We start from the raw sequence: 227,699 nt of genomic DNA on the forward strand, positions 1-227,699 counted from the left end.
CAAAAACCGCAAACTCTATTATCCGTTTGCTTTATCTGTCATTTTGGCAGTCACTATCAGCTATCTCTTTTACTCTCTAGCCTTTAATCCTAAAATTGTGGATTTGCGTGGTGCATCTTCTATACAATTTACCCTACAACTAGGGCTTGTCGTTGTGACACTCGCATCTGCCATTATCGTGCTTTATGCCAATAGTTTTGTCATGAAAAATCGCTCAAAAGAACTGGGTGTATATGGCATGTTGGGCTTAGAAAAGCGCCATTTGATTGGTATGACCTTTAAGGAACTCTTGATATTTGGGCTAGTAACAGTCACTGCCGGGATTGGAATTGGTGCCCTCTTTGATAATCTGATTTTCGCTTTACTACTTAAACTTGCAAAGATGAAGGTAGAGTTAGTTGCAACTTTCCAATGGTCCGTAGTGCTTTCAATCCTTCTTGTATTTGGTCTTATCTTTTTAGTCATCGTTTTCCTGAACGCTGTACGTATTATCCGTATGGATGCTCTCCAGCTTTCTAGAGAAAAAGCGAAGGGTGAGAAGAAGGGGCGTTTCCTAGTTCTTCAGACACTTGTAGGGCTAATTGCACTAGGTGGTGGCTACTACTTAGCACTAAGCGTAACAGATGCTTTCAAAGCTGTCGCTACTTTCTTTATTGCGGTTATGTTAGTTATTGTAGGGACCTATCTCTTATTCAATGCTGGTATTACAGTTTTCTTACAGTTGCTCAAGAAAAACAAGAGATATTACTACCAACCCAACAACCTCATATCTGTTTCTAACCTTATCTTTCGTATGAAGAAAAATGCTGTCGGTTTAGCAACCATTGCCATCCTTTCAACCATGGTTTTGGTTACTATGTCTGCAGCTACTAGTATCTACAACGGATCTGAGAATATGAAAAAACTCATGTATCCTCACGATTTTGATGTTAAGGGACAACATGTAGAAGTTGAGGATTTAGACAAGCTTTTGACTCAATACGCTAGCGAAAAGAACCTAACCATCAGCAATAAGGACGTCCTCAGTTATGCAAGTTTCGGTCTTTCTAGTCAAGAGGGGACCAAATTAACCATCTTTGAAAAAGGGCAAAACAATGTCATGCCTAAGACAGTCTTCCTGGTTTTTGATCAAAAAGATTATGAAAAAATGACTGGACAAAAGCTGAACCTTACTGGTAACGAAGTAGGAATTTGGGCTCGAAATGACCAACTTAAAAATCAGAAAGCATTTAGTCTGAACAATCAGAACTATACAATCAAGGAAGCAATCCAGCAGGATTTTATTGCCAATCATGTTTCTAATCCCTATGTACTATTGGTATCGGATTATAACTATCTTGTAGTAGCTGATATTCAAAGTTTTTTGGAACAGTACCAGGATTCAGCTGTATACACACAGCTCTACGGTGGTATGGATGTAACAGCTAGTCTAGAGGAACAGTTAAAGCTATCTGATGATTTTGAGGAGTTTGTAAATAATTTTAGTCATAATCTCAAAAATGAAGACGGCATGGTTTATGGTGGAGGCACTGCAAGTGACGCAATTGCCCAAATGAATGCTCTCTTTGGAGGAGTTCTCTTTATTGGTATTTTCCTCTCTATCATCTTTATGATTGGAACTGTACTCGTTATCTACTATAAACAAATCTCAGAAGGTTATGAGGATCGTGAACGCTTTGTCATCCTACAAAAAGTGGGCTTGGATCAAAAACAAATCAAACAAACCATTAACAAGCAGGTCTTGACTGTTTTCTTCCTCCCTGTAATCTTTGCTTTTCTACACTTGGCTTTTGCCTATCATATGTTAAGTTTGATTCTTAAGGTCATTGGGGTAGTAGATACAGCTATGATGTTAAGTGTAACACTTTCTATTTGTGGTATCTTTGCCCTCATCTACGTACTTATCTTTATGATTACTTCAAGAAGTTATCGTAGAATTATTCAAATGTAAAAACAGAAACATCAAAAAAGAGAGTGGGACAGAAATCGTTAATTCATTAGAATTCGATTTCGTTGTCCCACCTCCGCACAGTTGAGTAGGACTGTAAAAACTGATGAAATAAGCGTAGTAGAGCCCGCTCAACCACTGCGTCTTGCTCGACAATCCAAAGACAATTGAGAGGCTAGGACTTTTGTCCCAGCCTCTTTTTTAGAGCTGGGATTTTGTACAAGGTTTTATCTCTTATTTCTCAACACGTTATTTTTTGGCGATATCAGCTAGGATTGCTGCTACAAACTCATCATGTTTAAACATTAAAACGGTATCTACTTTCAGAGGAGATATCGTTTTTCTTCTTCAACGGATAAGGATACAAAAATTTCTTCCTTTCTCTATCTTTTAAATGAATTGATTTCTTCAGAGAAAGACTGTAAAATTTTTGATATAATATCAAGGATGGATTGATGGATAAAAAGATAATGTTCAAAAGAATTACAGGTAAGAATAAAAATATGTCAGTTTAGATAGAAGTCTCCCTACCATCATCCATGCAGAAACAAGATTATATGAAATAAAAGGAGTAACCAATGACCGGAAACTATTCAACACGTGAATTCCGCGAGAAACTATATGATGACCTTCATGTTCGATTAAGAGATACACTGATTTTGATGTGTTCGATTTTTATTGCCTCTATAGGTCTAAATATGAATTCAACAGCTGTCATTATTGGAGCCATGCTGATTTCCCCTCTTATGACACCGATTGTTGGACTGGGATTCGGTTTAGCTATTTTTGATACGCGTTTAATCAAGCAATCTCTAGAGGTTTTATTTACTCAAGTATTGGTCAGTTTGCTTGTCTCGACTCTGTATTTCTGGATTTCTCCCTTATCTTATGCAAGTAGCGAGTTGATTGCACGAACCTCTCCAACCATTTGGGATGTTCTCATTGCTATTGCTGGTGGGATAGCAGGTTTCATTGGTTCAAGGAAAAAAGAAGCAAACAATATCGTACCAGGAGTAGCCATCGCAACAGCTCTGATGCCACCTATCTGCACTGCAGGATATGGTTTAGCTAATGGAAATGTACGATTTTTATTTGGGGCTCTTTATCTTTTCTTAATCAACTGTGTCTTTATCATGCTAATCAACATTGTTGGAACAAGAATTTTTATGAGAAAATCTCCCTTAAGTTCATTTAATGAGCTAAACATTAAAATGAAAATTGGGTTGATATCCTTGATTGTATTATTGGTCCTTCCAGCCAGCTATTCAGCAGTCACTCTGACGATGGATCAAGCGCGAAAAGAAGGGATCAAACAGTTTGTAGAAAATGAGTTCGCCAATCATACGGTCATTAATCAAGTCTACAAGTCAAGTAATAATGAATTGGTCTTGACGGTTGTTGGAGATCCGATTTCAGAAGAAGAATTAGAAACCATTCGCCAAAAGCAGGACTCTTACGGTATTCAATCTGTTCAATTGAAAGTCAAGCAATTCCATAATTCAGCAAAATTAGATAGTGAGACGATTAAGGAATTTTACGAAAACATTGACAAGTATATCGATCAAAAACTCTCTGAAAAAGATTCACAAGATGACATCGTAAAAGAAATTGAGGCAGACAAGGACTAAGGATAGTCAACTTATCTAACTCATGAAAGCAAATCTTGGGAGGATATCCTATATCCAAAAGTTAATGGATAGAAAGGATTGTTGATGAGAATATCATTTGTGGTGGTTTGACCAATCACTACTAGCTCAGCTTAATCAAAATATAAAAAAGCAACAACTATTTCAGTTGTTGCTTTTTCTTACTGAAAAATGTTTCTCAGACTGTGATCGTTTTATTTCTCAACACGAGATTTGTTGGCGATATCAGCTAGGATAGCTGCTACAAACTCATCTACTGGCACAGTGTTTGTTTCTTTTTGTCCATAGCGACGAACGTTGACAGTTCCATCCTCCATTTCCTTGTCACCAACGATCAATTGGTAAGGAATCTTGCTAGTTTGTGAAGCACGGATCTTGAACTGCATTTTTTCATTACGTTCATCCACATCAGCACGGACACCACGGTCACGGAGCTTCTTAGCTACTTCCCAAGCGTAGTCAACGTGTTTCTCGTTAGATACTGGGATGAGGGTTACTTGATGTGGTGCAAGCCATGTTGGGAAGGCACCCTTGTAGTTCTCAATCAAGATCGCTGTGAAGCGTTCCATGGTTGAGATAACCCCACGGTGGATCATAACTGGGCGATGTTCTTCACCATCAGCTCCGATGTATTTAAGGTCGAAGCGTTCTGGGAGCAAGAAGTCAAGCTGGATCGTAGAAAGGGTTTCTTCTTTTCCAAGGGCAGTCTTAACCTGGATATCCAATTTTGGTCCGTAGAAGGCAGCTTCACCTTCAGCTTCAAAGTAGTCAACGCCCATTTCATCAAGGGCAGCACGAAGCATGGTTTGGGCATTTTCCCACATTTCATCGTTATCAAAGTACTTGTGAGTATCTTGAGGGTCACGAAGAGAGAGGCGGAAACGGTATTCATTCAAGCTGAAATCGTCATAAACATCGATAATCAACTGAAGGGCACGTTGGAATTCTTCTTGGATTTGTTCAGGAGTTACAAAGAGGTGACCGTCGTTGAGAGACATTTCACGCACACGTTGAAGGCCAGTGAGGGCACCAGATTTTTCGTAACGGTGCATCATTCCGATTTCAGCGATACGGATTGGCAACTCACGGTAAGAATGAACATGGTGCTTGAAGACTTGGATGTGGTGTGGACAGTTCATTGGACGAAGGACAAATTCTTCCCCATCTCCCATATCCATAGTTGGGAACATGTCCTCTTGGTAGTGATCCCAGTGACCAGAAGTCTTGTAAAGTTCAACAGAAGCAAGTGGTGGAGTGTAAACGTGTTGGTAGCCAGAAGCCAACTCTTTATCGACGATGTAGCGTTCTAACTCACGACGGATAGTTGCCCCATTTGGCAGCCAGAATGGAAGACCTTGACCCACTTCTTGAGAAATCATAAAGAGATCCAATTCTTTACCAAGTTTACGGTGGTCACGTTCTTTGGCTTCTTCACGCATTTGAAGGTAGTTCTTCAAGTCTTTCTTGTCAAACCAGGCAGTACCGTAGATCCGTTGCATCATAGCATTGTCGCTATTTCCACGCCAGTAAGCACCAGCTACATGGAGAAGGTGGAAGATTTGGATGCGGCCTGTTGATGGGACGTGTGGTCCACGACAGAGGTCTACATATTCACCTTGACGGTAGATGGTCAAGCCACCCTCGTCTTCAGAGTGCTCTTCAATTAATTCAAGCTTGTAAGGGTCGTTCTTGAAGATTTCACGCGCCTCGTCTTTGGTCACTTCCTCGCGAATAGATGGGAAGTTTTCTTTAACGATTTTTTGCATTTCTTCTTCGATACGAGGAAGATCTTCGTTAGAGATTTGACCATCTTGGTTGTCTGTATCATAGTAGAAACCATCTTCGATAGCTGGACCAACACCCAAGTGAATGTCTGGGAAAAGGCGACGAGCTGCTTGTGCAAACAAGTGTGCAGCTGAGTGACGCAAGATGTCAAGAGCGTCTTCGTGATCAGGTGTCACGATTTCGATGCTTCCATCTTCAGTGATCGCACGAGTAGTGTCGATGAGTTTGCCGTTGAATTTACCAGCAAGAGCTTTTTTAGCTAGGGAATTACTGATAGATTGGGCAATTTCAAAAGTAGTAACGCCTGATTCGAATTCACGAACAGCGCCATCTGGGAATGTAATTTTGATCATGGTTTTCTCCTTAAAAATTTATCGTATTTTAAAATAGAGGTTTGAAGAAATAGAGATGGGTTAGTTATAAAGAACAATTATATTTGTTTATCTAACTGAATGATACTTTAACAATTTCATTCTATAAATAAAACAAACTGTAGAAATAAGTAAATAACTTACCAAGGAAAGGATTAAAGACAAATATTGCTCATCAGTCATTTCACCACTCATGTATATCCTTATCGGATAGCTTCTTAGTGCATTGAACAGATAAATCCCAGCAGTAAGACTTAGAAGATATCCTGCTATAACGAGTCTCTTTTTCTTAAAAAACATTAAGATGCCGAGAAAAGGAGCAAGAAATGGCATAAGAGGAACAAATGCAAAAAATGAAAAGACAACAATGTACTCCAGGCCCCATAGACTAAGAGTTTTCATTAGCCACACATAGACTATAAGGAAGGTAGAGGAAATTACCCAGGGCAATGCTTTCTTCATAACAACCTCCATATTCAATTTTTGTTTATATTCTATCCTAAGCTAGTTATAATAGTTCTCCAAATAAAAAGCGACATCCTCAAAAGGACGTCGCAACGTGGTTCCACCTTCATTTATGTTCCTCAAAAAAGAGGGACACCTCTGATTGGCTCTAACGTGGCCACCGTTTTATGTTTGCATAAAAGTTAGTAGAGTAGTATCAGTATAGTCTTTCTATGCGTTCTCAGCAACCACGCACTCTCTGGTAGAAAGGTTCTAAGTGACTTGTCTCTATGCATTATTATAGCATGATTGCGAGATTTTTCAAGGATTTTGTGAAAGTTTTTTGTTTTTCAGTTTTTGAACTAGATACTTGATAGTGGCACCAATAACTGTACCTAGTAGAATAAGAATTTCATAGGCTAGGAAATAAACAATGATAAATTCTCTGAAAGGAATGATAGTAAATCCATAGAGTAAGCAACTGCCTAAAAGCCAATGAAGTGAAAAACCAAATCGGTAGCTATAAAGAAGAGAGACTATAAAAACTACAACAGGCGAAATGATGAATATATTTAAAAGATAGAGCTCCGTTAGTTTTGGATTCTGTAATAGTAGTATAAATAATCCATAAAGTGGACAATAAAAGAAAAATACGACCAAATAGTAGGGGAGATATTTGAACAATTTACGCATGGTCAATCACCTCTCTTTTCAAGCTGTCTACTTAGATATCCTTCCTATAACTATTATAGCACATTTAAGGTATGGATAGTAAATCAGTTGACAAAGAACTTAGTTATTGGTAGAATAGGAAATGTCGTAAAGACAAATAACTTCTTCTTGGTTGCAGGCATGCCAACCTGTCACTCGGATGAAGCCAAATAAAAAGGAGAAACATCATGGCAATCTCAAAAGAGAAAAAAAATGAAATCATTGCACAATATGCACGTCACGAAGGTGATACAGGTTCAGTAGAGGTTCAAGTTGCTGTCCTTACTTGGGAAATCAACCACCTTAACGAACACATCAAACAACACAAAAAAGACCACGCTACTTACCGTGGATTGATGAAGAAAATCGGTCGCCGTCGTAACTTGCTTGCATACTTGCGTAAAAACGACGTTAACCGTTACCGTGAGTTGATCAACTCTCTAGGACTTCGTCGCTAATTCAAGATACAAAGGACGTCAAAAGCACACAGCAAAAATAGGAAAATTGACGAAGAAACTTCAGTTTCTAGGAGATTTTATCTTTTTTGCCAAGTGCTTAGGCCGTGTTCAATTGAGCACATCTTGAAATAAGGCTACTCTAGTTGAGTAGCTTTTTATTTTTGTCACCTTACCTCGATATACTCAAGTATAATCTTCGGCTTGCCGTCTAGTCTATAAACGTTTTATCCAGCAAGAATCATGATGCTAAGAGCGATAAAAATCCGTATGAAAATAGGGAAAGGACACAGTGTTCGATGAACACAAGGAGTTTCATCTTTTTCACTAGGATTTTAGCCCGAGCTCAAATCAGCTCTCTGACTTCAGAGGGCTTTTTTGTGTGCATTTTTCTAGTCTTGTCCCTGATTTAGAAATGTGGTATACTAATTATGAAAATTGTCTAAATTTTTAATTTTTGTTAAAGGAGGGTTTCATGCTTTCCAAATTTTCTGGAAGCCATCAAAACCTGAGATATTGTTTTTTGCTAGCTATCCTGTTAGGAGCTTTGGGGATTTCTCTGTTTCTGGCAGTTTCTATGGGGTCTGTTCAAATTAGCTTGAGTGATACTTATCGGATAATTTTGAGTCAGTTAGGGGCTCCTTTTGAGATAGGAGACATTTCAAAGTCTACGCTTGCTATTGTTTGGAATATGAGATTGCCACGGGTTTTTCTTGCTTTGATTGTTGGTGCAGGCCTTTCCATGTGTGGTAGTGTCATGCAGTCAACGGTCAACAATCCAATAGCGGAGCCCTATGTATTAGGAATTTCAGCCGGGGCAACCTTTGGAGCAACTTTGAGTATTATTCTTGGATTTAAAGTTATGATTGGTCTAGGTTCTTTCCTAGGAGCGATTTTAGCAACAGTTACAGTTCTTCTCATTGCGTCCATGCAGGGTATGATGACAACTTCTAGCTTAATCTTATCGGGTACGGTAGTGAATGCCCTATTTTTGGCTTTTTCAAACTTTATTATCTCTATTGGGGCCAATGCTGATAGCGTTATGACCATCAAGTTTTGGACCATGGGTTCTTTAGCGGGGACCTCATGGGGTCACTTAACCTTACCAACTATAATCGTGGGAATCGCTTTTTTATTTTTCTCTTCCCAATACCGTGTTTTCAATGCCATGATGATGGGTGATGAGGCGGCTTTGACTTTGGGAATTCCCTTGCGTTTTTATTGGTATCTCTATGTGACGATTGTAGCTGTGATGACAGCTATCTTGGTATCGACCTGTGGGATTATCGGTTTTGTCGGTTTGATTACACCGCATTTGGCGAGAAGTTTGGTAGGTACAAACTACAAAAGGCTTTTTCCGATTGCAACCTTACTAGGCGCCCTCTTTGTCGTCTGGGCAGATGTCTTTGCTCGCGTTTTGATTCAAAATACTGAACTACCAATTGGTATCTTCACAGCCTTAGTAGGTGCACCTTTCTTTATCTACATGGTTGCAAGTAGACGAAGGGAGGTGAGAGTCTGATATGGACTTAATGTGTCAGGATATTCACTTTGGAATCGGAGAAAAAAAGATTCTCAAAGGAGTCTCACTTAAACTTGAGGGAAACCAATTTCATACTATTTTGGGACCAAATGGAAGTGGAAAGACCAGCTTGCTGAAACTCTTCTATCGACAGGAAAAGCCGAATCAGGGCTTGATTTCTTTAGATGGGAAGCCTCTAGAACAAATGAGCGTCAAAGAAACGGCAAAGCAGATGGCAGTCATCACGCAGTTTAATCAACTTCAGTTTGATTGTACGGTTGAGGAGATTGTCATGTTGGGCAGAACTCCTCATCTCTCTTTCTTGCAAAAGGAAAAAGACAGAGACTTTGCTTTGGTTGAGGATGCTCTAGTCAAGGTAGATCTGCTCGAAAAGAGAAATCGACTCTACTCTTCTTTGTCAGGAGGAGAGAAGCAGCGGGTTCTGTTAGCACGCGCCTTGGCCCAAGAGCCGACCCTCTTGCTCTTAGATGAACCGACCAATCATTTGGATATCAAGTATCAGCTAGACTTATTGAGCATTGTCAAAAATCTTCAGATCAATGTGCTAGCTGTCTTGCATGATATTCAGCTAGCTTGTCGCTATTCAGATTATCTCTACCTAATGAAAGAAGGGGAGATTGTTTACCAAGGTACTCCAAAAGAGACCATCACACCCGAGTCATTGCAGGCTGTCTATGGCGTTCAAAGTAAGGTAATTTGGACAGAGGATCAGCAAGCTATGATTCACTATTTATAAAAATTAAAAAGGAAAATAAAAACATGAAAAAAACACTCAGTATTTTGCTTGTAACAGTAGCTACCTTATCTTTGGCAGCTTGTGGTAACGCATCTAAAGAAACAGCAACGACACCGGCTACAACAGAAGCTAGTCAAAAAGCTAATACAGAAACCAGCTATCCTGTAACAATCAAGACTTATGATGCTAAAGGAAATGAAGTTGAACAAGTCTTCGAAAAGGCTCCTGAAAAAGTCATCACCAACAACCTCTCAACAACTGAAATTCTACTTGAACTCGGTTTGAAGGATAAAATTGTCGGTATGCTCAATCCTGATAATGCGTTAACTGGTAAATACAAGGATGCTATTGAAGCCATCCCTCACATTGGTGATAAAAAATCTGTCTCACAAGAAACAGTTCTTTCTTATGAACCAGATGCCTTGATGGGACGCAACATGATGTTTTCTGAAAAGTCAATGGGAACCATTAGTGCTTGGAATGAAAACAAAATCCCTGTTTATACGCAAAAAGCTTCACTTTCCACTATCCAACAAGATTTAGGAAATATCGTAGAAGATGTGAAGAATCTTGGTACCATTTTCAATGTCCAAGACAAGGCGAATCAATACGCAGAACAATTACAAGCTAAAATCGATGCGGTTAAAAAAGCTAACCCAGAAACACAGGGTGAAAAGAAAAAAGCTCTGATTATGGTGGCCTACAATGACGAAACCTTTGGTGCCTACAAGTCAGCTCTTCAGGAAAGCTTGCTCAACCAACTTGGTTATACCAATGTCGCAACAGGAACTTCTGGTTTGACCTTGGAAAATCTAGTATCAATGGATCCAGAGTTGATTATCTATGTAACCAGCGATCGTAATCAAAAGTTAGATGAAAAAGCAGTGGATTTGATGAAGGCAAATGCTGTTTTGGAAAATGTACCTGCAATCAAGAATCAAAAAATCATGACTATCTCTTACGATGAGTTGATGGATTACGGTCCTGCAGTGATTGATTCCCTTGAAAAAATCAATGACTTTATCAAGAAATAAGGAGTTTAGCTGGGAAGGGATTCAAGTTAGGATCAGTCTTCCTTCAAACTATGATCCTCAACAAGCCTATCCACTTGTGCTTTTAAATGATGGGCAATTGGACTATTTGTCAGACCTATCCCAATCAGTGATTTTGGTGGGTTTGATTCCAGAAAATCGTCTGGATGACTTTACACCCTGGCAGTCTGATGCATTGAAAGAAGGGGCACCAGATTTTGGTGGGAAGGTAGACCAATACCATCAGAAGCTATTTCAAAGAATTTTAAAAATGCTAAAGAAAGACTACTTGATTGATGAAAGTAGAATTGCTTATGGTGGCTATTCACTGGGTGGTCTTGCTGCTGTCTATAGTCTCTATAGTAGTTATCTTCCTGCGACCTGTATCTTTTCTATCTGTGGCTCTTTCTGGTATCCAGACTTTATAGACTTTTGTAGGGAACATGACTTGATACAGAGCCAAAGCCTGATTTATCTGCAAAATGGTCAGACAGAAGGTGCCAATCATTCCAATCGTCTGTCTAAGGCTCCTATTTATGCCAGAGATCTACATGATCTGATTTCAGAGAAAGTCCCTTCGACTTATTGCACATTTGATGCTTATGGGCATCATGAAGCTCTTAAGGAACGTTATCACTATTTTTGTGATTGGCTGAGAGACGAATGGAAGCTTAAGTAACCCTATAACACTCCTTGTTCATCGTAACTAGGAGTATTTCTTATGTATGCTTGGTTGTTAAAATGTTCATGGTATTATTCTTGACGGAAATCCATCCCCTGTAATAGACTAAATTATGGTATAATGAGTAGATAGATAGAATCGAGGAAATTATGTCATTTACACAATTTAAATTTAAAAAATATATAGAAAAAGCCTTGGAGGAGTTGAAATTTACGACTCCTACCGAGGTTCAGGAAAAGTTGATTCCTATTGTCCTGGCAGGTCGTGACTTGGTTGGTGAATCAAAAACAGGTTCAGGTAAGACTCATACTTTCTTGCTTCCAATTTTCCAACAGTTGGATGAAGAGAGTGACAGTGTGCAGGCAGTTATCACAGCTCCAAGTCGTGAATTAGCGACTCAGATTTACCAAGCTGCTCGTCAGATCGCATCACATTCAGATGTTGAGATTCGTGTTGTGAACTATGTTGGTGGCACAGATAAGGCTCGCCAAATTGACAAACTCGCAAGCAACCAGCCCCATATCGTTATCGGAACACCAGGTCGTATTTATGATTTGGTCAAGTCTGGTGACCTTGCTATTCACAAGGCTAAGACCTTTGTAGTCGATGAAGCCGACATGACCTTGGATATGGGATTCTTGGAAACAGTTGATAAGATTGCAGGAAGTCTTCCTAAGGACTTGCAGTTTATGGTCTTTTCAGCGACTATCCCACAAAAACTGCAACCATTTTTGAAGAAGTACTTGTCAAATCCTGTCATGGAAAAGATCAAGACCAAGACAGTTATCTCTGACACCATTGACAACTGGTTGATTTCGACCAAGGGTAGAGACAAGAACGCTCAGATTTATGAGTTGACTCAAGTCATGCAGCCGTATCTTGCCATGATTTTTGTCAATACAAAAACTCGTGCGGATGAATTGCACAGCTACCTAACAGCTCAAGGATTAAAGGTGGCTAAGATCCATGGAGACATTGCTCCTCGTGAACGCAAACGGATCATGAATCAGGTGAAGAACCTTGATTTTGAGTATATCGTAGCAACTGACCTAGCTGCGCGTGGGATTGACATCGAAGGTGTTAGCCACGTTATCAACGATGCTATTCCACAAGACTTGTCCTTCTTTGTTCACCGTGTTGGACGAACTGGACGTAATGGTCTACCAGGTACAGCCATCACCCTCTATCAACCAAGTGATGACTCTGATATTCGTGAGTTGGAGAAATTAGGAATTAAGTTTGTACCTAAGGTTGTTAAAGATGGAGAGTTCCAAGACACTTATGACCGTGACCGCCGTGCCAATCGTGAGAAAAAACAAGAAAAACTGGATATCGAAATGATTGGCTTGGTCAAAAAGAAAAAGAAAAAAGTCAAACCAGGCTATAAGAAGAAAATTCAGTGGGCGGTCGATGAAAAACGCCGTAAAACCAAACGCGCAGAAAGTCGTGCCCGTGGACGTGCAGAACGTAAGGCTAAACGTCAAACATTTTAAACATCAGACAGTAAAACCAAGTGGTTTTACTGTTTTTTATAGTTCAACATTGGGATTGTCAGATTTCATAAGTAGAAGATATTGGGAATCTTAAAATCTAATCATAACATTCTTTTATTTTTCTGAAGTTTATAATATACTTAAATTAAAAGTAGATTGTAGGAGAAGATAAATGAAAGATTTTAAAAATTTTATTGCTGGGATTGGTGAAATAAATGTTATTGCTTATTTGATATATGTGTGTACCGGTCTCGCTCCTCTCTTTCATATATTGATTATTGGTTCAGAAGTGACTACTGGAAAAATAGTTTTAACCATCTTAGGTATACTTTACGTTATCCTTTTAACGATTGCTAGAATTTATCGAAAGTTTTTCTGGTAAGAATCATCATGAAATATTAAAATCCCGTCAGAAATTTGAACTGCACCCCAAAAGTTAGACAGAAAAAATCTAACTTTTGGGGTGTTTTATTATGAAATTGAATTATGAAGATAAAGTTCAGATTTATGAACTAAGAAAGCAAGGACAAAGCTTCAAACAGCTTTCGAAAAGATTTGGAGTGGATGTTTCTGGTCTAAAGTACATGATGAAATTAATTGACCGTTATGGCATAGATATCGTCAAGAAAGGGATGAATCGTCATTATTCTCCAGAACTAAAACAACAAACGAATTAAAGTCAAACTAAAAGGACTTAGCCCTGTGCAATACAGAACTAAATCCTTTCAATAATTATTTGTCCAACTTTTGGGGGTCAGTACAGCTTTCCTTTTTGGTATAAAATATGTGCTTTCTATGACTAGGCAATTTTCTTAATCGAAAAATTACGAAATAGAAAGAGAGATTTCAAATCCATGCATCCATTCGGATTTTACTACGATGTCGATTTTTAAAGCATCTGCTAATTGTTTGACAAGATAGAGACCCATGCCTGTTGATTTTTTCCTTGTCTCTCCTGAATCACCTGTAAATCCTTTTTCAAAGATATGAGGGAGGTCGCAAGCTTTAACTCCACACCCATTATCCCTAATAATCAGGGTTTTGCGCCCCTTGTCACTTGACATAGAAATCTTGAGTTCTGGTTTGTCAGAGCTATATTTAAGGGCGTTGGCTAGTATTTGAGACAGGATAAATCCAAAACTGCGTTGATCGGTGTAGCAGGTTCCTTGTATGTTTTCTAACTTAATCGTAAAATTCTTTTCTTTGAGCAAGGGATCAAAGTTCTCCAAAAGATCTTGGATACACTCTTCTAGGTCAAGGTCTTCAAATAGAAAATCATTTTTCTCACTTTTCACCCTGTAGTAGAATAAGATCTGTGATACATTTCCTTGGATTTGATTTTTCACATAGTCCAATTTAAAAGCAGTATCCTCAGGTAGTTGGTCACTTTGATTGTCTAAAAGGAGGGAAAGAAGCGATAAAGGAAGTTTAATCTCATGCGCCCATTTTTCAACATAGTCCTCGTACTCGGCTAGTAATGAGTTGAGTTTTCCTATTTGAGCCTGCTTTTGATAAAGTGTATCTGCTATTTTTTCAATGCTTTCTTTCTCTGAGGCACTTGATAAATTCAATAATTCAAGCTCAGTATCGATCTTAGGATTGGCTATGAAGGCTTTATAAGCAGCGGCTTTTTTTCTTTCTTTTCTTATAAGTAAGAAAGATAGGATGAAAAAAAGCAGGACGGTGGCTAAAATATAGAGAAGGATGAGAGCTTGAAACATTCTCACATCTGAAAGCCAAAGCAGGACAGCTGTAAATAGATCAAATGCTAAGAGAACAAATAACCAAGGCAGATAACTAGCTAGATATTTTAGATTATGTTTCATCTGGACTTACCTCTTCTAGCTTGTAACCAATACCTCTAACGGACTTGACTTTAAGGGCAATGCCAACCTGTTTCATCATCTTTTTCAGCCTTGCAATGTTTACTTGTAGGGCATTTTCATCGATGAACTCAGTTGTATTCCACAGTTTCATGCTTAGTTCTTCTTTTGTGACGACAGAACCAGTTGCCACTAATAAGGTTTCTAACAATTTCCCTTGGTTTTTAGGGAGTAAAATCGAATGTCCGTTGATATAAAGAGTATAGGTATTTCTATCCAGCAGGAAATTATCTTTTTCAAGCAAATTTTGTCTACCTTCATAGCGTTTCAAGATGTTTTCTATACGAGCCAAGAATCTTTCTTTCTTGAAAGGTTTTGTTAAGTACTCGTCAGCCCCTAATTTTAGGGCGTAAATCTCATCTTTTAGTTGTTCACGGGAGGTGAGAACCAATATGGGCACAGAGCGTTTGGACTTGAGATTCTTACAAATGTGGAAACCTGTTTCTCCTGGCAAATTCAAATCTAGTATGATTAAATCCGTATCGTATTGCAATACTTGCTGGCTTGTATCTTTGAAGTCAGTCAACTTATCAACTTGATAACCCGCATTCTCTAACAAAATGACAATTTCATCTCGAATCAAGGTTTCATCTTCAATAACCAGAATATGCTTCATACCGGCTCCTCCTTTTCCTATTTTATTCTACTTTATTCACCTCTTTTGGGTTCCATCAATGACAACAAGTACTTGTTGCTATTTTTCTTTACAATTCTTATATAGATGACTTCAAATCCAGCTAACAGCAGTATTATCACCATGGCTGTGATAAATTTCTGCCCCATGGCCATTCTTGCACTGGCTGGTAATATTCCTGTGAGGAGGGAGCTCACTCCGAAGCTACTACTGATAAGTGCAAGGGCTATTGGTAGACCAAAATACCAGTTGATTTGCTTTTCTGACGATTTACAAAGAGTTTCGTAGTTGGCTCCAAGATGGATCAAGGTTTGGTATCGTCTGTAGGATTGTCTTTGTCCCATCAAAAACTGAACGCCAATGATTGTATTTGCCACAACAAGGAAGATGATAGCCAGATAGATGGTGATATAGCTGGCAGAGATAATGTAAAATAATTGTCTTCCCATATTTTGTATATAGCTTTCATAGCCAAGAGAGGTTTGATTTAGCTTTTCATTGGTATCTGAGATAGCCCTCATCAGGCCTTTTTCCTTGACTAGCTCAGGAGCTAAGATACCGCTGACATAGTTCGAGTATCGACCGTCTGTATAGTTCATAAAGACTTCATCTGGGACTATGAGGGCAACAGAGAGGGTGATTTCACGATCCGTTACAATCGGTAAAGACTGAACCTCTCCAATCAATTTTACATCATTTCCCATGACTTTGATTTGAGGCTTTGTCTTTAGGACAGAGTTGACGAGACTTTCATCTGGCAGAAAATCTTTCCCCATATACAAATATGCTTCCTTACTAGTTAATTCTAGAGGAGGGAGATTGGCAACCTTTCTAAGTTCATTGTATTCGGAAACTGGTATGAGGTGGGAAGTAGTAGACTGTTTAAATCTTTGGAGCAAAATTTCCTTGTTCTTGCTGTCTTTTTGCTTTTTCAACTCCTTGATAATCTCTTCGAAGGACACGGACTCGTGTTCTTTAGGTTTGCCTACTTTAATTTGCAGAATCTTTGAAAACTGTGATTCTAGTCCAGCAGCTTCAAGCTCTTTTTTTACTGTACTTACATCAAGATTTTCATCTGTATCCTGCTTGCTATCTCTAAATGTATAATCCAATACGTGGGTTTGATTGCTTGAATTGCCACTTGCAATGGCAACACCTGCTCCAAAGAGGCACAAGGCAGAGAAGATTAAGAGGGAGCAGATGGCCAGTATAGTTGAGCGCTGGATAACTAATTCCTGAATCTGTCTAAAATTATAGGCATGAAGTTTTCGATTGTTTCCAAGCTTGACCAAAAAGTCTATAAATAAACGCATACCAAAGAAGAGGAGGATAGTTCCTAGAGTCCCCAAGAAAACAGTGATGCCCATGGTTATGACACTCTCCCAAGCTCGTCCACTCATCCCCAAGTAATAGGCTGTTCCTAGAAGCAAAATTCCGAGGACAGAAGCAAGAAGGTATACCCCCTTGGGGAGTAGTTTCTTCATTCCAGAGGGTGAATAGGCAAGCAGGTTTCCGATTTCCATATTGGCCGTCTTTGCACTTAAAAGGACAAAAACAGCTAATTTTACGGCTAGGAAGCCGATGACTGTATAGAGTAGAGCTGTGGTAGATAGAGAAAATTGATGTTCAATAATCCCTAGTCCCACAATTTTAGCGGTTATTAGGCTGATTAGTTCTGAAATCAAGATAGAAATTGGAAGGCCTATTCCAAGGGCAAGGACACTGTTTCTCAAATCCTCGAGTAGGAGCAACAAGAACAGTTTGCTTCTTCGCATCCCTAGCGTTAGATAGACACCAAATTCATGTTTTCTCCTTTCCATCTGCATACTGCTTGCGAAGTAGACTAGAAAAAAGAGAATAAAGAGGGTTGCTACATAAAGAATGGGAATCATGCTAAAGAGTTTATTTACAGCGTCACTCTCTATTTGTTTGAGAAAGATCATCACATCTTGATGGGACAAAGAAAGGATGATGTAAAAGGAGATAATAGAAAGAACCATGGAACTGAAATACAAGCCATTATTCTTTCGATCCCTCTTGCTATTTCTTGAGACTAATTTAGAAAACATTGCCATCACCTCCAGCTAGGGCTGCCATGACCTTTAGTATTCTGTGGTAAAAATCTTCTTGACTTTCTCTTGGATAATCGCGTCGAATTTCATGGAATAGTTTTCCGTCTTGGATAAACAAGATGCGGTTGCAAAAGCTGGCAGCGACTGAATCGTGGGTCACCATGAGAATGGTGGTTTCTTCCACTTGATTCATTTCGGATAATTTTTGCATCAAAATGGTCGCATTTTTTGAATCCAAAGCTCCTGTGGGCTCATCTGCAAATACAATCTTAGGGTCTAAAATCAAGGCACGCGCAGCAGCTACCCTTTGTCGTTGACCACCTGATAATTGAGATGGGAACTTATCCAGAAGTTCAGAAATATCTAGATATTGGGAAAGCAATTTTAACCGAACCTTGCTTTCGTTGGCATCGACCTTGTGCAAAGACAAGGGGAGTAAAATATTTTCTTTGGCTGTCAGATTGTCCAAAAGCTCAAAATTCTGGAAGAGATAGCCAATTTCCTTGCCTCTATAATCTGCTAATTGACTACCTTTTAACTGACCTAAATCTTTTTCTTGCATTTGAATGGAGCCGTCAGTTGGTTTGATGATAGTAGCGAGACAGTTAAGAAGGGTTGTTTTCCCAGAACCACTGCTCCCCATAATCCCTAAGAACTCACCTTTGACAACTTGAAAAGATATACCGTTCAAGGCTTTGGTGATATTCGGCTCTTTTCCATAATACTTTTTTAATGATTCTACTCGTAAAATTGTTTCCATGTGAAACACCTCCATCTTTTGTTACTTTCATTATAATATGAATCAGAGTAGAATAACACTTACGGATGATGTAAGAAATCTTTATCATTAGGTTATTGGAGCTATACTTACTATATTATAGCATGGTTTCAAGGATTTAAAAAGAGGAGTTGAGAGTCGAGAAATTATCCTAATATTGAAATTATAAAAAATAATACCACTGTAGTCCATGCTCCAGCAGTATTATTTATTATTTTATAGGAAACTTTATTCCCACTCAACGGTTGCAGGTGGTTTACTTGTAATATCATAGACGATGCGGTTGACATGGTCAACTTCGTTTACGATACGAACAGAGATTTTTTGGAGAACTTCCCAAGGAATCTTAGCGAAGTCAGCTGTCATACCATCGATAGAAGTGATAGCACGGATAGCAATGGTGTAGTCGTAAGTACGTCCATCTCCCATAACACCTACTGAACGAACGCCAGTGTTAACAGTGAAATATTGCCAGATATCGCGGTCAAGGCCAGCTTTAGCGATTTCTTCACGAAGGATGGCGTCTGATTCGCGAACTGTTTCAAGCTTTTCTTCTGTGATTTCTCCCATGACACGGATAGCAAGTCCTGGTCCTGGGAATGGTTGGCGCCACACGATGTGGTCTGGCATGCCAAGTTCAGTACCTAGTGCACGAACTTCATCCTTGTAAAGAGTGTTGAGTGGCTCGATCAGTTCAAACTGCATATCTTCAGGAAGTCCACCCACGTTGTGGTGAGACTTGATGGTTTGAGCAGTATCCGTACCAGATTCAATCACGTCAGTATAGAGTGTCCCTTGAGCAAGGAATTTCACATCTGTTAGTTTGCTTGCTTCGTCATCAAAGACATAAACAAACTCGTTACCGATAATCTTCCGTTTTTGTTCAGGATCAGATACACCAGCCAATTTATCAAGGAAACGTTTGGCAGCATCTGCCTTGACAATGTTCAAACCAAACTTACCACCAAGCATATCCATAACTTGATCAGCTTCCCCTTTACGGAGAAGACCGTGGTCCACAAAGATACAGATCAATTGATCCCCGATGGCTTTTTGGAGAAGAACCCCAACAACAGAAGAGTCAACACCACCAGAAAGTCCGAGAAGAACACGTTTATCTCCAACTTTTTCACGGATTTGTTTGATTTGCATCTCGATGAAGTTATCCATTGTCCAGTCGCCTTTGGCACCACAGATATTCAAAGCAAAGTTACGCAAAATATCATAACCGTGAACTGAGTGGCGAACTTCTGGGTGGAATTGGATACCGTAAATTTTCTTATCAGGGTTTTCAATAGATGCATAAGGACAGTCTGCAGAAGTTCCAGTACGAACAAAGTCAGCAGGAATTTCTGTAACAGCATCACCGTGGCTCATCAAGACAAGTTGCTCATCTGGAGTACCCGCAAAAAGGGCTGATTCTGTGTGAGTCAATGTTGATTGACCGTATTCACGATTACCAGCATCGCCGGCAGGAACAACTTTTCCTCCAAGCTTGTGAGTCAATAGCTGCATACCATAACAGATTCCCAAAATCGGAATACCGAGTTCAAAAATCTCTGGATCAATATCAAACGATCCTTCTTCGTAAACAGAGTTTGGACCACCTGAAAGTACAATCCCGATAGGATTGATAGCACGGACTTCGTCAGCCGAAATCTTGTGACTTTTTAGTTCTGAAAAGACACCAATCTCACGAATACGACGTGAGATGAGTTGGTTGTACTGGCTACCATAGTCTAGTACGATGATCTTTTCGACATCTTGCAAATCAGTTGAAATGTTGCTCATCTTTTCCCTTTCTTCAAAGAAATATCTTCTTGAATATTCTATCATAAAAGGGTTAGAATTACCAACCAAACAAGTGCGGTTTGACTTTTCCCTATGAGTTACGGTACAATGGAAAAAATAAAGAAAAGAAGTGATCAAGCATGTTACCAGCTTATATGAAAATCCACGACCAAATCAAGAAAGATATTGATGAGGGAAGTTGGGAAATTGGGGAAAGACTTCCAAGTGAGCGAGATTTAGCAGAAGAATTTGCCGTTAGCCGCATGACCTTACGTCAAGCAATCTCTCTTTTGGTTGAAGAAGGGGTTTTGGAACGACGTGTAGGTAGTGGGACCTTTGTTTCAAGTACACGTGTTCAGGAAAGAATGCGTGGAACAACTAGTTTTACGGAGATTGTTAAAGCTCAAGGGAAAACTCCGTCTAGTCACTTGATTTCTTATCGTCGAACCATTCCAAATGAGCAAGAAGTGGTTAAACTAGGTTTACTGCCAACTGATAATATCATTCGTATGGAGCGTGTTCGTTATGCGGATAAGGTTCCTGTTGTCTATGAAGTGGCGTCGATTCCTGAGAAATTTATCAAAAATTTCAAAAAAGAGGAAGTAACCAGGCACTTCTTTCAAACCTTGCAAGAGCATGGTTATCGAATTGGTAAATCTCACCAGACCATATACGCACGTTTAGCCAAAGAAAAGATAGCTCATTACTTAGAAGTTGAAAAAGGGCATGCTATTTTAGGTTTGACTCAGGTTTCTTACTTTGATGACGGAACGGCTTTTGAGTATGTAAAGAGTCAATACGTCGGAGAACGGTTTGAGTTTTATCTAGAAAATAATTAGTTTATAACATCACTCTTAGAGTAGAAACTCATCTACTTTAAGAGTTTTTATTTGGTTATGATTAGAAAACATTTTCCTAGTAAGAAAAATAGTAATCATACGAGTATTTTTCAAAGATTCGTGTTATAATAGTTAGGTTATATGGTCCCGATAAGGTGGTGGGATTGATTGTAAATACTCTTCCTACCAGTTCTTTGTAACTCTATAACGAATATTTTTTAAGGGGGGACATTTTTATGTCAGAACGTAAATTATTCACGTCTGAATCTGTATCTGAGGGGCATCCAGATAAGATTGCAGACCAAATTTCAGATGCTATCTTGGATGCTATTCTAGAGCAAGATCCAGAGGCGCACGTTGCTGCTGAAACAGCTGTTTATACTGGTTCAGTACATGTTTTCGGTGAAATTTCAACCAATGCTTATGTCGATATTAACCGAGTGGTTCGTGATACGATTGCAGAAATCGGTTATACCAATACAGAGTACGGTTTTTCTGCGGAGACGGTAGGAGTTCACCCATCCTTGGTAGAACAATCACCAGATATCGCTCAAGGGGTTAATGAAGCCTTAGAGGTTCGTGGGAATGCGGATCAAGATCCACTTGATTTGATTGGAGCTGGAGACCAAGGTCTCATGTTTGGTTTTGCAGTTGATGAAACTGAAGAACTCATGCCATTGCCAATCTCACTCAGCCACAAGTTGGTTCGTCGCTTGGCAGAGCTACGTAAGTGTGGTGAAATTAGCTACCTTCGTCCAGACGCTAAATCTCAAGTTACTGTTGAATATGATGAAAATGATCAACCAGTGCGTGTGGACACTGTCGTTATTTCAACTCAACATGATCCAGAAGTCAGCAATGAACAGATCCATGAGGATGTGATTAACAAGGTCATCAAAGAAGTGATTCCAGCTTCATATCTTGACGATGAAACTAAATTTTTCATCAATCCAACAGGTCGTTTCGTTATCGGAGGTCCTCAAGGAGACTCAGGTTTGACGGGCCGTAAGATCATCGTGGATACCTATGGTGGTTATTCACGTCACGGTGGTGGTGCCTTCTCTGGTAAGGATGCGACTAAGGTTGACCGTTCAGCTTCTTATGCAGCTCGCTACATTGCTAAAAACATTGTTGCTGCAGGTCTTGCTAAGAAAGCAGAAGTGCAATTGGCTTACGCGATTGGGGTAGCTCAACCTGTATCTGTCCGTATCGATACTTTCGGTACAGGAACAGTAGCTGAAAGTAAACTTGAAAAAGCAGCGCGTCAAATCTTTGACCTTCGTCCTGCAGGAATTATCCAAATGCTTGACCTCAAACGTCCAATCTACCGTCAAACAGCGGCTTATGGACATATGGGACGTACAGATATTGATCTTCCATGGGAACGCTTGGATAAAGTAGAAGCTTTGAAAGAAGCCGTTAAGTAAACTAAAAAAAAGATTGGTCCTTAGACCAATCTTTTTTATGTTTAAAATTAGTTATCCAGTATTTTTACAAAAGCCCAGTTTCCAATAGATTTTGTTCCGTATTCTAACATCATCGAATCTAGTAATTCATACTTGTTTTTTTCATAGAAGCAAACATTTTTTTCAGTACTAGTAATCAAGCCCAAGCGTTTGCAGCCTTTGGATTTAAGATAAGGTTCAACACCTTCTTGTAGAAAAGCACTCCCGATTCCTTGGTTTTGACTAGAAGCGTTGACTCCCAACATCATCAAATACCAGTCAAAATTTCCTGATCTTTTCAAATGCTGTTCGGAACGTTCCACCAAATCAAGATATTTCAAGAGATTGCGCAGAGTAATAAAACGGAAAAGCTTGACCATACCATTCAGCAAATAAGATAGAATGGAAAAATCCTTTTGTTGCAGGAGGGCAACGGCCATGATTTCCCCGTCTTGTTCAGCTATCAGACAGGTCTCTCCTTTGATATAGAGTCTGGTCAGAAGGCTATCCAATAATTCTAAGAATGCTTGGTAATATTCTGGTTTTTTTAAATCATCTTTAATAAGAGTCATGAAAGGGTAGTCCATAAAGGCACCAGCCAACACTTTTCCAATTTTTTGATATTCATCTAGCCTGGCTTCTCTGTATACTATTTCTTTCATATCAAACTCCTTCATTAAAATCTCTCTATCTATTATAACGAAATTTCTCACATTTTTCGATTAAAGTGTGAAATTTTCACAAAAAAGCTTTATTCACAATAATTTATTTAAAGATATAAACAAGAAAAGGTATTAAAAAACCCCGCAGTTTTAACTGTAGGGTAGATTAATTCTATTTTGTAGGGATTGAAATCTCAATCAATTTATCAGAATAGAGGGTTTTAATATTTGCCTTATCAATAGCCTGTTGATTAATTTTACGATTGAGGAAAAATTCTTTGATTATTTCCATTTCTTTTTCACGGATTGCCCGATGTTTATTGGAAATGAGGATTTCGTAATGAAGTGGAGCCTGAGTAAAAATAACATCTGTATTTCCCGCAGAATAAACCTCTACAAGCGTTGCGTCGGTACTTTCTAGCTGACTTTTAACAAGTTGCGAGTGTGAATTTGTAGTATTGATAAGCTTCATAGGGTTTCCTCCTGTATTTCTATGTCTATTATAGCACTTTTTGGGAAATTTGGTAAAGATAGTTTAAATTTGATGTTGTTTTTTCCAAGCTTCAATCGCCCATTTGTGACTTCCGCGTTTTAAGTTAGTAATAGCTTCATCGATTGGGAACCAAGCTAGATGATTGAAGTCCTCGAGAGGTCTTTGGATTTCTTGGTAAGAAGTAGCTTCGTAGAGATAGGCTGGATTGTAGTAATAGGTGTCACGATGTCTAGAGTAGAAGTATTCATCAGCTTGCCCGTAGTAGGTGCCGATTTCAGCTGTAAATCCTAATTCTTCAATCAATTCTCGTTTGAGAGCTTCAAGGTGATTTTCACCTTCTTCAATTTCGCCCCCTGGTAAGAACCATGCACCATTTGGAGCTTGTACGAGGATAATCTTTTCATGGTTTGCATCAGGTATGACTGCATAAACGCCATATCTATTTTTGTAGGTTACTCCCTCTTTTTTTTCTCCAAATGTTGGATTTGCCATAAAGTTCTCCTTCGTGAGTGCGCTTTCTTTCTATAATAGTAAAGAATGTTCTCACTGTCAAGCAAGAACATTCTTTTGTATGTGAGGAACTAGTCGTTTGACTCGACTGTTTCCGTTTTATTTTTGGACTTAATCACGATTTTACCTTTACTTGTCATGACTGCCTTGAGGTCTTTTTCACTTGGATTTTCAAGGTAGTAGTCTGTAATGGCATCTTCGATATAGTCTTGAATCGTACGACGGAGTGGACGAGCTCCCATTTTTGGATCGTAACCAAGGTCTACAAGTTTTTCTTTCACCTTATCTGTTACATCTAAATGGATGTTGTTGCTTGAGAGACGTTTATTCACATCATCCAACATAAGGTCAACGATTTGTAGGAGATTTTCCTTGCTGAGAGCTTTGAATTCGATAATCCCATCAAAGCGGTTCATGAATTCTGGACTAAAGAAGTTACCTAATTCTCCAAGGACAGAGTTGGTACGACCTTCTCTAGCAGCACCAAAACCAACACTAGCTTCAGCCTTGCCTGTACCTGCATTTGAGGTCATGATAATGATGGCATCCTTAAAGCTAACAGTTCGACCTTGACCATCTGTTAAACGGCCATCATCCAATACTTGAAGGAACATATGCATAACATCTGGATGGGCTTTTTCAACCTCGTCCAAGAGGATAAGTGAGTAGGGGTTACGACGAACCTTTTCAGTCAATTGTCCAGCTTCATCATAGCCTACGTATCCTGGAGGGGCACCGACGAGTTTGGCAACGCTATGTTTTTCCATGTATTCGCTCATATCAAAGCGAATCATGCTATCAGCAGCACCAAAAAGCTCAATGGCCAGTTGTTTAGAAAGTTCTGTCTTACCGACACCAGTAGGACCAACAAAGAGGAAGCTACCGATTGGACGGTTTGGAGTTCCAAGCCCAACACGGTTACGGCGGATAGCCTTAGCAATCTTATCAACTGCATCATCTTGACCGATGACATGAGCCTTGAGGTCGTCTGCTAGGTTGATGAGTTGAGACTGCTCTTTTTCTTTCAAATCACCAACTGGAATATTAGTCTTTTGCTCAATAATGTGTTCAATCGTCTTTTCGCTGATGATTGGAGTATCCTGATCCGTTACCTTGGTCTTTTGCATTTCTTTATATTTAGCAATCTGGTCACGGAAGTAGGCTGCTTTCTCAAAATCTTCATCTCGAGTTGCTTGGGCCTTGAGATTTTCTGCCTCGATTAAGCGTTGGTCGATGACCTTAGGATCCACAAAATTCAAAGTTAAGTTCATTTTAGAACCAGCCTCATCTAGGAGGTCAATAGCCTTGTCCGGCAAGAAACGATCTTGGATGTAGCGGTTAGAAAGAGTAGCAGCAGCTTCGATAGCAGCATCTGTATAATGAACGTGGTGGTAATCTTCGTATTTCTTTTGGATACCTTTGAGAATAATAATAGTCTCTTCCACAGTTGGTTCATCAACTTTGACAGGTTGCATACGACGTTCAAGGGCAGCATCTTTTTCGATGATGCGATATTCATTGAGGGTAGTAGCACCAACTAGTTGGAGTTCGCCACGAGCAAGAGCTGGTTTTAGGATATTTCCTGCATCCATATTGCCGTCTCCGGCAGAACCAGCACCGACAATCTCGTGAATTTCATCGATAAAGAGGATGACATCTTTGCGCTCACGAATTTCTTCCATGAGTTTCTGCATGCGCTCTTCAAACTGTCCACGAATTCCTGTACCTTGGACAAGGCTAACAACGTCTAAACGGATGACTTCTTTCCCTTGAAGTTTGTGGGGAACATCACCATCTACAATTTTTTGAGCGAGGCCTTCGACAACGGCTGTCTTACCAACACCAGGCTCTCCGATAAGGACGGGATTGTTTTTGGTTCTACGGTTGAGAATTTCAATGACACGGATGATTTCTTCGTCGCGACCGATAACAGGGTCGACATTTCCACGGCGGGCAATCTCGGTTATGTTGATACCGTACTCATCCAAGAGTCCTTTTTCTTGACTAGGAGGAGGTGTTTGAGCTGGCCCGCGATTTTGGGAACCAAAACCACCATTGCCACCATTTCCACCACCTGACTGGGTTGGAGGAACATTATTATTTGAAGAAGGTCTAAAGTTATTCAGATCGTTAAAGAAGTCTCCAAATGGATCAAAATCACGATTGTTTAAATCTGTAATGCCTTTGAATAAGCTATTGTTAGGATCTGTTTTGATAATTTTGTAGCAATTTTGGCAAAGATCGATTTGCTTTTGTTGCCCATTAAGATTGGTGTAAAGATGGATCGTAGAATCATTGATTTTACAATTTTGACAGAGCATATCACTACCTCGTTTCTTTCTTGGCTTTGACTAAAACAGAAAGGTCAAAAATAGTCAAAGTTCTTTAGTCTCATTATATCATGATTGAAGGGGAAAGCAAGTAAAAAGATTGAGTCTTAGAACTCATGATAAAAGAGTTTTGTAGATGAAATATAGGGATAAAAAGAAAAATCCTATTTGTCATGCAAAAAGGATTTTCATTGGTCAAAGCAGGAGACTTCTCCGGCATTTATTCAACAATTAGTATAAAAGTTCGTAGATTTCCATCGCAATGAGGTCGATGCTATCAAATGTATATGTTTCACGAGCTTCAACGTCACGAAGTGTAAAGAGTGGTCCGTTTTCTTCGTCGTGGTTAAAAGCAACCTCTGCGACAACAACTCCTTCGCGCTCAAAGTTACGTTTCAAGTTACCACCATCTTTAGTCATTGCTTCTAAGCGATTGATGATTCTAACCAAATGTGATTCCATTTTGATTCTCCTCCATTTCTTATCTTTACTATTTTACCATAAACAGACTCGACTTGACTAGAAAAAAACTAAGATTTCTCGCTATTTCTATCGTCTTTGAAAATTTATTGAAAATATTAGGAGAAAATGTTGAATTTTTATGCAATATATGTTATCCTTATACAAGTTTTAAGTTTAAATATTAAAAACAGAAAGTAGAGTATCCATGAATTTTTCTTTTTTACCGAAATATCTACCATATTTTAACTATGGAGCCGTTGTAACAATTATCATATCTATCTTGGTAGTCTTCTTGGGGACCATTCTAGGAGTGCTGCTGGCCTTTGCACAACGTTCAAAGATTAAACCACTTGCCTGGTTTGCTAATCTATATATCTGGGTCTTCCGTGGGACTCCAATGATGGTGCAGATTATGATTGCATTTGCCTTGATGCATATTAGTGCTCCGACTATTCAAATTGGGATCTTAGATGTTGATCTGACTCGCTTGATTCCGGGGATTTTGATTATCTCTATGAATAGTGGTGCCTATGTATCAGAAACAGTTCGTGCTGGGATTAATGCAGTGCCAAAGGGACAATTAGAAGCAGCTTATTCACTAGGTATTCGTCCTAAGAATGCCATGCGTTATGTCATTTTGCCCCAGGCTATCAAAAATATCTTACCTTCTCTAGGAAATGAGTTTATCACTATTATCAAGGATAGCTCGCTCTTGTCAGCTATCGGGGTTATGGAGTTGTGGAATGGAGCTACTACAGTATCAACAACTACTTACCTACCTTTAACACCGCTCTTATTTGCAGCCTTTTACTACTTGATTATGACCTCTATCTTGACACTGGCCTTGAAAGCTTTTGAAAATCGTATGGGACAAGGAGATAAGAAATAATGACTGAAACACATATAAAAATTGAAAACCTTCATAAAAACTTTGGGAAAAATGAAGTTTTAAAAGGAATTGATCTTGAAATCAAAAAAGGACAAGTAGTGGTGATTATCGGACCTTCTGGTAGCGGTAAGTCAACCCTCCTTCGTTCGATGAATCTCCTCGAAGAAGCTACTAAAGGAAAAGTTATATTTGAAGGTGTTGACATTACCGATAAGAAAAATGACCTCTTTGCCATGCGCGAAAAGATGGGAATGGTTTTCCAACAATTCAATCTCTTCCCAAATATGACGGTAATGGGAAATATTACACTCTCTCCTATTAAGACTAAAGGGGAAAGTAAGGCAGTTGCTGAAAAGAGAGCCCATGAGCTTTTGGCAAAGGTTGAGTTACCAGATAAGGCAGATGCTTATCCACAAAGTCTGTCTGGTGGGCAACAACAACGTATCGCTATCGCCCGTGGTCTTGCTATGGAACCAGATGTCCTACTCTTTGATGAACCAACTTCTGCTCTAGACCCAGAAATGGTAGGAGAAGTACTAGCAGTTATGCAAGAACTTGCTCAGTCAGGAATGACCATGGTTATCGTAACGCATGAAATGGGCTTTGCTCGTGAGGTGGCGGATCGTGTCATCTTTATGGCTGACGGTGTCGTTGTCGAAGACGGAACTCCAGAGCAAGTTTTTGAACAAACCCAAGAACAAAGAACCAAGGATTTCTTGAGTAAGGTTTTGTAAGAGTCGTAAAATTATATCCATTTCGACTTTTTTTAGGTGGATAGTTCGACAAGTTAGAGCAAAACTTCATTACTTAGTTTAGATTAAAGTTATAAATAAAAAGTAGGCATCAGCAAATGCTGATGCCTACTTTTTGTAGTTAAAATAAGAAGGTAATGCTTGTAAGTATACCTAATACTGCGAAAATAATTTTCCAAACTTGTTGGTTCTTTTTGAAAAGCTTATCAGAGTATAATGCTAGTATAAGAAATATAAAAAATAGTATATATTTATTAAATATTGGCATGGATTTCCTCCTTTTATTGTAAGACTTCCATTACTTACATTATACATTATTTTAAATGCAGAATCAAAAATTAATATCTTTATTCTGTGAAGTTCCTTTATCCTCCAGTAAGAGAATGACTAGTTCTCCAACTGAGCCTTTTCTTATAGTTTCAGACTATAGGGTATCTTAGGTAAGAAGTGTTAGAATGCCGAACGATTTTTTGTTATAATAGAGAATATTTTTTAGAAAAGAGATAATACATGACACAGATGATTGATGGAAAGGCTTTAGCAGCCAAGCTACAAGGACAGTTGGCTGAAAAAACAGCCAAATTAAAGGAAGAGACAGGTTTGGTTCCAGGATTGGTCGTTATTTTAGTCGGAGAAAATCCAGCAAGCCAAGTTTACGTACGCAACAAGGAGCGTTCTGCTATCGCTGCAGGCTTCCAAAGTGAAGTCGTGCGAGTTCCTGGGACCATTACTCAAGAGGAATTGTTAGAATTAATCGCTAAATACAATCAAGATCCAGCTTGGCATGGGATTTTGGTCCAGCTTCCATTACCAAAACACATCGATGAAGAAGCTGTTTTACTAGCAATTGACCCTGAAAAGGATGTGGATGGTTTCCATCCTCTCAACATGGGACGTCTCTGGTCTGGTCACCCAGTTATGATTCCTTCAACACCTGCAGGGATTATGGAAATGTTTCATGAATATGGGATTGACTTAGAAGGTAAAAATGCGGTTGTCATTGGTCGTTCAAATATTGTTGGGAAACCCATGGCCCAGTTGCTATTGGCTAAGAATGCAACTGTAACCTTGACCCACTCTCGCACCCACAATCTAGCCCAAGTAGCTTCTAAAGCCGATATTTTGGTCGTAGCTATCGGTCGCGCCAAGTTTGTGACTGCCGACTTTGTCAAACCAGGTGCAGTTGTCATTGATGTAGGGATGAACCGAGATGAAAATGACAAGCTCTGTGGAGATGTTGATTACGATGCTGTTGCACCAATTGCTAGTCATATCACCCCTGTACCTGGTGGAGTTGGTCCAATGACCATTACTATGCTGATGGAGCAGACTTATCAGGCTGCACTTCGGACATTGGATAGAAAATAAGAGAAACATTCGCTCAATAGAGTGTATTTTCTATAGCTATATTTAAAATGGCAGAAATGAGTATTAAATTTTAGATATAAGATTACAAAAGGAGGTTTGCGCCTCCTTTTTATTGTATAATAAAGTGAGGTGATTAGATGATTTTAAAAATTTATAATGGAGAATATAGTTTGCAATGGAATGGAATATATCACTTAGCACTAATTAATTATCCAAATATCCAAGAGTGGGAATTAGAAAAGATTGCTAAATTTATAGCTTACGAAAAACTTCATAAACGCCAAACAAGTATCGAGTGTATTAATTCTTGTTTAAAAAAAGAGATTTTAGCTTACCTCTGTCAGCATCCTTTTCTGCAACCATTTACCCCTACAGATAAAAGAGTAGCCTCGACTTATGATCTACATAAGAGGTTAGTGACTTCAAATTATTGTAGTCATACTTGTACAGTTGAGGTGGCTCAGGCTATTTTTCAGACTGGAAAACTCATGTCGGCGGTAAAAGTATTTGGTAAAAGTGGGGCTGAGCTAGTTACAGATAGTCGTAATGCAGCTTCTGATCCAGCAGATTATTTTGACTATATCATGTTCGGATGGTCTAATACGACTTCGGGTTACCGACTCGCTATGGAGCGTTTGTTAGGACGGGCACCGTCTGAGGAGGAATTACAAGAAAAGTTCATTCCTGGCGTTAGTTTTCATTTTCTGTATGAAAAATTAATTCAAGCACCAGGTTATATATTTGATGGCTATCATATTGCGAAGGTAAGAGATAGTTTAGATTTGGATACCTTTCTTCATTTATGTGTTATTCCTTCAAAAGATAAGGCTTGTTTTGAAGGTTTGATTCCTTGTCAATTGCAAGATAGAGTGATTTACCTAGACTATGAGGGAGAAGGGTTACAGGATTGGAATACTAAGGTTACTCAAGTACTACATGGTAAGGATAAGTTGAAGGAGTAGTGTATGAAAGAGATTGATCAAGCTCTACTGAAAAAAGTGATCATCGAGCGTCCTCGTTCTAGTCATAAGGGAGACTATGGTCGTCTTCTCTTGATAGGGGGAACGTATCCTTATGGGGGAGCGATTATTATGGCTGCTTTAGGGGCTGTTAGAAGTGGTGCAGGCTTGGTGACAGTAGCAACGGATAAAGAGAATATTCCAGCTCTGCATAGCCATCTGCCGGAGGCTATGGCTTTTGACCTTGGTGATAAGCAATTGATCGAGCAACAATTGCAGAAAGCAAGTGTTGTCTTGGTCGGACCTGGACTAGTGGATGATGAGCGTGGAGAAGAGCTTCTCCAAACAGTCTTTAATCATTCAAATCAAGATCAGACTCTCATACTGGATGGTGGCGCCCTATCCATTTTTGCTAAGACGGGAATGAAATTTCCTAAGGCTCAGCTTGTTTTAACGCCACACCAAAGGGAATGGCAAGTCTTGTCAGGTTTAGATTTGGATTCTCAGGGAACTGAGGAAACAGGAGAGACTTTGAAGAGATTTCCTTCAGGAACGATTCTAGTTCAAAAAGGTCCTGCGACTAGAATCTGGCTAGCTGGTCAAACTGATTGTTATCAGCTAAGTGTTGGTGGTCCATATCAGGCGACTGGGGGCATGGGAGATACCCTAGCTGGGATGATTGCTGGTTTTGCTGGTCAATTCCCACAAGTTAGTCTCTATGAAAGAGTGACGGTAGCGACCTATCTACATTCAGCCATTGCCCAAGAACTAGCTGAGGACAACTTTGTAGTTCTGCCAACCACGATTAGTCAACATATTCCTGCATTCATGAAAAAAATACAAAAAGACACCTGATTTTTCCAGGTGTCTTTTGATGATTAGAAGAGGCCTTTGACCTTATCTACAAGACCGTCAAGTCCTTCTGAGCCTGAAACCAAAGCTTGAGCTTGGCTTAGGTACTCACCGAGTTGATCCTTGTTTTCTTCAACAAAAGTTTTTGCTGCAGAAAAATCTTTGTTCTCAATGAGTTCTTTTACTTGATTAAACAAATCTAATGGGTTCATGAGTTCCCTCCTTTACTACAATTCTATTCAATCATTTTTTTTTAAATCTTGCAAGAAACTTGACTCTTCAAATAAAGTTCAGGGGTGTCAAATGGTGCAAATTTTGATATAATTTTTAGTGATGAATTTTAGAAATAATCGGTACGTGGTTGTAGATTTAGAAGCAACAAGTACTGGAAGTAAGGCAAAAATCATCCAAGTGGGAATTGTAGTCATTGAAGATGGTGAGATTGTTGAGCAGTATGCGACTGATGTCAACCCTCATGAACACTTGGATTCTCATATCAAAGAATTAACGGGTTTGACTGATAAACGTTTGGCAAAGGCTCCGGAGTTTTCTCAGGTGGCTGAAAAGATTTTTGAACTGGTCAAAGACGGTATTTTTGTTGCGCACAATGTTCAATTCGATGCTAATTTATTGGCAGAATTCCTCTTTTTTGAGGGTTATGAATTGCGCACGCCTCGTATCGATACAGTGGAGTTGGCTCAAGTATTTTACCCTCAGCTTGAGAAGTATAATCTCGGCATTCTTTGCCAAGAGTTGGGGATTCCTCTAGAGCAAGCCCATTCAGCCCTATCTGATGCCCAAGCAACAGCAGAACTCTTTCTTTGTATGAGACAAAAAATGTTTGGACTGCCAAAAGGGTTGTTGGAGCGCTTATTGAGTTTATCAGACAGCTTACTCTATGAATCTTACCTAGTCATCGAGGAAGTTTATCAGAAACAGTCTCTCCTCGTTGAGCATGATTTGGTAGAAGTGCAAGGCTTATTCTTAAGAAAAGAGAAGCCAGTCCTTTCTCCACGCAAACTCTCAAAAGATTTCCAAACTAATATTGCCTTGCTAGGTTTGGAGGAGAGAAGTCAACAAGAAGAATTTGCCCAAAAGGTTCAAGAGTTTTTACAAGGGGAAGCCATTTCCTTTATTCAGGCTCAAACAGGAATCGGGAAAACCTATGGTTACCTGCTACCGGCCTTGTCACTTGAGAATGAAGGGGGAATCCTACTCAGTGTTCCGACTAAAATCCTTCAAAATCAGGTGATGCAAGAGGAGGCAAAAAAACTAGAAGAGATTTTCCAAATCTCTATTCATAGTCTTAAAGGTCCTCAGAATTACTTGAAGCTAGATGCCTTTCATGCAGCGCTAGAGGAAGAAGAGTCCAATCGTTTGTATACTCGTTTCAAGATGCAACTTCTAGTTTGGTTGACAGAGACAGATACAGGAGATTTAGACGAGATTGGTCAGCTATATCGCTACCAGCAATTTTTACCGAACTTGGTACACGATGGTAATCTTCACAAAAACTCTCTCTTTTGGCTAGAGGATTTTTGGAAACGAGGTCAGGACAAGGCTCGTTCTTGCAAGTTGCTTGTGACCAATCATGCTTACTTAGTTACCCGACTTGAAGATGATCCGAGTCTTTTAGAAGGGCGTCTCTTGATTTTAGATGAAGCCCAGAAAGTCTTGTTGACATTGGAAAATCTTTCTCGTAAAACTTATTTGTTAACGGATTTGCTAGATCAACTAGACCAAGCTTTATCGAGAGAAGAAGGTATGCTTCAAAGACGCTTGCTAGAAAGTATTCGTTTTGAAGTTTCTTACCTACTCGATCAGTTTCTATCTGGTAAACGGAAGATGTGCCCAGCTAGTAGCATTGACAAGCTCCACCAAGATTTTTCTGAGTTGAATTTACCAGAATTTAAAGACTATCAGAGATTTTTTACATCTGAGGGAGAATTTTGGTTATCGAGTTCAGATGTGTCTAGTAAGAAGGTTGAAATCACTTCTAGTCGCAATCATCGTTTGCTCTTTTCTCAGATTTTCCCAGAATCCTGTCAACTTTTAGGAATCTCTGCAACTCTTGAAATTAGTAGTAGGGTTTCTTTACCAGAATTGTTAGGTTTTCCTCAAGCTGCCTTTTACTGCATGGACAAACAGTTTCAGGAAAATCAGGAAATTTTATTAGTGAAGGATTTTCCGTTGGTGACAGAAATTTCATCTGAGGAATATGCACAAGCAATTGTAGAAGTTCTAGAAGAATTATTCCAGCTTGAAGAACCCATTCTAGTCTTATTTACTGCAAAAGATTTATTGTTGCAAGTTTCAGATGCTTTGAGGGTTCCCCATCTGGCCCAGTACAAGCACGGAGAACCAGCCCAATTGAAAAAACGCTTTGAAAGAGGCGAGCGTGAGCTCTTGCTTGGGGCGGGAAGTTTTTGGGAAGGTGTCGATTTTTCAAGACATCCGCGGGTTATTGAAGTGGTGACTCGTCTACCTTTCCAAAATCCAGAAGATCCCTTTACTAAAAAGATGAATCAAGAACTTCGTTTGGAAGGAAAAAATCCTTTTTACGATTATCAGCTTCCTATGGCCATTATTCGTCTTAAGCAAGCGATTGGACGAACCATGCGCCGAGTTGGTCAACGCTCCGCAGTTTTGATTTTAGATAGCCGTATGTCAAGTAAACGATATGGCAAACAAATCAGCAAGGCTCTGTCTCGTACCAGTCGAGTAAGGAATATTAGCCGAGAGCAAGTATTCTCAAAAGTTCAAGAATTTTTAAATAAACAATGAAATGAATACCTGAAAGAATGAAGGAGGCCTTTTATGAAACGTTCTCTCGACTCTAGGGTCGATTATAGTTTAATATTACCAGTATTTTGTTTGTTGGTGATTGGAGTTGTAGCTATTTATATAGCAGTTAGTCATGACTACCCAAACAATGTTTGGTCCATACTTGGACAACAACTGGCTTGGATATCGCTAGGGATTGTTTTTAGCTTCATAGTCATGTTTTTTAACACAAAATTTCTCTGGCAGTCCACGCCTTATTTATATGGACTCGGTCTAGCCTTGATGGTCTTGCCTTTAGTCTTCTACAAGCCGAGTTTAGTAGCTGCAACTGGTGCGAAAAACTGGGTGTCAATCGGTGGTTATACACTTTTTCAACCCTCCGAATTCATGAAGATATCCTATATTTTGATGCTGGCATACGTTATCGTAACCTTTACCAAGAAACATAAAGACAAAGAACGAACGATTGGTTTAGATTTTTTATTAATTTTGTGGATGATTGTTTTCACGATGCCAGTTATGGTTTTGCTAGCCTTGCAAAGTGACCTTGGTACAGCTATGGTTTTTGTCGCAATCTTTGCAGGACTTGTCTTATTGTCTGGTGTTTCTTGGAAGATTATTATTCCAATTTTTGTAGCAGTTGTATCGGCGATTGCAGGATTCCTAGCAATCTTTATCACAAAAGACGGGCGTGCCTTTATGCATCAGATTGGGATGCCAACTTATCAGATAAATCGTATCCTAGCTTGGCTCAATCCCTTTGATTATGCCCAAACGACTACCTATCAACAGGCGCAGGGTCAAATTGCGATTGGTAGCGGTGGAATTTTTGGTCAAGGCTTTAATGTGTCTAATCTCCTTATTCCAGTCCGCGAGAGTGATATGATTTTCACAGTAATTGCGGAAGATTTTGGATTTATTGGTTCAGTTGTAGTGGTTGCACTCTATCTACTGCTCATCTATCGCATGTTAAAGATTACCCTAAAATCCAATAATCAATTTTATACCTACATCTCAACTGGATTTATCATGATGCTCTTGTTCCATATCTTTGAAAATATTGGTGCGGTTACTGGTCTTCTTCCTCTGACAGGGATTCCTTTGCCCTTTATTTCCCAAGGGGGATCAGCTATTATCAGTAATCTAATTGGTGTCGGTTTGCTGTTATCGATGAGCTACCAAACCCATTTGGCTGATGAAAAGAGTGGTCGAACAAGATTCAAACGTAAAAAAGTTGTATTGAAAAAAGTGAAATAAGGAGGTCGCTATGCCTAAAGTTGCAGTTATCCTAGCAAATGGTTTTGAAGAAATTGAAGCCTTGACGGTCGTAGACGTCATGCGCCGCGCAAATATCACCTGCCATATGGTAGGATTTGAAGATAAAGTGACAGGTTCACATGCCATTCAAGTTCAGGCTGATCGAGTGTTTGATGGTGATTTATCAGAGTATGACATGATTGTCCTTCCAGGAGGTATGCCTGGCGCTGCCCACTTGCGGGACAATGAACAATTAATCACTGAACTTCAAAAATTTGAGAAAATCGGTAAAAAGGTGGCAGCCATCTGTGCTGCTCCAATTGCTTTGAATCGAGCTGGTCTCCTAGAAGGAAGAAACTTCACCTGCTATGATAGAGTCCAAGAACAAATTGCTGGCGGTCACTACCACAAAGAAACAGTCGTAGTGGATGGAAATATCATTACGAGCCGTGGACCAGCAACAGCTTTAGTCTTTGCTTACTACTTGGTTGAAACACTGGGCGGAGATGCTGAGTCTCTAAGAAATGGCATGCTCTACACAGACCTATTTGAAAAATAATGAACAAACGGAGGAGAATCTTTCTTGATGGAGAAGATTCTTCTCTTTTTTAATGGCAAAAACCAAGGTAAACATCGCTTTTTTTTATAAAAAATGGTATAATGAAGGGTATGAAATATCACGATTACATCTGGGATTTAGGTGGAACCCTGCTTGATAATTATGAAACTTCTACAGCAGCTTTTGTAGAAACATTAGCAGAGTTCGGGATTGAGCAGGAACACGATAGTGTTTACGAGGCTTTGAAGATATCGACTGCCTTTGCTATCGAAAAGTATGCTCCAGGTATTGAAAACTTTCTTGAGAAATATAAGGAAAATGAAGCCCGTGAGCTTGAACACCCAGTTTTATTTGATGGGATTCCGGCACTCTTGGAAGAAATATCAAACCAAGGTGGCCGTAATTTCTTGGTTTCTCATCGAAACGATCAGGTATTGGAGATTTTAGCAAAAACTGAGATAGCTCCTTACTTTACAGAAGTAGTGACGGCTAGTTCAGGTTTTAAACGCAAGCCTGATCCTGAATCGATGATTTATTTACGTGATAAGTATCATATAACGTCAGGTCTAGTCATTGGTGACCGTGCCATTGATGTAGAAGCAGGACATGCTGCAGGCTTAGATGCCTATCTCTTTGAGGATATTGTGTCCTTAAAACAAGCAATAGACATGTAAGAAAAAGGGGAAAAATGACAGAAGATATTAAAAACCAACAGGCACAAGATTATGATGCCAGTCAAATTCAAGTTTTGGAAGGTCTGGAAGCTGTTCGTATGCGTCCAGGGATGTACATCGGTTCAACTTCGAAAGAGGGTCTTCACCACCTAGTCTGGGAAATTGTAGATAATTCTATCGATGAGGCCTTGGCAGGATTTGCTAGTCATATCGAGGTCTTTATTGAACCTGATGATTCCATTACAGTTATCGACGATGGGCGTGGTATCCCTGTTGATATCCAAGAAAAAACAGGTCGTCCTGCAGTTGAAACAGTCTTCACAGTTCTTCACGCCGGAGGTAAATTCGGCGGTGGCGGATATAAGGTATCTGGTGGACTCCATGGTGTAGGTTCATCTGTTGTAAATGCTCTTTCTACTCAGTTGGATGTTCGTGTTCATAAAAATGGAAAGATTCATTACCAAGAATACCGTCGTGGTCATGTTGTTGCAGACCTTGAGGTGATCGGGGATACGGATAAAACAGGGACAATCGTTCACTTTACTCCAGACCCAGAAATTTTTACTGAGACAACGACATTTGATTTTGATAAATTAAATAAACGTATTCAAGAGCTAGCCTTTTTGAACCGCGGGCTTCAAATCTCTATCACTGACAAACGTGAAGGACTTGAACAAACTAAGCATTATCACTACGAAGGCGGGATTGCGAGCTACGTTGAGTACATCAACGAAAACAAGGATGTTATCTTTGATACACCAATCTACACAGATGGTGAAATGGATGATATTACAGTGGAAGTCGCGATGCAGTACACAACGGGTTACCACGAGAATGTCATGAGTTTCGCTAACAATATTCATACCCATGAAGGTGGAACACATGAGCAAGGTTTCCGCACAGCCTTGACTCGTGTCATTAACGACTATGCTCGCAAGAACAAACTCCTAAAAGATAACGAGGATAACCTTACAGGTGAGGATGTCCGTGAAGGATTGACTGCTGTTATCTCTGTGAAGCATCCAAACCCTCAGTTTGAAGGGCAAACTAAGACCAAACTTGGAAATAGTGAAGTTGTGAAGATTACCAATCGCCTCTTCAGCGATGCATTTTCTGACTTCCTTTTGGAAAATCCACAGATTGCTAAGCGAATCGTCGAAAAAGGGATTTTGGCTGCCAAAGCGCGTGTTGCTGCCAAGCGTGCGCGTGAAGTTACACGTAAGAAATCTGGTTTAGAAATTTCAAATCTTCCAGGAAAATTAGCGGACTGTTCATCAAACAATCCAGCTGAAACTGAACTTTTCATCGTCGAAGGAGACTCTGCAGGAGGTTCTGCAAAATCAGGACGCAATCGTGAGTTCCAAGCCATCTTACCAATTCGTGGTAAAATCCTTAACGTTGAAAAAGCGAGCATGGATAAGATTTTAGCTAATGAGGAGATTCGTAGTCTTTTCACAGCTATGGGAACAGGATTTGGCGCTGAGTTCGATGTTAGCAAAGCTCGCTATCAAAAACTGGTTATCATGACAGATGCTGATGTCGATGGAGCCCATATTCGCACTCTCTTGTTAACTCTGATTTATCGTTATATGAAACCCGTTCTAGAGGCTGGTTATGTTTATATCGCTCAACCACCAATTTACGGTGTCAAAGTTGGTAGTGAGATTAAAGAATATATTCAACCTGGCGCAGACCAAGAAATCCGCCTACAAGAAGCCCTGGCTCGCTACAGCGAAGGTCGTTCTAAACCAACCATTCAACGTTATAAAGGTCTTGGAGAGATGGATGACCACCAACTTTGGGAAACTACGATGAATCCTGAACATCGTCTCATGGCTCGTGTATCAGTAGATGACGCTGCAGAAGCAGATAAGGTTTTTGATATGCTCATGGGTGATCGAGTAGAACCACGTCGAGAATTTATCGAAGAAAATGCTGTTTACAGTACTCTTGACGTATAAAAATATTAGGAAATAGTTCCCAAGGTTTGAAAAATATGATATAATCATTACAATTGTGTCATGTATAAAAGGAGTTTGATATGTCAAATAATCAGTTGATTATTACTTTGATTGGAATTGCAGTCCTGCTTCTTATTTCTTTTACAGTAGCAATTTTGCTACGTAAACGAAATGAGAGTAGGCTTGCAGCTTTAGAAGAAAAAAAAGAAGAACTATATAACCTTCCTGTTAATGATGAGGTAGAGGTTGTAAAAAACATGCATCTGATCGGTCAAAGTCAGATTGCTTTTAGAGAATGGAACCAAAAATGGGTAGATTTGTCTCTTAACTCTTTTGCAGATATCGAGAATAACCTCTTTGAAGCTGAAGGATACAATAACTCATTCCGTTTCTTGAAAGCTAAGCACCAGATTGATCAAATTGAAAGTCAAATCCAACTTGTTGAAGAAGATATTGCAGCAATTCGTAATGCCTTGTCTGAGTTGGAAAAACAAGAGTCAAAAAATAGTGGACGTGTTCTGCATGCCCTAGATTTATTTGAGAAACTACAAAACACTGTAGCTGAAGATCCTGAAAAATATGGTCAAGCTCTTCCAGAAATTGAAAAACAATTGGAGAACATCCAATCTGAGTTTTCTCAATTTGTAACCTTGAATTCATCGGGAGATCCGGTTGAAGCAGCAGGCATTTTAGATAACGCTGAAAATCATATTTTAGCTTTGACACATATCGTTGAAAGAATTCCAGCGATTGTCACTAAGCTTACTACTGAATTGCCAGAACAACTTGAAGATTTAGAAGCAGGTTACCGCAAGCTTTTAGATGAAAACTACCATTTTGTAGAAACTGATATCGAATCTCGTCTTCAACTACTCTATGAAGCCTTGAAGAATAATCACGAAAATATCCGTACATTGGAGTTGGATAATGCAGAGTATGAAAACACTCAAATCCAGGAAGAAATCAATGCACTTTATGATATTTTCACACGTGAAATTAAAGCACATAAAGCTTTTGAGAAATTGGTAACTACCCTTCCTACCTATCTTAAACACTTGAAAGAAAATAATCAGGTACTGGTTAAAGATATCGAACGTCTTGGGAAAACCTATTTGATTTCAGAAAGCGATGTGAATCGAGTTCGTCGTCTTCAAGCTGATATCTCAGCCTTGAATGCTACTGTTGAAGAAATGAATAATGCAGAGTCAGAAGTTTCAGAAGCATATTCTGTCTTACAAGAACGTTTGGAAAATCTCCAATCTACATTAAAAGATATTGAAGATGACCAAATCGGTGTTAGTGAGCGTCTCGTTCAAATTGAAAAAGATGACATCAATGCTCGTCAAAAAGCAAATGTATATGTCAACCGTCTGCATACGATTAAACGCTACATGGAGAAGAGAAATCTTCCAGGAATTCCACAAAAATTCTTGAAGCTCTTCTTTGATGCAAGCCACAGTACAGAAGACTTGATGGCTGAGTTGGAACAAGCGCAAGTGAATATCGAATCTGTGAATCGTATCCTTGAGATTGCGACAAATGATATGAATATGTTAGAAGAAGAAACATACAGTATCGTTCAAAATGCAACATTGACAGAACAATTGCTTCAATATTCGAACCGTTACAGATCATTTGATGATCGTATTCAACAAGCTTTCCAAGAAGCTTTGAATATCTTTGAAACAACATTTGATTACCAAGCATCTTTCGAAAAAATCTCTCAAGCATTAGAAGTTGCTGAGCCTGGTGTTACCAATCGATTCGTTACTTCTTATGAAAAAACAAGAGAAAGTATTCGTTTCTAATTTATAAAAGAATCCTAGATTTTTCTAGGGTTCTTTTACTTTTCTTTACTTATTTTAAATCTTTCCCTGCCATGTTTTCATTGAAATTATAGTTCATATTTGATATGATAAGACTATGACAAAAAAGAGATTACCCCAGAATAAAGTAAAGAAGAAAAATAATAAAAAGCTTGGCACTCTTGTCTTGCTTTTGTTTCTAACAATGTTAGCACTCGGTAGTGTGATTACCTATAAAGTGTTGAACAAGCAAGCCTTTGAACAGAAGATTGAGAGTCTCAAGAAGGAAAAAGATGACGCCTACTCCCAAGGAAGTCAAAAAGAGCATTTCCGCAAAGAAAAATCTGAAATTATCACCTATTATCCACTAGTAGGAGACAGCCTTATTTCCTCTGTCAAAGATATCATCGTAAAAGACATCACTGACAAAGTAGAAGGTAAAGAACAGTTGATTTTTTATTACTCAGAAAAAGGGGATTCCACTTTAACTGGGGTTGAAAATCGTTTGATAAAAAAACAGGCCTATGACTTAGCAAATTCTAATGTCGTTGAATTAGAAAATACTACTTTAGACCAGCTGTATCTGAAAGAGGATGGCTCTATCTTTACCATGGATCAACTCTTTACAGACCCATCCACAGCTAAAGAAAAAATCCTTGAGGGTGTTAAGTCAGCTCTCCAAGATAAAAAAATAGAGCAATCAATTGTTGACCAAGTTTCAGCTGATTTCTCAGCTGCAGAATTGTCAAGCTGGAAGTTTGCTTACAAAGATAGTCAATTGGTTCTATATCCAGTCAAAGCAATGACTAATATAGAAGAAATAGCAATGCCTATTTCAGATTTCTTTGATTATATTCAAACATCCTATCTAACAGAGAAAGATGCTGAACTTTATAAGAAAGTTCAAGCGGAAAAACATAAAAAAGTGGTAGCTCTTACCTTTGATGATGGTCCCGATGGCAATACAACACCACAAGCCTTGGATATCTTAGCTAAGTACAAAATCAAAGCTACCTTCTTTGTCCAAGGGAAAAATATTGCAGGTAATGAAGCTATCCTTAAACGTATGCAGGCTGAGGGGCATGAAGTCGGAAATCATAGTTGGAACCATCCAGTTTTAACACAACTCTCATTAGAAGATGCCAAGAAACAAATTACGGATACTGAATCAGCAATTACTAGTGTTCTCGGAAAGAGCACAAAATTGATGCGTCCACCATATGGTGCTATTTCGGATGATATTCGTAATAGCCTTGATTTGAGCTTTATCATGTGGGATGTCGATAGTTTGGACTGGAAGAGTAAAAATGAAGCAGCGATTCTGACACAAGTCCAACGTCAAACGACAGATGGGTCTATCATCCTCATTCACGATATCCATCAAACATCTGTTAATTCATTGCCAAAAGTTATTGAATATTTGCAGGGACAAGGGTATAGCTTTGTTACAGTCTCTGAATTACTAGGGAATCGTGAAAAACCACATGAGATATACTATTCTCGAAACCAATAGTTGAAATTAAATTCAAATATTAGAAAAAAATTAAAAAAGATTATTTTTATCTTGACAAGTAGGGAAAAACTTGATATCATATACAAGATGAGAAAAGCAGAAGTGAGAACTTCTCGCCTTGCGACTAACGTTGTCTGGCCCCTACAGATCAAGTTTCAGAAATGAACTATAATCATGTAGAGCGGATTTGCGTTAGCAAGTCCGCTCTTGTTTTTCTCTAAAATAAAAAAAGAGGTGAAAACCATAGCAAAGCAAGACTTATTCATCAATGATGAAATTCGTGTACGTGAAGTTCGCTTAATCGGTCTTGAGGGCGAACAATTGGGTATCAAACCACTTGGTGAAGCGCAAGCACTTGCGGACGACGCTAATGTGGACTTGGTTCTCATTCAACCTCAAGCTAAACCTCCTGTTGCGAAAATTATGGATTACGGTAAGTTCAAATTTGAGTACCAGAAGAAACAAAAAGAACAACGCAAAAAACAAAGCGTTGTGACCGTGAAAGAAGTTCGATTGAGCCCAGTTATTGATAAGGGTGATTTCGATACGAAACTTCGCAGTGCTCGCAAGTTCCTTGAAAAAGGGAACAAAGTGAAGGTTTCCATTCGCTTTAAGGGTCGTATGATTACCCATAAAGAGATTGGAGCAAAAGTTTTAGCCGATTTCGCTGAAGCAACTCAAGATATTGCTATCATCGAACAACGTGCTAAAATGGATGGTCGTCAAATGTTCATGCAGTTGGCCCCAGCAACTGACAAGAAATAATCTGTCAGAAAGTTAAAAAAAGGAGAAAATATCATGCCAAAACAAAAAACACACCGCGCATCAGCTAAACGTTTCAAACGTACAGGTTCTGGTGGACTCAAACGTTTCCGTGCTTACACTTCTCACCGTTTCCACGGAAAAACTAAGAAACAACGTCGTCATCTTCGTAAAGCATCTATGGTGCATTCAGGAGATTTCAAACGTATCAAAGCAATGCTTACTCGCTTGAAATAATCGCGTATTTGTAAGTTAACAATTCTAGGAAATATTGGAGGAAATATAAATGGCACGTGTTAAAGGTGGCGTTGTATCACGCAAACGTCGTAAACGTATTTTAAAATTAGCAAAAGGTTACTATGGAGCTAAACACATCTTGTTCCGTACTGCAAAAGAACAAGTAATGAACTCTTACTACTATGCATACCGTGACCGTCGTCAAAAGAAACGTGACTTCCGCAAATTGTGGATCACACGTATCAATGCGGCAGCTCGTATGAACGGACTTTCATACTCACAATTGATGCATGGTTTGAAATTGGCTGAGATCGAAGTAAACCGTAAAATGCTTGCTGACTTGGCTGTTAACGATGCAGCAGCTTTCACAGCTCTTGCAGATGCAGCAAAAGCAAAACTTGGTAAATAATTATCCACAAGACTGGTGCAAATTTGTCCCAGTCTTTTTTAAACAAAGGAGAAAAAATGGCTTCAAAAATGTTACACACTTGCTTGCGAGTAGAAAATCTTGAAAAATCAATTGCTTTTTATCAAGATGCTTTTGGATTTATGGAATTGCGTCGTCTGGACTTCCCAGAACACGCTTTTACCATTGTTTATCTAGGTCTTGATGGTGACGATTATGAATTAGAGTTGACTTACAACTACGATCATGGACCTTATGTTGTAGGTGACGGTTTTGCTCACATCGCTCTAAGCACGCCTGACCTTGAGGCTCTTCATAAAGAACATAGCGACAAGGGTTACGAAGTGACAAATCCAAATGGACTTCCAGGAACACAACCAAACTATTACTTTGTCAAAGATCCAGATGGATACAAGGTAGAAGTGATTCGTGAAAAATAATAAAAACTCCTCATTTGTCAAATTGAGTTAGACAATTTCACCTGACTCAGAAAAACTTGATAGGGAGGACTGTAGGTCATTTATGTTAGTTTCTTTCAGACAAATGTGTGTGTTTGTCTGAGACTAATATAGATGGCTTTTTCTATCTAGCTTAATGTGACAAATTGAGATATAATAAAAATAATTAAACAAATTAGTGGGAGAAAAAAATGTCAGACCAAAATCCAAATGTAGAGCTAAACAAAGAAGAAGATAAACTAATTGTAGACGATAATTCAGTTAAAAATACGGAGAATGGTCCAAAAGCAGTCAAGAAACCTTCGGCTCTTCTATCTTTCTCATTTTATTTGGCACTTACCTATATTCTTCTATTTATAACTCTTGCTTTATTTACTGCTCCATGGGGAATTTTATTCTTGATTTTTCTAGGTCCTAATTTAATTGCATACGTTATAGCAACTGTCTTAACATGGATAGGAATCAAGAAAGTAAATAAAACTGTCTTATATGTGAGTGCAGGATTTTATTTGCTTTCCGGACTTTTAGCATTCGACCCGGATTGGCAGATGTTTAGGGTTTTTCCTTATCTCTCACTAGTCCTAGTTCTAATCGGGATATTTTTAACGAAGGATACAAGTAACTAAATTAACAAAGCTAGGCGCAACTCTTCTTCGAACGTATTTCATCTCATAAAACCATAGCCTTTAAGGCTGTGGTTTTTTAGTTTCATGATTAGAAAGAAATTGTGTTTCTATTTTTTAAAATGGTATAATAGAAAAAGAAAAAGGGAGGTGAGAAAGAATGATTGCCCAACTGGATACGAAAACTGTCTATAGTTTCATGGAGAGTATGGTTTCAATCAAGAGATATGTCAGCCTTGGGAAAGAATATGGCTATTCATCACTTGGCATCATGGATGAAGATAATCTCTATGGAGCCTATTATTTTATCAAAGAATGCCAAAAACAAGGAATTCAGCCTTTATTAGGCCTTGAGATGACAGTTCATCATAAAGATGAATGGATCAATATACGCTTTTTAGCCCTGTCAAACCGAGGTTATCAAAACCTGATGAAGCTGTCGTCTTTAAAGATGACAGGTAAAAAAGAATGGGCTGATTTCTCTTCCTACCTTGAAGATATTAGTGTTATTGTTCCTTATTATCCTGAAATTGATTCCTTGGACTTAGGGCATGACTACTATATAGGAGTGTATCCAGATACACCTCAATCGAATTTTTCTCACCCCATTCTCCCTCTTTATCGTGTTAACTCTTTCGAGTCTGAGGATTTAGAAGCTCTACAGATGCTTAAAGCGATTAAAGAGAACGTGACCTTGAGAGAGGTTGATGTTCAATCTCAACAGGGCTTGTTTTTGCCTGCTGAACGTCTTGAACAGTTTTTTCTAGAGAAGTTTCCAATCGCACTGGATAATCTTGCAAGATTGGTCAAGGATACTTCCTACGAGATTGATAGTAGTCTCAAGCTTCCACGTTTCAATCCAGAGAGACCTGCTGTTGAAGAACTTCGGGAAAGAGCTATCAAGGGCTTGGAAGAGAAAGGTTTACTAGATTCAGTTTATCAGGTACGTTTAGAAGAAGAACTATCTGTGATTCATGATATGGGATTCGATGACTATTTCTTGGTTGTCTGGGACCTCTTACGTTTTGGTCGTTCTCAAGGTTATTATATGGGGATGGGACGCGGATCCGCAGTTGGAAGTTTAGTGGCCTACGCTTTAGATATCACTGGAATTGATCCTGTAGCTAAAAATCTTATCTTTGAACGCTTCTTAAATCGTGAACGCTACACCATGCCAGATATCGATATTGATATTCCAGATATCTATCGCCCTGAGTTTATTCGTTATGTTCGTGACCGTTATGGTAGTATCCACGCTGCGCAGATTGTCACTTACTCGACCTTTGGAGCCAAGCAAGCCATCCGAGATATCTTCAAACGTTATGGTGTCCCTGAGTATGAGTTGACAGCTATTACAAAAAAAATAGGTTCTAAAGATACTCTAACGACAGCCTATGAAGGAAATCTTGGTTTTAGACAACTCATTCAAAGTAAGATTGAGTACCAAAAGGCCTTTTCTATTGCTAAAAAGATTGAAGGATATCCACGACAGACTTCTATCCATGCAGCTGGAGTCGTTATCAGTGATAAAAATCTAACAGATTATATCCCTCTCAAGTATGGCGAGGATATGCTGATTACCCAATATGATGCGCATGGAGTTGAAGGAAATGGCTTGCTAAAGATGGATTTCTTGGGCCTACGAAACTTAACCTTCGCTCAAAAAATGCAGGAGCTCTTATATGAAACTCAAGGTATTTCACTAAGAATTGAGGATATTGATCTTGAAGATAAGGCAACCTTAGCCCTCTTTGCTGCAGGTAAGACCAAGGGAATCTTTCAATTTGAACAACCTGGGGCCATTCGCTTATTGAAGCGCGTGAAACCAGAAAACTTTGAAGAAGTAGTGGCGACGACTTCCTTGAACCGACCAGGTGCGAGTGACTATATCGATAACTTTGTTGCCAGAAAACATGGTAAAGAAAAGGTTACGGTTCTGGACCCTGTGCTAGAAGATATCCTAGCTCCGACTTATGGTATTATGCTTTACCAAGAGCAGGTGATGCAAGTAGCTCAACGCTATGCTGGTTTTAGCCTCGGGAAAGCCGATATGTTACGTCGTGCTATGGGGAAAAAGAATGCGGCTGAGATGCATCGAATGGAGGAGAGTTTTATCCAAGGGGCTCTCGAAAAAGGGCATGGACAAAAACAGGCTCAAGAAGTCTTTGCTGTAATGGAGAAATTTGCTGGTTATGGTTTTAACCGTTCGCACGCTTATGCATATGCTGCCTTAGCTTTTCAGCTTGCCTACTTTAAAACACATTTTCCAACAATCTTCTATCAGGTCATGCTCAATTATGCTAGCGGAGATTATATTCTAGATGCGCTTGAAATGGGCTTTGAACTAGCTCCGCTTTCTATCAATACGGTTCCATATCAAGATAAACTAGCAGATAAGACAATTCATCTAGGACTTAAGAGTATTAAGGGAATGCCTCGTGATTTTGCCTACTGGATTATCGAGCATCGTCCATTTAGCAGTGTTGAAGATTTTATCACACGATTACCCAAAAATTATCAAAAGATTAGCCTCTTAACCCCTTTAGTGGAAGTAGGTCTTTTTGATGGATTTGATAAAAATCGTCAAAAAATCTTAACCAATCTACCAACTCTATTTATCTTTGTAGAAGAATTAGGTAGCCTCTTTGCGGATTCTAGCTATAGTTGGACAGATACAGAGGATTTTTCAAATATTGAAAAATTCCAAAAAGAGCAGGAATGGTTAGGAGTTGGCATCAGCCAACACCCATTGCTGGTTTTAGCGAAGAATCCTTTGTATCCTATTGTGAGTTTATCTGAGCTTTCCGAGGGACAGACAACAGCTACAGTGCTCGTTGAAATTCAGTATATCCGAGTGATTCGAACTAAAAAAGGTGAAAACATGGCCTTTTTGAAAGTTACCGATAGTAAAACAAGTCTGGAGGTCACTGTTTTTTCTGAACAGTACCGCCAATTTAAAAATCTCTTGCACGAAGGAAGTTTCTATTACCTAAATGGGAAAGTTCAAGCTAGGGACGGACGTCTTCAATTAGTTTTAAATAATTTAAAAGAGGCAGTGAGTGAGCGTTTTTGGATTCAAGTTCCCAATCATGACCACGATTCTGAAATTTATCATATTTTAGATCAGTACAAGGGACAAATTCCTGTTGTCATTCGTTATGAAAATGAACAAAAAAATATTCTTTTGCCTGGTTATTTAGTTGCAAAAGACGCTGCCTTACAAGAATCTTTAAAACAGATTGTCATGAAAACGATTTATCGTTAAAAATCAATGAAAATAAAAGAATTTTAACTTTAAATATGGTATAATCAGTTAGAATGTTAAAGAAAAAGGAGCAAAACCAAATGAAACGTATTGCTGTTTTGACTAGTGGTGGGGACGCCCCTGGTATGAATGCTGCCATTCGTGCAGTTGTTCGTCAAGCAATCTCAGAAGGAATGGAAGTTTTTGGTATCTATGATGGATACGCTGGTATGGTTGCTGGTGAAATTTATCCACTTGATGCTGCTTCAGTAGGAGACATCATTTCACGTGGTGGTACTTTCCTTCACTCTGCTCGTTACCCTGAGTTTGCAAAACTCGAAGGTCAACTTAAAGGGATTGAGCAATTGAAAAAACACGGTATCGAAGGTGTCGTAGTTATCGGTGGTGACGGTTCTTATCATGGAGCTATGCGCTTGACTGAGCATGGATTCCCTGCTATCGGACTTCCAGGAACAATTGATAACGATATCGTAGGTACAGACTTTACAATCGGATTTGACACTGCAGTAACAACTGCTATGGATGCGATCGATAAGATTCGTGATACATCGTCAAGTCACCGTCGTACTTTCGTCGTTGAAGTAATGGGACGTAACGCTGGTGATATCGCTCTTTGGGCAGGTATTGCAACTGGTGCTGACGAAATCATCATCCCTGAAGAAGGTTTCAAATTTGAAGATATCGTAGCAAGCATCAAAGCTGGATATGAACACGGTAAAAAACACAATATTATCGTTTTGGCAGAAGGTGTCATGTCAGCAGCTGAATTTGGTCAAAAACTAAAAGAAGCTGGCGATACAAGTGACCTTCGTGTTACAGAACTTGGTCACATCCAACGTGGTGGTTCACCAACTGCTCGTGACCGTGTATTGGCATCTCGTATGGGAGCACACGCTGTTAAACTCCTTAAACAAGGAATCGGTGGTGTCGCTGTCGGTATTCGTAACGAGAAAATGGTTGAGAATCCAATTCTTGGAACAGCAGAAGAAGGAGCTTTGTTTAGCCTAACAGCTGATGGTAAAATTGTCGTTAACAACCCTCATAAAGCTGATCTTGAACTTTCTGACTTGAACAAGAGCTTGTCATAATCAACTTTAACTAATCTGGTAAAATGACCATTAAAGGTCGAATTATATAAAGGAGTCACAAAAATCATGAACAAACGTGTAAAAATCGTTGCAACTTTGGGTCCTGCGGTAGAAATCCGTGGTGGTAAAAAATTCGGTGATGATGGATACTGGGGTGAAAAACTTGATGTTGAAGCTTCAGCTAAAAACATTGCTCAATTGATTGAAGCAGGAGCTAACACTTTCCGTTTCAACTTCTCACACGGTGACCACCAAGAACAAGGTGACCGTATGGCAACTGTTAAACTTGCAGAAAAACTTGCAGGTAAAAAAGTTGGTTTCCTTCTTGACACTAAAGGTCCAGAAATCCGTACTGAATTGTTCGAAGGTGAAGCTAAAGAGTACTCATACAAGACTGGTGAAAAGATCCGTGTTGCTACTAAACAAGGAATCAAATCAACTCGTGAAGTGATTGCTTTGAACGTTGCAGGTGCGCTTGACATCTATGATGACGTTGAAGTTGGTCGCCAAGTATTGGTTGACGATGGTAAATTGGGTCTTCGTGTTGTAGAAAAAGACGACGCAAGTCGTGAATTCGTTTGTGAAGTTGAAAATGACGGTGTGATCGCTAAACAAAAAGGTGTGAACATCCCTAACACGAAAATTCCTTTCCCTGCTCTTGCTGAACGTGATAACGCTGATATCCGCTTCGGTTTGGAACAAGGTATCAACTTCATCGCGATCTCATTCGTACGTACTGCTAAAGACGTCAACGAAGTTCGTGCAATCTGTGAAGAAACTGGTAACGGTCACGTTCAATTGTTCGCTAAGATCGAAAACCAACAAGGTATCGATAACTTGGACGAAATCATTGAAGCTGCTGACGGTATCATGATCGCTCGTGGTGACATGGGTATCGAAGTACCATTCGAAATGGTTCCAGTTTACCAAAAAATGATCATCACTAAAGTGAACGCTGCTGGTAAAGTTGTTATCACTGCAACAAACATGCTTGAAACAATGACTGAAAAACCACGTGCGACTCGTTCAGAAGTATCAGACGTATTTAACGCTGTTATCGACGGAACTGACGCTACTATGCTTTCAGGTGAGTCTGCAAACGGTAAATACCCACTTGAGTCAGTAACAACAATGGCTACAATTGACAAGAACGCTCAAACTCTTCTTAACGAATACGGACGTTTGAACTCAGATACATTTGAACGTAACTCTAAGACAGAAGTTATGGCTTCAGCGGTTAAAGATGCTACTAACTCAATGGACATCAAATTGGTTGTAACTCTTACTAAGACTGGTCACACAGCACGTTTGATTTCTAAATACCGTCCAAATGCTGATATCTTGGCATTGACATTTGACGAATTGACTGAACGTGGATTGATGTTGAACTGGGGTGTTATCCCAATGTTAACTGAAGCTCCATCATCAACTGATGACATGTTTGAAATTGCTGAACGTAAAGCAGTTGAAGCAGGTCTTGTACAATCTGGTGACGATATTGTTATCGTTGCAGGTGTGCCACTTGGTGAAGCAGTTCGTACAAACACAATGCGTATCCGCACTGTACGTTAATCTAACATTAAAAACCTATCATATCAGGCTTTATAGCTTGTATGATAGGTCTTTTTTTGTTTCATAAGGTCCAGACCCTATTCGTTTAAGAAAAGAAAAAACTCTCTGGTTTTCCAGAGAGTGTGAGAGGCATCTCCATGTGAGAAACTGGTTCACACAATTTCTCAAGGTCCGCTCCTGCGTTATGACCTCCTTTGCGCAATTGTAGCTCTTGCTACATATCGACTCATCGCAGACTTTATTGTACTATAGGGGGTAATAGTTTGTCAAGAAAAAAACAGTCCCTAAAAAAGGAACTGATGAATGATGCTAATTGCCGGGATCGAACCGGCGACCTCATCCTTACCATGGATGCGCTCTGCCTACTGAGCTAAATCAGCTTACTTTGAAAGTATACTATAGATTTAAGCTTTTGTCAATATGCTAATTAGTATGCTAACTCATTGGAAAAGCCCAAGTAATAAACTTGGGCTTATGAAAATTAGACTATTGTAATTGCTCTCTCTTTTTATCTGGGTTCCAAACAAAACTTGCAACAAAGGTAAAGAGGATTGTCAGAATTCCGATTATAATTGCTAGAATCAAGGCAGGGATACGGATGAGCCACCACAGTGGATTTGGCTTTTTATTGTTGTGCCACTGTTTTGTTTCCTCATCCAGGCGTTGAAATTCAGATTGGATACGGTCTGCAACCATCTCAATTCCCTCATCATTCATCTTTTTAATATCTGAGATATCAATCGGATTTCCGAAGTTCATATCAATACGTTCACGGCTGACAAGTCCTTTTAGAGTCATAGGGCCAGTATAAGTAACTGGCATGATGCGAACCTTAGCCATCTTCGCGATGAGGGCAACACCACCCTTAACATCGTTAGAATGACGACTACCACTTGGAAACATAATCAGTGAGCGATTGCTCTTTTTTAGAACATTAATTGGATATTTGATAGCAGAAGAACCTGGGTTATCACGGTCGATAGGGAAAGCACCACACATGCGAATCCACCAACCAAAGATGCGATTTGAAAAGAGTTCTTTTTTTGCCATAAAGACAAATTGCTTTGGTTTTGTTGCAAAAGCCATATATACTGGATCCCACCAGGTACGGTGTGGCGCAACAAGGATATAGTTTTCATCTAAACTTGGAATTTTTTCAGTATTGTGAAAGTGAGCATTTCCATTGATTGACCATAGAATCAACATAACCAGCCCACGCAGATAAGTATAAAACATGATGTCTCCTTCAGTTCTCTTTCTTTTATTATACCTTATCATACTAGGACAGGCAAATGTTTTTTGTTTAGGCGGAACAGCTTTTTATATGAAATTAGAAATATTCAAAAAAAAATGATATGATAGAATTTATGGATAAAAATAAAATTATGGGCTTAAGCCAATCAGAAGTTAAAGATCGTCAGAAACAGGGACAGGTCAATGATTTCCAAGCTTCAGCTAGTACGAGTACATGGCAGATTGTGAAGAGAAATGTCTTTACTTTATTCAATGCTTTAAACTTTGCTATTGCCTTAGCGCTCGCCTTTGTTCAAGCTTGGAGCAACCTAGTTTTCTTTGCGGTTATCTGTTTTAATGCATTTTCTGGGATTGTAACCGAGCTACGTGCCAAACATATGGTTGATAAGCTCAATCTCTTGAATAAAGAAAAGATTATCACTATTCGTGATGGACAAGAGATCGCTCTGGATCCTGAGGAGCTTGTTTTGGACGATGTGATTCGCTTGTCAGCAGGGGATCAGATTCCAAGTGATGCCATTGTATTAGAAGGTTTTGCAGAAGTCAATGAAGCTATGTTAACGGGTGAGAGCGACTTGGTGCAAAAAGAAGTAGAAGACTTAATGTTGTCGGGTAGCTTTCTTGCGAGTGGGTCTGTCCTTGCTCAGGTTCATCATGTAGGGGCAGATAATTATGCTGCTAAACTCATGCTTGAAGCTAAGACAGTGAAGCCAATTAACTCTCGTATCATGAAATCGCTAGACCGGTTAGCTGGCTTTACTGGGAAAATCATCATTCCTTTTGGTATTGCTCTCTTGCTTGAAGCCTTGGCCTTAAAAGGTCTGCCACTCAAGTCTTCTGTAGTCAATTCATCTACAGCTCTTTTAGGAATGTTGCCTAAGGGAATCGCCCTTTTGACCATCACTTCTCTCTTAACTGCTGTTATCAAGCTTGGGTTGAAAAAGGTTTTAGTGCAGGAGATGTACTCTGTTGAAACCTTGGCGCGCGTAGATATGCTCTGCTTGGATAAGACAGGGACAATCACCCAAGGGAAGATGCAGGTTGAGACGGTCCTTCCTCTTACTCCAGCTTATAACAAAGATACCATTGCTAAAATACTAACTAGTTATATGGCACACAGTGAGGATAAAAATCCAACTGCCCAAGCTATTCGAAAGCGTTTTGCGGGAGAGGTAGCTTATCAGATGATTTCTAGCCTTCCATTTTCAAGTGATCGAAAATGGGGAGCAATGGAGTTGGAAGGTCTAGGAACTGTTTTCCTAGGCGCACCGGAGATGTTGTTGAATGCTGAAGTTCCTGAAGCTAGAGAAGCTCTTGAACGAGGATCTCGTGTCTTGGTGTTAGCGCTCAGTCAAGAAAAACTTGACCATCACAAGCCACAAAAGCCATCTGATATTCAGGCTTTGGCTTTGCTTGAGATTCTAGATCCGATTCGAGAAGGTGCTGCTGAGACGCTAGACTATCTTCGTTCTCAGGAAGTAGGGCTGAAAATTATCTCTGGTGATAATCCAGTCACTGTTTCAAGTATTGCTCAAAAAGCAGGTTTTGCAGACTATCAGAGTTATGTAGATTGTTCGAAAATTAATGATGAAGAATTGATAGCCATGGCTGAGGAAACAGCCATTTTCGGACGTGTTTCACCTCATCAAAAGAAACTGATCATCCAAACTCTGAAAAAAGCAGGACATACTACAGCAATGACCGGAGATGGTGTCAATGATATTCTAGCTCTGCGTGAGGCAGACTGTTCCATTGTTATGGCTGAAGGAGACCCAGCAACTCGTCAGATTGCAAATCTGGTCCTCTTGAATTCAGATTTCAATGATGTTCCTGAGATTCTCTTCGAAGGTCGTCGTGTGGTCAATAATATTGCCCACATTGCTCCGATTTTCTTGATTAAGACAATCTATTCCTTCTTGCTAGCAGTTATCTGTATTGCCAGTGCTTTGTTGGGACGTACTGAATGGATTTTGATTTTTCCATTCATTCCGATTCAGATAACTATGATTGACCAATTTGTGGAAGGATTCCCACCGTTTGTATTAACTTTTGAACGAAATATCAAACCTGTGGAACAAAACTTCCTCAAAAAATCCATGCTTCGAGCTTTACCAAGTGCCTTGATGGTAGTTTTTAGTGTTCTCTTTGTTAAAATTTTTGGAACCAGTCAAGGCTGGACAGCCATTGAAATTTCGACACTTTTGTATTATCTATTGGCATCGATTGGTTTCATGTCTGTAGTTAGAGCTTGCTTGCCATTTAGCTTGTGGCGTGTGCTATTGATTATTTGGTCAGTTGTAGGTTTCCTTGGAACAGCCCTATTTCCAAGAATCCAAAAATTGCTTGAAATTTCAACACTTACAGGTCAAACATTGCCTATCTATGGCATTATGATGCTCGTCTTTATTGTGATTTTCATACTGACAAGTCGTTATCAAGTTAAAAGATAAAGAAAGACTGCAATCCATGATTGCGGTCTTTTTTAGGTGCAGGATTGCCAGATAAAATATGGTATAATAAAGGGAAATAGAGTTTTTGAAAGTGAGAGAAGATGATTTCAAAGAGATTAGAAACAGTAGCTTCTTTTGCCCCCCAAGGAGCTGTTTTGCTGGACGTCGGTAGCGACCATGCTTATTTACCTATTGAATTAGTTGAAAAAGGTCATATTGAAGCTGCCATCGCGGGTGAAGTTGTAGAGGGACCCTATCAATCTGCAGTTAGAAATGTTGAAAATCATGGCTTGGCTGAGAAAATTCAGGTTCGTTTAGCCAATGGTTTAGCAGCTTTCGAAGAGAATGACCAGGTCTCTGTTATCACTATTGCAGGAATGGGTGGTCGTTTGATTGCTACAATATTAGAAGAGGGTTTGGACAAACTAGCCAATGTTGAGCGATTGATTCTTCAACCTAATAATCGTGAAGATGAGTTACGTAGTTGGTTACAAGAGCATGGATTTCAGATTGTAGCTGAAAGTATTTTAGAGGAAGCTGGAAAATTTTACGAGATTCTAGTAGTGGAAGCTGGAGAAATGAAATTGTCAGCAAGTGACACCCGTTTTGGTCCTTTTCTATCTAAAGAACTTAGCCCCGTATTTGTCCAAAAGTGGCAAAGAGAAGCAAGTAAGCTCGAATTTGCCCTTAGTCAAATCCCAGAAAAAAATCATGAAGAACGTCAAGTTTTAGTAGATAAAATTCAAGCCATCAAGGAGGTGCTCCATGAAAGCAAGTGAAGTGATTAAGTGTTATGAAGCCTATTGTCCTCAAGAATTTTCTATGGAAGGCGATAGTCGTGGTTTGCAGATTGGTACCTTAGACAAGGACATCCAGAAAGTCATGGTTGCCCTTGATATACGTGAAGATACAGTGGCAGAAGCTATTGAAAAGGGAGTAGATCTGATGATCGTCAAGCACGCGCCCATTTTCCGTCCTATAAAGGACTTGGTAGCTAGTCGCCCTCAAAATCAGATTTATATTGATCTAATCAAGCATGATATTGCAGTCTACGTTAGCCATACTAATATTGATATTGTTGAAAATGGCCTTAATGACTGGTTCTGCCAACTATTGGATATTAAGGATACAACTTATCTACAGGAGACAGGTCCTGAACGTGGCATCGGGCGTATTGGCAATATTAAACCTCAAACGTTTGAAGAATTTGCTAGTCGTGTTAAGGAAGTATTTGGTCTAGATAGTCTTCGTATGGTGTACTATAAAGAGACTGATTTACAAAAAACAATCTCAAGAGTAGCTATTTGTGGTGGTAGTGGGCAGTCTTTCTACTCTGATGCTTTAGCAAAAGGAGCAGATGTTTATATCACTGGAGATATCTATTACCATACAGCTCAGGACATGCTATCAGATGGTTTATTGGCTCTGGATCCAGGCCACTATATTGAAGTTCTCTTTGTTGAAAAAATTGCAGCGTTCCTGAATGAATGGAAGGAAGAGAATGCTTGGTCGCTAGAAGTAATCGCAAGTCAGGCGTCCACCAATCCATTCCATCATATCTAGTTAGAAGGTAAAGACAATGAAAAAAGTTGCCATTGTAGGTGTAGGAATTGTAGGGGCCACAGCTGCCTACTATCTTTCTAAGGAAGCTGATATCGAAGTAACTGTTTTTGATTTTGGACACGGCCAAGCAACCAAGGCCGCGGCAGGAATTATTAGTCCCTGGTTTTCTAAACGACGCAATAAAGCTTGGTACAAGATGGCGCGTTTGGGAGCTGATTTCTATGTAGATTTATTAGCTGACCTAGAAAAATCGGGTCAAAAAGTTGATTTTTATCAGCGTTCTGGTGTCTTTCTTCTTAAAAACGATGACTCTAAGCTAGAGGAGCTCTATCAACTGGCTCTGCAACGTAGAGATGAATCTCCCTTGATTGGGGAATTAGCCATTTTGGATCAAGCGACTGCTAGTAACTTATTTCCCGGTCTAGAGGGATTTGAACGTTTACTCTATGCTTCTGGTGGAGCTCGAGTAGATGGGCAACTTTTAGTCAGTCGTTTACTTGAAGCCAGTCAGGTTAAGGTCGTAAAGAAAGAGGTCAGTCTAACCCCTCTATCATCGGGTTATCAGATAGACAATCAAATGTTTGACCAAGTCATCTTATCCACAGGAGCTTGGCTTGGCCACATCTTAGAGCCCTTAGGATATGAGGTAGACGTTCGTCCTCAAAAGGGGCAACTCCGAGATTACCAAGTGCCACAAGACATGGGAGCTTACCCTGTAGTTATGCCGGAAGGTGAGTGGGATTTGATACCATTTCCCGGTGGTAAGTTATCTCTAGGAGCTACCCATGAAAATGATATGGGATTTGACCTAGCCGTTGATGAGAATTTGCTCCAACAAATGGCTGAAGCAGCAAGTTCGTTTTATCCTAGCTTAAAAGATACAATGATAAGTGGTGAACGTGTGGGGATTCGTGCTTATACGAGTGATTTTTCGCCGTTTTTCGGACAGGTGCCAAACTTGTCAGGAGTATTTGTTGCGAGTGGATTAGGATCTTCAGGGTTAACGACTGGTCCTATTATCGGTTATCATCTAGCTCAAATGCTTCAAGGGAGAAAAGGAGTATTGGATCCAGCAGATTATCCGACTGAAAGATACATTAAAAAGAAACAATAGTAAACCTTTTACCTAGTTTTTACGATAGTCTTAGGAAAGTAAATGACTTTCCCTATCAAAAATGGTAAAATGAAAAAAATAATTCAAGAATTGAGGAAAAATGATGCAAGAAAAGATTTTGGTAACAGGTGGAGCAGGTTTTATCGGAACTCACACTGTCATCGAACTGGTCCAAGCTGGACATCAGGTTGTTGTGGTGGATAATTTGGTTAACAGTAGCCGTAAAAGTTTAGAAGTAGTGGAAAGAATTACAGGAGTAGAGATTCCTTTTTATGAAGCTGATATCCGCGATACAGATACACTTCGTGACATTTTCAAACAGGAAGAGCCAACAGGTGTGATTCATTTTGCAGGTTTGAAGGCAGTTGGTGAGTCAACTCGTATTCCTCTTGCCTACTATGACAACAACATTGCCGGTACAGTTAGCCTTTTGAAGGCAATGGAAGAAAATAACTGCAAAAATATTATTTTCAGTTCATCAGCAACAGTTTATGGAGATCCACATACTGTTCCAATACTAGAAGATTTCCCACTTTCAGCTACCAATCCTTATGGCCGTACCAAGCTTATGCTGGAAGAAATCTTGACAGATATCCATAAAGCAGATTCAGAGTGGAACGTTGTCTTACTTCGTTATTTCAACCCAATTGGGGCACATGAGAGTGGTGACCTAGGAGAAAATCCAAACGGCATTCCAAATAACCTTCTACCGTATGTAACACAAGTTGCAGTTGGTAAGTTAGAACAAGTTCAAGTCTTCGGAAATGACTACGATACTGAAGATGGAACAGGTGTTCGTGACTATATCCACGTCGTTGACCTAGCAAAAGGACACGTTGCCGCCCTTAAGAAGCTTCAAAAAGGCTCTGGACTCAATGTGTATAACCTTGGTACTGGAAAAGGTTACTCAGTGCTTGAAATTATCCAAAATATGGAAAAAGCTGTTGGACGCCCGATTCCTTACCGTATTGTTGAACGCCGCCCTGGTGATATTGCAGCCTGCTACTCAGACCCAGCAAAAGCTAAGGAAGAGCTAGGTTGGGAAGCTGGACTTGGTATTACAGAAATGTGTGAAGATGCATGGCGTTGGCAGAGCAAGCATCCAAATGGATTTGAAGACTAATCGTTTGATTAAACAAAAAAAGAGGAAGTAATTCCTCTTTTCTTATAACTTTATATGTGGTTGAAATAAAAAATTTGCTTAGTGATTATGTGATAGAAAACGTCTTAAAAGAACACTTTATTTATTATTAAAATATCAGAAAAAATAAAAGTGAAATTGTATAAAAATAGCTAGCAAAAGACTATAATTTTCTAGAAAAATATGCTAAACTAGAAGGAGTGGAAATTAGAGATCAATGTTCCACCAAATTTTAAGATTCATCTATAATCAGAGCACGAGTAGGGCAATTTTTAACGGCTTCTAAAACATCGTCGCTACAAGAAATTTCTCTTTCTGATTGCTTAGGATCATCGAAAAAACGGACAATACCATTATCATGGTAATCAAATAATTCTGAATAAGTTTGGCAGAGCCCACAAGCGATGCAACGTTCAGGTATAAGTCTAATCTTCATATTTATATTGTAATAAGAAACTAAAAAAAACTCAAGGAGTAAGGTATGGAAAAGGAACCGTGGCAAGAAGATATTTATGAAAACCAAGAAGAGGAATCAAGAACAGAACGCCGTCAACGAAACAAAAATGATTCAGGTGTCATTGCGAATCGTATTTTAACTGTTTTGGCTGTTCTTTTCTTTGTCATTGTTGTTGGTATGGTAGTTGTATTAGTCTACTTGTCATCAGGTGGAAGCAACCGTACTTCAGCTCTGAAAGATTTTTATGATTCTTCAGCTCCAAAAGTAGAAGAAGTTACAACAGTTGCTACAACTACTCAGTCAACAGAAGCAGAGACAACTCAACAAGAACATACAGAGGCGCATACTGATTCTGAAGGAACAATTACAGTCTTGCCAGGAGAGGGTGAAGCAGCCATTGCTGCTCGAGCTGGAATCTCCATTGCTCAACTTGAAGCTTTAAACCCTGGTCATATGTCTACTGGAACTTGGTTTGCAAATCCTGGTGATGTCCTTAAGATAAGATAGGAGTGACGATGAAAACAATTCAGATTGCTATTGATGGGCCAGCTTCCAGTGGTAAGAGTACGGTAGCTAAGATTATCGCTAAAGATTTTGGCTATACTTATCTGGATACGGGTGCTATGTATCGTGCTGCCACTTACATCGCTTTGAACAACCAAATAAGTCCAGAGGAGTCTTCACGACTTCTTGAATTACTGGAACAATATCCGATTAGCTTTGGTCGCGCTGAAACAGGAGAACAGCTTGTTTTTGTTGGAGATGTCGATGTAACGAATCCAATCCGAGAAAATGAAGTAACCAATGCTGTTTCTGCCTTTGCTGCTATTCCAGCTGTTCGTGAAAAGTTGGTAGCCCTTCAGCAAGAAATTGCCCGACAAGGTGGTATCGTTATGGATGGCCGCGATATTGGAACAGTAGTCTTGCCTCAGGCTGAATTGAAGATTTTTCTAGTAGCATCTGTAGATGAGCGTGCGGAACGTCGTTATAAGGAAAATCTTTCAAAGGGAATCGAAACAGATTTGGAAATTTTGAAAGAGGAGATTGCTGCGCGTGATTATAAAGATAGTCATCGTGAAACTTCACCTCTCAAGCAAGCTGAGGATGCAATCTATTTGGATACGACTGGCCTCTCTATTTTAGAAGTTGTTGAAAAAATTAAATCAGAAGCTCAAAAACATCTATAAGAACTATAAAAACGATGAACTGAATTTCGGTTTGTCGTTTTTTTATCATGATTTGTCAAATAGTCTGTTTTAAGGTATAATAGTTGCTGTTGAAGAAAATTTGACATTCAAATAATCATAAATTTTTTAAGGAGATAACATGAGTCAATTACCAAATTGCCCAAAATGTAATTCAGAATATGTATATGAAGATGGCGCACTTCTTGTTTGTCCAGAATGTGCTTACGAGTGGAATCCTGCTGAGCAAGTTGAAGTGGAAGAAGGCATTGTTGCTATCGATGCAAATGGAAACAAACTAGCTGATGGAGACACAGTAACCTTGATTAAGGACCTTAAGGTTAAAGGTGCTCCTAAAGACCTCAAACAAGGAACTCGTGTGAAAAACATCCGTATTGTTGAAGGTGACCACAACATTGACTGTAAGATTGATGGTTTTGGTGCTATGAAGCTTAAATCAGAATTTGTGAAGAAGATTTAATCATGATTAAAAATGAAAAAGTAATATTTTATAGTCGTATCTTTTTATTTATAGCAGCCTTTACCGGTGTATACTTGGAGATTACCAAGCGCGGTGGTTTAGGGATGTTGCTTTATTACACTGTGCTTTCTAACCTTTTGGTTGTACTTTTTACAGGTTATCTTTTGTTAAAGATGCGAAGTGGTGGTGATAGTTGGCAGAGTCCTGGTATTCTACGTCTCAAAGGTGGCGTCACTATGAGTATTATGATTACTTGTGTCATCTATCATTTCATGCTAGCTCCTTTGACGACAGATTTTTACCGTTTGGAAAATTTCCTTTGCCATTATATTGTCCCTCTCTGGTTTTTAGCAGATACAATTATTTTTGATAAGAGTCGTCAATATAAGTTAGTTGATCCCATGCTTTGGACTAGCCTTCCTTTGCTTTATATGATTTTTGCCCTCTTAAACGGTTTTGTTCTAAAGATGGATGTCCCTAATGCTAAGGATAGTCCCTTCCCTTATTTCTTTTTGAATGCTACCAAACATGGTTGGGGCTTTGTCTTTAAATGGGCAGCAACTATCTTTGTTGCCTACATGGTTTCAGGATATCTCTTTTATCTTGTGAAAAGTATTAAAAAATCTAAGAAATAAAAGTACCCAATGTGGGTGCTTTTTTTTGTGATAGAGATAATTGTACCCGGACAAATCGATTTATTTTATCTTGTTATGCAGTCTTTTATACCTTACAATAAAACTGTAGCTACCAATACAATTATTGAGGAAGAGAAAATGACTGAAAATCGTTATGAATTAAATAAGAATTTGGCACAGATGCTTAAGGGTGGCGTCATCATGGATGTTCAAAATCCTGAACAGGCAAGAATTGCTGAGGCTGCAGGTGCGGCAGCAGTTATGGCTTTGGAGCGAATCCCAGCTGATATTCGTGCAGCGGGTGGTGTCTCTCGCATGAGTGATCCAAAGATGATTAAGGAAATCCAAGAAGCAGTCAGCATTCCAGTTATGGCTAAGGTTCGAATTGGGCATTTTGTTGAAGCTCAGATTTTAGAAGCTATCGAGATTGACTATATTGATGAGAGCGAAGTTCTATCTCCAGCTGACGATCGTTTCCATGTGGACAAGAAAGAATTTCAAGTTCCTTTTGTTTGTGGTGCTAAAGACCTAGGAGAAGCCTTACGCCGTATCGCTGAAGGAGCTTCTATGATCCGTACAAAAGGGGAACCAGGAACAGGAGACATCGTTCAGGCTGTTCGTCATATGCGTATGATGAATCAAGAAATTCGCCGCATTCAAAACCTCCGTGAGGACGAGTTATATGTTGCTGCAAAAGAACTCCAAGTACCTGTAGAATTAGTTCAATATGTCCACGAAAATGGAAAATTACCAGTTGTCAACTTTGCAGCTGGAGGTGTTGCAACACCAGCGGACGCTGCTCTTATGATGCAGCTAGGTGCAGAAGGTGTCTTTGTTGGCTCAGGAATTTTCAAGTCAGGTGATCCTGTTAAACGTGCGGCAGCAATTGTTAAGGCAGTTACCAATTATCAGAATCCTCAAATTCTGGCTCAAATCTCTGAAGATTTGGGAGAAGCCATGGTTGGTATCAATGAGAATGAAATCCAAATTCTCATGGCGGAGCGAGGAAAATAGATGAAAATCGGAATCTTGGCCTTGCAAGGTGCCTTTGTAGAACACGAGAAAATGCTTGCTCAACTAGGAGTTGAAAGTATTGAACTACGAAACCTAGAAGATTTTCAGCAACATCGAAGTGAGCTATCAGGTTTGATTTTGCCAGGAGGTGAGTCAACGGCCATGGGGAAACTGTTGCGAGATCAGCAGATGCTAATTCCTCTAAGAGAGGCTATTCTCAATGGTTTACCAGTCTTTGGAACTTGTGCGGGTTTAATTTTGCTAGCAAAACAAATCACTTCTCAAGAGGAAAGCCATCTAGCGACCATGGACATAGTAGTAGAGCGCAATGCCTATGGACGTCAGCTAGGAAGCTTTTATACAGAAGCTGACTGCAAGGGTGTTGGTAAAATTCCAATGACCTTTATCCGTGGCCCAATTATCAGTAGTGTTGGTGACAGTGTTGATGTTCTAGCGATTGTGAACAATCAAATCGTTGCGGCTCAAGAAAAGAGTATGCTGGTAACCTCCTTTCATCCTGAATTGACAAATGATCTTCGTTTGCATCAGTACTTTATGAATATGTGTAAATAAAAAAAGAGGTTGGGATTTTCCAACTTCTTTTTTACATGTAATAAACAATAGCAATATATTGGAGAGCAGAGGCTGCTAGGATAAAGAGATGCCAAATCATATGGAAGTATGGTTTCTTTTTAGCGTAGAATCCAGCGCCAACTGTATAGCAAAGGCCACCTGATACCATAAGACTCCAAAACATTGGACTTGTCTGACTGATGATTGCTGGTAAGATAGCCAATACAAGCCATCCCATGATGAGGTAAAGGATGAGACTGAATTTTTCATTGACCTTCTTGGCAAAGATTTTATAAAGAATACCGAAAATAGTTGTCCCCCATTGGATAGCAATAATGAGATAACCAAACCAATTATTCATCAGGGTTAAAACCACCGGGGTATAAGAACCTGCAATCGCAACATAAATCATAGAATGGTCGATGATACGAAGCACGTACTTATGAGTTGAACCATAAGCCATAGAATGATAAATAGTTGATGATAAGAACATGAGAAAGAGGCTGATGACGAAGATGGAAACACCGATAGACGATAAGAAACCATGGGCCTCATAACTGTAAGTAGATGAAATGGGAAGTAGGATGAGCATGATAAATGCTCCTACAGCATGGGTGACACTGTTGGCAATTTCTTCTCCAAAACTAAGTCGTTTACTAAGTTTGAAACTAGTATTCATTTGTTTCCTCCTCTTCGGTTTCTGTATAGACTAGTGCAAGTGTTTGATGATAGAGTTTGACCGTTTGGCAGCTGGCCTGGATAATGGGATTAGCTGGATCAATATCTTCATTCATATAGTCCACAAAAGCATTATAAAGTTCTTCTGAATTAGTGTCTGTGTGAAGGGTATTAAGGGTTTGAGCAATTTCTTGGATAGAAAAAACAGACTTGAGAGTGGTAATAGCAATCAATCGTGCGATTTGTTTGCGTTGATATTTTTTCTTTTCAGGTTTACTGATATAACCGTGTTTGACATAGTTGTTCACCATGGATGCTGTCAAACCTTTCTCCTTGTCAGGAGAAGCTGGAGGACAGATTTGATTGACATAGAGCAGAACCTGGTCCAGATAGAGATTGATACTTGGAATTTCTTCCCATTTTGGATAGGAAAAAGTGGTATTCATTTTCAACTCCTTTTTATCTAGTTTTAATAACTAGATTATAAAATATTAGAAATAATAAGTCAAGTTTCAAGTGCTTGTAGAAAGAAATATTTTATGCTATGATGAAAGAAAATAGTATGAAAAGAGGATAAATGATGGAGATTCGCTTAGCCTTTCCAAACGAAGTTGATGCAATTATACAAGTGATTGAGGGAGCCAAGAAATGTTTGGCAGAAGCTGGTAGCACTCAGTGGCAAAACGGCTACCCAGATGCAGATACCATTATTGAAGATATCATCTCTGGTCAAGCTTATGTAGCCCTAGACGAAGGTGATCTCTTAGCCTATGCAGCAGTGACTAAGAGCCCCGAAAAAGCTTATGAAGCAATTTATGATGGTAACTGGGAGGGAAATGAAGCAGAATACTTAGTATTTCACCGTATTGCTGTTGCTAGAGATGTGCAAGGTCAAGGTGTTGCTCAGACCTTCTTGGAAGGCTTGATTGAAGGCTTTGATTACCTAGATTTTCGTTCAGATACACATGAAATAAACAAGGCTATGCAACATATTTTTGAGAAACTTGGCTTCAAACAGGTTGGTAAAGTTCCAGTAGACGGGGAACGCTTGGCCTATCAAAAATTAAAATCAAATGCCTAAGAAGTATGTAAAGATGCTATACAAGTCACCGATTGGCCCCCTATCTCTGCTAGCAGATGACCACTATTTGTTTGGGATATGGATTGAAGAAGAGAGCGATTTTGAGAAGGGATTATCTGAAAATGATGTAACTGTTGTTGACAGTCATCCCATTTTAAATCAAATTACTTCCTATTTAGAGACTTATTTTAAGGGGCAAGATCAAGACTTATCTGGATTACCTTTAGCTCCTGTCGGTAGTGACTTTGAAAAAAGAGTCTGGAACTACTTGCGAGGAATTCCTTTCGGTCAGACAGTTACTTATGGGCAAATAGCTAAGGATTTGCAGGTGGCTTCTGCTCAAGCAATCGGAGGAGCAGTAGGTCGCAATCCCTGGTCTATCCTTGTACCTTGTCACCGTGTGCTAGGTGCTGGAAGACGTCTGACAGGCTATGCTTGGGGACTCGAAAAGAAGGCTTGGCTCTTGAGGCATGAAGGTGCAAGTTATCAAGAAAATAAAAAAATAGAAAGAGAAAAAATGTTAGAATTTATCGAATATCCAAAATGTACAACTTGTAAAAAAGCTAAGAAAGAATTAGATCAACTCGGACTAGAATATAAAGACGTTCATATCGTTGAAGAGACTCCGAGTGAAAAGGTCATTTTAAACTGGCTCGAAACTTCGGGATTTGAATTGAAGCAATTTTTCAACACTAGTGGAATCAAATATCGTGAGCTTGGTTTGAAAGATAAGGTTGGAACGTTGTCTAACAAAGAAGCAGCCAAACTCTTGGCTAGTGATGGTATGCTGTTAAAACGTCCAATACTTGTTGAAAATGGTCTTGTAAAACAAATTGGCTATCGTAAAACATACAATAACTTGGATTTGAATTAGTTTTTTTCTATCTCCTTGATAGATAAAATATATAACCTCCCACTTTTAAAGTATGATAAACTAGAGGGTAGATGAAATCTGATATGCTCGTAGCAAATATTTTTAATTAGAGCATAAGTATGATAGAATGAATCATTATCTTGAGAGGATGTTTCTATGAATGTTACAACGATTTTAGCATCTGATTGGTATCAAAATTTGATGCAATATATTCCAGATGGCAAACTTTTTAGTTGGCGTTCTGTCTTTGATGGGATTCCAAGAATTGTACAGCAATTACCTACAACATTGATGTTAACGGTATTTGGTGCCTTTTTTGGTATCATGCTAGCCCTAGTCTTTGCTATCGTGAAAATCAACCGAGTTAGATTTATTTACCCATTACAAGCTTTTTTTGTTAGTTTCCTAAAAGGAACCCCAATTTTAGTTCAACTGATGTTGACTTATTACGGGATTCCATTAGCTTTGAAAGCCTTGAATCAACAATGGGGAACTTCTCTGAACATTAATGCTATTCCAGCAGCAACATTTGCGATTGTGGCTTTTGCTTTTAACGAGGCAGCCTATGCCAGCGAAACTCTTCGTGCGGCAATTCTTTCTGTAAATCCAGGTGAGATTGAAGCTGCTCGTAGTCTTGGTATGACACGTGCGCAAGTTTATCGTCGTGTGATTATTCCCAATGCAGCAGTAGTTGCAACACCAACCTTGATTAACTCCTTGATTGGCTTGACCAAGGGGACTTCCCTAGCTTTCAGTGCAGGTGTTGTAGAAGTCTTTGCCCAAGCTCAGATTTTGGGTGGTGCAGACTATCGTTACTTTGAACGTTTCATCTCAGTAGCTCTCGTCTACTGGGTGGTAAATATCGTTATTGAAAATCTTGGCCGTTTCATTGAAAGAAAAATGGCTATTACAGCACCAGATAATGTTGAGACAGATGTGAAAGGAGAGCTTCGCTAATGATTAAAATTTCAAATTTAAGCAAATCCTTTTCAGGTCAAACTGTTTTGGATCATCTGAATTTAGATATTCAAAAAGGAGAAGTTGTTGCCTTAATTGGTTCTTCAGGAGCTGGGAAATCAACTTTTCTTCGTAGCCTAAACTATCTAGAAACTCCTGATAGTGGAAGTATTCAGATTGATGATTTCAAAGTTGATTTTTCTCAAATTACGCAAGAAGAAATTCTAACTCTTCGTCGTAAATTATCGATGGTTTTCCAACAGTTTAATTTATTTGAGCGTAGAACAGCGCTAGACAATGTTAAAGAAGGCTTGGTGGTAGTTAAAAAATTATCGGACGAAGAAGCGACTGAAATTGCTAAGGAAGAACTAGCTAAGGTTGGGCTTTCTGATCGTGAACAGCATTATCCGCGTCACTTGTCTGGAGGACAAAAACAACGGGTCGCTATAGCTCGTGCTCTAGCCATGAAACCAGACGTCTTACTCTTGGATGAACCGACTTCAGCACTGGACCCAGAATTGGTTGGTGAGGTAGAAAGATCGATTGCTAATGCTGCAAAATCAGGTCAAACTATGGTTTTGGTTAGTCACGATATGTCATTTGTTGCTCAAGTAGCTGATAAGGTTTTATTCTTGGATAAAGGAAAGATTATTGAATCTGGAACACCGGATGAGATTATCAACCATCCTAAAGAAGAACGAACAAAAGAGTTCTTTGCTAGTTACAAACGGACCTATATCTGATATAATAGAAGATAAGAAAAACTCAGTTGGCTAAGCTAACTGGGTTTGCTCTTTAAAAATAATAGAAATGAGAGAGAGCATGCTAGTTCAGCTATTTGCTTTGTATTTAGAGAGTTTGGTTTTGACGATTTTACTAGTCTTGGTTGTCTTAGGGATTTGGATTGGTTTTAGAGCCCTGTCAGGTGTCGATAAAACTGCTAAGGAGCGTCAGGCTCACCTCTATGATATGATTATGATTGGAGTTCTAACAATTCCAGTATTGTCTTTTGCAACCATGAGCATCTTGTTGGTTCTCAAGGCTTAATAGTTGTCAAATAGGATTTTATCCGTTAGAATAAGAATAGTTACAACAAGAAAGAAGGAAATAGAATGTACGATACGATTATTATCGGTGCAGGTCCTGCTGGGATGACTGCAGCCTTGTATGCAGCTCGCAGCAATCTCAAAGTAGCTTTGATTGAAGGTGGTCTTCCTGGAGGTCAGATGAACAATACTTCTGACATTGAAAACTATCCAGGTTATGCTAACATTAGTGGACCTGAGTTAGCAGAAAAGATGTTTGAACCTCTTGAAAATCTAGGTGTCGAACATCTCTATGGCTTTGTAAAAGATATTGAGAACCATGATGATGTTAAGAAAGTAATCACAGACGATGAAAAATTTGAAACGCGCACAGTTATCGTAGCGACTGGTTCAAAACATCGCCTCTTAGGAGTTCCAGGAGAAGAAGAACTGAATAGTCGTGGAGTTTCCTACTGTGCGGTTTGTGATGGAGCCTTTTTCCGTGACCAAGATTTGTTGGTTGTAGGTGGAGGAGATTCGGCTGTTGAAGAAGCAATCTTCTTAACACAGTTCGCCAAATCTGTAACCATCGTTCACCGTCGTGATGAACTTCGTGCTCAAAGAGTATTGCAAGACCGCGCCTTTGCCAATGATAAAATCAACTTCATTTGGGATTCTGTTGTCAAAGAAATCAAGGGTGAAAACCGTGTGGAGTCAGTTGTCATTGAAAATGTTAAAACAAATCAAGTGACTGAACATGCCTTTGGAGGTGTCTTCATCTATGTTGGTTTAGATCCAGTTAGCGATTTTACAAAAGATTTACAAATCCAAGATGAGTCAGGTTGGATTGTGACAGATGACCACATGAAGACAAGTGTTGCAGGTGTCTTTGCAGTTGGAGATGTTCGTCAGAAAGACCTTCGCCAAGTTACAACAGCAGTTGGAGATGGTGCTATTGCAGGTCAAGAAGCCTATAAATATATTACTGAACACAGTTAAAAAAGTTTCCAATCATTTGATTGGAAACTTTTTTATAATCGATTGCGGAAGACTTCGTACATAAGAATAGCAGCAGCAACGCTTGCATTGAGACTCTGTACATGTCCATTCATTGGAATAGTGATCATCTCGTCCACTTGCTTTTTGATGTTACTTGAGATACCTTTTCCTTCATTTCCGATAATGAGGGCGACCTTTCCACTGGTGTTCCATTTATGGCAAGGAGTTCCATTCATATCAGTTCCAAAGGTCCAAAAGCCTTCTTCTTTTAGCTTGTCCAAGGTTTGGCTGAGATTGGTAACACGAGCGATAGGCACATGCTCGATGGCGCCCGTTGCTGTTTTTGCAACTACGGGTGTCACACCAACAGCTCGATGTTTGGGAATAATGACGCCTGAAACATTGGTTGCATCAGCTGTTCTTAGGATAGAACCTAAGTTATGAGGGTCAGTTAGTCCGTCTAGAATCAATACTAGTGGGTTTTCTTCTTGACGGGTTTTGGCAAGAATCTGCTCAAGTTCTGTGTAGGCAAATTCAGAAACACGTAGGACAAAACCTTGGTGAACAGCTCCTTCAGTCATTTCGGAAAGAGATTTTTTTGAAGTCCAAGAGATGGATACTTTCTTTTCAGTCGCCAGTTCCTTGACTTTTTCTACATTCTTACCTCGTAAATCATCCTGGAGATAGAGTTTGTTTCCAGTATTTGCTAACAGTGCTTCGGTAACGGCGTGAACGCCATAGACAATATCATTTGTTTTCATGGCTCTATTATAACATAAAACCCCGTTGTTGAACGGGATTTTCTTTATTCCAGAATGAGTAAACCTTCTTTGACTGCGAAAGGATCCTTTTCATTGATACGATCATAAAACATAACACCATTTAAGTGGTCGATTTCATGTTGTACAACGATGGAGTTGTAGCCTTTTAGCTTGATGCGATGTTTTTCACCATCCTTGTCAAAGTAGTCAACAGTCACTCGAGCGTGACGGATAACATAACCTGGGACAGCACGATCGACTGATAGGCAACCTTCTCCCTCTCCTAGAGCAGCGTCTTGGACTGAGTGTGAGACAATCTTAGGATTGTACATAACAGCTTGTAAGTCATAGGCTTCTTGAGGTGTTTCACCTTCCTCAGTGATATTAGGAACTAAAACAGCAATGATGCGTTTTGAGATATCTAATTGTGGTGCAGCAAGTCCGACTCCTCCACGTAGACCTAACTTTTCAGCCATAACTGGGTCTTGCGAATGTTTTAAAAATTGCATCATTTTCTCTCCGAGAATGATATCTTGATCACTCAATGGGAAAGTGACTTCCTCGGCAACTGCACGTAGGGTTGGATTGCCCTCGCGGATAATATCTTTCATATCGATTAAATGTGAAGCTTTTGTAATACGTTCTATAGCAGACATCTTCTCTCCTTCCTTCCATTACAATTCCATGATAACACAAAATAGTTGAGAAAGAAAGTCACAGAAGTTGCTAATAAAAGGAAATACCAATTTGTCTGTGATATAATAAAGTAAGGAGACTTGCATCAAAAAGCAAGGAGAAAAGATATGGAAAAACGTAGTAGTAGAAATCAAAAAGATCCTGTCTTAGGACTTGTCAGAAAATTTATTCGTTTTTTTAGAAACTATCGCCAATGGAGTAATAAAACCTTTATTGTGGTTTTGTTAATCGTAGTTGCTATTTCTATGGCATTGACCTTATTAGCTCAAGGAATAAAGGGAGTTCCATTGTGGAATAGGAATGCACCTGCAGTGAATCAGAATTCAGAATCTAAAGGTAAGAATTCCGTAACGGAAGAAGAAACAAGTGCTCGCATCATGGCAAATGGTGATTTGCTCTATCATGACATTATTTATATTTCAGCAAAAAAGGCAGACGGCACCTACGATTTTCATGAAAACTTTGAATACGTAAAACCTTGGCTGAAGCAAGCTGACTTAGTTCTTGGTGATTTTGAAGGAACCGTAAATAAAGACCACTATCTTGCAGGTTATCCTTTGTTTAATGCACCTGGTGAAGTTATGGATGCTATAAAAGATGCAGGCTATCAAGTGCTAGATTTGGCTCACAATCATATCTTGGATTCTCAGATTGAGGGAGTGGTTTCAACTGCAGATGCTATTGAAAAGGCAGGAATGACACCGGTCGGGGTCTATACCCATGAATCACGAGATAAGGCTCCTCTAGTTATTAAGGAAGTTAATGGTATTAAAGTTGCTATTTTAGCTTATTCCTATGGTTTTAACGGCATTGAACAAAGCATTTCACAAGAGGATTATAATCGTTATCTTTCAGACTTAGACGAAGATAAAATGAAGGCTGAAATTGAACGAGCAGAGAAGGAGGCGGATATTACAATTATCATGCCTCAGATGGGAGTTGAGTATCAAATTGAGCCGACTGAGGAGCAAAAGAAACTTTACCATAAAATGATTGATTGGGGTGCTGATATTATCTTTGGTGGTCATCCTCACGTTGTTGAACCAGCTGAAACGGTTGAAAAAGAAGGTGATAAAAAGCTTATCATTTACTCTATGGGGAATTTCATCTCAAATCAACGGATTGAAACCATGCAGGATGTTGAAAATGCCAAGTGGACGGAACGTGGAGTTCTCATGGATGTGACCATTAAGAAGAAATCTGGTAAAACGACTATCGAAACTGCCCAATCCCATCCAAGCTGGGTGAGTAGGACTCCAAAGGGAGGCTATTCTCCAGAAGGATACCCACTCTATCTTTACCAAACTTACGTCCTGGAAGACTTTATTGAGGGTGGGAAATACCGTAGTCAGTTAGACGAGGCTACCAAGGAACGGATTGATACAGCCTATAAAGAAATGAATGAGCATGTAGGGTTGAAGTGGTAGTGATTCGAATCTCAAGGAGACAAAATGGAAATTAAGATAGTAGCAACGGATATGGATGGTACTTTGTTAGATCCAAGAGGTCAACTAGACCTTCCTCGCTTAGAGAAAATTTTGGATAAGCTGGACCACCGTGGCGTTCGGTTTGTCATTGCGACTGGAAATGAAGTTCATCGTATGAGACAATTACTGGGACATCTAGCAGAAAGAGTCGTTCTGGTAGTTGCTAATGGTGCTCGGATATTCGAAAATAATGAATTACTTCAAGCACAAACTTGGGATGATGTCATGGTTGATAGGGCTTTGGACCATTTTAAAGGTAGAGAATGTCAGGATCAGTTTGTCGTAACTGCAATGAATGGTGGTTTTGTAAAGAAAGGTACTGTTTTTACAGAACTTGATAAATTTATGACTCCAGAGATGATTGAAAAGCTCTATCAACGAATGAACTTTGTTGATGAATTTGACCCTAATCTCTTCGGTGGTGTTCTCAAGATGAGTATGGTTGTTGGTGAAGAACGATCAGAATCGGTTTTGCAGGAAATTAATGACCTATTTGATGGGCATGTGCGAGCTGTTTCCAGCGGTTATGGCTGTATTGATATCTTACAGGACGGGATTCATAAAGCGTGGGGGCTAGTAGAATTGCTCAAACGTTGGAACTTAAAACCTGAACAAATCATGGCCTTCGGTGATAGTGAAAATGACATTGAAATGTTAGAGTTGGCAGGAATTTCATACGCTATGGAAAATGCAGAAGAGGCTGTTAAAGAAATTGCGACAAAATTAGCTCCAGCCAACAGTCAGGCAGGTGTTTACAAAGTTTTAGAGAACTGGCTAGAAAGAGGAGAATAACTTGGCAGTACAGCTATTAGAAAACTGGCTCTTAAAAGAGCAAGAGAAAATCCAAACCAAGTATCGTGAACTCAATCAGATTTCGGTAATTGAACCAGATATCATTTTTATTGGAGATTCTATTGTTGAGTATTATCCCTTGCAAGAATTACTAGGGACAACAAAGACTATTGTGAACCGAGGTATTCGAGGCTATCAAACTGGCCTTTTACTTGATAACCTTGATGCCCACCTATATGGTGATGCAGTGGATCAAATTGTGCTTTTGATTGGGACCAATGATATTGGGAAAGATGTTCCAATGAGTCAAGCATTAACAAATCTTGAAAGTGTAATTCAAAGTATTTCTCGTGACTATCCGCTGTCACAGATTAAGCTAGTTTCTATTCTGCCAGTTCATCAAGGGGAAGAATACAAACAGACAGTTTATATTCGTACAAATGAGAAAATCAAGGCCTGGAACCAAGCCTATCAAGAGCTAGCTTCTGCTTACATGCAGGTAGAATATGTATCTGTCTTTGAAGAGCTACTCGATCAGGAAGGGCAACTCAAATCAGACTATACAACAGATGGGCTTCACCTTAGCGTTTCTGGCTATCAGGCTCTAACGGAAGCTTTGAAAACTAGTCTTTCCTAGACATCTACTTGCATTTTTGCTTTTTTAACCTAGATAAGGTATAATATCTTTATAGTCTTTGGGGTCGTTACGGATTCGACAGGCATTATGAGGCATATTTTGCGACTCGTGTGGCGACGTAAACGCTCAGTTAAATATAACTGCAAAAAACAACACTTCTTACGCTCTAGCTGCCTAAAAACCAGCAGGCGTGACCCGATTCAGATTGCTCGTGTCTGATGACAGGTCTTAATTTTAGCGAGATACGATCAAACTTTGTCTAGCAGTTTGATAAGAGATTGATAGACTCGCAGTTCCTAGGCTTGAGTTATGTGTCGAGGAGCTGTTAAAACAATACATAACCTATGGTTGTAGACAAATATGTTAGCAGATGTTTGGACGTGGGTTCGACTCCCACCGGCTCCATTCTGTAAAGTTTCATCAAGTAAGATAAATGTATCGCAGGAGAATTACTCAAGAGGCTGAAGAGGACGGTTTGCTAAATCGTTAGGTCGGGTAACCGGTGCGGGGGTTCGAATCCCCCATTCTCCGTTAGAATTACACTATGTTTTTTCTAAACCATACCCTTGGAGTGAGATTCCAAGAGTAAATTTTATACATTGAGGTATACTATGAAAAAGATTAAGTTGCTCAGTATCTTAGCACTTTCAACATTAGCCTTGGGTGCATGCTCTTTAACATCTAAAAAATCAGAATCTGCTTCTGCAACTACTGAACAAACGACAGAAGAACATAAAAAAGAATCAGCAGAAGAAAAAGTAAAAAAAGATGCAGAAGTTCTTCTAGATGCATTGCTTACGACAGAATCTGCTCGTTTCAAGAAGGTTTACGGTGAAACCTACGAAAAATGGACTGACGCTGTAATTGCAGTTCAAACAAGTGAAAAAATCAAGGAAGATGGTCTTTCACCTGCAACGACTTATACAGTACAATGGCACCAAGATTTTCCTGAAGAAACACCAGAGGAAACAATTTCAGGTTTCTTGAGAATGAAACGTAAGTTATTCCAAGATATCGGTTCTTATACTATCAAAGATGTGAAGGTTGATGAATCAGGTGATTCAGCTACTGTTACATTTACCTCTAAGAAATTACACTCTAAAGGATTGACTTCATCAATTCGAGAAGTGCTTACTATCCTCATTGGGGGTATCGATAACTTAGGTAAGTACAACAAAGCCGGTTCAAATGTTGATGTCAAACGTTACCAAACATTGGTAACATATTGGATTTATGAGCACCTATTCAGAAAAGATTTTGCTACCTATAGTGATGTAGATCCTGAAGCAGCTCTTACACCTCTTACAACTGGTGAATTTGATACAGAAATCAAATTGACAAAAGATAAAGATGGAAATTGGGTAATTTCTCAAGATGACTACCGTACCTTAACAACTGAGATGATGGACACTACAGAGGGATACGACAAGATTGACCGTAAGAACTCTACAAAGGCTAAAAATAAATCAACAGATAAGTCTAAAGACGAAGACAAATCTAAAGATGCCGACAAATCTAAAGACACCGATAAATCTAAAGACAAAGATAAATCAAAAGAAAAAAGTAACGTCTAAAACTTAAGATTTTAATGATAACAAGTAGTTCATGTGAGCTACTTGTTTTTGATTATGGCAGAGATTAAACAAAACTAAGGAAACTTGTTTTGAGGCGTGATCTGATCTTTTTCTAAAATAGCCTGTCCAAGTCCTGAATTTTCTTAAGTTTTTATCATATTTTGTGTTATAATTAAGGGGCGTTAAGAAAAAATTATGAAAAAACTAAATGTTTTTCATATAGTTTTCATTGTTTTAATAGTTTAAAGTCAATCTTATTTTTCTGTAATAGAAAATATTGAAAAAGTAGGTTTAGAAAGAGGTAAAGAGCAATGTCATCTCATAAAAAGGTTTCACTTTCTGAGATTAATCAGTCTATCGAGACTCCAAATAATAATCATTTCTGGCAAAATTTAAAGGCTTTTTTAGGTCCCGGTGCTCTTGTAGCAGTTGGTTATATGGATCCAGGAAACTGGATTACCAGCGTAGTCGGTGGTGCTTCCTATAAGTATAGTCTCTTGTTTGTCATCTTTATTTCATCTCTTATTGCCATGCAGCTTCAGCAGATGGCAGGAAAGCTTGGGATTGTAACCCAGATGGACTTGGCTCAAGCAACGGCTCATCATTCACCCAAATGGCTTCGTTATAGTTTATGGGTGATTTTAGAATTAGCCTTGATGGCGACAGACTTGGCAGAAGTTCTCGGTTCTGCCATTGCTCTCAACCTTCTCTTTAAGATTCCGATTATGATAGCCATCCTCTTGACGGTTCTAGATGTCTTTCTCTTATTGCTTCTGATGAAATTTGGCTTTAAGAAGATTGAAGCTATCGTTACAACACTGATTTTATCCATTCTAGCAATTTTTACCTATCTTGTAGCTTTGTCACATCCAAGCTTCCAAGGAATCGTTGAGGGTTATCTACCGAATGCAACCTTATTTGAAAGTCCTTTGCCAGGACATGAAAGTCAATTAACCTTGGCACTAGGAATCGTGGGAGCAACTGTTATGCCCCATAATCTTTATTTGCATTCATCCTTGTCACAGACACGAAAAATCAATCACAAGGACAAAAATGATGTTCGAAAAGCCGTGCGCTTTATGACTTGGGATTCAAATCTCCAGTTATCATTGGCCTTTGTGGTTAACTCCCTTCTTTTGATCTTAGGGGCGGCCCTCTTCTTCGGACATGCATCTGAAATTTCCGCTTTTTCTCAAATGTATAATGCCTTGCAGGATTCAACCATTGCAGGAGCCATCGCTAGCTCGAGCTTATCAACATTGTTTGCCTTGGCCCTATTAGCCAGTGGTCAGAATTCGACTATCACAGGTACCTTGACAGGACAAATCGTTATGGAAGGTTTCTTACATTTGCGATTGCCTCAGTGGTTCATTCGTTTGACGACTCGTCTCTTTGCCTTGCTGCCTGTTATGATAGTAGCGGTTCTGTTCGGTCATCAAGAAAAAACCTTGGATCAGTTATTGGTCTATTCACAGGTCTTTCTTTCAATCGCTCTTCCATTTTCAATCTTTCCTCTGATTTATCTAACCTCAAAAAAATCACTGATGGGAGAATTTACCAATGCCAAATGGAATACTATCCTTGGTTATATCGTTTCCATTATCTTGACCATCCTCAATGTGAAATTGTTATTTGATATTTTCTAAGAAAATCACCCGAGTTATAAAACAAACATATAAAAAAAGATACCCAAGATTTCTTGGGTATCTTTTTTAGAAAATAAACGGAAGACATGGGATTCGAACCCACGCACGCTTTAACACGCCTACCGCGTTTCCAACACGGCCTCTTAAGCCTCTTGAGTAATCTTCCAATAGTTACTAACCTAGTCTACCACAAAGCCTACTTTCTTGCAAATTTATTTAAAAACTGAAGAAGTTTTGATAGAAAATGAAAGAAAATGATAAAAAATGCTTGACTTTGATTTTTTTTGTGATAGAATGATTAATGTAATCGTTAACAGGAGGTGAGTAGGTGCTAAAAACCGAGAGGAAAAAGTTAATTTTAGAAGAACTAAGAAAACACAAAGTCGTTTCTCTAGAGAAATTAGTAGGCTTGCTAGATACTTCAGAATCCACAGTTAGACGTGATTTAGATGAATTGGAGTCTGAAAATAAACTTCGTCGGGTACACGGGGGAGCAGAGTTGCCTCACTCCTTGCAAGAAGAAGAAACTATTCAAGAGAAATCTGTCAAAAACCTTCAAGAGAAAAAGTTGATTGCGCAAAAAGCAGCTTCCCTCATCAAAGAAAAAGATGTTATCTTTGTGGATGCAGGAAGTACGACAGCCTTTCTCATTATGGAATTGGAGCAAAAAGACATTACTGTAGTAACCAACTCCATTCACCATGCGGTACAATTAGTGGATAAGCAAATCCCGACAGTCATTATTGGTGGTGGCGTAAAGATGACAACGGATGCCAGTATCGGAGGGGTGGCTCTTAACCAAATTAACCAATTACACTTTGATCGTGCCTTTATCGGAATGAACGGGGTAGACGAGGGTTATTATACAACTCCGGATATGGAGGAAGGAGCGGTTAAGCGAGCTATCTTAGAAAATGCCAAACAAACCTATGTCTTGGCAGATTCATCCAAGATTGGTCAGTCTTGTTTTGCTAAGGTAGCTCCTATAAAACGTGCTATTGTCATTACAAGCAAGGGTCACGAGCTCTTGTCAGCTATCAAAGAGAAAACGGAGGTAATAGAAGTATGATTTATACAGTCACACTCAATCCATCTATAGACTACATTGTCCGTTTGGACAAAGTGGAAGTTGGTAGTGTCAATCGTATGGATAGTGATGATAAGTTTGCTGGTGGTAAAGGTATCAATGTTAGCCGTGTCTTGAAGCGTTTGGATATTCCAAATACAGCCACAGGTTTCATCGGAGGCTTTACTGGAAAATTTATCACAGATACTTTAGCTGAAGAACAAATTGAAACGCAATTTGTCCAAGTGGCAGAAGATACGCGTATCAATGTCAAAATCAAAGCAGACCAAGAAACCGAAATCAATGGGACAGGTCCTAATGTTGAGCCCGATCAACTTGAAGAGTTAAAAGCCATTCTTTCAAGTCTGACAGCAGAAGATACAGTAGTATTTGCTGGATCAAGTGCTAAAAACTTAGGCAATGTCATTTATAAGGATTTGATTGCCTTGACTCGTCAGACAGGCGCGCAAGTAGTCTGTGACTTTGAAGGTCAGACCTTAATCGATAGTTTGGATTATCAACCACTTTTGGTCAAACCAAATAATCATGAACTTGGAGCAATCTTTGGAGTCAAGCTCGAAAGCTTAGATGAGATAGAGAAATATGCTCGTGAGTTGCTGGCTAAAGGTGCTCAAAACGTGATTATCTCTATGGCTGGTGATGGTGCCCTTCTGGTAACATCAGATGGAGCATACTTTGCTAAACCAATCAAGGGAACAGTGAAAAACTCAGTTGGTGCTGGTGACTCGATGGTTGCTGGATTTACGGGTGAGTTTGTCAAATCAAAAGACGCAGTAGAAGCCTTCAAATGGGGAGTGGCATGTGGAACAGCAACCACCTTCTCAGATGATTTAGCAACTGCAGCATTTATTAAAGAAATTTATGAAAAAGTTGAGGTAGAAAAAAGATGAGAATTCAAGATTTATTGAGAAAAGATGTCATGTTGCTTGATTTGCAAGCAACTGAAAAAACAGCAGCTATCGAAGAAATGATTCATAGCTTGGTTGAACACGGATACGTGACAGATTTTGAAACCTTTAAAGAAGGAATTTTAGCGCGTGAAGCTTTGACTTCTACAGGCTTGGGCGACGGTATCGCTATGCCACACAGCAAAAATGCTGCTGTTAAGGAAGCGACTGTTCTCTTTGCTAAGTCAAACAAGGGTGTTGACTACGAAAGTCTAGATGGACAACCAACTGACCTTTTCTTCATGATTGCTGCTCCAGAAGGTGCCAATGATACTCACTTGGCTGCCTTGGCAGAATTGTCACAATATTTGATGAAAGACGGATTTGCTGATAAACTTCGTCAAGTAACATCAGCTGATCAAGTAATTGAACTCTTTGACCAAGCTTCAGAAAAAGCTCAAGAACCAGTTCAAGCTCCTGTAAATGAATCTGGTGACTTTATCGTAGCAGTTACAGCTTGTACAACAGGAATTGCCCACACGTACATGGCCCAAGAAGCGCTTCAAAAAGTGGCTGCGGAAATGGGTGTTGGTATCAAGGTTGAAACCAATGGTGCAAGTGGTGTTGGCAACAAATTGACAGCAGAAGATATCCGCAACGCCAAAGCTGTTATCATCGCTGCAGATAAAGCAGTTGAGATGGATCGTTTCGATGGTAAACCATTGGTGAATCGTCCAGTAGCAGACGGTATCCGTAAGACAGAAGAATTGATCAACTTGGCTCTTTCAGGTAATGCTGAAGTCTACCGTGCTGCTAATGGAGCACAAGCTTCAACAGCATCTAACGAAAAACAAAGTCTAGGTGGTGCCTTCTACAAACACTTGATGAGTGGTGTATCACAAATGTTGCCATTCGTTATCGGTGGTGGTATCATGATTGCCCTCGCCTTCTTGATTGATGGTGCTTTGGGAGTGCCTAATGAGAGTCTTGGAAATCTTGGTTCTTACCATGAACTCGCTTCTATGTTCATGAAAATAGGTGGTTCTGCCTTTGGTTTGATGTTGCCAGTATTTGCAGGATATGTTGCCTACTCAATCGCTGAAAAACCAGGTTTGGTAGCCGGTTTCGTAGCTGGTGCTATCGCTAAAGAAGGTTATGCCTTTGGTAAAATCCCTTACGCTCAGGGTGGTGAAGCAACTTCAGCCCTTGCAGGGGTATCATCAGGTTTCCTTGGAGCCCTCGTAGGTGGATTTATCGCAGGTGCCTTGGTGCTCTTGGTTAAGAAATACGTGAAGGTTCCTCGCTCACTTGAAGGTGCTAAATCAATCCTTCTCTTGCCACTTTTTGGAACAATCTTGACAGGCTTTGTCATGCTAGCTGTTAATATCCCAATGGCCGCAATCAACACTGGTATGAATAACTTCCTTGGTGGTCTTGAAGGTGGATCCGCTGTCCTTCTTGGAGTCGTTCTTGGAGGAATGATGGCTGTCGATATGGGTGGACCTGTCAATAAAGCAGCCTACGTCTTTGGTACTGGTACTCTTGCAGCAACAGTGGCAACAGGTGGTTCAGTAGCCATGGCAGCAGTTATGGCTGGAGGAATGGTTCCACCACTTGCAATCTTTGTGGCAACACTTCTTTTCAAAGATAAATTTACTAAAGAAGAACGTAACTCTGGTTTGACGAACATCGTTATGGGCTTGTCATTCATCACTGAAGGTGCGATTCCATTTGGTGCAGCAGACCCAGCTCGTGCTATCCCAAGCTTCATCCTTGGTTCAGCGGTAGCAGGTGGACTCGTTGGTCTTGCAAATATCAAACTCATGGCTCCTCACGGAGGAATCTTCGTTATCGCCCTTACTTCAAATGCTCTTCTTTACCTTGTCTTTGTCTTGGTAGGAGCACTTGTCAGTGGTGTAGTTTACGGTTACCTTCGTAAACCATTAGAAAAATAATCACAAACATATTCAAATGACTGAACACGAAAGTGGGCAGTCATTTTTTAACCCCTCGAAAAGTTTCTGAAATATGATATAATAGAAGCATGGCAAACAAGAATACAACTAAAACAAGACGAAGACCGTCTAAAGCAGAATTGGAAAGAAAACAAGCGATTCAACGAATGCTGATTTCCTTAGCTTTGGCTATCTGTTTAATTTTTGCAGCCCTCAAATGGGGAGCTGTCGGAATCACTGTTTATAACCTGATTCGCTTACTCGTAGGGAGTTTAGCATACTTAGCTATTTTCTCTCTCTTGATTTATCTATTCTTCTTTAAATGGATTCATAAACAAGAAGGCTTGCTAGCAGGTTTCTTCTTTATTTTTGCAGGCTTGCTCCTCATCTTTCAAGCTTATCTTGTCTGGAAGCTTAGCATGGCAAATGCTGTTTTTCAAGGAACGATTGGACAAATCTTTAAAGATTTAACCAGTTTTCAAGTAACAAGTTTTGCAGGGGGAGGCTTGTTAGGGGTAGGTCTCTACATACCAGTAGCATTTTTGTTCTCAAACATCGGTACCTATTTCATCGGGGCCATCTTAATCCTTATCGGAGCTCTTTTAATGAGTCCATGGTCTATCTATGATATTGCTGATTTTCTTTCAGCTCGATTTGCTATCTGGATGGAACGCCGTGAACAGAAAAAACAAGAGCGCTTTATCAAGCGTGAAGAGGAAAAGGCGCGAAGAGAAGCAGAAGAGCAAGCAAGACTTGAAAAAGAAAGAGAAGAGCAGACTTTGCTTGACATGCAGCCTGTAGATATGGAAACTGGAGAAATCTTATCAGACGAACCACTGCAAGAATTTCCTCCACTTCCAGAGGAGGAATGGGTAGAACCTGAAATTATTCTCCCGCAAGCTGATTTTGATTATCCTGAAGAAGGAGACTATCCAGAGGAAGAAGTTTTCTCTGAAGAAGATGATGATGACGAAGAGGTTGAAGTAGATTTTTCTGCTAAAAAGGCCTTGGAGTATAAGCTCCCAAGCTTGCAACTCTTTGCGCCAGACAAACCAAAAGATCAGTCAAAAGAAAAGAAAATCGTTCGAGAAAATATTAAAATTTTGGAAGAAACCTTCGCAAGTTTTGGTATTAAAGTGACTGTAGAAAGAGCAGAAATAGGTCCGTCGGTGACCAAGTATGAGGTTAAACCTGCAGTTGGTGTCCGTGTCAACCGTATTTCCAATCTAGCAGACGACTTGGCCTTGGCTTTGGCTGCTAAAGATGTCCGTATCGAAGCACCGATTCCTGGGAAATCCTTGGTAGGTATCGAAGTTCCTAACTCGGAAATTGCAACTGTTTCCTTCCGTGAGCTTTGGGAACAATCTCAAACAAAACCTGAAAATCTTTTAGAAATTCCTCTTGGGAAGGCCGTTAACGGAACAGCTCGTAGTTTTGATTTGGCAAAAATGCCTCACTTGCTAGTGGCCGGTTCTACAGGTTCTGGTAAATCCGTTGCAGTTAATGGAATTATTGCAAGTATTCTGATGAAGGCTCGCCCGGACCAAGTCAAATTTATGATGGTGGACCCTAAGATGGTTGAGCTTTCAGTATACAACGATATCCCTCATCTCTTGATTCCAGTTGTGACCAACCCTCGTAAGGCCAGCAAGGCCCTTCAAAAAGTCGTTGATGAGATGGAAAACCGCTATGAACTTTTCGCTAAAGTCGGAGTTCGAAATATTGCTGGTTTTAACGCTAAGGTTGAGGAATTCAACGCTCAATCAGAGTACAAACAAGTACCTCTACCTTTAATCGTCGTGATTGTGGATGAGTTGGCTGACCTCATGATGGTTGCTAGCAAGGAAGTAGAAGATGCCATTATCCGACTCGGACAAAAGGCGCGTGCAGCTGGTATTCACATGATTCTTGCAACTCAGCGTCCTTCAGTGGATGTTATCTCTGGTTTGATTAAGGCAAATGTGCCTTCACGTGTAGCATTCGCGGTTTCTTCAGGAACAGATTCACGTACAATTTTGGATGAAAATGGTGCGGAGAAATTGCTTGGTCGAGGGGATATGCTCTTTAAACCAATTGATGAAAACCATCCTGTTCGTCTCCAAGGTTCCTTTATCTCAGATGATGATGTGGAACGCATCGTAAACTTCATTAAGGCTCAAGCTGATGCGGATTATGATGAAAGCTTTGATCCAGGAGAAGTATCTGAGACAGAAGGTGATTTTGGTTCTAGCGATGATGCTGGAGATCCTCTCTTTGAAGAAGCAAAGGCTCTTGTCATCGAGACACAAAAAGCAAGTGCATCCATGATTCAGCGCCGTTTATCTGTTGGTTTTAACCGAGCCACTCGATTGATGGAAGAATTAGAGATGGCTGGAGTTATTGGTCCTGCTGAAGGGACAAAACCTCGTAAAGTCTTACAACAATAAAAAAATAGCTTCTTTCCGAAACTGGAGAGAAGCTTTATTGTTAAGGGTTTGTTTTATTGTCTGTCGCAACTGTATCAGATTGAGCAACTCCATCAGTTTGATTTTTTGGGACGTTGTTAGAAGCTTGAGTAGTCTCTTCTGATTGAACATTATTGTTTTTATCGTCAACTCCACCATTTGCAGAATTAGTTTCTTGGTTGCTTCCTTGATTCTGTGCAGGTGCATTGGATTCAGCGGGAGCTTCCTTTTGAACTTCCTTGATAATGGTTGTTTGTGGAGTCGTATCTTTATGATCCTTGTTTTTATCTAAAGCATTCATGATAGTGATACTAGCTGTAATCAAACCAAGGATACTGGCTAAAGTTGCAATTGTTTTTTGAAAGACGGTAAAGCCTTTTTTGATATGTTCAGTTTTAGGTTTTGATTTTCTGCGATAGTTAGACATAATTTCTCTCCTTTACCATGATTCATTATACCCAAAATCTTTAAAAAAAACTTAAATGAACCTGAACGGCATTTCTTGTCGCCTGAACTGTTTCGTGTTACAATAGAAGGAGTGATTTTAGAAAGCGTGAAAAACTATGATTTACTTTGATAATTCGGCTACGACCAAGCCTTATCCTGAAGTACTTGAAACTTACATGCAGGTGTCTGCAAAAATTATTGGTAACCCATCTAGCCTTCATCGTTTGGGTGATCAGTCTACCAGAATTTTAGAAGCTTCTCGTCAGCAGATTGCAGATTTAATTGGTAAGAAAAGCGAAGAAATCTTCTTTACCTCTGGTGGTACCGAAGGAGATAACTGGGTTATCAAAGGTGTCGCTTTTGAAAAAGCTCAGTTTGGTAAACACATCATCGTGTCAGAAATTGAGCATCCAGCGGTTAAGGAGTCTGCTCTTTGGTTTCAGACTCAAGGATTTGAGGTGGATTTTGCACCAGTAGATGAAAAAGGATTTGTAGATGTGGCTGCTTTAGAAAATCTACTTCGTCCTGATACAACGCTAGTCTCTGTTATGGCAGTCAACAATGAAATTGGATCAATCCAGTCTATTGAAGCTATCTCAGAACTATTAGCAGATAAGCCAACGATTTCCTTCCATGTTGATGCGGTTCAAGCTTTAGCTAAGATTCCGACAGAAAAGTATTTGACTGACCGAGTGGATTTTGCAACCTTCTCTAGTCATAAATTCCACGGAGTTCGTGGTGTTGGATTTGTTTATATCAAGTCTGGCAAGAAAATCACCCCCCTATTAACTGGCGGTGGCCAAGAGCGCGACTATCGTTCAACAACTGAGAATGTAGCAGGAATTGCAGCAACAGCCAAGGCACTGCGTCTAGCTATGGAAAGATTGGAATTGTTTACAAGAAAAACAAGTCAGATGAAGTCAGTCATTCGGCAAGCCCTACTCGAATATCCAGACATTTTTGTTTTCTCAGGTGAGGAAGACTTTGCGCCTCATATTCTGACTTTTGGGATTAAGGGTGTCCGTGGTGAAGTCATCGTTCATGCATTTGAAGACTATGATATTTTCATTTCCACAACCTCTGCTTGCTCGTCCAAGGCAGGAAAACCTGCTGGTACCTTGATTGCCATGGGGGTTGAAAAAGATAAGGCTCAGTCAGCAGTACGCGTCAGCCTAGACCTAGAAAATGACATGAGTCAAGTTGAGCAATTTTTGACCAAACTAAAATTAATTTACAATCAAACTAGAAAAGTAAGATAGGAGCATTCATGCAATATTCAGAAATTATGATTCGCTACGGGGAACTTTCAACCAAAGGTAAAAACCGTATGCGTTTCATCAATAAACTACGTAATAATATCTCAGATGTTTTATCTATCTATCCTCAAGTCAAGGTAACTGCTGATCGCGACCGTGCCCATGCTTATCTTAATGGAGCCGACTATGCAGCAGTAGCTGAGTCTCTCAAACAGGTTTTCGGGATTCAAAACTTTTCTCCAGTATATAAAGTTGAAAAATCTGTCGAAGTTCTTAAATCTGCTGTCCAAGAGATTATGCAGGACATCTATAAGGAAGGCATGACCTTTAAAATCTCTAGCAAACGTAGTGATCACAACTTTGAACTGGATAGTCGAGAACTCAACCAAACTCTTGGTGGAGCAGTATTTGATGCTATTCCAAATGTGCAAGCACAAATGAAAAATCCTGACATTAACCTTCAAGTGGAAATTCGTGAGGAAGCAGCCTATCTTTCTTATGAGACCATTCGAGGAGCAGGTGGCTTGCCAGTTGGAACTTCTGGTAAAGGAATGCTCATGTTGTCAGGTGGGATTGACTCACCTGTTGCTGGATATCTAGCTCTAAAACGTGGAGTAGATATCGAGGCTGTTCACTTTGCGAGCCCACCGTACACCAGTCCAGGCGCCCTCAAGAAAGCGCAGGATTTGACCCGTAAACTGACTAAGTTCGGTGGAAATATCCAGTTTATCGAAGTGCCTTTCACGGAGATTCAAGAAGAGATTAAGGCTAAGGCCCCAGAAGCTTACCTCATGACTCTGACTCGTCGCTTTATGATGCGGATTACCGACCGTATCCGTGAAGTGAGAAATGGTTTGGTCATCATCAATGGTGAAAGTCTTGGTCAGGTGGCAAGCCAAACTCTTGAAAGTATGCAGGCTATCAATGCCGTGACCAATACACCAATTATCCGTCCAGTTGTGACTATGGACAAGTTGGAAATCATTGACATTGCGCAGGAAATTGATACTTTTGAAATTTCTATCCAACCTTTTGAAGACTGCTGTACGATTTTTGCGCCTGATCGTCCCAAAACAAATCCAAAGATTAAGAATGCTGAACAGTATGAAGCCCGTATGGATGTTGAAGGATTGGTTGAGCGAGCAGTGGCAGGAATTATGATTACTGAAATTACCCCTCAAGCTGAGAAAGATGCGGTTGATGAGTTAATTGATGACCTCCTTTAATCAGAAAAACCAGAGGAAAAAATATAATAAGTAAAAAAGTTAGTTTATTGTCCTAAATTTGGACGGAAACTGACTTTTTTTCTATTTTTATGATATAATTAGGTAAAATTTTGAATATAGAGAGTTTTCTGACAATGAATCAATCCTACTTTTACCTGAAAATGCGAGAGCATAAACTCAAGGTTCCATACACAGGCAAGGAGCGCCGTGTACGTGTTCTCCTCCCGAAAAATTACGAGAAAGACACGGATCGAACTTATCCGGTTGTCTATTTCCATGATGGTCAAAATGTCTTTTACAGTAAAGAATCTTATGTCGGTCATTCATGGAAGATCATTCCTACCATTAAACGGAATCCAGATATCAGCCGTATGATTGTAGTGGCCATAGATAATGATGGTCTAGGACGGATGAATGAGTATGCTGCATGGAAATTCCAAGAGTCTAATATTCCCGGTCAACAGTTTGGTGGAAAGGGAGTCGAGTACGCTGAGTTTGTCATTGAAGTGGTCAAACCCTTTATTGATGAAAACTATCGTACAAAATCAGACCGCAAGCATACTGCTATGGTTGGTTCTTCTCTAGGCGGCAACATTACCCAGTTTATTGGCTTGGAGTATCAGGATCAGATTGGGTGTTTGGGAGTGTTCTCATCAGCTAACTGGCTTCACCAAGAGGCCTTTGATCGCTATATGGAGCGTAAAAAGCTATTACCTGACCAGCGTGTCTTCATCTATGTTGGAACGGAAGAGGCGGATGACACGGATAAGACCCTTATGGCTGGCAATATCAAGCAGGCCTATATTGACTCTTCTCTTCGCTATTATCATGATTTGATAGCAGGAGGAGTTGAGTTGGAAAATCTCTCTCTCAAGGTTCAGGCTGGAGCCATTCACCATGAAATTCCATGGGCAGAAAATCTTCCAGCTTGCTTACGCTTTTTTGCAGAAAATTGGTAAATAGTATAAAGGAGACAGGATATGCATATTGAACATCTTAGCCACTGGAGTGGTCATCTTAACCGTGAAATGTATGTCAATCGATACGGACATGGAGGCATCCCAGTTGTTGTCTTTGCTTCTTCAGGTGGTAGCCACAATGAATACTATGATTTTGGCATGATTAATGCTTGTGCATCCTTTATTGAAGAAGGTCGCGTGCAGTTCTTTACACTTTCAAGTGTAGATAGTGAGAGCTGGCTTGCGACTTGGAAAAATAGTCATGATCAAGCTGAGATGCACCGTGCCTATGAACGATATGTGATTGAAGAAGCTATTCCTTTTATCAAGCACAAGACAGGCTGGTTTGACGGTATGATGACAACAGGTTGCTCTATGGGAGCTTATCATGCACTTAACTTTTTCCTGCAGCATCCAGATGTCTTTACCAAGGTTATCGCCCTCAGTGGTGTCTATGATGCTCGTTTCTTTGTTGGAGATTACTACAACGATGATGCTATCTATCAAAATTCACCAGTAGACTATATCTGGAATCAAAATGATGGTTGGTTTATCGATCGTTACCGTCAGGCTGAGATTATTGTTTGTACTGGTCTAGGTGCTTGGGAACAGGATGGCCTGCCTTCTTACTACAAGTTAAAAGAAGCTTTTGACCAAAAACAAATTCCTGCCTGGTTTGCAGAATGGGGGCACGATGTTGCCCATGACTGGGAATGGTGGCGCAAACAAATGCCTTATTTCCTCGGTCATATGAGTCTATAAAAGGAGTTGCTTATGAATTATCTTGTAATTTCACCCTATTACCCACAAAATTTTCAGCAATTTAGTATTGAGCTAGCCAATAAAGGAATCACAGTTCTAGGGATTGGGCAAGAACCCTACGAACAACTAGATGAACCATTACGCAATAGCTTGACGGAGTACTTCCGAGTTGATAATCTTGAAAATATCGATGAGGTTAAACGAGCAGTTGCCTTTCTTTTCTATAAGCATGGTCCAATTGACCGCATTGAATCACACAATGAATACTGGCTAGAGTTGGATGCTGCCCTTCGTGAACAGTTCAATGTTTTTGGTGCCAAACCAGAAGATCTCAAGAAGACCAAGTTCAAGTCTGAGATGAAAAAACTCTTCCAAAAAGCTGGGGTACCAGTCGTTCCAGGTGCTGTCATTGAAACAGAAGCAGATGTTGACAAAGCTGTGAAAGAAATCGGTCTTCCCATGATTGCCAAACCTGATAATGGAGTTGGGGCAGCCGCAACTTTCAAACTAGAAACAGAAGATGATGTAAACCACTTTAAGGCTGAATGGGACCATTCAACAGTTTATTTCTTTGAAAAATTTGTTACCTCTAGTGAAATCTGTACCTTCGATGGTTTGGTAGATAGAGATGGGAATATTGTCTTTTCAACTACCTTTGACTATGCCCATACACCCCTTGATCTCATGATTTACAAGATGGACAATTCATACTATGTTCTTAAAGATATGGATCCGAAACTTCGCAAGTATGGTGAGGCTATTGTCAAGGAATTTGGTATGAAAGAACGTTTCTTCCATATCGAGTTCTTCCGTGAGGGTGATGATTATATTGCCATTGAGTACAATAACCGTCCAGCGGGTGGCTTCACTATTGATGTCTATAACTATGCTCATTCTTTAGATTTGTACAAGGGCTATGCAGCTATCGTTGCAGGTGAAGCATTCCCAGAGTCTCCGTTTGAAACCCAGTATTGCTTAGCAACATCTCGTCGCGCCAATGCTAACTATGTTTATTCAGAAGAAGACTTGCTCGCTAAATATGGTCAACAGTTCAAAGTAAAGAAAATCATGCCGGCAGCCTTTGCTGAATTGCAAGGAGACTATCTCTATATGCTTACGACACCAAGTCGTGAGGAAATGGAGCAGATGATTAAGGATTTTGGTCAGCGTCAAGAATAATCGAAATTAGGACTTAACAAAGGATGTTTGTTAGGTCTTTTTTGTAGACTTGAAATAAAAGCGTTTTCCCCTTGGATTCTTTTAGAAAATCTGTTGCTAAAAGGTTTAAAAATTGATAGAATAGGGATTGTCTAAAAAATATTAAGGAGAATCTATCAATGGATTTCACATGGGCAGTCAAATATGCCACTGAATTTTTGGGAACAGCTATCTTGATTATCTTGGGTAATGGTGCAGTTGCCAACGTTGAACTTAAAGGTACGAAAGGCCACCAAAGTGGCTGGCTCGTTATCGCTGTTGGTTACGGTATGGGGGTTATGATCCCAGCTTTGATGTTTGGTAACGTTTCTGGTAACCATATCAACCCAGCCTTCACTCTTGGACTTGCAGTTAGCGGTCTCTTCCCTTGGTCACAAGTAGCCCAATACATCATCGCACAAGTTTTGGGAGCAATCTTCGGACAAGCCTTGGTTGTTGCGACTCACCGTCCTTACTACTTGAAGACAGAAAATCCAAATAACATCTTGGGAACTTTCTCAACAATTTCAAGTATCGACCACGGAACAAAAGAATCACGTTATGCAGCAACTGTGAACGGATTTATCAATGAGTTTATTGGATCATTTGTTCTTTTCTTTGCAGCACTTGGTTTAACAAAGAACTTCTTTGGTGCTGAGTTAGTTACAAAAGCTCAAGCATTGATTAATGAACAAGTGGCACAAGCGACTGCTCAAGGTCAAACAATTCCTCAAGAACAAGTGGCTACATATCTTGAACAAGCAAAAACTCAAGTGGCTCCATTCTTGTCACCGGGTCTTGGTATCGCGCACTTGGCTCTTGGTTTCCTAGTAATGGCCTTGGTTACATCACTTGGTGGACCTACAGGACCAGGTTTGAACCCAGCTCGTGACTTTGGACCACGTCTTCTTCACGCAGTACTTCCTAAATCAATCCTTGGTGAACACAAGGGTGATTCAAAATGGTGGTATGCTTGGGTACCAGTAGTTGCACCGATTGCTGCTGCTATTGCCGCTGTAGCACTTTTCAAATTACTTTACCTATAATATTTAAAAACTGGGTTTTCCCAGTTTTTTCTTTTTAGTACAGTTGTGTCTTTTAGAATTAAAGAGTGAAATCGTCAGACTTTTTTCATTTTAAATCAAAAGATGTAAATATGGCAAAAATATGGTAAAATAGAGTATTAAGTAAACGTTAAAAAGGAATATTATGCGTAAAGAAATTGCACCTGAATTATACAATTACAATAAATTCCCTGGTCCAGAATTTCATCTATCTGGAGATAAAGTCGAGGCTGAAGGATTCACCTTCAACTTGGTTGAAAATAGTAAGGAAGCCTTTGATGCAACAGCTTTTACTCAACGCTTTTCGGAAGTTCTAAACAAGTATGATTATATTGTAGGGGACTGGAGTAATGAACAGTTGCGCTTGCGAGGATTCTACAAAAATGAACGAGCTGAAGAATCCTTGGAGAAAATCAGTCGTTTACAAGATTACCTACTCGAGTATTGTAGCTATGGTTGTGCCTACTTTGTCTTAGAAAATGAGACTCCTAAACGAGCACCATTTGACCAAAAAATGCGCAAGAAAGAAGAAGAGAAAGACAACCGTAAAGGGAAAAAGTCTTCTCAAAATAAGAAAAGAAATCATACGGACAAGAGAAATAGACGTCGTCGTAAAGAACAGAAACCTCAGAATGAAGAAAAGGGACAACGTCATTTCGTCATCCGTAAGAAAGACTAGAAAATAAGGAGAAAAGATGAAACCGTCGATTTATAGTTTAACTCGTCAAGGAATGCAAGAATGGGTCTTAGAGCAAGGAGAAAAGAAATTCCGAGCGGATCAAATCTGGGAATGGCTTTACCGTAAACGTGTTCAGACATTTGAAGAAATGACTAACTTGTCTAAGGATTTGATTGCCAAACTCAATGATCAATTTGTAGTCAATCCTTTGAAACAACGCATCGTTCAAGAGTCAGCTGACGGGACAGTTAAATATCTCTTTGAATTGCCAGATGGGATGCTGATTGAGACAGTTCTAATGCGTCAACATTATGGTTTGTCAGTCTGTGTAACAACTCAAGTAGGATGCAATATCGGTTGTACCTTCTGTGCATCAGGTTTGATCAAGAAGCAACGTGACCTCAATAACGGGGAAATCGTTGCCCAGATTATGTTGGTTCAAAAATATTTTGACGAACGTGGACAAGATGAACGTGTTAGCCATATCGTTGTTATGGGGATTGGAGAACCATTTGACAACTACAATAACGTTTTGAACTTTATCCGTACCATCAATGACGATAAGGGGATGGCTATCGGTGCTCGCCATATTACTGTATCAACTTCAGGTTTGGCTCACAAAATCCGTGAGTTTGCTAATGAAGGTGTACAGGTTAACCTTGCTGTCTCACTTCATGCGCCAAACAACGAACTTCGTTCAAGCATCATGAAGATTAACCGTGCTTTCCCAATTGAAAAACTCTTTGCAGCTATTGAGTATTACATCGAGACAACTAACCGCCGAGTGACTTTTGAGTACATCATGCTCAATGAAGTCAATGATGGAGTCGAACAAGCGCTTGAGTTGGCAGAATTGCTTAAGAATATCAAGAAATTGTCATATGTTAACTTGATTCCTTACAACCCAGTTAGTGAACATGACCAGTATAGCCGTAGTCCCAAAGAGCGTGTCATGGCCTTCTATGATACGCTCAAGAAGAAAGGAATCAACTGTGTTGTTCGTCAGGAACATGGTACTGATATCGATGCAGCATGTGGACAATTGCGTTCAAATACCATGAAACGTGATCGCCAAAAAGCAGTAGCTGAAGTAAATCCATAAGATGAATCGAAAAACATTACTAGGCTTTGGAGTGTTTCTATACAGTCTTTGTATCGTCTGTTTTTGCTTTACTCCTCAGCCTCAACTTCCTACAGGAGTGGAAACTCCAGGTATTCAAACTTTTGGACGCCTGGTTTTTCTTTTGACGCCTTTTAACTCTTTTTGGAAACTGGGTGAAGTAACCAGCTTTTTACAGCTCTTTTGGATTTTTTTGCAAAATGCCTTAAATATCCTCTTGCTTTTCCCATTAATTTTCCAGCTTCTCTATCTTATACCTGCTCTAAGAAAAACGAAGAAAGTAATTTTGTTTAGCTTTTTATTGAGCTTAAGCATCGAGTGCACACAGCTAGTTTTAGACTTTTTCTTTGATTTTAACCGGGTATTTGAGATTGATGATTTATGGACCAATACTTTAGGTGGCTACCTGGCTTGGGTCCTTTATAAACTACTACATAGAAACAAGATAAGGAATTAGAATGAGTATCTTAGAAGTAAAAAATTTAAGTCACGGTTTTGGTGATCGTGCGATTTTTGAAGACGTATCCTTCCGTCTTTTAAAAGGTGAACATATCGGTCTGGTCGGTGCTAATGGTGAAGGGAAATCAACCTTTATGAGCATCGTAACTGGTAAAATGTTACCTGATGAAGGTAAGGTGGAATGGTCTAAGTATGTGACAGCTGGCTACCTAGATCAGCATGCGGTGCTCAAAGAAGGCCAAACTGTTCGTGACGTTCTTCGTACAGCTTTTGACGAATTATTCAAAGCCGAAGCTCGTATCAATGATCTCTACATGGAAATGGCAGAAGAGGGCGCTGATATTGATGCATTGATGGAAGAAGTTGGAGAACTTCAAGACCGTTTGGAAAGTCGTGATTTCTATACCTTGGATGCCAAGATTGACGAAGTCGCGCGTGCTCTTGGTGTCATGGATTATGGTATGGATACAGATGTAACAGCCTTATCTGGTGGACAAAGAACCAAGGTTCTCTTAGCCAAACTCCTTCTTGAAAAGCCAGATATCTTGCTTTTGGACGAGCCAACCAACTATCTCGATGCCGAACATATTGACTGGCTCAAGCGTTATCTGCAGAACTATGAGAATGCCTTTGTTCTCATTTCGCACGATATTCCATTCCTCAATGATGTGATCAATATCGTCTACCATGTGGAAAATCAACAGTTGACACGCTACTCTGGAGATTACTACCAGTTCCAAGAAGTCTATGCCATGAAGAAATCACAGTTGGAAGCAGCCTATGAGCGTCAACAGAAAGAAATTGCGGATCTCAAGGATTTCGTGGCCCGTAATAAAGCTCGTGTTGCAACTCGAAATATGGCCATGTCTCGCCAGAAGAAATTGGATAAGATGGACATTATCGAACTTCAAAGTGAGAAACCAAAGCCGTCCTTTGATTTCAAAACAGCTCGTACACCTGGTCGCTTTATTTTCCAAGCCAAGGACTTGCAGATTGGATATGACCGTCCTCTTACTAAACCCTTAAACCTCACCTTTGAGCGCAATCAAAAGGTTGCCATTATCGGTGCCAATGGTATCGGGAAAACAACCCTTTTGAAATCTCTTTTGGGAATTATTCCACCAATTGCTGGGGAGGTTGAACGTGGGGACTACCTAGAACTCGGCTACTTTGAACAGGAAGTGGAAGGTGGCAATCGCCAAACACCTCTAGAAGCGGTCTGGAATGCCTTTCCTGCACTTAACCAAGCTGAAGTTCGTGCAGCCCTTGCCCGTTGTGGTTTGACGACTAAACATATCGAAAGTCAAATTCAAGTTCTTTCAGGTGGAGAGCAAGCCAAGGTTCGTTTCTGTCTCTTGATGAACCGTGAGAACAATGTCCTTGTTCTTGACGAGCCTACCAACCACTTGGATGTGGATGCCAAGGACGAACTCAAACGTGCTCTGAAAGAATACAAGGGTTCTATCCTCATGGTTTGCCATGAACCAGACTTCTATGAAGGATGGATGGATCAAATCTGGGATTTCAATGAGTTAACATAAATAGTCATAAAAAAGCCAAGTCATTTAGACTTGGCTTTTTTACGAGGGTTGCAACTAGAAGAAATCGTACAGCTATCTCCTAGTTTTTGTATCAAAAATAACTAATTTGTTTGATTTCCTTCGATTACATCCTCTTCAAAGTGTCCCACACCATCTTCAACAACAAACGGGCAAGTAACTTTCTTTTTTATTCCATTTTCATCATAGGAACAACTGATGTTATAGATTCCATCGAAAAATGAATTTTTTGGTAAAGATAAGATTTTTTCCTTTAAGGTCTCCACAGGACTACCATTTTCTACCTTGATTTTCGAAAGGTTAAAATCAAAATCGAGAGTAAGACCTTTGTTTTTCATAAGGTCTTTTGTTGTAATATTATAAAAACCAGCTGCGTCAGAATCCCCTTTTTCTCGATTGCTGACAGCCTGCTTAATCATTGCAACATAGTAGTTTTCTATAGGATATTTTCTAAATTCAAAACTAGAAGCAATTTTTCCTGGTGTATCAAAAAGCTTATTTATTTTGTCAGCAGTAGCATTTTTGATACTATTTTCTTCTTGTTGTAGATTTGGTCTTTCTTTGTATACATCTAGCAAGAAACTGAATTCGTCTTGTTTGACAGTGTGAAACAGTGCCTTTTCTTTGTCATTAAGAAGTGTTTCGAGATCTGTTCCTGAAGGAAGAAAGAAATTTGATAAATGTTCTCCATCCTTTCCATGAATTTTTGCAGTAGTAGTTTCTTTTAAAATAGTTCCATCGGATAAATTTTCTGTATATGTTAGCTTGTAGGCAGTTCCATAAAATGCTTCAATCTCTCTGTGTTTATCAACTACCTCAACCTTTCCCTTAAGTCCAAGTGATTGAAATTCTTCAGCGAAAGAAGGAGTAGTATTTTTAATTGAGGAGGAAGTGGCTGTGATCAGTCCTAGGCAAGTGTATAAAATTACCGTAACAGCAAAGACAAAACCAAGTTTTGCCGAAATATCTTTCACTTGCCCTAACTTGATCGTCTGATAAATACCGATAAGGAGAACGATAGAGTACACAATACTAGCGCTAACTAGTAGTGGATAATTATCAATGTAATTAAGTGGAGCACCCTTAAAACCTATTATTTGCATGAAAAATCCAATTGTAGCTAGAATTAACTGTATTGTACATGTCTTTTGAATCAACTCATTATCTTCAAAGGAGGCTTTTAATTTTGAAATATCTCTAAAAATAAAAATATTTCCTAGCACTATTCCAGCATATGATGCGAAAAATGCCGGCCACAAGATTATAAAAGCAAAACCTCCGGAATCATATGTAATCGAATAAACAACATTAAAGATTAAATACGAAGGTAAGAGTAAACCAAGCCGGAATATATTTATCTTATAGGGTTTCATAGGAGAACCTCCTCGTTACTATTGACTAAATTATATCATATTTGAATTAGAAAATAGAGCGTTTACATGGAAGTGTAAATAAAAAAAGATAGGCACATGACCTATCTTTTATTAATAGTTTAGATATTGTTCAATCTCAGACTTTTGAATTTCTTTACCGTAATGACAAATAGGGCAAGAAACAAAATATGTTTTACCGTAAGGAAAGAGTGGAATCCAGTAAAGAGTAAACTTACGTCCGGTTTCTGTAATTTCCCAAGTGCCTACATTGTTACAGTGCCCACAATCAATAGTAGTTTGAGTATGTCCGAGCACTTTTTGATAGCCTTTTGAACCCCAAAGTAAAAGCATTTTAACATCTCCTTAAAGTTAATGAGTTTATTGTTTACTGAAATCGTAGTCTTTAACAATTTCGATACTGTCGATGGTAATAGCAGTAGTTGGTTTATCTTTTTCGTCTTTTTCAGCCTTGGCAATTTTATCTACTACATCCATCCCATCAATCACTTGACCAAAGACTGGGTGTTTCCCATCGAGAGTAGGATTTCCACCTTCTTTGTAGGCTTGGATAATTTTCTTAGGATAGCTATTTGTAGGAAGTTTAGCTGAATAGTCTGTTGTACTTTGGTTGATGAAGAACTGGCTACCATTTGAGTTTGGTTGACCAGTATTGGCCATAGATAGAGCACCGCGGATATTATAGAGATATGGAGAAATTTCGTTTTTGAAACCTGTTCCCTTGTCCTTGGTTTTATCCTTATCATGCCAGATAGATTCACCACCTGTTCCATCTCCCTTAGGATCCCCAGTTTGTACCATAAATCCATCGATTACGCGGTGGAAAGTCACACCATTGTAGTAACCTTCTTTAGCATGAGTAAGGAAGTTTTCAACTGCAAGAGGGGCTAGCTTTGGAAAAAGTTTGATACGAATATCACCCAGACTTGTGTGAATGATAGCTTCAGCTTCGTCTTCAGCTACTTCCTTAGAAAGTTGAGGGAAGTTAGCATTTTCATTTGTTAAGGCGTCTTTCAAATCTTTTTCTGCTTGAGTAGCGGCTTTAGAACTTTCTTCAGTAGCAATCTTAGAATCTACGTAATCATCACCACGAAGTGCACGTTGGATGCTTGTACATCCACCAAGAGCAAAAGTTGAAATGAGTAGTAGTGTAGCTAATTTTTTCATGTTAATCCTCTCAAAAATCATTTTTTCCATTGTACCCTAAAAAGAAGTGGATTTCAAATATTCAATTGTGATGATTCCGATAGTACATACAATTTTATGGCCTTACTTACACCATTTTGATCATTAGAATCTGTTACTGTATTTGCGCAAGTTTTGACATCTTTAGGTGCGTTTCCCATTGCAACACCAAGTCCAGAAGTCTCAATCATTGGAATATCATTATAATTATCTCCAATAGTCATAATTTCAGAAAGTGAAAGTTGATAATACTTGGCTAATTCTAATAAAGCTTGTTTTTTGGATACTTGATTATGTGTAACTTCTAGATAGTTATCTTTAGAGAGATAGAAGTCGGTTTGAGGGAAATCCATGGTTGCTAATGTCTCTTTAAGTTTCTGGATAGTAGATGCGTTATCTATTAGTAAAAGTTTATGAACAAGAGTTTTCTCGTCTTTTATAAAATCTGCTAAAGATGTAACTTTTGGGCTTTCTCCAGTAATCTGTGCTTCACTTTCTACCCATTCATCAATAGTATTCACAAGCCAATCTTTTCCAGAATAAACATTGATAGAAACTGTCGGGAATTCTTTTTTTAAGAAGTCATGAAGTAAGAGCAATTCGCTTTTATCAATAGAATGCTGACTCAGAATTTTATCTCCTGTACTAATGAGAGCACCATTATAACTTGCAATTGGAAAACTTGTAATCCCCAGTTCTTCCGAAATTGGCGCTATACCAAGAGGAGAGCGAGCAGAAGCTAGAACAAAAGGGATGTCACTTTGTTTTAAAAGTGGCATCAGTTCTAGTAAATGAGAATCTAATTGGTGATTTTTATCCAAAATAGTGCCGTCAATATCACTCATGATTAACTTTATTACTGACATATGTTTCTCCTTTTTATTAAAATAGAATAGTTGTTCTACCATCTAAAGATTCTTGTATTTCTACATCAGGCTCTTTATCTGTAATCCAATAATCAAAATCAGTAAGTTCGGAAAGAATATAATGAGAGTGTTTGTTTATCTTGCTGGCTTCAGCTAACAAGACGCGAATTTTACTTGTTTTAAATGCTCTTTTTTTCATGAGAACATCTTCTTGATCCTCAAAGCTAACTTGCCCGTCTGAAAGACTAGCAGCGCCAAAAAATGCTACATCAAATCTAATTCCCTCTAAAGTATTGGATTCTTCTAGTGAATAATAAAAACGATTCTGTCTATGAAATTTTCCACCGAGAATATGAAAATCGACATTTTCATTATTTCCTAAGATAAGTGCGTTATCTAATGAATGACTGAAAATAGTAACTTTTTTATCTATAATTTTTGCTAACTCAAGTATAGTGGTTGAAACATCAAAGAATATCAGTTGTGAATCGGAAATGAGTTGGGTAGCTAAATGAGCAATTTTCGCTTTTTCTTTAGAAGACTGTTCTGCTCGACCTTGAAAACCAAGAATTACTTGTTTTTTTATTGGCAATAAACCTCCATGAGTTCTTTTTGCTCGTTTCTCCTTTGCGAGAATAGCAAAATCTCTACGGATGGTATCTTTAGAAACATGGAAATGGTCAACCATTTCTTTTGCTGATAGACTTCCTCTATCCTCTAAAAGTTTAATGATTTCTTCTAATCGTTGTTCTTGGTACATAGGAAATCCCCCTTTTAATACTAATATACCTCTTTTGTAAGTGATTGTCAATAATTATAATGATTTGTAAGTGTTTTTGCATTAAAAAAATCAACCAGCTTCGGTTGATTAAAGATTCTTTTTAGGATGGCGGTCAATGATTGCTTGATGGTCTTTGAGAGCTTGTTCACCTTTTGGAGTTAGTTTATAGCCACGAATCGAAAAGCAGTTAGTTAATTCCTCTTCTGAAATATGATCATGAAGTGCTTGATTCAAGTCAGAAGCCTTCATTTTGTAGAGCCCAGTAACCCCCTTCTTTTTAAGAATATTCTTTTTTATGGTAGCATTTAGATGGTTAAGCGAGTCAAAGGCTGTTTCAATTGTAGCATAGTCTTTTTCAACAAGTGTTTCTAAGTGTTTTGGTGCGTCAATGCCATAAGAATTACTATATTTTAAAAGAGTATATTTTCTAAGGATTTATTCTTTCGGCTTCAATTCCTAATGAAGCAATGAACTTAATGATAGGTCTCGAAAAGAATTATGCTTCCTCTTTCTGTCTGAGTTCAAAGAGGTCTTCTACTTTCAGATTAAAAACTTGAGCAATTTTAAGAGCCATTTCCAGTGAAGGATTGTAACGGTTATTTTCCAAGTGCAGAATTGTCTCGCGTCGCATGCCGATGAGGTCGGCTAACTCCTGCTGGGTCATGCCTGTGGACTCACGAACAGATTTGAGATTAGTAATAATATTGCTTTCTTTGGCCATGCTTATCCTCTACGTTCTAAGATAACATAGACAACTGCAAAGATGCAAATCAAGACAGCTATGCTAATAAAGATCTGGCCCATGTAAAGAGTGAGAGACCCCATATACCCAATGATAACTGCTAGGATCATCAGTGCGCCTAGTATAAAAACAAACATCAAGCTAGCTGCCTTGGCTAAATTAGCATAAAAGCGTTCGTCCGGAGTTTCCTTGACATTTTTCAAACAGAAAAAGCCAAATACAATCACTTCAATAACGAGGCCAATTCCCAAAATCCATTCTTTAATACCAGAACTTACGCTTGGGGTCGCAAGCCAAATCCCTACTGTATAAAAAATGCTAGCTGCAAAAATAAGTATCGAGTAAAGCTTTGCAGACAAGTCAAAAATAATCTTCCCCTTATCTTTCTGACTCTTATGAGGCCGTGGTTTCATATGTAGCCAGCTCCAAATAGCTACAATCTGACCTAACGCTGAAATACCAACAATAACTAACTTGGGTTCCCAACTAAGATTAGAACCAAATAAAACAATAAAATCAATAAAGAGAGCTACGGCAATCATTGCAATGAGGCCACGCATTTTTTGACTTTTTTTCATGATAGACTCCTTTTTTGTGTTATAAATATATAACATTTGAATGTTATGTTATAAATATATCACACTTAATTTTAGAAAGCAAGAATTTTATGTATCAATGTGGCAATTATTTGAAAAAATTTTTTAATTAAAGACCTCGCTAGTCAAACAACTAAAGAACTCTTTGAACCAATGCATCGGATTTGGTTTGGATAGTTTTGTTAATAATATTTGATGATAAAGAATTTTTGGAAAATCTAGATACTGTATGAATCTCTGCTTTTTTTCTTAGACTGTTATAAAGTCTGTCAGAATAAGGTTTGTAGGTGTAGAAGTTAATTTTTTCTTTCTAATTTATCCCTATTAGTCTAAAAAATTTAAAAATTTTAAACTCTGTCAAGTTTTTTTCTTGACACCTCTCAGAAATCTGCTATAATAGAACATGTGCTAAATAGCTTAGCTATTTCACCGAACTAAAAAATAAAAGAAAAGAGATATTAAAAATGGCAGTTAAAATCCGTTTGACTCGTATGGGTTCTAAGAAAAAACCTTTCTACCGTATTAACGTAGCAGATTCACGTTCACCACGTGACGGACGTTTCATCGAAACAGTTGGAACTTACAACCCACTTGTTGAAGAAAACCAAGTAACTTTGAAAGAAGACCGTATTCTTGCATGGTTGGCTGATGGAGCTCAACCTTCAGATACAGTTCGCAACATCCTTTCAAAAGAAGGCGTATTGAAGAAATTCCACGATTCTAAATTCTCAAAATAAGTTTAAAGTAGGTTGACAGATGGATACAATTGAAAATCTCATTATTGCAATTGTGAAACCTTTGATTTCACAACCAGATGCCTTAACTATCAAGATTGAAGATACACCAGAATTTTTGGAGTATCATTTGGATCTTGACCAAAGCGATGTGGGTCGTGTAATCGGTCGTAAGGGTCGCACTATTTCTGCGATAAGAACGATTGTCTACTCTGTCCCAACTGAAGACAAAAAAGTAAGAATCGTTATTGACGAAAAATAAGAAAAGCGGGACATGGTCTCGCTTTTTTTGCAAGGAGAAGGAATGAGAGATTTAACAGTTAGACAACTAGAGGAATACTTACTTGATCATTACCAACAATCTAGAACAGAAGAAGGACTTTTTATCAAACTAGTGGAAGAAGTTGGAGAAGTCGCTGAGGTTTTAAATGGACGTTCAGGTAGAAAAGAGGGTGTCCAAGATTCAAACGAGGAATTGGCAAAGGAGTTGGCAGATATCATTCACTACACAGTGGCAATTGCAGCTATCAACCATATCGACCTAACGAAGACCATTTTTGAAAAAGACAAAAAGGCAGCCATCAAGTATCAACATGAACAAGATTTGGAAGGCTTCTTAGCAGGAAACCATCCATAGTTGCTCTTTTCTCCAACTTGTGAAAATCCCTGGAACGTGATAAAATAAAGGGTAAGGGTATATAATAAATCATTGTATAGAATGAGTGGTTTCTTTATGAAGAGGTTTGAAGTATCTACAGAAATTGGTAGTCTCTCTGTTACTTATCAAAAGCAAAAGAAAGTGCTAGTTTGTTTAAGTGGCGCAGGTTTGCTACCTAGTTATGAAAATTTTTCACTTATACTTGAAAAACTTCCTCCCACAATTGGTTATTTGACAATTGATTTTCCAAACACAGGTAGGAGTCTGATTTATAACCAAGCTGGAAAAAATCTAGATAATCTTACAGATGCGGTTTATGAAGTACTTGAAGAGTTGGAGATTTCTGAATATATACTTTGTGTACATAGTTTGAGTGGAATTGTAGCTTGCAAATTACTCAACAAACCAATTAAGTGTCGGGCCTTAGTAGCGATTGAACCAACAACTAAAAAAGTAATGTTTGCTGATTTTTCAGAAAATCCTTATCCAGAAATGGAAGAGCAGATGAGACTGATTGAAGAATTCGGTCCTGAACTTTATTTTAAGAACTTAATTCAAGCCACATTTAGCCCTGAAACTAACAAAGAAATTTGGAAATTAATGCAAGAAAAAGGCTCAGAGTTGGAACATCAAGATCCAGAGTTTCAGGTATCTGTTGAGATCACCGAGGAAGATTTTGAGGATATGTCAATAGCAGATCGTATCCCTGTATTTATTTTTTGTCAGGCTTATAGAGAAAAAGAGTACAGAGAATCAGAATATTGGACTTCCAGTACCAAACTCATTTTAGGAGGGAATCACCATTATTTACAGTGGTCTGAATCAGAGAAAATTGTAGATATTATTAAAAAATTGTAAGAAGAAAATGGAGATAAGGAAATTACAGGAGACAAGATGAACTACTTTAACGTTGGGAAAATCGTCAATACGCAAGGTTTGCAGGGTGAAATGCGGGTCTTGTCAGTGACAGATTTTACTGAAGAACGCTTTAAAAAAGGGGCAGAGCTTGCCTTATTTGATGAAAAAGATCAGTTTGTGCGTACAGTGGTCATTGCAAGCCACCGTAAACAAAAAAACTTCGATATCATCAAGTTTAAGGATATGTACCATATCAATGATATCGAAAAATACAAGGGTTACAGTTTGAAGGTTGCTGAGGAGAATCTCAATGACCTCGATGATGGTGAGTTTTACTACCACGAGATTATCGGTTTAGAAGTCTATGAGGGAGATAACTTGATTGGAACTATCAAGGAAATCCTTCAGCCAGGCGCCAATGATGTCTGGGTAGTCAAACGAAAAGGCAAACGAGACCTACTCTTACCTTATATCCCGCCTGTAGTTCTTAATATAGATATTCCTAATAATCGTGTGGATGTTGAACTCTTAGAAGGGTTAGACGATGAAGATTGATATTTTAACTCTCTTTCCAGAAATGTTCACACCCTTAGAACATTCCATCGTTGGCAAGGCTCGTGAAAAAGGACTCTTAGATATCCACTATCATAATTTTCGTGACTACGCTGAAAAGGCTCGTCATGTGGATGATGAACCTTATGGAGGTGGTCAAGGGATGCTCCTTCGAGCGCAACCCATCTTTGACGCCTTTGATGCGATTGAAAAAAAGAACCCTCGCGTGATCCTCTTAGACCCTGCTGGGAAGCAGTTTGACCAGACTTATGCGGAGGATTTGGCGCAAGAAGAAGAGCTTATCTTCGTCTGTGGTCACTACGAAGGCTATGATGAGCGTATTAAGACCTTGGTAACCGATGAGATATCTCTTGGAGATTATGTCTTGACCGGTGGAGAACTAGCAGCGATGACCATGATTGATGCGACTGTTCGCTTGATTCCAGAAGTTATTGGGAAGGAAGCAAGTCACCAAGATGATAGCTTTTCATCAGGACTCTTGGAATATCCTCAGTACACAAGACCTTACGATTATCGTGGAATGCTAGTTCCAGATGTTCTTATGAGTGGACACCATGAAAACATACGTCAATGGCGACTCTATGAGAGCCTCAAGAAAACCTACCAACGTAGACCTGATTTGCTGGAAGAGTATGAACTAACAGCAGAAGAAGAGAAAATGTTAGCAGAAATTAAAGAAAATAACAATTAAAAGGAGAAAACTATGCAAGTAATTAAACGTGATGGACAAGTCGCTGATTTTGATCCAGATAAAATCTACCAAGCTATCCTTAAGGCGGCTCAGACAGTCTATGTTTTGACTGACGATTTGCGCCAAAACCTAGCTCAAGTTACTAAAAAAGTTGTGTTGGATTTAGAAGAAGCAAAAGTAGAACGTGCGACTATCAGTATGATTCAATCAATGGTTGAGCACCGCTTACTTGGTGCTGGCTACATTACAATCGCAGAACACTATATCTCTTATCGTTTGCAACGTGATTTGGAGAGAAGTGGTTATGGCGACCACATCGCTGTTCACCTTCATTTTGAACAAATTCGCTAAGATAAAAAGAGTGAGATGAATAACTCATCTCACTCTTTCTTAAATCTTCTTTTTTGGGCCGTTTGGATAGTAGAAGGAACGAAAGTTACTCTTCGAATATCCGACACTCGAATAATACGGCTTACGTTTTTGGCGAAATTTTTAACGATAATTTGTTGGCGGTCAGTATCATACTTGATAATATCGCCTGTAAAACTTAACTCAGCAAAAATGATGTGTACAGCTGTTTTTTTAGCTAAGGCTTCTTCAAGTCTAGCAATGAGGGGATCGCTTTTTTCAGGAATGGAATCTTCATGTCCATTGACAAAATCATGGACTTTTTGCAAAGCCTGTTTTAATAAATCTTTCATTCCGGCCTCCCTTCTTTACATCATTATATAAAAATTTTATGAAATCTACAAGATTTTTCGAATAATCAATTGAGAACAAAAAGGAGAAAAACATGGCAGAATTTACATTTGAAATTGAAGAACACTTGCTTACTCTATCTGAAAATGAAAAAGGATGGACCAAAGAAATCAATCGTGTCAGCTTTAATGGTGCACCAGCGAAGTTTGACATTCGTAGCTGGAGTCCTGACCACACCAAGATGGGGAAAGGAATTACCCTCTCAAATGAAGAATTTCAAATCATGGTGGATGCTTTTAAGAATCAATAAACGTTCATCTAAGATTAACTAAAAAGAGGCTAGGGAAAATCCCGGCCTCTTTTATTTGCTTGAAAAATAAGCTTGTGTACGAAGACGTTGGAGTAGTGGTCGGCTGATGAAGCTAATGGCTACAATTTTAGCAAGATCAGGTATGATAAAGGGAATAACACCGACAGCCAGTGCTTTATCAAAAGGCATTCCAGCTAAGAAGTGGAGACTGAGAATACCACCGACAAAAACAAGTGAATCTCCCAAGAGATTTGCAAAGAAAATACGTAGGACACCACTATTGGTGTGAATGAGATAGGAAGCAAGCCCTGCATAGACAAGGTCGAACCAAAGATAACCAGCACTTGGTCCAACTAAAACATGAAATCCAGCTCCACCGTTAGCAAAGACCGGAAGGCCGATAGCTCCAAGTAAGAGATAGAGTCCGACAGAGAGAACAGCTTCCCTTGGTCTAAAAACAGTAGCGATGAGTCCAATAGCAAAGTTTTGCAGAGTGAAAGGAACTGGACCAATTGGCATACTAATTTGGGCCAATACTGCAATCAGTGCAGCCCCGATAGCTGGGATAGCGTAAATGTGTGCTTTTTTCAAAATAGTTAACCTCTTCTATAAATTATAGTAACTATTATACTGAATGAGATATAAATGTCAACCTATTTTAAAATAAAAGGTTACAAATTTGTAACGGCCGATTTAGAGTAAAAAAGAGACCAAGGGGTCTCTCTTTTCTTTTAACGCATGGTTACAAATTCTTCGGAGCCAGTTGGGTGGATAGCGACAGTAGCATCAAAGTCAGCTTTTGTAGCTCCCATCTTGATAGCAACTGCGAAACCTTGAATCATTTCATCAACGCCATAGCCGATACCATGAAGACCAACAACCTTTTCGTCTGCACTAGCTGTTACGAGCTTGAAGCGAGCTTCTTGACGGTGACTAGTAACGGCAGAATACATAGATGCAAATTTTGAAGTATAGACTTTAACGTTTTCTTGGCCGTACTCTTTGATAGCTTCTTCCTCAGTCAGACCGACTGTTCCGATTGCTGGGTGTGAGAAAACTACAGTGGGAATAGTCGTGTAGTCCATTTTAGCATTGGTTTTACCGTTGAAAAGTCTCTCGGATAGGGTACGACCTGCCTTGATAGCAACAGGAGTTAGTTCCTTTTCACCTGTGACATCTCCAAGAGCGTAGATACCGTTAACGACTGTGTTCTGGTATTCATCAACCTGGATAAAGCCGCGTTCATTGAGGGTAACGCCTGCTTTTTCCAGATTGAGTCCTTCAACGTTTGGACGGCGACCAGTTGCCCAGATAACTTGACTGGCAGTATGAGTGCTGCCATCTTCGAAATGAATGGTAATACCTTCTTCGGTTTTTTCAAGTTTTGCTGGAACCTTATGGGTGTGGAGGTTTAGTCCTGTATTTTCCATTTCCTGAACTAGACTCTCAACGATATAGCTATCAAATCCACGTAGCGGACGTTCACGACGGACAAATAAATCAGTCTGAACACCAAGTGTATGGAGTACACCAGCCAATTCGACAGCAATGTAACCAGCACCTAGAATAGCTACGGATTCAGGCAACTCTTCCCAGGCGAAGACATCATCTGAGCTACCACCTAGTTCAGCACCAGGAATAGCAGGAATATGAGGATGAGCTCCAGTCGCAATCACAATATGCTTAGCGTGGATCAACTCACCATTAACGCTGACAGTATGAGCATCGACAAACTCGGCACGTCCTTCAATCAAATCAACCCCGTTACGCTTGAAGCTTCCATCGTAAGAAGAACGAGCACGGTCAATATAGGCTTCACGATTCTTACGAAGAGTTGCATAATCAAATTCGTTCCCAGTATTTGTGAATCCATAGTCAGGTCCATATTTGTGGATACTCTCTGCAATTTGGGCTCCATACCACATGATTTTTTTAGGGACACAGCCGAGGTTGACACAAGTTCCACCTAATTTCTTTTCCTCAATAACTGCCGCCTTAGCACCATGTTCACCAGCACGATTCATGGTAGCAATTCCCCCGCTACCTCCTCCGATTGCGATAATATCATATTCTCTCATAAGAAAGCTCCTTTAGTTGTTTTCTAGTCATATTCTATCTTTTTTTGAAAGTCAATGCAAAAATCTGCTACGCTTAAATTTCTTAAGAAAATGCTTGCAAAAATAAAAAAGAAGTTGTATTATATAACTAACACAACAATAAAAGATTTGGCAATTATTTTTGGATGGTCAGAAAGCAATTGTCCATTTTTAGGACTTGTGCTATAATCTTAATATATGTTTATAAAAGAGGTATGATATGAAAAAGAAGTCAAAAGCTAAAAAATGGCCCCTATTTACAGCTATAGGAGTTACGTCAGTTCTTGTAGTAGGAGCAGCTGCTGTCCTTCTATTGAGACAACCAAATCAAGCTGCAACACAAGATGAAACTGCAAAAATCGTTCTTGCCAAAGAGGGATCAGTGGCTTCATCGGTTCTCTTATCTGGTACCGTAACAGCTCAAAATGAGCAATATGTTTATTATGATGCTAGTAAAGGTGACTTGGATGAGGTTTCGGTCTCTGTCGGAGATAAGGTAAGTGAAGGCCAAGCTCTTGTTAAGTATAGTAGTACTGAAGCTCAGGCTGCCTATGATGTTGCCAGTCGTGCAGTTGCGAAAGCTGACCGTCATATCAATGAATTGAATGAGGCTCGAAATACTGCTGCAGCAACACCTGTGCTCCCTCAAGCTGGGATTGAAGGCGCTACGAACCAAACCCAAGCACAATCTTCTACATCAGCTACATCTTCTATCGATTCACAAATCAGTGATGCGCGTGATGTTCGTGCAGACGCGGCAGCGCAACTTGAAAAAGCTCAAGCACAGTTGGATGCCGCTACAGTTTTGAGTACAGTAGAAGGTACGGTTGTTGAAGTTAATCGCAATGTTTCAAAATCTCCAACAGGAAATAGCCAAGTATTGGTACATATCGTTAGTAACGACAACTTGCAGGTCAAGGGAGAACTTTCTGAGTACAACCTTGCTAATCTATCTGTCGGCCAAGAGGTTACCTTTACTTCAAAGGTTTATCCAGATAAAACTTGGAATGGTAAGATTAGCTATATTTCAAATTATCCAAAGAACAGTAGTGAAGCAAGTAGTAGCTTAGCTGGTTCAAACACAGGTTCTAAATACCCATATACGGTCGATGTAACTAGTGAAATTGGTGATCTGAAACAAGGTTTTACTGTCAGTGTCGAAGTGAAAAGCATGAGTAAAGCATTGCTTGTTCCTATTACAAGTATCGTCATGGAAGAAGATAAAAACTATGTTTGGATTCTTGATGAAAATCAAAAGGCCAAAAAAGTTGAAGTTGGATTGGGCAATGCAGATGCAGAAAACCAAGAAATCACATCTGGTCTGACAGATGGAGCAAAAGTCATCAGTAATCCGACAGCTTCCTTGCAAGAAGGAAAAGAGGTGAAGACTGATGAAGCAACTAATTAGCCTCAAAAATATCTGCCGTAGTTATCGAAATGGTGATCAAGAGCTTCAAGTTCTCAAAGACATTAACCTTGAAGTTCACGAGGGAGAATTCGTGGCTATCATGGGACCATCTGGTTCTGGTAAGTCCACCCTCATGAATACCATCGGTATGTTGGATACCCCTACAAGTGGTCAGTATTTTCTAGATGGAAAAGAAGTAGCTGGTTTGGGTGAAAAACAATTAGCCAAGGTGCGAAATCAAGAGATTGGCTTTGTCTTTCAGCAATTCTTTCTCTTGTCCAAAATGAATGCTCTCCAGAATGTCGAACTTCCCTTGATTTATGCGGGAGTTTCAGCTTCAAAACGTCGCAAATTAGCAGAAGAGTATCTGGAAAAGGTTGAACTGACTGAGCGTAGCCATCACTTGCCATCGGAGTTGTCTGGGGGGCAGAAACAAAGGGTTGCCATTGCACGAGCTCTTGTCAACAATCCATCTATTATCTTGGCTGATGAGCCAACTGGAGCTCTGGATACCAAAACGGGTAATCAGATCATGCAACTCTTAGTTGAATTGAACAAAGAAGGAAAAACCATCATTATGGTAACGCATGAGCCTGAAATTGCCGCCTATGCCAAGCGTCAGATTGTCATCCGTGACGGTATCATTTCGTCTGACAGTGCTCAAGTAGAAAAGGAGGAAAACTAAGATGCAGAATCTGAAATTTGCCTTTTCATCCATTTTGGCCCACAAGATGCGTTCCTTCCTGACCATGATTGGGATTATCATCGGTGTTTCCTCAGTTGTCGTGATCATGGCCTTGGGTGACTCTATGTCTCGTCAGGTCAATAAAAACATGACCAAGTCTCAAAAAGACATCCATGTCTTTTTCTCACCTACCAAGAGTAAGGACGGTTCCTTTACACAAAGACAATCTGCACTGACCTTGTCTGGCGGTCAAGAAGATTTTGTTGAACCACCAAAACCTCAAGAATCTTGGGTTAAAGAAGCTGCCAAACTAAAAGGTGTGGACAGCTACTATGTAACCAACTCAGCCAATGTGACCTTGACTTATAAGGATAAAAAGGTCGAACACGCTAACATGACGGGTGGGAATGTCACCTATATGGATGCGGTCGAAAATGAAATTATTGCAGGTCGTGGACTTAAAGCACAAGATTATAAAGATTTTGCAAGTGTGATCATTTTAGATGAAGAGCTTGCCAATAGCCTTTTTGGTTCTGCAAAAGAAGCCCTCAACCAAATTGTTGAAGTAAATGAAATCAGTTACCGTGTTATTGGTGTTTACGCAAGTAAGGAAGCCAAGGCAGCCAAAGCATTTGGTGTTGGAGGACTACCAATCACTACCAATATTTCCTTGGCAGCTAATTTTAACACAGACGAGATTTCAAATATTGTCTTCCGTGTTAACGATACGAGCTTGACTCAGACTTTGGGTCCAGAGTTGGCAAGAAGAATGACAGAGATTGCAGGTCTTCAACAAGGGGAATATCAAGTTGCAGATGCGTCTGCTGCCTTCCAAGAAGTTCAACAACTCTTTGGCTTCATAACAACGATTATTAGTGCTATTGCAGGGATTTCCCTCTTTGTTGGTGGTACTGGTGTTATGAACATTATGCTTGTTTCTGTGACAGAGCGTACCCGTGAGATTGGTTTACGGAAAGCACTAGGAGCAACTCGGGGTAATATCCTAGTTCAGTTTTTGATTGAATCCATGATTTTAACCTTATTAGGTGGATTCGTTGGTCTACTGCTTGCTGCAGGGGTGACTATGCTTGCAGGGGTTCTTCTTCAAAACTTGATTGCAGGAATCGAAGTTGGTGTATCCATCCCAATCGCTCTCTTTAGTTTAGCTGTCTCAGCTAGTATCGGTATGATATTCGGTGTTCTACCAGCCAACAAAGCCTCTAAGCTTGATCCAATCGAAGCTCTTCGCTATGAATAATTTAAAAGATAAAAAAACGAGATAGACATTTGTCTGTCTTGTTTTTGTATGGATTTCTCTATCGAAAATCACTAAAAATGTGGTATAATGAAGTGTTAGAAAAACAGGTTTCATTAGCCTGGAAAGGAGATATTATGTCTGAAAAGAATTTTTATATTACAACACCGATTTACTATCCATCTGGTAAACTTCATATCGGTTCTGCCTACACAACTATCGCATGTGATGTCCTAGCACGTTACAAACGCCTGATGGGCTACGATGTCTTTTATCTGACTGGTCTTGATGAGCATGGTCAAAAGATTCAACAAAAAGCAGAAGAAGCTGGCATCACGCCTCAAGCCTATGTTGACGGAATGGCAGTTGGAGTTAAAGAACTCTGGAAATTGCTTGATATCTCATACGATAAATTCATCCGTACCACAGATGACTACCATGAAAAAGTAGTAGCACAAGTTTTTGAACGCTTGCTAGCTCAAGATGACATCTACTTAGGTGAATACTCTGGCTGGTACTCAGTATCCGATGAGGAATTCTTTACAGAAAGCCAACTTGCGGAAGTTTTCCGTGATGAAGATGGAAATGTGACGGGTGGTATCGCTCCATCAGGTCACGAGGTTGAATGGGTTTCAGAAGAGTCTTATTTCCTTCGCCTCAGCAAATACCAAGATCGCTTGGTCGAATTTTTCAAATCACATCCTGACTTCATCACTCCAGATGGTCGCCTTAATGAAATGTTGCGTAACTTCATTGAGCCAGGTTTGGAAGACTTAGCAGTATCTCGTACAACCTTTACCTGGGGTGTACCAGTCCCATCAAATCCGAAACACGTCGTCTACGTTTGGATCGATGCACTTCTTAACTATGCGACAGCTCTTGGTTATGGTCAAGATGAACATGGTAACTTTGATAAGTTCTGGAATGGAACAGTCTTCCATATGGTTGGGAAAGACATCCTTCGTTTCCACTCCATCTACTGGCCAATCCTTCTTATGATGTTGGATGTTAAATTGCCTGACCGTTTGATTGCCCACGGTTGGTTTGTCATGAAAGACGGCAAGATGTCTAAGTCTAAAGGGAATGTCGTTTATCCTGAAATGTTGGTAGAGCGCTATGGTCTCGATCCACTTCGTTACTACCTCATGCGTAGCCTTCCAGTTGGTTCAGATGGCACCTTCACTCCAGAGGACTATGTAGGTCGTATCAACTATGAATTGGCAAACGACCTTGGAAACCTCCTCAACCGTACGGTTTCAATGATTAACAAGTACTTTGATGGTCAAATCCCTGCCTATGTAGAAGGTGTAACAGACTTTGACAATGAACTTGCTCAAGTGGCAGAACAATCAATTGCTGACTACAATACCTACATGGAAGCAGTTGACTATCCACGTGCACTTGAAGCAGTCTGGACTCTTATCTCACGTACTAATAAATACATCGATGAGACAGCTCCATGGGTACTGGCTAAGGATGAAGCTCACCGTGACCAATTGGCAAGTGTGATGAGTCACTTGGCAGCTAGCCTTCGTGTCGTAGCTCACTTGATTGAGCCATTTATGATGGAAACCAGTCGTGCAGTCTTGACACAACTTGGTCTAGCAGAAGTTTCTAGCCTTGAGAACTTGAGCTTGGCTGATTTCCCTGCAGGTGTATCCGTAGTTGCCAAAGGAACACCAATCTTCCCACGTCTGGATATGGAAGAAGAAATCGCTTATATCAAGGAACAAATGGAAGGCAACAAGCCAGCAGTCGAAAAAGAATGGAATCCAGATGAAGTCGAACTCAAACTAAACAAGGAAGAAATCAAGTTTGAAGACTTTGACAAGGTTGAAATTCGTGTTGCTGAAGTAAAAGAAGTTTCTAAAGTAGAAGGTTCTGATAAGTTGCTTCAATTCCGCTTGGATGCTGGAGATGGTGAAGACCGTCAAATCCTTTCTGGTATTGCAAAATACTATCAAAACGAACAAGAATTGGTCGGTAAGAAAGTACAAATCGTTGCCAACCTCAAACCACGTAAAATGATGAAAAAATATGTCAGCCAAGGGATGATTCTCTCAGCTGAACATGATGGAAAATTAACCCTTCTAACAGTTGATCAAGCTGTACCAAACGGAAGTGTGATTGGCTAAGATTTAAAAAGAACCAGTTTAAACTGGTTCTTTTCTTTTGTAAGGTATCAGTTGATAAAAGTGGCATTCTACTTTATAATGAAGAAAAACGGAGGAAATTGCCATGAAATATATTCCATTTGGTCAAGAGAAAAGAGAATTGTCCGAAATCGTTCTAGGCATGATGCGAATCAGTGACAAGTCGGTTAAAGAGGTTGAGGAGTTGGTTGAAACAGCCCTATCTGTAGGAATCAATGCCTTTGACTTGGCAGATATCTACGGTGGAGGTCGTTGCGAAGAATTACTGGGTCAAGTGTTAAAGCATCGTCCTGACCTGCGAGAAAAGATGTGGATCCAGTCCAAGTGTGGCATTCGCATAGAAGAATTTACCTATTTTGATTTTTCAAAAGATTATATTTTAGAATCAGTAGACGGGATTCTAAAAAGATTGCAGGTTGATTATCTAGATAGCTTGATTCTCCATCGTCCAGATGCTTTGATGGAAGCTGATCAAGTGGCCCAAGCCTTTGAAATTCTACACAAATCAGGTAAAGTTCGAGACTTCGGTGTGTCCAATCAAAATCCTATGATGATGGAATTACTGAAGAAAGAGGTCAAACAACCTTTATCTATCAATCAATTACAACTAAGCGCAGCTTTCACGCCAGGATTTGAATCAGGTTTCCATGTCAATATGGAAGGTGACAAGGCAGCTTTGCGTGATGGTAGCGTCTTTGAATACTGCAAATTAAATGACATGGTTATTCAGGCCTGGTCAGTCTTGCAGTTCGGATATTTCAAAGGGAATTTTGTCGGCAATGAGAAGTTTCAACAACTAAACCAAGTCCTAAATCGATTAGCCTTAAAATACGGTGTGAGCCCTTCAGCTATTGCTATCGCTTGGGTGTTACGCTATCCAGCTAAGATGCAGGCAGTAGTAGGAACAACTAACCCTAAACATTTGATAGAAGCAAGCCAAGCAAGTAATGTTAACCTAACTCGAAAAGAATGGTATGAGATTTACCTCGCAGCAGGGAATGATTTGCCATAGGAAAAAATGCATTTTAAGAAATCACAGTCAAAAAGCCGTTGCAAAACGGTTTTTTGTTATAATAAAACAAGAGAACTATTAAGGAGAGAAACATGACATTTGAAGAAATCCTGCCTGGATTAAAGGCAAAAAAGAAATACGTGCGTATTGGCTGGGGTGGAGCTGAAAACTATGTGCAGCTTTTTGATACCATCGAGCAAAATGGCGTCGCCCTTGAAGTGACACCCTATTTCCTCATCAACGTATCTGGTGAAGGGGAAGGTTTTTCTATGTGGAGTCCAACTCCTTGTGATGTCTTAGCGACGGATTGGGTGGAAGTACATGACTAAACGGGTCTTGATTACAGGCGTGAGCTCAGGGATTGGTCTGGCGCAAGCTCGACTCTTTTTAGAAAAAAGTTATCAGGTTTTTGGAGTGGATCAGGTAGCGGATCCTCAGTTGCCAGGCGATTTTCACTTCTTACAGCGAGACTTAACCTTGGATTTGACACCAATCTTCGACTGGTGCCCTCAGGTGGATGTTCTCTGCAATACGGCTGGAGTCTTGGATGCTTACAAACCGCTTCTTGAGCAAAGCGCTCAGGAGATTCAGGAGGTTTTTGAAATCAACTATGTGACTCCGGTAGAGCTGACACGGCATTGTCTGACTAAAATGTTGGAGAAGAAGCAAGGGATCATTATCAATATGTGTTCCATTGCTTCTAGCCTAGCAGGAGGTGGCGGTCACGCTTATACTTCCTCCAAGCATGCTTTAGCAGGCTTTACCAAGCAGCTGGCTCTAGACTATGCTGAAGATGGAATTCAGGTCTTTGGGATCGCTCCAGGTGCTGTCAAGACTGGCATGACTGCTGCGGACTTTGAACCCGGTGGCTTAGCAGACTGGGTAGCTAGTGAAACGCCTATCAAACGCTGGATTGAGCCAAGTGAAATAGCTGAAGTTAGCCTCTTTTTAGCAAGTGGAAAAGCAAGCGCCATGCAAGGACAAATCTTGACTATTGATGGTGGCTGGAGCTTGAAGTAGGAGAATCTGATGGAAATCAAACACCGCTTTTTGTGTCTATGGTGTTTGCTATGAGAATGGGAAATTACTCTGCATTGAGAAAACGATAGGTCCGTATCAACACCGTTACAATCCACCTGGTGGTAGCTAGAAACTAGGATAAGGCAGAGTTACGAAGATTTCCAGAATTAGAACTGACAAGCTATAGAAATTGGAAGGTGAATGATGAGAAATCAACTAGCTCTTAGTGGCGAAAAAATTGTTGAAAAAGTTTATCCCCATTTATTGCACCACGTCGGCTTGATTCGTGGGGAATACTTGTTGAGAGAGCTCAACCAAAACATCCTGTTACCAAGTTGTCAGCAATTTGTAAAAGATTATCTAGACACTATTTGCCATTTATACTCAGATGAAGAAGTCTGGTATCGTTTTTCAGAGTTAACAAATGCAGAAGCAAATAGTCTAGACGGGACTAAAGAGTATTTTGACGAACGCCACCCATTATTTGGATATAGAGGGACTAGGCGTTTATTGGCGTGTCCAGATGAATTACAGGCTGAGGCACATGTCGTTACAGAAGTTTATCAAACCAATCCCAATCTGTCTGTTATTTTTCCTTTTGTGAATGATGCTGAACAGTTAAAACAAGCTATTAGGGTATTGCGCCAGCATGGTTTTACTGGAAAAGTTGGAACAATGATTGAATTGCCGTCAGCTTATTTTGACTTGGACAGGATACTGGAAACTGGTATTTCAAAGATTGTAGTGGGAATGAATGATTTGACTTCATTTATTTTTGCGACTATAAGAAACAGTCAATGGCATGATATGGAAAATCCCATTATGTTAGAAATGCTGGGACAGATGCAGGATAAAGCAAGGATGAAAAAGATAAATTTCGCTGTAGCAGGCTATCTGAATCCTTCTTTCATACAAAAAATGAATCAGATGGGGATTGAGTGCATTATCCACTACAGTTCTATTCCGGAGATTTTTAATTTAGAGATTGACCATCCAGATCATCTCAAATGTGTAAAAGAAGAAAGTAAAAAAATACAAAGGAGCAACCCATGACACCTCAAGAAATGTGGAATGCCTACAAGCAAATTAACCCCTCTATCGGAGATGAGATAGACGATTGGGCTTTTGGAGTGGCCCCAGACCTTTTGGCAGATTTGGTACTAAGAGGCGAAAAGACAGCAACTGCTTCAGCTTACGATCTTTACGCTCTAGAGGACGAACCCCTTCCACAAGAAGGGACCTTTGATATTATTTTAGACAGCCAAGACCAGGCTGTCTGCATTGTCGAAATTACAAAGGTTTCTGTTCAGCCTTTCTATCAAGTGTCAGCCGACCATGCCTACAAGGAAGGTGAGGGAGACAAATCTCTAGCTTATTGGCGTCAGGTTCATGAAGACTTTTTCAAAGACTGCTTTGGAGAAGCAGGTCTGACGTTTACACCTGACAGCAAGGTTGTTTTAGAAGAATTTCGCAAGGTTTACCCTCTATAGACTGCTATAAGAAAGAAAGTTTTGGGAATCATTGTCCAGGGCTTTTTTCAATCTATCAAGTGAAGTTGTGGATAAAGTATTTCAAAGATGTTTATCTTTTGAATCCCTATTCAGTCACTTTTACATTGGTTGATTATTTTTCGAAAAAAAAGAGAGAGCGTTGCTCTCTCTTCTTTATAGAAAATTATCTAATATTATTTAGAAAATTTGCGTTTCATGATTACAGTACCTGACAAGATTACCACACCTGCCAATACAAGTACTAGGCTTGTAGCTTCACCAGTAAATGGAAGAGTTGGTCCTTCTTCTGTTGTAGTTGAACGACCTGGTTCTGGAGTTGTAGTTGTTCTACCAGCACCATCTCCATCTCCGTTTCCTGGACGACCTGGTTCTTCAGTAGTAGTGGTTGTTGTAGTTGTTGTAGTGCCACCGTCACCACCACCGTTTCCATTATTTGGAACATATGGGTAAGGCGGTGTAGTTGGTTCTGGTGTTGTAGTAGTTGTAGTAGTAGTTGTAGTTGTAGGAGCTTCAGTAGACTTAGGAGCCTCAGTAGTTGTTGAAGCTACAGTAGTTGTAGGAGCCTCAGTAGTTGTTGAAGCTGCAGTAGTTGTAGGAGCCTCAGTAGTTGTTGAAGCTACAGTAGTTGTAGGAGCCTCAGTAGTTGTTGAAGCTGCAGTAGTTGTTGAAGCTGCAGTAGTTGTAGGAGCCTCAGTAGTTGTAGGAGCCTCAGTAGTTGTTGAAGCTGCAGTAGTTGTTGAAGCTGCAGTAGTTGTTGAAGCTGCAGTAGTTGTAGGAGCCTCAGTAGTTGTAGGAGCCTCAGTAGTTGTTGAAGCTGCAGTAGTTGTAGGAGCCTCAGTAGTTGTTGGGGCCTCAGTAGTTGTTGGGGCCTCAGTAGTTGTTGGGGTTGCAGTAGTTGTTGGAGCTGCAGTAGTTGTAGGAGCCTCAGTCGTTGTTGTAGTAGTTGGTTTGTTTGATGTGTTGACGACCTTAATCACGTTTGCATCATCAATTTTTTCAACTTTAGAAGTATAACCTTCAGGTGTATTTGTTTCCACTACTGAGTACTCAATCTTCTTACCGTCTTTGATACCTGGTAATTTAGTAAATTCTGCTTTCCAACCAGTAGCTTTTGTAAGAGTTTGTGTCAACCCTTCTAAGGCTTGGCCGTCAGCATACAATTGAACAGTAATATCTTTACGGTCAGCTTCTTCGTCACCAACCCATTCTTTCTGAACGGTCACAGTTGTGTCACCAGAAACCCAGAATTTCAACTCATTGTTGTTCCAGAAGGCTGGGTCTGTTTGAGGTGTTGTGATTTCATCTGAAGTCAAGGTAGCGTTGTTATCGATACGGATAGTTGTCTTAGGAATGATTGTTTGGTATTCAACGATCAATTCATCGCTAGACGATGTTTTAAATACATCACTGACATCAGATAAGTTTACAGTGAATCCATTGCCATCTGCATCGAATTTCACATGTTTCCAGAAATCCCAACCAGAAGCAACTACTTGTCCACCTTTTCTTAATGTGAATGATGGTTTCAAGTAAGTTCCCACGAAGAATTCACTTGCAGCGTGATTGGCAGCAGGAGCAAAAGTGATTTTTGAGTAATCTACAGCTGGAGCTTGGATTTTATCTGATACAACTGGGTTTGTGATGGCTTGTTTTTTGCCATCTCCGTTGATACGGATGAACCATTTTGTTAGATAGTAGTCATCTCCAACATTCATCCAAGCATAGTTTTCAGAAACATCCAATTTGAATGTCTTAGATACATAGTCACCTGTAAGGTTGTATTTATTCAAGACTGATTCAAATACGCCAGGTCCATCAGGGCGTGTAATGATGACAGATTCTGAACCGACTTTAGAAGTGGCGGTCTTGTTTCCAGGATTTCCTGGAGTGCTATCCCACACTGCTCGGTATTGGAATCCACCCTTAACATTTTGGTTCATGGCTTCGATTGCTTTTTTAAAAGTAAAAGTAATCTTCTTGTTTGTCATTGACAAGGTAGCTACTTCAGCACCGTTGGCTTGAAGTGATTGCGTTGCGAGTTCTGTGATATTTAAACCTTCGGGAGCGTCGATGGTAAAAGTATCTCCTTCTTTAACAGATTTACCTGTTAAATCCCAGTCAAAAGAAAATGTGACCTTTTGACCAGATGTATCTGCTTTAAGGTGTGTAATAGTGGGAGTGACAGTTGCTGCAGAAACTGGCTTGATGATTGACAAACCAAGAGCAACTACACTGAACATTGCTACAAACGCGAATAATTTTTTATAGAAAGTTTTCACTTGTTCCTCCATTCCTTTCTTCCATAAAATCTTCTTGTTTGGTAATAATACCCAAAATGTTGATTGGTATCATTTAATAAGATTGACAGTCCCATTCTGACGAAAAATCCTTTCTTTATTGCAGTTTACTCCAGCTCCATTGAAGATAAATTAATGCAATAGTTTTAAGACTCCGTATGTTATTAACTAATTTACATTTAGAGTGACTTTTTAACGTAAAAGGGATTTTCTGCTAGTTTATTTCATGGACGTGAATCCAATATTTAAAAAATAACCAATGAATTTTTTAAATATTGGATTCACTTCTGAAGAAAACTAATATTAGAAGTGCAATATATTAAAAAAACATAATGATTGTCATAGATTAAGTATTAATATACCAAACACACTAATTTTAGCACTAACGTATGCATTAGTCAACGAAATAGGTGCGAATTTCCTATAAATTTTGGAGTCTTTTGACTTTTTTTGACAAAATACCAAAACAGGCTTAAAATATAGAAATTCTAGGTGTTAACAAAACTATTTTCTTATTATTTTGGTTAAAAAAGATAATAATTATATAAATGAACTTTCAAAGCTTTTTTCTGACTTAAAATATGATAAAATAGGTATGTTTGAACTAGAGCATTCGCTCAGAAATTTAGAATAGGAGAATATGATGCAAGCAGTAGAACATTATATCGAAACATTTGTTCCTGAACATTATGATTTATTTTTAGACTTGAGTCGTGAGACCAAGACGTTTTCAGGAAAAGTAACCATTACTGGTCAAGCTAAAAGTGACCGTATTTCCCTTCACCAAAAAGACTTGGAGATTGCTTCTGTTGAAGTAGCAGGGCAAGCTCGTCCATTTACAGTTGATAATGAAAACGAAGCTCTTCATATCGAACTTGCGCAAGCAGGTCAAGTCGAATTGGTTCTTGCTTTTTCAGGTAAAATTACTGACAACATGACAGGAATCTACCCATCTTACTACACAGTTGATGGAGTGAAGAAGGAAGTCTTATCAACTCAGTTTGAAAGCCACTTTGCTCGTGAGGCCTTTCCATGTGTGGATGAGCCAGAAGCAAAAGCAACCTTTGACCTTTCTCTTCGTTTTGATCAAGAAGAAGGCGAATTGGCCTTGTCAAATATGCCTGAGATTGATGTTGAGAATCGCAAAGAAACTGATATCTGGAAATTTGAGACAACACCTCGTATGTCTTCTTACTTGTTAGCTTTCGCGGCTGGAGACTTGCAAGGCGTTACCGCAAAAACTAAAAATGGTACTTTGGTAGGTGTCTACTCAACCAAAGCACATCCACTTTCTAACCTTGAATTCTCACTAGACATCGCTGTTCGTTCGATTGAATTCTACGAAGACTACTATGGTGTCAAATATCCAATTCCTCAATCTCTTCATATCGCCCTTCCTGACTTCTCATCTGGTGCTATGGAAAACTGGGGTCTTGTCACTTACCGTGAAGTTTACTTGATTGTGGACGAAAACTCAACCTTTGCCAGCCGTCAACAAGTTGCTCTTGTCATTGCCCATGAGCTTGCTCACCAATGGTTTGGTAACCTTGTGACTATGAAGTGGTGGGATGACCTTTGGCTCAATGAAAGCTTCGCGAACATGATGGAATATGTCTGTGTGGACGCCATCGAGCCAAGCTGGAATATCTTTGAAGACTTCCAAACAAGTGGTGTTCCTTCAGCTCTTAAACGTGATGCGACAGATGGTGTTCAGTCAGTTCACGTAGAAGTAACTCATCCAGACGAAATCAATACTCTCTTTGATCCAGCTATTGTCTACGCCAAGGGTAGCCGTCTCATGCACATGCTTCGTCGTTGGCTAGGAGATGCTGATTTTGCTAAAGGTTTAGGTGCCTACTTTGAAAAACACAAATACGGAAATACCATTGGTCGTGACTTATGGAATGCTCTTGGTCAAGCATCGGGTCGTGACGTAGCAGCCTTTATGGATTCTTGGTTGGAGCAACCTGGTTATCCAGTCTTGACTGTTAAAGTTGAAAACGATGTATTGAAGATTTCACAAAAACAATTCTTCATCGGTGAACACGAAGATAAGAACCGTCTCTGGGTAGTGCCACTCAACAGCAACTGGAAAGGTTTGCCAGATACACTCGAAACTGAAAGTATTGAGATTCCTGGCTACGCTGCTTTGCTTGCTGAAAACAAAACAGCCCTTCGACTCAACACTGAAAATACAGCCCACTACATTACAGACTATCAAGGTGAATTGCTGGATGCTATCCTTTCAGAATTAGTAGAACTTGATAATACAAGCAAACTTCAAATCGTCCAAGAACGTCGTTTGTTGGCTGAAGCTGGTCATATTTCATTTGCTGACTTGCTTCCAGTTGTGGATCAATTGGCACAAGAAGAATCTTACCTAGTTGTTGCAGCAGTTTCTCAAGTTATTTCAGCTCTTGAACGCTTTATCGATGAAGGAACTGAAACTGAGAAAGCCTTTAAAGCACTTGTTGCGAAACTTGCTCGTTACAACTACGACCGCCTTGGATTTGAAGCAAAAGACGGAGAAGCTGATGAGGATGAATTGGTTCGTCAATTGACAATTTCTATGATGATTCGCTCAAATGATGAGGGAGCCAGCCAAGTTGCTAGTCAAATCTTTGCAGCTCATAAGGACAATCTTGCAGGACTTCCAGCGGCTATCCGCTCACAAGTTCTCATCAATGAAATGAAACATCATGAGACCAAAGACTTGGTAGCTCTATACCTTGACCTCTATACAAATGCTACAGATGCAGTCTTTAAACGCCAGTTGGCTGCTGCTCTATCATATAGTACAGATGCAGAAAATATCCAAACGCTTCTTGCAACTTGGAAGGATAAATTTATCGTCAAACCACAAGACCTTGCATTGTGGTACCTACACTTCCTTGGACACAAGGCCACTCAAGAAACAGCTTGGACATGGGCGCGTGAAAACTGGGATTGGGTTAAGGGAGCTCTTGGTGGAGACATGAGCTTTGATCGATTCGTCATCTACCCTTCTAATATCTTTAAAACTGAAGAACGCTTGGCAGAATATAAAGCCTTCTTTGAACCACAAGTTTCTGACCTAGCACTTAGCCGTAATATCCGCATGGGTATCAAGGATATCGCAGCTCGCGTTGAATTGATTAAGAGTGAAAAAGCAGCAGTTGAAGCAGCAGTTGCAGAATATAGCAAAGCTTAAAATCATTCAAGTTTAAATAGATGAAAAAAACTCAACTTTCTCTTAGAAAAACAAGGAAAGTTGAGTTTTTTTTAAGATATTTTTGTTATAATAAGCTTAATAAGGAGGAATTTTTGATGATCAAAATTCTATTAGTGGAAGATGACCTAGGCCTGTCAAATTCTGTCTTTGATTTCTTGGATGATTTTGCTGATGTCATGCAGGTTTTTGATGGAGAAGAAGGTCTTTATGAGGCTGAAAGTGGCGTCTATGACTTGATTCTATTGGACTTGATGTTACCAGAAAAAAATGGTTTCCAAGTCTTAAAAGAACTACGTGAAAAAGGTGTTTCGACTCCTGTTCTCATTATGACAGCTAAGGAAAGTCTTGATGACAAAGGACATGGCTTTGAGCTGGGAGCAGATGACTATCTAACCAAACCATTTTATCTAGAAGAACTCAAGATGCGTATTCAGGCACTTCTCAAACGCTCAGGGAAATTTAACGAAAATACCTTAACGTACGGTGATTTGACAGTCAATCTATCTACTAATGAAGTTAAGGTTCAAGATGCCTCTGTTGAGCTGCTTGGTAAAGAATTTGAACTCTTGGTCTATTTCCTCCAAAACCAAAATGTCATCTTACCAAAAACCCAAATCTTTGACCGTTTATGGGGATTTGACAGTGACACAACCATTTCCGTTGTAGAAGTTTATGTATCAAAAGTTCGTAAGAAATTGAAAGGTTCAGCCTTTGCTGAAAATCTCCAAACTTTGCGTAGTGTTGGGTATATTTTAAAACATGTTTAAGAAATTAAAAAAGAATTGGTACGCAGAAGATTTTAGCTACTTTATCCGTAATTTTGGTGTTTTCACCCTAATTTTCTCTGCCATGACCTTGATTATCTTGCAGGTTATGCACTCCAGTCTCTACACATCAGTGGATGAGAAACTGCTATCTCTCAGCAACAATCCTCAGGACATCATTCAATTGGCCGTCAATCGTGCAACTGAAGACGTTAAGGATTTAGATAGTGGCAGTGTCGCTTCAGCATCTGATAAAAAGCCAAATGTGAGTTCCAATACTGAAGTGATTTTGCTAGATTCAAATTTGAATCAATTAGTGACTGGCAATCGCTTTTTGGGATTAGACAGAATAACTTTCAATAAAAAGGATTTAAACCATATCCGACAACTTCATGTTGTGAATAGCTACGGCCAGGATGAGATTTATCGGGTGGTCTTAACGGAAATGAATATTGATTCTGTTTCGACTAATATTAAGTATGCTGCTGTCTTGATCAATACTAGTCAGTTAGAACAGATTAGTCAAAACCACGAACAGTTGATTGTGGTGGTCATGGCAAGTTTCTGGATTCTATCTATCTTAGCCAGTCTCTATCTTGCACGTGTCAGTGTTAAACCCTTACTTGAAAGTATGCAAAAGCAGAAAAGTTTTGTGGAAAATGCCAGTCATGAATTACGGACTCCGTTGGCAGTTCTTCAGAACCGTCTGGAAACTCTTTTTAGAAAACCAGAGGCGACTATTATGGAGTCAAGTGAGAGCATCGCTTCTAGTTTGGAAGAAGTTCGAAATATGAAGTTTTTAACGACTAACCTTCTCAATCTGGCACGTAGAGATGATGGAATCAAGCCTGAGTTTGGAGAGGTAAAGCCAGACTTCTTTAATACAACCTTTACTAACTATGAGATGATTGCGTCCGAGAATAATCGTGTTTTTCGTTTCCAAAATCGTGTTCATCGCACCATTATCACAGATAAACTCCTCCTCAAGCAATTGATGACCATTCTGTTTGACAATGCGGTCAAGTATACAGAAGAAGAAGGAGATATATATTTTGAGATTTCAACGAAAGAACGAAGCCTCTATCTAACGGTAGCTGATAATGGGATCGGTATTTCTGCAGCCGATAAAAAGAAAATCTTTGATCGTTTTTATCGTGTGGATAAGGCACGTACACGGCAAAAGGGTGGTTTCGGTTTAGGCTTGTCTTTAGCTAAGCAGATCGTCGATGCCTTAAAAGGCTCTATCAGTGTGAAAGATAACAAACCTAACGGAACAATTTTTGAAGTCAAGATAGCTATCACAACACCATCAAAACGAAAGAATAAATAAAAAAACCTTCGATTCATCGAAGGTTTTTATTTGAATTTTTTCTTGATAAAAGTGCGCTGAAATTGTAAAGCTACAAGACTGAGGCCGATAGCCAAAGCAAATGATAAAACAGTGTTCAATTTAAGCGATAAGAACATAAAACTAAAGATAGCTAAAAAGATACAGAAGCAAGCAATGTTTACAAAAAATAGGACTTCCTTTACACTAGCAACAGAAGTATTTTCTGGAACATAATCTTGAAACTGAGCAGTTTTTATACTCTCTTGTTCTAACTCATACGGGTGTAGTTTTCTTGCGGGCATATTTCTCTCCTTAACAGTACATTACTATTTTATCATTTTTTAAAGAGAGAATTATTACAGAATGGTTACAAATTGCATAAAATCTGTTATCAAGGCCAATTTCGGTTTTCTTGACATGCTGATGGGAAAATGATAGGATGAGTAAACCGTTTAAACTTTATTATTTTTCTCTTATTTCAACGAGGGGAAATTTGATGGTTAAAACGAATAAAAATCATACACAGATGCAAATAAATTCAATTTTGAAGTAAGGACAGGATTCTTTTAAATTGATTCTAGTTGTTCAAGACGAGATAGTTTTCTATCTTTAGTGCTATGGTAAAGAGGAGATTTGTTCCCTCAACAACAGAATACTTAAAGGAGATCAGCATGTATCTTGCTATCAAAGAAATTTTACAGAATAAACTGCGTTACAGTTTAATTCTAACTACCATTTTTCTCATTGCTTTTATGGTCTTTTTTATGACTAGTTTGGCTCTCGGGCTTGTTCGAAATAACAGGGCTGCTATTGATAATTGGCAAGCAACAGGAGTTGTGCTATCCGATTATGCAAATGATAATTTGACTGCATCCTTTATACCAGAAAAAGACTACAAAGATAAAGTGTCTGAGGATGCTGTTCCCCTAAGCTACATGTTCGCGGTGACAAACCTTGTCGATAGTAGTGACAAGTTGAATGTCTCTATTTTTGGTCAAGAGTGGGACAGTTTTATCTCGCCAAACTTGATTGAAGGTCATTACCCGGAAAATGACCAAGAAGTGGTAGTGGATCAGTCCTTTGAAAATTACGGCATCAAACTTGGGGACGCTATTCAACTCAACGGAAGTGAGACAAGTTTTAAGATTGTAGGTTTGACCAGAGAAAATAAATTTTTCACGGAACCTGTTGTCTTTACAAGTTTAACAACGTATTGGGATTTACAAGGAATAACAAAAGGCAATCGTTCGATCTCTGCATTGGTATTGCAAAATGATGTAGAAGTGACTGGCGATGGTTTGAAGCAGATTTCTATTCAAAAAATGATTTCGAAAATTCCTGGCTATACCCCTCAGGTCAATGTATTCTCAGGAATGATTCTAGCAATGATTGTCATTACAGGTCTGATTGTAGGAATTTTTATCTACATCATTACCATTCAAAAATTAGGCCTCTATGGAATTATGCGAGCGCAAGGGATTCAGATAAAATCCATCGTATGGTCCCTTTTCTGTCAAATCTTTCTTTTATCTGGTTTGGGTATAGGATTGGCTTTGTTAGCCATTTGGGCTGTTATTTTAGTCTTACCTGCAACCTTCTTTTTCTACCCTAGTTGGTTGGCATACTTTGTGTTAAGCCTGGTCATTTGCTTGATGGCACTACTAGGTAGCGTCATTTCGCTTCCGCGTCTACTTAAAGTGGATCCAATTACAGCGATTGCAGAATGATAAGGAGAATGATATGACGACATTAATTGAGATGATTCAAGTGACAAAAACTTATGGCGAAGGCAATATGAAAGTTACAGCTCTCCATGAGACCAATTTTCAGCTAAACGCTGGGGAGTTTGTAGCGATTGTGGGGCCTTCTGGATCAGGTAAAACAACCTTTTTAACGACTCTAGGCCAACTTCAGGAAGCTTCAAGTGGAAAGATTCTAGTAAAGGGAAAAGAGACTGGGCATTTATCTGAAAAAGAAAAAACAAATATGCGCTTTAGAGAATTTGGTTTTATCCTCCAAGCTTCAAATCTGATTCCCTTTTTAACGGTTAAGGAGCAATTAGATTTAATTGATCGTTTGGATAAAAAGAAATCTATAAAAAGTGACCGACAAGAGTTGTTCAGTTTGTTGGATTTGGAAAAGGTTCAAAATCACTATCCCAAAGCTCTCTCTGGTGGTGAACGCCAACGTGCTGCAATTGCTAGAGCCCTTTATAATAATCCTAGTATCGTGCTTGCAGACGAACCGACTGCTAGCTTGGATACACAACGTGCTTATCAAGTGACGGATATGCTGGCTTCAATTGCCCATGAGCAAGGTAGGGGTGTTGTCATGATTACACATGATACTCGCTTACTAGATAAGGTTGACCGTATTTATGTGATGAATGATGGACGACTTGTTGAAAAGGCACAAGCATAAATCTAAAAAGTGAACTGTTAGTGATACGGTTCACTTTTTTTAAATTTGGACTAACAAGACCCACTTTTCTATATAGCTGATTTTTTGGAAATGTGGTATAATTTTCTCTATGGAAAAGATTATCATTACAGCAACTGCTGAAAGTATTGAACAAGTAAAACAGCTACTTGAAGCTGGTGTCGACCGCATTTATGTCGGTGAGAAAGATTTTGGTCTTCGTTTGCCAACTACCTTTAGTCATGAAGAATTGCGTGAAATCGCAAAAATTGTTCATGATGCCGGTAAGGAATTAATCGTTGCGGTCAATGCTCTTATGCACCAAGACATGATGGACCGTATCAAGCCCTTCTTGGACTTTTTAGAAGAAATCAAAACGGACTATATCACAGTTGGGGACGCAGGTGTCTTTTATGTGGTTAACCGTGATAACTATTCTTTCAAAACGATTTACGATGCCTCAACCATGGTCACAAGCAGTCGTCAGATTAACTTCTGGGGACAAAAAGCAGGAGCATCAGAAGCAGTTTTGGCGCGTGAAATACCATCTGCAGAACTTTTCAAAATGCCTGAAATTTTAGAAATTCCTGCTGAGGTCTTGGTTTACGGAGCTAGTGTCATTCACCATTCTAAGCGTCCACTCTTGCAAAACTACTATAATTTCACACAGATTGATGATGAAAAATCTCGTCAACGTGACTTGTTCTTGGCTGAGCCAAGTGACCCAGAGAGTCATTACTCTATTTTTGAGGACAATCATGGAACCCATATCTTTGCTAACAATGACCTTGATTTGATGACCAAGTTGACTGAGTTGGTAGAACATGGTTTCACTCATTGGAAGCTTGAAGGTCTCTACACTCCAGGCCAAAACTTTGTAGAAATTGCAAAACTCTTTATCCAAGCGCGCAATTTAATTCAAGAAGGTAACTTTACTCATGACCAGGCCTTCTTGCTTGATGAAGAAGTTCGCAAGCTCCATCCTAAAAATCGTTTCTTGGATACTGGATTTTATGACTATGACCCTGATATGGTTAAATAAACATCACAAAACCCGAAATAAAATGTTCGGGTTTTTCTAGTACAAGGATGAATTTGAAGCGTATTCATGATATAATAGAAGTAGCTCTATTTGGAGGTGTATAAGTGGAAAATCTGAAAAAAATGGCAGGGATTAAAGCTGCCGAGTTCGTTAAAGATGGTATGGTTGTCGGGCTTGGAACAGGCTCAACTGCCTACTATTTCGTAGAAGAAATAGGTCGTCGTATCAAGGAAGAGGACTTACAGATTACAGCTGTAACGACTTCTAGTGTGACCAGCAAGCAGGCAGAAGGACTCAATATTCCTCTTAAGTCTATTGATCAAGTGGACTTTGTAGACCTGACAGTTGATGGTGCAGATGAAGTAGACAGTCAGTTTAACGGAATCAAAGGCGGTGGTGGGGCCCTTCTCATGGAAAAGGTTGTCGCAACTCCATCTAAAGAATATATCTGGGTAGTTGATGAAAGTAAGTTAGTAGAGAAACTCGGTGCCTTTAAATTACCAGTAGAGGTTGTTCAATATGGTGCCGAACAGGTATTTCGTCGATTTGAACGAGCTGGCTATAAACCGAGCTTTCGTGAAAAAGATGGTCAACGCTTTGTGACGGATATGCAAAACTTTATTATCGATTTGGCCCTGGAAGTGATTGAAGACCCAATTGCTCTCGGACAAGAATTGGATCATGTCGTTGGTGTCGTCGAGCATGGGTTGTTTAACCAAATGGTGGATAAGGTCATCGTTGCTGGACAAGAGGGCGTTCAGATTTTAACTTCAACAAAAGCAAAATAATCAAAATAAAAAGGAGACACACTATGCCAAAATTTAATCGTATTCACTTGGTAGTACTAGATTCTGTAGGAATCGGTGCAGCACCAGATGCTCATAACTTTGTCAACGCTGGTGTTCCTGATGGTGCATCAGACACGCTTGGACACATTTCAAAATCAGTAGGTTTGAATGTTCCAAATATGGCAAAACTTGGTCTTGGAAACATTCCTCGCGAAACACCATTGAAGACAGTTCCAGCTGAGAGCAATCCAACAGGTTATGCAACTAAGCTTGAAGAGGTATCTCTAGGTAAAGATACCATGACTGGTCACTGGGAAATCATGGGACTTAATATCACTGAACCTTTCGATACTTTTTGGAATGGATTCCCAGAGGAAATCCTTACTAAAATAGAAGAATTTTCAGGACGTAAGGTTATTCGTGAAGCCAACAAACCATACTCAGGAACAGCTGTCATCGATGACTTTGGACCACGCCAAATGGAAACTGGCGAGTTGATTATCTATACATCAGCTGACCCAGTTCTTCAAATCGCAGCCCACGAAGATATCATTCCTTTGGATGAACTCTACCGTATCTGTGAATACGCTCGTTCGATTACTTTAGAGCGTCCAGCTCTTCTCGGACGCATTATTGCTCGTCCTTATGTTGGTGAGCCTGGAAACTTCACTCGTACGGCTAACCGTCGTGACTTAGCTGTATCTCCATTTGCTCCAACTGTTTTGGACAAATTGAATGAAGCTGGTATTGATACATATGCAGTTGGTAAGATTAACGATATCTTCAACGGTGCTGGTATCAATCACGATATGGGTCACAATAAGTCAAATAGTCATGGAATTGATACACTATTGAAGACTATGGGACTTCCTGAATTTGAAAAAGGATTCTCCTTCACAAACTTGGTAGACTTTGATGCTTTATATGGACACCGTCGTGATCCACACGGCTATCGTGATTGTTTGCATGAGTTTGATGAGCGCTTGCCAGAAATTATGGCAGCAATGAGAGAAGACGATCTTCTTTTGATTACTGCTGACCACGGAAATGACCCAACCTATGCTGGTACTGACCATACTCGTGAATATATTCCACTTTTGGCATACAGTCCATCCTTTAAAGGCAATGGATTAATTCCAGTTGGACACTTCGCTGACATCTCAGCAACGATTGCAGAGAACTTTGGTGTTGAAAAAGCCATGATCGGTGAAAGTTTCTTAGATAAATTAGTTTAAGATGATTCGCTACGCTCTACTTGTTAGAGGTATTAATGTCGGTGGAAAGAACAAGGTGGTCATGGCTCAACTGCGTCAAGAATTGACGGAGTTGGGATTAGAAAATGTAGAAACCTACATCAATAGTGGTAATATTTTCTTTAATAGCATTGTGCCTAGAACTAAATTAATAGAGAATTTACAGGCTTTCTTTGAAAGACGCTATCCATTTATTCAGAGTTTTTCCTTGCTGAGTCTTGAAGACTATGAAAAGGAGCTTAGAAATCTTCCTGATTGGTGGAATCATGAGATGGCTCGCAAGGATGTGCTCTTTTACACTGAGAGCTTGGATGTGGATCAAGTCATCGAGAAAGTGAACAGTTTGGAACTGGTCGATGAAGTACTTCATTTTGGGAAATTAGGGATCTTCTGGGGTAAATTGTCAGAAGCTAGCTACTCTAAAACAGCTTATCACAAGCACTTGCTTAAGATGCCTTTCTATCGCAATATTACCATTCGTAACGCTAATACCTTTGACAAAATTGGTCAATTTTTAAAACATAAAGAAGGAGATACCTAATGACATTATTAAATAAAATCAATGAAACAGCAGCATTTTTGAAGGGCAAAGGAATCGAAGCTCCTGAGTTCGGTTTGATCCTTGGTTCAGGTCTTGGAGAATTGGCTGAAGAAATCGAAAATGCAGTCGTAGTAGACTACTCTGACATTCCAAACTGGGGTCAATCCACAGTAGTCGGACATGCTGGGAAATTGGTTTATGGTGATCTTGCTGGACGTAAAGTCTTGGCTCTTCAAGGTCGTTTCCACTTCTACGAAGGAAATCCTCTTGAAGTGGTGACTTTCCCAGTTCGTGTCATGAAAGTTTTGGGATGTGAAGGAGTGCTTGTAACCAACGCTGCTGGAGGTATCGGCTTCGGTCCTGGTACCTTGATGGCTATTACTGACCACATCAATATGACTGGTCAAAACCCATTGATTGGTGAAAACTTGGATGACTTTGGTCCACGTTTCCCTGATATGTCGAAAGCTTACACTCCAGAATACCGTGAGACTGCTCATCAAGTAGCAGACAAATTGGGCATTAAACTGGATGATGGGGTTTATATCGGTGTGACAGGTCCAACTTATGAAACTCCAGCTGAAATCCGTGCATATAAGACTCTTGGTGCAGATGCTGTCGGTATGTCAACTGTTCCTGAAGTTATTGTGGCAGCCCACTCAGGCTTAAAAGTTCTAGGAATTTCATGTATCACTAACCATGCTGCTGGTTTCCAAGAAGAACTCAACCACGAAGAAGTAGTGGAAGTGACAGAACGCGTCAAAGGCGACTTCAAAGGATTGCTGAAAGCGATTCTTGCTGAATTATAATCATGGTACATAAGTTGAGGAGGAGTCTTCAGAAGATCCCATATAACCTCAAATTAGTCCTAGCGGTTATCATGCTGGGGCTAGTTACAGGTATATTCGGAATTTTGCTCCATTATCTTTTAGAGCTGGTTGAAGGGATTGCTTTTGGTCAGACAGAGCATAACACTGGATTCTTGACAGATGGTGTTGCCTCATCACGAATAGGCTTCAGTTTAATCATCGTGGGTGTCAGTTCTGCCTTGGTCTGGTATTTCTTGCAAAGAAAAGCAAAGATTTTTTCCATCAAAGCGCAGATGAAAGATGAAACGTCACAATATAAACTTCATTTTTTAAAACAGCTAGTTCATTCAATTTGGCAGATTGTTGCAGTTGGAGGAGGAGCTCCTATCGGTAAGGAAGCTGCGCCGCGGGAGATTGGAGCTTTATTTGCAAGACCTATTGCCAATATTTTTTCTCTCTCCGTGAAGGACCAAATCTTTCTCATTGCCTGTGGAGCTAGTGCGGGTTTAGCAGCTGTCTATCAGGTTCCGTTAACGAGTGTGTTTTTCGTTTTTGAAACCTTGGGAATTGCTTTATCTGTCAAACGTTTTTTCTTGGTCGGTCTGACTACATATGTATCAGCCTTTACAGCAGGCTTTGTTGTTTCAGATCATGCTCTCTACCAGATTCCAGCTTTGACTTGGTCACTAGGTGATATGTGGCTTATTCCCTTATTAGTTCTTTTCCTGACTCCACTCGCTTGGCTTTTTAGTCGCTTCAACAAACAAGTTTCTTCAAAGAGAATAAAGGACAAGCGGATACTCTATACTCTGCCTGTAACATTCCTTTTCCTTGTTGGATTGGCTAACCATTTGCCTCATCTACTTGGTAATGGGCGTATGATGGCTCAGGAAATTTTAAACGGCAGTAATGCCAAGACGGTAATCCTCTTATTTGTCTTGAAAGCCTTGGTCGTTTTAGTTACCCTTTGGGCAGGTGCCTATGGCGGTACCTTGACCCCATCTTTTGCCTTAGGGATGGCAGGAGCTGCACTCTTGACCATGATTCTAGGAGGTGGCAACCAGCCAGCAGTCTTACTATTAGGTTCGGTTTGCTTTTTAGCTGTGACCTTGAAGGCACCCCTGTCTGCAACTGGATTGGTAATGGGGTTCACTGGTCAATCATTAGAGGCTATACCTTTTCTTTTGGTGACTGCTTACTTGGCATTTGGTTTTGCTAAAATGCTGGACCGAATCCCTTGGGAGAAATACTTACGACCAAAGACAAGGATAAAAGAAAATTAATAAGAATACTCTAGTTTTTCTAATCCAAAGTATATTTTAAATTTATAATCAATATCATTTAATAAAGAAAGGCAGAGCATGTGTTCAGATTTGAACACGAGCGGAAAGCTTTTCTAAACAAAATACACACAGAAAGGAAGGGTTAACCGTATTCGCTGAACTGAATACGGGCGGAGAACTGTGTAAAAAAGATAAACTGTCTAGCATCTGCGATGCGTCGTCAGTTTCCTATTTTTACTTTGTTCTCTGTCGCCCTTTATATCTTAATTATGTCTATCCATATTGCTGCTAAGCAAGGTGAAATTGCTGATAAAATTCTTCTTCCTGGGGATCCTCTTCGTGCGAAATTTATCGCTGAGAACTTTTTAGAAGACGCTGTTTGTTTCAACGAAGTCCGTAACATGTTTGGTTACACAGGTACTTACAAAGGTCACCGTGTATCTGTTATGGGAACAGGAATGGGGATGCCATCGATTTCTATTTATGCGCGCGAGTTGATTGTTGACTACGGAGTGAAGAAATTAATCCGTGTGGGAACGGCTGGTTCTTTGAATGAGGATGTTCACGTCCGTGAATTGGTCTTGGCTCAAGCAGCTGCAACCAACTCAAACATCATCCGCAACGATTGGCCTCAATACGATTTCCCACAAATCGCTAGCTTTGATCTTTTAGATAAGGCTTACCACATTGCCAAAGACCTTGGTATGACTACTCATGTCGGAAATGTCTTGTCATCAGACGTTTTCTATTCAAACTACTTTGAGAAGAACATTGAACTTGGTAAATGGGGCGTGAAAGCTGTAGAAATGGAAGCAGCAGCTCTTTACTACCTTGCTGCCCAACACCACGTCGATGCTTTAGCTATTATGACCATTTCTGATAGCTTGGTTAATCCAGAAGAGGATACTACAGCAGAAGAACGTCAAAACACCTTCACTGATATGATGAAGGTTGGTCTAGAGACTTTAATTGCAGAATAAGAAAAGAGGTTTCCTTAACAGGAAACCTCTTTTTTATGAAGAAAGCTATCTAGTTCTTTTTGATTAGTGATTATGGTTACCTTGTCTGCATAGTCTGAACAGATCTGTTGATAATGGTTTTTGTGAGAAGAGTTACGTCCATCCCAAAGAATCCAGCGGATAAACTCCCAGTCAAAACGTTCAGGACAACCGTCTGCCATACTTTCTCTAACTTTTCCTCTGTATCTTAGATAGCGTTTAAAGGCTCTTGCTAAACAATTCCATGCTGAGAAGTTTAAAAAGATAATCTGATCAGCTTGCTCCATTCTTTCCTCATAGCAACACCAGCTATAGTTGCCGTCGATAACCCAATCCTCATGTTTAGAAAGGAAAGTCTTCATTTTCTTTAACATCCAATCTCGATCGCTATCTTGCCACCCAGGCTGAAATTGCAATCGGTCTATATGGAGTTTAGGAATGGAGTAGTAGCTGGAAAGTTTTTCTGCCAGAGTAGATTTGCCTGAGCCTGAATATCCTATAATAGCAATTTTCATGATAACCTCCAGAAAAATGTGTACAAAAAAAGCTCCGAAGAGCTCATTTTGTATCCAGTTAAAGATTAACCTAGTTTAGCTGCAAGACGTGCTTTATCACGGTTAGCTTTATTCTTGTGGATCAAACCTTTAGTTTCTGCTTTATCGATGGCTGAGCTAGCAGCACGGTAAAGTTCTTCAGATGGGTTTGCTTCAAAAGCTTTGATAGCAGTACGCATAGCTGATTTTTGAGCTGAGTTCTTTTCGTTTTGTTTAACGTTCAATTCAGCGCGTTTGATAGCTGATTTAATGTTTGCCAATGTTCTTACCTCCATATTTACTAACTATACCATTATATCTGAAAACTATTATTTTGACAAGGGGAAATCACTTTTTTAAATAAATTTCATCAATTTCATGATTTTTAGATTTATGAAGAATGACTTCAGCCCGATTTCTGGTTGGTTCGATGTAGTTTTGTAGATTGGTCAAATTAATACTTGTCCAAACCTGATGAGCAAAATCTTTGACTTCACTGATTGGTTGCTGGGTGAAACGATAGTAATAGTTGTTTGGATCATCTTGTGCAAAGCTAAGAAGTTTCAAGAAACGATCCAAATACCAGCTCTCGATATCCTCGACTGCAGCATCTACATAGATTGAAAAATCAAAGAAGTCTGTAATATAAAGACGGCTGTTATGTGGTGTTTGAAAGACGTTGATACCCTCTACGATGACAAAATCCGCTGCTTGGACTCTTTGTGTTTTATCAGGTACGATATCGTAGATTTCGTGAGAATAAACGGGAATATCTACATCCTGACCGTTTTTAAGTTGATCAAGGAAATCGAGCAAGCTTTCCATATCATAACTCTCAGGGAAACCTTTTCGGTTTAGGATATTTCGCTCATTTAAGATACTGTTAGGATAGAGAAATCCATCAGTTGTCACTAATTCAACACTTGCTTCTGGAAAAATACGGGAAAGCAAAATTTGTAAGAGTCGGCTAGTAGTTGATTTGCCAACAGCGACACTACCTGAAATTCCGATAATAAATGGCTGATTTTTACTCTCCCTTTGGAGAAAAATTCCTTTTGAAAAGGCTAGATCTTCTTTGGAGCGTTTGTAGATTTGAATCAGATGAGCTAGCGGCAGGTAAATATCTGTTACATCTTGGAGACTAATCTGGTCATTAAAACTCTTAATCGAATCCAATTCCTCCTCGGTTAAAGGAGGTGTAGTTTTACGATGTAAAGATTGCCAAGTTCCGCGACTGATTTTTTCATAATGTATAAATTCGTTGGTCATAAAATTTCCTCGTTTGATACCTCAGTATACCATAATTTACAAAGAAAGACATCTGAATTATTTGAGAAAAAGCGCTTTCTTTGTTAGAATAGAGGTAGAATAAACATCAAAAGAGGTGATGTTATGAGAGTAGAAATAAGTGATAAAATACTAAAACTAAGTTGTTTACTTGTTGCTATTTTGTGGTTGTCTCCAACATTGATTGAGTTTACTGTGAGTTTAGGAAGTCAAACCTATAGTTGGTCTGCCTTTGTCTTGTTATTCTTGCTACCAATTATTGGTTTTATTTATTTGATTCTCGCCATTTTAATAAGAAAATGGTGGCTTTTCTTGTTTGGTCTAGCCTGTATTTTTTCCTTTGCTATCACTATGGCATTGGGTTATTACTTGCTCGGTCCTTAAAAGGAAATTCAACTTATATTATTTTTCAATAAATCGATGGCAAAGAAAAGCCTTTGTTGTCATGTAAACGATTTACAATTAACTTATTTATGTGGTAAAATGAAACTATGAGTAAAATGTATTATGCAGAAAATCCAGATGCAGCCCATGATGTTCATGAACTTAGAGTTGAGCTACTTGGGCAAAAGATGACCTTTTTGACAGATGCTGGTGTCTTTAGTAAAAAAATGATTGATTTCGGTAGTCAGTTGTTGTTAAGATGTCTAGATGTCGAAAAAGATGAAAAAATCCTTGATGTTGGTTGTGGCTACGGTCCAATAGGCTTGTCTTTGGTTAAAGCTTATGGTGCCCAAGCGACCATGGTGGATATCAATAATCGTGCCCTGGATTTATCCCAGCAAAATGCGGTAAAAAACAAGGTTCAAGCGACTATCTTCCAGTCCAATATTTATGAGCAGGTAGAAGGTCAATTCGATCATGTCATTTCGAATCCGCCCATTCGTGCAGGCAAGCAGGTCGTTCATGAAATCATCGAGAACAGTATTGATTATCTTATGGATGGTGGAGATTTGACCATTGTCATTCAGAAAAAACAAGGAGCTCCTAGTGCCAAAAACAAGATGGAAGAAGTCTTTGGTAATTGTGAGGTCGTGAAGAAAGACAAGGGATATTATATCCTTAGAAGTGTGAAAGAATGAGAGCAGTAGATCTAATCCAGAAAAAAAGAGCCGGGCAAAAACTAACCTCAAGTGAAATCCAATGGCTGGTAGAAGGCTATGTTGCAGGAACTGTTCCTGATTACCAGATGTCAGCCTTTGCTATGGCTGTTTATTTTAAAGGCATGACCACTAGAGAGATTTCTGATCTGACGATGAACATGATCAAGACAGGTCAGGAGTTTGATTTATCCGCTATTGAAGGTATCAAGGTCGATAAACACTCCACCGGGGGAGTAGGAGATAAGGTTACCTTGATTTTAGCTCCATTAGTCGCTAGTTTTGACGTACCAGTTGCAAAGATGAGTGGTAGAGGTCTAGGACATACGGGTGGAACAATCGATAAATTAGAATCTATCAAAGGTTTTCAAGTCGAACGCAGTCAGGATGACTTTATCAAACAGGTTCAGGATATCGGGGTTTCAGTTATTGGTCAATCTGACCAACTAGTCAAAGCGGATAAGTTGCTCTATGCACTACGTGATGTGACAGCAACAGTTGATACTATTCCACTGATTGCTAGTTCTGTCATGAGTAAAAAGATTGCAGCTGGAGCGGATGCTATTTTGCTGGATGTTACTGTCGGTGAAGGTGCCTTTATGAAAACAGTCGACGAGGCCCGTGAACTGGCTCAAACCATGGTGAATCTCGGGAAAGCTGTGGGGCGTAAGACAGTAGCAGTCATTACGGATATGAGCCAACCTTTGGGACGTGCCATTGGGAATCGCTTGGAAATTCTAGAAGCACTAGAAATTCTTCAGGGTAAAGGACGCGAGGATATTAGTCACTTTATCTGTGAGTTAGCCCAGATTATGCTATCTTTGGCAAGCGTTGAAAAAACAGTCGAGGAAGTAAGGCAACATCTTGAAAATGGTCAGGCACTCAAGAAATTCGAAGCGATGGTCCTCGCTCAAGGTGGAGATTTAGAAGATCTTTATCGACCTGTAACAGTTGATCATGTGGTAGAAATTCCTGCTCAGGAAGATGGTGTCATTGAGGCCCTGCCAGCCATGGAGTTTGGTCTTTTCGCCATGAGATTAGGTGCTGGTCGTGCAGTCAAAACCGATGCTCTTGACTATGAGACAGGGATTGTTTTTGAGAAGAAAGTTGGAGAATCAGTCAAAAAGGGTGAAATTGTCGCAAAAGTATATGCAAATGGCAAAATTTCTCCGGAACTAGTTACAGATTTCCAAAAATATGTTAAAATTAAAATAAGTGATGAAACGATAAAAACGCGTGAAATCATTGAAATTATCTCCTGATTTAAGGAAAATCCGAAATGAAATTAAATAAATACATTGATCATACGCTTTTGAAGCAAGATGCGACCGAACAACAAATCGATCGTTTGCTATCTGAAGCAAGAGAGTACGATTTTGCCAGTGTTTGTGTGAATCCTTGCTGGGTTTCTCATGCAAAAGCTGGACTAGAAAATACTGATGTCAAGGTTTGTACAGTTGTAGGTTTTCCTCTTGGTGCTACAACTTCAGCTGTTAAAGCCTACGAAACCAAAGAAGCCATCCAAAATGGTGCTGACGAAATTGATATGGTTATCAATGTTGGCGCACTCAAATCAGGAAATGCTGCATTAGTTGAGTCAGATATTCGTGCTGTTGTTGAAGCAAGCGGAGACAAACTCGTTAAGGTTATTATTGAAGCTTGTTTGTTAACGGATGAAGAAAAAGTTCTAGCTTGCCAACTTGCTCAAAAAGCTGGTGCAGACTTTGTTAAGACTTCTACAGGCTTCTCAACAGGTGGAGCGACCTTGCCAGATGTTCAGTTAATGCGTCAGACAGTTGGACCTGATATGGGGGTTAAGGCTGCTGGTGGAGCTCGTTCTTATGCAGATGCTGTTGCCTTTGTTGAAGCTGGAGCTACTCGTATTGGAACATCTTCTGGTGTAGCAATCTTAAAAGGAGAGTTAGCAGATGGCGACTACTGAGTTGATTGATTTAGCGATTGAAACTAGTAAAAATGCCTATGTACCCTATTCACATTTTCCAATTGGTGCCGTATTGGTAGCCAAGGACGGAAGTATCTATACAGGGGTTAACATTGAAAATGCTAGCTATCCCTTGACCAACTGTGGCGAAAGGACGGCAATCTTTAAGGCGGTTTCTGAAGGACAACGAGACTTTTCAGAATTGATTGTCTATGGTCAAACTGAAAAACCAATTTCGCCTTGCGGTGCTTGTCGCCAAGTCATGGTCGAATTTTTTAAACCAGATCTAAAGGTGACTCTAGTCGCCAAAGATAAAACGACGGTCGAGATGACGGTCGGGGAATTACTTCCATATTCGTTTACAGACTTGCATTAGTCTGTGTCACTCACTGAGTGACAAGGGTCCTAGTGACCTATCTATCTATACTTGCAACTTAGTTGCGCATCTTATTTAGGAGGTTCAGTAATGAACAAGAAACAATGGCTAGGCCTTGGTCTAGTTGCAGTAGCAGCATTTGGACTTGCTGCATGTGGTAATCGCTCTTCTCGTAACGCAGCTTCATCTTCTTCTGATGTGAAGACTAAAGCAGCTATCGTTACAGATACTGGTGGTGTTGATGATAAATCATTTAACCAATCAGCTTGGGAAGGTCTTCAAGCTTGGGGTAAAGAACACAACCTTTCAAAAGACAATGGTTACACTTACTTCCAATCAACAAGTGAAGCTGACTACGCTAACAACTTGAACCAAGCAGCTGGAAGCTACAACTTGATTTTCGGTGTTGGTTTTGCCCTTCACAACGCTGTTGAAGAAGCAGCAAAAGAACATTCAGATAAAAACTATGTTTTGATTGACGATGTGATTAAAGATCAAAAGAACGTTGCTAGCGTTACTTTCGCAGACAACGAAGCAGCTTACCTTGCAGGTGTTGCAGCTGCTAAAACTACAAAAACTAAACAAGTTGGTTTTGTAGGTGGTATGGAATCTGAAGTTATTTCTCGTTTCGCAGCTGGTTTTAAAGCTGGTGTTGAGTCAGTTGACCCATCTATCAAGGTTCAAGTAGACTATGCTGGATCATTTGGTGATGCGGCTAAAGGTAAAACAATCGCTGCAGCTCAATACGCTGCAGGTGCAGACGTTATCTACCAAGCAGCTGGTGGTACTGGAGCAGGTGTCTTCTCTGAAGCTAAATCATTGAACGAAAGTAAAAATGAAAACGAAAAAGTTTGGGTTATCGGTGTAGACCGTGACCAAGTTGATGAAGGTAAATACACTTCTAAAGACGGTAAAGAAGCTAACTTCGTGCTTGCTTCTACATTGAAGCAAGTTGGAACAACAGTTCAAGATATCTCAAACAAGACTGAAAAAGGTGAATTCCCTGGCGGTCAAGTTATCGTTTACTCATTGAAGGATAAAGGTGTTGACTTGGCAGTAACAAATCTTTCTGAAGAAGGTAAAAAAGCTGTTGAAGATGCAAAAGCTAAAATCCTTGATGGTAGCATCAAAGTTCCTGAAAAATAATTGATGGAAGTCATTTCTTAGGAAGCGGTCTTGGGCCGCTTCTTTAAGAATTGAGACAAATGGTTTTGTCTCAATAGAGCTTGCTAAATTTCTTTAGCAGGTTTTATTGAAATAAAATAAAACTCTGAAAGGAAGAGCACATGGCACACGAAAATGTCATTGAAATGCGTGAAATTACCAAAGTTTTTGGTGAATTTGTCGCTAACGACAAGATTAACCTTGAACTTCGTAAAGGTGAAATTCATGCACTTTTAGGAGAAAATGGAGCTGGTAAGTCTACTCTTATGAACATGCTAGCGGGGCTTCTAGAACCAACTAGTGGTGAAATTGTGGTCAACGGTCAAGTTGTAAAACTAGATTCGCCATCAAAAGCAGCTAGCTTAGGGATTGGGATGGTCCATCAACACTTTATGTTGGTAGAAGCTTTCACTGTTGCTGAAAATATCATTTTGGGGAGTGAATTGATCAAAAATGGTGTGCTAGATATTGCTCGTGCAACTCGAGAAATCAATGAGTTGTCTGAACGTTATGGCCTTGCTGTGAATCCTTCTGCCAAAGTTGCAGACATCTCTGTTGGGGCTCAACAACGTGTTGAAATCTTGAAGACACTTTATCGTGGAGCAGATATTCTTATCTTTGACGAACCTACTGCTGTTTTGACGCCATCAGAAATTGATGAATTGATGGCTATTATGAAGAACTTGGTTAAAGAAGGTAAATCAATTATCTTGATTACCCATAAGTTGGATGAGATTCGTGCTGTATCTGACCGTGTTACAGTTATCCGTCGTGGTAAATCTATTGAAACAGTAGAGATTGCTGGTGCAACTAATGCTGACTTAGCTGAGATGATGGTAGGACGTTCTGTTTCCTTTAAAACTGAGAAACAGGAAGCTCAACCTAAAGAAGTTATTCTGTCTATTAAAGACCTAGTAGTAAACGAAAACCGTGGTGTTCCTGCTGTTAAAAATCTCTCACTCGATGTACGAGCTGGTGAGATTGTCGGAATTGCCGGTATTGATGGAAATGGTCAATCTGAATTAATCCAAGCTATCACAGGACTTCGCAAGATTGAATCTGGTAGCGTGGAGTTGAAAGGCCAGTCTATCGTAGGTTTACACCCTCGTCAAATTACAGAAATGAGTGTAGGCCACGTTCCAGAAGATCGCCACCGTGATGGTTTAGTTTTAGAAATGATGATTTCTGAAAATATTGCTCTTCAAACCTACTATAAGGAACCTCATAGCAAGAAGGGAATCTTAAACTACACCAATATCATCGGGTACGCTAAGCAGTTAATGCAAGAATTCGATGTGCGTGCTGCTAGTGAGATTGTTCCAGCCTCAGCTCTTTCTGGAGGAAATCAACAAAAAGCAATTATCGCTCGAGAAGTCGATCGAAATCCTGATCTCCTAATCGTCAGTCAACCTACTCGTGGTTTGGACGTCGGTGCCATTGAGTACATTCACAAACGCTTGATTCAAGAACGTGATAATGGGAAAGCTGTCCTTGTAGTCAGCTTTGAACTAGATGAGATTCTAAATGTCTCTGATAGAATTGCTGTTATCCATGATGGTAAGATTCAAGGCATTGTAACACCAGAAACAACCAACAAGCAAGAGCTTGGTGTCTTGATGGCTGGTGGTGAATTGGAAAAGGAGAAGAGTGATGTCTAAAAAATTACAACAAATTTCGGTTCCTTTGATTTCTGTTATTTTAGGAATTCTACTCGGAGCCATCGTCATGTGGATTTTCGGCTACGATGCTATCTGGGGCTATGAAGAACTGTTCTACACAGCATTTGGTAGTGTTCGTGGAATCGGTGAAATCTTCCGTGCTATGGGACCTTTAATTCTGATTGCTCTCGGATTTGCAGTTGCAAGTCGTGCTGGTTTCTTTAACGTTGGTCTTCCAGGACAAGCTCTCGCAGGTTGGGTTATGAGTGGCTGGTTCGCTCTGTCTTTCCCAGATTTGCCACGACCATTGATGATTCTTGCGACGATTATAATTGCCTTAGTTGCAGGAGGGATCGTTGGTGCTATTCCTGGTATCTTAAGAGCCTACCTTGGGACATCTGAAGTTATTGTAACCATCATGATGAACTACATTGTTCTTTATGTGGGCAATGCCTTTATTCATCACTTCCCTAAAGAAATCATGCAAAGTACTGACTCATCCATTCGAGTAAGTGCAAATGCAACTTATCAGACACCATGGCTTGCTGAGTTAACTGGAAACTCTCGTATGAACATTGGGATTTTCTTTGCTATCATAGCAGTAGCGGTTATCTGGTTCTTGCTCAAGAAAACAACTCTTGGATTTGAAATCCGTGCAGTTGGTCTCAATCCAAATGCTTCTGAATACGCAGGTATTTCAGCGAAACGCACCATTATTCTATCAATGATTATTTCTGGTGCCCTTGCAGGACTTGGTGGCGCAGTAGAAGGACTTGGTACCTTCCAAAACGTTTATGTTCAAGGTTCATCATTAGCAATCGGATTTAACGGTATGGCAGTAAGCCTACTTGCTTCAAACTCACCAGTTGGAATTCTATTTGCAGCCTTCCTTTTCAGTGTTCTTCAAGTTGGAGCCCCTGGTATGAATGCTGCACAAGTACCATCTGAGCTTGTAAGTATCGTTACAGCCTCAATTATCTTCTTTGTCAGCGTTCACTACATCATCGAACGCTTTGTCAAACCAAGAAAACAACTTAAAGGAGGTAAATAAGGATGTCGATTACAACAATGTTAACCCTTATGGTTTCTTCGATGTTGATTTATGCAGCACCACTTATTTTCACAAGTATCGGAGGAGTTTTCTCAGAACGTGGTGGAGTTGTTAACGTTGGTCTTGAAGGAATCATGGTCATGGGTGCCTTTTCTGGAGTTGTTTTTAACCTTGAATTTGCTCAAGATTTGGGAGCATTAACTCCTTGGTTAGCTCTTCTAGTTGGTGGATTAGTCGGAGCTATCTTCTCGCTCGTTCACGCAGTAGCTACAGTTCATTTCCGTGCAGACCATGTTGTCAGTGGTACTGTGCTTAACTTGATGGCGCCAGCCTTGGCAGTTTTCTTGGTGAAGGTGCTTTATAATAAGGGACAAACGGATAACTTAACACAAACTTTTGGTCGTTTTGACTTTCCGGTATTAGCTAATATCCCTGTTATCGGAGATATCTTCTTCAAGTCAACTAGTCTACTAGGTTACCTAGCAATTGCTTTCTCATTCCTAGCTTGGTTTATCCTCTTTAAGACTCGCTTTGGACTTCGCCTTCGTTCAGTTGGTGAACACCCACAAGCAGCAGATACTTTGGGTATCAATGTCTACAAGATGAGATATCTTGGAGTTGTGATTTCAGGCTTCCTTGGAGGAATCGGAGGAGCTATTTACGCTCAGTCAATCTCCGTCAACTTCTCAGTTACAACTATCGTAGGACCTGGATTTATCGCTCTTGCAGCCATGATCTTTGGTAAATGGAATCCTGTTGGTGCTATGCTTTCAAGTCTTTTCTTTGGGCTATCACAAAGTTTGGCAGTTATTGGTTCTCAGCTTCCATTCTTGCAAGGAGTACCAGCCGTTTACTTGCAAATCGCACCATATCTCTTGACCATTATCGTCCTAGCAGCCTTCTTTGGTAAAGCTGTTGCGCCGAAGGCAGATGGTATCAACTATATCAAGTCTAAATAACATAAAAAAACGTCAGTTGAAACTGACGTTTTATTTTTTTGGTTCTTGGTGCGTTAGGTTAAGTCCCCAAGGAATGAGATTTTCTGTTTTACTTTGGATACGTTTGATATTGTCCTTGTGTCGAACAATCACCAGACTAGCAAGACCGATAATAATCACAGTGAAAAGTAGGTCATAACTAGTTAAAATAAATCCAAAGAGAGGAAACAGAAGGACGCCAATAATTGCAGCAATAGCAGCTGAAATACTAGAGAGGGAAATCATACTTCCTAGATAAAGGATTCCAAAGAAAATAACTGCAAGGTAAAGACAAAAGAGAGGAGCAAAACCAAAAATAACTCCAGCACTGGTTGCAACAGCCTTACCACCCTTAAATTTGGCAAAGACAGGGAAGGTGTGGCCAATGACTGCTAAAAGTCCAAAGACGATTGGTGAAATACCTTGCACATGGAAGATTAGTGGAAGTAAAGTGGCCAAAGTACCTTTAAAGAAATCAATTACAAAGGTTGCCATTCCAGCTTTTTTACCTAAGATTCGGAAGGTATTGGTCGTTCCAGTATTACCAGATCCATGTTCTCTTAGATTGATGTTAAAGAATATTTGTCCAATCCACAAACCTGAAGGAATTGAACCCAATAAATAAGCTAAAATTAATAATACTATTGTCATCATGTTTCTATTATACCATGAATTAGGAGAGAAACGAAACTGAATCTGTTTACTAGCTGTGACATCTGATACTTTATCAAAGTTGATAAGTTTATCATGAGTACCATTTTTATTCAAAAATAAAGGCTAAAGTTTTAAAAATTCATGAAAGTTTCTGAAAGACTTGTTTTTGTGTTTATTTATGCTATAATAGGAACAATTATTTTTAGGAGGTGGAGTATGTCTTACTTATTTGAGATATTACCTAGTTTATTGAGCGGTGCGACAATGACTTTACAAGTATTTGCACTGGTCTTACTCTTTTCAATTCCTTTAGGTGTTTTGGTTGCCTTTTGCCTACAGGTGCATTGGAAACTCCTCCATTACATGATTGATGTTTATATCTGGGTGATGCGTGGGACACCGTTACTCTTGCAGTTGATATTTATTTATTATGTCCTCCCAAGTATCGGAATTCGACTAGATCGAGTACCAGCTGCGATTATTGCCTTCACGCTTAATTATGCAGCTTATTTTGCAGAAATATTCCGTGGAGGGATTGCAACTATTCCTCAGGGGCAATATGAGGCAGCGAAAGTTTTAAAATTCAATCCTATCGATACTGTTCGCTATATCATCTTGCCCCAGGTGACCAAGATTGTCCTACCAAGTGTATTTAACGAGGTTATGAGTTTGGTTAAGGATACTTCTTTGGTTTATGCACTCGGTATTTCAGATTTAATCCTAGCCAGTCGAACTGCAGCCAATCGTGATGCTAGCTTGATTCCGATGTTTCTAGCGGGAGCTATCTATCTTCTAATGATTGGTGTTGTTACAATCCTAGCTAAGAAACTTGAGAAAAAGTTCAGCTACTATAGATAGGAGGTCATCCATGTTAGAGTTAAGAAATATCAGCAAAAAATTTGGAAAAAAAGAAATTTTATCCAATTTCAGTTTAACAATTCCTGAAAAGCAGATTTTGGCCATCGTTGGTCCTTCTGGTGGTGGAAAGACAACCTTGCTTAGAATGTTAGCTGGACTAGAAACGATTGATTCAGGAGAGATTTTTTATAACGGAGAATTATTACCTTTGGATGAACTTGAAAAACGACACTTGTTAGGTTTTGTTTTTCAAGATTTTCAGCTGTTTCCTCACTTATCCGTTATGGAAAATTTGATTTTGTCGCCAATCAAAACTATTGGGATGTCTGAAATAGATGCTAAGAAGAAGGCAGTAGAATTACTAACTCGTCTAGGTCTTGAAGCACACGCGGATGCTTATCCATACTCATTATCTGGTGGTCAAAAGCAAAGGGTTGCCTTAGCACGCGCTATGATGATCGATCCAGAAGTGATTGGTTATGACGAACCAACTTCAGCCCTTGACCCAGAGTTGCGCCTTGAGGTTGAAAAATTGATTCTACAAAATCGAGACTTAGGTATGACTCAGATTGTCGTAACCCACGATCTCCAGTTTGCAGAGAATATCGCTGACCAGATTCTCAAAGTAGAGCCTAAGTAGGAGGTGTCTATGAATCGAAAGAAAATCAGCCTTGTTTTGGTATTCTTTCTTGCTTTTTTCCTCGTAGGATGCACGCAAAAAGCTAGCAATCCTAAAGTAGATAATTGGGGAAAATACCAACAACAAGGAACAATTACTATCGGATTTGACAATACTTTTGTTCCTATGGGATTTGAAGAAAAGAATGGGCAATATGTTGGATTTGATATTGATTTAGCCCAAGCTGTTTCTGAGAAACTTGGGTTCAAGGTTCAGTTTCAACCCATTGATTGGGATATGAAGGAAACAGAGCTTCAAAACGGGACCATTGATGCAATTTGGAACGGCTATTCTGCGACGGATGAACGTCGTGAGAAAGTAGCCTTTACTATTCCTTACATGGAAAATCAGCAGGTTCTTGTCTCTAAGAAATCACAAAATATCCAATCAGTATCTGATATGGCAGGTAAAGTTTTAGGTGCTCAGGCAGGTTCTTCGGGTTATCTAGATTTTGAAGCTCAGCCTGAACTCTTGAAAAATATTGTAAAAGATCAAAAGGCTAACCAATATCAAAGTTTTAATGAAGCCTTGATTGACTTACAAAATGACCGGATAGATGCTCTTTTAATTGACCGTGTTTATGCCAACTATTATCTTAAAACTGAAGGAATCTTAGACCAGTATGAGATTTTCCCAGCTGGTTTTGAGAGTGAATCCTTTGCAGTTGGAGTAAGACCAGCGGACAAGACCTTATTAGCCAATTTGAATAAGGCTTTTGTCGAGCTCTATCAAGAAGGAAAATTCCAAGAAATCAGCCAGAAATGGTTTGGCGAAGATGTGGCTACAAGCCAAATTAAAGGAAAAGAAAACTAAGATGTATATCTTGGTTTCTTTTTTTAGTGAAGATGGACGATTTTTTGCTAAAAAGGACTTGGGGATAGGCTTTTTAACTAGAAAAGCTTTGCAAAATCCCTAGAAAACCTGTAAAATAGAAAAGATGAACAAATAGGAGGTTCCTTGTGTCAAAAAAGGAAATCAATATTAACAATTATAATGATGACGCCATCCAGGTGCTAGAAGGGTTGGATGCGGTCCGTAAACGTCCAGGGATGTATATCGGATCCACCGATGGTGCTGGTCTCCATCACCTAGTCTGGGAAATTGTCGATAATGCAGTCGATGAAGCCTTATCTGGATTTGGTGATCGTATCGATGTGACGATTAATAAAGACGGTAGTTTAACGGTTCAAGACCATGGGCGTGGGATGCCAACTGGTATGCACGCTATGGGGATTCCGACAGTTGAGGTTATCTTTACTATTCTTCATGCTGGGGGAAAATTCGGACAAGGTGGTTACAAGACTTCTGGTGGTCTTCACGGAGTTGGTTCTTCTGTCGTGAACGCCCTCTCTAGTTGGCTTGAAGTAGAAATTACGCGTGATGGTGCTGTTTACAAGCAACGCTTTGAAAATGGTGGGAAGCCAGTAACAACTCTTGAAAAAGTTGGAACGGCACCAAAATCTAAGACAGGAACAAAAGTGACCTTCATGCCGGATGCTAGTATCTTTTCTACGACTGATTTCAAGTACAATACCATTTCAGAGCGTCTCAATGAGTCTGCTTTTCTCTTGAAAAATGTAACCTTGTCATTAACGGACAAGCGAACAGACGAGTCAATCGAGTTCCACTATGAGAATGGGGTTCAGGACTTTGTTTCCTACCTCAACGAAGACAAGGAAACCCTGACACCAGTTCTCTACTTTGAAGGCGAAGACAATGGTTTCCAAGTAGAAGTAGCCCTTCAGTATAATGATGGATTTTCAGATAACATCCTGTCCTTTGTCAATAACGTTCGCACTAAGGACGGTGGAACGCATGAGACAGGACTTAAGTCTGCTATTACCAAAGTCATGAATGACTACGCCCGTAAGACAGGTCTTCTCAAGGAAAAGGATAAAAATCTTGAAGGGTCCGATTACCGTGAAGGATTAGCAGCCGTTCTTTCTATTCTAGTCCCTGAAGAACACTTGCAGTTTGAAGGACAGACTAAGGATAAACTAGGAAGTCCCCTTGCTCGTCCTGTTGTAGATGGAATTGTGGCTGATAAGTTGACCTTCTTCCTCATGGAAAATGGAGAACTAGCTTCTAACCTGATTCGCAAGGCTATCAAGGCGCGCGATGCTCGTGAAGCAGCACGTAAGGCGCGTGATGAGAGTCGTAATGGTAAGAAAAATAAGAAAGACAAGGGCTTGCTTTCTGGGAAATTAACCCCAGCCCAGTCTAAAAATCCAGCTAAGAACGAACTCTACCTAGTCGAGGGTGACTCTGCCGGTGGTTCTGCTAAGCAAGGTCGTGACCGCAAGTTCCAAGCTATCTTGCCTCTTCGTGGTAAGGTTATCAATACAGCCAAGGCTAAAATGGCAGATATCCTGAAAAATGAAGAAATCAATACCATGATTTATACCATCGGTGCTGGTGTTGGGGCAGACTTCTCGCTTGAAGATGCCAACTATGACAAAATCATTATCATGACCGATGCCGATACCGACGGTGCCCACATTCAAACACTTCTCTTAACCTTCTTTTACCGCTATATGCGTCCGCTAGTTGAGGCAGGTCATGTTTATATCGCCCTTCCACCTCTTTACAAGATGTCAAAAGGGAAAGGTAAGAAAGAAGAAGTGGCCTACGCTTGGACAGATGGTGAGCTAGAAGAACTACGTAAGCAGTTTGGTAAAGGTGCTACCCTCCAACGCTACAAGGGACTTGGTGAGATGAATGCGGACCAACTATGGGAAACAACTATGAATCCAGAAACTCGTACCCTCATCCGTGTCACAATCGAAGACCTAGCACGCGCAGAACGTCGTGTCAATGTCCTCATGGGGGACAAGGTCGAACCACGCCGAAAGTGGATTGAGGATAACGTGAAGTTTACGCTGGAGGAAGCAACAGTATTTTAAGTAAATCTTCCTTTTTCAAAATCTTAGCTCTCTAAAAGAGGTATACATCATGATAAGTTTATTGTATCATACTCCTTTTCTTGCGATAGTTTTAGCTATAGGTGCAGTTATGTTTATAACAGCTAAACAAGGAAAACCTGAGAAAATTCGCTTTCTTGAATTCTTACTATTAGCTATAGTAACTGCCTGTGTCTTTTTATTTGATAATCCTTTTAGATCCAATCCTTATGCAGGTTTGCTATTCTATACTTTTGACATTTTTATTTTCACACCAGCTAGCTTAGCTTTTGGGTTCACAGCTATTTATAAGAGCAATAAACATCTCAAACATTATCCTAGTAGTTACTCAAAACTTCTTAGGCTAAATGCCTGGTTTTTAGAAATATTTTCAGTTATTAATTTCCTATTTTTAATGCTGACGGAAGAAATGGGAATTATGTTGCTGCTACCTTTTTTTGGAATTAGTTCTATCATTCAATTTATAGTTGGAGAGCTTGAAAGAAAAAGAGTTCAGAAGCTTCTTCAGCAAAGAAATGAAGATGCTGTTATTCAGAACCTAGAGACCACTGAGGATGAACCACATGAGAACTGACAAGGAAATGCTTGGACTGATTTTAGGAACAGTTAAAACTTTAAAAGTTGACACTGGTTAGAACTACGAGTAACTCTTCGTGAATAATCTAACGGAAAATATCACTTAGGCCTGTTTCTTTAGGGGACGTTTTATACTACTTGAGGGATATTGTTTTTACCATATAGGAAAGTTGCATCGTTCAAGTAAAAATGATTGTCACATTTGTTGTGTAAATAATATATAGAACTAATGGAGGTTCAGTAATGAGTAGTGAATCTATAATTTCTATTTTCGTTGTTGTCATAGTAATTTTTGGAATTATAAGTAATTTAATCTCCAACTTGGGGAGAAAAGAGTATGCTCGTTCAATATCCCTGTTTTTACTGTCCATTTTAACTATTGGTGTCTGTCTATCAAATATACCAGTGGAAGGTAAGTTTTACTATGGGTTAAGATTTATTGGGGTAAAATTTATTTTGTTTTATATGGACTATTTCGCCCCCTTGATGGTTGTTTTTTCGTTTTATACTCTATATAAGAGTGTAATCCATTGTAGGCATTTTACGAGCAAATTTGCTATAGTACTTCGATTCAATGCCACCTTCATTTTTCTCCTTTCATTGGTAAATATGTTTATTGTCTGGGAAATGATGAAAAAATACCAAAGAAGTAACATAATATCTATTTGTTATATTTTAATTGTTTTAGGGATTTGCTCAACTATCCAATTAATCGTAGGGGAACTTGAGAAGAAAAGAATACAAGTCCTTCAGAAACAAGGGGAACTAGATAGTTATGAAAAATAACTTAATTAAAGATAGGTGCAGAAAATATAGAAGTCAAGAGCAAATGCTGAGGTTGATTTTACAGACTGCTAAATCTTTACAAGTCGATGCTGTCGCCATGTCCGGTTCGCGGACAAATTCACAAGCTCCAAAAGACGAATTTCAAGACTATGATGTTGTTTATGTCGTGGACGACTTAGATAATTTGACGAGTGACCTTGCTTGGTTGGACCAGTTTGGCACACGTATCATTGAGCAACATAACATCCTAGGCAACCGTCGTCTCTATCTCATGCTATTTGAAGATGGCAATCGCATTGATTTAACCCTCTGCCCCAAAGACCACATTCAAGAGTGGGTAGAAAGCGAAGCGGATTTCACGGTGCTAGAGGACACTAAGGGCTTGTTTGAGACCTATTCTCCAAGTCCAGATCGTTACTGGATAACCCCAGCTAGTGCAATTGATTTTGAAAAAGCTTGTAATGAATTTTGGTGGGTTTCCGCCTATGTGGTTAAAGGAATCTGTCGCAAGCAAGTCTTCTATGCCATTGACCATCTTTATGGTATTTGTCAACAAGAACTTTTGAAAATCTTAGCTTGGCAGGTGGCAAGTGATAGAGGAGCAGTAGACATCGGTAAGAACTACAAGTACCTCTTTAACTACTTGCCTGCTGAGATGGAGAAGGACTTCTCAAATCTGCTTGATTTCTCAAGTTTAGACAAAATCATTCAGTCTTTATTGGCTACGATGCAACTTTTCCATCAAGAAGCTCAAAGGCTTGCCCAAAAGATGGGCTTTGACTACGATAGGGAAGTAGCTGAGAAGATGATTCAGTATGCTGAGGAAAAACTTCAAAACACTAATTAAATAAAGAACATAATTCATAACTTTAAACTACAGAAAGGATAGTTTAGTTATATAAAATAACTGAACACCTTTGTCTATAAAAAAACTACTCTATATTCTTTGAAAGGAGTTGAACACGCCCTAAATACTGTGTGAAAAAGATAAATTCTCTTGTGAGCATCGCTCCCTGCAAGAATTTCCTAATTTCACTTTGCATCTTACGGGCTTTGTATCTTATATGAGTAATATCCAAAATATGTCCTTAGAGGACATCATGGGAGAGCGCTTTGGGCGCTACTCCAAATACATCATTCAAGACCGGGCTTTGCCAGACATTAGGGATGGATTGAAGCCGGTTCAACGCCGTATTCTTTATTCGATGAATAAGGATGGCAATACTTTTGATAAGAGCTACCGTAAGTCGGCCAAGTCAGTCGGGAACATTATGGGTAATTTCCACCCACACGGGGATTCTTCGATCTATGATGCCATGGTTCGTATGTCTCAGGACTGGAAAAACCGTGAGATTCTAGTTGAAATGCACGGAAACAACGGTTCAATGGACGGAGATCCACCTGCGGCTATGCGTTATACGGAAGCTCGTTTATCAGAGATTGCAGGCTACCTTCTTCAAGATATCGATAAAAAGACAGTTCCCTTTGCTTGGAACTTTGACGATACCGAGAAAGAACCAACTGTCTTACCAGCAGCCTTTCCAAACCTTTTAGTCAATGGTTCGACAGGTATTTCAGCTGGTTATGCGACAGATATTCCACCGCATAATTTGGCTGAAGTTATCGATGCGACAGTCTACATGATTGATCACCCAACTGCTAAGGTTGATAAGCTCATGGAATTCTTACCTGGGCCAGACTTTCCTACAGGAGCTATCATCCAAGGTCGTGACGAAATCAAAAAGGCCTATGAAACTGGTAAGGGGCGTGTGGTTGTTCGTTCCAAGACTGAAATTGAGAAGTTAAAAGGTGGTAAGGAACAAATCGTTATCACTGAGATTCCTTATGAGATTAATAAGGCTAACTTAGTCAAGAAAATTGATGAAGTTCGTGTCAATAACAAGGTAGCAGGTATCGCTGAGGTTCGTGATGAGTCCGACCGTGACGGTCTTCGTATTGCTATCGAACTCAAGAAAGATGCGAACACGGAACTTGTTCTCAACTACCTTTTCAAGTACACTGACTTGCAAATCAACTACAACTTCAACATGGTTGCGATTGACAATTTCACGCCTCGCCAAGTTGGAATTGTACCGATCTTGTCTAGTTATATCGCCCACCGCCGTGAAGTTATCTTGGCGCGTTCTCGCTTTGACAAGGAAAAGGCCGAAAAACGTCTCCATATCGTGGAAGGTTTGATTCGTGTCATCTCTATTTTAGATGAAGTCATTGCTCTTATCCGTGCTTCTGAGAACAAGGCTGATGCCAAAGAGAACCTCAAGGTCAGTTATGATTTTACTGAAGAGCAGGCTGAAGCTATTGTTACCTTGCAACTATACCGTTTGACCAATACAGACGTAGTTGTCTTGCAGGAAGAAGAAGCAGAACTTCGCGAAAAAATTGCTATGCTGGCGGCTATCATTGGTGACGAACGGACTATGTACAATCTCATGAAAAAAGAACTTCGTGAGGTCAAGAGACAGTTTGCGACACCTCGTTTGAGTTCTTTAGAAGATACAGCAAAAGTGATCGAGATTGATACAGCTAGTTTGATTGCTGAAGAAGATACATACGTCAGCGTGACGAAGGCTGGCTATATCAAGCGTACTAGCCCTCGTTCTTTCTCAGCTTCAACGTTAGAGGAAATTGGTAAACGGGATGATGACCGATTGTTATTTATTCAATCTGTTAAGACAACTCAACATCTCTTAATCTTTACGACACTAGGAAATGTTATCTACCGTCCTGTCCATGAATTAGCAGATATTCGTTGGAAGGATATTGGGGAGCACTTGAGTCAAACAATTACCAACTTTGAAACTAATGAAGAAGTACTTTACGTAGAAGTTGTGGATCAGTTTGATGATGCGACGACCTACTTTGCAGCGACTCGTCTTGGACAAATCAAGCGTGTCGAACGAAAAGAATTCTCTCCATGGAGAACCTATCGTTCTAAATCTGTCAAATATGCTAAGTTGAAAGACGATAGTGACCAGATTGTAGCAGTTGCTCCGATTAAATTGGATGATGTTTTGTTGATTAGTAAAAATGGATATGCCCTTCGCTTTAATATCGAAGAGGTTCCAGTTGTTGGAGCCAAGGCTGCAGGTGTTAAAGCTATGAATCTGAAAGCAGATGATGAGCTTCAAGCTGCCTTTATCTGCAATACTTCATCTTTCTATCTGTTAACGCAACGTGGAAGCTTGAAACGTGTATCAACAGAGGAAATTCCAGCAACCAGTCGTGCTAAGCGTGGTCTTCAAGTTCTGAGAGAATTGAAGAGCAAACCACATCGTGTCTTCTTGGCCGGTGCTGTCTCAGAACAAGGATTTATCGGAGATCTCTTTAGTACAGAAGTAGAAGATGGCGAACAAACTCTTGTTATTCAATCCAATAATGGAACAATTTACGAAGCAATTCTGCAAGATTTGAATGTATCAGAGCGCACAAGTAATGGAAGCTTTATCTCAGATACTATTTCAGACGAGGAAGTTTTCGATGCCTATCTCAAAGAAGTCTTTAAAGAAGAAAAAGATAATTAATAAGAAAATCAGTCCTAGTGACTGATTTTTTATAAATAAAATTTTCAGAAAATTACAAATAATACTTGAATTTTTAGGAGAATAGTGTAGAATAGAACACAAAGCTTGATTAGAATAAAGGAGATTGTCATGACAGTTACGATCGATTGGGAAAATCTCGGTTTTTCCTATATGAAACTACCTTATCGTTATATCGCTTATTTTAAAAATGGACAATGGACTCAAGGAGAATTAACAGAAGATGCAACCTTGCATATTTCAGAATCATCTCCAAGTCTTCACTATGGACAGCAAGCATTTGAAGGATTGAAAGCCTATCGTACAAAGGATGGCAGTATTCAACTCTTCCGTCCAGATGAAAATGCTAAACGTCTCCAACGTACCTGTGATCGTCTCTTGATGCCTCAAGTGCCAACAGAAATGTTTGTAGAGGCTTGTAAAGCAGTTGTTCGTGCTAATGAAGAATACGTACCACCTTATGGAACTGGTGGAACCCTTTACCTTCGTCCGCTCTTGATTGGTGTCGGAGATATCATCGGGGTAAAACCAGCCGAGGAGTATATTTTCACTATCTTTGCTATGCCAGTTGGAAATTACTTTAAGGGTGGATTGGTTCCAACAAACTTCTTGATTCAAGATGAGTATGACCGTGCTGCACCAAATGGAACAGGAGCTGCCAAGGTCGGTGGTAACTATGCCGCTAGTCTTTTGCCAGGAAAAATGGCTAAATCCCGTCATTTCTCAGATGTTATTTATCTAGACCCATCAACCCACACTAAGATTGAAGAAGTTGGTTCAGCAAACTTCTTTGGAATTACAGCTGATAATGAGTTTGTTACCCCATTGAGTCCGTCAATCTTGCCATCGATTACCAAGTACTCATTGCTTTACTTGGCAGAGCATCGTTTAGGCTTGAAACCTGTTGAGGGAGATGTACCAATTGATAGTCTGGCTCGATTTGTAGAAGCAGGTGCCTGTGGAACAGCAGCAGTAATCTCACCTATTGGGGGAATCCAACACGGTGATGATTTCCATGTTTTCTACAGTGAAACAGAGGTTGGTCCAGTAACTCGTAAACTATACGATGAATTGACAGGTATCCAATTTGGTGACATTGAAGCACCAGAAGGCTGGATTGTAAAAGTAGATTAAAAATTATTAAAGGAGATCTTTATGAAAACGAAAAAGTGGATGTTAACAGCAGGAGTTGTCCTGAGTACAGCAGTTCTTCTTGTGGCTTGTGGTAAAGCTGATAAAGAAGCAGATGCGCCTACAACCTTCTCTTATGTCTATGGAGTAGACCCATCATCTTTGGACTACAGTATTGCAACTCGTACTTCAACAACGGATATTATTGGTAACGTTGTTGATGGATTGTTGGAAAACGACGAATATGGAAATTTGGTCCCTTCACTAGCAGAAGACTGGAGTGTCTCACAAGACGGTTTGACTTATACTTATAAACTTCGTAAAGGAGTTAAATGGTATACCTCAGAGGGTGAAGAATACGCTGAAGTAACTGCGCATGACTTTGTTACAGGACTAAAACACGTAGCAGATGGTAAATCAGACGGTGTCACTCTTATTCAAAACTCCATTAAGGGCTTGAATGAATATATGACTGGTGAGACTAATGACTTCTCTACAGTTGGGGTTAAGGCATTGGATGACTACACAGTCCAGTATACTCTTAATGCACCTGAAAGTTTCTGGAATTCAAAAGTGACTTCAGCAACCATGTTGCCGGTAAACGAGGAATTCCTCAAAGCTTCAGGCAAGAACTACGGAGCAGTAAGTCCATCTGGTATTCTTTATAACGGTCCGTATATCCTGAAGACATTGACTTCAAAATCTTTAATCGAATACGAAAAGAACCCAAATTATTGGGATAAAGAGAAGGTTAAAATTGAGAAAGTAAAATTGACCTACTATGATGGTTCAGACCAAGAATCATTGATCCGTAGCTTCTCTTCAGGTGTTTATACAACAGCTCGTATCTTCCCAAGTAGCTCAAACTTTGCTTCTACATTGGAACAATACGGAGATAAAATCACATACAGTCCACAGGATTCAACTAGTTATTACTTTACCTTTAATGTAAACCGTCAATCTTACAATAAGACTGCGAAAACAAGTGAAGAACAGAAAACTTCTACAAAAGAAGCGATGTTGAACAAGGACTTCCGTCAAGCAATCAACTTTGCCTTCAACCGTCATTCATATGCTGCACAACTCAATGGTGAAGATGGTGCGGACAAGATTATTCGTAACAGTCTAGTTCCAGATAACTTTGTACAATCTGGTGGTAAAAACTTTGGTGATATCGCTCAAGCAGAATTGGTCAACTATGGAGACCAATGGAAAGGCGTTGAGCTTGTAGACGGAAAAGATACTATCTACAATCCTGACAAAGCTAAGGCTTCATTCGAGAAAGCTAAGAAAGAATTGGAAGCAAAAGGTGTAACCTTCCCAATTCATTTGGATGTTCCAGTTGAACAGACAGATACAATCGCCGTTCAACAAAGCAATTCCTTCAAACAATCAATCGAGTCAACTCTTGGTTCTGAAAATGTCGTGATTGATGTCCTTCAGATGACCGATAACGAAAAGGAAAGTATTACATCGCAAGCGCGTGTTCCAGCTCAAAAAGACTATGACTTGAACAGTACTGGATGGGCTCCAAGCTACCAAGACCCAGCAAGTTATCTTAATATCATGGATCCTAAGACAGGTTCTGCTATGAAACACCTTGGTATTACGAAAGGCAAAGACAAGGAAGTAGTAGCTCAACTTGGTCTGGACGAATATAAGAAACTCTTGGATGATGCAGTTTCTGAAACAAACGATTTGGACAAGAGATATGAAAAATATGCCAAAGCGCAAGCATGGCTCACTGATAGCTCTCTCTTGATGCCAACAGCTTCATCAGGTGGTTCACCAGTTGTTAGCAACGTCGTTCCATTCTCTAAACCATACTCACAAGTAGGTATTAAGGGTGATCCATATATCTTCAAGGGAATGAAATTGCAAAAAGAAATTGTATCTGCTAAAGAATATCAAGCAGCTCTTGAAAAATGGCAAAAAGAAAAATTGGAATCAAACAGTAAATACCAAAAAGAACTAGAAAGTCATGTCAAATAAAACAGACTAGTATTTTTGGAATAAAGGGGCCTATATGGAATGGATTAAACTAATAGGGATAGCTATCATTGTGGTTGGTTTTATCTATAAATTAGATACCATCGCAACGGTAGTCTTAGCTAGTTTAGTTACAGCTCTAGTTTCTGGAGTTTCTCTTGTTGAGTTCTTGGAAATTTTAGGAAGAGAATTTAGCAATCAACGAGTTCTTACGATTTTTATGGTAACCTTGCCCTTGGTTGGTTTATCTGAAACTTTTGGACTCAAGCAACGTTCGATTGACTTGATTCAAAAGATTAAAGGACTGACCGTAGGAAGTTTTTATACAATTTATTTCTTTTTTCGGGAACTCGACGGGTTCTTTGCCATTCGTCTAGGAGGGCAGCCGCAGTTTGTAAGGCCTCTGGTTCAACCCATGGGACAAGCAGCGGCAGAGTCACAATTAGGTAGAAAATTAACGGAGCAGGAGAGCGAAGCGCTAAAAGCACGTGCAGCAGCAAATGATAATTTTGCAAATTTCTTTGCTCAGAACACTTTCGTCGGTGCAGGTGGTGTCCTCTTGGTGGGGGGCACTCTGGACCAATTAGGTTACGAAAGTAATTATGCAGGGATCGCTTCGGATTCTCTTATTGTTGCAGGAGTTGCCCTACTTGTGGTAGGGATTTACAATTACTTATTTGATAGAAAACTGCTAGCGAATAAGCTTAGTAAAGGAAAAGAAGAATGACCAATCTAGCAAGACAGTTATTAGAGTTAACCTATATTGTGATTGGTTGTCAATTTCTTCACACGGCCTATTGTAGCTACAAAGACAAAACAAACCCAGTTCGATATGGAACAGCTGGGTTTTGGGCTTTATTGGGAATCAGTTTTATTGGTGGTTCCTATCTACCATCTATCTGTATTGGAATTATCGTAGTGCTCTTAGCCCTACTAACACTCTTTAAACAGGTTCGTATCGGAACCTTGCCGTCTCTGAATGAAGTCAAGGCAAATATTGAAGCTAAACGGTTGAAGAATAAAATTTTTATTCCGGTCATGTTGATGGCTTTGATTGCTTTAGTATTAGCAAAAATGATCCCTGAGTTTAGTAAGATTGCTATCAGCCTTGCAGCATTTCTTGCAACCATCTCTCTTTTATTGATTACTAAAAGTTCTCCTAAAAGCTTGCTGGCAGAAAATAATCGCATGGTTCAACAAGTCTCAACTAGTGGGATTGTTCCCCAACTTTTAGGAGCTTTGGGGGCTATTTTTACTGTAGCTGGAGTTGGAGATTTAATGTCACATCTGATAAGTGGTTTTGTGCCTTCGGGGAGTCGGTTGATGGGTGTAGTGGCTTATGTGTTGGGGATGGTTCTATTTTCAATGATTATGGGAAATGCCTTTGCGGCCTTTACTGTCATTACTGCTGGAATTGGTGTTCCCTTTGTATTTTCCTTGGGAGCAGATCCAATCATGGCGGGTGCTCTTGCTATGACAGCAGGTTGTTGTGGGACTCTATTAACCCCAATGGCTGCCAATTTCAATACTCTACCTGTGGCCCTTTTGGATATGAAAGATCCAAATGGCGTTATCAAAGCGCAAATAGGAGTAGCTATTGTCATGATTATCATACATGTATTTCTGATGTACTTTTTGGCATTTTAGTAAAGGAAATAAAATGAGAATATTAGTTACAGGATTTGATCCTTTTGGTGGTGAAAAAGTCAATCCAGCTCTAGAAGCTGTTAAATCATTACCGTCTGAAATCAATGGTGCAGAGCTCCATTGGGTAGAAATCCCAACGGTCTTTTATAAATCAGCAGAGGTTTTAGAAGCAGAAATAAATCGATACCATCCAGATGTTGTGCTTTGCATTGGACAAGCAGGAGGAAGAGCGAGTTTAACTCCTGAGAGAGTTGCTATCAATCAAGATGATGCTAGAATTCCAGATAACCAAGGAAATCAACCGATTGACACTCCAATTCGCCTTGATGGAGAAGCCGCCTATTTTAGCACACTCCCTATCAAAGCAATGGTACAAGCCATAAAAGAAGAAGGGCTACCTGCTACAGTATCCAATACAGCTGGAACCTTTGTTTGCAATCATCTGATGTATCAGGCTCTCTATTTAGCGGATAAGAAATTTCCCAATATGAGAGCAGGATTTATGCATATTCCCTATATGACAGAGCAAGTGGTAAATAAGCCTAATACTGCATCCATGTGCTTAAGAGATATTGTCCGAGGTATCGAAGCTGCTATTGGTGCTATCGTGGACCATAAAGATAAAGATTTGAAGTTGGTCGGAGGGACGACTCACTAATGATTCAATTTTCAAATTAAAAAAATATTCCTTAAACTCTCTGTCAAGATAAGCATGGTAGAGAGTTTTTTCTTGCTAGATTAGGGAATTTCTTGTAAAATAGAAAAAGTGAAAAGAGGTATGGTATGAGCAAAAAGGATAAAAAAATTGAGATTCAATTGTCAGATGCTAAAGTAGTAGTTGGAAAAGATAAGTACGCTGGTTATACTTTAATGATTGGTAAAAAGTTAATCGGCGAAATTGCCGAACTAGACAACCAATTTGCAATCATAAAGAATGGAAATGTCGATAGTTTTTACAAGAATCTTGAAAAAGCTGTGGAAATATTGATTGAGAACTATAATTTAGCAAAATAATGCTTGTTTTTTGCAAATTTTCATGATATAATAGTTTTCGTTGATTGTCGGAGAGATAGCGAAGAGGCTAAACGCGGCGGACTGTAAATCCGCTCCTTCGGGTTCGGGGGTTCGAATCCCTCTCTCTCCATATCATCAATGGGGTATAGCCAAGCGGTAAGGCAAGGGACTTTGACTCCCTCATGCGTTGGTTCGAATCCAGCTACCCCAGTTCTTAGGTAATAAATTCAAGATAAAAAGAAAAATATCTTAGGGTATTTTATTTTTATAATTGAAGGACGTTCGAGATGTTCATGTCGTTGCGGGTGCTTAGGAAAAAAATTATAAGTATGTCAAGTTAAAAAGACTTGATTGTTGGAGGATTTTTTAGATGAATGAATTTGAAGATTTGCTAAATAGCGTTAGCCAAGTTGAACCTGGTGATGTTGTTAGTGCTGAAGTATTGACAGTTGATGCTAATCAAGCTAACGTTGCAATCTCTGGAACTGGTGTTGAAGGTGTCTTGACTCTTCGCGAATTGACAAACGATCGCGATGCAGATATCAATGACTTTGTAAAAGTAGGTGAAGTATTTGATGTTCTTGTACTTCGTCAAGTAGTTGGTAAAGATACTGATACAGTAACATACCTTGTATCTAAAAAACGCCTTGAAGCTCGCAAAGCATGGGACAAACTTGTAGGACGCGAAGAAGAAGTTGTTACAGTTAAAGGAACTCGCGCTGTTAAAGGTGGACTTTCAGTAGAATTTGAAGGTTTGCGTGGATTTATCCCAGCTTCAATGTTGGATACTCGTTTCGTACGTAACACTGAGCGTTTTGTAGGTCAAGAATTTGAAGCTAAAATCAAAGAAGTTGACCCTAAAGAAAACCGCTTCATCCTTTCACGTCGTGAAGTTGTAGAAGCAGCTACTGCAGCAGCTCGTGCAGAAGTTTTCGGTAAATTGGCTGCTGGTGATGTAGTAACTGGTAAAGTTGCTCGTATCACAAGCTTCGGTGCTTTCATCGACCTTGGTGGTGTTGACGGATTGGTTCACTTGACTGAATTGTCACACGAACGTAACGTTTCACCAAAATCAGTTGTAACTGTTGGTGAAGAAGTAGAAGTGAAAATCCTTGACCTTAACGAAGAAGAAGGACGTGTATCACTTTCACTTAAAGCAACAACACCTGGACCATGGGATGGCGTTGAGCAAAAATTGGCTAAAGGTGACGTTGTAGAAGGTACAGTTAAACGTTTGACTGACTTCGGTGCATTTGTTGAAGTATTGCCAGGTATCGATGGACTTGTTCACGTATCACAAATTTCACACAAACGTATTGAAAATCCAAAAGAAGCTCTTACAGTTGGTCAAGAAGTTACTGTTAAAGTTCTTGATGTTAATGCTGATGCAGAACGTGTATCACTTTCTATCAAAGCTCTTGAAGAACGTCCAGCTCAAGAAGAAGGACAAAACGAAGAAAAACGTGCTCCACGTCCACGTCGTCCAAAACGTCAAGAAAAACGTGACTTTGAACTTCCTGAAACTCAAACGGGATTCTCAATGGCTGACTTGTTCGGAGACATCGAACTTTAATCAATCAGAACTAATTATAAATCCTTTGTTGTAAAACAAGGGATTTTTCTTTTTTCAACTAGTATTTTTTGATATAATGGATTTATGTTACATTCCGAAAAAGAATCAATTTACCAAATTGTAAATGAACAACTCTCTAGTCTTTTAGAAGGGGAGACCAATGTGGTGGCTAATCTATCGAATGCCAGTGCTCTCTTAAAAATGAACTTTCCTCGTACTGTCTTTGCAGGTTTCTATTTATATGACGGAAATGAGCTTATTTTAGGCCCTTTTCAGGGTGGAGTCTCATGTGTTAGAATCGCTCTCGGAAAAGGAGTTTGTGGTGAGTCAGCGGCTAGCCGTCAAACAGTTATCGTTGGTGATGTCAAGACTTATCCAAATTATATTTCTTGTGATAGTAGTGCTCGTAGCGAGATCGTACTTCCAATGGTAAAAAATGGACAGCTTCTGGGTGTATTAGATTTGGACTCATCTCATGTTGATGATTATGATGAAATTGATCAACGCTATTTAGAAGAGTTTGTGTCCATTTTACTAGATAAGACAGAATGGAATTTTTCAATGTTTGAGGAGAAAGCATAATGTATCAGGCGCTTTATCGAAAATATAGAAGTCAAAATTTTTCACAGTTAGTGGGCCAGGAAGTTGTTGCTAGAACTCTTAAACAGGCTGTGGAACAGGATAAGATTAGTCACGCCTACCTATTTTCAGGGCCTCGTGGAACTGGTAAGACTAGTGTGGCTAAGATTTTTGCTAAGGCTATGAACTGCCCTAATCAAGTAGGGGGAGAACCTTGTAATAACTGTTATATCTGTCAAGCTGTTACGGATGGAAGTTTAGAAGACGTTATCGAAATGGATGCTGCTTCTAATAATGGGGTTGATGAAATTCGTGATATTCGTGATAAATCAACTTATGCTCCAAGTATAGCTCAGTATAAGGTTTATATCATTGATGAGGTTCATATGCTTTCGACAGGTGCCTTTAATGCCCTTTTGAAAACACTGGAAGAACCAACTCCAAATGTAGTTTTTATTTTGGCTACGACTGAGCTTCATAAAATTCCTGCAACTATTTTGTCTCGTGTACAACGATTTGAGTTCAAGTCCATTAAGACTCAGGATATTCGAGATCATATCTTCCAGATTTTAGAAAAAGAAGGGATTGATTACGAAACAGAAGCTGTTGAAATTATTGCTCGCCGAGCTGAGGGTGGTATGCGGGATGCCTTGTCAATTCTAGACCAGGCATTAAGCTTAACCCAAGAAGCTACATTGACAACTGCAGTCTCAGAAGAAATCACTGGTACCATTAGTTTAAGTGCCTTGGATCATTACGTAGCTGCTTTAGCTCAAAAGGATGTACCGGGAGCCCTTCAAAATCTTGATCTGATTTTTGAGAATGGAAAGAGCATGACACGTTTTGTAGTCGATTTGCTGCAATATCTACGTGATATCTTAATTGTTCAAGCAGGCGGAGAAAATACACATCATAGTGATGCATTTGAGAAAAACTTAGCTCTTCCGCAGGATGTCTTGTTTGAGATGATTAGTCTTGCTACTAGGAGTCTAGCTGATATTAAGGCAAGCCTACAACCTAAAATTTATGCCGAAATGATGACTATTCGTTTAGCAGAAATTGATTCTCAACCAGAACTTTCAGGTGAGGTGGCTGAGGAATTGTCTTCTCTTCGAGAAGAAGTTGCACGATTGAAACAAGCTCTTGCTAATGTTGGTTCTAATCCCAAACAAACTGTTTCTACACTAAGTCGTCCGACTAACAGTAAATCAATCTATCGTGTAGATCGAAATAAGGTACAGTCTATTCTTCAAGAAGCAGTAGAAAATCCAGACTTAGCCCGTCAAAACTTAATCCGTCTTCAGAATGCTTGGGGAGAAGTCATTGAAAGCTTATCTGGTCCAGATAAGGCACTCTTGGCTGGTTCTAAACCAGTTGCTGCTAATGAACATCATGCGATTTTGGCTTTTGAATCGAATTTCAATGCTGGTCAAACCATGAAACGAGACAATCTAAACACTATGTTTGGCAATATTCTTAGTCGCGCTGCTGGATTTTCTCCAGAGATTCTTGCTATTTCTATGGAAGAATGGAAGGAAGTTCGAGCTGCATTTTCAAGCAGAGCTAAAGGTTCTCAAGGACAAGTCGTGAAGGATGAGACTGAGGAGTCAATTCTTCCTCAAGGCTTTGAATTTTTAGCAGATAAAGTGACTATAGCTGAAGATTAAAGGGAATTGGTGGTAAAAGACTATGAACAGACAACAATTTATTATCATGGCCTTATTTACTGCTGCTGAGACTTATTTCTTTAATGAATCCATCATGGAGCAACGGTATATCGTGGCCTTGCTTTGGGCTATTTTGATCCTGAGAAATTTTCGCGTGAGTTATATCATGGGTAAAATTGTGAGCGCTATAGATGATCATTTTCAAGGGAAGAAGTAGCTCCTAGCTTCTAGACAAAATCAAAGCCTTTTAGGCTTTTTTTTGTTATACTATTAAGGTATATTTATTGACATTTTACTGTGTTTTTTTAGGGATTTAAAAAGGTTAAATTTCAGGTAAATACAGTAAAAAGGATGAAAAGAAAGGAACAATCATGTCAGTATTAGAGATCAAAGATCTTCACGTTGAAATTGAAGGAAAAGAAATTTTAAAAGGGGTCAATCTGACTCTTAAAACAGGGGAAATTGCAGCCATCATGGGACCAAATGGTACCGGTAAGTCTACTCTTTCAGCTGCTATTATGGGGAACCCAAACTATGAAGTCACTAAAGGTGAAGTCTTGTTTGACGGTGTAAACATCCTTGAATTGGAAGTGGATGAGCGTGCGCGTATGGGACTTTTCCTTGCCATGCAATATCCATCAGAAATTCCTGGGATTACCAATGCTGAGTTTCTTCGTGCAGCTATGAATGCTGGTAAAGAAGATGATGAGAAGATTTCAGTTCGTGAATTTATCACTAAGTTAGACGAAAAAATGGAATTGCTCAACATGAAAGAAGAAATGGCAGAGCGTTACCTCAATGAAGGTTTCTCAGGTGGTGAGAAAAAACGTAACGAAATTCTTCAACTCTTGATGTTGGAACCAACTTTCGCCCTCTTAGATGAGATTGACTCTGGTCTTGATATTGATGCCCTTAAAGTTGTCTCTAAAGGTGTGAATGCTATGCGTGGTGAAGGTTTTGGTGCTATGATCATTACTCACTACCAACGTCTCTTGAACTATATCACGCCAGATGTAGTACACGTGATGATGGAAGGTCGTGTTGTTCTTTCTGGTGGTCCAGAATTGGCTGCACGCTTGGAACGTGAAGGATACGCGAAACTAGCTGAAGAACTTGGCTATGACTACAAGGAAGAATTGTAATTCCCTCGTATCTTTTAGGAGAAGTAAATGACTAAAGAAACTATTAAACTTTTTTCAGAAATGCACGCTGAACCAAGCTGGTTGTCAGACCTCCGTCAAAAAGCTTTTGATAAGATTGAGAGTTTGGAATTGCCAGTCATTGAGCGTGTAAAATTTCACCGTTGGAATCTTGGTGATGGTACCATCACAGAAAGTGAACCATCAGCAAATATTCCTGATTTCACTGATTTAGATAATCACTTGAAATTGGTGCAGGTTGGAACTCAAACAGTTTTTGAGCAAATTCCAGTTGAGTTGGCTGAACAAGGAGTGGTCTTTACAGACTTCCATTCGGCTTTAGAAGAAATTCCGGAACTCGTAGAAGAATTTTTCATGTCATCAGTAAAATACGACGATGACAAATTGGCAGCCTACCACACAGCTTACTTTAATAGTGGTGCTGTTCTCTATATTCCAGACAATGTAGAAATCACAGAACCAATCGAAGGAATTTTCTACCAAGATAGTGATAGTGATGTGCCATTTAACAAGCATATTCTGATCATTGCAGGTAAAAACTCTAAAATCAGCTACCTCGAACGTTTAGAATCACGCGGTGAGGGTAGCGCTAAGGCGACTGCTAATATCACTGTTGAAGTGATTGCACGTTCTGGTGCTCAAGTGAAATTTGCTGCAATTGATCGTCTTGGTGAGAATGTTACTGCCTACATTAGCCGTCGAGGTAAACTAGGTAACGATGCAAGTATTGACTGGGCCATCGGTGTCATGAACGAAGGAAATGTTGTTGCTGACTTTGATAGTGATCTACTTGGAAATGGTAGCCATGCAGACCTCAAGGTCGTAGCTCTTTCAAGTGGTCGTCAGGTGCAAGGGATTGATACTCGAGTAACTAACTATGGTTGCAACTCTATCGGTAATATTCTTCAACATGGTGTTATTCTTGAAAAAGCAACTTTGACTTTCAATGGTATTGGCCACATCATCAAGGGTGCTAAGGGAGCAGATGCCCAACAAGAAAGCCGTGTTCTCATGCTTTCAGACCAAGCACGTTCCGATGCCAACCCAATTCTTTTGATTGATGAAAATGATGTCACTGCAGGTCACGCGGCTTCTATTGGACAAGTTGATCCAGAAGACATGTACTACCTCATGAGCCGTGGCTTGGATAAGGCAACTGCAGAGCGTTTGGTTGTCCGTGGTTTCCTTGGATCTGTTATCGTTGAGATTCCAGTCAAAGAAGTTCGTGATGAAATGATTGCGACGATCGAAGAAAAATTGTCAAAACGCTAAGGGGAAGCCTATGTTAGATGCAGAAGCTATTCGCAAGGATTTTCCAATTTTAGATCAGATTGTTAATGACGAACCTCTGGTTTATTTGGATAATGCTGCGACGACACAAAAACCACTAGCTGTTCTGGAAGCCATTAACCGCTACTATGAACAGGACAATGCCAATGTCCACCGAGGTGTTCACACCTTGGCAGAGCGTGCAACAGCATCTTATGAAGCTGCTCGCGAAACCATTCGCAAGTTCATCAACGCAGGTTCGACAAAGGAAGTACTCTTCACTAGAGGAACTACGACCAGTCTTAACTGGGTGGCGCGTTTTGCTGAGGAAATCTTGACTGAGGGAGATCAGGTCTTGATTTCTGTCATGGAACACCATTCCAATATTATTCCATGGCAGGAAGCTTGCCGAAAGACTGGGGCAGAGCTTGTTTATGTCTATCTCAAAGATGGAGCTCTGGATATGGATGACTTGCGTTCTAAATTGACTGACAAAGTCAAATTTGTTTCACTAGCTCATGCATCAAACGTTCTTGGAGTGGTTAATCCTATCAAAGAAATCACACAAATGGCTCACCAAGTTGGAGCCATCATGGTGGTAGATGGTGCTCAATCTACGCCTCATATGAAGATTGATGTACAGGATTTGGATGTGGACTTCTTTGCCTTTTCAGGTCACAAGATGGCTGGTCCGACTGGCATTGGTGTTCTTTACGGTAAAGAAAAATATCTGGAGCAAATGTCGCCTGTTGAGTTCGGTGGCGAGATGATTGATTTTGTTTACGAGCAATCTGCTAGTTGGAAGGAATTGCCTTGGAAATTCGAGGCCGGAACTCCCAATATGGCAGGTGCCATTGGACTTGCAGCGGCCGTGGATTATCTTGAAAACATTGGCATGGATGTCATTGAAGCCCATGAACAAGAACTAATTGCATACGTCTTTCCAAAATTGCAGGAAATTGAAGGATTGACCATTTACGGTTCGCAAGATTTGGCTCAACGTTCAGGTGTCATTGCCTTTAACCTAGGTGACCTTCATCCTCACGACCTTGCGACAGCTCTGGATTATGAAGGTGTAGCAGTTCGTGCCGGTCACCATTGCGCTCAACCCTTGCTCCAGTATTTGGATGTTCCAGCAACAGCTCGTGCAAGTTTTTATATCTACAATACCAAGGCTGATTGCGACAAGCTGGTCGATGCCTTACAAAAGACAAAGGAGTTTTTCAATGGCACTTTCTAAACTAGATAGCCTTTATATGGCAGTGGTAGCAGACCATTCGAAAAATCCCCATCACCAAGGGAAATTAGAAGATGCTGAGCAAATTAGTCTCAACAATCCGACCTGTGGTGATGTGATTAATCTCTCTGTTAAGTTTGGTGCTGACGATCGTTTGGAAGATATCGCTTTTCTAAACTCAGGCTGTACCATTTCAACGGCCTCTGCTAGTATGATGACAGATGCAGTTTTAGGAAAGACCAAGCAAGAAATCCTAGATCTTGCGACCATTTTTTCTGAAATGGTTCAAGGTCAAAAGGATGAGCGTCAAGATCAACTTGGAGATGCAGCTTTCTTATCAGGAGTTGCTAAATTCCCTCAGCGAATCAAATGCGCAACCCTAGCTTGGAATGCCCTTAAAAAAACAATTGAAGACCAAGAAAACAAATAAGACAAGCTTTCTTTGTCTTATAAATCATTAGAAATAAAGAATGAAAGAAAGGATATTATGGCTGAAGAAAGAGTAGAACCAAAACCAATTGATCTTGGTGAATATAAATTTGGTTTCCATGACGATGTAGAGCCTGTCCTATCGACAGGAAAAGGATTGAATGAAGATGTCATTCGTGAACTATCAGCTGCTAAGGGAGAACCTGAGTGGATGTTGGAATTCCGTTTGAAATCTTATGAAACCTTCAAAAAAATGCCCATGCAAACTTGGGGAGCAGACTTGTCAGAGATTGACTTTGATGACTTAATCTACTACCAAAAACCATCTGATAAACCAGCCCGTTCCTGGGATGATGTACCTGAAAAGATTAAAGAGACCTTTGAACGGATTGGGATTCCAGAAGCTGAGCGTGCCTATCTAGCTGGAGCTTCTGCCCAGTATGAGTCAGAAGTGGTTTACCATAACATGAAGGAAGAATTTGAGAAGTTAGGAATTATCTTTACAGATACAGATTCTGCCCTCAAGGAATACCCAGACTTGTTTAAGCAATACTTTGCGAAGTTAGTACCGCCGACGGATAACAAGTTGGCTGCCCTCAACTCAGCAGTATGGTCTGGTGGAACCTTTATCTATGTACCAAAAGGTGTCAAGGTAGATATTCCACTTCAAACCTACTTCCGTATCAACAATGAAAATACTGGTCAGTTTGAACGTACTTTGATCATCGTTGATGAGGGAGCAAGTGTTCACTACGTGGAAGGATGTACAGCGCCAACTTATTCAAGTAACAGCTTGCACGCAGCTATTGTAGAAATCTTTGCTTTGGACGGAGCTTATATGCGTTATACAACCATCCAAAACTGGTCTGATAATGTCTATAACTTGGTAACAAAACGTGCCAAAGCTTTGAAAGATGCGACAGTTGAGTGGATTGATGGAAACTTAGGTGCCAAAACAACTATGAAATATCCATCTGTTTACCTTGATGGAGAAGGAGCGCGTGGTACCATGCTTTCGATTGCCTTTGCCAATGCAGGGCAACACCAAGATACTGGTGCCAAAATGATCCACAATGCTCCACATACGAGCTCGTCTATTGTCTCTAAATCTATCGCTAAAGGTGGAGGTAAGGTAGACTACCGTGGACAAGTAACCTTTAATAAAAACTCTAAGAAATCTGTTTCTCACATCGAGTGTGACACCATTATCATGGATGACTTGTCAGCATCTGACACCATTCCATTTAATGAAATCCACAACTCGCAAGTTGCACTTGAGCACGAAGCTAAGGTATCTAAGATTTCTGAAGAACAACTCTATTATCTCATGAGCCGTGGCTTGTCAGAGACTGAAGCAACTGAGATGATTGTAATGGGATTTGTAGAGCCCTTCACCAAAGAACTTCCAATGGAATACGCAGTTGAGCTCAACCGCTTGATTAGCTACGAAATGGAAGGATCAGTTGGGTAAAACCCAAAAGGAGAAGCAAATGGGATTCTTAAAGCGATTGTTTGGAACGATTGAAAAAGTGAATAAGGGAGAAGCACCGATTGAAGAGTTGGATCAGGCATTTGTTTTTGATCTTGAAGCAGAAGCAGATGATTATTGGAGACAAACGGAAGAGCTTCTCTTGATAAACGCTGTAAAAGCTGCTGGTGGTCCAGAGGCAGTGGAACGTGCTTTTGTTCTTACCAATTTTAAGAAAAATCAAGAAACCTTTGAACTCTTTTATCAGGTAGATGGTCAATTACTTTCTTGGCGAGAGATGGACGCAAGTGTTGTAGATAAAATCAGCAATCAACTTCTTCCACAAGCATCAGAAGTTGCCCAAGCAGTAAATGAGAATTATGAAGAGGCAAATGTACCGGTAATCGACTACGCTATGCTTCAGTTTGAAACTGCAACCATGGCTTGGTTTGGACGGAAGCATACAACAGCTTCTCCTGAAGCCAAATTGACTTTTGAAGAATTGGTATCTGGTTGGCGCGCTGTTTTGGAAAAAGAAGTACCAAATCGTCCATTAGATAGTGACCGTCCTTTCCCATACTACGAAGTATAATAACTGTTGAATTTTAACTAAAAATAAAAACTGAGCAAATATTACATTTGTTCAGTTTTTTTAGATACAAATTTATAAATATTCACAAAATGCATTATTTGTGGTAAAATAAAACAATTATTGTTAGTGGAGATCAAGAATGAATATTTTTAGAACAAAAGACTTCAGTCCAAGTAAAACAGAAATGCATCGTCATTTGAAATTATGGGATTTAATTCTTTTAGGAATTGGTGCTATGGTGGGAACAGGTATCTTTACCATTACAGGAACAGCTGCAGCAACACTAGCAGGACCTGCTCTTGTGGTATCTATCGTGATTTCTGCGATCTGTGTTTCCTTATCGGCGCTCTTTTTTGCAGAATTTGCTTCTCGTGTTCCAGCAACTGGTGGGGCATATAGTTATTTATATGTGGTTTTGGGAGAATTTCCAGCTTGGATAGCTGGTTGGCTAACTATCATGGAATTTATGACAGCAGTCTCTGGTGTGGCTTCAGGTTGGGCTGCCTATTTTAAGGGTTTGCTTAGTCATTACGGAATTACCTTGCCACAAGCCTTGAATGGAACTTTTAATCCTGAGCATGGTACTTATATTGATTTTTTGCCAATTTTAGTAATTATGCTTGTTACAGCAGTCGTCCTCATGAATTCGAAAGCAGCTCTTCGTTTTAATTCTATTCTTGTTGTTTTAAAATTTTCTGCTCTTGCCTTATTTATCCTAGTTGGTATTTGGTACATTAAACCTGAAAATTGGTCAGATTTTGCACCATTTGGTTTTGGTCAGATTTATGGAGGAAGCACTGGAATTATGGCAGGTGCTTCACTCATGTTCTTTGGATTCTTAGGTTTTGAGTCCATTTCTATGGCAGTTGATGAAATTCAAAATCCACAAAAGAATATTCCACGTGGGATTGTTTTATCCTTAATCATTGTAACTATTCTATATGCCATGGTTACCTTGATATTGACAGGTATCGTTCACTATAGCAAGCTCAATGTTGATGATGCAGTGGCTTTTGCGCTGAGAAGTATCGGTATTGGTTGGGCAGCTAATTATGTTTCACTTGTTGCAATTTTTACCTTGATTACGGTATGTATTTCAATGACCTATGCCTTGTCACGAATGATTTATAGCTTGGCCCGCGATGGACTATTGCCTCAAAGCTTCAAACAAGTAACCAAGACTAGTCGCGTTCCAAAGAATGCAACCATTTTAACAGGTGGAGTTTCAGCGATTGCAGCGGGTGTCTTCCCTTTGGCAAGTATCGCAGCTTTTCTCAATATCTGTACCTTAGCCTATCTTATTCTCTTAGCCTATGGAATTATCAAATTGAGAAAAGATAAGGGTATGCCCAAAGAGGGAGAATTTAAAACGCCCTTGGTTCCTTTTCTACCAATCTTATCAATTCTGATTTGTCTGTCCTTTATGCTTCAATACAATCTTGAAACTTGGATAGCATTTGTATTAGCCTTAGTAGTAGGAGTTATTACTTACTTTACTTATGGCTATAAGCATTCGATTTTAGCTGAAAATGAATAAAGAAAAATCGCGAGTTATCGCGATTTTTTTATAATTTTTCATTGACGAATCGGATGAAGCGATTCCACCAAACTTTTAAGAAGAAGGCTTTCTCTACATTTTTATCAGAAATCATTTCAAAGGTTGGTTTGTCAGTGGTGATATAACCTTGACCAACTAAGTCCTTGTCATCATAGGTCAGATGTCCAACGACTGTACCTGCTTCAAGTGGTGCAGTATGCTCAGTACTATCAGGTGTGTAAGTAACAGATGACTGTGCTCGACTACCGAGACGCTGAACAATTTTTATATCTTCTTTAGCAACTGCTGTAACCGTATCTTGCTTTCCGTCATAAACTGGAGATTTGCTATCTTGGTAGCTTTCTCCTTGATTGACGATTGTTTGAAGAGCGAAATTAGATGAGATATAATCTAGAAGAGCTGAAGTTGCTGTGAAACGAGCGTAGGGATTGGTATCTTGGTTGTCAGCGTTAAGGACAACTGTAATGATTCGCATTCCTTTTTCTACAGTTGTTCCGACAAAGGATGCTCCAGCTTTATCAGTCGTACCAGTTTTAAGACCATCAACACCACCACGATAGGCAGGTAATCCCTCTAACATATAGTTTGTAGAATGAATAGTCATCCCTGCAAAAGTAGAAGAAGGTTTCTTTGTGATTTCTAAAACCTGAGGATACTTGAGGATAAGATTACGAGCGACAACTGCAACATCATAGGCACTCATCTTGTTTTCGTCATCTTTCTTAGAGCCAGGATAGATATTATCTCCAAGAGTTTCATTATTTAGACCAGTTGAATTGACGAGGGTAGCATCTTGAATTCCCCATTCAAGAAGTTTGGCTTTCATCATATCGACAAAGTCTTTTTCCGATCCAGCAACCTTTTCTGCCAACGCGATAGCTGCACTATTGGCACTAGATACCAATGTTGCTTCTAACAACTCTTCAACAGTATAGTTACGAGCTTCCATAGGAACGTTACTTGCCGCAGAATTGGTTGTCAACTGGTAGGGATAATCTGAAATTTCTACCGGAGTGGAAAGAGTGATTTTCCCTTGTTCTAGGGCCTCATAGACCAAGTAAACAGTTAGCAACTTACTGATAGAGGCAATCTCTACAGGTTGAGTGGCATCTTTTTCATATAAAATCTTACCAGTATTAGCTTCAACAGCTATGGCGTGTTTTGCTGCGACATCAAAATCCTGAGCAAAAACAGTAGTAGCCGAACCAAATGAAATAAGTGTTAGTAATGTTAAAAATAATTTCTTCATAGTAATTGTATTCTATCATAAAGACAAAAAATATTCTTGTTTTTATAATGAAGGTTATCAATCTTTTTGGAAATATGGTAAAATAGGAAAAAGAGGAGGTGGCTTATGTTTCGGAGAAATAAATTGTTCTTCTGGACCACTGAGATATTATTAATTACCTTAATTTTCTACTTATGGAGAGAAATGGGTGCTATTATTACACCGTTTGTAAGTGTCGTAAATACAATCATGATTCCCTTTTTACTAGGTGGATTTCTATACTACTTAACAAATCCAATCGTCATCTTTTTAGAGAAGGAATGTCGCATTAATCGAATCATTGGGATTTTGTTAACCCTTTGTGTCCTCATTGGTTCTCTGGTGATAGGTGTAGTATATCTTTTACCGATTTTAATCAATCAGTTGAGTAGTTTGATTAATTCTAGCCAAGGTATTTATGGTAGACTCCAAGATTTAGTAATAGAATTATCAAAATATCCTGCTTTTCAAGAGCTAGATATTCAACAAACAATCCAACAATTAAATCTTTCCTACATCGATATTTTACAGAATATCTTGAATAGTGTGACAAATAGTGTGGGAAGTGTCCTTTCAGCTTTGGTAAGCACTGTTTTAATTATTATTATGACACCGGTTTTCTTGATTTATTTCCTTTTAGATGGTCATAAATTCTTACCGATGCTAGAAAGAACTATTTTAAAGCGAGACAAACTTAATATATCTGGTTTAATAACAAACTTGAATGAGACTATTTCCCGTTACATAAGTGGAGTATCAATCGATGCATTCATTATCGGGTGTTTGGCTTTTATCGGTTATAGTGTGATTGGCTTAAAATATGCATTAGTTTTTGCTATTTTCTCAGGTTTAGCAAATTTGATTCCTTATGTTGGACCGAGTATTGGACTAATTCCAATGATTATTTCAAATCTGTTTACGGATCCTCAAAAGATGATTATAGCAGTTATCTATATGCTGATTATCCAACAAGTAGATGGGAATATCCTATACCCTCGTATTGTTGGTGGAGTCATGAAAGTTCATCCGATTACAATTCTCGTGCTATTATTGTTGTCAAGTAATATCTATGGTGTCGTAGGTATGATCGTTGCCGTTCCTACCTACTCAATTCTCAAAGAAATATCCAAATTCCTAGTCCGACTTTATGAAAAACATAAAGAAGTACAAGAAGTGGTAGAAAAATAAAGATTTTAAAAAGAAACGGATTCATCTGTTTCTTTTTTTATCAATAAATCGACAACTTATAGTAAGAACAAGAATAATTAATAAAAACTTTGTAAAACACTTGCAATTTAGCTAAAATTTGATAAAATAGTAAGGAAAGTTAGACTGTATTGCCTACTGTCTATCTATAAAATATATTTTATTGGAGGCTTTTACTCAAATGGCAAAAGAAAAATACGATCGTAGTAAACCACACGTTAACATTGGTACTATCGGACACGTTGACCACGGTAAAACTACCCTAACTGCAGCTATCACAACTGTTTTGGCACGTCGCTTGCCTTCAGCAGTTAACCAACCTAAAGACTATGCGTCTATCGATGCTGCTCCAGAAGAACGCGAACGCGGTATCACTATCAACACTGCGCACGTTGAGTACGAAACTGAAAAACGTCACTATGCTCACATCGACGCTCCAGGACACGCGGACTACGTTAAAAACATGATCACTGGTGCCGCTCAAATGGATGGAGCTATCCTTGTAGTAGCTTCAACTGACGGACCAATGCCACAAACTCGTGAGCACATCCTTCTTTCACGTCAGGTTGGTGTTAAACACCTTATCGTCTTCATGAACAAGATCGACTTGGTTGACGACGAAGAATTGCTTGAATTGGTTGAAATGGAAATCCGTGACCTTCTTTCAGAATACGACTTCCCAGGTGACGATCTTCCAGTTATCCAAGGTTCAGCTCTTAAAGCTCTTGAAGGTGACTCTAAATACGAAGACATCATCATGGAATTGATGAACACTGTTGATGAGTACATTCCAGAACCAGAACGTGACACTGACAAACCATTGCTTCTTCCAGTCGAGGACGTATTCTCAATCACTGGACGTGGTACAGTTGCTTCAGGACGTATCGACCGTGGTACTGTTCGTGTCAACGACGAAATCGAAATCGTTGGTATTAAAGAAGAAACTTCAAAAGCAGTTGTTACTGGTGTTGAAATGTTCCGTAAACAACTTGACGAAGGTCTTGCAGGAGATAACGTAGGTGTCCTTCTTCGTGGTGTTCAACGTGACGAAATCGAACGTGGACAAGTTATCGCTAAACCAGGTTCAATCAACCCACACACTAAATTCAAAGGTGAAGTTTACATCCTTACTAAAGAAGAAGGTGGACGTCACACTCCATTCTTCAACAACTACCGCCCACAATTCTACTTCCGTACTACTGACGTTACAGGTTCAATCGAACTTCCAGCAGGTACTGAAATGGTAATGCCAGGTGATAACGTGACAATCGACGTTGAGTTGATCCACCCAATCGCCGTAGAACAAGGTACTACATTCTCTATCCGTGAGGGTGGACGTACTGTTGGTTCAGGTATGGTTACAGAAATCGAAGCTTAATTCGATTTAGTTCCCAGAAGAACAATTATTTAAGTCAGACATTAAAAGAATCTTGCTATGCAAGGTTCTTTTTTTCTAGTTACACAAAGACAAAATAAGACAGTATGATAGTTGATTAGGAATATAGAAACTTAATTAAATAAATATCTTATTTATTAACGAATGTATATCCTAGTTTTTCAGAATAAATTTTTATTAGGTTAAAAAGCTTTTCACAAATGCCTGTTTTTTTGATAGAATAGAAGGAAGAAAAAAAGAAATGAGTTCGTCATGTCAAAAGGATTTTTAGTCTCTTTAGAGGGGCCAGAGGGAGCTGGTAAAACGAGTGTGCTTGAAGCTATCCTTCCTTTGTTAGAAGAAAAGAATATTGAGTTTTTAACAACACGTGAGCCAGGTGGTGTTTTGATTGGTGAGAAGATTCGAGAAGTCATTTTAGATCCTAGTCATACTCAGATGGATCCAAAGACAGAGTTGCTTCTCTATATTGCAAGTCGTAGACAGCACCTAGTAGAGAAGGTCTTGCCAGCACTTGCAGCTGGAAAATTGGTCATCATGGATCGTTTTATTGATAGTTCAGTTGCTTATCAAGGCTTTGGTCGTGGTTTGGATATTGAAGCTATTGACTGGCTCAATCAATTTGCGACAGATGGTCTCAAGCCGGATTTGACACTTTATTTTGATATTGAAGTAGAAAAGGGGCTTGAAAGAATCGCGGCAAACAGCGATCGCGAAGTCAACCGTTTGGACTTGGAAGGTTTAGACCTGCACAGAAAAGTTCGTCAAGGCTATCTTTCCCTTCTTGAGAAAGAAGGTGAGCGTATAGTTAAAATCGATGCGAGTTTACCACTAAGTCAAGTGGTTGAAAATACTAAACAAGTTTTATTTGACAGAATGGGGCTGACAGAATGAATCAAGAGCAATTAAGAGCTTGTCAACCCCAGCAATTTGACCGTTTTGTTCACATCTTAGAACAAAGACAGCTGAATCATGCCTATCTCTTTTCAGGGTATTTTGGAAGTTTAGAGATGGCCTTATTTCTTTCTAAGAGTTTATTCTGTACAGAAAAACAAGGTGTCTTGCCTTGCGAGTCTTGCCGAAATTGTAAGTTGATTGATCAGGAAGAATTTCCTGATGTCACCATTATTCGTCCGATGAATCAAATCATTAAAACGGAACGAATCCGAGAATTAGTTGGCCAGTTTTCTCAATCAGGAATCGAAAATCAACGTCAGGTTTTTATTATTGAACAAGCAGAAAAAATGCATGCCAATGCCGCCAATTCACTACTAAAGGTCATTGAAGAACCGCAAAGTGAGATTTATATTTTCTTCTTAACCAATGATCAAGAGCAAATTTTACCAACCATTCGAAGTCGCACACAGATTTTCCAATTTAAGAAACAGGTCGAAAGCCTTAGGAATCAACTTGAACAAGCAGGATTGGTCAAAAATAAAGCAAGGCTTTTAGCTGAGTTTAGTCAATCGCAAGCAGAAGCCGAAAAACTGATAAATCAAACAAGTTTTTGGACTCTACTTGAAGAAAGTGAACGATTCTATTCTTGGTTAGAAGATGGAAAAAAGGAATCTTATTTACAGGTCTCAAAATTAGCTAGTTTAGCAGATGACAAAGAAAAACAAGACCAAGTCTTTAGAATTTTAGAAGTTTTAGCAGGCCAAGAGATTCAAAAAAATGCAGCACGTACAATATTGCAAAACCTTCTCGAAGCCAGAAAAATGTGGAAAGCAAATGTGTCTTTCCAGAATTCTTTGGAATACCTAGTTTTACAATAAAATGAACATGAAAACAGAAAAAGAAAGGGCTGTTCATGAACAAGAAAGAATTATTTGATGCCTTAGATGATTTTTCTCAACAGTTGTTGGCAACCTTGGCAGATGTCGAAGCCATCAAAAAAAATCTCAAGAGTGTTGTAGAAGAGAATACAGCTCTTCGTTTAGAGAACGATAAACTGAGAGAGCGCTTGAGTGAGGAAGAAGAAACAGCTCCAACGAAGACCAAACATGTTAGAGAAAACGTGAGTCGAATCTATGATGACGGTTTTCATGTATGTCGCGACTTTTATGGTCAACGTCGTGAACAAGATGCAGAATGTATGTTTTGTGATGAATTGTTGTTTAGGGAGTAAGCATGCAGATTCAAAAAAGTTTTAAAGGTCAGTCACCTTATGGTAAGTTATATCTTGTCGCAACTCCGATTGGGAATCTAGAAGATATGACCTTTCGTGCTATTCAGACTTTGAAAGAAGTGGACTGGATTGCTGCCGAGGATACTCGTAATACTGGTCTATTGCTGAAGCATTTCGATATTTCAACCAAACAAATCAGTTTTCATGAGCATAATGCCAAGGATAAAATTCCTGATTTGATTGGTTTTCTGAAAGCGGGACAAAGTATTGCTCAGGTTTCTGACGCCGGTCTGCCTAGTATCTCGGACCCTGGGCATGATTTGGTCAAGGCAGCAATTGAAGAAGATATAGTAGTTGTCACAGTTCCAGGTGCTAGCGCAGGAATTTCTGCCTTGATTGCCAGTGGTTTAGCTCCACAACCCCACATTTTTTATGGATTCTTACCTCGAAAATCGGGACAACAAAAGCAATTTTTCGAATCAAAAAAAGACTATCCTGAGACCCAGATTTTCTATGAATCTCCTCACCGTGTAGCAGATACGTTGGAAAATATGCTAGAGGTCTACGGTGATCGTTCAGTTGTCTTAGTTCGAGAATTGACTAAGATTTTTGAAGAATATCAACGTGGAAGTATTACTGAATTGTTAGAAAATATTTCTCAAACACCGCTCAAAGGAGAATGCCTTCTGATTGTGGAAGGTGCTAGTCAAGAAGTAGTAGATAAGGATGAAGAGGATTTGTTCTCTGAAATACAAGAGCGCATCCAAGAAGGTGTTAAGAAAAATCAAGCCATTAAGGAAATCGCTAAGATTTATCAGTGGAACAAAAGTCAGCTCTACGCTGCCTACCACGAATGGGAAGAGAAACAAGAAAACGACTAAACAGGGAAGTTTTCCTTCTTCCCGAAATAGAAATAACAATCATAAGTACTTTACTACGAATGCTTAATTGGAGGGGTAATGAAAAGCAAAGTGTTGAAGAAAGTATTTGGCCTACTGTTTCCTATTCTCACGTTATTTATTTTGTCAGCATGTAACAACAGAGTCGATCGTGATTTAGCTAAAACAGCTATTTCAAACATTCGTTCCGTAGTAGAAGCTGCAGGGTTAGAAGCAGAAGGATACTCGACTGCTGATACCTTTGGATACTACGGATTTCCATTTTACATTAAAGGAAATAAAAAATTTGTAGATGTCTATGTGGATTTTGAAAAAGATTATGTTGAGAAGACACCAGTCCTTAGATACAATCCGCGACTTAAAGAAGTTGAAAAGAAAATTTTCTTTGGTTTTTCCAAAAAAACAGTCTATCGTTTAGAAATGGAGTATGTTTCTGAAGATGATAACTATGACCGACTTGATGAAGCTTATAATAAGATACTTCAAAGTGATAGTTTGACTTCTACGTATTTAAAGGATAATCAGCTTAAGAAGCTCTATATTAAAAATTCAATTGAATTGGAATCTTTTGAATCCTATTACTCTTTAGTTCCAAAAGAAGAATACAGTGGTAACCCTAAAACTCGTCTTGAAGAACAAGAAAAAAGAGAGGCAATTCTGAAGACGGATGTAGAAGAACTAACTCCCTTAATCGAGGATTTAGACCCAAGTAGAGTCAACAGTCTAGATGAAGATGTGCTTGTTCGCTATCGAGATATACTCTTGAAAAGAGTTACTGAAAATCGTTCGACTTTTAGTATTGAGATAGACATTGATATAGAGCAGGTACGAAGACAAAATCTTCAATTAACTAATGAAGATTTTGAGAATTGGACAGAATCTGATTTTCAATACTTACTCGGTCAAATAGTTGAAATCGAAAAACTACCTAGGAATACAGAAGTACGTTTTACTATAAAATATGAAAGCAAACTGAGATCGTATGATTTTAAAAAATTCAGTTTTATTAAACAATAATTTAGGAAAGACATTCAGGAATCCTCCTGTCTGTCTTTTTACTTAGCTTTTTGGTATAATGGACCAAGTATTAATTTAGAAAGATTTGTGGGTGTCAAACAGTCCAGTAGCTTGTTTTTATTTGGACCTAGGTTCCACCCAAAGAGGTATTAGTGTCATGTCTCAATCTTATATCAATGTTATCGGTGCTGGTTTGGCGGGTTCTGAAGCGGCCTACCAAATCGCAGAACGTGGAATTCCTGTTAAACTCTATGAAATGCGTGGTGTCAAATCAACACCTCAGCATAAAACAGATAATTTTGCAGAATTAGTGTGTTCCAACTCATTACGAGGAGATACTCTTACAAATGCTGTCGGGCTCCTCAAGGAAGAAATGCGTCGTCTTGGTTCTGTGATTTTAGAATCAGCAGAAGCAACCCGTGTTCCTGCAGGTGGAGCCCTCGCAGTTGACCGAGATGGTTTCTCCCAAATGGTCACTGAAAAAATTGCCAATCACCCTTTAATTGAAGTGGTTCGTGACGAAATTACAGAATTGCCAACAGATGCTATTACAGTTGTTGCAACTGGACCTTTGACCAGTGATGCCCTTGCTGAGAAAATTCATGCCCTTAATGACGGCGATGGATTCTATTTCTACGACGCGGCAGCGCCTATTATCGACGTCAACACCATCGATATGAGCAAGGTCTATCTCAAGTCTCGGTATAACAAGGGAGAAGCTGCCTACCTCAATGCTCCGATGACCAAGCAAGAGTTTATGGATTTCCATGAAGCCTTGGTCAATGCGGAAGAAGCACCCCTTAATTCTTTTGAAAAAGAAAAGTACTTTGAAGGGTGTATGCCTATCGAAGTCATGGCCAAACGTGGTATTAAAACCATGCTTTATGGTCCTATGAAACCAGTTGGTCTAGAATATCCAGATGACTATAAAGGGCCTCGTGATGGCGACTTTAAAACACCGTACGCAGTCGTTCAGCTTCGTCAGGACAATGCGGCTGGAAGTCTCTATAACATCGTTGGTTTCCAAACTCACCTCAAATGGGGAGAGCAGAAGCGTGTCTTCCAAATGATTCCAGGTCTTGAAAATGCTGAGTTTGTCCGTTATGGTGTCATGCATCGTAATTCCTATATGGATTCGCCAAATCTTCTTGAACAGACATACCGTTCTAAGAAACAGCCAAATCTTTTCTTCGCTGGTCAGATGACAGGTGTGGAAGGGTATGTTGAGTCGGCTGCTTCAGGATTAGTTGCTGGAATCAATGCTGCTCGTCTTTTCAAGGGAGAAAGTAAGGCTATTTTCCCAGAGACTACAGCAATCGGTAGTTTAGCTCATTATATCACTCATGCTGATAGCAAGCATTTCCAACCCATGAATGTCAACTTCGGGATTATCAAGGAGTTAGAAGGTGAGCGTATTCGTGATAAAAAGGCTCGTTATGAGAAAATTGCAGAACGTGCCTTGTCTGATTTAGAGAAATTTTTATCTATCTAATTTTTTTGAAAGAATTGTTCATGATACTATAAAAATCCTTGAAATTGTGATAAAATAGGTAGGATGAAAAAAGGAGAGAGAAAATGGTAGAACCTAAGTATAAACGTATCTTAATCAAGCTATCTGGTGAAGCCCTTGCTGGCGAACGTGGTGTCGGTATTGATATCAAAACCGTCCAAAGTATGGCCCAAGAAATCAAGGAAGTTCACGAGCTAGGAATTGAAATCGCCTTGGTTATCGGTGGTGGGAACCTTTGGCGTGGAGAACCTGCAGCAGAAGCTGGTATGGATCGCGTTCAAGCGGATTACACTGGAATGCTTGGGACAGTCATGAATGCTCTTGTGATGGCAGATTCATTGCAACAAGCTGGTGTTGATACTCGTGTACAAACAGCTATTGCCATGCAACAAGTAGCAGAACCTTATATTCGTGGACGTGCCCTTCGCCACCTTGAAAAAGGACGTATCGTTATCTTTGGCGCGGGAATTGGTTCACCTTACTTCTCTACAGATACAACAGCGGCTCTTCGTGCTGCTGAGATTGAAGCGGACGCTATTTTGATGGCTAAGAATGGTGTAGATGGTGTCTACAATGCGGATCCTAAGAAAGATAAAACGGCTGTTAAATTTGAAGAATTGACTCACCGTGATGTTATTAATAAAGGTCTCCGTATCATGGATTCAACAGCTTCAACTCTATCTATGGATAACGATATTGACTTGGTAGTCTTTAATATGAATCAACCTGGCAATATCAAACGTGTTGTATTTGGTGAAAATATCGGAACAACTGTTTCAAACAATATCGAAGAAAAGGAATAAGAAAAATTATGGCTAACGCAATTGTAGAAAAAGCTAAAGAGAGAATGACTCAATCTCACCACTCACTTGCGCGTGAGTTTGGTGGTATCCGTGCAGGTCGTGCTAACGCTAGCTTGCTTGACCGTATTACTGTTGAATACTATGGTGTCGAAACACCTCTTAACCAAATCGCTTCTATCACAATTCCTGAAGCGCGTGTCTTGTTGGTAACACCATTTGATAAATCTTCTCTAAAAGATATCGAACGTGCCTTAAACGCTTCAGATCTTGGTATTACACCAGCTAACGATGGTTCTGTTATTCGCTTGGTAATCCCAGCTCTTACAGAAGAAACTCGTCGCGACCTCGCTAAAGAAGTGAAAAAAGTTGGTGAAAATGCTAAAGTAGCGATCCGTAATATTCGTCGTGACGCTATGGATGAAGCTAAAAAACAAGAAAAAGCTAAAGAAATCACTGAAGATGAATTGAAGACTCTTGAAAAAGATATTCAAAAAGCGACAGACGATGCTGTTAAACACATCGACGACATGACTGCCAATAAAGAAAAAGAAATCTTGGAAGTCTAAGAAATAAACAGAAAAACTCAGTTGGCATTGCTGGCTGAGTTTTATTCGAAAGAAGGAAACATGAATACAAATCTTGCAAGTTTTATCGTTGGACTCATCATCGATGAAAATGACCGTTTTTACTTTGTACAAAAGGATGGTCAAACATACGCTCTTGCTAAAGAAGAAGGTCAGCATACAGTTGGTGATACCGTTAAAGGTTTCGCCTACACAGACATGAAGCAAAAACTTCGCTTGACAACTCAAGAAGTGACTGCAACTCAAGATCAATTTGGTTGGGGAACGGTAACAGAGGTTCGTAAGGATTTAGGTGTTTTTGTTGATACAGGGCTTCCTGACAAGGAAGTCGTTGTGTCACTGGATATCCTACCTGAACTGAAAGAGCTTTGGCCTAAGAAGGGCGATAAACTTTATATTCGTCTAGAAGTAGATAAGAAAGACCGTATCTGGGGAGTTTTGGCTTATCAGGAAGACTTCCAACGTTTGGCACGTCCAGCATACAACAACATGCAAAATCAGAACTGGCCTGCAATCGTTTATCGTCTTAAGTTATCAGGAACTTTTGTCTATCTACCAGAAAACAACATGCTTGGATTTATCCATCCAAGTGAGCGCTATGCAGAGCCACGTTTGGGCCAAGTGTTAGATGTGCGTGTCATTGGTTTCCGTGAAGTTGACCGAACGCTTAATCTATCGCTAAAACCTCGCTCTTTTGAGATGTTAGAAAATGATGCACAAATGATTCTGACTTACTTGGAAAGTAATGGTGGATTTATGACCTTAAATGACAAATCATCACCAGATGACATCAAGGCTACCTTTGGTATTTCTAAAGGTCAGTTTAAAAAAGCTCTTGGTGGTTTAATGAAAGCTGGAAAGATTAAACAAGACCAATTTGGTACAGAGTTAATTTAGGGAGGCTTATGCGAAAATCATTTTATACTTGGCTTATGACAGAGCGTAATCCTAAAAGTCATAGTCCCAAAGCAAATTTAGCGGATCTTGCCTTTGAGGAGTCAGCCTTCCCAAAACATACGGATGATTTCGATCAGGTGAGCCGATTTTTAGAAGAACATGCTAGTTTTTCCTTTAATATGGGAGACTTCGATCGTATCTGGCAAGAATATTTAGAACATTAAAAAGGGCATTGGTGTTAAGGATAGCAATTTCTAATTGCCTTTGCTATAATAAAAAGAAATTAAAGAGTTAGAGAGGTTCTTTATTTGAAGGAACATTCAATAGACATTCAGTTAAGTCATCCAGATGACCTGTTTCATCTTTTTGGTTCCAATGAACGCTATCTTCGCTTGATGGAGGATGAGTTAGATGTTATCATCCATGCTCGTACAGAGATTGTACAAGTCTTGGGAGAGGAGTCTTCTTGTGAAGAAGCACGACAAGTAATTCAAGCCTTGATGGTCTTGGTCAATCGTGGCATGACAGTAGGAACTCCGGATGTGGTGACAGCCATCAATATGGTTAGAAACAATGAAATCGATAAGTTTGTTGCCCTCTATGAAGAAGAGATTATCAAAGACAATACTGGTAAGCCGATACGTGTAAAGACACTAGGTCAAAAACTTTATGTAGATAGTGTTAAGAACCATGATGTGACCTTCGGGATTGGGCCAGCGGGGACAGGTAAGACCTTCCTAGCAGTGACCTTGGCTGTTACAGCTCTCAAACGTGGCCAAGTCAAGCGTATTATCCTGACTCGTCCAGCAGTAGAAGCTGGAGAAAGCCTAGGATTTCTACCTGGTGATTTGAAAGAAAAAGTAGACCCTTATCTTCGACCAGTCTATGACGCCTTGTACCAAATTCTTGGGAAGGACCAAACAACTCGTCTCATGGAGAGAGAAATTATTGAGATTGCGCCTTTGGCCTACATGCGTGGACGTACCTTGGATGATGCCTTTGTCATCTTGGATGAAGCCCAAAATACAACCATCATGCAGATGAAGATGTTCTTGACACGTCTTGGATTCAATTCTAAAATGATTGTCAATGGGGATATTAGCCAGATTGACCTACCACGTAATGTTAAATCAGGTTTGATTGATGCCCAGGAAAAACTTAAGAATATTCACCAGATCGACTTCGTTCATTTTTCAGCCAAGGATGTGGTTCGCCATCCAGTCGTTGCTCAGATTATCAGAGCATATGAACCTCGACCTGTCAAAGCTGAAGAAAATCAAGAAGAAACAGAATAAAGAAAAAGAGCAGTTGAAAAACTGCTCTTAATTTTTTTTGAATTTCTTATTAAACAAGTTCACTGATAGGTGTGAAGTCACGTTCTAAACCTTCAGCAACTGGTTGGCTGGTGAGTTGACCTTGATAAGTTGTTACACCTTCAAGCAAGCCTGCGTCTTCAAGGATTGCTTTCTTAAATCCTTTTCCTGCCAAGGCTTCGATATAAGGAAGGGTCACATTTGTAAGGGCGATAGTAGAAGTACGAGCAACTGCTCCAGGAATGTTAGCAACCGCATAGTGAAGGACACCGTGTTTCTCATAGACAGGCTCATCATGGGTTGTCACACGGTCAGCTGTTGCAATAACACCACCTTGGTCTACAGCAACGTCTACGATGACAGAACCAGGACGCATTTGTTGAACCATGTCATCTGTCACTAATTTTGGAGCTTTAGCACCAGGAATCAATACTGCACCGATAACAACGTCTGCTTCACGCACACTTGCTTCGATATTAAATGGGTTAGACATGAGTGTTTGGATTTGGTGACCAAAGACATCTTCAAGTTCAGAGAGACGTTTAGCACTGATATCTAGAATAGTTACTTGAGCACCTAAACCAAGAGCGATACGTGCTGCGTGTGTACCAACGACACCACCACCGATAATGGTCACTTTTCCTTTTGGTACACCTGGGACACCACCTAAAAGAACTCCAGAACCACCAGCTTGTTTCGTCAAGAAGTGAGCTCCGATTTGGACAGCCATACGACCTGCAACCTCACTCATTGGAACCAATAGAGGAAGTTGACCTTCAGTATTGCGTACAGTTTCATAAGCAACACCAGTTGTTTTCGCTGCAAGCATAGCATCCGCTAATTCTGGGGCTGCTGCCATGTGCAAGTAGGTGAAGAGAAGTAAATCGTCACGCAAGAACTGGTACTCACTAGCAAGGGGTTCCTTGACTTTAACAACGAACTCTGCAGCCCAGGCTTCAGCAGCAGTTGCGACAATCTCAGCTCCTTGCTTTTCATAGTCAGCATCAGCAAAACCAGATCCAAGTCCAGCATTTGTTTCAATGAGGACTCGGTGACCACGACCGACAAGACTCTGTACACCAGCAGGTGTCAAAGCAACACGATTTTCATTATTTTTAATTTCCTTTGGAATTCCAATTAACATAGAGATTAGCTCCTTATTTAACATCTAGGTTCTTATACGAAATCATCACAGGAAGAACCCAGTCATTTCTTGTGATGTTCTTATTTTATATGAAACCGCTAAAAATTGCAAGAAAAACTTATTTCTCTACTTAAGATATGTCTTGAATAAGGAAGATTATTTTGCAAATAAGTAAGCAGTTGAAAAGATTTTTCAGCTGTTTTTTCTTTGCATTACGAATAAGATAAGAGAGGAGAAATTATGGAAGAACTTATTGAGATAATCAAAGAATATAAAATCATTGTTATCTGTGCTAGTTTGGGTTTGGTCTTGGGTGGCTTTTTCCTACTAAAGCCAGTCGCTCAAACACCGGCTAAGGAAAGCAATTTGCAAACAGAAGTTACAACTGTTTCAAAGGATTCGACGGATGAAAAGGATGATAAAAATCAGAAGGAAGAAGTGGTGAAGCAAGATCTGATTACTGTTGATGTAAAAGGTGCGGTCAAATCACCTGGAATCTATGATTTGCCAGTTGGAAGTCGTATCAATGATGCTGTCCAGAAAGCGGGTGGCTTGACAGATAATGCAGACAGTAAGTCTATCAATCTTGCCCAGAGAATTAGTGATGAAGCACTTGTTTATGTTCCATCTAAGGAAGAAGCTACCAGTCAAGAGGCGCATTCAAATGCTTCCAACACCAAAGAAAATAAGAAAGTCAATCTTAATAAAGCCAGTTTAGAGGAGCTGAAACAAGTCAAGGGGTTGGGAGGCAAACGTGCTCAGGATATCATCGACCATCGTGAGTCCAACGGTAAGTTTAAGTCAGTTGATGAGCTCAAAAAGGTTTCTGGTATTGGTGCAAAAACGATAGAAAAGTTAAAAGAGTATGTCACAGTGGATTAGTCGATTTCCCATCCCCAAAATCTATCTCAGTTTTCTCCTGCTTTGGCTCTACTATGCTATCTTTTCAGCAAGCTTTTTAGCACTCTTGGGCTTTGTCTTTTTACTTCTCTGCCTCTTTTTTCAATTTTCATGGAAGACTGTGGTCAAGGTTCTCTTTGTTTGTGCTCTTTTTGGGAGCTGGTTTATATTTCAAAAATGGCAACAAGAAGAAGCGAGTAAACATCTTGTTGACTCAGTTAATACGGTACGAATCTTGCCTGATACTATCAAGGTCAATGGAGATAGTTTATCCTTTCGTGGGAAGGCTGATGGTAGACTCTTTCAGGTCTATTATAAATTCCAGTCAGAGGCTGAAAAAGAAGGGTTTAAAGAGTTATCTGAACTGCATGAGATAGTAGTAAAAGGAAAGCTAGCTATTCCTCAAGGTGCGAATAATTTTGCTGGATTTGATTATCGGAACTATCTCAAAACACAGGGGATTTATCAGACCTTAACGATATCGGAAATTGTCGAATTAAAGAAAGCATCCAGCTGGGATATGGGAGAAAATCTATCCAGCTTGCGGAGAAAGGCAGTTGTCTGGATAAAAAGGAATTTTCCTGACCCCATGCGTAATTATATGACAGGTCTTTTATTAGGGCACTTGGACACAGATTTTGAGGAAATGAATGAACTATATTCCAGTCTAGGGATTATTCACCTTTTTGCTCTGTCAGGAATGCAGGTCGGTTTCTTCATGGATGCTTTTAAAAAGTTACTCTTACGATTGGGTTTGACGCAAGAGAAGTTCAAATGGCTTGCCTATCCCTTTTCTTTGGTCTATGCAGGTTTGACAGGGTTCTCAGCTTCTGTTATTCGTAGTCTCTTACAAAAACTTTTGGCTCAACATGGCTTCAAGGGGCTGGATAACTTTGCTTTGACAGTCCTTGTCTTGTTTATCGTGATGCCGAATTTCTTCCTAACTGCTGGAGGAGTGCTCTCCTGTGCCTATGCCTTTATCCTGACCATGACTGGCGAGGAAGTAGAAGGGATAAAAGGTCTGGTGAGAGAAAGCTTCATTATCTCCTTAGGAATTCTGCCAATTTTATCATTCTATTTTTCTGAATTTCAACCTTGGTCCATACTCTTAACTTTTGTCTTTTCTTTTTTATTTGATATGGTCTTGCTACCACTTTTATCAATACTCTTCTGTCTGTCATGGATATATCCTATTACCCAGTTTAACTTTCTCTTTGAATGGTTAGAGGACATCATACGCTATGTTTCTCAGCTATCTACTAGACCCTTTATTTTTGGTCAACCTAATCTCTGGGTTTTGGTATGTCTATTAGTCTCTTTGGCGCTGATTTATGATTATCGTAAAAATTTGAAGAAAGCACCTTTACTTATCCTATTTATCATTTTACTTTTCTTAGTAACCAAACATCCACTGGAAAATGAAATCACAGTCCTAGACATGGAACAGGGACGGAGCATTTTCCTAAGAGACATGACAGGAAAGACAATATTACTGGATGTCGGTGAAAAGTTAGCAGTTGAGAAAAAAGAAGCTTGGCAGGAGAAAGTCACCTCGAGCATTGCCAAACGGAGTTTAATTCCCTATCTGAAAAGTCGAGGAGTGGCAAAGATTGATCAGCTTGTTTTAACGGATAGTGAACCTAAGCAACTAGACCATCTACTAGAAATTAGTAAAGCCTTCAATCTTGGAGAGATTCTAGTAACTGAAGAAACTCTATCTAAAAGAGAATTTATGGATAAATTAAAGGAAAGTAACTTGAAAGTACGTCCTATTAAAACAGGAGAGCAGTTATTTATTTTTGGGAGTAGTTTAGAAGTAATCGAAAATAAAAATAGTGATAGTAAAGCCTCAATAGCCATGTATGGAAAGCTACTAAATCAAACTTTTCTAGTCACTGGAAATATAGAGGAGAAGTTCTTAAATAAGTCTTATCCTAAAATTCAAGCAGATGTAGTGCTAACTCATCAGCAAGCATCGAAGAAAAAGACAGATGTCGAAGTCTTCGAAATCTTCCAGCCTAAAATCACTGTCGTTTCTGTTGACAAGAAGAAAAAATTTAAAGAAACAAATGGGGAGAATAACCAAGAACTTGGGAATTCGATTTACAAAACGGATCAAAAGGGCGCCATTCGTTTTAAAGGTTGGAGTGCTTGGCAAATAGAAACAGTTCACTGAGCTTAGCTTTTCAAAAAAATTAAAATTGTCTAAACAATCAATCAAAACTTGATTTTAGAACCTTTTTGCTATAAAATGGTAAAGATTAGTGTCAAACTTTTATATTGCAAATAGGAGAAAACATGACAAAAACTTTGAAACGTCCTGAGGTTCTATCACCTGCAGGAACACTTGAAAAACTAAAAGTAGCTGTTCAATATGGAGCAGATGCTGTCTTTATCGGTGGCCAGGCCTATGGTCTTCGTAGCCGCGCGGGTAACTTTACTTTCGAACAAATGGAAGAAGGAGTACAGTTCGCTGCTAAGTACGGTGCTAAGGTTTATGTAGCTGCCAATATGGTCATGCACGAAGGAAACGAAGAAGGGGCCGGCGAATGGTTCCGTAAATTACGTGATATTGGGATTGCAGCGGTTATCGTATCAGATCCAGCCTTGATCATGATTGCAGCAACAGAAGCACCAGGACTTGAAATTCACCTTTCAACCCAGGCCAGTGCGACTAACTACGAAACCCTAGAATTCTGGAAAGAACTTGGATTGACACGTGTCGTTTTGGCGCGTGAGGTTTCTATGGAAGAATTGGCAGAGATTCGCAAACGTACAGATGTTGAAATTGAAGCCTTCGTTCACGGAGCTATGTGTATCTCATACTCTGGTCGTTGTACTCTTTCTAATCACATGAGTATGCGTGACGCCAACCGTGGTGGATGTTCACAATCTTGCCGTTGGAAATATGACCTTTACGATATGCCGTTCGGTAAGGAACGTAAGAGTCTCAAGGGAGAAATTCCTGAAGAATTCTCTATGTCTGCGGTTGATATGTCTATGATTGACCATATCCCTGATATGATTGAAAATGGTGTGGACAGTCTTAAGATTGAGGGCCGTATGAAGTCTATCCACTATGTTTCAACAGTAACAAACTGTTACAAGGCAGCTGTTGATGCCTATCTTGAGAGCCCTGAAAAGTTTGAAGCTATTAAGCAAGACTTGATTGATGAAATGTGGAAGGTTGCCCAACGTGAGTTGGCTACAGGTTTCTACTATGGAACTCCATCTGAAAATGAGCAGTTGTTTGGTGCTCGCCGTAAGATTCCAGAATATAAGTTTGTAGCGGAAGTAGTAGATTATGATGATGCTACACAAACAGCAACTATTCGTCAACGGAATGTTATCAATGAAGGTGACCAAGTTGAATTCTATGGTCCAGGTTTCCGTCATTTTGAAACTTATATTGAAGACCTTCATGATGCTAAAGGAAATAAAATCGACCGTGCACCAAACCCAATGGAACTTTTGACCATCAAGGTTCCTCAACCAGTACAAGCTGGCGATATGGTACGTGCTTTGAAAGAAGGTCTGATTAATCTATACAAAGAAGATGGGACAAGCGTCACAGTTCGTGCCTAGAAAAGGATTAGATAATGATTCAAGCTCAGGGCTTACTAGTTGATGATGAAAGCAGATGTGTTCATTACCATAGTGACAAAGATATCGTAGCACTTCAGTGCTATGATTGTAAGAAATACTACGCCTGTTATCAGTGTCACAATGCTATAGAAGCACATACATTTTGTCCTTATCCTTTAAATCTGAAAGAGGATAGCCCCATCTTATGTGGATCCTGCGGGAATACACTAACGTATGTCGAGTATACCGAGAAGGGAACTTGTCCATTTTGTAAAGCTGCATTTAATCCAGCTTGTCAAAATCATCACTCAATTTATTTCAGATAAAAAATGATACATCCGAGTTGTAAAACTCGGATTTTTGTTTTCAGAAAACATAGAAAGATAGTAAAAGGTTCGTGAAAGGTTCGTGAAAAGGGAATAAAATTTTCTATATAATTGTCTTGAAAATCGTAAAATTGGAAATAAATGATTCAAAACGCTTCCATTCCTAGTAAAAAGTTGACAAAAGCAAATTTTAGGACTAAACTAGGGAGGTAAATTTAATTTAAAAAAGGAGAATTCGTCATGAATTTAACATTTTTCGGACTTTGTCTTGCCTGTATGGGTGTATCTCTTGCAGAAGGATTTTTGATGAACGGTTTGTTCAAATCTGCAGCACGCCAACCAGATATCATCCCACAATTGCGTAGTTTGATGATCATGGGGATTGCCTTTATCGAAGGAACATTCTTTGTAACCTTGGCGATGTCATTTGTCATTAAATAGACAACTCTATTTAGAAATGGAGGTGTCAAACCATGGAAGAAAGTTTGAATCCAACCGTTAATATTGGACCAATATCCTTTGATTTGACCCTGCTTGCCATGTCTCTTGTAACTGTTTTGATGGTTTTTGCCTTTGTCTACTGGGCAAGTCGTGAAATGACCATCCGTCCAAAGGGCAAACAAAATGCTCTTGAGATGATTTATGACTTTGTGATTGGTTTTACCAAACCAAACATTGGAGAATCATACATTAAGGATTATTCCTTGTTTCTGTTTTCTCTATTTCTGTTTATCTTGGTTGCCAATAATATTGGCTTAATGGCAAAAGTACAAACAACAAACGGTTATAACTTGTGGACTTCCCCAACAGCTAACCTTGGATACGATTTATCCCTCTCATTATTGATCACTTTGATCGCCCATGTAGAAGGAGTTCGTCGTAGAGGCGTTAAAGAATATTTGAGAGCATTTGTTACACCTGGCTTTATGACTCCGATGAACATTTTAGAAGAGTTCACCAATTTTGCTTCCTTGGCGATTCGGATCTACGGAAATATTTTTGCCGGTGAGGTCTTAGCTGGATTGCTATTGACCTTGTCACAAAATGCTTTGTATTGGTATCCTTTTGCCTTTATCGCAAACATGTTATGGACAGCTTTTTCAATTTTCATTTCATGTATTCAGGCTTATGTATTTACCATGTTGTCATCAATGTACATTGGTAAAAAAATAAATGAAGGGGAAGAGTAAGTAGAGGAGGATTAGAAGATGGATTTAACTATTAGTACCATTATCGGTGACTTTATTCTTATCGCTGGTTCCTTCCTTTTATTGATCTTTTTAGTGAAGAAATATGCTTGGGGAAATATTTCCAGCATCTTAGATGAACGTGCTGAAAAGATTTCTTCAGATATTGATGGTGCCGAGGGAGCCCGTAAAAAGGCTGAGGAACTAGCTAGCAAACGTGAAGCTGAGTTAGCAGGTAGCCGTACCGAAGCTAAAACGATTATCGAGAATGCAAAGGGAACTGCTGAGAAAAGTAGAGCCGATATTTTAGCCGAAGCTAAACTTGAAGCAGGGCGCTTAAAAGAAAAAGCCAACCAAGAAATTGCTCAAAATAAAGCTGAAGCTTTACAAAGTGTTAAGGGAGATGTAGCTGACTTAACAATCAGTCTAGCTGAGAAAATTCTCTCTAAAAACCTTGACAGTCAGGCCCATAAAGAACTCATTGATCAGTATATCGATCAGCTAGGAGAAGCTTAATGGACAAAAAGACTTTAAAGGTAATTGAAAAATACAGCATGCCTTTTGTCCAATTGGTGATTGAAAAAGGAGAAGAAGACTCTATTTTTTCAGACTTGACTCAAATCAAGCAAGTTGCTGAAGAAACTGGCTTACCTACTTTTTTAGCGCAAGTGGAAGTAGATGAGTTGGATAAAGAAAAAACAGTTCGTTTTTTCCAAGGTTCTGTGTCACCTTTAATGCAAAACTTTATCGAGGTTATACTTTACAATCATCGATCCAATCTTTTTTATGATGTGATTGTAGATTGCTTGAATCGTCTTGAAAAAGAAACCAATCGTTTTGAAGTGACTATTTTGTCTGCACATCCTTTGACTGACGAACAGAAAGAACGCCTCCTTCCTCTAATCGAGAAGAAGATGTCTTTAAAGGTTCGCAGTATTAAGGAAAAAATCGACGATAGTTTAATCGGTGGTTTTGTTATTATTGCCAATCACAAGACAATTGATGTGAGTATTAAACAACAACTTAAAGTTGTTAAGGAAAATTTGAAATAGAAAGTGGTGTTCTTTTGGCAATTAACGCACAAGAAATCAGCGCTTTAATTAAGCAACAAATTGAAAATTTCAAACCTAATTTTGATGTGAGTGAAACGGGTGTTGTAACCTACATCGGTGACGGGATTGCGCGTGCTCATGGCCTTGAAAATGCCATGAGTGGTGAGCTGTTGATTTTTGAAAATGGCTCTTATGGTATGGCGCAAAACTTAGAGTCAACGGATGTTGGTATCATCATTCTTGGTGACTTTACAGATATTCGTGAAGGCGACACCATTCGTCGCACGGGTAAAATCATGGAAGTACCAGTAGGTGAAAGTCTCATTGGTCGTGTTGTGGATCCACTCGGTCGTCCAGTTGACGGTCTTGGAGAAATCCACACTGATAAAACTCGTCCAGTAGAAGCACCAGCTCCTGGTGTTATGCAACGTAAGTCTGTCTCAGAACCATTGCAAACAGGTTTGAAAGCTATTGACGCCCTTGTTCCAATCGGTCGTGGTCAACGTGAGTTGATTATCGGTGACCGTCAAACGGGGAAAACAACGATCGCAATTGACACTATCTTGAATCAAAAAGGTCAAGATATGATTTGTATCTATGTTGCGATTGGACAAAAAGAATCAACAGTTCGTACACAAGTGGAAACACTTCGTCAGTACGGAGCCTTGGATTACACAATCGTTGTGACAGCTTCGGCTTCACAGCCTTCACCATTGCTTTTCCTTGCACCTTATGCAGGGGTTGCTATGGCAGAAGAGTTCATGTATCAAGGTAAGCATGTTTTGATCGTTTATGATGACTTATCTAAACAAGCGGTAGCTTATCGTGAACTTTCTCTCTTGCTCCGTCGTCCACCCGGTCGTGAGGCCTTCCCAGGGGATGTCTTCTACCTTCACAGCCGTCTACTTGAGCGTTCTGCTAAAGTTTCAGATGAGCTTGGCGGTGGATCTATCACGGCTCTTCCATTTATCGAGACCCAAGCAGGAGATATCTCAGCCTATATCGCGACAAACGTAATCTCTATTACGGATGGACAAATCTTCCTAAGTGATAGCCTCTTTAATGCAGGTATTCGTCCAGCTATTGATGCGGGTTCTTCTGTATCTCGTGTTGGTGGTTCAGCTCAGATTAAAGCTATGAAGAAGGTTGCTGGTACTCTTCGTATCGACCTTGCTTCATACCGAGAGTTGGAAGCCTTCACTAAATTTGGTTCAGACTTGGATGCTGCTACTCAGGCTAAATTGAACCGTGGTCGTCGTACTGTAGAAGTATTGAAACAACCAGTTCATAAACCATTACCTGTTGAGAAACAAGTAACCATTCTCTATGCCTTGACTCATGGATTCTTGGATACTGTATCAGTAGATGATATTGTTCGTTTTGAGGAAGAATTCCATGCCTTCTTTGATGCGCAACATCCAGAGATTTTGGAAACTATTCGTGAAACAAAAGACTTGCCAGAAGAAGCAGTCTTGGATGCTGCGATTACTGAGTTTCTCAACCAATCCAGCTTCCAATAAGAATAGAGGTGTCAGATGGCAGTATCTCTAAATGATATTAAAACAAAAATCGCCTCAACGAAAAATACTAGTCAAATTACTAACGCCATGCAGATGGTTTCTGCAGCTAAGTTAGGTCGTTCTGAAGAAGCTGCACGCAACTTCCAGATTTATGCTCAAAAAGTCCGTAAACTCCTTACAGACATCCTTCACGGAGATGGTGCTGGCGGATCAACAAATCCAATGTTGATTAGTCGCCCTGTCAAAAAAACAGGCTATATCGTCATTACATCTGACCGTGGTCTTGTTGGAGGATATAACTCTTCAATCTTGAAGGCTGTCATGGAACTGCAACAAGAATATCATCCATCAGGTGATGATTTCGAAGTCATCTGTATTGGTGGTATGGGAGCAGACTTCTTTAAAGCTCGTGGTATTCAACCAATTTATGAATTGCGTGGTCTAGCCAGTCAACCAAGCTTCGATGAAGTTCGCAAGATTATTTCAAAAACTATTGAAATGTACCAAAATGAACTTTTCGATGAGCTCTATGTTTGCTACAACCACCACGTGAATACACTGACAAGTCAAATGCGTGTGGAGCAGATGCTTCCAATTGTCGACTTGGACCCAAATGAAGCAGATGATAACTATAGCTTGACCTTTGAGCTTGAAACAAGTCGTGAAGAAATCTTGGATCAACTATTGCCACAGTTTGCAGAAAGTATGATTTACGGTGCTATTATTGATGCCAAGACAGCTGAAAATGCGGCAGGGATGACGGCAATGCAGACAGCGACAGATAATGCTAAAAAAGTTATCAATGATTTGACTATCCAGTATAACCGTGCCAGACAGGCGGCGATTACACAAGAAATTACAGAAATCGTAGCAGGAGCTAGTGCTTTAGAATAAAGCAATATTGCTCAGAGAAATGAACTTAGGACCTAGTCATGCTAGGAACCGATAGTATCTTATACAGAATAGGAGAAGTAGATGAGTTCAGGTAAAATTGCTCAGGTTATCGGTCCCGTTGTAGACGTCATGTTTGCAGCAGGTGAGAAACTACCAGAGATTAATAATGCACTTGTCGTCTACAAAAATGACGAAAGAAAAACAAAAATCGTCCTTGAAGTAGCCTTGGAGTTGGGAGATGGTATGATTCGTACCATCGCTATGGAATCAACTGATGGCTTGACCCGTGGTTTGGAAGTATTGGACACAGGTCGTCCAATCTCAGTACCAGTTGGGAAAGAAACTCTAGGACGTGTCTTCAACGTTTTGGGAGATACCATTGACTTGGAAGCTCCTTTTGGTGAAGATGCAGAGCGTCAGCCAATTCATAAAAAAGCACCAACTTTTGATGAATTGTCTACCTCTTCAGAAATTCTAGAAACAGGGATCAAGGTTATCGACCTTCTTGCCCCTTACCTTAAAGGTGGTAAGGTCGGACTCTTCGGTGGTGCCGGAGTTGGTAAGACCGTATTGATCCAAGAATTGATTCACAACATTGCCCAAGAACACGGTGGGATCTCAGTATTTACTGGTGTTGGGGAACGTACTCGTGAAGGGAATGACCTTTACTGGGAAATGAAAGAATCAGGCGTTATCGAAAAAACAGCCATGGTATTTGGTCAGATGAATGAGCCACCAGGAGCACGTATGCGTGTTGCCCTTACTGGTTTGACAATTGCTGAATACTTCCGTGATGTAGAAGGTCAAGACGTTCTTCTCTTCATTGATAACATTTTCCGTTTCACGCAAGCAGGTTCAGAAGTATCTGCCCTTTTGGGTCGTATGCCATCAGCCGTTGGTTACCAACCAACACTCGCAACAGAAATGGGTCAATTGCAAGAACGTATCACGTCAACCAAGAAGGGTTCTGTAACCTCTATCCAGGCCATCTACGTGCCAGCGGATGACTATACTGACCCAGCGCCAGCAACAGCCTTCGCTCACTTGGACTCTACAACAAACTTAGAGCGTAAATTGGTTCAATTGGGGATTTACCCAGCCGTTGACCCACTTGCTTCAAGCTCACGTGCCTTGGCACCTGAAATTGTTGGAGAAGAGCACTATGCAGTAGCTGCAGAAGTTAAACGTGTCCTTCAACGTTACCATGAATTGCAAGATATTATTGCCATCCTTGGTATGGATGAACTTTCTGACGAAGAAAAGACTTTGGTTGCTCGTGCACGCCGTATTCAGTTCTTCTTGTCACAAAACTTCAACGTTGCAGAACAATTTACTGGCCAACCTGGTTCTTATGTACCAGTAGCGGAAACTGTTCGTGGCTTCAAGGAAATTCTTGACGGTAAATACGATCATTTGCCAGAAGATGCCTTCCGTGGAGTAGGTTCAATCGAAGATGTTATTGCTAAGGCTGAAAAAATGGGATTTTAAGAGGTGATCTATGGCACATTTAACTGTCCAGATCGTGACACCAGATGGCCTCGTCTATGATCACCATGCCAGCTTTGTATCGGTACGAACTCTGGATGGTGAGATGGGGATCTTGCCACGACATGAAAATATGATTGCGGTTCTAGCAGTTGATGAAGTAAAGGTTAAACGCATCGATGATGATACTCATGTGAACTGGATTGCAGTAAACGGAGGAATCATTGAGATTGCTAATAATGTCATTACCATTATTGCTGACTCAGCTGAACGTGCGCGCGATATTGATGTTAGTCGTGCAGAACGTGCTAAACTTCGTGCAGAACGTGAAATCGAAGAAGCACAAGACAAACACTTAATCGACCAAGAGCGCCGTGCTAAAATTGCATTGCAACGTGCTATTAACCGTATCAATGTCGGAAATAAATTATAAAATAAAAAATGAACTTGTTTTACAAGTTCATTTTTTTAAGCCCTATTTATTGAAACTTATGCAGACTGCTTCAGGAACATGAAATTCATTAGAGAGTTCTGCCAGTCTACCAGTTTCAGGATTGCGCTTAAAGACAGTCGCATTATCAGAATCCTGGTGAACAGCGATAAGGAATTCTTGGTCAGGTGACAAATCAAAATCACGTGGATTTTTCCCATTGGTTGGAACAATCTCTAATAATTCCAAGCTTCCATCTGCTAAAATGCTATAAACAGCGATAGAATCATGGCCTCGATTAGAAGCGTAGAGGAATTTGCCATCTTTAGAAAGACGAATAGCCGCAGTACCATTAAAACCACTATAGTCATCTGGTAAGGTTGAAATGACCTGCATTTGTTCAAATTCTCCAACACCATCGTAAATCAATACTTCAATCGTACTGTTGAGTTCACAGATGAGATAAGCAATCTTGTAGTGGTGGTGGAAAACAAGGTGACGAGCACCAGCGCCGGGATTACAATTATAAGTTGCTAGTTTCGTCAACTTTCCTTCTAGATCGACATCATAGGTAATGACCTCGTCAGTACCCAAGTCACAAGTTACCAAATATTGGTCTGGTGTTAAATCGGTGTAGTGTACGTGGGGAGAAGCTTGGTTTTCATGTGGACCATGGCCAGTGTGTTGAACTTTGTCTGCCAATTCAAGACAGCCATCTTCTTTACGTTTATAGACTAGAACTTGACCTTTATGATAGTTAGCGCCATAAACTAGTCCCCGTGTCTCATCGACCGCAACATAGCAGTGAGGAGCACCTTCTTCAACGACGTGATTCAGGAGGACACCATCAGTTTTGTATGCTGCGATTCCACCTTTGCCATCATGGCTTCCGACAGTATAGAGATGCTGATGCTGATCAAAGGCTAAGTAGGTTGGACTTGGCTCGGTTGCAAAGAGTTCTAGATTTGAGAGTTTGCCAGTCTCAGTATCAAAATCAGCCTTGTAAATCCCTTGAGAAATACGTCGTGTATAGGTTCCAAAATATACTATTTCTTTCATATTCATACCTCTAGAAAAAGATAATTCAATTATAACATAAAAAGGCCTGCTAGATGAAAAATCTAAGTCAGAAAAAATAGCTCTTTCCTTGCCAAGAAGACAAATTTATCCCTTGCTAAAAGACTATAAAAAAACCTTATTTTTCTTAAAACATGGTATAATGTTAGGACAAAGGAAAGGAAGAAAAAATGGAACAAAAAGAGAAACACTTTACCTTATCTTGGTTTTTTAAATGGTTTTTAGACAATAAAGCAATTACTGTTTTCTTGGTGACCTTGTTATTAGGTCTCAATATTTTTATTCTCAGTAAAATTAGCTTTTTATTTTTCCCAGTTATAGACTTTTTATCAGTAGTGATGTTGCCGGTTATCTTATCGGGTCTACTTTTTTACCTCTTAAATCCACTAGTAGATCTGATGGAGAAGTACAAGATTAACCGTGTCTTAGCCATCAGTATTATCTTTATCATTATTGCAATACTCTTGATTATTGGACTAGCCGTTGCAATTCCAAACCTTCAACGTCAAGTAGTCGTTTTTGCGCAAAATGTCCCAAGTTATCTCGAGGATGCTGACAGAGTTATTGATGATCTTGTTACCAAGCGTTTGCCGGATGACTTTAGACCACAATTGGAGCAAGTTTTAGCTAATTTTTCAACACAAGCAACTGCTTGGGCAAGTAATATTTCTTCTAAGGCTGTTAACTGGGTGAGTGCTCTTATCAGTGGAACGTCACAGGTCATTGTCGCTCTGATCATCATGCCATTTATGCTCTTTTATCTCCTTCGAGATGGAAAAGGACTTAGAGACTATATTACTCAATTCTTACCAAATAAATTGAGAGAACCAGTTGGTAAGGTTCTTTCAGAAGTCAATCAACAACTTTCCAATTATGTTCGAGGGCAAATTACAGTGGCTGTAATCGTCGCCATCATGTTTATTATCTTATTCAAGATTATAGGACTTCGTTATGCTGTTACTTTAGGTATTACAGCCGGTTTTCTCAATTTAGTTCCTTATCTAGGTAGTTTTCTTGCAATGATTCCAGCCCTTATTTTGGGTTTGATTGCTGGTCCTGTTATGCTCTTAAAAGTTATTATCGTTTTCATTGTAGAGCAAACTATAGAGGGACGTTTTGTTTCTCCACTGATTTTGGGTAGCCAATTGAATATTCACCCAATTACCATTCTTTTTGTACTGTTGACTTCAGGATCCATGTTTGGTATTTGGGGTGTATTGCTAGGTATTCCAATCTATGCTTCCGCAAAAGTAGTCATCTCAGCAATTTTTGATTGGTATAAAGGAGTTAGTGGACTTTATGAACCAGTAGAGGAGACTGAAGGTGAACAATAGTCAACAAATGCTCGAGGCCTTGGAGCAACAAGATTTATCAAGAGCTGATTCTTTTTTCCAAAATGCCCTAGAGGAAGATTCAGATGAAGTTCTTCTTGAACTTGCTGCATATCTCGAAGGGATTGGTTTCTATCCACAGGCAGCACAGATCTATGAGAAATTAGCGCCGAAATTTCCAGAAGTCTACATCAATCTAGCTGCAATAGCTGGTGAGGATGGACTTATCGAAGAAGCTTTTGATTATTTAGAGAAGATTGGTCCAGAAAGTGAATGGTACGTATCAGCTCTTGCCTTAAAAGCAGATTTATATCAGATGGAAGGATTGACAGATGTTGCGCGTGAGAAGCTTTTAGAAGCTCGTAGCTACTCTGATGATCCTCTCCTGATATTTGGACTAGCTGAACTAGATAGTGAGCTAGGAAACGATTTAGAAGCCATTAAGGGCTATGCTCAACTAGATAATCGAGTTATCTACGATCAAACTGGAATTTCGACCTATCAGAGAATTGGTCTTGCTTATGCACGTTTAGGTAAGTTTGAATCTGCAATAGAATTTTTAGAAAAAGCCTTAGAGTTAGAATATGATGATCAAACAGCCTTTGAGCTTGCAAGTCTCTATTTTGACCAAGAAGACTACCAGAAAGCCGTACTATACTTTAAACAACTAGACACTATTTCTCCAGATTTTGAGGGTTATGAATATGGTTATAGTCAAGCACTGCATAAGGAGCATCAGACAGAAGAGGCTCTTAAAATAGCTCAACAAGGCTTGTCAAAAAATCCTTTTGAAACTCGGCTCTTACTCCTTGCATCTCAGCTATCTTATGAGTTGCATCAACCTGAGCAAGCAGAAGCTTATCTGATTCAAGCACAAGAAAATGCTGATGACCAGGAAGAAATTTTGCTACGCTTAGCTACCATCTACCAAGAACAAGAAAGATACGAAGATATTCTAGCTTTAGCAGTCTATGAACCTGAAAACCTCTTGACTAAATGGATGATTGCGCGAAGCTATCAAGAGACTGAAGAATTAGATGCAGCATATGATCTCTATAAGGAACTTGCTACTGAACTCAAGGATAATCCAGAGTTTTTGGAACAGTTTATTTATTTGTTAAGAGAGTTAGGTAAGCTAGAAGAAGCAAAAGACTACATTCAATCCTATCTACAATTAGTACCTGATGATTTACAAATGCAAGATTTGTATGATTATTTATCTTAAATACAAAAGATAATCACCAAGCAAAGGTGATTTTCTTTTTTTATTAAAAAGAAGTATAAATTGCTTTAAATTTGGGTGGATTGAGTATGAACTTTTAGTATTTTTTTGATATAATTGTTATAGTTATAAGTTGAACAATCAACAATAGTAAAAATAGAAAGATTGGCAAAATGACAAAAGTAAAAATTGTAACGGATTCTTCGGTTACTATTGAACCGGAAGTGGTTAAAGAATTTGATATTACTGTTGTTCCACTATCTGTGATGATTGATAGTGTCCTTTATTCAGATGCAGATCTTGAAGAAGGAGAATTTCTTCGCTTGATGCAAGCTAGTAAAAATCTTCCTAAGACTAGTCAACCACCAGTGGGACTCTTTGCAGAAATTTTTGATGATTTGGGTAAGGATGGTAGTCAGATTCTAGCTATTCACATGTCCCATGCTTTATCAGGAACTGTTGAAGCGGCTCGTCAAGGAGCAAGTTTGTCAACAGCAGATGTAACTGTTTTGGATAGTTCATTCACAGATCAGGCCTTGAAATTCCAAGTTGTGGAAGCTGCTAAACTAGCTCAAGAAGGAAAAGACCTTGAAACTATTCTAACCCATGTAGAGGAAGTAAAAAATCACACCGAACTCTACATCGGTGTTTCAACTTTAGAAAATCTTGTAAAAGGTGGTCGCATTGGCCGTGTTACTGGTTTGCTGAGCTCTTTACTGAATATTCGAGTAGTCATGCAGATGAAAGATAATGAATTGCAACCGATTGTCAAAGGTCGTGGTTCAAAAACCTTTAAGAAATGGTTGGATGAGTTAGTAGCCACTCTTTCAAATCGTTCAGTAGCTGAGATTGGTATTTCTTATGCAGGTACAAATGAATTTGCAAACGAGATGAAAGCTGTTCTACAACCTTACGTTGAAAAACCGATTTCAGTCCTAGAAACAGGCTCAATTATCCAAACTCACACCGGGGAAAACGCCTGGGCGATCTTAATTCGCTATAATTCCTAAAAAAATGAAGAAAAATCAATAAAAACGTGTTTTTGACTTGACCTAAAAGCAATTTTAGGTTATGATTATAAGTGTTAATTAGAAATAATTTTGGAGGATTCATTAACATGGCAAACAAACAAGATTTGATCGCTAAAGTAGCAGAAGCTACAGAATTGACTAAGAAAGATTCAGCAGCAGCAGTTGACGCTGTATTCGCAGCTGTAACTGAATTCCTTTCAGCTGGTGAAAAAGTTCAATTGATCGGTTTTGGTAACTTCGAAGTTCGTAAACGTGCAGCTCGTAAAGGTCGCAACCCACAAACTGGTAAAGAAATCAAAATCAAAGCTTCTAAAGTTCCAGCATTCAAAGCTGGTAAAGCTCTTAAAGAAGCAGTTAAATAATAACTTTACAAAAAGCCTGTTGTATCAAGCATTTAAGCTTGTGTGACAGGCTTTTTTTATATATAGGGGGCAAATAAGGGGCAAACTATAAAGAATCGAGTAAGTCCAGGATATTATCATCCATCTTTTTAGTGACGTGTGTATAGATTTTATTGGTTGTTCGAGAGTCAGAGTGACCAACTCTTGCCATGATTGCTTTTAGGGGTACATTGTTTTCTGCTAGTCTACTAACAAGAGTGTGTCTGAAGATATGTGAAGTCAGATGTTTATCTATTGGATTTTTTAAACGTTTATTTGCTTTCTGGATTGCTAAATTGAAAGAATTATTTTGAATTGGTATACCGTTTTTGGTAACAAAGATGAATCCAAGATCATTGAATGTTTTTCGAGTGTTTTTAGAAAGTTCATTTATTGAGATAAACTCTTTTAAAATTTCAATTTCTCTTTTTGATAAAGAAACAGTTCTGAAGCTTGCAGCAGTTTTAGTAGTTGTTTTGTGACCCTTTGAATAACCTACTGTCTTATCCAAAGTGCCATGGATTTTTACTATCTTATTATCAAAATCAATATTTTCTAGTTTAATAGCAATAGCTTCACCAATTCGACAACCATTGTATGCCATGAATTCAGCAAGCAATCCCAGTCTATATGTATTCTTTGTTCTATATAATTCCTCTAGTAACCTTTTTAACTCTTCCTCTTCTAAAAATTTCTTTTCTGTTTTTTCTAACTCTTCGATTGTCTTTATTTGTTTTGGAAGTTTTGCTCGTCTTGCAGGGTTGTCTTTGATATATTCAAGATTAACTGCATAATCAAGTGATAGATTTAAAATCATTTTATAGCGCTCTAGTTTTGAACGAGAAATATCTAGATCATTTAAAAAGCGCTGGATATATTTAGTGTCTATATTCTTAACTTTAATTTCTGTATCGAACGCTTCCTTAAAATCATTCACGCTACTAGTGAGAGAACTGATAGAACTACCTTTGATTTCTTTCTGGTAAAATGTCCACCATTCATCCAAAACTTGTTTGTAAGTTACATCTGTTGATTGTAAATTCTGTAAAGTTTCTTCTATGCGTTCATCTAGTAATTTTTGTGCTTCCTTTTTCGCTCTGGCTGTTCCAGAACTAAGCGTTACAGATACCCTCTTCAATTTTTCAGTGTACGGGTCTTTGTATCGCTCAAAAAATTTATACTTTCCATTCGGAAGTTCTTCCATCCACATTGCTTTTTTCCTCATTTCTTGATAAAATGGGTATAGTAAAGAGGGCCTTTTAATGCCATTCTTTCTTATACAGTACATCCTCACACTTTAGCTTGCAGGCGGTGTGGGGATTTTTGTTATTTTCTAACTTTATTTTTCAAAGCTTCCTCAATTGCTTTTTTTAACTCTAGTATGGACTCTTTATCTTCTTTAAGGAATGTCACAGTATTTTCATCTTTTACTGCATCGAAAACACCACCTTTTACATCAGACGAACCAGGATAAACAAGCTGAAGATACCCAACAGTCGCACCAGGCTCTTTTAACTGATAAGCAGTGATTTCTGATAACAAAATTGATTTTTCACCATCTAATCCATGCAGTAAAACATTCGAAACATTTGATTTTCTGGCAATTCTAATGAAGTAGTCATCAACTCTTACTACTGTTTTTGATTTTTTGAACTCAAAAACTCTTTCATTCGGTTCTTCTGTAAAAAGTTCAACTTCTTGAACATCGTTTTGTTTTTTTCCAAATAATGCCACTTTTACTCACCTTTCTTTTTGTAAAATTTATTAACTACCTGTCAATCTATAAAACTCTTCCTGAATCATATCTTCACCCCAGGTTGTTGAGATTTTGTGTCTTTCTGCAAACTGGAGCCAGTTGAAGTCTGATACTTCATACTGTGCGAGTTCTTCAGAGATGAGATGTCGAATCATGAAGCGATCTGCTTCGTTCTCATATTTGTATAGCAACCGTTTGTAATTAGCTGGGTCGTGGTTTATGTGACCTAATTCGTGCAGGATGACCTTTTCTCGCTCTTCCTGGCTAAGATTACCGTTAACGTAAATGATGCGCTCATCGGGGAAATAGAAGCCCCTACGCTCCCACATGGTTTCAGGGAAGAGATAGAGTGTGACCTGGTATTCATCCAGTAACTCATTCACTTTCAATGTCGGACACCCCCAAAGAGAGTTTAATGATCTGCGCAATCTTGTCTACATCATCATCTGACAATGGTTTACCATCGAAGAGAACTACACGCTCACGAAGATTGGACAAGTCAACAGTACGGCCGTCAGCAGTAGTGACAAGGTCGCTTGAAATAGCTGGATTATCAGTACGACCTAGAAGATAATCAGTGGACACGTTGAAGTAGTCAGCGATTTCTTGTAGTCTATCAGATTTTGGATTACCTTTTTTAAGACTATAAAGGTAGTTCGTACTATATCCTAGCTTTTCTTCTAAAATATTTAAAGAAATTTTCTGCTTATCAGCCAATTCCTTAATTCTATCAAACGCTAAAAACATTGATTTATCAACCTTTCTAAGCGTTACGAAAAATAATTTTAAAATTAGTTATAAAAATGCTTGACAAAATCTAAAACTAGTTTTAAAATAGTAGTCGTAAGCTAAAGAGTTAGCGAAACAGACAACTAAAAAATAAAAAACCTAAAAAACCGATTGCCGTCCGTTTTGAATAGGTAAAACTTACTTTTAGTAGGTCTTTTCTCTATACATTCATTCTAAAACTAGTTTTAGAATTTGTCAAGAAATTCGCTAACTTTTTAGATAAATTTTTAAAAAGGAGGCCTGATATGAGCCAACAACATCAAAAATGGATTCAGATTGTAAAAAACAAATTGAATTCAGAAGGAATGACACAAACACACCTCGCCCGTGCTTGTGGAGTGAAGAAACCTACCATTTCAGAATTGCTGAAATATGGTAAAGGTAGTGACAAATTGAAAAACCGAGTGTGCGATGTCCTAGGCATCGATGAAAGTTGGGTTGATTTAGGAGAGTAAGAAATGAACGAAAAGAAACAAAATAATGATCTCATCAAAGAAATTATTGAGAAACATTTTGAAAATATGGTTGATGATATTTTGGAAAACACAGAGACCTACTATGAAGCTTTGGGAGCTATTAGTAGCATCAAAGGAAGCAAGATTCCGAATATGCTTCACTTAGCTGATTGTTTGAGGAAAGATATCAGAAAACGTGCTATGCAACAAAAAACACCTAATCACAACTAGATTTAGAGAGGGATACTATGAACGAAATTTTTAATTTTCACGGACAAGAAGTCCGAACAGTGATGTTTGATGACGAGCCGTGGTTTGTCGGGAAAGATATAGCGGAGATTCTTGGATATGTAAATTCAAGAGATGCTCTAGCAAAACACGTTGATGAAGATGATAAGCTAACGTCGCAAATCGCGACGGCAGGTCAAATGAGAAATCAGACAGTTATCAACGAATCTGGTCTCTACTCTCTCATTCTTTCAAGTAAGCTTCCACAAGCGAAAGAATTTAAGCGTTGGGTGACATCAGAAGTCCTCCCAGCTATTAGAAGACAGGGCGGTTTTATCCGTGAGGACCTAGACGAAGATGCCTTCATTGCTCTATTTACTGGGCAAAAAGAACTTCGGAAACAACAAGTCACAATGCTAGAAGATATCGACTATCTCAAGAATGAACAACCGATTCATCCAAGCTACGCACAATCACTACTGAAGAAACGCAAGGCTAGAGTGGTAGCTTGCCTTGGTGGAATTGACAGTCCAGCTTATGCAGATAAGACATTCGCTCAATCAGTCTTTAGACAAGCTGAGATTGATTTCAAGGATCATTTCAATATCAGTCGCTATGACTTACTGCCAAAGAAATTTGCAGAAGCAGCGTTGAAATATTGGATGACATGGGAGCCGAGCACCAACACTAAGATGAAAATCATGGAATTAAATTCGTACATCACATAAAAAAGCACCTAACAAAGTCAGGCGCTTACTAAAAATAACTAACTGAATTATATCACAGAAAGGAAATAAAATCTATGCCTAAAGCAGAAATCACTTACAAACCAGTAGGTGTGAATGAAAAAGCTACTCACGGAGACTACAAGCACCTATGTCAAATGTGGGAAGGACTAACTCCAGGGACTGCTAAAGTCTGGGCAACTGAGATGAGAGAACACCCAGATTTTAAACAATTTATTGATAATCCAACACATAAAATTGTATTCATCAATTACGAAGGTTTTCGCCTTTTCGTGAAGTGGAAAAGCAGAAATCGTTACCGTTCAAAAAAAGAGTCACTAGCAGAGATGTTAGAAAATCTAAAAAAGGAAAAACAATTTGGAGTTTAAATGTGAGTCTATTAAACAAAATAAAATTATATTTTTCAGGGATTATTGAAGAAGTAAACCTTGATTGGAAGAAAATTGCTCTGGAAATCAATCAAAAATTAATTGAATTACAAATCAGATACCAGGAAGCAAATCAAAAAATAGCAGATCTTGAAAAAATCGTAGCAATCTATAAAGAAAAGGAAAACACAAAATGACTGAATATATCTATTTCGTAACAGTAATACTTTTTTTACTCTGGACATTAGTAAATGAATTAGATGATCGAGCAGAGTCTAAAAAGGAAAACAGACAACTAATCGCAAGTAATATTGCTCGTATGAATTTGAGAAATTCAGATAAACAATTCACATACGATGTGCAACCGCCCGTAGGTTTATCAAAGAAGCAAAAATAAGGAGTCTATAATGGTTAGAAATAAATTAACAGATTTGACAAATACACTTTTCGCTCAATTAGAAACACTAGACGATAGAGACCTTACAACAGAGGAATTAAAACTTGAAATCAAACGTTCAAAACAGATGGTTGCTGTTTCAAGTCAAATATTACAAGCAGGACAGCTTGCATTAGATGCTGAAAAATTCAAAGACAAAGTAGGTGAAATCAATGCCCCGATCGCTTTGCTGGAAAGATGAGTACACAGAGTACATGTACGAAATATGTCCTGGACGTGTCACTCCTGAAGTTACAAGAATGCTAAACGAGAAATTTGGCACGAATTATACGAAGACTCAAATAGGTGGTGTTCGTAGACGCTTAGGATTACCAGTAGGTAATATTTTTCAGAATAGACTACTGACAAAAGAACAACATGAATATTTCTCAGAACATCAATTTGGTAAAACTATGCAAGAGATTACTGATGAAATGAATAGTAAATTTGGACTAAAACTAACAATCCAGCAAATAAAATCATATCGAGGAAATAATAAATTTCTAAGTGGTCTAACAGGTCGATTTGAAAAAGGACACACACCTTACAATAAGGGCAAAAAATATCCAAATAGACCAAGGAATAGTGGTCAATTCAAAAAAGGAAACTTACCATTAAATCATCTACCAGTTGGAACAATCACAATTACAGTTGATGGTTATGCAAAAGAAAAGATTGCTGAACCTAATAAATGGGCATGGAAACATCGAATAGTTTGGGAAGAACATCACGGGCCAATACCAGAAAACCACAATATTTGTTTTTTGGATGGAAATAAAAATAACTATGATATTTCTAATTTAGTACTGGTAACAAACTCTGAACTTGCTCAGATGAACAAGAAGAAATATTTTAGTTCAGATGCCGAGATCACAAAATTAGGTTTAGGAATCATTAAATTAGATAGCGAGATAAAAAAGAAAGAGAAAGAATGAAAGAAGACCTTAATAGCTTGATCAAATGGGTTGATATTGAAATTCAAATTTACGAAGACATTATAAAAGACTCATTATTAAGAAAATATAAATTTACGACTTTTGAAAATAATCGTAAAAAATTGTTATTAATCAGAGAATACCTTAAAGATTATGAAAAACTAGTAAAAGATTATCGAGAATTATCTAATCAGAATAGTCTATTGAGACTACAAAAAATGGAATTAGAAAGCCACACTATTTTTCAAGATATGAAAATGTCATATCGAGCTAATCGCAGAAAGTGGAGATCTAAGTCATAAGATTTAGGAGGTAACTATGTCTGAAATTAAATGGATCAAAATTACGACAGATATTTTTGATGATGAGAAGATTTGTCTCATCGATGCGCTTCCTGATCATGATGCAATTTTAGTGATTTGGTTCAAAATCCTAGCTCTTGCTGGTAAACACAATCGAAACGGTCTACTTATGATGTCAGATAAGGTTCATTATACTGATGAAATGCTTGCCACTATCTTCAGAAGACCATTAAATACCGTAAGAATGGCCCTTGGAATCTTTGAGCAATTCGGAATGATTGAAATCATTGATGGTATTATCGCTTTGCCAAATTGGGAAAAACATCAGAATATTGATGGTATGGAAAAAATCAAGGAGCAAACACGCAATCGAGTTGCAAGACACCGAGAAAAACAGAAAAACCTTGCTCTTGGTAGTAACGTTACATGTAACGTTACAGTAACGGAAAGTAACGCAACAGAAGAAGATAGAGATAAAGAATTAGATAAAGATAAGAATATTAATAATCAAAATAATAGTGAAAATCAAATTAAAATCATTGTCGAAGAATATCAATCTCGTATTTCACCATTAGACGGAACTCAATTTTCAATCATAAAAGAATTTGTCGAGCTAGATCAAATGGAACCAGAAGTTATCCTTAAAGCAATTGGGCTTGCTGCTGATAACGGTAAAAGAAATTTTAGTTATATCAGAGCGATTTTGACAAATTGGAAAAATGATGGGATTTTGACAGTTGCAGCAGTAGATGAACGTGAGAGAACTTTTAAAGAGAATAAGAATAAAGGTTCTATCAATCAATCAAATAAAAAATCAAATGTTCCTGAATGGTCTAATCCAGACTATGTGAATAACACAAGTGATGAAACCAAAAGAGAGCTAGAAAAAAAGAAAATGGAAATGCTAAATCGACTTGAGAAAGGGGCAAAATAATGTTCATTTTGAAACACGGAATGAAAAAAGATAAACCTTTCTTAAAATCTGTTGAAGTAGGTACTACTGGAATAGATATTTCTTATTCAGAAGAAAAGAAAGCTATGAAATTTGTTTCTCGTGGCGCTGCTATTCAGGTAAGTAAAGCACTTAGAGTTTCCTATGGTAATTTTTATCCAATGGAGGTTGATGGATGATTGAACTTTATTTTATATTCAACGGTCACAGAAAAATTCAACTAGGAAACTTCAATCATATTCAATGCGCTATTAATAAATTAAAAGAACATCAAGCTAGTTACTCAGCTATCAACTATCCACGTTTTAGAAAAAGCATGAGTGAAGATGGCATTAGAATTGATTATGGAGCAGTCGATTGTTATTACTTAATTACACAGAAAAAAACGGAGGAAATATAAAATGAATACAAAAAAAGGTTTAGAAGAAAAAGTACAGCAATGGTTTATTGATAGAAATTTGCATGAAGCGAATCCTATTAAACAGTTCTTGAAACTGATGGAAGAGTCAGGAGAATTATTTGAAGGAATTGCAAAGGATAAACCTGAACTAATTTATGATGCTCTTGGGGATATTCAAGTTGTAATGATTGGCTTTGAACAACAAATTAAAAATGGTGCTCAAATTTCAGCTAATCAACAAGAGCTTGAATTGTTATTGATGGTTTCAAGTCTCGGAAACATTGCTCAGAAATTATATTCACATGTTTGCCACAACGAGACACAGACTCCTCTGATCAAGTCAGACTTAATGTTTCTAGATAGCGTCATCAGTACGATTTCACTCTATAATGAAACCACCGCTGAAAAGTGCCTAGATGAAGCTTATGAAGTAATCAAAGACCGAAAAGGTAAGATGATTGACGGAGTTTTTGTTAAAGAGGAGGATTTGTAAAAATGATTAATAATGTAACACTTGTAGGACGATTAACACGAGATCCAGAATTAAGATATACACCATCAAATATCGCAATCACGACTTTCAATCTTGCAGTAAATCGTAATTTTAAAAATCAAGATGGCAACCGTGAAGCCGATTTTATTAATTGCATGATTTGGAGACAACAGGCTGAGAATTTTGCAAATTGGTGTAAAAAAGGAAACCAGGTAGGAATTACTGGTCGGATTCAGACTCGTAGTTATGATAATCAACAAGGGCAACATGTCTATGTGACAGAAGTGGTTGCCGACACATTCCAACTACTCGAAAAGCGTGATAATTCTGCAAACCAGGCAAATATCGAAGATCAGATGCCAGCAAGTTTCGGAGCTACAAATCCTTTGGATATTTCAGATGATGACATGCCATTTTAGGTGATTTATATGAATGATGATTTAAAAAAACAGCTAATTGAAAGCTATGAGCGAGAAATTAAGAAAGCAGAAACTCTTATCGAGAAACTGACTGAACCGTGCGTTAAATCACTTGCACATTCACGAGCAGAAGAACGTAGCTTCTGGAAGAAACGAGTGAAGAAATTAAAAAGTAAAATCAAGGAGTTGGAAGATGAATGTTAAAGAATTGATCGAAAAAATCGAAGCCTTACCAGCAGAAGATTATAAATATAGACCATACATTGACAAGAAAGTTGTACTTGGTTTAGTCGGTCAACTAGACGAACCAGAAAAAGTCAAAATTCCTCAATTTGTGGCGGATTGGATTGAGAAAAGTAAATCGAACGGTTGGGACTTGCTGGCTTCGATGTGCTTTACACTTACTGCAAAAAACAAACAAGTCACAAAATGGCTCCATTTAGGCGAAAATGTAAATATATTTGCCCTTGCTTGGATTGAAGGCTACGAGGTCGAGAAAGAACCGAAGTATATTGTGAAGTTGAAAAACGCTCTCGAACTATACGGAACTTTAAATTTTAATAAACAGTTAAAACAATGGTATTTTTCAGACTCAAGCGAAAACCCCTCTTATGAAACCAAACACACCCGCAAAGAATTAGAAGATGCAGGCTTTGGCTGGGTGTTTGATTGCCCTGGCGTGGAAGTTGAGGAGGTAACGGAATGATACCAAGATTCAGAGCGTGGCATTGTGAGTTAGGAAGAATGATGTCAATATCAGATATGTGGTTTAATGTTGATTCGTTAGGAGAAATTGGATTAAATGACGCAGTTATGAATGATTATATTACAGTATCTCCCGACGAAATCGAACTCATGCAATCAACAGGACTCTTTGATAAAAATGGCAAGGAAATCTTTGAGGGGGATATCTTAAAGAACAATAAATACATAACTAGTGTATTTTATGAAAGAGGCGCTTATCGTGTGAAGATCCGTCGGACTCCAAATACTACGGTAATTATGGATGTGATAAGTTTTATCGAAAAGTATAAAACTAAAATTGTAGGCAACATTTACGAAAATCCAGAACTTTTTGGAGGTTGAGCCATGAAACGCTTATTAATCGGCTATGCCTTACTAACAACTTGCTTGTTATTCATACAACAGAAACCCTTGCTAGTCTATCATGCTGATAGCAAGTATCAGATAACTGGCAAGGTGGAAGCTAAGAAGAAAATCGGAAAGCTGTTCACTGTCACTGTTAATGGAAACGTGTTTGTGGTGAGTGAGGAACGATATAAAAATATTGAAGTAGGGGAAGAGGTGGAAATTTAATGGATGATGTTTTACAAGCACTTGCAAAGATGCTAAACATGACAACGGATGAAGTAAGTTCTTTGTTATCAACTTTCAAAGGGAATGCACCACAGATTTATGAAACGTTGCTAAAAGAAAAGATGATGTATGATGTATTCAATTTTCTGCAATTTGTTTTTTTACCACTTGTAATTATATCGGTTTGCATTTTGATTATGTCAACGCTTGAATATTTCGGTTGTCATGGAGATTATGTTTATAGCTGGGAATATGAAGATCGAGAAGAACTTAAAGAAATTAAAGCTAGAAAAAAAGAAAAAAAGAAAAAAGTGGGAAGATTAGTGAAATTAGTTTTTATCACGACTTGTACAAACGGATTCCTTTATATTACATTTTCGGTTTTAAAAATTATACTCACTCCAAACTATGCATTCATTGTGAATGAAGTTTTACCAAGACTAACACACAAATAGGAGATAATATTGAATTATGAAAACAGGTATAAAAAACAATACTTGAGGAGGTAAAATTTGAGAGCACTGAATAGTCGTGAGCTGTATTACTTAGATAGGGAACTTTTGAAATTTAAAGAAGTAGATCGTGATATTTGGGTTAGAACAGCTGAAGTTATGGCAAAAAATGGTGAAGAACTGGTAGGCAGTAGAGGTAATCGCATAAGCAAACCAACTGAGAATACAGTAATAAAATTAAGCAGTGATGTACCTTTAAGAAATCTTGAGTTATTTAAAGAAACTGTTGAAACATTTTTAGATCAATTAACGACAGAACAACGTGAAATTTTTGATTTAAGATGGGGGCAATCAGAGTTAGAATGGGAAGAAATTGCTGGTAAACTATTCGTGAGTGATGCAACTATTTATCGCAAAAGGAAAACAATTTTAAAAACCTATGCAAAAATCAAAGGGATTGCATAAAATGAGAATAAAAACTGTTGTATTCTCATTTTAAACGATATAACATGATAGCATGAACTTCTGAAACAAAAACACAAATCACACTTTGGGAGACATCCTTAATTCTAGTCAGAAAAGTTGTCCAACAGAAGTATCGTCAAGAGTCAGCAAACGCTGGCTTTTTGTTTTGCAGAAAGGAGGTAAAACATGGAATATGTATCACCAATAAAAGATAGCGATGACATCCAGGCCATGAAAGATTATCTAAAAGAATGGAATGAGATGTATTACATGTTATTCATCACAGGTCTGAATACTGGATTGCGAGTTGGAGATATACTTACTCTGAAAGTGAAAGATGTCCAAGGCTGGCACATTAAACTAAGGGAAAGGAAAACTGGAAAGCAGATAACCAGACGGATGACTAAAGAACTCAAAAAAGAAATGAGAAGATATGTCGAAGGCAAACCGTTCCACCACTTCTTATTCAAAAGTAGGCAAGGGCAGAATAAAGCGATCACTCGTGAGCGAGCCTATCAAATCATCCATGAAGCAGCAGAAGAGTTAGGCATTGACAATGTCGGAACACACACAATGCGTAAGACTTTTGGATATAAATACTACAACAAGACAAAGGACGTAGGGACATTACAAAAGATGTTCAATCACTCATCACCAGCAATCACACTGAGATACATAGGAATTGAACAAGCAGAACTTGATGATGCACTACGGAACTTTGTTATTTAATTTTTTAGATATTACTTTCACATAATGAGTTAAGCATAAACTAAAAAAATGAAACGCTTTAAAACCTATGACTAGTAAGGGTTTAAGTTTTAGAGTGAGTTTAACAAAATATAAGATATGTGAAAGTGAGAGGTAAAACAACATAGAAAAAGGAGTATGACATGATTAAAGAATATCGTGATATATTGTTTGAATCTGGAGCAATTAACAAACTGAACAAAGACATTAAAAATAATCCAGGAGTGAATTTCAAGATAGTTGGGTACAATGTCATTCCAAAAGAGTTCGGACCAGATTGTACATACATTCTTGTAGATTGGGAAAAAGAAATACTGGAAGATTCTGAAACAAAAGTTTCTATAATTCCAGAATCAGAAGTAAACATAGATACAGATCCACAAACTATAGAATTCATCTCGAAACGTTTTAACTTCCCAGATGATCATTAATGTTTTAAAAAATGAGAATAAAAGCTATTGTTTTCTCACAAAAAAAGAATTATTATGATAGCATGGATTTCTTGTATGAGATGGGATAGGTCATTGACCTGTCCCTTTTATATTGAGAAAGGAGGTTTGAGATGTATAACAAACCTATCAGACAAACCTTGAAGTCTAAGAAGTGGGAAAAGTTCCGTGACAAAGTAATGCGCAGACATGACTATCTTTGTCAAGAAAGTTTACGCTATGGAATTTCTACTCAAGCAGAAATGGTCCATCATATTTTTCCTGTGTCAGAATATCCTGAACTTGAATTCGTTGAATGGAATTGTTTGCCATTGACGAACAAAAAACATAACACGTTTCATGACAGAGTGAATGACAAAGTAATTAATCAGGGATTATATTGGCAGAAAAAACGAAAAAAGTATTTTGAGGATTTTTTTAAAAATCAAAAAAAGGAAATTTTGTAAAAATCGAATTTTTAAAATTTTCGATTTTTTATTTTTACCCCCCCACCTAAAAAAAAATATTTTTTGGGCTGTTGGGTACCGGTGAAGGGAACTTTTTCCAAGTCGGAGGCCTTCAAACAAAAAGGGGATAAAAACTAAGCAATTTTGACAGAAGGAGGTACTTTTTGGCTAAACCAATTACAGCGAAGTCGATTAAGTCAAAAGTGGTCAAGCAGATGAAAGACTTGGGCACTTATCGGAAAGAGTTCGAAATGATCATTGACATTTTTGCTGGTATGCTATACCAGTATCAGAAACTTGCTCAAGATTATGCTGATATGGGTTATCCAGTAACAGACACCTATGTCAATAAAGCTGGCGCTGAGAACGAGAGGAAAGTTCCAATCTTGACAGCTATGGAAATTTTGAGAAAAGACATTCTCAGCTATTCCAATCAGCTAATGATGAATCCGAAGTCGCTCGGTGAAGTAGTCGAGCAAGAGGGAGAGTCAGTTCTTACTGAGGTCTTGAAGTTCAAGAATGAAATCAAGAAGAAGCGAGTGACTGGTAATGGGTAATCTTGATAAAGCAAAAGAGTATGCTCAATACGTCATTTCTCACAAAGATGAACATTGTGAAGAAAACATCCTTGCTGCTGAAAGGTTCATTCGTGACCTTGACAATCCTGAGTTTGAAATGGATGAAGAAATCGTTGATTTCGTTGTCCACTTTATCGAGAACACGATAGTCCATCAGCAAGGTGATGATATGTTTGCGGTGTCCATCCGTAACAAGCCATTACTTTTGCAACCATGGCAACATTTCGTAGTAGTTAATCTTTTCGGGTTTTACTATAAGGGTACGAATGAGCGCAGGTTTAAAGAAGCGCTTATTATGCTCGCTCGTAAGAACGGGAAAACATCATTTACTGCCGCAATCGCTCTTGCTTATCAGGTGCTAGATACAGATAGCGGTTCAAAATGCTACATCGTTGCAAACTCAGTCAAGCAAGCGATGGAAGCATTCGGTTTCTTGAAGTTCAATGTGGACAGATGGAATGACAAGAACATTCGTATCAAGGACAATAACCAGGAACATTCCATCAGCGCTAACTTTGGTGATGAAGGTTCTTTCTTCATTCAGGCACTGGCCAACGATGAGAGTCGTCTGGACTCTTTGAACGGAAACGTTATTATCTTGGATGAAGCTCACACGATGAGGAACAGCAAGAAATACGGACTTATGAAGAAAACAATGTCAGCATACCGAAACAGTATGCTTTTTGTTATCTCTACTGCTGGGGATATTCCTACTGGTTTCCTTGCTAACCGCCTGAAATATTGTCAAAAGGTCCTCAAGCAATTAGTCAAGGATGATTCCTTGTTCATGTTCATCTGCAAAGCTGACCAAAACACAGATGGAGATGTAGGAGATTACCTGGACGAGAACGTTCTAAAAAAAGCGAACCCTTCATGGGGTGTGACGGTATCGCTTAAGGCTCTGAAAGAAGAAGCAGAACAAGCTATGAATGATCCACAGACTAGGAATGAGTTCTTCAACAAGACCTTGAATGTCTTCACAAACTCTATGAATGCTTATTTCAATCCTGATGAATTCATTGCTTCAGATAGTCAATACGATTGGACATTGGAAGAGCTAGCACACTTGCCTATTCAGTGGTATGGTGGAGCTGACTTGTCTAGATTGCACGACTTGACCGCAGCCGCATTATACGGAGTCTACCATGACGGAGAGAAAGATATTGACATCTGTATCACACACGCTTTCTTCCCTCGAGTTAACGCTCAGAAAAAGGCTAACGATGACGGGATTCCACTCTTTGGGTGGCAGTCTGATGGTTGGTTGACTATGAGCAACACTCCAACCGTCCTTTATGATGACATCGTTAAATGGTTCGTCAAGATGCGAGAAAAAGGGTTCAAGATTGCCGCTGTCGGGATGGATAGGAAGTTTGGTCGTGAGTTCCTGACCAAAATGAAACAAGCTCGGTTTAAGATGATTGACCAACCACAGCTTTTCTATCTAAAGTCAGAGGGATTCAGACGAATTGAGTTCAAGGTAAAAAATAAAGAATTTTATTATCTTCACTCCGATGCTTACGAGTATTGTGTAAGTAATGTCAGAGCTATTGAGAAAGTGGATGATGCTGTGCAATATGAAAAATTAGACGGTGACGGTGGTACTGCAAGAATTGACTTGTTCGATGCCAGCGTTTTTGCTTGTATCCAAGCTCTTGCAAACCTTGGTAAGAACCAGGATGTCATGAGCTTCTTCAAGTAGAGGGAAAGGAGGTGAGAAAATGGGGCTTTTAGATAGGATTTTGAAACGAGGTAAAACTCAAAGTGGTACAAATGTCATCACTCATTCAGACTTTGGTTTGTTTCTTGATGGTGATGGTTATGTTCCTTTAGCTCGCAATCCTGATGTGATTGCAGCAGTCAACAAGGTTGCTGACATGGTTTCCAATATGACAATTCATTTGATGGAAAATACCGACAAAGGCGATGTTCGAATAAAAGACGGACTAGCTAGAAAAATCGATGTAAACCCATGCGACAATATGACTCGTAAGACTTGGATTTTCAAGATCGTGCGTGACCTTTTATTGTTTGGTGATGGTAATTCGGTTCTTCATGTTGAGTATGATCCTGTGAATGATTATATTTTGAACTTGAGACCATTCGCAATGAGTGAAGTATCTTTCAGAAGTAATGATATCGGTTATGTCGTGAATTATCGTGGGACCGATTACAATCCAAGTGAAATTGTACACTTTGCAATCAACCCAGACCCAGACAATCCATTTGTCGGTACTGGATATAGGCTTGCTCTGAGAGATATCGTTAGGAACTTAAATCTTGCTACTCAAATCAAAAAAGGATTTATGAGTGGGAAAAATGTTCCAAGCTTGATTGTGAAGGTTGACTCTTCAAGTGGAGACTTAGCAACTCAAGAAGGTCGTGACATGGTTGCTAAGAAATATCTCAGCACTAGTCAATCTGGTGAACCGTGGATTATCCCTGACGCTCTCATGAGCGTTGAACAGGTTAAACCGCTAAGCTTGAAAGACATTGCTATTAATGAATCCGTTGAAATTGACAAGAAAACAGTTGCTGGGCTTTTGGGAGTTCCAGCTTTTATTTTGGGAGTTGGAAGTTTCAACAAAGAAGAATACAACAACTTTGTCAATACAACAGTAATGAGTATTGCAACGACAATCACTCAGACCTTAACTAGAGACTTACTAGTTTCAAACAATCGGTATTTCAAGCTTAACGCTCGCTCGCTATATTCTTACGATATTACAGAATTGTCATCAGTAGCACAACAGATGACTAATAGTATGGCAATGCGAAGAAACGAGTGGAGAGACTGGTTAGGAATGCCGCCTGATCCTGATATGGATGAGCTCCTTGCTCTTGAAAACTATATCCCACAAGACAAACTTGGGGACCAGAAGAAGTTGAAAGGAGGTGAGGAAGAGAATGAACAAACGGAATAGTTATCGTACCGCTCAATTTAAAACACGAGAAGAAAGCGAAACTGGTGATTTAATTTTGAGTGGCTACTTTATCAAGTTTGATGAAGTTACTGAATTATGGCCAGGTTATTTTGAAGTGATTAAGCGTGAAGGAGTTGAAAAAGCAATTCAAAACGCTGACATCAGGGCATTATTTAACCATGATGATAGTTTAGTTCTTGGTCGTACTGGAAATGGAACGGTCACTTTAGGAGTTGATGAGATTGGACTTTTTGGAGACATCATCATCAACAAAGAGGACCCGCAAGCCATTGGAGCCTACGCTCGTGTTCAACGTGGTGATGTCGTCGGATGTAGCTTTGGGTTTATCCCGATTAAAATCAACACAGAAGAACGTGCTGACGGTTCGTACCTGGACACTATCTTAGAATTAGAAATCTTTGAAGTGAGCCCATGTACTTTCCCAGCATATCCACAAACAGAAATTGCTGCACGACAGAAAGACTTTGAAAGTCAACAGCGTGTCAATCGTGAAGCGCTAGACAAGCGCAAGAAAGAAATTAAGGAGAAATTTAATCTATGCACAAATCATTGATTTTGGGCGCTCGTATGCGCAATAAAGCAGACAAAGTAGTAGAGCTTGAGCAATCAATCGAAGAATTGAACAAACGCTCTGAACTTGAAGCTGCTAAATTGGAACAAGCTGGAACTGATGAAGAAGTTTCAGATGTTGAAAAGAACCTTGAAGAAATCCAAAAAGAATTGGACGAAAAGGAAGAAGAAAAAGCACAACTTGAAAAAGAAATTGAAGATCTAAAAAAACAAGTTGAAGAACTAAATCGCAAAGCACCAACTTACCCAGGTAAGGAAGAACAACGTGGAGGACAAAAATTGGAACAACGTGATGCAATCGCAAAATACATTCGCTCTGGTCAAACTCGTGACATCGTAGGATTGAAAACTACTGACTCAGGAAGCGCAGCCCTAATCCCTACTGAAGTGTTGAAACCACACTTTGTAAACAAAACACGCAACCCACTTTTGGACCTTGTGAAGCGTGTAAAAGTTAACAGCGGTGGTGGTAAATATCCAGTTATCAAGAAAAGCGATGCAAAAATGTCATCAACAGATGAATTGAAGGCTAATCCAGAACTTGCAAAACCAAACATCACTGATGTTACTTACTCAATCAAAACATATCGTGGCTATATCCCAGTATCACAAGAAATGATCGATGATGCAGATTACGACATCATGGAAATCGTTGAAGAAGAAGTGTTTAACCAAGGGGAAAACACTGAACTTTCATTGGTTGCAGAAGTTCTAAAAACAGCTACTCCAGCCGATGCTACTGGATTTGATGGTATCAAAGACATCTACAACAAAAAACTTAAACCAATTTATAAAGCAAGTATCGTAGTAACTCAATCAATGTTTGCAGCGCTTGACAAAGTGAAAGACAAAAATGGAAACTATATGCTCCAACCAGATGTCACATCACCTACTGGTTACTCATTCGGTGGAAAGACTATCTACACAGTAGACGATACAGTATTTGGTAGCGAGCGTGATATGAAATTCTTTATCGGTGACATCGCTGAATTCGTTGGATTATTTGACCGCTCTCAAGTATCTGTCAAATGGGTAAATAATGACATTTATGGACAATTGCTTGGACTATTCATTCGCTTGGATGTTAAGAAAGTAGATGAAGCTGCTGGATTCTTTGGCACTTACACTGACGCTGTCGGGTAAGGAGGTGGCCTTTGAGCTATACAGTAATCCGTCCATTTAAGGACTTGAACGATCCTGAACAACATGACTATTCTGTTGGTGATGCCTTTCCTCGTGAAGGGCATGAACCGACTGAAACTTTTATCAACGGTCTTTTGAACGGGTTGAATAGTGCTGGCTCAATCTTTATCGAAGAAGTGCCAGACGAAAAACCTAAAAGAACAAAATCTAAACAAGTTGTAGAAGAGCCCGTTGCAGAAGAAGAGGAATAAACATGAATGAATTTCAGCTTTTAGAGTTGCTGAAACTCAAGTTAGGTATTTCAACCAAACTGAGAGACAAGCCGCTAGAAAAAATCATTTCAAGTGTCATCACTGAATTGACCGACAATCTCGGTGTTGAGCTTGTCGTTGACCGTGCTGATCATGAAATGTTTATTGTTGACTATGCTGCTTATCGTTACGAAGGTGGAGTGGATATGCCACGACACCTTCAGTGGCGATTACACAATTTGCAATTATCGTCAAAGAAAGAGGTTAAGAATGTGGAATAATGAAATCACACTGACCTCTAGGAAAATCAAAGGTAAGGACAAACTTAAACAACCAATCTATGAAGATGTTGAAGTGACAATTTTGTGTCGCAAAAAGAAAGTTACTCGCTCTGAATTTTATCAAGCCAATCAAGCAGGATTGAGGCCTAGCTTAGTTGTTGAAGTTCACAATTTTGAATACGATAATCAAGAAAATGCCGTTTTCGAAGACAAGAAATATCGTGTCTTAAAAACCTATCCAATTGATTCTGAAATTTTGGAATTGACTTTATCGGAGAAATTAGAATGAGCATTGACCTCGCTGATTTCATCGCAAAAGAGCTAGCTTCATATTCAACCGAGTTTTCTGAAGGAGTAGAAAAGATTGCTGAAGAGGTAGCAGAGGAAGCAGTACAGGAATTAAGACAGACTAGTCCAAAAAGATACGGAAAATATCGCAAAGGCTGGAAAAAGAAGAAGCTAGCAAATGGCTCTTATGTTGTATTTAATTCTGTCGCCAGTCTTACTCACCTACTTGAGAACGGGCACATCCTACGAGGCGGTGGTCGTGTATCTGGTATAGTCCACATTAAACCAGTTGAAGAAAAAGCTATCGAAAATTTTGAAAAAAGAATCAAGGAGATTGGCCAATGAAACTCTCAGAGTTTGCTGATATTTTAGATAAATCAACTTTACCTGTAACTTACCGAGCGTATAAAGAGGGTGAAGTCCCAGATATGCCTTACCTGATTTACTACGAATCTAGTCCAGCAATCAATGCAGCTGACAACACGGTTAATCATGAGATTAAGAGCGTGACAGTCGAGCTTGCATTTGAGCGCAAGGATGAAGATTTGGAAGAGCAACTAGAAGAGCTGTGGAAATCCCACGAGCTCTTTTTTGAAGCTCAAGAAGAAACATTTATCGAGACTGAAAGGTTATATGTCAAGCCTTATACAGTCTATCTATATTAAGGAGGAATGACATGCCCGAAAACAAAGTAACGTTTGGTTTAAAAAATGTTCACATTGCACCAGTTAAAACAATTGGAGCAGACGGAGTGATTACTTATGATGAAGTATTCCGTTTCCCTGGAGCAATGGACTTAACGCTAGATCCAAAAGGTGATTCTGGAGCAGTTAAAGCAGACGATATTGACTACCATTTCATCAACTCAAACGAAGGATATGATGGAAAACTCAAAGTACCTCATATCATCGAAGCATTTGCAACTAAGATTTTAGGAGAAATCAAAGACTCTCAAACTGGTGTCATGACTGAAAAAGGAGATGCAGAACCAACAGCATTCGCTATTATGTTTGAATTCTCTGGTGATAAAAACAAGACTCGTCATGTTCTTTACTACTGTTCAGCAAGTCGCCCATCAAATGGATCATCAACTAAAAACGGTACAAACGTAAATGAACGTGAACTATCTTTCAAAGCTAGTCCTCGTCCACTTGACTCAGTTATTAAACGTTCAATCACTTCAGCTGATAACAATGAAGTCTACAACAAATGGTTCGAAAAAGTTTATGAACCTAACTCTGTGGGTTAAGGAGAAATAGTATGCGCAAAATCATCATGGTTGGTGAGAAAGAGTATGAGTTGGGAACAAGCGCTTATACTCCAATCGCCTACAAGCAACAATTCGGTAAGGATTATTTCCAGGATTTATTCTCAATGTTGCAAAATCAATCCCTTATGTCTGAATTGAACAAACTGAATTCTGACGAAAAAGAATTGAATGAAGTTGATATCTCAATCTTATCAGATTTTGACATGACATTCTTTAATCGTCTATTTTGGACTTTTGCTAAAACTGCAAATCCACACATCAAACCATACGAACAATTCTTTATGGAAATGGAAACATTCCCAATCCAAGAAATTGGACCTGAGTTGATGGGAATGCTGAATGCAAGCATGTCAACAAAAAAGTCCCAGACCAGTCAGAAACAGCTAGCGAGGAAATCTTCACAGTAGAATCTTATTTGTCTTGTTGTAAAGAAACAGGATTATCTATTGATGATTTGAAGAACATTTCAATCGGGATGGCTTTAGATTATCAAACGGATTATGTGAATTTACGTAGCGAAAGTAAAAAAGGCGAGCGAAAAGCCAACCAAGCTGATTTTGACAATTTTTAAAGGAAAAGGAGTGCTTAGAGAGCGATTCTGAGGTCAAGTTCATTGATCTGACTGCATTATCAGTCGTAGATGTTCTCTCAGCGCTTTTTATTTTTAGAGGAAGGAGGAAATATGGCAGGAAATATTAAAGGCATCAAGATTGAGATTGATGGAGATACGCAACCCTTACAGAAGGCGCTCAAGAATGTCAATAAAGCTGCAACAGATGCAACACAGGAATTAAGGCAGATTGACAAAGCCTTAAAATTCGACACAGGGAATGTAACTCTATTAACTCAAAAACAAGAGGTCCTACAAAAACAGGTTTCTAATACAAAAGAGAAACTAGAAACTTTAAGACAGGCACAATCTCAGGTTGAACAACAGTTCAAGAGTGGGAATATTGGCGCTGATCAGTATCGAGCATTTCAACGTGAAGTAGAAACTACTAAGAATGTTCTTGAAGGCTATAAAGGAAAACTAGCAAACGTCAACCAAGCACTAGCTGAGAATGGTAATGCTACCCAAAGCAATAAAAGTCAGCTTCAAAACTTACAGAAAGAGCAAAAACAACTTGCTAGCGAATCTGAAAAAGTCGTAAGTTCATTTAAACTGCAAGAAAGTCAGCTAGGTGCTAATGCTAGCGAATCTGAAAAACTAGCTCTGGCACAGAAAAAGATTGGTGCTCAATCCTCTATTGTTGCTAAGCAGATTGAAAATCTCGAAAAGCAGTTAGAGTTAACTAAGAAAGAATATGGCGAGAATTCAGTTGAAGCTAACAAAATGGAAGCGGAACTGAATCAAGCTAAAACAGCATACTCAAATCTCTCTCAAGAAATGAAAAACTTGGGTAGCGCTGGCAAACAAGCTGCTAACACTTTAGGCGAGACAAACAACCTTTTAAAAGCAGAGTTACTTAATCAGTTTTCTGAGAAACTATCAGATATCAGCCAGAAGCTTGTGGATTTTGGGAAAAGTGCATTAGAAGCTTTCAGACAAGTTGACGAAGGCATGGACACTATCGTGACCAAGACTGGTGCAACTGGTGATAGTTTGAAAGAAATGCAAGATATCGCTTCAAGCATCGCAACAACTATCCCAACCGATTTCAGCAAGGCTGGTGAAGCAGTCGGAGAGGTTAACACACAGTTTGGTCTAACTGGCGATGCTCTCAAAGATGTTTCTATCGAGATGATTAAGTTTGCTGAAATTAACGGTACAGATATTACCAATTCAACTATTTCAGCAAGTAAAGCCTTGGAAGCTTACGAGTTATCAACCAGTGATTTAGCGAAAGTCCTAGACTCTACTACTTACACAGCTCAATCAACTGGTGTATCAGTTGATGATTTGATGAAGAAAGCAATCGAAGGTGCACCGCAAATTAAAATGTTAGGCCTTTCTTTTGAAGAAGGTGTATCACTTCTTGGACAATTTGAAACGAGTGGTGTAGATGCTTCAGGTGCTTTGTCAGGTTTAACAAAAGCAGCAGGAACTTATGCTAAACAAGGTAAAACTTTGAAAGAAGGTCTTATCGAAACAATTGATAAGATAAAGAATACTACTAGCGAAACCGAAGCAATGGGACTAGCAATGGAAATATTTGGTGCTAAAAAAGCACCTCAAATGATTGACGCTATCAAGCGTGGAGCATTTGATTTTCAAACATTCTCCGAAGCAGCTGAAAATTCAGTAGGAACAGTCTCAAACACTTTTGAAGCTACTCTTGATCCAATTGACAAATTTAAGACAGCTCAAAACTCAGTTACTTTAGCAATGTCAGAGTTAGGCGCAGCAATCGCTGAAACTCTAGCTCCTACCTTTGAAGCGTTAGGAAACATAGTAAAAGACATAGCAGAATGGTTCAGTGGTTTACCTGGACCTGTTAAGGAATTCATCGTTGTTATTGGAGGTATCGTCACTATCGCTGGGATACTAGCACCGATATTCTTAACATTACAAGCAGCAGCAGTTGCTTTAGGGACATCAATAGGGGCAATGGTTACAGCAGCATTACCAATAATTGGAACCGCTGCATTGATAGCAGCAGCAATAACAGGCCTCATTATTGGAATTAAATATCTCTGGGAAACTAACGAGGGATTCCGTGAAGTAGTAACTACTGTCTGGAATGCAATATTAAACGTAATCAATACTGTTATCAGTGAAATATCTAATTTCATAACTAGCATATTCGGAACAGTTGTGACATGGTGGAACGAAAACCAAGAGCTTATTCGATCTAGTACAGAAACTGTTTGGAACACTATCCAAACAGTTATTGACACAGTCATGGCTTATCTAGGGCCTCAAATCCAAGCCACTTGGGCAAATATCCAACTAGTCATTACTACTGCTTGGGAAATCATCAAAACAGTTGTTGAAACTGCAATTAATGTTGTCCTTGGAATTATTAAGACAGTTATGCAAATTATAACTGGGGACTGGTCAGGAGCTTGGGAAACAATCAAGGGAGTGTTCTCGACTGTATGGAATGCTATCCAAAATGTTGTTCAAACCATTTTTACAGCCATTCAATCATTCATTTCAAATACGATAAATGCTATTTCAAGTACAATTTCAAATGTATGGAATGGGATTTCAAGTACAATTTCAAATGTATTAAATGGTATTTCAAATACTGTTTCAAATGTTTGGACAGGAATCAAGAATTCAATTGGAAATGCTATAAATGGAGCAAAAGACCTCGTAAGCTCAGCTATCAGTACCATCAAAAATTTGTTTAATTTCAACATTCGTTGGCCACATATTCCCTTACCTCATTTTAGCGTATCTGGATCAGCTAATCCTCTTGATTGGCTAAAAGGTCAAATACCTAGAATTGGTATTGAGTGGTATGCCAAAGGTGGGATCATGACGAAACCGACTATATTTGGCATGAATGGTAATAATATGATGGTTGGTGGTGAAGCTGGGAATGAAGCTGTATTACCACTTAACGAAAGAACACTTGGAGCGATTGGTCGTGGTATTGCTCAGACTATGGGAGATAATCCAACAAGCATCAACATTACAATTACTGGAAACATCGTAAGAGAAGAAGCAGATATCAGTAGAATTGCTGACCAAGTAGCACAGCGAATTGCTGATGAATTGCAACGTAAGACACAATTGAGAGGAGGTATTGCATGATAAAGTATAATGAACTTGTAATTGACGGTGTAAGAACATCGTCTTTTCCTTTCAAAGTCATTGTCCATGATTCTCCTTCCATTCCTTTAGGAGAAAGTAAGACAGAACTCTTAGAACATGGTGGCATTAGCGGAGCGATTGTTCAGACCAACAAACATCGTAAATTAGTTCAAAAATCTTATACGATTTATCTAGTTAAACCAACTGAAGAACAGATGAATCAGTTCATGAGCCTTTTTATTCGTGAAAAATTTTGGTTAGAAAGCGAGCGAGTCAAAACAACCCGCCTCTGGTGTTATAAGGCCAATGCTAGTGACCTTGAAGAAACACAACCTGGTCTTTATATGACAAAAGTAACATTCACTTGTCATCCTACCAAATACTTTAAGACATCCGACACACAGAGATTAACAAGAAACGGGGTTTTAACCACTCAAGGCTCTGCTCTTGCCTTTCCTAAAATCACAATTGTTGGTCAAAATGCTACTGAGACTTCATTTACAATTGCTGGTCAAGTTATTCGTCTCGAAAAACTCTCAGAATCACTTGTGATGGTAAATAATCCTGATAATCCTAGTTTCAAAACTACAACAGGGAAGCTAGTTAAATGGTCAGGGGATTTTATCACGGTTGATCCAGCAAAAGCAAAAAATGTTGGTGTTGTCCTAGGCCCAGGGATTCAATCGCTTGAAATTGAGACGGTTTGGGGGTGGGCATAATTGCTTTATTTACTTGATAAAGATGTGAGAACTGTTCGATGGAATGGAGAACCTCTTCATGAAGCAACTTCAGCGGTTGTTAAAGAGAGGATGAATGGCGATTTCACCTTAACAGTGAAATATCCTATTTCTGACTCTGGTATTTATCAACTCATCCAAGAAGACATGTTGATAAAAGCTCCGACACCTGTTTTAGGAGCTCAGTTGTTCCGTATAAAGAAGCCTGTTGAGGAAAATGATTATCTTGAAATAACAGCATATCATATCACAGATGACATCATGCAGCGGTCTTTGGAACCAGTGAGAGTCACAAACCAAACCTGTTCAGTAGCACTTTCTCAAATGGTTCAAAATGCTAAGACGGATCTTGGTGATTTTTCTTTTTCAAGCGACATACAAGAACAAAGAACCTTCAACATGTCAGAGACAGAGACTGTCTACTCTGCAATGCTTGATGGTAAACACAGCATTGTTGGAACATGGGAAGGGGAACTAGTTCGAGATAACTTATCATTGGCGATCAAAAAAAGTCGTGGTGAGAATCGAGGTGTAGTAATCACTACACACAAGAACTTGAAAACCTATCAACGCTCAAAAAACTCACAAAATGTTATCACAAGAATCCATGCTCGTTCTACATTCAAACCTGAAGATTCTGAAAACGAAACAACAATCAAGGTTACTGTCGATAGTCCACTAATTAACTCATATCCCTATATCAACGAGAAAGAGTATGAAAACAACAATGCTAAAACTGTTGAAGAGTTGAAAAAATGGGCACAGGCTAAATTCACAAACTCAGGCATCGATAAAGTTGCTGACACAATCAAAATCGAAGCCTATGAATTAGATGGTCAGGTAGTTCATTTAGGCGACATCGTAAACATCAAAAGTTTGAAGCACAATGTAGATATTTATAAGAAAGCAGTCGCTTATGAATACGATGCATTGAAAGAAGAATATATTTCTTTAGAGTTCGATGATAAAGCAGGTGTAGGTGGTTCAGGAGTATCAAATGGTATTTCTGATGTGACAAATGCTATTCTTGGAGCAACTTATTCAGCCCAAACAATTGCAATTGAAAGAGCTGCTAGAAATGCTGATTTAGCTTTTGAACATCAATCAAATCAACTAAAGAAAGAAGTTGAGGATGGTATTGAGTTAATAAAAGCTAAATCCGAAGAAGATAAACGCTCATTATCTGACGAAATCAACAGACGATTTCATGAATTCAGTCCATCAGGTTTTGAAGAAGCGAAGAATAAAGCAGAAGAAGCCTTGAAGAAGGCTAGAGCAGGGTTGGAGTTAGCTGATGAAGCGAAGGATATTGCAGAAAAAACTCAAATCACATTCGCTTCAATAGCTAGTAGAGTGAACAAACAAGAAGACGAAATTGCTAATTTCAAAAATGAATATGGTTCAAAAATGCTTGAAGTCAATCAAACGACTGAAGGCATAAAAACGAAAATTGGAGAAATAACATCATTCATTGACAAGGACGGACAACGTCAAGAAGAATTGAAGCGTTATGCTAGAGAAGAAGCAGCTAGCCAAACAAATGCTATTCGTGAAACCTTATCGAGAGATTATGTCGCTAGAAGTACCTTCACAGAAAACGTTGAAAGTACAAGACAGCGTTTTGAGTTGCTCACAAGAGATAATGAAGCTAAGTTAGCAGAATACAAGCAAGGTATTGACGGACGTATTACAGACATTGCAAGTCAAGTTGCTGGCAAGGTCAACGAAGCAGACTTCCAACGTGTTAGAGAAACAAGTCAGTTATACGAGCGGGTTTTAGGGAACACAGAGCAAGGCTTACCTGATAAGATTTCACGTTTGGTTATGACTAACGAGATATTTCAAACGGAAGTCAATGACTTAGTAGTATCTGATAACAACCTGATTGTCAATTCTGAAAAGCTTGATAAACATACAATCGTTAACAAGAGAAACGGAGTCGATATCTATAACACTGATTACGGTGTGTTTAATATTGACGCTCAAGGCTTGACTGGCTATAACTGGGGCGGGTTCACGTTACCTATTTACGTCCCTAAAATCCTAAAAGGCGAAGTGTACACGCTCGGTTTTAAGTATAAAATCAGACGACAACTAGACCATGAATTTGTGGTAGTTATTAAAAATCACACAAGAAATAAAGATGTTTTAACAAAAATTGTTGCCAATCCTGAAACACCAGTCCGAAACGTTTGGATTGATTTTCAAGGTACGTTCAAAATGACAGAAGATCTTGAATTTGACCAAGTAGGGAACTTCCCTATTTTCTTCTATCTTGTAAAAAATGGTTGGGTAGAAGTTAAAGAGCCTATGTTGGTACGTGGCCCCCGAACTAGTAGCTTTAAACCGAGCCAATTTGACGAGGCATACAAACAAACAAAAGAAGCTAAAGAACTAGCAGAAAGCGCTCAAACAAAGGCTATTCAAGTTGCTGAAAAGGCTGAGGAAGCAAAAAGGACCGTTGAAGCAACACGGACACAAGTAACGCAGCTTGCTGGTTCATACGCAATCAAGAATTTAAATAGCGCTGGGGATTTAATCTCTGGTATCAATTTAGGAGCCAATGGGAACAATCGCATTATTGGCCGAGCCACTCACATTACAGGTGACACTTTAATTGACAATGCGGTTATCAAATCAGCTATGATTGATAAACTCAAGACCGCTAATTTTGAAGCTGGTTCAGTTACTACTACGATATTAGATGCTGAAGCAGTCACAGCTGAGAAGGTTAAATTTGACACTGCATTCATTCAGAGGTTAGTATCACAACAAGCATTCATTGATGAGTTGTTCGCAAAACAAGCGACGATTACTAGAATTCAGTCAATTGATTTCACAGCTAACCACATTAAAGGCGGTCTACTTTCATCTACAAATGGTAACTCAGTATTTGATTTGAACGCTGGGCAAATTCGGATGCAAAGTGGATATACCGGTTGGAGGACATCATGGGATTCCAACGGGCTAGCGTTTAGAGGCCCTGGAAATGAAGTTTGGGGAGCTATGGGTGGTGACAATGGTGGCGGTGTAGGTATCTACATGCGTGGAGATCATGCTTTTAACTTAGTCGCAAACCACTCCGATGGTGGAAAATACTACGGTTACACTGCGTTGCGTGTAAAATACGGAGAGGGTACAACTTTGCAATTCTCTCCTGGAGGGCCGAATTATAATTTATTATTGTTATTTAATGATATATATGCAAATCTCAAACTGTTACACGACAATAAAAAAACAGAAAAATTCTATACGACTAGAATGTACGGACCGCTAAAATAAAACGAGGTAAATATGAACATATCAGAAAAAGTTATTCAAAATCTAGGCATTCAACTAACAAATAAGACAATTGATGAGGCTTTCAGCCTTGCTGAACGTGACGAAGCACAAGAACAATTTAAGCGAATTCACGAACAACTTGAAAAAATCAACAAAGTCTTACAGTCAAATGATGAGCTAAAAGCTCTATTTGATAAAGTAGCAGAAGAATTAGATAAACCACAGGAGGAACAATAATATATGACGTTTAAAGTAGTAAATAAATACGCACAAGATGCTAACCGCACATTTGTAGCAATTCGCCAAGAAGCGCCTTACACGGCTTTTGACCGTGTCCTGATTGGTGATCGTACCAATGAAACGGACGAAGTTCTTATCCAAGCGGTACTCGGTCAAGTAGCTACCGAGCTAAATCCCGCAGATGGCGTGAAGAAATTACAAGAAGATTTACACACACAAGCTCAAGAATACGAGGTTAAACTAGCTGAGAAAGATGCTAAAATTGCAGAAGTTAAGGCAGTAGCAGATTGGGCGGTATTGGCTCAGGTAACTGACGTAGACAATCCACTAGATCCGACAGTATTCAAGCGTGGGCTTGAATTGGTAGAGCTTGGTCAAATTGGTAAGACGTACAAGCCACAAGAAATCTTCACGCTTGAGAATCCTGGACATATTGAGAAGTTCCAGGAAGGAAAGCGTATTATGATTCAAGTGAATGAAGAATTCACTTATCAAGGGCAACCACTAAACGAACTAGAAGACCTTGACAAAAATGGAAAGATTGGCATCTGGAAGTGGATTGAACCAAAACCAGAGAAACCATCTAGTGAACTAGACACTCAGCATATTCAATAGGAGGTGTATATGCAAGATTTAGCATTTCATGAATTATTAGAACACCTCAAGAATTTATCTTATAGTCCATACATCCACCTCTTTTTTTGGTTGATGATACTGGATATTGTGACAGGTTACATCAAAGCATTCAAGACTAAGCGATTTGATAGCAAGATTGGAACAATGGGATTGATTCGACATTTCATTGTATTTGTCGTTATCTTGCTTGTTGCCATGTACGCACGTTCCCTTGGTTTTCGTAGTTTTGGAATTGCTTGGACTATGTTTTTCTCATTCAATTATCTATTCTCAGTTATTGAGAATTGGGAAATGATTGGATTGGCATTTCCTGAGTTCCTGAAACCGTATATCAATCAAATCAAGAAAGATAATGCTCGTAAGATTGGGCAGTTATTGGTTAATATCGACCAAAAAGATAAAATCGAAGTTGAAGTAAAGGAGAAAGACGATGCAACAAATTAATGAAATTTTACTTAATGGTGCAATCAGCATTCTGGTTATCTTGGTAGGGGTAGCAGTTAAGGCTGTTAAAGAATATCTTGTTCAAAAAGGCGGAGAGAAAATAATCAAGATTGTTGAAATCCTTGCTAAGAACGCAGTAAATGCAGTTGAGCAGGTATCTTTCACTACTGGTTATAATAGTCATGAAAAATTGGAACATGCACGTACTAAAATCCGTGCAGAACTTAGCAAATATAACATCCACATGACTGACAGTGACCTTGACACATTCGTTGAGTCAGCAGTCAAGCAAATGAATGATGCTTGGATGAACAAATAATAGTTGAGAGCCCTTTTGGGTTCTCTTTCTTTATTAAAAGAAAGGGGGTAGCACTTGAAGAAGGTTATTGAGAAAAAATTAACCATTTCAGCAAACAATCGAGATGTAGATAGGCTTTATCAAGAATTTTATAGCAAAGATAAAGGTATTTCTGAGTTCAAATTTACACTTGATAATTTGA

The 227,699-nt window shown here is 39.2% G+C and carries 248 protein-coding genes, 5 tRNA genes, 1 other RNA gene, 4 pseudogenes and 1 other annotated feature (1 of these 259 running past the window's edge); of the genes and pseudogenes, 211 read left to right on the forward strand and 47 right to left on the reverse strand.

From position 1 onward, the window contains the following. The coding region (locus tag ACLNCS_RS03120) for an ABC transporter permease (RefSeq protein WP_424847169.1) at positions 1-1,951 on the forward strand (1,951 nt) is incomplete at its 5' end. A gap of 575 nt (positions 1,952-2,526) precedes the next feature. Then, on the forward strand, positions 2,527-3,576 hold the full coding sequence (locus ACLNCS_RS03125; protein ID WP_070677609.1) for a DUF389 domain-containing protein: 1,050 nt from the start codon (positions 2,527-2,529) through the stop codon (positions 3,574-3,576). 212 nt (positions 3,577-3,788) lie between these two features. Here the strand turns inward: ACLNCS_RS03125 and thrS are convergent, their stop codons facing one another. From thrS to ACLNCS_RS03140, 3 genes are all read right to left on the reverse strand, one after another. Then, positions 3,789-5,732 carry a threonine--tRNA ligase gene (thrS, locus tag ACLNCS_RS03130; protein ID WP_424847172.1) on the reverse strand — a complete coding sequence of 648 codons (1,944 nt, stop codon included), beginning with the start codon at positions 5,730-5,732 and terminating at the stop codon, positions 3,789-3,791. Between the two features lie 87 nt (positions 5,733-5,819). Beyond that, complete coding sequence (locus ACLNCS_RS03135; protein ID WP_424847174.1) at positions 5,820-6,212, reverse strand: hypothetical protein; 393 nt, start codon at positions 6,210-6,212, stop codon at positions 5,820-5,822. A gap of 303 nt (positions 6,213-6,515) precedes the next feature. Then, entirely contained in the window at positions 6,516-6,887 is a 372-nt protein-coding gene (locus tag ACLNCS_RS03140; RefSeq protein WP_074324261.1) for a hypothetical protein, read from the reverse strand. 206 nt (positions 6,888-7,093) lie between these two features. Here ACLNCS_RS03140 and rpsO point away from each other — a divergent pair, with 206 nt between their 5' ends. From rpsO to ACLNCS_RS03185, 9 genes and pseudogenes are all read left to right on the forward strand, one after another. Then, positions 7,094-7,363, forward strand: a complete 270-nt coding sequence (rpsO, locus tag ACLNCS_RS03145; RefSeq protein WP_001018251.1) for a 30S ribosomal protein S15 — start codon at positions 7,094-7,096, stop codon at positions 7,361-7,363. Positions 7,364-7,835: 472 nt separating this feature from the next. Continuing rightward, the gene (locus tag ACLNCS_RS03150) at positions 7,836-8,882 is read left to right on the forward strand and encodes a FecCD family ABC transporter permease (protein WP_424847176.1); all 1,047 of its coding nucleotides are present in this window, start codon (positions 7,836-7,838) and stop codon (positions 8,880-8,882) included. Between the two features lies 1 nt (position 8,883). After that, the gene (locus ACLNCS_RS03155) at positions 8,884-9,639 is read left to right on the forward strand and encodes an ABC transporter ATP-binding protein (protein WP_074324259.1); all 756 of its coding nucleotides are present in this window, start codon (positions 8,884-8,886) and stop codon (positions 9,637-9,639) included. A 23-nt stretch (positions 9,640-9,662) separates the two neighbouring features. After that, positions 9,663-10,673, forward strand: coding sequence for an ABC transporter substrate-binding protein (locus ACLNCS_RS03160; protein WP_195184348.1), 1,011 nt, complete (start codon positions 9,663-9,665; stop codon positions 10,671-10,673). Next, positions 10,654-11,349 carry an alpha/beta hydrolase-fold protein gene (locus tag ACLNCS_RS03165; RefSeq protein WP_070677598.1) on the forward strand — a complete coding sequence of 232 codons (696 nt, stop codon included), beginning with the start codon at positions 10,654-10,656 and terminating at the stop codon, positions 11,347-11,349. Before ACLNCS_RS03160 ends, ACLNCS_RS03165 begins: the two co-directional genes overlap by 20 nt. Positions 11,350-11,501: 152 nt before the next feature. After that, complete coding sequence (locus ACLNCS_RS03170; RefSeq protein ID WP_414256644.1) at positions 11,502-12,845, forward strand: DEAD/DEAH box helicase; 1,344 nt, start codon at positions 11,502-11,504, stop codon at positions 12,843-12,845. Positions 12,846-13,017: 172 nt separating this feature from the next. Next, on the forward strand, positions 13,018-13,227 hold the full coding sequence (locus tag ACLNCS_RS03175; protein WP_070677594.1) for a hypothetical protein: 210 nt from the start codon (positions 13,018-13,020) through the stop codon (positions 13,225-13,227). A 91-nt stretch (positions 13,228-13,318) separates the two neighbouring features. Next, positions 13,319-13,513, forward strand: a pseudogene (locus tag ACLNCS_RS03180) (helix-turn-helix domain-containing protein); the annotation flags it as partial. Further along, positions 13,506-13,577, forward strand: a pseudogene (locus tag ACLNCS_RS03185) (IS3 family transposase); the annotation flags it as partial. The pseudogenes ACLNCS_RS03180 and ACLNCS_RS03185, both read left to right, overlap by 8 nt. A 92-nt stretch (positions 13,578-13,669) precedes the next feature. Here the strand turns inward: ACLNCS_RS03185 and ACLNCS_RS03190 are convergent. The 5 genes from ACLNCS_RS03190 to guaA form a co-directional block, all read right to left on the reverse strand. Then, the gene (locus ACLNCS_RS03190) at positions 13,670-14,671 is read right to left on the reverse strand and encodes a sensor histidine kinase (RefSeq protein WP_070677590.1); all 1,002 of its coding nucleotides are present in this window, start codon (positions 14,669-14,671) and stop codon (positions 13,670-13,672) included. Beyond that, positions 14,661-15,344 (reverse strand): response regulator transcription factor, encoded by a 684-nt coding sequence (locus ACLNCS_RS03195; RefSeq protein ID WP_070677588.1) that lies wholly within the window; start codon positions 15,342-15,344, stop codon positions 14,661-14,663. Before ACLNCS_RS03195 ends, ACLNCS_RS03190 begins: the two co-directional genes overlap by 11 nt. 32 nt (positions 15,345-15,376) lie before the next feature. Further along, positions 15,377-17,431: an FtsX-like permease family protein gene (locus tag ACLNCS_RS03200; protein WP_070677586.1), complete on the reverse strand. Its 2,055-nt coding sequence runs from the start codon at positions 17,429-17,431 to the stop codon at positions 15,377-15,379. Next, positions 17,421-18,194 (reverse strand): ABC transporter ATP-binding protein, encoded by a 774-nt coding sequence (locus tag ACLNCS_RS03205; RefSeq protein WP_070677584.1) that lies wholly within the window; start codon positions 18,192-18,194, stop codon positions 17,421-17,423. Before ACLNCS_RS03205 ends, ACLNCS_RS03200 begins: the two co-directional genes overlap by 11 nt. Positions 18,195-18,440: 246 nt before the next feature. After that, positions 18,441-20,003, reverse strand: a complete 1,563-nt coding sequence (gene guaA / locus ACLNCS_RS03210; protein ID WP_004253965.1) for a glutamine-hydrolyzing GMP synthase — start codon at positions 20,001-20,003, stop codon at positions 18,441-18,443. Between the two features lie 140 nt (positions 20,004-20,143). Between guaA and ACLNCS_RS03215 the strand changes: the two genes are divergently transcribed. Both ACLNCS_RS03215 and metK read left to right on the forward strand, forming a co-directional pair. Continuing rightward, positions 20,144-20,842, forward strand: coding sequence for a GntR family transcriptional regulator (locus ACLNCS_RS03215; RefSeq protein WP_225750133.1), 699 nt, complete (start codon positions 20,144-20,146; stop codon positions 20,840-20,842). A gap of 236 nt (positions 20,843-21,078) precedes the next feature. Further along, positions 21,079-22,269: a methionine adenosyltransferase gene (metK, locus tag ACLNCS_RS03220; RefSeq protein WP_074324253.1), complete on the forward strand. Its 1,191-nt coding sequence runs from the start codon at positions 21,079-21,081 to the stop codon at positions 22,267-22,269. A 47-nt stretch (positions 22,270-22,316) separates the two neighbouring features. Here the strand turns inward: metK and ACLNCS_RS03225 are convergent, their stop codons facing one another. The 5 genes from ACLNCS_RS03225 to ACLNCS_RS03245 form a co-directional block, all read right to left on the reverse strand. Beyond that, positions 22,317-22,949 carry a GNAT family N-acetyltransferase gene (locus ACLNCS_RS03225; RefSeq protein WP_074324287.1) on the reverse strand — a complete coding sequence of 211 codons (633 nt, stop codon included), beginning with the start codon at positions 22,947-22,949 and terminating at the stop codon, positions 22,317-22,319. Between the two features lie 172 nt (positions 22,950-23,121). After that, positions 23,122-23,421, reverse strand: a complete 300-nt coding sequence (locus tag ACLNCS_RS03230) for a DUF1827 family protein (RefSeq protein ID WP_070677576.1) — start codon at positions 23,419-23,421, stop codon at positions 23,122-23,124. Positions 23,422-23,484: 63 nt separating this feature from the next. After that, a complete protein-coding gene (locus ACLNCS_RS03235) occupies positions 23,485-23,934 on the reverse strand; it encodes an NUDIX hydrolase (protein ID WP_070677574.1) in 450 nt (149 codons plus the stop codon). 89 nt (positions 23,935-24,023) lie between these two features. Continuing rightward, positions 24,024-26,273 (reverse strand): ATP-dependent Clp protease ATP-binding subunit, encoded by a 2,250-nt coding sequence (locus ACLNCS_RS03240; protein WP_225750135.1) that lies wholly within the window; start codon positions 26,271-26,273, stop codon positions 24,024-24,026. Positions 26,274-26,513: 240 nt separating this feature from the next. Then, positions 26,514-26,744: a DUF1797 family protein gene (locus ACLNCS_RS03245; RefSeq protein WP_004253825.1), complete on the reverse strand. Its 231-nt coding sequence runs from the start codon at positions 26,742-26,744 to the stop codon at positions 26,514-26,516. A gap of 205 nt (positions 26,745-26,949) precedes the next feature. On the opposite strand from ACLNCS_RS03245, the gene ACLNCS_RS03250 reads away from it, so the two are divergent. The 5 genes from ACLNCS_RS03250 to ACLNCS_RS03270 all read left to right on the forward strand — a co-directional run bounded on the left by ACLNCS_RS03250 (position 26,950) and on the right by ACLNCS_RS03270 (position 31,567). Next, entirely contained in the window at positions 26,950-27,633 is a 684-nt protein-coding gene (locus ACLNCS_RS03250; RefSeq protein ID WP_004253828.1) for an amino acid ABC transporter permease, read from the forward strand. Then, on the forward strand, positions 27,633-28,367 hold the full coding sequence (locus tag ACLNCS_RS03255) for an amino acid ABC transporter ATP-binding protein (RefSeq protein WP_424847184.1): 735 nt from the start codon (positions 27,633-27,635) through the stop codon (positions 28,365-28,367). The genes ACLNCS_RS03250 and ACLNCS_RS03255 overlap by 1 nt, the downstream gene beginning before the upstream one ends. Before the next feature lie 528 nt (positions 28,368-28,895). Then, on the forward strand, positions 28,896-29,753 hold the full coding sequence (locus tag ACLNCS_RS03260; RefSeq protein WP_414311943.1) for a bifunctional methylenetetrahydrofolate dehydrogenase/methenyltetrahydrofolate cyclohydrolase: 858 nt from the start codon (positions 28,896-28,898) through the stop codon (positions 29,751-29,753). Positions 29,754-29,890: 137 nt separating this feature from the next. Then, the gene (locus ACLNCS_RS03265) at positions 29,891-30,715 is read left to right on the forward strand and encodes a phosphate ABC transporter ATPase (protein ID WP_424847186.1); all 825 of its coding nucleotides are present in this window, start codon (positions 29,891-29,893) and stop codon (positions 30,713-30,715) included. A gap of 3 nt (positions 30,716-30,718) precedes the next feature. Next, positions 30,719-31,567, forward strand: a complete 849-nt coding sequence (locus ACLNCS_RS03270; RefSeq protein WP_424847188.1) for an NAD(P)H-hydrate dehydratase — start codon at positions 30,719-30,721, stop codon at positions 31,565-31,567. A 23-nt stretch (positions 31,568-31,590) separates the two neighbouring features. On the opposite strand, the gene ACLNCS_RS03275 is transcribed toward ACLNCS_RS03270, so the two are convergent. Next, positions 31,591-31,776, reverse strand: a complete 186-nt coding sequence (locus tag ACLNCS_RS03275; protein WP_006148859.1) for a hypothetical protein — start codon at positions 31,774-31,776, stop codon at positions 31,591-31,593. A 121-nt stretch (positions 31,777-31,897) separates the two neighbouring features. Between ACLNCS_RS03275 and ACLNCS_RS03280 the strand changes: the two genes are divergently transcribed. The 15 genes from ACLNCS_RS03280 (at position 31,898) to pyk (ending at position 50,528) form a co-directional block, all read left to right on the forward strand. Beyond that, the gene (locus ACLNCS_RS03280) at positions 31,898-34,348 is read left to right on the forward strand and encodes a bifunctional DnaQ family exonuclease/ATP-dependent helicase (RefSeq protein ID WP_225750138.1); all 2,451 of its coding nucleotides are present in this window, start codon (positions 31,898-31,900) and stop codon (positions 34,346-34,348) included. Between the two features lie 33 nt (positions 34,349-34,381). Then, complete coding sequence (locus tag ACLNCS_RS03285; protein ID WP_070677565.1) at positions 34,382-35,605, forward strand: FtsW/RodA/SpoVE family cell cycle protein; 1,224 nt, start codon at positions 34,382-34,384, stop codon at positions 35,603-35,605. Positions 35,606-35,615: 10 nt separating this feature from the next. After that, positions 35,616-36,164, forward strand: a complete 549-nt coding sequence (locus ACLNCS_RS03290) for a DJ-1 family glyoxalase III (RefSeq protein ID WP_070677564.1) — start codon at positions 35,616-35,618, stop codon at positions 36,162-36,164. A 110-nt stretch (positions 36,165-36,274) separates the two neighbouring features. Further along, positions 36,275-36,838 carry an HAD family hydrolase gene (locus tag ACLNCS_RS03295; protein WP_315940885.1) on the forward strand — a complete coding sequence of 188 codons (564 nt, stop codon included), beginning with the start codon at positions 36,275-36,277 and terminating at the stop codon, positions 36,836-36,838. A 14-nt stretch (positions 36,839-36,852) separates the two neighbouring features. After that, the gene (gyrB, locus tag ACLNCS_RS03300) at positions 36,853-38,799 is read left to right on the forward strand and encodes a DNA topoisomerase (ATP-hydrolyzing) subunit B (RefSeq protein WP_070677562.1); all 1,947 of its coding nucleotides are present in this window, start codon (positions 36,853-36,855) and stop codon (positions 38,797-38,799) included. 80 nt (positions 38,800-38,879) lie between these two features. Beyond that, the gene (gene ezrA, locus ACLNCS_RS03305; RefSeq protein ID WP_424847192.1) at positions 38,880-40,607 is read left to right on the forward strand and encodes a septation ring formation regulator EzrA; all 1,728 of its coding nucleotides are present in this window, start codon (positions 38,880-38,882) and stop codon (positions 40,605-40,607) included. Positions 40,608-40,722: 115 nt separating this feature from the next. Next, a complete protein-coding gene (gene pgdA, locus ACLNCS_RS03310) occupies positions 40,723-42,117 on the forward strand; it encodes a peptidoglycan-N-acetylglucosamine deacetylase PgdA (protein WP_225750141.1) in 1,395 nt (464 codons plus the stop codon). An 88-nt stretch (positions 42,118-42,205) separates the two neighbouring features. Beyond that, positions 42,206-42,336: a sequence feature (ribosomal protein L20 leader region), on the forward strand. Between the two features lie 15 nt (positions 42,337-42,351). Beyond that, on the forward strand, positions 42,352-42,882 hold the full coding sequence (gene infC / locus ACLNCS_RS03315) for a translation initiation factor IF-3 (protein WP_004253871.1): 531 nt from the start codon (positions 42,352-42,354) through the stop codon (positions 42,880-42,882). Positions 42,883-42,915: 33 nt separating this feature from the next. Continuing rightward, a complete protein-coding gene (gene rpmI / locus ACLNCS_RS03320; RefSeq protein WP_001125942.1) occupies positions 42,916-43,116 on the forward strand; it encodes a 50S ribosomal protein L35 in 201 nt (66 codons plus the stop codon). 49 nt (positions 43,117-43,165) lie between these two features. After that, entirely contained in the window at positions 43,166-43,525 is a 360-nt protein-coding gene (gene rplT / locus ACLNCS_RS03325) for a 50S ribosomal protein L20 (protein ID WP_000124834.1), read from the forward strand. Positions 43,526-43,581: 56 nt separating this feature from the next. Continuing rightward, positions 43,582-43,962, forward strand: a complete 381-nt coding sequence (gene gloA / locus ACLNCS_RS03330; RefSeq protein WP_424847196.1) for a lactoylglutathione lyase — start codon at positions 43,582-43,584, stop codon at positions 43,960-43,962. A gap of 209 nt (positions 43,963-44,171) precedes the next feature. Further along, positions 44,172-44,606 carry a hypothetical protein gene (locus ACLNCS_RS03335; RefSeq protein ID WP_424847198.1) on the forward strand — a complete coding sequence of 145 codons (435 nt, stop codon included), beginning with the start codon at positions 44,172-44,174 and terminating at the stop codon, positions 44,604-44,606. A 157-nt stretch (positions 44,607-44,763) separates the two neighbouring features. Beyond that, positions 44,764-47,868, forward strand: a complete 3,105-nt coding sequence (locus tag ACLNCS_RS03340; protein ID WP_424847200.1) for a DNA polymerase III subunit alpha — start codon at positions 44,764-44,766, stop codon at positions 47,866-47,868. Between the two features lie 80 nt (positions 47,869-47,948). After that, positions 47,949-48,956 carry a 6-phosphofructokinase gene (pfkA, locus tag ACLNCS_RS03345; protein ID WP_004253883.1) on the forward strand — a complete coding sequence of 336 codons (1,008 nt, stop codon included), beginning with the start codon at positions 47,949-47,951 and terminating at the stop codon, positions 48,954-48,956. Between the two features lie 66 nt (positions 48,957-49,022). Beyond that, positions 49,023-50,528, forward strand: a complete 1,506-nt coding sequence (pyk, locus tag ACLNCS_RS03350) for a pyruvate kinase (protein ID WP_424847203.1) — start codon at positions 49,023-49,025, stop codon at positions 50,526-50,528. Between the two features lie 307 nt (positions 50,529-50,835). On the opposite strand, the gene ACLNCS_RS03355 is transcribed toward pyk, so the two are convergent. Continuing rightward, positions 50,836-50,908: transfer RNA gene (locus tag ACLNCS_RS03355), tRNA-Thr, on the reverse strand. Between the two features lie 106 nt (positions 50,909-51,014). Further along, the gene (locus ACLNCS_RS03360) at positions 51,015-51,764 is read right to left on the reverse strand and encodes a lysophospholipid acyltransferase family protein (RefSeq protein WP_006152498.1); all 750 of its coding nucleotides are present in this window, start codon (positions 51,762-51,764) and stop codon (positions 51,015-51,017) included. Between the two features lie 131 nt (positions 51,765-51,895). Between ACLNCS_RS03360 and ACLNCS_RS03365 the strand changes: the two genes are divergently transcribed. From ACLNCS_RS03365 to galE, 5 genes are all read left to right on the forward strand, one after another. Next, on the forward strand, positions 51,896-54,232 hold the full coding sequence (locus ACLNCS_RS03365; RefSeq protein ID WP_414277583.1) for a cation-translocating P-type ATPase: 2,337 nt from the start codon (positions 51,896-51,898) through the stop codon (positions 54,230-54,232). 101 nt (positions 54,233-54,333) lie between these two features. Beyond that, complete coding sequence (locus ACLNCS_RS03370; RefSeq protein ID WP_414311953.1) at positions 54,334-55,011, forward strand: tRNA (adenine(22)-N(1))-methyltransferase; 678 nt, start codon at positions 54,334-54,336, stop codon at positions 55,009-55,011. Then, positions 54,998-55,795 (forward strand): Nif3-like dinuclear metal center hexameric protein, encoded by a 798-nt coding sequence (locus ACLNCS_RS03375; protein WP_414256686.1) that lies wholly within the window; start codon positions 54,998-55,000, stop codon positions 55,793-55,795. The genes ACLNCS_RS03370 and ACLNCS_RS03375 overlap by 14 nt, the downstream gene beginning before the upstream one ends. A 16-nt stretch (positions 55,796-55,811) precedes the next feature. After that, positions 55,812-56,909 carry an NAD(P)/FAD-dependent oxidoreductase gene (locus ACLNCS_RS03380; protein ID WP_424847206.1) on the forward strand — a complete coding sequence of 366 codons (1,098 nt, stop codon included), beginning with the start codon at positions 55,812-55,814 and terminating at the stop codon, positions 56,907-56,909. Positions 56,910-57,012: 103 nt separating this feature from the next. Then, positions 57,013-58,032, forward strand: a complete 1,020-nt coding sequence (galE, locus tag ACLNCS_RS03385; RefSeq protein WP_414311956.1) for a UDP-glucose 4-epimerase GalE — start codon at positions 57,013-57,015, stop codon at positions 58,030-58,032. A 250-nt stretch (positions 58,033-58,282) separates the two neighbouring features. Here galE and ACLNCS_RS03390 read toward each other — a convergent pair whose 3' ends face one another. Continuing rightward, a complete protein-coding gene (locus ACLNCS_RS03390; RefSeq protein ID WP_074324237.1) occupies positions 58,283-58,486 on the reverse strand; it encodes a ferredoxin in 204 nt (67 codons plus the stop codon). A 45-nt stretch (positions 58,487-58,531) separates the two neighbouring features. On the opposite strand from ACLNCS_RS03390, the gene ACLNCS_RS03395 reads away from it, so the two are divergent. The 6 genes from ACLNCS_RS03395 (at position 58,532) to pdxT (ending at position 62,394) form a co-directional block, all read left to right on the forward strand. Then, a complete protein-coding gene (locus ACLNCS_RS03395) occupies positions 58,532-59,014 on the forward strand; it encodes an SAG1386/EF1546 family surface-associated protein (RefSeq protein ID WP_414311957.1) in 483 nt (160 codons plus the stop codon). A gap of 8 nt (positions 59,015-59,022) precedes the next feature. Beyond that, positions 59,023-59,694 carry a (d)CMP kinase gene (cmk, locus tag ACLNCS_RS03400; RefSeq protein ID WP_414311958.1) on the forward strand — a complete coding sequence of 224 codons (672 nt, stop codon included), beginning with the start codon at positions 59,023-59,025 and terminating at the stop codon, positions 59,692-59,694. A 139-nt stretch (positions 59,695-59,833) separates the two neighbouring features. Further along, complete coding sequence (locus tag ACLNCS_RS03405) at positions 59,834-60,172, forward strand: zinc ribbon domain-containing protein YjdM (protein WP_074324234.1); 339 nt, start codon at positions 59,834-59,836, stop codon at positions 60,170-60,172. Positions 60,173-60,174: 2 nt separating this feature from the next. Beyond that, entirely contained in the window at positions 60,175-60,807 is a 633-nt protein-coding gene (locus ACLNCS_RS03410) for a Pr6Pr family membrane protein (RefSeq protein ID WP_049494849.1), read from the forward strand. 138 nt (positions 60,808-60,945) lie between these two features. Continuing rightward, a complete protein-coding gene (pdxS, locus tag ACLNCS_RS03415; protein ID WP_004253907.1) occupies positions 60,946-61,821 on the forward strand; it encodes a pyridoxal 5'-phosphate synthase lyase subunit PdxS in 876 nt (291 codons plus the stop codon). Beyond that, positions 61,822-62,394 (forward strand): pyridoxal 5'-phosphate synthase glutaminase subunit PdxT, encoded by a 573-nt coding sequence (gene pdxT / locus ACLNCS_RS03420; protein ID WP_004253909.1) that lies wholly within the window; start codon positions 61,822-61,824, stop codon positions 62,392-62,394. It begins immediately after the preceding gene. A 31-nt stretch (positions 62,395-62,425) separates the two neighbouring features. On the opposite strand, the gene trhA is transcribed toward pdxT, so the two are convergent. Both trhA and ACLNCS_RS03430 read right to left on the reverse strand, forming a co-directional pair. Further along, a complete protein-coding gene (trhA, locus tag ACLNCS_RS03425; protein ID WP_004253913.1) occupies positions 62,426-63,073 on the reverse strand; it encodes a PAQR family membrane homeostasis protein TrhA in 648 nt (215 codons plus the stop codon). Beyond that, positions 63,063-63,518 (reverse strand): DUF1836 domain-containing protein, encoded by a 456-nt coding sequence (locus ACLNCS_RS03430; RefSeq protein ID WP_004253915.1) that lies wholly within the window; start codon positions 63,516-63,518, stop codon positions 63,063-63,065. The genes trhA and ACLNCS_RS03430 overlap by 11 nt, the downstream gene beginning before the upstream one ends. Positions 63,519-63,652: 134 nt before the next feature. Here ACLNCS_RS03430 and ACLNCS_RS03435 point away from each other — a divergent pair, with 134 nt between their 5' ends. The 7 genes and pseudogenes from ACLNCS_RS03435 to trxB all read left to right on the forward strand — a co-directional run bounded on the left by ACLNCS_RS03435 (position 63,653) and on the right by trxB (position 68,008). Beyond that, positions 63,653-64,153, forward strand: coding sequence for a GNAT family N-acetyltransferase (locus ACLNCS_RS03435; protein ID WP_004253923.1), 501 nt, complete (start codon positions 63,653-63,655; stop codon positions 64,151-64,153). A gap of 13 nt (positions 64,154-64,166) precedes the next feature. Continuing rightward, positions 64,167-64,655: pseudogene (locus tag ACLNCS_RS03440) on the forward strand (methylated-DNA--[protein]-cysteine S-methyltransferase); the annotation flags it as partial. Positions 64,656-64,670: 15 nt separating this feature from the next. Further along, positions 64,671-65,027: a Spx/MgsR family RNA polymerase-binding regulatory protein gene (locus ACLNCS_RS03445; RefSeq protein WP_036757721.1), complete on the forward strand. Its 357-nt coding sequence runs from the start codon at positions 64,671-64,673 to the stop codon at positions 65,025-65,027. Between the two features lie 156 nt (positions 65,028-65,183). Continuing rightward, a complete protein-coding gene (locus ACLNCS_RS03450; protein ID WP_049494837.1) occupies positions 65,184-65,984 on the forward strand; it encodes an amino acid ABC transporter permease in 801 nt (266 codons plus the stop codon). Next, on the forward strand, positions 65,984-66,727 hold the full coding sequence (locus tag ACLNCS_RS03455; protein ID WP_004253930.1) for an amino acid ABC transporter ATP-binding protein: 744 nt from the start codon (positions 65,984-65,986) through the stop codon (positions 66,725-66,727). Before ACLNCS_RS03450 ends, ACLNCS_RS03455 begins: the two co-directional genes overlap by 1 nt. A gap of 79 nt (positions 66,728-66,806) precedes the next feature. Next, complete coding sequence (locus ACLNCS_RS03460; protein ID WP_004253933.1) at positions 66,807-67,031, forward strand: DUF4059 family protein; 225 nt, start codon at positions 66,807-66,809, stop codon at positions 67,029-67,031. 65 nt (positions 67,032-67,096) lie between these two features. After that, positions 67,097-68,008: a thioredoxin-disulfide reductase gene (gene trxB, locus ACLNCS_RS03465; RefSeq protein ID WP_424847212.1), complete on the forward strand. Its 912-nt coding sequence runs from the start codon at positions 67,097-67,099 to the stop codon at positions 68,006-68,008. 32 nt (positions 68,009-68,040) lie between these two features. On the opposite strand, the gene rlmB is transcribed toward trxB, so the two are convergent. Both rlmB and def read right to left on the reverse strand, forming a co-directional pair. After that, positions 68,041-68,769: a 23S rRNA (guanosine(2251)-2'-O)-methyltransferase RlmB gene (gene rlmB, locus ACLNCS_RS03470; protein WP_070677535.1), complete on the reverse strand. Its 729-nt coding sequence runs from the start codon at positions 68,767-68,769 to the stop codon at positions 68,041-68,043. 44 nt (positions 68,770-68,813) lie between these two features. Further along, complete coding sequence (def, locus tag ACLNCS_RS03475) at positions 68,814-69,425, reverse strand: peptide deformylase (protein WP_070677533.1); 612 nt, start codon at positions 69,423-69,425, stop codon at positions 68,814-68,816. A gap of 147 nt (positions 69,426-69,572) precedes the next feature. On the opposite strand from def, the gene ACLNCS_RS03480 reads away from it, so the two are divergent. The 7 genes from ACLNCS_RS03480 (at position 69,573) to ACLNCS_RS03510 (ending at position 75,601) form a co-directional block, all read left to right on the forward strand. Then, positions 69,573-70,892, forward strand: coding sequence for a CapA family protein (locus ACLNCS_RS03480; RefSeq protein ID WP_424847215.1), 1,320 nt, complete (start codon positions 69,573-69,575; stop codon positions 70,890-70,892). A 24-nt stretch (positions 70,893-70,916) separates the two neighbouring features. Continuing rightward, positions 70,917-71,744 (forward strand): Cof-type HAD-IIB family hydrolase, encoded by an 828-nt coding sequence (locus tag ACLNCS_RS03485; RefSeq protein ID WP_424847217.1) that lies wholly within the window; start codon positions 70,917-70,919, stop codon positions 71,742-71,744. Position 71,745: 1 nt separating this feature from the next. After that, entirely contained in the window at positions 71,746-72,381 is a 636-nt protein-coding gene (locus ACLNCS_RS03490) for an SGNH/GDSL hydrolase family protein (RefSeq protein WP_006148806.1), read from the forward strand. Positions 72,382-72,441: 60 nt separating this feature from the next. Further along, positions 72,442-72,789, forward strand: a transfer-messenger RNA (tmRNA) gene (gene ssrA / locus ACLNCS_RS03495). 35 nt (positions 72,790-72,824) lie between these two features. Then, a tRNA-Ser gene (locus ACLNCS_RS03500) sits at positions 72,825-72,912 on the forward strand. Positions 72,913-72,992: 80 nt separating this feature from the next. Then, positions 72,993-73,955 (forward strand): hypothetical protein, encoded by a 963-nt coding sequence (locus tag ACLNCS_RS03505; protein ID WP_424847219.1) that lies wholly within the window; start codon positions 72,993-72,995, stop codon positions 73,953-73,955. A gap of 311 nt (positions 73,956-74,266) precedes the next feature. Beyond that, the gene (locus tag ACLNCS_RS03510; protein WP_074324227.1) at positions 74,267-75,601 is read left to right on the forward strand and encodes an Nramp family divalent metal transporter; all 1,335 of its coding nucleotides are present in this window, start codon (positions 74,267-74,269) and stop codon (positions 75,599-75,601) included. 78 nt (positions 75,602-75,679) lie between these two features. Here the strand turns inward: ACLNCS_RS03510 and ACLNCS_RS03515 are convergent. Next, positions 75,680-75,767: transfer RNA gene (locus ACLNCS_RS03515), tRNA-Ser, on the reverse strand. A gap of 162 nt (positions 75,768-75,929) precedes the next feature. Between ACLNCS_RS03515 and ACLNCS_RS03520 the strand changes: the two genes are divergently transcribed. From ACLNCS_RS03520 to ACLNCS_RS03535, 4 genes are all read left to right on the forward strand, one after another. Then, positions 75,930-76,670 (forward strand): DeoR/GlpR family DNA-binding transcription regulator, encoded by a 741-nt coding sequence (locus ACLNCS_RS03520; protein WP_424847222.1) that lies wholly within the window; start codon positions 75,930-75,932, stop codon positions 76,668-76,670. Further along, positions 76,667-77,578: a 1-phosphofructokinase gene (pfkB, locus tag ACLNCS_RS03525; RefSeq protein WP_414292673.1), complete on the forward strand. Its 912-nt coding sequence runs from the start codon at positions 76,667-76,669 to the stop codon at positions 77,576-77,578. The genes ACLNCS_RS03520 and pfkB overlap by 4 nt, the downstream gene beginning before the upstream one ends. Then, entirely contained in the window at positions 77,575-79,530 is a 1,956-nt protein-coding gene (locus tag ACLNCS_RS03530; protein ID WP_414292674.1) for a PTS fructose transporter subunit IIABC, read from the forward strand. The genes pfkB and ACLNCS_RS03530 overlap by 4 nt, the downstream gene beginning before the upstream one ends. A gap of 140 nt (positions 79,531-79,670) precedes the next feature. Next, positions 79,671-81,956: a DNA translocase FtsK gene (locus ACLNCS_RS03535; protein ID WP_414292676.1), complete on the forward strand. Its 2,286-nt coding sequence runs from the start codon at positions 79,671-79,673 to the stop codon at positions 81,954-81,956. Positions 81,957-81,996: 40 nt separating this feature from the next. On the opposite strand, the gene ACLNCS_RS03540 is transcribed toward ACLNCS_RS03535, so the two are convergent. Beyond that, positions 81,997-82,401, reverse strand: a complete 405-nt coding sequence (locus tag ACLNCS_RS03540; protein WP_254804240.1) for a DUF6556 family protein — start codon at positions 82,399-82,401, stop codon at positions 81,997-81,999. A gap of 136 nt (positions 82,402-82,537) precedes the next feature. Between ACLNCS_RS03540 and ACLNCS_RS03545 the strand changes: the two genes are divergently transcribed. From ACLNCS_RS03545 to ACLNCS_RS03590, 10 genes are all read left to right on the forward strand, one after another. Next, a complete protein-coding gene (locus tag ACLNCS_RS03545) occupies positions 82,538-83,680 on the forward strand; it encodes a cysteine desulfurase family protein (protein WP_247921373.1) in 1,143 nt (380 codons plus the stop codon). Between the two features lie 8 nt (positions 83,681-83,688). Beyond that, positions 83,689-84,903, forward strand: a complete 1,215-nt coding sequence (thiI, locus tag ACLNCS_RS03550; RefSeq protein ID WP_247921374.1) for a tRNA uracil 4-sulfurtransferase ThiI — start codon at positions 83,689-83,691, stop codon at positions 84,901-84,903. A gap of 134 nt (positions 84,904-85,037) precedes the next feature. Continuing rightward, on the forward strand, positions 85,038-85,862 hold the full coding sequence (locus ACLNCS_RS03555) for an alpha/beta hydrolase (protein WP_424847225.1): 825 nt from the start codon (positions 85,038-85,040) through the stop codon (positions 85,860-85,862). A 21-nt stretch (positions 85,863-85,883) separates the two neighbouring features. Further along, a complete protein-coding gene (locus ACLNCS_RS03560; protein WP_178894804.1) occupies positions 85,884-86,624 on the forward strand; it encodes an esterase family protein in 741 nt (246 codons plus the stop codon). Between the two features lie 12 nt (positions 86,625-86,636). After that, positions 86,637-87,803: an ATP-grasp domain-containing protein gene (locus tag ACLNCS_RS03565; RefSeq protein WP_414310169.1), complete on the forward strand. Its 1,167-nt coding sequence runs from the start codon at positions 86,637-86,639 to the stop codon at positions 87,801-87,803. 158 nt (positions 87,804-87,961) lie between these two features. Continuing rightward, positions 87,962-88,867, forward strand: a complete 906-nt coding sequence (gene gla / locus ACLNCS_RS03570) for an aquaglyceroporin Gla (RefSeq protein ID WP_424847228.1) — start codon at positions 87,962-87,964, stop codon at positions 88,865-88,867. 163 nt (positions 88,868-89,030) lie between these two features. Continuing rightward, positions 89,031-89,564 (forward strand): YutD family protein, encoded by a 534-nt coding sequence (locus ACLNCS_RS03575; protein WP_006148789.1) that lies wholly within the window; start codon positions 89,031-89,033, stop codon positions 89,562-89,564. A 16-nt stretch (positions 89,565-89,580) separates the two neighbouring features. After that, a complete protein-coding gene (gene rlmN / locus ACLNCS_RS03580) occupies positions 89,581-90,666 on the forward strand; it encodes a 23S rRNA (adenine(2503)-C(2))-methyltransferase RlmN (RefSeq protein ID WP_000804756.1) in 1,086 nt (361 codons plus the stop codon). 1 nt (position 90,667) lies between these two features. After that, the gene (locus tag ACLNCS_RS03585) at positions 90,668-91,141 is read left to right on the forward strand and encodes a VanZ family protein (protein WP_036754173.1); all 474 of its coding nucleotides are present in this window, start codon (positions 90,668-90,670) and stop codon (positions 91,139-91,141) included. A gap of 1 nt (position 91,142) precedes the next feature. Beyond that, entirely contained in the window at positions 91,143-92,684 is a 1,542-nt protein-coding gene (locus ACLNCS_RS03590) for an ABC-F family ATP-binding cassette domain-containing protein (RefSeq protein ID WP_036754176.1), read from the forward strand. 101 nt (positions 92,685-92,785) lie between these two features. On the opposite strand, the gene ACLNCS_RS03595 is transcribed toward ACLNCS_RS03590, so the two are convergent. The 8 genes from ACLNCS_RS03595 to ACLNCS_RS03630 form a co-directional block, all read right to left on the reverse strand. Next, positions 92,786-94,075: a hypothetical protein gene (locus ACLNCS_RS03595; RefSeq protein ID WP_424847231.1), complete on the reverse strand. Its 1,290-nt coding sequence runs from the start codon at positions 94,073-94,075 to the stop codon at positions 92,786-92,788. Positions 94,076-94,186: 111 nt separating this feature from the next. After that, positions 94,187-94,426, reverse strand: coding sequence for a zinc-ribbon domain-containing protein (locus tag ACLNCS_RS03600; RefSeq protein ID WP_006145808.1), 240 nt, complete (start codon positions 94,424-94,426; stop codon positions 94,187-94,189). Between the two features lie 27 nt (positions 94,427-94,453). Further along, positions 94,454-95,260 carry a peptidylprolyl isomerase gene (locus tag ACLNCS_RS03605; protein ID WP_424847234.1) on the reverse strand — a complete coding sequence of 269 codons (807 nt, stop codon included), beginning with the start codon at positions 95,258-95,260 and terminating at the stop codon, positions 94,454-94,456. A gap of 53 nt (positions 95,261-95,313) precedes the next feature. Further along, a complete protein-coding gene (locus ACLNCS_RS03610) occupies positions 95,314-96,144 on the reverse strand; it encodes an HAD family hydrolase (protein ID WP_424847236.1) in 831 nt (276 codons plus the stop codon). A gap of 16 nt (positions 96,145-96,160) precedes the next feature. Continuing rightward, positions 96,161-96,904 (reverse strand): DeoR/GlpR family DNA-binding transcription regulator, encoded by a 744-nt coding sequence (locus ACLNCS_RS03615; RefSeq protein WP_247921383.1) that lies wholly within the window; start codon positions 96,902-96,904, stop codon positions 96,161-96,163. Between the two features lie 108 nt (positions 96,905-97,012). After that, positions 97,013-97,159: a hypothetical protein gene (locus ACLNCS_RS03620; protein ID WP_239682093.1), complete on the reverse strand. Its 147-nt coding sequence runs from the start codon at positions 97,157-97,159 to the stop codon at positions 97,013-97,015. A gap of 262 nt (positions 97,160-97,421) precedes the next feature. Then, a complete protein-coding gene (locus tag ACLNCS_RS03625) occupies positions 97,422-97,646 on the reverse strand; it encodes a helix-turn-helix transcriptional regulator (RefSeq protein ID WP_042769224.1) in 225 nt (74 codons plus the stop codon). A gap of 2 nt (positions 97,647-97,648) precedes the next feature. Then, positions 97,649-98,245 (reverse strand): DUF3796 domain-containing protein, encoded by a 597-nt coding sequence (locus ACLNCS_RS03630; RefSeq protein ID WP_254804249.1) that lies wholly within the window; start codon positions 98,243-98,245, stop codon positions 97,649-97,651. Between the two features lie 482 nt (positions 98,246-98,727). Here ACLNCS_RS03630 and rpsP point away from each other — a divergent pair, with 482 nt between their 5' ends. From rpsP to ACLNCS_RS03665, 7 genes are all read left to right on the forward strand, one after another. After that, positions 98,728-99,000: a 30S ribosomal protein S16 gene (gene rpsP, locus ACLNCS_RS03635; RefSeq protein WP_004253064.1), complete on the forward strand. Its 273-nt coding sequence runs from the start codon at positions 98,728-98,730 to the stop codon at positions 98,998-99,000. A 19-nt stretch (positions 99,001-99,019) separates the two neighbouring features. Next, complete coding sequence (kphA, locus tag ACLNCS_RS03640) at positions 99,020-99,259, forward strand: RNA-binding protein KphA (RefSeq protein ID WP_000379617.1); 240 nt, start codon at positions 99,020-99,022, stop codon at positions 99,257-99,259. Positions 99,260-99,301: 42 nt separating this feature from the next. Continuing rightward, positions 99,302-99,634 carry a MazG nucleotide pyrophosphohydrolase domain-containing protein gene (locus ACLNCS_RS03645; RefSeq protein WP_070460904.1) on the forward strand — a complete coding sequence of 111 codons (333 nt, stop codon included), beginning with the start codon at positions 99,302-99,304 and terminating at the stop codon, positions 99,632-99,634. Between the two features lie 96 nt (positions 99,635-99,730). Continuing rightward, the gene (locus ACLNCS_RS03650) at positions 99,731-100,513 is read left to right on the forward strand and encodes an alpha/beta fold hydrolase (RefSeq protein ID WP_247921944.1); all 783 of its coding nucleotides are present in this window, start codon (positions 99,731-99,733) and stop codon (positions 100,511-100,513) included. 36 nt (positions 100,514-100,549) lie between these two features. Then, entirely contained in the window at positions 100,550-101,068 is a 519-nt protein-coding gene (gene rimM / locus ACLNCS_RS03655; RefSeq protein ID WP_424847241.1) for a ribosome maturation factor RimM, read from the forward strand. Next, positions 101,058-101,777 (forward strand): tRNA (guanosine(37)-N1)-methyltransferase TrmD, encoded by a 720-nt coding sequence (gene trmD, locus ACLNCS_RS03660; RefSeq protein WP_424847243.1) that lies wholly within the window; start codon positions 101,058-101,060, stop codon positions 101,775-101,777. The genes rimM and trmD overlap by 11 nt, the downstream gene beginning before the upstream one ends. Positions 101,778-101,789: 12 nt before the next feature. Continuing rightward, positions 101,790-102,128, forward strand: a complete 339-nt coding sequence (locus ACLNCS_RS03665) for an ATP cone domain-containing protein (RefSeq protein ID WP_004253071.1) — start codon at positions 101,790-101,792, stop codon at positions 102,126-102,128. Between the two features lie 29 nt (positions 102,129-102,157). Here the strand turns inward: ACLNCS_RS03665 and ACLNCS_RS03670 are convergent, their stop codons facing one another. Further along, positions 102,158-102,478, reverse strand: a complete 321-nt coding sequence (locus ACLNCS_RS03670; protein WP_424847245.1) for a hypothetical protein — start codon at positions 102,476-102,478, stop codon at positions 102,158-102,160. Between the two features lie 92 nt (positions 102,479-102,570). Between ACLNCS_RS03670 and ACLNCS_RS03675 the strand changes: the two genes are divergently transcribed. After that, positions 102,571-102,786 (forward strand): YdbC family protein, encoded by a 216-nt coding sequence (locus ACLNCS_RS03675; protein ID WP_004253080.1) that lies wholly within the window; start codon positions 102,571-102,573, stop codon positions 102,784-102,786. 51 nt (positions 102,787-102,837) lie between these two features. On the opposite strand, the gene ACLNCS_RS03680 is transcribed toward ACLNCS_RS03675, so the two are convergent. Then, positions 102,838-103,377 carry a biotin transporter BioY gene (locus ACLNCS_RS03680; RefSeq protein WP_004253081.1) on the reverse strand — a complete coding sequence of 180 codons (540 nt, stop codon included), beginning with the start codon at positions 103,375-103,377 and terminating at the stop codon, positions 102,838-102,840. Between the two features lie 140 nt (positions 103,378-103,517). Continuing rightward, a complete protein-coding gene (gene gor, locus ACLNCS_RS03685) occupies positions 103,518-104,864 on the reverse strand; it encodes a glutathione-disulfide reductase (protein ID WP_424847248.1) in 1,347 nt (448 codons plus the stop codon). Between the two features lie 238 nt (positions 104,865-105,102). Here gor and ACLNCS_RS03690 point away from each other — a divergent pair, with 238 nt between their 5' ends. From ACLNCS_RS03690 to ACLNCS_RS03735, 10 genes and pseudogenes are all read left to right on the forward strand, one after another. After that, positions 105,103-106,290, forward strand: a complete 1,188-nt coding sequence (locus tag ACLNCS_RS03690) for an efflux RND transporter periplasmic adaptor subunit (RefSeq protein ID WP_424847250.1) — start codon at positions 105,103-105,105, stop codon at positions 106,288-106,290. Next, the gene (locus ACLNCS_RS03695; RefSeq protein WP_004253086.1) at positions 106,274-106,975 is read left to right on the forward strand and encodes an ABC transporter ATP-binding protein; all 702 of its coding nucleotides are present in this window, start codon (positions 106,274-106,276) and stop codon (positions 106,973-106,975) included. The genes ACLNCS_RS03690 and ACLNCS_RS03695 overlap by 17 nt, the downstream gene beginning before the upstream one ends. 1 nt (position 106,976) lies before the next feature. Further along, on the forward strand, positions 106,977-108,233 hold the full coding sequence (locus ACLNCS_RS03700) for an ABC transporter permease (protein WP_004253087.1): 1,257 nt from the start codon (positions 106,977-106,979) through the stop codon (positions 108,231-108,233). Positions 108,234-108,367: 134 nt separating this feature from the next. Continuing rightward, positions 108,368-110,365 carry a methionine--tRNA ligase gene (gene metG / locus ACLNCS_RS03705; protein WP_004253089.1) on the forward strand — a complete coding sequence of 666 codons (1,998 nt, stop codon included), beginning with the start codon at positions 108,368-108,370 and terminating at the stop codon, positions 110,363-110,365. A gap of 103 nt (positions 110,366-110,468) precedes the next feature. After that, entirely contained in the window at positions 110,469-111,395 is a 927-nt protein-coding gene (locus ACLNCS_RS03710; RefSeq protein WP_424847253.1) for an aldo/keto reductase, read from the forward strand. 92 nt (positions 111,396-111,487) lie between these two features. Next, complete coding sequence (locus tag ACLNCS_RS03715; RefSeq protein ID WP_000141907.1) at positions 111,488-111,724, forward strand: DUF2829 domain-containing protein; 237 nt, start codon at positions 111,488-111,490, stop codon at positions 111,722-111,724. Beyond that, positions 111,717-112,415 (forward strand): 3-oxoacyl-ACP reductase, encoded by a 699-nt coding sequence (locus ACLNCS_RS03720; protein WP_004253094.1) that lies wholly within the window; start codon positions 111,717-111,719, stop codon positions 112,413-112,415. The genes ACLNCS_RS03715 and ACLNCS_RS03720 overlap by 8 nt, the downstream gene beginning before the upstream one ends. Positions 112,416-112,424: 9 nt before the next feature. Further along, positions 112,425-112,542 (forward strand): annotated as a pseudogene (locus ACLNCS_RS03725) (NUDIX hydrolase); the annotation flags it as partial. Between the two features lie 77 nt (positions 112,543-112,619). Next, on the forward strand, positions 112,620-113,468 hold the full coding sequence (locus tag ACLNCS_RS03730; protein WP_004253096.1) for a putative PEP-binding protein: 849 nt from the start codon (positions 112,620-112,622) through the stop codon (positions 113,466-113,468). Next, positions 113,465-113,905 (forward strand): ASCH domain-containing protein, encoded by a 441-nt coding sequence (locus ACLNCS_RS03735; protein WP_424847256.1) that lies wholly within the window; start codon positions 113,465-113,467, stop codon positions 113,903-113,905. Before ACLNCS_RS03730 ends, ACLNCS_RS03735 begins: the two co-directional genes overlap by 4 nt. 194 nt (positions 113,906-114,099) lie before the next feature. On the opposite strand, the gene ACLNCS_RS03740 is transcribed toward ACLNCS_RS03735, so the two are convergent. Continuing rightward, the gene (locus tag ACLNCS_RS03740; protein WP_424847258.1) at positions 114,100-116,217 is read right to left on the reverse strand and encodes a Cna B-type domain-containing protein; all 2,118 of its coding nucleotides are present in this window, start codon (positions 116,215-116,217) and stop codon (positions 114,100-114,102) included. Positions 116,218-116,866: 649 nt separating this feature from the next. Here ACLNCS_RS03740 and ACLNCS_RS03745 point away from each other — a divergent pair. From ACLNCS_RS03745 to ACLNCS_RS03755, 3 genes are all read left to right on the forward strand, one after another. Then, positions 116,867-119,413 (forward strand): M1 family metallopeptidase, encoded by a 2,547-nt coding sequence (locus ACLNCS_RS03745; RefSeq protein WP_424847260.1) that lies wholly within the window; start codon positions 116,867-116,869, stop codon positions 119,411-119,413. Between the two features lie 116 nt (positions 119,414-119,529). Further along, positions 119,530-120,201, forward strand: coding sequence for a response regulator transcription factor (locus tag ACLNCS_RS03750; RefSeq protein WP_004253103.1), 672 nt, complete (start codon positions 119,530-119,532; stop codon positions 120,199-120,201). Then, positions 120,194-121,528, forward strand: a complete 1,335-nt coding sequence (locus ACLNCS_RS03755; protein ID WP_424847263.1) for a sensor histidine kinase — start codon at positions 120,194-120,196, stop codon at positions 121,526-121,528. The genes ACLNCS_RS03750 and ACLNCS_RS03755 overlap by 8 nt, the downstream gene beginning before the upstream one ends. Positions 121,529-121,554: 26 nt before the next feature. Here the strand turns inward: ACLNCS_RS03755 and ACLNCS_RS03760 are convergent, their stop codons facing one another. Further along, a complete protein-coding gene (locus ACLNCS_RS03760) occupies positions 121,555-121,830 on the reverse strand; it encodes a DUF3270 family protein (RefSeq protein WP_414268043.1) in 276 nt (91 codons plus the stop codon). A 369-nt stretch (positions 121,831-122,199) separates the two neighbouring features. Between ACLNCS_RS03760 and ACLNCS_RS03765 the strand changes: the two genes are divergently transcribed. The 9 genes from ACLNCS_RS03765 (at position 122,200) to deoD (ending at position 130,642) form a co-directional block, all read left to right on the forward strand. Next, entirely contained in the window at positions 122,200-123,255 is a 1,056-nt protein-coding gene (locus tag ACLNCS_RS03765; RefSeq protein ID WP_424847265.1) for an ABC transporter permease, read from the forward strand. Positions 123,256-123,268: 13 nt separating this feature from the next. After that, the gene (locus ACLNCS_RS03770; protein WP_424847267.1) at positions 123,269-123,949 is read left to right on the forward strand and encodes an ABC transporter ATP-binding protein; all 681 of its coding nucleotides are present in this window, start codon (positions 123,269-123,271) and stop codon (positions 123,947-123,949) included. Between the two features lie 109 nt (positions 123,950-124,058). Next, positions 124,059-124,988: a peptidase U32 family protein gene (locus ACLNCS_RS03775; protein ID WP_004253128.1), complete on the forward strand. Its 930-nt coding sequence runs from the start codon at positions 124,059-124,061 to the stop codon at positions 124,986-124,988. 104 nt (positions 124,989-125,092) lie between these two features. Next, a complete protein-coding gene (gene rpiA / locus ACLNCS_RS03780; protein ID WP_424847270.1) occupies positions 125,093-125,776 on the forward strand; it encodes a ribose-5-phosphate isomerase RpiA in 684 nt (227 codons plus the stop codon). A 23-nt stretch (positions 125,777-125,799) separates the two neighbouring features. Further along, positions 125,800-127,011 (forward strand): phosphopentomutase, encoded by a 1,212-nt coding sequence (locus ACLNCS_RS03785; protein ID WP_223332850.1) that lies wholly within the window; start codon positions 125,800-125,802, stop codon positions 127,009-127,011. Position 127,012: 1 nt separating this feature from the next. Next, complete coding sequence (locus ACLNCS_RS03790; protein ID WP_070677155.1) at positions 127,013-127,570, forward strand: DUF1697 domain-containing protein; 558 nt, start codon at positions 127,013-127,015, stop codon at positions 127,568-127,570. Further along, a complete protein-coding gene (locus tag ACLNCS_RS03795; RefSeq protein WP_070677156.1) occupies positions 127,570-128,379 on the forward strand; it encodes a purine-nucleoside phosphorylase in 810 nt (269 codons plus the stop codon). Before ACLNCS_RS03790 ends, ACLNCS_RS03795 begins: the two co-directional genes overlap by 1 nt. A 2-nt stretch (positions 128,380-128,381) precedes the next feature. After that, positions 128,382-129,662, forward strand: a complete 1,281-nt coding sequence (locus ACLNCS_RS03800) for a chloride channel protein (protein WP_070677157.1) — start codon at positions 128,382-128,384, stop codon at positions 129,660-129,662. A 269-nt stretch (positions 129,663-129,931) separates the two neighbouring features. After that, a complete protein-coding gene (gene deoD, locus ACLNCS_RS03805; protein WP_178894854.1) occupies positions 129,932-130,642 on the forward strand; it encodes a purine-nucleoside phosphorylase in 711 nt (236 codons plus the stop codon). A gap of 14 nt (positions 130,643-130,656) precedes the next feature. Here the strand turns inward: deoD and ACLNCS_RS03810 are convergent, their stop codons facing one another. The 3 genes from ACLNCS_RS03810 to coaA all read right to left on the reverse strand — a co-directional run bounded on the left by ACLNCS_RS03810 (position 130,657) and on the right by coaA (position 132,462). Beyond that, a complete protein-coding gene (locus tag ACLNCS_RS03810) occupies positions 130,657-131,175 on the reverse strand; it encodes a DNA topology modulation protein (RefSeq protein WP_424847275.1) in 519 nt (172 codons plus the stop codon). 65 nt (positions 131,176-131,240) lie between these two features. Beyond that, on the reverse strand, positions 131,241-131,489 hold the full coding sequence (rpsT, locus tag ACLNCS_RS03815) for a 30S ribosomal protein S20 (protein WP_029689886.1): 249 nt from the start codon (positions 131,487-131,489) through the stop codon (positions 131,241-131,243). Between the two features lie 52 nt (positions 131,490-131,541). Beyond that, a complete protein-coding gene (coaA, locus tag ACLNCS_RS03820) occupies positions 131,542-132,462 on the reverse strand; it encodes a type I pantothenate kinase (RefSeq protein ID WP_006148720.1) in 921 nt (306 codons plus the stop codon). Positions 132,463-132,585: 123 nt separating this feature from the next. Between coaA and ACLNCS_RS03825 the strand changes: the two genes are divergently transcribed. From ACLNCS_RS03825 to ACLNCS_RS03865, 9 genes are all read left to right on the forward strand, one after another. Further along, positions 132,586-132,864, forward strand: a complete 279-nt coding sequence (locus tag ACLNCS_RS03825; protein WP_424847278.1) for a 1,4-dihydroxy-2-naphthoate prenyltransferase — start codon at positions 132,586-132,588, stop codon at positions 132,862-132,864. 107 nt (positions 132,865-132,971) lie between these two features. Then, positions 132,972-133,562, forward strand: a complete 591-nt coding sequence (locus ACLNCS_RS03830; RefSeq protein WP_424847280.1) for a class I SAM-dependent methyltransferase — start codon at positions 132,972-132,974, stop codon at positions 133,560-133,562. Then, on the forward strand, positions 133,559-134,842 hold the full coding sequence (locus tag ACLNCS_RS03835) for a pyrimidine-nucleoside phosphorylase (protein WP_424847282.1): 1,284 nt from the start codon (positions 133,559-133,561) through the stop codon (positions 134,840-134,842). Before ACLNCS_RS03830 ends, ACLNCS_RS03835 begins: the two co-directional genes overlap by 4 nt. Positions 134,843-134,859: 17 nt before the next feature. After that, positions 134,860-135,522, forward strand: coding sequence for a deoxyribose-phosphate aldolase (gene deoC, locus ACLNCS_RS03840; protein WP_414268057.1), 663 nt, complete (start codon positions 134,860-134,862; stop codon positions 135,520-135,522). Further along, a complete protein-coding gene (locus ACLNCS_RS03845) occupies positions 135,509-135,898 on the forward strand; it encodes a cytidine deaminase (protein ID WP_269797114.1) in 390 nt (129 codons plus the stop codon). The genes deoC and ACLNCS_RS03845 overlap by 14 nt, the downstream gene beginning before the upstream one ends. A gap of 90 nt (positions 135,899-135,988) precedes the next feature. Further along, a complete protein-coding gene (locus ACLNCS_RS03850) occupies positions 135,989-137,044 on the forward strand; it encodes a BMP family lipoprotein (protein WP_254804137.1) in 1,056 nt (351 codons plus the stop codon). A 140-nt stretch (positions 137,045-137,184) separates the two neighbouring features. Next, positions 137,185-138,720 (forward strand): ABC transporter ATP-binding protein, encoded by a 1,536-nt coding sequence (locus ACLNCS_RS03855; RefSeq protein WP_254804136.1) that lies wholly within the window; start codon positions 137,185-137,187, stop codon positions 138,718-138,720. Beyond that, positions 138,713-139,771 carry an ABC transporter permease gene (locus tag ACLNCS_RS03860; protein ID WP_070677165.1) on the forward strand — a complete coding sequence of 353 codons (1,059 nt, stop codon included), beginning with the start codon at positions 138,713-138,715 and terminating at the stop codon, positions 139,769-139,771. The genes ACLNCS_RS03855 and ACLNCS_RS03860 overlap by 8 nt, the downstream gene beginning before the upstream one ends. 2 nt (positions 139,772-139,773) lie before the next feature. After that, positions 139,774-140,730 carry an ABC transporter permease gene (locus tag ACLNCS_RS03865; protein WP_070677166.1) on the forward strand — a complete coding sequence of 319 codons (957 nt, stop codon included), beginning with the start codon at positions 139,774-139,776 and terminating at the stop codon, positions 140,728-140,730. A gap of 30 nt (positions 140,731-140,760) precedes the next feature. Here ACLNCS_RS03865 and plsY read toward each other — a convergent pair whose 3' ends face one another. After that, complete coding sequence (gene plsY / locus ACLNCS_RS03870) at positions 140,761-141,402, reverse strand: glycerol-3-phosphate 1-O-acyltransferase PlsY (RefSeq protein ID WP_254804135.1); 642 nt, start codon at positions 141,400-141,402, stop codon at positions 140,761-140,763. A gap of 216 nt (positions 141,403-141,618) precedes the next feature. Here plsY and ACLNCS_RS03875 point away from each other — a divergent pair, with 216 nt between their 5' ends. From ACLNCS_RS03875 to ACLNCS_RS04005, 27 genes are all read left to right on the forward strand, one after another. Further along, complete coding sequence (locus tag ACLNCS_RS03875) at positions 141,619-142,260, forward strand: amino acid ABC transporter permease (RefSeq protein ID WP_424847286.1); 642 nt, start codon at positions 141,619-141,621, stop codon at positions 142,258-142,260. A 10-nt stretch (positions 142,261-142,270) separates the two neighbouring features. After that, positions 142,271-142,900: an amino acid ABC transporter ATP-binding protein gene (locus ACLNCS_RS03880; RefSeq protein WP_303943906.1), complete on the forward strand. Its 630-nt coding sequence runs from the start codon at positions 142,271-142,273 to the stop codon at positions 142,898-142,900. Between the two features lie 9 nt (positions 142,901-142,909). Next, entirely contained in the window at positions 142,910-143,752 is an 843-nt protein-coding gene (locus ACLNCS_RS03885; RefSeq protein WP_235083309.1) for an amino acid ABC transporter substrate-binding protein, read from the forward strand. Between the two features lie 146 nt (positions 143,753-143,898). Then, positions 143,899-145,842, forward strand: coding sequence for a DNA topoisomerase IV subunit B (gene parE, locus ACLNCS_RS03890; protein ID WP_006151256.1), 1,944 nt, complete (start codon positions 143,899-143,901; stop codon positions 145,840-145,842). A gap of 49 nt (positions 145,843-145,891) precedes the next feature. Beyond that, a complete protein-coding gene (locus ACLNCS_RS03895; protein WP_424847289.1) occupies positions 145,892-146,434 on the forward strand; it encodes a hypothetical protein in 543 nt (180 codons plus the stop codon). A 245-nt stretch (positions 146,435-146,679) separates the two neighbouring features. Further along, positions 146,680-147,222 (forward strand): hypothetical protein, encoded by a 543-nt coding sequence (locus ACLNCS_RS03900; protein WP_424847291.1) that lies wholly within the window; start codon positions 146,680-146,682, stop codon positions 147,220-147,222. Then, positions 147,212-148,069: an aminoglycoside 6-adenylyltransferase gene (locus ACLNCS_RS03905; protein ID WP_424847293.1), complete on the forward strand. Its 858-nt coding sequence runs from the start codon at positions 147,212-147,214 to the stop codon at positions 148,067-148,069. The genes ACLNCS_RS03900 and ACLNCS_RS03905 overlap by 11 nt, the downstream gene beginning before the upstream one ends. Positions 148,070-148,286: 217 nt before the next feature. Beyond that, the gene (gene parC / locus ACLNCS_RS03910) at positions 148,287-150,764 is read left to right on the forward strand and encodes a DNA topoisomerase IV subunit A (protein ID WP_424847295.1); all 2,478 of its coding nucleotides are present in this window, start codon (positions 148,287-148,289) and stop codon (positions 150,762-150,764) included. Between the two features lie 129 nt (positions 150,765-150,893). After that, positions 150,894-151,916, forward strand: a complete 1,023-nt coding sequence (locus tag ACLNCS_RS03915) for a branched-chain amino acid aminotransferase (protein WP_414312016.1) — start codon at positions 150,894-150,896, stop codon at positions 151,914-151,916. Positions 151,917-151,937: 21 nt separating this feature from the next. Beyond that, positions 151,938-153,905 (forward strand): peptide ABC transporter substrate-binding protein, encoded by a 1,968-nt coding sequence (locus tag ACLNCS_RS03920; RefSeq protein WP_214261766.1) that lies wholly within the window; start codon positions 151,938-151,940, stop codon positions 153,903-153,905. 34 nt (positions 153,906-153,939) lie between these two features. After that, positions 153,940-154,629 carry a DUF969 domain-containing protein gene (locus ACLNCS_RS03925; protein ID WP_424847297.1) on the forward strand — a complete coding sequence of 230 codons (690 nt, stop codon included), beginning with the start codon at positions 153,940-153,942 and terminating at the stop codon, positions 154,627-154,629. Then, positions 154,626-155,549, forward strand: coding sequence for a DUF979 domain-containing protein (locus ACLNCS_RS03930; protein ID WP_004253222.1), 924 nt, complete (start codon positions 154,626-154,628; stop codon positions 155,547-155,549). Before ACLNCS_RS03925 ends, ACLNCS_RS03930 begins: the two co-directional genes overlap by 4 nt. A 13-nt stretch (positions 155,550-155,562) precedes the next feature. After that, positions 155,563-156,207 carry a pyroglutamyl-peptidase I gene (gene pcp, locus ACLNCS_RS03935; protein WP_424847300.1) on the forward strand — a complete coding sequence of 215 codons (645 nt, stop codon included), beginning with the start codon at positions 155,563-155,565 and terminating at the stop codon, positions 156,205-156,207. Between the two features lie 125 nt (positions 156,208-156,332). Continuing rightward, positions 156,333-156,563, forward strand: a complete 231-nt coding sequence (locus tag ACLNCS_RS03940; protein ID WP_070677178.1) for a DUF2969 domain-containing protein — start codon at positions 156,333-156,335, stop codon at positions 156,561-156,563. Between the two features lie 49 nt (positions 156,564-156,612). Then, a tRNA-Tyr gene (locus ACLNCS_RS03945) sits at positions 156,613-156,693 on the forward strand. 9 nt (positions 156,694-156,702) lie between these two features. Further along, a tRNA-Gln gene (locus tag ACLNCS_RS03950) sits at positions 156,703-156,774 on the forward strand. Between the two features lie 159 nt (positions 156,775-156,933). Beyond that, the gene (gene rpsA, locus ACLNCS_RS03955) at positions 156,934-158,136 is read left to right on the forward strand and encodes a 30S ribosomal protein S1 (protein WP_004253232.1); all 1,203 of its coding nucleotides are present in this window, start codon (positions 156,934-156,936) and stop codon (positions 158,134-158,136) included. 84 nt (positions 158,137-158,220) lie between these two features. After that, positions 158,221-158,718, forward strand: a complete 498-nt coding sequence (locus ACLNCS_RS03960) for a GAF domain-containing protein (protein WP_070677179.1) — start codon at positions 158,221-158,223, stop codon at positions 158,716-158,718. Then, entirely contained in the window at positions 158,718-160,382 is a 1,665-nt protein-coding gene (gene dnaX / locus ACLNCS_RS03965; protein ID WP_424847303.1) for a DNA polymerase III subunit gamma/tau, read from the forward strand. The genes ACLNCS_RS03960 and dnaX overlap by 1 nt, the downstream gene beginning before the upstream one ends. Positions 160,383-160,404: 22 nt before the next feature. Then, the gene (locus tag ACLNCS_RS03970; RefSeq protein WP_004253242.1) at positions 160,405-160,599 is read left to right on the forward strand and encodes a DUF3272 family protein; all 195 of its coding nucleotides are present in this window, start codon (positions 160,405-160,407) and stop codon (positions 160,597-160,599) included. 154 nt (positions 160,600-160,753) lie between these two features. Beyond that, positions 160,754-161,524, forward strand: a complete 771-nt coding sequence (gene sufC / locus ACLNCS_RS03975) for a Fe-S cluster assembly ATPase SufC (protein ID WP_000114489.1) — start codon at positions 160,754-160,756, stop codon at positions 161,522-161,524. A gap of 27 nt (positions 161,525-161,551) precedes the next feature. Continuing rightward, a complete protein-coding gene (gene sufD / locus ACLNCS_RS03980; protein WP_070677181.1) occupies positions 161,552-162,814 on the forward strand; it encodes a Fe-S cluster assembly protein SufD in 1,263 nt (420 codons plus the stop codon). A gap of 10 nt (positions 162,815-162,824) precedes the next feature. Continuing rightward, positions 162,825-164,051 carry a cysteine desulfurase gene (locus ACLNCS_RS03985; RefSeq protein WP_070677182.1) on the forward strand — a complete coding sequence of 409 codons (1,227 nt, stop codon included), beginning with the start codon at positions 162,825-162,827 and terminating at the stop codon, positions 164,049-164,051. Further along, complete coding sequence (sufU, locus tag ACLNCS_RS03990; RefSeq protein WP_070677183.1) at positions 164,038-164,478, forward strand: Fe-S cluster assembly sulfur transfer protein SufU; 441 nt, start codon at positions 164,038-164,040, stop codon at positions 164,476-164,478. The genes ACLNCS_RS03985 and sufU overlap by 14 nt, the downstream gene beginning before the upstream one ends. Before the next feature lie 57 nt (positions 164,479-164,535). Then, positions 164,536-165,948 (forward strand): Fe-S cluster assembly protein SufB, encoded by a 1,413-nt coding sequence (gene sufB, locus ACLNCS_RS03995; RefSeq protein ID WP_004253255.1) that lies wholly within the window; start codon positions 164,536-164,538, stop codon positions 165,946-165,948. 19 nt (positions 165,949-165,967) lie between these two features. Continuing rightward, complete coding sequence (locus ACLNCS_RS04000) at positions 165,968-166,537, forward strand: hypothetical protein (RefSeq protein WP_414256824.1); 570 nt, start codon at positions 165,968-165,970, stop codon at positions 166,535-166,537. Positions 166,538-166,676: 139 nt separating this feature from the next. Beyond that, positions 166,677-168,074 carry an APC family permease gene (locus ACLNCS_RS04005; RefSeq protein WP_074324183.1) on the forward strand — a complete coding sequence of 466 codons (1,398 nt, stop codon included), beginning with the start codon at positions 166,677-166,679 and terminating at the stop codon, positions 168,072-168,074. A 28-nt stretch (positions 168,075-168,102) separates the two neighbouring features. Here ACLNCS_RS04005 and pbp3 read toward each other — a convergent pair whose 3' ends face one another. Beyond that, positions 168,103-169,344, reverse strand: a complete 1,242-nt coding sequence (pbp3, locus tag ACLNCS_RS04010) for a D-alanyl-D-alanine carboxypeptidase PBP3 (RefSeq protein WP_225750220.1) — start codon at positions 169,342-169,344, stop codon at positions 168,103-168,105. A gap of 105 nt (positions 169,345-169,449) precedes the next feature. On the opposite strand from pbp3, the gene ACLNCS_RS04015 reads away from it, so the two are divergent. From ACLNCS_RS04015 to ACLNCS_RS04075, 13 genes are all read left to right on the forward strand, one after another. After that, a complete protein-coding gene (locus ACLNCS_RS04015) occupies positions 169,450-170,550 on the forward strand; it encodes an AI-2E family transporter (protein WP_070677189.1) in 1,101 nt (366 codons plus the stop codon). A gap of 199 nt (positions 170,551-170,749) precedes the next feature. Continuing rightward, positions 170,750-171,946 carry an elongation factor Tu gene (tuf, locus tag ACLNCS_RS04020; RefSeq protein WP_004253262.1) on the forward strand — a complete coding sequence of 399 codons (1,197 nt, stop codon included), beginning with the start codon at positions 170,750-170,752 and terminating at the stop codon, positions 171,944-171,946. Between the two features lie 270 nt (positions 171,947-172,216). Then, positions 172,217-172,855, forward strand: coding sequence for a dTMP kinase (gene tmk / locus ACLNCS_RS04025; RefSeq protein WP_254804122.1), 639 nt, complete (start codon positions 172,217-172,219; stop codon positions 172,853-172,855). Beyond that, positions 172,852-173,736 (forward strand): DNA polymerase III subunit delta', encoded by an 885-nt coding sequence (locus tag ACLNCS_RS04030; RefSeq protein ID WP_254804121.1) that lies wholly within the window; start codon positions 172,852-172,854, stop codon positions 173,734-173,736. Before tmk ends, ACLNCS_RS04030 begins: the two co-directional genes overlap by 4 nt. Before the next feature lie 35 nt (positions 173,737-173,771). Then, positions 173,772-174,089, forward strand: a complete 318-nt coding sequence (gene yabA, locus ACLNCS_RS04035) for a DNA replication initiation control protein YabA (RefSeq protein ID WP_004253267.1) — start codon at positions 173,772-173,774, stop codon at positions 174,087-174,089. A 2-nt stretch (positions 174,090-174,091) separates the two neighbouring features. After that, on the forward strand, positions 174,092-174,970 hold the full coding sequence (gene rsmI / locus ACLNCS_RS04040; RefSeq protein ID WP_424847310.1) for a 16S rRNA (cytidine(1402)-2'-O)-methyltransferase: 879 nt from the start codon (positions 174,092-174,094) through the stop codon (positions 174,968-174,970). Between the two features lie 78 nt (positions 174,971-175,048). Beyond that, positions 175,049-176,005: a hypothetical protein gene (locus tag ACLNCS_RS04045; protein ID WP_254804119.1), complete on the forward strand. Its 957-nt coding sequence runs from the start codon at positions 175,049-175,051 to the stop codon at positions 176,003-176,005. Between the two features lie 157 nt (positions 176,006-176,162). Beyond that, the gene (trmFO, locus tag ACLNCS_RS04050) at positions 176,163-177,497 is read left to right on the forward strand and encodes a methylenetetrahydrofolate--tRNA-(uracil(54)-C(5))-methyltransferase (FADH(2)-oxidizing) TrmFO (RefSeq protein ID WP_424847312.1); all 1,335 of its coding nucleotides are present in this window, start codon (positions 176,163-176,165) and stop codon (positions 177,495-177,497) included. Positions 177,498-177,580: 83 nt separating this feature from the next. Next, a complete protein-coding gene (pyrH, locus tag ACLNCS_RS04055; RefSeq protein WP_004253279.1) occupies positions 177,581-178,318 on the forward strand; it encodes a UMP kinase in 738 nt (245 codons plus the stop codon). Between the two features lie 8 nt (positions 178,319-178,326). Next, on the forward strand, positions 178,327-178,884 hold the full coding sequence (frr, locus tag ACLNCS_RS04060) for a ribosome recycling factor (protein WP_006152642.1): 558 nt from the start codon (positions 178,327-178,329) through the stop codon (positions 178,882-178,884). Positions 178,885-178,944: 60 nt separating this feature from the next. Further along, on the forward strand, positions 178,945-179,799 hold the full coding sequence (cvfB, locus tag ACLNCS_RS04065; RefSeq protein ID WP_254804117.1) for an RNA-binding virulence regulatory protein CvfB: 855 nt from the start codon (positions 178,945-178,947) through the stop codon (positions 179,797-179,799). Between the two features lie 8 nt (positions 179,800-179,807). Continuing rightward, entirely contained in the window at positions 179,808-180,023 is a 216-nt protein-coding gene (locus tag ACLNCS_RS04070) for a YozE family protein (protein ID WP_004253287.1), read from the forward strand. 84 nt (positions 180,024-180,107) lie between these two features. Beyond that, positions 180,108-181,094 carry a PhoH family protein gene (locus ACLNCS_RS04075; protein ID WP_004253290.1) on the forward strand — a complete coding sequence of 329 codons (987 nt, stop codon included), beginning with the start codon at positions 180,108-180,110 and terminating at the stop codon, positions 181,092-181,094. 49 nt (positions 181,095-181,143) lie between these two features. On the opposite strand, the gene ald is transcribed toward ACLNCS_RS04075, so the two are convergent. Continuing rightward, positions 181,144-182,256 (reverse strand): alanine dehydrogenase, encoded by a 1,113-nt coding sequence (gene ald, locus ACLNCS_RS04080; RefSeq protein WP_424847316.1) that lies wholly within the window; start codon positions 182,254-182,256, stop codon positions 181,144-181,146. A gap of 240 nt (positions 182,257-182,496) precedes the next feature. Between ald and ACLNCS_RS04085 the strand changes: the two genes are divergently transcribed. The 12 genes from ACLNCS_RS04085 to ACLNCS_RS04140 all read left to right on the forward strand — a co-directional run bounded on the left by ACLNCS_RS04085 (position 182,497) and on the right by ACLNCS_RS04140 (position 193,638). Further along, a complete protein-coding gene (locus ACLNCS_RS04085; protein WP_004253296.1) occupies positions 182,497-183,138 on the forward strand; it encodes a helix-hairpin-helix domain-containing protein in 642 nt (213 codons plus the stop codon). Continuing rightward, positions 183,122-185,332, forward strand: a complete 2,211-nt coding sequence (locus ACLNCS_RS04090) for a ComEC/Rec2 family competence protein (RefSeq protein WP_424847319.1) — start codon at positions 183,122-183,124, stop codon at positions 185,330-185,332. Before ACLNCS_RS04085 ends, ACLNCS_RS04090 begins: the two co-directional genes overlap by 17 nt. A 122-nt stretch (positions 185,333-185,454) precedes the next feature. Further along, on the forward strand, positions 185,455-186,741 hold the full coding sequence (locus ACLNCS_RS04095) for a peptidase U32 family protein (protein ID WP_173876060.1): 1,287 nt from the start codon (positions 185,455-185,457) through the stop codon (positions 186,739-186,741). Between the two features lie 14 nt (positions 186,742-186,755). After that, entirely contained in the window at positions 186,756-187,067 is a 312-nt protein-coding gene (locus ACLNCS_RS04100) for a CHY zinc finger protein (protein WP_424847321.1), read from the forward strand. 240 nt (positions 187,068-187,307) lie between these two features. Next, entirely contained in the window at positions 187,308-187,508 is a 201-nt protein-coding gene (locus tag ACLNCS_RS04105) for a F0F1 ATP synthase subunit C (protein ID WP_001054551.1), read from the forward strand. Positions 187,509-187,540: 32 nt separating this feature from the next. Beyond that, on the forward strand, positions 187,541-188,257 hold the full coding sequence (gene atpB / locus ACLNCS_RS04110) for a F0F1 ATP synthase subunit A (RefSeq protein WP_178894902.1): 717 nt from the start codon (positions 187,541-187,543) through the stop codon (positions 188,255-188,257). A gap of 18 nt (positions 188,258-188,275) precedes the next feature. Further along, positions 188,276-188,770: a F0F1 ATP synthase subunit B gene (gene atpF / locus ACLNCS_RS04115; protein ID WP_254729863.1), complete on the forward strand. Its 495-nt coding sequence runs from the start codon at positions 188,276-188,278 to the stop codon at positions 188,768-188,770. Then, the gene (locus tag ACLNCS_RS04120; protein ID WP_263393481.1) at positions 188,770-189,306 is read left to right on the forward strand and encodes a F0F1 ATP synthase subunit delta; all 537 of its coding nucleotides are present in this window, start codon (positions 188,770-188,772) and stop codon (positions 189,304-189,306) included. Before atpF ends, ACLNCS_RS04120 begins: the two co-directional genes overlap by 1 nt. 14 nt (positions 189,307-189,320) lie before the next feature. Beyond that, positions 189,321-190,826 carry a F0F1 ATP synthase subunit alpha gene (gene atpA / locus ACLNCS_RS04125; RefSeq protein ID WP_424847325.1) on the forward strand — a complete coding sequence of 502 codons (1,506 nt, stop codon included), beginning with the start codon at positions 189,321-189,323 and terminating at the stop codon, positions 190,824-190,826. Between the two features lie 15 nt (positions 190,827-190,841). Next, positions 190,842-191,720: a F0F1 ATP synthase subunit gamma gene (locus tag ACLNCS_RS04130; protein ID WP_004253324.1), complete on the forward strand. Its 879-nt coding sequence runs from the start codon at positions 190,842-190,844 to the stop codon at positions 191,718-191,720. Between the two features lie 81 nt (positions 191,721-191,801). Beyond that, positions 191,802-193,208, forward strand: a complete 1,407-nt coding sequence (atpD, locus tag ACLNCS_RS04135; protein WP_036757320.1) for a F0F1 ATP synthase subunit beta — start codon at positions 191,802-191,804, stop codon at positions 193,206-193,208. A gap of 10 nt (positions 193,209-193,218) precedes the next feature. Continuing rightward, positions 193,219-193,638 (forward strand): F0F1 ATP synthase subunit epsilon, encoded by a 420-nt coding sequence (locus ACLNCS_RS04140; protein WP_006148659.1) that lies wholly within the window; start codon positions 193,219-193,221, stop codon positions 193,636-193,638. A gap of 42 nt (positions 193,639-193,680) precedes the next feature. Here the strand turns inward: ACLNCS_RS04140 and ACLNCS_RS04145 are convergent, their stop codons facing one another. Continuing rightward, a complete protein-coding gene (locus ACLNCS_RS04145; protein ID WP_254804113.1) occupies positions 193,681-194,694 on the reverse strand; it encodes a lactonase family protein in 1,014 nt (337 codons plus the stop codon). A 188-nt stretch (positions 194,695-194,882) separates the two neighbouring features. Here ACLNCS_RS04145 and ACLNCS_RS04150 point away from each other — a divergent pair, with 188 nt between their 5' ends. The 4 genes from ACLNCS_RS04150 (at position 194,883) to ACLNCS_RS04165 (ending at position 198,658) form a co-directional block, all read left to right on the forward strand. Then, positions 194,883-196,046, forward strand: a complete 1,164-nt coding sequence (locus ACLNCS_RS04150) for an AI-2E family transporter (protein ID WP_070677227.1) — start codon at positions 194,883-194,885, stop codon at positions 196,044-196,046. After that, positions 196,036-197,268: a tetratricopeptide repeat protein gene (locus ACLNCS_RS04155; protein WP_004253338.1), complete on the forward strand. Its 1,233-nt coding sequence runs from the start codon at positions 196,036-196,038 to the stop codon at positions 197,266-197,268. The genes ACLNCS_RS04150 and ACLNCS_RS04155 overlap by 11 nt, the downstream gene beginning before the upstream one ends. A gap of 170 nt (positions 197,269-197,438) precedes the next feature. Next, the gene (locus ACLNCS_RS04160) at positions 197,439-198,275 is read left to right on the forward strand and encodes a DegV family protein (protein ID WP_004253342.1); all 837 of its coding nucleotides are present in this window, start codon (positions 197,439-197,441) and stop codon (positions 198,273-198,275) included. A 107-nt stretch (positions 198,276-198,382) separates the two neighbouring features. Next, on the forward strand, positions 198,383-198,658 hold the full coding sequence (locus ACLNCS_RS04165) for an HU family DNA-binding protein (RefSeq protein ID WP_004253345.1): 276 nt from the start codon (positions 198,383-198,385) through the stop codon (positions 198,656-198,658). A gap of 85 nt (positions 198,659-198,743) precedes the next feature. On the opposite strand, the gene ACLNCS_RS04170 is transcribed toward ACLNCS_RS04165, so the two are convergent. The 4 genes from ACLNCS_RS04170 to ACLNCS_RS04185 form a co-directional block, all read right to left on the reverse strand. Further along, positions 198,744-199,886 carry a tyrosine-type recombinase/integrase gene (locus tag ACLNCS_RS04170; RefSeq protein ID WP_424847329.1) on the reverse strand — a complete coding sequence of 381 codons (1,143 nt, stop codon included), beginning with the start codon at positions 199,884-199,886 and terminating at the stop codon, positions 198,744-198,746. 116 nt (positions 199,887-200,002) lie between these two features. Then, positions 200,003-200,410: a DUF4429 domain-containing protein gene (locus tag ACLNCS_RS04175; protein ID WP_424847331.1), complete on the reverse strand. Its 408-nt coding sequence runs from the start codon at positions 200,408-200,410 to the stop codon at positions 200,003-200,005. 30 nt (positions 200,411-200,440) lie between these two features. Further along, positions 200,441-200,761: an ImmA/IrrE family metallo-endopeptidase gene (locus ACLNCS_RS04180; RefSeq protein WP_424847618.1), complete on the reverse strand. Its 321-nt coding sequence runs from the start codon at positions 200,759-200,761 to the stop codon at positions 200,441-200,443. A gap of 46 nt (positions 200,762-200,807) precedes the next feature. Further along, the gene (locus ACLNCS_RS04185) at positions 200,808-201,179 is read right to left on the reverse strand and encodes a helix-turn-helix domain-containing protein (protein ID WP_424847333.1); all 372 of its coding nucleotides are present in this window, start codon (positions 201,177-201,179) and stop codon (positions 200,808-200,810) included. A 287-nt stretch (positions 201,180-201,466) separates the two neighbouring features. On the opposite strand from ACLNCS_RS04185, the gene ACLNCS_RS04190 reads away from it, so the two are divergent. The 44 genes from ACLNCS_RS04190 to ACLNCS_RS04405 all read left to right on the forward strand — a co-directional run. Continuing rightward, on the forward strand, positions 201,467-201,676 hold the full coding sequence (locus ACLNCS_RS04190; RefSeq protein WP_424847335.1) for a helix-turn-helix domain-containing protein: 210 nt from the start codon (positions 201,467-201,469) through the stop codon (positions 201,674-201,676). A gap of 3 nt (positions 201,677-201,679) precedes the next feature. Then, positions 201,680-201,907, forward strand: coding sequence for a hypothetical protein (locus tag ACLNCS_RS04195; RefSeq protein ID WP_424847337.1), 228 nt, complete (start codon positions 201,680-201,682; stop codon positions 201,905-201,907). 17 nt (positions 201,908-201,924) lie between these two features. Then, a complete protein-coding gene (locus ACLNCS_RS04200) occupies positions 201,925-202,632 on the forward strand; it encodes an ORF6C domain-containing protein (RefSeq protein ID WP_424847339.1) in 708 nt (235 codons plus the stop codon). A gap of 74 nt (positions 202,633-202,706) precedes the next feature. Continuing rightward, positions 202,707-203,018 (forward strand): excisionase, encoded by a 312-nt coding sequence (locus tag ACLNCS_RS04205; protein ID WP_424847341.1) that lies wholly within the window; start codon positions 202,707-202,709, stop codon positions 203,016-203,018. Between the two features lie 2 nt (positions 203,019-203,020). Continuing rightward, positions 203,021-203,215, forward strand: coding sequence for a hypothetical protein (locus ACLNCS_RS04210; protein WP_424847343.1), 195 nt, complete (start codon positions 203,021-203,023; stop codon positions 203,213-203,215). Then, the gene (locus ACLNCS_RS04215; protein ID WP_424847345.1) at positions 203,212-203,415 is read left to right on the forward strand and encodes a hypothetical protein; all 204 of its coding nucleotides are present in this window, start codon (positions 203,212-203,214) and stop codon (positions 203,413-203,415) included. The genes ACLNCS_RS04210 and ACLNCS_RS04215 overlap by 4 nt, the downstream gene beginning before the upstream one ends. A gap of 10 nt (positions 203,416-203,425) precedes the next feature. Beyond that, complete coding sequence (locus ACLNCS_RS04220) at positions 203,426-203,656, forward strand: hypothetical protein (RefSeq protein ID WP_424847347.1); 231 nt, start codon at positions 203,426-203,428, stop codon at positions 203,654-203,656. 13 nt (positions 203,657-203,669) lie between these two features. Further along, a complete protein-coding gene (locus ACLNCS_RS04225; RefSeq protein WP_424847349.1) occupies positions 203,670-204,389 on the forward strand; it encodes an HNH endonuclease signature motif containing protein in 720 nt (239 codons plus the stop codon). Beyond that, positions 204,386-204,691: a hypothetical protein gene (locus tag ACLNCS_RS04230; protein ID WP_424847351.1), complete on the forward strand. Its 306-nt coding sequence runs from the start codon at positions 204,386-204,388 to the stop codon at positions 204,689-204,691. Before ACLNCS_RS04225 ends, ACLNCS_RS04230 begins: the two co-directional genes overlap by 4 nt. 16 nt (positions 204,692-204,707) lie before the next feature. Next, positions 204,708-205,625 carry a phage replisome organizer N-terminal domain-containing protein gene (locus ACLNCS_RS04235; protein ID WP_424847353.1) on the forward strand — a complete coding sequence of 306 codons (918 nt, stop codon included), beginning with the start codon at positions 204,708-204,710 and terminating at the stop codon, positions 205,623-205,625. Further along, positions 205,625-205,822: a hypothetical protein gene (locus tag ACLNCS_RS04240; RefSeq protein ID WP_424847355.1), complete on the forward strand. Its 198-nt coding sequence runs from the start codon at positions 205,625-205,627 to the stop codon at positions 205,820-205,822. Before ACLNCS_RS04235 ends, ACLNCS_RS04240 begins: the two co-directional genes overlap by 1 nt. Beyond that, positions 205,819-206,043 carry a hypothetical protein gene (locus ACLNCS_RS04245; RefSeq protein WP_424847357.1) on the forward strand — a complete coding sequence of 75 codons (225 nt, stop codon included), beginning with the start codon at positions 205,819-205,821 and terminating at the stop codon, positions 206,041-206,043. The genes ACLNCS_RS04240 and ACLNCS_RS04245 overlap by 4 nt, the downstream gene beginning before the upstream one ends. Before the next feature lies 1 nt (position 206,044). Next, positions 206,045-206,536, forward strand: a complete 492-nt coding sequence (locus tag ACLNCS_RS04250; protein WP_424847359.1) for a MazG-like family protein — start codon at positions 206,045-206,047, stop codon at positions 206,534-206,536. Between the two features lie 2 nt (positions 206,537-206,538). Then, complete coding sequence (ssb, locus tag ACLNCS_RS04255; RefSeq protein ID WP_424847361.1) at positions 206,539-206,955, forward strand: single-stranded DNA-binding protein; 417 nt, start codon at positions 206,539-206,541, stop codon at positions 206,953-206,955. A gap of 9 nt (positions 206,956-206,964) precedes the next feature. Next, positions 206,965-207,159: a hypothetical protein gene (locus ACLNCS_RS04260; RefSeq protein ID WP_424847363.1), complete on the forward strand. Its 195-nt coding sequence runs from the start codon at positions 206,965-206,967 to the stop codon at positions 207,157-207,159. After that, on the forward strand, positions 207,149-207,661 hold the full coding sequence (locus tag ACLNCS_RS04265; RefSeq protein WP_424847365.1) for a DUF1642 domain-containing protein: 513 nt from the start codon (positions 207,149-207,151) through the stop codon (positions 207,659-207,661). Before ACLNCS_RS04260 ends, ACLNCS_RS04265 begins: the two co-directional genes overlap by 11 nt. Beyond that, a complete protein-coding gene (locus ACLNCS_RS04270; RefSeq protein ID WP_424847367.1) occupies positions 207,658-208,041 on the forward strand; it encodes a YopX family protein in 384 nt (127 codons plus the stop codon). Before ACLNCS_RS04265 ends, ACLNCS_RS04270 begins: the two co-directional genes overlap by 4 nt. Before the next feature lie 3 nt (positions 208,042-208,044). After that, entirely contained in the window at positions 208,045-208,272 is a 228-nt protein-coding gene (locus ACLNCS_RS04275) for a DUF1372 family protein (RefSeq protein WP_424847369.1), read from the forward strand. Continuing rightward, the gene (locus ACLNCS_RS04280; RefSeq protein WP_424847371.1) at positions 208,272-208,727 is read left to right on the forward strand and encodes a hypothetical protein; all 456 of its coding nucleotides are present in this window, start codon (positions 208,272-208,274) and stop codon (positions 208,725-208,727) included. Before ACLNCS_RS04275 ends, ACLNCS_RS04280 begins: the two co-directional genes overlap by 1 nt. 57 nt (positions 208,728-208,784) lie before the next feature. Beyond that, complete coding sequence (locus ACLNCS_RS04285) at positions 208,785-209,189, forward strand: transcriptional regulator (RefSeq protein ID WP_424847373.1); 405 nt, start codon at positions 208,785-208,787, stop codon at positions 209,187-209,189. A 186-nt stretch (positions 209,190-209,375) separates the two neighbouring features. Continuing rightward, positions 209,376-209,918 (forward strand): site-specific integrase, encoded by a 543-nt coding sequence (locus tag ACLNCS_RS04290; protein WP_006150443.1) that lies wholly within the window; start codon positions 209,376-209,378, stop codon positions 209,916-209,918. A 161-nt stretch (positions 209,919-210,079) separates the two neighbouring features. After that, positions 210,080-210,367 carry a hypothetical protein gene (locus ACLNCS_RS04295; protein WP_186822913.1) on the forward strand — a complete coding sequence of 96 codons (288 nt, stop codon included), beginning with the start codon at positions 210,080-210,082 and terminating at the stop codon, positions 210,365-210,367. Positions 210,368-210,498: 131 nt separating this feature from the next. Then, positions 210,499-210,831, forward strand: a complete 333-nt coding sequence (locus ACLNCS_RS04300) for an HNH endonuclease (RefSeq protein WP_424847376.1) — start codon at positions 210,499-210,501, stop codon at positions 210,829-210,831. Between the two features lie 164 nt (positions 210,832-210,995). Next, positions 210,996-211,388: a P27 family phage terminase small subunit gene (locus ACLNCS_RS04305; protein WP_001118282.1), complete on the forward strand. Its 393-nt coding sequence runs from the start codon at positions 210,996-210,998 to the stop codon at positions 211,386-211,388. Beyond that, a complete protein-coding gene (locus tag ACLNCS_RS04310; protein ID WP_424847384.1) occupies positions 211,381-213,111 on the forward strand; it encodes a terminase large subunit in 1,731 nt (576 codons plus the stop codon). Before ACLNCS_RS04305 ends, ACLNCS_RS04310 begins: the two co-directional genes overlap by 8 nt. A gap of 19 nt (positions 213,112-213,130) precedes the next feature. Further along, positions 213,131-214,333 carry a phage portal protein gene (locus ACLNCS_RS04315; RefSeq protein WP_424847386.1) on the forward strand — a complete coding sequence of 401 codons (1,203 nt, stop codon included), beginning with the start codon at positions 213,131-213,133 and terminating at the stop codon, positions 214,331-214,333. Continuing rightward, positions 214,317-214,907 carry an HK97 family phage prohead protease gene (locus ACLNCS_RS04320; protein WP_424847388.1) on the forward strand — a complete coding sequence of 197 codons (591 nt, stop codon included), beginning with the start codon at positions 214,317-214,319 and terminating at the stop codon, positions 214,905-214,907. Before ACLNCS_RS04315 ends, ACLNCS_RS04320 begins: the two co-directional genes overlap by 17 nt. Then, the gene (locus tag ACLNCS_RS04325) at positions 214,892-216,067 is read left to right on the forward strand and encodes a phage major capsid protein (RefSeq protein ID WP_424847390.1); all 1,176 of its coding nucleotides are present in this window, start codon (positions 214,892-214,894) and stop codon (positions 216,065-216,067) included. The genes ACLNCS_RS04320 and ACLNCS_RS04325 overlap by 16 nt, the downstream gene beginning before the upstream one ends. An 11-nt stretch (positions 216,068-216,078) precedes the next feature. After that, a complete protein-coding gene (locus ACLNCS_RS04330; protein WP_424847392.1) occupies positions 216,079-216,318 on the forward strand; it encodes a hypothetical protein in 240 nt (79 codons plus the stop codon). A 2-nt stretch (positions 216,319-216,320) separates the two neighbouring features. After that, on the forward strand, positions 216,321-216,599 hold the full coding sequence (locus tag ACLNCS_RS04335) for a hypothetical protein (RefSeq protein ID WP_424847394.1): 279 nt from the start codon (positions 216,321-216,323) through the stop codon (positions 216,597-216,599). Next, complete coding sequence (locus ACLNCS_RS04340; RefSeq protein ID WP_424847396.1) at positions 216,589-216,888, forward strand: phage head closure protein; 300 nt, start codon at positions 216,589-216,591, stop codon at positions 216,886-216,888. The genes ACLNCS_RS04335 and ACLNCS_RS04340 overlap by 11 nt, the downstream gene beginning before the upstream one ends. After that, positions 216,885-217,232 carry an HK97 gp10 family phage protein gene (locus ACLNCS_RS04345; RefSeq protein WP_424847398.1) on the forward strand — a complete coding sequence of 116 codons (348 nt, stop codon included), beginning with the start codon at positions 216,885-216,887 and terminating at the stop codon, positions 217,230-217,232. The genes ACLNCS_RS04340 and ACLNCS_RS04345 overlap by 4 nt, the downstream gene beginning before the upstream one ends. Further along, positions 217,229-217,552 (forward strand): hypothetical protein, encoded by a 324-nt coding sequence (locus tag ACLNCS_RS04350; RefSeq protein WP_424847400.1) that lies wholly within the window; start codon positions 217,229-217,231, stop codon positions 217,550-217,552. Before ACLNCS_RS04345 ends, ACLNCS_RS04350 begins: the two co-directional genes overlap by 4 nt. A gap of 11 nt (positions 217,553-217,563) precedes the next feature. Beyond that, entirely contained in the window at positions 217,564-218,136 is a 573-nt protein-coding gene (locus ACLNCS_RS04355) for a major tail protein (RefSeq protein WP_424847402.1), read from the forward strand. An 11-nt stretch (positions 218,137-218,147) separates the two neighbouring features. After that, positions 218,148-218,564, forward strand: a complete 417-nt coding sequence (locus ACLNCS_RS04360; protein ID WP_424847404.1) for a hypothetical protein — start codon at positions 218,148-218,150, stop codon at positions 218,562-218,564. Between the two features lie 8 nt (positions 218,565-218,572). Then, the gene (locus tag ACLNCS_RS04365) at positions 218,573-218,728 is read left to right on the forward strand and encodes a hypothetical protein (RefSeq protein WP_424847626.1); all 156 of its coding nucleotides are present in this window, start codon (positions 218,573-218,575) and stop codon (positions 218,726-218,728) included. A gap of 111 nt (positions 218,729-218,839) precedes the next feature. After that, positions 218,840-221,860, forward strand: a complete 3,021-nt coding sequence (locus tag ACLNCS_RS04370) for a phage tail tape measure protein (RefSeq protein WP_424847406.1) — start codon at positions 218,840-218,842, stop codon at positions 221,858-221,860. Beyond that, a complete protein-coding gene (locus ACLNCS_RS04375; RefSeq protein WP_424847408.1) occupies positions 221,857-222,579 on the forward strand; it encodes a phage tail protein in 723 nt (240 codons plus the stop codon). The genes ACLNCS_RS04370 and ACLNCS_RS04375 overlap by 4 nt, the downstream gene beginning before the upstream one ends. Then, on the forward strand, positions 222,580-225,879 hold the full coding sequence (locus ACLNCS_RS04380) for a phage tail spike protein (RefSeq protein WP_424847410.1): 3,300 nt from the start codon (positions 222,580-222,582) through the stop codon (positions 225,877-225,879). It abuts the gene before it with no gap. 12 nt (positions 225,880-225,891) lie between these two features. Beyond that, the gene (locus ACLNCS_RS04385) at positions 225,892-226,116 is read left to right on the forward strand and encodes a hypothetical protein (RefSeq protein ID WP_424847412.1); all 225 of its coding nucleotides are present in this window, start codon (positions 225,892-225,894) and stop codon (positions 226,114-226,116) included. A 3-nt stretch (positions 226,117-226,119) separates the two neighbouring features. Continuing rightward, positions 226,120-226,734 carry a hypothetical protein gene (locus ACLNCS_RS04390; RefSeq protein ID WP_424847414.1) on the forward strand — a complete coding sequence of 205 codons (615 nt, stop codon included), beginning with the start codon at positions 226,120-226,122 and terminating at the stop codon, positions 226,732-226,734. Positions 226,735-226,743: 9 nt separating this feature from the next. Further along, on the forward strand, positions 226,744-227,199 hold the full coding sequence (locus tag ACLNCS_RS04395; RefSeq protein ID WP_424847416.1) for a phage holin family protein: 456 nt from the start codon (positions 226,744-226,746) through the stop codon (positions 227,197-227,199). Beyond that, on the forward strand, positions 227,186-227,518 hold the full coding sequence (locus ACLNCS_RS04400; protein ID WP_424847418.1) for a phage holin: 333 nt from the start codon (positions 227,186-227,188) through the stop codon (positions 227,516-227,518). The genes ACLNCS_RS04395 and ACLNCS_RS04400 overlap by 14 nt, the downstream gene beginning before the upstream one ends. A 54-nt stretch (positions 227,519-227,572) precedes the next feature. After that, positions 227,573-227,699 carry the 5' end (the start) of a collagen-like protein gene (locus ACLNCS_RS04405; RefSeq protein ID WP_424847420.1) on the forward strand. Its footprint extends 1,517 nt past the window's final position, so the window shows 127 of its 1,644 coding nt (coding positions 1-127); the start codon lies at positions 227,573-227,575; its stop codon lies beyond the right edge, outside the window.

This window comes from Streptococcus sp. CL9.43 (genome assembly GCF_049737935.1).
Taxonomy (GTDB): domain Bacteria; phylum Bacillota; class Bacilli; order Lactobacillales; family Streptococcaceae; genus Streptococcus; species Streptococcus infantis_I.

Excerpts from the sequence above, each read along its gene's own strand:
- ACLNCS_RS03125 (WP_070677609.1), top strand. The coding sequence starts at position 2,527 with ATGACCGGAAACTATTCAACACGTGAATTCCGCGAGAAACTATATGAT.
- thrS (WP_424847172.1), bottom strand. The coding sequence starts at position 5,732 with ATGATCAAAATTACATTCCCAGATGGCGCTGTTCGTGAATTCGAATCA.
- ACLNCS_RS03135 (WP_424847174.1), bottom strand. The coding sequence starts at position 6,212 with ATGAAGAAAGCATTGCCCTGGGTAATTTCCTCTACCTTCCTTATAGTC.
- ACLNCS_RS03140 (WP_074324261.1), bottom strand. The coding sequence starts at position 6,887 with ATGCGTAAATTGTTCAAATATCTCCCCTACTATTTGGTCGTATTTTTC.
- rpsO (WP_001018251.1), top strand. The coding sequence starts at position 7,094 with ATGGCAATCTCAAAAGAGAAAAAAAATGAAATCATTGCACAATATGCA.
- ACLNCS_RS03150 (WP_424847176.1), top strand. The coding sequence starts at position 7,836 with ATGCTTTCCAAATTTTCTGGAAGCCATCAAAACCTGAGATATTGTTTT.
- ACLNCS_RS03155 (WP_074324259.1), top strand. The coding sequence starts at position 8,884 with ATGGACTTAATGTGTCAGGATATTCACTTTGGAATCGGAGAAAAAAAG.
- ACLNCS_RS03160 (WP_195184348.1), top strand. The coding sequence starts at position 9,663 with ATGAAAAAAACACTCAGTATTTTGCTTGTAACAGTAGCTACCTTATCT.
- ACLNCS_RS03165 (WP_070677598.1), top strand. The coding sequence starts at position 10,654 with ATGACTTTATCAAGAAATAAGGAGTTTAGCTGGGAAGGGATTCAAGTT.
- ACLNCS_RS03170 (WP_414256644.1), top strand. The coding sequence starts at position 11,502 with ATGTCATTTACACAATTTAAATTTAAAAAATATATAGAAAAAGCCTTG.
- ACLNCS_RS03175 (WP_070677594.1), top strand. The coding sequence starts at position 13,018 with ATGAAAGATTTTAAAAATTTTATTGCTGGGATTGGTGAAATAAATGTT.
- ACLNCS_RS03190 (WP_070677590.1), bottom strand. The coding sequence starts at position 14,671 with ATGAAACATAATCTAAAATATCTAGCTAGTTATCTGCCTTGGTTATTT.
- ACLNCS_RS03195 (WP_070677588.1), bottom strand. The coding sequence starts at position 15,344 with ATGAAGCATATTCTGGTTATTGAAGATGAAACCTTGATTCGAGATGAA.
- ACLNCS_RS03200 (WP_070677586.1), bottom strand. The coding sequence starts at position 17,431 with ATGTTTTCTAAATTAGTCTCAAGAAATAGCAAGAGGGATCGAAAGAAT.
- ACLNCS_RS03205 (WP_070677584.1), bottom strand. The coding sequence starts at position 18,194 with ATGGAAACAATTTTACGAGTAGAATCATTAAAAAAGTATTATGGAAAA.
- guaA (WP_004253965.1), bottom strand. The coding sequence starts at position 20,003 with ATGAGCAACATTTCAACTGATTTGCAAGATGTCGAAAAGATCATCGTA.
- ACLNCS_RS03215 (WP_225750133.1), top strand. The coding sequence starts at position 20,144 with ATGTTACCAGCTTATATGAAAATCCACGACCAAATCAAGAAAGATATT.
- metK (WP_074324253.1), top strand. The coding sequence starts at position 21,079 with ATGTCAGAACGTAAATTATTCACGTCTGAATCTGTATCTGAGGGGCAT.
- ACLNCS_RS03225 (WP_074324287.1), bottom strand. The coding sequence starts at position 22,949 with ATGAAAGAAATAGTATACAGAGAAGCCAGGCTAGATGAATATCAAAAA.
- ACLNCS_RS03230 (WP_070677576.1), bottom strand. The coding sequence starts at position 23,421 with ATGAAGCTTATCAATACTACAAATTCACACTCGCAACTTGTTAAAAGT.
- ACLNCS_RS03235 (WP_070677574.1), bottom strand. The coding sequence starts at position 23,934 with ATGGCAAATCCAACATTTGGAGAAAAAAAAGAGGGAGTAACCTACAAA.
- ACLNCS_RS03240 (WP_225750135.1), bottom strand. The coding sequence starts at position 26,273 with ATGCTCTGTCAAAATTGTAAAATCAATGATTCTACGATCCATCTTTAC.
- ACLNCS_RS03245 (WP_004253825.1), bottom strand. The coding sequence starts at position 26,744 with ATGGAATCACATTTGGTTAGAATCATCAATCGCTTAGAAGCAATGACT.
- ACLNCS_RS03250 (WP_004253828.1), top strand. The coding sequence starts at position 26,950 with ATGAATTTTTCTTTTTTACCGAAATATCTACCATATTTTAACTATGGA.
- ACLNCS_RS03255 (WP_424847184.1), top strand. The coding sequence starts at position 27,633 with ATGACTGAAACACATATAAAAATTGAAAACCTTCATAAAAACTTTGGG.
- ACLNCS_RS03260 (WP_414311943.1), top strand. The coding sequence starts at position 28,896 with ATGACACAGATGATTGATGGAAAGGCTTTAGCAGCCAAGCTACAAGGA.
- ACLNCS_RS03265 (WP_424847186.1), top strand. The coding sequence starts at position 29,891 with ATGATTTTAAAAATTTATAATGGAGAATATAGTTTGCAATGGAATGGA.
- ACLNCS_RS03270 (WP_424847188.1), top strand. The coding sequence starts at position 30,719 with ATGAAAGAGATTGATCAAGCTCTACTGAAAAAAGTGATCATCGAGCGT.
- ACLNCS_RS03275 (WP_006148859.1), bottom strand. The coding sequence starts at position 31,776 with ATGAACCCATTAGATTTGTTTAATCAAGTAAAAGAACTCATTGAGAAC.
- ACLNCS_RS03280 (WP_225750138.1), top strand. The coding sequence starts at position 31,898 with ATGAATTTTAGAAATAATCGGTACGTGGTTGTAGATTTAGAAGCAACA.
- ACLNCS_RS03285 (WP_070677565.1), top strand. The coding sequence starts at position 34,382 with ATGAAACGTTCTCTCGACTCTAGGGTCGATTATAGTTTAATATTACCA.
- ACLNCS_RS03290 (WP_070677564.1), top strand. The coding sequence starts at position 35,616 with ATGCCTAAAGTTGCAGTTATCCTAGCAAATGGTTTTGAAGAAATTGAA.
- ACLNCS_RS03295 (WP_315940885.1), top strand. The coding sequence starts at position 36,275 with ATGAAATATCACGATTACATCTGGGATTTAGGTGGAACCCTGCTTGAT.
- gyrB (WP_070677562.1), top strand. The coding sequence starts at position 36,853 with ATGACAGAAGATATTAAAAACCAACAGGCACAAGATTATGATGCCAGT.
- ezrA (WP_424847192.1), top strand. The coding sequence starts at position 38,880 with ATGTCAAATAATCAGTTGATTATTACTTTGATTGGAATTGCAGTCCTG.
- pgdA (WP_225750141.1), top strand. The coding sequence starts at position 40,723 with ATGACAAAAAAGAGATTACCCCAGAATAAAGTAAAGAAGAAAAATAAT.
- rpmI (WP_001125942.1), top strand. The coding sequence starts at position 42,916 with ATGCCAAAACAAAAAACACACCGCGCATCAGCTAAACGTTTCAAACGT.
- rplT (WP_000124834.1), top strand. The coding sequence starts at position 43,166 with ATGGCACGTGTTAAAGGTGGCGTTGTATCACGCAAACGTCGTAAACGT.
- gloA (WP_424847196.1), top strand. The coding sequence starts at position 43,582 with ATGGCTTCAAAAATGTTACACACTTGCTTGCGAGTAGAAAATCTTGAA.
- ACLNCS_RS03335 (WP_424847198.1), top strand. The coding sequence starts at position 44,172 with ATGTCAGACCAAAATCCAAATGTAGAGCTAAACAAAGAAGAAGATAAA.
- ACLNCS_RS03340 (WP_424847200.1), top strand. The coding sequence starts at position 44,764 with ATGATTGCCCAACTGGATACGAAAACTGTCTATAGTTTCATGGAGAGT.
- pfkA (WP_004253883.1), top strand. The coding sequence starts at position 47,949 with ATGAAACGTATTGCTGTTTTGACTAGTGGTGGGGACGCCCCTGGTATG.
- pyk (WP_424847203.1), top strand. The coding sequence starts at position 49,023 with ATGAACAAACGTGTAAAAATCGTTGCAACTTTGGGTCCTGCGGTAGAA.
- ACLNCS_RS03360 (WP_006152498.1), bottom strand. The coding sequence starts at position 51,764 with ATGTTTTATACTTATCTGCGTGGGCTGGTTATGTTGATTCTATGGTCA.
- ACLNCS_RS03365 (WP_414277583.1), top strand. The coding sequence starts at position 51,896 with ATGGATAAAAATAAAATTATGGGCTTAAGCCAATCAGAAGTTAAAGAT.
- ACLNCS_RS03370 (WP_414311953.1), top strand. The coding sequence starts at position 54,334 with ATGATTTCAAAGAGATTAGAAACAGTAGCTTCTTTTGCCCCCCAAGGA.
- ACLNCS_RS03375 (WP_414256686.1), top strand. The coding sequence starts at position 54,998 with ATGAAAGCAAGTGAAGTGATTAAGTGTTATGAAGCCTATTGTCCTCAA.
- ACLNCS_RS03380 (WP_424847206.1), top strand. The coding sequence starts at position 55,812 with ATGAAAAAAGTTGCCATTGTAGGTGTAGGAATTGTAGGGGCCACAGCT.
- galE (WP_414311956.1), top strand. The coding sequence starts at position 57,013 with ATGCAAGAAAAGATTTTGGTAACAGGTGGAGCAGGTTTTATCGGAACT.
- ACLNCS_RS03390 (WP_074324237.1), bottom strand. The coding sequence starts at position 58,486 with ATGAAGATTAGACTTATACCTGAACGTTGCATCGCTTGTGGGCTCTGC.
- ACLNCS_RS03395 (WP_414311957.1), top strand. The coding sequence starts at position 58,532 with ATGGAAAAGGAACCGTGGCAAGAAGATATTTATGAAAACCAAGAAGAG.
- cmk (WP_414311958.1), top strand. The coding sequence starts at position 59,023 with ATGAAAACAATTCAGATTGCTATTGATGGGCCAGCTTCCAGTGGTAAG.
- ACLNCS_RS03405 (WP_074324234.1), top strand. The coding sequence starts at position 59,834 with ATGAGTCAATTACCAAATTGCCCAAAATGTAATTCAGAATATGTATAT.
- ACLNCS_RS03410 (WP_049494849.1), top strand. The coding sequence starts at position 60,175 with ATGATTAAAAATGAAAAAGTAATATTTTATAGTCGTATCTTTTTATTT.
- pdxS (WP_004253907.1), top strand. The coding sequence starts at position 60,946 with ATGACTGAAAATCGTTATGAATTAAATAAGAATTTGGCACAGATGCTT.
- pdxT (WP_004253909.1), top strand. The coding sequence starts at position 61,822 with ATGAAAATCGGAATCTTGGCCTTGCAAGGTGCCTTTGTAGAACACGAG.
- trhA (WP_004253913.1), bottom strand. The coding sequence starts at position 63,073 with ATGAATACTAGTTTCAAACTTAGTAAACGACTTAGTTTTGGAGAAGAA.
- ACLNCS_RS03430 (WP_004253915.1), bottom strand. The coding sequence starts at position 63,518 with ATGAATACCACTTTTTCCTATCCAAAATGGGAAGAAATTCCAAGTATC.
- ACLNCS_RS03435 (WP_004253923.1), top strand. The coding sequence starts at position 63,653 with ATGGAGATTCGCTTAGCCTTTCCAAACGAAGTTGATGCAATTATACAA.
- ACLNCS_RS03445 (WP_036757721.1), top strand. The coding sequence starts at position 64,671 with ATGTTAGAATTTATCGAATATCCAAAATGTACAACTTGTAAAAAAGCT.
- ACLNCS_RS03450 (WP_049494837.1), top strand. The coding sequence starts at position 65,184 with ATGAATGTTACAACGATTTTAGCATCTGATTGGTATCAAAATTTGATG.
- ACLNCS_RS03455 (WP_004253930.1), top strand. The coding sequence starts at position 65,984 with ATGATTAAAATTTCAAATTTAAGCAAATCCTTTTCAGGTCAAACTGTT.
- ACLNCS_RS03460 (WP_004253933.1), top strand. The coding sequence starts at position 66,807 with ATGCTAGTTCAGCTATTTGCTTTGTATTTAGAGAGTTTGGTTTTGACG.
- trxB (WP_424847212.1), top strand. The coding sequence starts at position 67,097 with ATGTACGATACGATTATTATCGGTGCAGGTCCTGCTGGGATGACTGCA.
- rlmB (WP_070677535.1), bottom strand. The coding sequence starts at position 68,769 with ATGAAAACAAATGATATTGTCTATGGCGTTCACGCCGTTACCGAAGCA.
- def (WP_070677533.1), bottom strand. The coding sequence starts at position 69,425 with ATGTCTGCTATAGAACGTATTACAAAAGCTTCACATTTAATCGATATG.
- ACLNCS_RS03480 (WP_424847215.1), top strand. The coding sequence starts at position 69,573 with ATGGAAAAACGTAGTAGTAGAAATCAAAAAGATCCTGTCTTAGGACTT.
- ACLNCS_RS03485 (WP_424847217.1), top strand. The coding sequence starts at position 70,917 with ATGGAAATTAAGATAGTAGCAACGGATATGGATGGTACTTTGTTAGAT.
- ACLNCS_RS03505 (WP_424847219.1), top strand. The coding sequence starts at position 72,993 with ATGAAAAAGATTAAGTTGCTCAGTATCTTAGCACTTTCAACATTAGCC.
- ACLNCS_RS03510 (WP_074324227.1), top strand. The coding sequence starts at position 74,267 with ATGTCATCTCATAAAAAGGTTTCACTTTCTGAGATTAATCAGTCTATC.
- pfkB (WP_414292673.1), top strand. The coding sequence starts at position 76,667 with ATGATTTATACAGTCACACTCAATCCATCTATAGACTACATTGTCCGT.
- ACLNCS_RS03530 (WP_414292674.1), top strand. The coding sequence starts at position 77,575 with ATGAGAATTCAAGATTTATTGAGAAAAGATGTCATGTTGCTTGATTTG.
- ACLNCS_RS03540 (WP_254804240.1), bottom strand. The coding sequence starts at position 82,401 with ATGTCTAACTATCGCAGAAAATCAAAACCTAAAACTGAACATATCAAA.
- ACLNCS_RS03545 (WP_247921373.1), top strand. The coding sequence starts at position 82,538 with ATGATTTACTTTGATAATTCGGCTACGACCAAGCCTTATCCTGAAGTA.
- thiI (WP_247921374.1), top strand. The coding sequence starts at position 83,689 with ATGCAATATTCAGAAATTATGATTCGCTACGGGGAACTTTCAACCAAA.
- ACLNCS_RS03555 (WP_424847225.1), top strand. The coding sequence starts at position 85,038 with ATGAATCAATCCTACTTTTACCTGAAAATGCGAGAGCATAAACTCAAG.
- ACLNCS_RS03560 (WP_178894804.1), top strand. The coding sequence starts at position 85,884 with ATGCATATTGAACATCTTAGCCACTGGAGTGGTCATCTTAACCGTGAA.
- ACLNCS_RS03565 (WP_414310169.1), top strand. The coding sequence starts at position 86,637 with ATGAATTATCTTGTAATTTCACCCTATTACCCACAAAATTTTCAGCAA.
- gla (WP_424847228.1), top strand. The coding sequence starts at position 87,962 with ATGGATTTCACATGGGCAGTCAAATATGCCACTGAATTTTTGGGAACA.
- ACLNCS_RS03575 (WP_006148789.1), top strand. The coding sequence starts at position 89,031 with ATGCGTAAAGAAATTGCACCTGAATTATACAATTACAATAAATTCCCT.
- rlmN (WP_000804756.1), top strand. The coding sequence starts at position 89,581 with ATGAAACCGTCGATTTATAGTTTAACTCGTCAAGGAATGCAAGAATGG.
- ACLNCS_RS03585 (WP_036754173.1), top strand. The coding sequence starts at position 90,668 with ATGAATCGAAAAACATTACTAGGCTTTGGAGTGTTTCTATACAGTCTT.
- ACLNCS_RS03590 (WP_036754176.1), top strand. The coding sequence starts at position 91,143 with ATGAGTATCTTAGAAGTAAAAAATTTAAGTCACGGTTTTGGTGATCGT.
- ACLNCS_RS03595 (WP_424847231.1), bottom strand. The coding sequence starts at position 94,075 with ATGAAACCCTATAAGATAAATATATTCCGGCTTGGTTTACTCTTACCT.
- ACLNCS_RS03600 (WP_006145808.1), bottom strand. The coding sequence starts at position 94,426 with ATGCTTTTACTTTGGGGTTCAAAAGGCTATCAAAAAGTGCTCGGACAT.
- ACLNCS_RS03605 (WP_424847234.1), bottom strand. The coding sequence starts at position 95,260 with ATGAAAAAATTAGCTACACTACTACTCATTTCAACTTTTGCTCTTGGT.
- ACLNCS_RS03610 (WP_424847236.1), bottom strand. The coding sequence starts at position 96,144 with ATGTCAGTAATAAAGTTAATCATGAGTGATATTGACGGCACTATTTTG.
- ACLNCS_RS03615 (WP_247921383.1), bottom strand. The coding sequence starts at position 96,904 with ATGTACCAAGAACAACGATTAGAAGAAATCATTAAACTTTTAGAGGAT.
- ACLNCS_RS03625 (WP_042769224.1), bottom strand. The coding sequence starts at position 97,646 with ATGGCCAAAGAAAGCAATATTATTACTAATCTCAAATCTGTTCGTGAG.
- ACLNCS_RS03630 (WP_254804249.1), bottom strand. The coding sequence starts at position 98,245 with ATGAAAAAAAGTCAAAAAATGCGTGGCCTCATTGCAATGATTGCCGTA.
- rpsP (WP_004253064.1), top strand. The coding sequence starts at position 98,728 with ATGGCAGTTAAAATCCGTTTGACTCGTATGGGTTCTAAGAAAAAACCT.
- kphA (WP_000379617.1), top strand. The coding sequence starts at position 99,020 with ATGGATACAATTGAAAATCTCATTATTGCAATTGTGAAACCTTTGATT.
- ACLNCS_RS03645 (WP_070460904.1), top strand. The coding sequence starts at position 99,302 with ATGAGAGATTTAACAGTTAGACAACTAGAGGAATACTTACTTGATCAT.
- ACLNCS_RS03650 (WP_247921944.1), top strand. The coding sequence starts at position 99,731 with ATGAAGAGGTTTGAAGTATCTACAGAAATTGGTAGTCTCTCTGTTACT.
- rimM (WP_424847241.1), top strand. The coding sequence starts at position 100,550 with ATGAACTACTTTAACGTTGGGAAAATCGTCAATACGCAAGGTTTGCAG.
- trmD (WP_424847243.1), top strand. The coding sequence starts at position 101,058 with ATGAAGATTGATATTTTAACTCTCTTTCCAGAAATGTTCACACCCTTA.
- ACLNCS_RS03665 (WP_004253071.1), top strand. The coding sequence starts at position 101,790 with ATGCAAGTAATTAAACGTGATGGACAAGTCGCTGATTTTGATCCAGAT.
- ACLNCS_RS03670 (WP_424847245.1), bottom strand. The coding sequence starts at position 102,478 with ATGAAAGATTTATTAAAACAGGCTTTGCAAAAAGTCCATGATTTTGTC.
- ACLNCS_RS03675 (WP_004253080.1), top strand. The coding sequence starts at position 102,571 with ATGGCAGAATTTACATTTGAAATTGAAGAACACTTGCTTACTCTATCT.
- gor (WP_424847248.1), bottom strand. The coding sequence starts at position 104,864 with ATGAGAGAATATGATATTATCGCAATCGGAGGAGGTAGCGGGGGAATT.
- ACLNCS_RS03690 (WP_424847250.1), top strand. The coding sequence starts at position 105,103 with ATGAAAAAGAAGTCAAAAGCTAAAAAATGGCCCCTATTTACAGCTATA.
- ACLNCS_RS03695 (WP_004253086.1), top strand. The coding sequence starts at position 106,274 with ATGAAGCAACTAATTAGCCTCAAAAATATCTGCCGTAGTTATCGAAAT.
- ACLNCS_RS03700 (WP_004253087.1), top strand. The coding sequence starts at position 106,977 with ATGCAGAATCTGAAATTTGCCTTTTCATCCATTTTGGCCCACAAGATG.
- metG (WP_004253089.1), top strand. The coding sequence starts at position 108,368 with ATGTCTGAAAAGAATTTTTATATTACAACACCGATTTACTATCCATCT.
- ACLNCS_RS03710 (WP_424847253.1), top strand. The coding sequence starts at position 110,469 with ATGAAATATATTCCATTTGGTCAAGAGAAAAGAGAATTGTCCGAAATC.
- ACLNCS_RS03715 (WP_000141907.1), top strand. The coding sequence starts at position 111,488 with ATGACATTTGAAGAAATCCTGCCTGGATTAAAGGCAAAAAAGAAATAC.
- ACLNCS_RS03720 (WP_004253094.1), top strand. The coding sequence starts at position 111,717 with ATGACTAAACGGGTCTTGATTACAGGCGTGAGCTCAGGGATTGGTCTG.
- ACLNCS_RS03730 (WP_004253096.1), top strand. The coding sequence starts at position 112,620 with ATGAGAAATCAACTAGCTCTTAGTGGCGAAAAAATTGTTGAAAAAGTT.
- ACLNCS_RS03735 (WP_424847256.1), top strand. The coding sequence starts at position 113,465 with ATGACACCTCAAGAAATGTGGAATGCCTACAAGCAAATTAACCCCTCT.
- ACLNCS_RS03740 (WP_424847258.1), bottom strand. The coding sequence starts at position 116,217 with ATGGAGGAACAAGTGAAAACTTTCTATAAAAAATTATTCGCGTTTGTA.
- ACLNCS_RS03745 (WP_424847260.1), top strand. The coding sequence starts at position 116,867 with ATGCAAGCAGTAGAACATTATATCGAAACATTTGTTCCTGAACATTAT.
- ACLNCS_RS03750 (WP_004253103.1), top strand. The coding sequence starts at position 119,530 with ATGATCAAAATTCTATTAGTGGAAGATGACCTAGGCCTGTCAAATTCT.
- ACLNCS_RS03755 (WP_424847263.1), top strand. The coding sequence starts at position 120,194 with ATGTTTAAGAAATTAAAAAAGAATTGGTACGCAGAAGATTTTAGCTAC.
- ACLNCS_RS03760 (WP_414268043.1), bottom strand. The coding sequence starts at position 121,830 with ATGCCCGCAAGAAAACTACACCCGTATGAGTTAGAACAAGAGAGTATA.
- ACLNCS_RS03765 (WP_424847265.1), top strand. The coding sequence starts at position 122,200 with ATGTATCTTGCTATCAAAGAAATTTTACAGAATAAACTGCGTTACAGT.
- ACLNCS_RS03770 (WP_424847267.1), top strand. The coding sequence starts at position 123,269 with ATGACGACATTAATTGAGATGATTCAAGTGACAAAAACTTATGGCGAA.
- ACLNCS_RS03775 (WP_004253128.1), top strand. The coding sequence starts at position 124,059 with ATGGAAAAGATTATCATTACAGCAACTGCTGAAAGTATTGAACAAGTA.
- ACLNCS_RS03785 (WP_223332850.1), top strand. The coding sequence starts at position 125,800 with ATGCCAAAATTTAATCGTATTCACTTGGTAGTACTAGATTCTGTAGGA.
- ACLNCS_RS03790 (WP_070677155.1), top strand. The coding sequence starts at position 127,013 with ATGATTCGCTACGCTCTACTTGTTAGAGGTATTAATGTCGGTGGAAAG.
- ACLNCS_RS03795 (WP_070677156.1), top strand. The coding sequence starts at position 127,570 with ATGACATTATTAAATAAAATCAATGAAACAGCAGCATTTTTGAAGGGC.
- ACLNCS_RS03800 (WP_070677157.1), top strand. The coding sequence starts at position 128,382 with ATGGTACATAAGTTGAGGAGGAGTCTTCAGAAGATCCCATATAACCTC.
- deoD (WP_178894854.1), top strand. The coding sequence starts at position 129,932 with ATGTCTATCCATATTGCTGCTAAGCAAGGTGAAATTGCTGATAAAATT.
- ACLNCS_RS03810 (WP_424847275.1), bottom strand. The coding sequence starts at position 131,175 with ATGAAAATTGCTATTATAGGATATTCAGGCTCAGGCAAATCTACTCTG.
- rpsT (WP_029689886.1), bottom strand. The coding sequence starts at position 131,489 with ATGGAGGTAAGAACATTGGCAAACATTAAATCAGCTATCAAACGCGCT.
- coaA (WP_006148720.1), bottom strand. The coding sequence starts at position 132,462 with ATGACCAACGAATTTATACATTATGAAAAAATCAGTCGCGGAACTTGG.
- ACLNCS_RS03825 (WP_424847278.1), top strand. The coding sequence starts at position 132,586 with ATGAGAGTAGAAATAAGTGATAAAATACTAAAACTAAGTTGTTTACTT.
- ACLNCS_RS03830 (WP_424847280.1), top strand. The coding sequence starts at position 132,972 with ATGAGTAAAATGTATTATGCAGAAAATCCAGATGCAGCCCATGATGTT.
- ACLNCS_RS03835 (WP_424847282.1), top strand. The coding sequence starts at position 133,559 with ATGAGAGCAGTAGATCTAATCCAGAAAAAAAGAGCCGGGCAAAAACTA.
- deoC (WP_414268057.1), top strand. The coding sequence starts at position 134,860 with ATGAAATTAAATAAATACATTGATCATACGCTTTTGAAGCAAGATGCG.
- ACLNCS_RS03845 (WP_269797114.1), top strand. The coding sequence starts at position 135,509 with ATGGCGACTACTGAGTTGATTGATTTAGCGATTGAAACTAGTAAAAAT.
- ACLNCS_RS03850 (WP_254804137.1), top strand. The coding sequence starts at position 135,989 with ATGAACAAGAAACAATGGCTAGGCCTTGGTCTAGTTGCAGTAGCAGCA.
- ACLNCS_RS03855 (WP_254804136.1), top strand. The coding sequence starts at position 137,185 with ATGGCACACGAAAATGTCATTGAAATGCGTGAAATTACCAAAGTTTTT.
- ACLNCS_RS03860 (WP_070677165.1), top strand. The coding sequence starts at position 138,713 with ATGTCTAAAAAATTACAACAAATTTCGGTTCCTTTGATTTCTGTTATT.
- ACLNCS_RS03865 (WP_070677166.1), top strand. The coding sequence starts at position 139,774 with ATGTCGATTACAACAATGTTAACCCTTATGGTTTCTTCGATGTTGATT.
- plsY (WP_254804135.1), bottom strand. The coding sequence starts at position 141,402 with ATGATGACAATAGTATTATTAATTTTAGCTTATTTATTGGGTTCAATT.
- ACLNCS_RS03875 (WP_424847286.1), top strand. The coding sequence starts at position 141,619 with ATGTCTTACTTATTTGAGATATTACCTAGTTTATTGAGCGGTGCGACA.
- ACLNCS_RS03880 (WP_303943906.1), top strand. The coding sequence starts at position 142,271 with ATGTTAGAGTTAAGAAATATCAGCAAAAAATTTGGAAAAAAAGAAATT.
- ACLNCS_RS03885 (WP_235083309.1), top strand. The coding sequence starts at position 142,910 with ATGAATCGAAAGAAAATCAGCCTTGTTTTGGTATTCTTTCTTGCTTTT.
- ACLNCS_RS03895 (WP_424847289.1), top strand. The coding sequence starts at position 145,892 with ATGATAAGTTTATTGTATCATACTCCTTTTCTTGCGATAGTTTTAGCT.
- ACLNCS_RS03900 (WP_424847291.1), top strand. The coding sequence starts at position 146,680 with ATGAGTAGTGAATCTATAATTTCTATTTTCGTTGTTGTCATAGTAATT.
- ACLNCS_RS03905 (WP_424847293.1), top strand. The coding sequence starts at position 147,212 with ATGAAAAATAACTTAATTAAAGATAGGTGCAGAAAATATAGAAGTCAA.
- parC (WP_424847295.1), top strand. The coding sequence starts at position 148,287 with ATGAGTAATATCCAAAATATGTCCTTAGAGGACATCATGGGAGAGCGC.
- ACLNCS_RS03915 (WP_414312016.1), top strand. The coding sequence starts at position 150,894 with ATGACAGTTACGATCGATTGGGAAAATCTCGGTTTTTCCTATATGAAA.
- ACLNCS_RS03920 (WP_214261766.1), top strand. The coding sequence starts at position 151,938 with ATGAAAACGAAAAAGTGGATGTTAACAGCAGGAGTTGTCCTGAGTACA.
- ACLNCS_RS03925 (WP_424847297.1), top strand. The coding sequence starts at position 153,940 with ATGGAATGGATTAAACTAATAGGGATAGCTATCATTGTGGTTGGTTTT.
- ACLNCS_RS03930 (WP_004253222.1), top strand. The coding sequence starts at position 154,626 with ATGACCAATCTAGCAAGACAGTTATTAGAGTTAACCTATATTGTGATT.
- pcp (WP_424847300.1), top strand. The coding sequence starts at position 155,563 with ATGAGAATATTAGTTACAGGATTTGATCCTTTTGGTGGTGAAAAAGTC.
- ACLNCS_RS03940 (WP_070677178.1), top strand. The coding sequence starts at position 156,333 with ATGAGCAAAAAGGATAAAAAAATTGAGATTCAATTGTCAGATGCTAAA.
- rpsA (WP_004253232.1), top strand. The coding sequence starts at position 156,934 with ATGAATGAATTTGAAGATTTGCTAAATAGCGTTAGCCAAGTTGAACCT.
- ACLNCS_RS03960 (WP_070677179.1), top strand. The coding sequence starts at position 158,221 with ATGTTACATTCCGAAAAAGAATCAATTTACCAAATTGTAAATGAACAA.
- dnaX (WP_424847303.1), top strand. The coding sequence starts at position 158,718 with ATGTATCAGGCGCTTTATCGAAAATATAGAAGTCAAAATTTTTCACAG.
- ACLNCS_RS03970 (WP_004253242.1), top strand. The coding sequence starts at position 160,405 with ATGAACAGACAACAATTTATTATCATGGCCTTATTTACTGCTGCTGAG.
- sufC (WP_000114489.1), top strand. The coding sequence starts at position 160,754 with ATGTCAGTATTAGAGATCAAAGATCTTCACGTTGAAATTGAAGGAAAA.
- sufD (WP_070677181.1), top strand. The coding sequence starts at position 161,552 with ATGACTAAAGAAACTATTAAACTTTTTTCAGAAATGCACGCTGAACCA.
- ACLNCS_RS03985 (WP_070677182.1), top strand. The coding sequence starts at position 162,825 with ATGTTAGATGCAGAAGCTATTCGCAAGGATTTTCCAATTTTAGATCAG.
- sufU (WP_070677183.1), top strand. The coding sequence starts at position 164,038 with ATGGCACTTTCTAAACTAGATAGCCTTTATATGGCAGTGGTAGCAGAC.
- sufB (WP_004253255.1), top strand. The coding sequence starts at position 164,536 with ATGGCTGAAGAAAGAGTAGAACCAAAACCAATTGATCTTGGTGAATAT.
- ACLNCS_RS04000 (WP_414256824.1), top strand. The coding sequence starts at position 165,968 with ATGGGATTCTTAAAGCGATTGTTTGGAACGATTGAAAAAGTGAATAAG.
- ACLNCS_RS04005 (WP_074324183.1), top strand. The coding sequence starts at position 166,677 with ATGAATATTTTTAGAACAAAAGACTTCAGTCCAAGTAAAACAGAAATG.
- pbp3 (WP_225750220.1), bottom strand. The coding sequence starts at position 169,344 with ATGAAGAAATTATTTTTAACATTACTAACACTTATTTCATTTGGTTCG.
- ACLNCS_RS04015 (WP_070677189.1), top strand. The coding sequence starts at position 169,450 with ATGTTTCGGAGAAATAAATTGTTCTTCTGGACCACTGAGATATTATTA.
- tuf (WP_004253262.1), top strand. The coding sequence starts at position 170,750 with ATGGCAAAAGAAAAATACGATCGTAGTAAACCACACGTTAACATTGGT.
- tmk (WP_254804122.1), top strand. The coding sequence starts at position 172,217 with ATGTCAAAAGGATTTTTAGTCTCTTTAGAGGGGCCAGAGGGAGCTGGT.
- ACLNCS_RS04030 (WP_254804121.1), top strand. The coding sequence starts at position 172,852 with ATGAATCAAGAGCAATTAAGAGCTTGTCAACCCCAGCAATTTGACCGT.
- yabA (WP_004253267.1), top strand. The coding sequence starts at position 173,772 with ATGAACAAGAAAGAATTATTTGATGCCTTAGATGATTTTTCTCAACAG.
- rsmI (WP_424847310.1), top strand. The coding sequence starts at position 174,092 with ATGCAGATTCAAAAAAGTTTTAAAGGTCAGTCACCTTATGGTAAGTTA.
- ACLNCS_RS04045 (WP_254804119.1), top strand. The coding sequence starts at position 175,049 with ATGAAAAGCAAAGTGTTGAAGAAAGTATTTGGCCTACTGTTTCCTATT.
- trmFO (WP_424847312.1), top strand. The coding sequence starts at position 176,163 with ATGTCTCAATCTTATATCAATGTTATCGGTGCTGGTTTGGCGGGTTCT.
- pyrH (WP_004253279.1), top strand. The coding sequence starts at position 177,581 with ATGGTAGAACCTAAGTATAAACGTATCTTAATCAAGCTATCTGGTGAA.
- frr (WP_006152642.1), top strand. The coding sequence starts at position 178,327 with ATGGCTAACGCAATTGTAGAAAAAGCTAAAGAGAGAATGACTCAATCT.
- cvfB (WP_254804117.1), top strand. The coding sequence starts at position 178,945 with ATGAATACAAATCTTGCAAGTTTTATCGTTGGACTCATCATCGATGAA.
- ACLNCS_RS04070 (WP_004253287.1), top strand. The coding sequence starts at position 179,808 with ATGCGAAAATCATTTTATACTTGGCTTATGACAGAGCGTAATCCTAAA.
- ald (WP_424847316.1), bottom strand. The coding sequence starts at position 182,256 with ATGTTAATTGGAATTCCAAAGGAAATTAAAAATAATGAAAATCGTGTT.
- ACLNCS_RS04085 (WP_004253296.1), top strand. The coding sequence starts at position 182,497 with ATGGAAGAACTTATTGAGATAATCAAAGAATATAAAATCATTGTTATC.
- ACLNCS_RS04090 (WP_424847319.1), top strand. The coding sequence starts at position 183,122 with ATGTCACAGTGGATTAGTCGATTTCCCATCCCCAAAATCTATCTCAGT.
- ACLNCS_RS04095 (WP_173876060.1), top strand. The coding sequence starts at position 185,455 with ATGACAAAAACTTTGAAACGTCCTGAGGTTCTATCACCTGCAGGAACA.
- ACLNCS_RS04100 (WP_424847321.1), top strand. The coding sequence starts at position 186,756 with ATGATTCAAGCTCAGGGCTTACTAGTTGATGATGAAAGCAGATGTGTT.
- ACLNCS_RS04105 (WP_001054551.1), top strand. The coding sequence starts at position 187,308 with ATGAATTTAACATTTTTCGGACTTTGTCTTGCCTGTATGGGTGTATCT.
- atpB (WP_178894902.1), top strand. The coding sequence starts at position 187,541 with ATGGAAGAAAGTTTGAATCCAACCGTTAATATTGGACCAATATCCTTT.
- atpF (WP_254729863.1), top strand. The coding sequence starts at position 188,276 with ATGGATTTAACTATTAGTACCATTATCGGTGACTTTATTCTTATCGCT.
- ACLNCS_RS04120 (WP_263393481.1), top strand. The coding sequence starts at position 188,770 with ATGGACAAAAAGACTTTAAAGGTAATTGAAAAATACAGCATGCCTTTT.
- ACLNCS_RS04130 (WP_004253324.1), top strand. The coding sequence starts at position 190,842 with ATGGCAGTATCTCTAAATGATATTAAAACAAAAATCGCCTCAACGAAA.
- atpD (WP_036757320.1), top strand. The coding sequence starts at position 191,802 with ATGAGTTCAGGTAAAATTGCTCAGGTTATCGGTCCCGTTGTAGACGTC.
- ACLNCS_RS04140 (WP_006148659.1), top strand. The coding sequence starts at position 193,219 with ATGGCACATTTAACTGTCCAGATCGTGACACCAGATGGCCTCGTCTAT.
- ACLNCS_RS04145 (WP_254804113.1), bottom strand. The coding sequence starts at position 194,694 with ATGAAAGAAATAGTATATTTTGGAACCTATACACGACGTATTTCTCAA.
- ACLNCS_RS04150 (WP_070677227.1), top strand. The coding sequence starts at position 194,883 with ATGGAACAAAAAGAGAAACACTTTACCTTATCTTGGTTTTTTAAATGG.
- ACLNCS_RS04160 (WP_004253342.1), top strand. The coding sequence starts at position 197,439 with ATGACAAAAGTAAAAATTGTAACGGATTCTTCGGTTACTATTGAACCG.
- ACLNCS_RS04165 (WP_004253345.1), top strand. The coding sequence starts at position 198,383 with ATGGCAAACAAACAAGATTTGATCGCTAAAGTAGCAGAAGCTACAGAA.
- ACLNCS_RS04170 (WP_424847329.1), bottom strand. The coding sequence starts at position 199,886 with ATGTGGATGGAAGAACTTCCGAATGGAAAGTATAAATTTTTTGAGCGA.
- ACLNCS_RS04180 (WP_424847618.1), bottom strand. The coding sequence starts at position 200,761 with ATGTGGGAGCGTAGGGGCTTCTATTTCCCCGATGAGCGCATCATTTAC.
- ACLNCS_RS04185 (WP_424847333.1), bottom strand. The coding sequence starts at position 201,179 with ATGTTTTTAGCGTTTGATAGAATTAAGGAATTGGCTGATAAGCAGAAA.
- ACLNCS_RS04190 (WP_424847335.1), top strand. The coding sequence starts at position 201,467 with ATGAGCCAACAACATCAAAAATGGATTCAGATTGTAAAAAACAAATTG.
- ACLNCS_RS04195 (WP_424847337.1), top strand. The coding sequence starts at position 201,680 with ATGAACGAAAAGAAACAAAATAATGATCTCATCAAAGAAATTATTGAG.
- ACLNCS_RS04200 (WP_424847339.1), top strand. The coding sequence starts at position 201,925 with ATGAACGAAATTTTTAATTTTCACGGACAAGAAGTCCGAACAGTGATG.
- ACLNCS_RS04205 (WP_424847341.1), top strand. The coding sequence starts at position 202,707 with ATGCCTAAAGCAGAAATCACTTACAAACCAGTAGGTGTGAATGAAAAA.
- ACLNCS_RS04215 (WP_424847345.1), top strand. The coding sequence starts at position 203,212 with ATGACTGAATATATCTATTTCGTAACAGTAATACTTTTTTTACTCTGG.
- ACLNCS_RS04220 (WP_424847347.1), top strand. The coding sequence starts at position 203,426 with ATGGTTAGAAATAAATTAACAGATTTGACAAATACACTTTTCGCTCAA.
- ACLNCS_RS04225 (WP_424847349.1), top strand. The coding sequence starts at position 203,670 with ATGTACGAAATATGTCCTGGACGTGTCACTCCTGAAGTTACAAGAATG.
- ACLNCS_RS04230 (WP_424847351.1), top strand. The coding sequence starts at position 204,386 with ATGAAAGAAGACCTTAATAGCTTGATCAAATGGGTTGATATTGAAATT.
- ACLNCS_RS04235 (WP_424847353.1), top strand. The coding sequence starts at position 204,708 with ATGTCTGAAATTAAATGGATCAAAATTACGACAGATATTTTTGATGAT.
- ACLNCS_RS04240 (WP_424847355.1), top strand. The coding sequence starts at position 205,625 with ATGTTCATTTTGAAACACGGAATGAAAAAAGATAAACCTTTCTTAAAA.
- ACLNCS_RS04245 (WP_424847357.1), top strand. The coding sequence starts at position 205,819 with ATGATTGAACTTTATTTTATATTCAACGGTCACAGAAAAATTCAACTA.
- ACLNCS_RS04250 (WP_424847359.1), top strand. The coding sequence starts at position 206,045 with ATGAATACAAAAAAAGGTTTAGAAGAAAAAGTACAGCAATGGTTTATT.
- ssb (WP_424847361.1), top strand. The coding sequence starts at position 206,539 with ATGATTAATAATGTAACACTTGTAGGACGATTAACACGAGATCCAGAA.
- ACLNCS_RS04260 (WP_424847363.1), top strand. The coding sequence starts at position 206,965 with ATGAATGATGATTTAAAAAAACAGCTAATTGAAAGCTATGAGCGAGAA.
- ACLNCS_RS04265 (WP_424847365.1), top strand. The coding sequence starts at position 207,149 with ATGAATGTTAAAGAATTGATCGAAAAAATCGAAGCCTTACCAGCAGAA.
- ACLNCS_RS04270 (WP_424847367.1), top strand. The coding sequence starts at position 207,658 with ATGATACCAAGATTCAGAGCGTGGCATTGTGAGTTAGGAAGAATGATG.
- ACLNCS_RS04275 (WP_424847369.1), top strand. The coding sequence starts at position 208,045 with ATGAAACGCTTATTAATCGGCTATGCCTTACTAACAACTTGCTTGTTA.
- ACLNCS_RS04280 (WP_424847371.1), top strand. The coding sequence starts at position 208,272 with ATGGATGATGTTTTACAAGCACTTGCAAAGATGCTAAACATGACAACG.
- ACLNCS_RS04290 (WP_006150443.1), top strand. The coding sequence starts at position 209,376 with ATGGAATATGTATCACCAATAAAAGATAGCGATGACATCCAGGCCATG.
- ACLNCS_RS04295 (WP_186822913.1), top strand. The coding sequence starts at position 210,080 with ATGATTAAAGAATATCGTGATATATTGTTTGAATCTGGAGCAATTAAC.
- ACLNCS_RS04300 (WP_424847376.1), top strand. The coding sequence starts at position 210,499 with ATGTATAACAAACCTATCAGACAAACCTTGAAGTCTAAGAAGTGGGAA.
- ACLNCS_RS04310 (WP_424847384.1), top strand. The coding sequence starts at position 211,381 with ATGGGTAATCTTGATAAAGCAAAAGAGTATGCTCAATACGTCATTTCT.
- ACLNCS_RS04315 (WP_424847386.1), top strand. The coding sequence starts at position 213,131 with ATGGGGCTTTTAGATAGGATTTTGAAACGAGGTAAAACTCAAAGTGGT.
- ACLNCS_RS04320 (WP_424847388.1), top strand. The coding sequence starts at position 214,317 with ATGAACAAACGGAATAGTTATCGTACCGCTCAATTTAAAACACGAGAA.
- ACLNCS_RS04325 (WP_424847390.1), top strand. The coding sequence starts at position 214,892 with ATGCACAAATCATTGATTTTGGGCGCTCGTATGCGCAATAAAGCAGAC.
- ACLNCS_RS04335 (WP_424847394.1), top strand. The coding sequence starts at position 216,321 with ATGAATGAATTTCAGCTTTTAGAGTTGCTGAAACTCAAGTTAGGTATT.
- ACLNCS_RS04340 (WP_424847396.1), top strand. The coding sequence starts at position 216,589 with ATGTGGAATAATGAAATCACACTGACCTCTAGGAAAATCAAAGGTAAG.
- ACLNCS_RS04345 (WP_424847398.1), top strand. The coding sequence starts at position 216,885 with ATGAGCATTGACCTCGCTGATTTCATCGCAAAAGAGCTAGCTTCATAT.
- ACLNCS_RS04350 (WP_424847400.1), top strand. The coding sequence starts at position 217,229 with ATGAAACTCTCAGAGTTTGCTGATATTTTAGATAAATCAACTTTACCT.
- ACLNCS_RS04355 (WP_424847402.1), top strand. The coding sequence starts at position 217,564 with ATGCCCGAAAACAAAGTAACGTTTGGTTTAAAAAATGTTCACATTGCA.
- ACLNCS_RS04360 (WP_424847404.1), top strand. The coding sequence starts at position 218,148 with ATGCGCAAAATCATCATGGTTGGTGAGAAAGAGTATGAGTTGGGAACA.
- ACLNCS_RS04370 (WP_424847406.1), top strand. The coding sequence starts at position 218,840 with ATGGCAGGAAATATTAAAGGCATCAAGATTGAGATTGATGGAGATACG.
- ACLNCS_RS04375 (WP_424847408.1), top strand. The coding sequence starts at position 221,857 with ATGATAAAGTATAATGAACTTGTAATTGACGGTGTAAGAACATCGTCT.
- ACLNCS_RS04385 (WP_424847412.1), top strand. The coding sequence starts at position 225,892 with ATGAACATATCAGAAAAAGTTATTCAAAATCTAGGCATTCAACTAACA.
- ACLNCS_RS04390 (WP_424847414.1), top strand. The coding sequence starts at position 226,120 with ATGACGTTTAAAGTAGTAAATAAATACGCACAAGATGCTAACCGCACA.
- ACLNCS_RS04395 (WP_424847416.1), top strand. The coding sequence starts at position 226,744 with ATGCAAGATTTAGCATTTCATGAATTATTAGAACACCTCAAGAATTTA.
- ACLNCS_RS04400 (WP_424847418.1), top strand. The coding sequence starts at position 227,186 with ATGCAACAAATTAATGAAATTTTACTTAATGGTGCAATCAGCATTCTG.